Annotated in this window: 184 protein-coding genes, 3 pseudogenes, 1 riboswitch and 1 other annotated feature; of the genes and pseudogenes, 107 read left to right on the plus strand and 80 right to left on the minus strand. The window is 61.6% G+C overall.

Features of this window, described 5'->3' with window-relative positions:
* Window positions 1–127 precede the first annotated feature (127 nt).
* Window positions 128–2,029 carry a potassium transporter Kup gene (locus tag HJB82_RS22170; RefSeq protein ID WP_221116770.1) on the minus strand — a complete coding sequence of 634 codons (1,902 nt, stop codon included), beginning with the start codon at window positions 2,027–2,029 and terminating at the stop codon, window positions 128–130.
* A 638-nt stretch (window positions 2,030–2,667) separates the two neighbouring features.
* Here HJB82_RS22170 and HJB82_RS22175 point away from each other — a divergent pair.
* On the plus strand, window positions 2,668–3,090 hold the full coding sequence (locus tag HJB82_RS22175; RefSeq protein WP_207580916.1) for a TIGR02594 family protein: 423 nt from the start codon (window positions 2,668–2,670) through the stop codon (window positions 3,088–3,090).
* A 174-nt stretch (window positions 3,091–3,264) separates the two neighbouring features.
* On the opposite strand, the gene HJB82_RS22180 is transcribed toward HJB82_RS22175, so the two are convergent.
* Both HJB82_RS22180 and HJB82_RS22185 read right to left on the minus strand, forming a co-directional pair.
* Complete coding sequence (locus tag HJB82_RS22180; RefSeq protein ID WP_221141422.1) at window positions 3,265–4,680, minus strand: aspartate aminotransferase family protein; 1,416 nt, start codon at window positions 4,678–4,680, stop codon at window positions 3,265–3,267.
* 330 nt (window positions 4,681–5,010) lie between these two features.
* The gene (locus HJB82_RS22185; RefSeq protein WP_221141423.1) at window positions 5,011–5,217 is read right to left on the minus strand and encodes a hypothetical protein; all 207 of its coding nucleotides are present in this window, start codon (window positions 5,215–5,217) and stop codon (window positions 5,011–5,013) included.
* Window positions 5,218–5,908: 691 nt separating this feature from the next.
* Between HJB82_RS22185 and HJB82_RS22190 the strand changes: the two genes are divergently transcribed.
* Together HJB82_RS22190 and HJB82_RS22195 are read left to right on the plus strand one after the other, a co-directional pair.
* Window positions 5,909–6,421 (plus strand): GNAT family N-acetyltransferase, encoded by a 513-nt coding sequence (locus HJB82_RS22190; RefSeq protein WP_221141426.1) that lies wholly within the window; start codon window positions 5,909–5,911, stop codon window positions 6,419–6,421.
* Between the two features lie 196 nt (window positions 6,422–6,617).
* On the plus strand, window positions 6,618–7,550 hold the full coding sequence (locus HJB82_RS22195; protein WP_221141428.1) for an ornithine cyclodeaminase family protein: 933 nt from the start codon (window positions 6,618–6,620) through the stop codon (window positions 7,548–7,550).
* 338 nt (window positions 7,551–7,888) lie between these two features.
* On the opposite strand, the gene dapB is transcribed toward HJB82_RS22195, so the two are convergent.
* The 4 genes from dapB to HJB82_RS22215 all read right to left on the minus strand — a co-directional run bounded on the left by dapB (window position 7,889) and on the right by HJB82_RS22215 (window position 10,099).
* Window positions 7,889–8,659, minus strand: a complete 771-nt coding sequence (gene dapB, locus HJB82_RS22200) for a 4-hydroxy-tetrahydrodipicolinate reductase (RefSeq protein ID WP_221141430.1) — start codon at window positions 8,657–8,659, stop codon at window positions 7,889–7,891.
* Between the two features lie 13 nt (window positions 8,660–8,672).
* Window positions 8,673–9,026, minus strand: a complete 354-nt coding sequence (locus HJB82_RS22205) for a hypothetical protein (protein WP_221141432.1) — start codon at window positions 9,024–9,026, stop codon at window positions 8,673–8,675.
* Window positions 9,027–9,086: 60 nt separating this feature from the next.
* Complete coding sequence (locus HJB82_RS22210) at window positions 9,087–9,302, minus strand: hypothetical protein (RefSeq protein ID WP_221141434.1); 216 nt, start codon at window positions 9,300–9,302, stop codon at window positions 9,087–9,089.
* A 194-nt stretch (window positions 9,303–9,496) separates the two neighbouring features.
* Entirely contained in the window at window positions 9,497–10,099 is a 603-nt protein-coding gene (locus HJB82_RS22215; RefSeq protein WP_221141436.1) for a histidine phosphatase family protein, read from the minus strand.
* Between the two features lie 265 nt (window positions 10,100–10,364).
* Here HJB82_RS22215 and HJB82_RS22220 point away from each other — a divergent pair, with 265 nt between their 5' ends.
* On the plus strand, window positions 10,365–10,838 hold the full coding sequence (locus tag HJB82_RS22220; protein ID WP_207580907.1) for a VOC family protein: 474 nt from the start codon (window positions 10,365–10,367) through the stop codon (window positions 10,836–10,838).
* A gap of 85 nt (window positions 10,839–10,923) precedes the next feature.
* Here the strand turns inward: HJB82_RS22220 and HJB82_RS22225 are convergent, their stop codons facing one another.
* Window positions 10,924–11,325: a GFA family protein gene (locus HJB82_RS22225; protein WP_207580906.1), complete on the minus strand. Its 402-nt coding sequence runs from the start codon at window positions 11,323–11,325 to the stop codon at window positions 10,924–10,926.
* A 237-nt stretch (window positions 11,326–11,562) separates the two neighbouring features.
* Between HJB82_RS22225 and HJB82_RS22230 the strand changes: the two genes are divergently transcribed.
* The 3 genes from HJB82_RS22230 (at window position 11,563) to HJB82_RS22240 (ending at window position 14,989) form a co-directional block, all read left to right on the plus strand.
* Window positions 11,563–13,446, plus strand: coding sequence for an ABC transporter ATP-binding protein (locus tag HJB82_RS22230; RefSeq protein WP_207580905.1), 1,884 nt, complete (start codon window positions 11,563–11,565; stop codon window positions 13,444–13,446).
* Window positions 13,447–13,548: 102 nt separating this feature from the next.
* Window positions 13,549–14,145 (plus strand): demethoxyubiquinone hydroxylase family protein, encoded by a 597-nt coding sequence (locus HJB82_RS22235; protein WP_221141439.1) that lies wholly within the window; start codon window positions 13,549–13,551, stop codon window positions 14,143–14,145.
* 28 nt (window positions 14,146–14,173) lie between these two features.
* Window positions 14,174–14,989 carry an alpha/beta hydrolase gene (locus tag HJB82_RS22240; RefSeq protein ID WP_221141441.1) on the plus strand — a complete coding sequence of 272 codons (816 nt, stop codon included), beginning with the start codon at window positions 14,174–14,176 and terminating at the stop codon, window positions 14,987–14,989.
* 38 nt (window positions 14,990–15,027) lie between these two features.
* Here the strand turns inward: HJB82_RS22240 and HJB82_RS22245 are convergent, their stop codons facing one another.
* From HJB82_RS22245 to HJB82_RS22255, 3 genes are all read right to left on the minus strand, one after another.
* Window positions 15,028–15,804: a phosphodiester glycosidase family protein gene (locus tag HJB82_RS22245; protein WP_207580902.1), complete on the minus strand. Its 777-nt coding sequence runs from the start codon at window positions 15,802–15,804 to the stop codon at window positions 15,028–15,030.
* A gap of 22 nt (window positions 15,805–15,826) precedes the next feature.
* Window positions 15,827–16,741 carry a 4-hydroxybenzoate octaprenyltransferase gene (ubiA, locus tag HJB82_RS22250; RefSeq protein ID WP_221141442.1) on the minus strand — a complete coding sequence of 305 codons (915 nt, stop codon included), beginning with the start codon at window positions 16,739–16,741 and terminating at the stop codon, window positions 15,827–15,829.
* A gap of 335 nt (window positions 16,742–17,076) precedes the next feature.
* Window positions 17,077–17,907 carry an SAM-dependent methyltransferase gene (locus HJB82_RS22255; RefSeq protein WP_207580900.1) on the minus strand — a complete coding sequence of 277 codons (831 nt, stop codon included), beginning with the start codon at window positions 17,905–17,907 and terminating at the stop codon, window positions 17,077–17,079.
* A 111-nt stretch (window positions 17,908–18,018) separates the two neighbouring features.
* Between HJB82_RS22255 and HJB82_RS22260 the strand changes: the two genes are divergently transcribed.
* Complete coding sequence (locus HJB82_RS22260) at window positions 18,019–18,609, plus strand: TetR/AcrR family transcriptional regulator (RefSeq protein WP_207580899.1); 591 nt, start codon at window positions 18,019–18,021, stop codon at window positions 18,607–18,609.
* Window positions 18,610–19,038: 429 nt separating this feature from the next.
* Here the strand turns inward: HJB82_RS22260 and HJB82_RS22265 are convergent, their stop codons facing one another.
* The gene (locus HJB82_RS22265; protein WP_221141444.1) at window positions 19,039–20,253 is read right to left on the minus strand and encodes an argininosuccinate synthase; all 1,215 of its coding nucleotides are present in this window, start codon (window positions 20,251–20,253) and stop codon (window positions 19,039–19,041) included.
* 124 nt (window positions 20,254–20,377) lie between these two features.
* Here HJB82_RS22265 and HJB82_RS22270 point away from each other — a divergent pair, with 124 nt between their 5' ends.
* Together HJB82_RS22270 and HJB82_RS22275 are read left to right on the plus strand one after the other, a co-directional pair.
* Entirely contained in the window at window positions 20,378–20,845 is a 468-nt protein-coding gene (locus HJB82_RS22270) for an Lrp/AsnC family transcriptional regulator (protein WP_221116779.1), read from the plus strand.
* A 254-nt stretch (window positions 20,846–21,099) separates the two neighbouring features.
* The gene (locus tag HJB82_RS22275; RefSeq protein ID WP_221141446.1) at window positions 21,100–21,348 is read left to right on the plus strand and encodes a hypothetical protein; all 249 of its coding nucleotides are present in this window, start codon (window positions 21,100–21,102) and stop codon (window positions 21,346–21,348) included.
* A 37-nt stretch (window positions 21,349–21,385) separates the two neighbouring features.
* Here the strand turns inward: HJB82_RS22275 and HJB82_RS22280 are convergent, their stop codons facing one another.
* On the minus strand, window positions 21,386–22,846 hold the full coding sequence (locus HJB82_RS22280) for a YwqG family protein (RefSeq protein ID WP_259673990.1): 1,461 nt from the start codon (window positions 22,844–22,846) through the stop codon (window positions 21,386–21,388).
* A 248-nt stretch (window positions 22,847–23,094) separates the two neighbouring features.
* Here HJB82_RS22280 and HJB82_RS22285 point away from each other — a divergent pair, with 248 nt between their 5' ends.
* Window positions 23,095–23,247: a hypothetical protein gene (locus HJB82_RS22285; RefSeq protein WP_221116781.1), complete on the plus strand. Its 153-nt coding sequence runs from the start codon at window positions 23,095–23,097 to the stop codon at window positions 23,245–23,247.
* A 74-nt stretch (window positions 23,248–23,321) separates the two neighbouring features.
* Here HJB82_RS22285 and HJB82_RS22290 read toward each other — a convergent pair whose 3' ends face one another.
* Together HJB82_RS22290 and HJB82_RS22295 are read right to left on the minus strand one after the other, a co-directional pair.
* Window positions 23,322–23,894 (minus strand): AAA family ATPase, encoded by a 573-nt coding sequence (locus HJB82_RS22290; RefSeq protein WP_221116782.1) that lies wholly within the window; start codon window positions 23,892–23,894, stop codon window positions 23,322–23,324.
* 77 nt (window positions 23,895–23,971) lie between these two features.
* Window positions 23,972–24,784, minus strand: a complete 813-nt coding sequence (locus tag HJB82_RS22295) for a hypothetical protein (RefSeq protein WP_221116783.1) — start codon at window positions 24,782–24,784, stop codon at window positions 23,972–23,974.
* Window positions 24,785–24,925: 141 nt separating this feature from the next.
* Between HJB82_RS22295 and HJB82_RS22300 the strand changes: the two genes are divergently transcribed.
* The gene (locus HJB82_RS22300; RefSeq protein ID WP_221141448.1) at window positions 24,926–25,801 is read left to right on the plus strand and encodes a helix-turn-helix domain-containing GNAT family N-acetyltransferase; all 876 of its coding nucleotides are present in this window, start codon (window positions 24,926–24,928) and stop codon (window positions 25,799–25,801) included.
* Window positions 25,802–25,827: 26 nt separating this feature from the next.
* Here HJB82_RS22300 and HJB82_RS22305 read toward each other — a convergent pair whose 3' ends face one another.
* Both HJB82_RS22305 and HJB82_RS22310 read right to left on the minus strand, forming a co-directional pair.
* Window positions 25,828–26,031, minus strand: a complete 204-nt coding sequence (locus HJB82_RS22305) for a hypothetical protein (RefSeq protein ID WP_207580894.1) — start codon at window positions 26,029–26,031, stop codon at window positions 25,828–25,830.
* A 301-nt stretch (window positions 26,032–26,332) separates the two neighbouring features.
* Entirely contained in the window at window positions 26,333–26,791 is a 459-nt protein-coding gene (locus HJB82_RS22310) for an Lrp/AsnC family transcriptional regulator (RefSeq protein ID WP_221141450.1), read from the minus strand.
* 189 nt (window positions 26,792–26,980) lie between these two features.
* Here HJB82_RS22310 and HJB82_RS22315 point away from each other — a divergent pair, with 189 nt between their 5' ends.
* Together HJB82_RS22315 and HJB82_RS22320 are read left to right on the plus strand one after the other, a co-directional pair.
* Complete coding sequence (locus HJB82_RS22315) at window positions 26,981–27,676, plus strand: AzlC family ABC transporter permease (RefSeq protein WP_207580892.1); 696 nt, start codon at window positions 26,981–26,983, stop codon at window positions 27,674–27,676.
* Window positions 27,669–27,968, plus strand: a complete 300-nt coding sequence (locus HJB82_RS22320; RefSeq protein WP_207580891.1) for an AzlD family protein — start codon at window positions 27,669–27,671, stop codon at window positions 27,966–27,968. Before HJB82_RS22315 ends, HJB82_RS22320 begins: the two co-directional genes overlap by 8 nt.
* Before the next feature lie 29 nt (window positions 27,969–27,997).
* Here the strand turns inward: HJB82_RS22320 and HJB82_RS22325 are convergent, their stop codons facing one another.
* The gene (locus HJB82_RS22325) at window positions 27,998–28,639 is read right to left on the minus strand and encodes a dihydrofolate reductase family protein (protein ID WP_221141452.1); all 642 of its coding nucleotides are present in this window, start codon (window positions 28,637–28,639) and stop codon (window positions 27,998–28,000) included.
* Window positions 28,640–28,729: 90 nt separating this feature from the next.
* On the opposite strand from HJB82_RS22325, the gene HJB82_RS22330 reads away from it, so the two are divergent.
* Window positions 28,730–29,251, plus strand: a complete 522-nt coding sequence (locus HJB82_RS22330; RefSeq protein WP_221141463.1) for a helix-turn-helix domain-containing protein — start codon at window positions 28,730–28,732, stop codon at window positions 29,249–29,251.
* A 12-nt stretch (window positions 29,252–29,263) separates the two neighbouring features.
* Here HJB82_RS22330 and HJB82_RS22335 read toward each other — a convergent pair whose 3' ends face one another.
* From HJB82_RS22335 to HJB82_RS22345, 3 genes are all read right to left on the minus strand, one after another.
* Window positions 29,264–30,067: an ABC transporter permease gene (locus HJB82_RS22335; protein ID WP_221116787.1), complete on the minus strand. Its 804-nt coding sequence runs from the start codon at window positions 30,065–30,067 to the stop codon at window positions 29,264–29,266.
* Between the two features lie 2 nt (window positions 30,068–30,069).
* Entirely contained in the window at window positions 30,070–30,870 is an 801-nt protein-coding gene (locus HJB82_RS22340; protein WP_221116788.1) for an ABC-2 family transporter protein, read from the minus strand.
* Between the two features lie 137 nt (window positions 30,871–31,007).
* A complete protein-coding gene (locus HJB82_RS22345) occupies window positions 31,008–32,009 on the minus strand; it encodes an ATP-binding cassette domain-containing protein (protein ID WP_207580886.1) in 1,002 nt (333 codons plus the stop codon).
* 203 nt (window positions 32,010–32,212) lie between these two features.
* On the opposite strand from HJB82_RS22345, the gene HJB82_RS22350 reads away from it, so the two are divergent.
* Window positions 32,213–32,746, plus strand: a complete 534-nt coding sequence (locus HJB82_RS22350; protein WP_207580885.1) for an NADPH-dependent FMN reductase — start codon at window positions 32,213–32,215, stop codon at window positions 32,744–32,746.
* A gap of 20 nt (window positions 32,747–32,766) precedes the next feature.
* Here HJB82_RS22350 and HJB82_RS22355 read toward each other — a convergent pair whose 3' ends face one another.
* Window positions 32,767–32,913, minus strand: coding sequence for a hypothetical protein (locus HJB82_RS22355; RefSeq protein ID WP_207580884.1), 147 nt, complete (start codon window positions 32,911–32,913; stop codon window positions 32,767–32,769).
* Between the two features lie 139 nt (window positions 32,914–33,052).
* On the opposite strand from HJB82_RS22355, the gene HJB82_RS22360 reads away from it, so the two are divergent.
* From HJB82_RS22360 to HJB82_RS22370, 3 genes are all read left to right on the plus strand, one after another.
* The gene (locus HJB82_RS22360; protein WP_221141465.1) at window positions 33,053–33,724 is read left to right on the plus strand and encodes a response regulator transcription factor; all 672 of its coding nucleotides are present in this window, start codon (window positions 33,053–33,055) and stop codon (window positions 33,722–33,724) included.
* Window positions 33,724–35,076, plus strand: coding sequence for a HAMP domain-containing sensor histidine kinase (locus HJB82_RS22365; RefSeq protein ID WP_207580882.1), 1,353 nt, complete (start codon window positions 33,724–33,726; stop codon window positions 35,074–35,076). Before HJB82_RS22360 ends, HJB82_RS22365 begins: the two co-directional genes overlap by 1 nt.
* A 185-nt stretch (window positions 35,077–35,261) precedes the next feature.
* On the plus strand, window positions 35,262–36,161 hold the full coding sequence (locus HJB82_RS22370; protein WP_207580881.1) for a DUF3313 domain-containing protein: 900 nt from the start codon (window positions 35,262–35,264) through the stop codon (window positions 36,159–36,161).
* Window positions 36,162–36,256: 95 nt separating this feature from the next.
* Here HJB82_RS22370 and HJB82_RS22375 read toward each other — a convergent pair whose 3' ends face one another.
* From HJB82_RS22375 to HJB82_RS22385, 3 genes are all read right to left on the minus strand, one after another.
* Window positions 36,257–36,739 carry a BA14K family protein gene (locus HJB82_RS22375; RefSeq protein WP_207580880.1) on the minus strand — a complete coding sequence of 161 codons (483 nt, stop codon included), beginning with the start codon at window positions 36,737–36,739 and terminating at the stop codon, window positions 36,257–36,259.
* Between the two features lie 210 nt (window positions 36,740–36,949).
* Entirely contained in the window at window positions 36,950–37,165 is a 216-nt protein-coding gene (locus HJB82_RS22380; RefSeq protein ID WP_207584331.1) for a hypothetical protein, read from the minus strand.
* 553 nt (window positions 37,166–37,718) lie between these two features.
* Entirely contained in the window at window positions 37,719–38,555 is an 837-nt protein-coding gene (locus HJB82_RS22385) for an alpha/beta fold hydrolase (protein ID WP_207580879.1), read from the minus strand.
* 141 nt (window positions 38,556–38,696) lie between these two features.
* Here HJB82_RS22385 and HJB82_RS31700 point away from each other — a divergent pair, with 141 nt between their 5' ends.
* Window positions 38,697–38,828, plus strand: coding sequence for a hypothetical protein (locus HJB82_RS31700; protein WP_259673991.1), 132 nt, complete (start codon window positions 38,697–38,699; stop codon window positions 38,826–38,828).
* A 225-nt stretch (window positions 38,829–39,053) separates the two neighbouring features.
* Window positions 39,054–40,013 (plus strand): S1C family serine protease, encoded by a 960-nt coding sequence (locus tag HJB82_RS22390; RefSeq protein ID WP_207580878.1) that lies wholly within the window; start codon window positions 39,054–39,056, stop codon window positions 40,011–40,013.
* Window positions 40,014–40,031: 18 nt separating this feature from the next.
* On the opposite strand, the gene dusA is transcribed toward HJB82_RS22390, so the two are convergent.
* Both dusA and HJB82_RS22400 read right to left on the minus strand, forming a co-directional pair.
* A complete protein-coding gene (gene dusA / locus HJB82_RS22395; protein ID WP_207580877.1) occupies window positions 40,032–41,033 on the minus strand; it encodes a tRNA dihydrouridine(20/20a) synthase DusA in 1,002 nt (333 codons plus the stop codon).
* Window positions 41,034–41,216: 183 nt separating this feature from the next.
* Entirely contained in the window at window positions 41,217–41,429 is a 213-nt protein-coding gene (locus HJB82_RS22400) for a cold-shock protein (protein WP_003540801.1), read from the minus strand.
* A gap of 722 nt (window positions 41,430–42,151) precedes the next feature.
* On the opposite strand from HJB82_RS22400, the gene HJB82_RS22405 reads away from it, so the two are divergent.
* Window positions 42,152–43,240 (plus strand): preprotein translocase subunit SecY, encoded by a 1,089-nt coding sequence (locus HJB82_RS22405; RefSeq protein ID WP_221141467.1) that lies wholly within the window; start codon window positions 42,152–42,154, stop codon window positions 43,238–43,240.
* Window positions 43,241–43,341: 101 nt separating this feature from the next.
* Here HJB82_RS22405 and HJB82_RS22410 read toward each other — a convergent pair whose 3' ends face one another.
* The 3 genes from HJB82_RS22410 to HJB82_RS22420 form a co-directional block, all read right to left on the minus strand.
* On the minus strand, window positions 43,342–43,809 hold the full coding sequence (locus HJB82_RS22410) for a DUF3828 domain-containing protein (RefSeq protein WP_164012128.1): 468 nt from the start codon (window positions 43,807–43,809) through the stop codon (window positions 43,342–43,344).
* A 236-nt stretch (window positions 43,810–44,045) separates the two neighbouring features.
* Window positions 44,046–45,818, minus strand: coding sequence for a cadherin domain-containing protein (locus HJB82_RS22415; RefSeq protein ID WP_221141468.1), 1,773 nt, complete (start codon window positions 45,816–45,818; stop codon window positions 44,046–44,048).
* 382 nt (window positions 45,819–46,200) lie between these two features.
* On the minus strand, window positions 46,201–46,587 hold the full coding sequence (locus HJB82_RS22420; protein ID WP_405049249.1) for a GNAT family N-acetyltransferase: 387 nt from the start codon (window positions 46,585–46,587) through the stop codon (window positions 46,201–46,203).
* A 258-nt stretch (window positions 46,588–46,845) separates the two neighbouring features.
* Here HJB82_RS22420 and HJB82_RS22425 point away from each other — a divergent pair, with 258 nt between their 5' ends.
* Entirely contained in the window at window positions 46,846–47,568 is a 723-nt protein-coding gene (locus tag HJB82_RS22425) for an SOS response-associated peptidase (protein ID WP_221117597.1), read from the plus strand.
* A gap of 70 nt (window positions 47,569–47,638) precedes the next feature.
* A complete protein-coding gene (locus HJB82_RS22430) occupies window positions 47,639–48,337 on the plus strand; it encodes a hypothetical protein (RefSeq protein ID WP_221117598.1) in 699 nt (232 codons plus the stop codon).
* 68 nt (window positions 48,338–48,405) lie between these two features.
* Here HJB82_RS22430 and uvrB read toward each other — a convergent pair whose 3' ends face one another.
* Window positions 48,406–51,438: an excinuclease ABC subunit UvrB gene (gene uvrB, locus HJB82_RS22435; protein ID WP_221141480.1), complete on the minus strand. Its 3,033-nt coding sequence runs from the start codon at window positions 51,436–51,438 to the stop codon at window positions 48,406–48,408.
* Between the two features lie 228 nt (window positions 51,439–51,666).
* Here uvrB and HJB82_RS22440 point away from each other — a divergent pair, with 228 nt between their 5' ends.
* The 4 genes from HJB82_RS22440 (at window position 51,667) to HJB82_RS22455 (ending at window position 53,661) form a co-directional block, all read left to right on the plus strand.
* Window positions 51,667–52,008 carry a hypothetical protein gene (locus HJB82_RS22440; RefSeq protein WP_207580870.1) on the plus strand — a complete coding sequence of 114 codons (342 nt, stop codon included), beginning with the start codon at window positions 51,667–51,669 and terminating at the stop codon, window positions 52,006–52,008.
* Between the two features lie 422 nt (window positions 52,009–52,430).
* Window positions 52,431–52,655 carry a DUF982 domain-containing protein gene (locus tag HJB82_RS22445; RefSeq protein WP_246762760.1) on the plus strand — a complete coding sequence of 75 codons (225 nt, stop codon included), beginning with the start codon at window positions 52,431–52,433 and terminating at the stop codon, window positions 52,653–52,655.
* A gap of 101 nt (window positions 52,656–52,756) precedes the next feature.
* On the plus strand, window positions 52,757–53,146 hold the full coding sequence (locus tag HJB82_RS22450) for a hypothetical protein (RefSeq protein ID WP_207580869.1): 390 nt from the start codon (window positions 52,757–52,759) through the stop codon (window positions 53,144–53,146).
* 137 nt (window positions 53,147–53,283) lie between these two features.
* Window positions 53,284–53,661, plus strand: a complete 378-nt coding sequence (locus HJB82_RS22455) for a hypothetical protein (RefSeq protein WP_207580868.1) — start codon at window positions 53,284–53,286, stop codon at window positions 53,659–53,661.
* A gap of 142 nt (window positions 53,662–53,803) precedes the next feature.
* Here HJB82_RS22455 and HJB82_RS22460 read toward each other — a convergent pair whose 3' ends face one another.
* Window positions 53,804–54,571 carry an adenylate/guanylate cyclase domain-containing protein gene (locus HJB82_RS22460; protein WP_207580867.1) on the minus strand — a complete coding sequence of 256 codons (768 nt, stop codon included), beginning with the start codon at window positions 54,569–54,571 and terminating at the stop codon, window positions 53,804–53,806.
* A gap of 233 nt (window positions 54,572–54,804) precedes the next feature.
* Here HJB82_RS22460 and HJB82_RS22465 point away from each other — a divergent pair.
* The 9 genes and pseudogenes from HJB82_RS22465 to HJB82_RS22505 form a co-directional block, all read left to right on the plus strand.
* Window positions 54,805–55,149 (plus strand): annotated as a pseudogene (locus HJB82_RS22465) (adenylate/guanylate cyclase domain-containing protein); the annotation flags it as partial.
* Window positions 55,150–55,340: 191 nt separating this feature from the next.
* The gene (locus HJB82_RS22470) at window positions 55,341–56,129 is read left to right on the plus strand and encodes a thioredoxin family protein (protein ID WP_221117601.1); all 789 of its coding nucleotides are present in this window, start codon (window positions 55,341–55,343) and stop codon (window positions 56,127–56,129) included.
* A 444-nt stretch (window positions 56,130–56,573) separates the two neighbouring features.
* Window positions 56,574–56,954, plus strand: coding sequence for a response regulator (locus HJB82_RS22475; RefSeq protein ID WP_207580865.1), 381 nt, complete (start codon window positions 56,574–56,576; stop codon window positions 56,952–56,954).
* 55 nt (window positions 56,955–57,009) lie between these two features.
* Complete coding sequence (locus HJB82_RS22480; protein WP_207580864.1) at window positions 57,010–57,261, plus strand: hypothetical protein; 252 nt, start codon at window positions 57,010–57,012, stop codon at window positions 57,259–57,261.
* 178 nt (window positions 57,262–57,439) lie between these two features.
* Window positions 57,440–57,495: a sequence feature (sul1 is cis-regulatory element that is thought to sense ions involved in sulfur or methionine metabolism; They are found in Alphaproteobacteria), on the plus strand.
* 69 nt (window positions 57,496–57,564) lie between these two features.
* Window positions 57,565–59,031: a SulP family inorganic anion transporter gene (locus tag HJB82_RS22485; RefSeq protein ID WP_221141482.1), complete on the plus strand. Its 1,467-nt coding sequence runs from the start codon at window positions 57,565–57,567 to the stop codon at window positions 59,029–59,031.
* 147 nt (window positions 59,032–59,178) lie between these two features.
* Window positions 59,179–59,988 (plus strand): class I SAM-dependent methyltransferase, encoded by an 810-nt coding sequence (locus HJB82_RS22490; protein ID WP_221132844.1) that lies wholly within the window; start codon window positions 59,179–59,181, stop codon window positions 59,986–59,988.
* 392 nt (window positions 59,989–60,380) lie between these two features.
* Window positions 60,381–60,728: a DMT family protein gene (locus tag HJB82_RS22495; protein ID WP_164012071.1), complete on the plus strand. Its 348-nt coding sequence runs from the start codon at window positions 60,381–60,383 to the stop codon at window positions 60,726–60,728.
* Window positions 60,729–60,849: 121 nt separating this feature from the next.
* Window positions 60,850–62,361 (plus strand): DUF1800 family protein, encoded by a 1,512-nt coding sequence (locus tag HJB82_RS22500; protein WP_221132845.1) that lies wholly within the window; start codon window positions 60,850–60,852, stop codon window positions 62,359–62,361.
* A gap of 11 nt (window positions 62,362–62,372) precedes the next feature.
* Window positions 62,373–63,557: a DUF1501 domain-containing protein gene (locus HJB82_RS22505; RefSeq protein ID WP_221141483.1), complete on the plus strand. Its 1,185-nt coding sequence runs from the start codon at window positions 62,373–62,375 to the stop codon at window positions 63,555–63,557.
* Window positions 63,558–63,688: 131 nt separating this feature from the next.
* Here the strand turns inward: HJB82_RS22505 and HJB82_RS22510 are convergent, their stop codons facing one another.
* Together HJB82_RS22510 and HJB82_RS22515 are read right to left on the minus strand one after the other, a co-directional pair.
* Window positions 63,689–64,276 carry a hypothetical protein gene (locus HJB82_RS22510; RefSeq protein ID WP_221141484.1) on the minus strand — a complete coding sequence of 196 codons (588 nt, stop codon included), beginning with the start codon at window positions 64,274–64,276 and terminating at the stop codon, window positions 63,689–63,691.
* A gap of 19 nt (window positions 64,277–64,295) precedes the next feature.
* Window positions 64,296–64,682, minus strand: coding sequence for an acyl-CoA thioesterase (locus tag HJB82_RS22515; RefSeq protein WP_164012065.1), 387 nt, complete (start codon window positions 64,680–64,682; stop codon window positions 64,296–64,298).
* Window positions 64,683–64,971: 289 nt separating this feature from the next.
* Here HJB82_RS22515 and HJB82_RS22520 point away from each other — a divergent pair, with 289 nt between their 5' ends.
* The 4 genes from HJB82_RS22520 (at window position 64,972) to HJB82_RS22535 (ending at window position 70,857) form a co-directional block, all read left to right on the plus strand.
* Window positions 64,972–66,789: a methyl-accepting chemotaxis protein gene (locus HJB82_RS22520; RefSeq protein WP_221141485.1), complete on the plus strand. Its 1,818-nt coding sequence runs from the start codon at window positions 64,972–64,974 to the stop codon at window positions 66,787–66,789.
* 495 nt (window positions 66,790–67,284) lie between these two features.
* On the plus strand, window positions 67,285–68,853 hold the full coding sequence (locus tag HJB82_RS22525; protein ID WP_246762670.1) for a heme peroxidase family protein: 1,569 nt from the start codon (window positions 67,285–67,287) through the stop codon (window positions 68,851–68,853).
* 206 nt (window positions 68,854–69,059) lie between these two features.
* The gene (locus HJB82_RS22530; RefSeq protein ID WP_221141486.1) at window positions 69,060–70,373 is read left to right on the plus strand and encodes an extensin family protein; all 1,314 of its coding nucleotides are present in this window, start codon (window positions 69,060–69,062) and stop codon (window positions 70,371–70,373) included.
* A gap of 136 nt (window positions 70,374–70,509) precedes the next feature.
* On the plus strand, window positions 70,510–70,857 hold the full coding sequence (locus tag HJB82_RS22535; protein WP_221132849.1) for a CAP-Gly domain protein: 348 nt from the start codon (window positions 70,510–70,512) through the stop codon (window positions 70,855–70,857).
* A gap of 104 nt (window positions 70,858–70,961) precedes the next feature.
* Here the strand turns inward: HJB82_RS22535 and HJB82_RS22540 are convergent.
* A pseudogene (locus tag HJB82_RS22540) lies at window positions 70,962–71,706 on the minus strand (M20/M25/M40 family metallo-hydrolase).
* A gap of 166 nt (window positions 71,707–71,872) precedes the next feature.
* Between HJB82_RS22540 and HJB82_RS22545 the strand changes: the two are divergent.
* A complete protein-coding gene (locus tag HJB82_RS22545) occupies window positions 71,873–72,496 on the plus strand; it encodes a hypothetical protein (RefSeq protein WP_221141487.1) in 624 nt (207 codons plus the stop codon).
* A gap of 15 nt (window positions 72,497–72,511) precedes the next feature.
* Here the strand turns inward: HJB82_RS22545 and HJB82_RS22550 are convergent, their stop codons facing one another.
* Window positions 72,512–73,309, minus strand: a complete 798-nt coding sequence (locus tag HJB82_RS22550) for a class I SAM-dependent methyltransferase (RefSeq protein WP_221132851.1) — start codon at window positions 73,307–73,309, stop codon at window positions 72,512–72,514.
* A gap of 256 nt (window positions 73,310–73,565) precedes the next feature.
* Here HJB82_RS22550 and HJB82_RS22555 point away from each other — a divergent pair, with 256 nt between their 5' ends.
* The 3 genes from HJB82_RS22555 (at window position 73,566) to HJB82_RS22565 (ending at window position 76,565) form a co-directional block, all read left to right on the plus strand.
* A complete protein-coding gene (locus tag HJB82_RS22555; RefSeq protein WP_221132852.1) occupies window positions 73,566–73,961 on the plus strand; it encodes an Ohr family peroxiredoxin in 396 nt (131 codons plus the stop codon).
* Window positions 73,962–74,066: 105 nt separating this feature from the next.
* The gene (locus HJB82_RS22560; protein WP_221141488.1) at window positions 74,067–75,140 is read left to right on the plus strand and encodes a DUF3095 family protein; all 1,074 of its coding nucleotides are present in this window, start codon (window positions 74,067–74,069) and stop codon (window positions 75,138–75,140) included.
* 126 nt (window positions 75,141–75,266) lie between these two features.
* Complete coding sequence (locus HJB82_RS22565) at window positions 75,267–76,565, plus strand: epoxide hydrolase family protein (protein ID WP_221141490.1); 1,299 nt, start codon at window positions 75,267–75,269, stop codon at window positions 76,563–76,565.
* Between the two features lie 45 nt (window positions 76,566–76,610).
* Here the strand turns inward: HJB82_RS22565 and HJB82_RS22570 are convergent, their stop codons facing one another.
* From HJB82_RS22570 to HJB82_RS22580, 3 genes are all read right to left on the minus strand, one after another.
* Window positions 76,611–77,024, minus strand: a complete 414-nt coding sequence (locus HJB82_RS22570) for an NUDIX hydrolase (RefSeq protein WP_221132889.1) — start codon at window positions 77,022–77,024, stop codon at window positions 76,611–76,613.
* A gap of 27 nt (window positions 77,025–77,051) precedes the next feature.
* On the minus strand, window positions 77,052–77,543 hold the full coding sequence (locus HJB82_RS22575; RefSeq protein WP_221132855.1) for a MarR family winged helix-turn-helix transcriptional regulator: 492 nt from the start codon (window positions 77,541–77,543) through the stop codon (window positions 77,052–77,054).
* A 133-nt stretch (window positions 77,544–77,676) separates the two neighbouring features.
* Window positions 77,677–78,450 carry a siderophore-interacting protein gene (locus tag HJB82_RS22580; protein ID WP_221141492.1) on the minus strand — a complete coding sequence of 258 codons (774 nt, stop codon included), beginning with the start codon at window positions 78,448–78,450 and terminating at the stop codon, window positions 77,677–77,679.
* 267 nt (window positions 78,451–78,717) lie between these two features.
* Here HJB82_RS22580 and HJB82_RS22585 point away from each other — a divergent pair, with 267 nt between their 5' ends.
* The 4 genes from HJB82_RS22585 (at window position 78,718) to HJB82_RS22600 (ending at window position 82,176) form a co-directional block, all read left to right on the plus strand.
* Window positions 78,718–79,329, plus strand: coding sequence for an O-methyltransferase (locus tag HJB82_RS22585; protein ID WP_207580848.1), 612 nt, complete (start codon window positions 78,718–78,720; stop codon window positions 79,327–79,329).
* Between the two features lie 190 nt (window positions 79,330–79,519).
* Complete coding sequence (locus HJB82_RS22590; protein ID WP_207580847.1) at window positions 79,520–80,293, plus strand: alpha/beta fold hydrolase; 774 nt, start codon at window positions 79,520–79,522, stop codon at window positions 80,291–80,293.
* A gap of 198 nt (window positions 80,294–80,491) precedes the next feature.
* The gene (locus HJB82_RS22595) at window positions 80,492–81,451 is read left to right on the plus strand and encodes an acetylxylan esterase (protein ID WP_221132857.1); all 960 of its coding nucleotides are present in this window, start codon (window positions 80,492–80,494) and stop codon (window positions 81,449–81,451) included.
* Window positions 81,448–82,176, plus strand: coding sequence for an esterase family protein (locus tag HJB82_RS22600; protein WP_207580846.1), 729 nt, complete (start codon window positions 81,448–81,450; stop codon window positions 82,174–82,176). The genes HJB82_RS22595 and HJB82_RS22600 overlap by 4 nt, the downstream gene beginning before the upstream one ends.
* 16 nt (window positions 82,177–82,192) lie before the next feature.
* Here the strand turns inward: HJB82_RS22600 and HJB82_RS22605 are convergent, their stop codons facing one another.
* The 13 genes from HJB82_RS22605 to HJB82_RS22665 all read right to left on the minus strand — a co-directional run bounded on the left by HJB82_RS22605 (window position 82,193) and on the right by HJB82_RS22665 (window position 94,026).
* Entirely contained in the window at window positions 82,193–83,185 is a 993-nt protein-coding gene (locus HJB82_RS22605) for a dihydroxyacetone kinase subunit DhaK (RefSeq protein WP_207580845.1), read from the minus strand.
* A gap of 48 nt (window positions 83,186–83,233) precedes the next feature.
* Window positions 83,234–83,641 (minus strand): hypothetical protein, encoded by a 408-nt coding sequence (locus HJB82_RS22610; RefSeq protein ID WP_207580844.1) that lies wholly within the window; start codon window positions 83,639–83,641, stop codon window positions 83,234–83,236.
* Window position 83,642: 1 nt separating this feature from the next.
* The gene (locus HJB82_RS22615) at window positions 83,643–85,220 is read right to left on the minus strand and encodes a putative PEP-binding protein (protein ID WP_207580843.1); all 1,578 of its coding nucleotides are present in this window, start codon (window positions 85,218–85,220) and stop codon (window positions 83,643–83,645) included.
* Entirely contained in the window at window positions 85,204–85,560 is a 357-nt protein-coding gene (locus HJB82_RS22620) for an HPr family phosphocarrier protein (RefSeq protein WP_207580842.1), read from the minus strand. Before HJB82_RS22620 ends, HJB82_RS22615 begins: the two co-directional genes overlap by 17 nt.
* Window positions 85,560–85,958 carry a dihydroxyacetone kinase phosphoryl donor subunit DhaM gene (gene dhaM / locus HJB82_RS22625; protein ID WP_207580841.1) on the minus strand — a complete coding sequence of 133 codons (399 nt, stop codon included), beginning with the start codon at window positions 85,956–85,958 and terminating at the stop codon, window positions 85,560–85,562. Before dhaM ends, HJB82_RS22620 begins: the two co-directional genes overlap by 1 nt.
* On the minus strand, window positions 85,955–86,575 hold the full coding sequence (dhaL, locus tag HJB82_RS22630; RefSeq protein ID WP_207580840.1) for a dihydroxyacetone kinase subunit DhaL: 621 nt from the start codon (window positions 86,573–86,575) through the stop codon (window positions 85,955–85,957). Before dhaL ends, dhaM begins: the two co-directional genes overlap by 4 nt.
* Window positions 86,576–86,622: 47 nt before the next feature.
* Window positions 86,623–88,263 carry a dihydroxyacetone kinase subunit DhaK gene (locus HJB82_RS22635; protein ID WP_221141494.1) on the minus strand — a complete coding sequence of 547 codons (1,641 nt, stop codon included), beginning with the start codon at window positions 88,261–88,263 and terminating at the stop codon, window positions 86,623–86,625.
* A 53-nt stretch (window positions 88,264–88,316) separates the two neighbouring features.
* Window positions 88,317–89,345, minus strand: coding sequence for an ABC transporter ATP-binding protein (locus tag HJB82_RS22640; RefSeq protein ID WP_207580838.1), 1,029 nt, complete (start codon window positions 89,343–89,345; stop codon window positions 88,317–88,319).
* Window positions 89,338–90,435, minus strand: a complete 1,098-nt coding sequence (locus tag HJB82_RS22645) for an ABC transporter ATP-binding protein (protein ID WP_221117611.1) — start codon at window positions 90,433–90,435, stop codon at window positions 89,338–89,340. Before HJB82_RS22645 ends, HJB82_RS22640 begins: the two co-directional genes overlap by 8 nt.
* 3 nt (window positions 90,436–90,438) lie before the next feature.
* Complete coding sequence (locus HJB82_RS22650; protein ID WP_162117324.1) at window positions 90,439–90,651, minus strand: hypothetical protein; 213 nt, start codon at window positions 90,649–90,651, stop codon at window positions 90,439–90,441.
* A complete protein-coding gene (locus HJB82_RS22655) occupies window positions 90,648–91,601 on the minus strand; it encodes a carbohydrate ABC transporter permease (RefSeq protein ID WP_221117613.1) in 954 nt (317 codons plus the stop codon). The genes HJB82_RS22650 and HJB82_RS22655 overlap by 4 nt, the downstream gene beginning before the upstream one ends.
* Window positions 91,598–92,566, minus strand: coding sequence for a carbohydrate ABC transporter permease (locus tag HJB82_RS22660; protein ID WP_007629705.1), 969 nt, complete (start codon window positions 92,564–92,566; stop codon window positions 91,598–91,600). Before HJB82_RS22660 ends, HJB82_RS22655 begins: the two co-directional genes overlap by 4 nt.
* Before the next feature lie 134 nt (window positions 92,567–92,700).
* A complete protein-coding gene (locus HJB82_RS22665; RefSeq protein ID WP_207580835.1) occupies window positions 92,701–94,026 on the minus strand; it encodes an ABC transporter substrate-binding protein in 1,326 nt (441 codons plus the stop codon).
* 541 nt (window positions 94,027–94,567) lie between these two features.
* Between HJB82_RS22665 and HJB82_RS22670 the strand changes: the two genes are divergently transcribed.
* The 5 genes from HJB82_RS22670 to HJB82_RS22690 all read left to right on the plus strand — a co-directional run bounded on the left by HJB82_RS22670 (window position 94,568) and on the right by HJB82_RS22690 (window position 101,190).
* Window positions 94,568–96,013 carry an MFS transporter gene (locus HJB82_RS22670; protein WP_207580834.1) on the plus strand — a complete coding sequence of 482 codons (1,446 nt, stop codon included), beginning with the start codon at window positions 94,568–94,570 and terminating at the stop codon, window positions 96,011–96,013.
* 166 nt (window positions 96,014–96,179) lie between these two features.
* Window positions 96,180–97,244 carry a histidine kinase dimerization/phosphoacceptor domain -containing protein gene (locus HJB82_RS22675; protein WP_221141496.1) on the plus strand — a complete coding sequence of 355 codons (1,065 nt, stop codon included), beginning with the start codon at window positions 96,180–96,182 and terminating at the stop codon, window positions 97,242–97,244.
* Window positions 97,245–97,546: 302 nt separating this feature from the next.
* Window positions 97,547–98,098, plus strand: coding sequence for a DUF924 family protein (locus HJB82_RS22680; protein ID WP_207580832.1), 552 nt, complete (start codon window positions 97,547–97,549; stop codon window positions 98,096–98,098).
* 178 nt (window positions 98,099–98,276) lie between these two features.
* The gene (locus tag HJB82_RS22685) at window positions 98,277–100,811 is read left to right on the plus strand and encodes a mechanosensitive ion channel family protein (protein WP_221141498.1); all 2,535 of its coding nucleotides are present in this window, start codon (window positions 98,277–98,279) and stop codon (window positions 100,809–100,811) included.
* A 112-nt stretch (window positions 100,812–100,923) separates the two neighbouring features.
* Window positions 100,924–101,190, plus strand: coding sequence for a hypothetical protein (locus HJB82_RS22690; RefSeq protein ID WP_017994411.1), 267 nt, complete (start codon window positions 100,924–100,926; stop codon window positions 101,188–101,190).
* A gap of 9 nt (window positions 101,191–101,199) precedes the next feature.
* Here the strand turns inward: HJB82_RS22690 and arsC are convergent, their stop codons facing one another.
* From arsC to HJB82_RS22705, 3 genes are read right to left on the minus strand one after another with little or no spacing between them, the layout of a single operon-like run.
* Window positions 101,200–101,622 (minus strand): arsenate reductase (glutaredoxin), encoded by a 423-nt coding sequence (gene arsC, locus HJB82_RS22695; RefSeq protein ID WP_207580830.1) that lies wholly within the window; start codon window positions 101,620–101,622, stop codon window positions 101,200–101,202.
* Entirely contained in the window at window positions 101,619–102,317 is a 699-nt protein-coding gene (locus HJB82_RS22700; RefSeq protein WP_207580829.1) for an MIP/aquaporin family protein, read from the minus strand. Before HJB82_RS22700 ends, arsC begins: the two co-directional genes overlap by 4 nt.
* A gap of 37 nt (window positions 102,318–102,354) precedes the next feature.
* Complete coding sequence (locus HJB82_RS22705) at window positions 102,355–102,711, minus strand: helix-turn-helix transcriptional regulator (RefSeq protein WP_221141500.1); 357 nt, start codon at window positions 102,709–102,711, stop codon at window positions 102,355–102,357.
* 42 nt (window positions 102,712–102,753) lie between these two features.
* Here HJB82_RS22705 and HJB82_RS22710 point away from each other — a divergent pair, with 42 nt between their 5' ends.
* Window positions 102,754–103,278: a DUF6428 family protein gene (locus HJB82_RS22710; RefSeq protein ID WP_221132862.1), complete on the plus strand. Its 525-nt coding sequence runs from the start codon at window positions 102,754–102,756 to the stop codon at window positions 103,276–103,278.
* Between the two features lie 49 nt (window positions 103,279–103,327).
* Here HJB82_RS22710 and HJB82_RS22715 read toward each other — a convergent pair whose 3' ends face one another.
* Entirely contained in the window at window positions 103,328–104,308 is a 981-nt protein-coding gene (locus tag HJB82_RS22715) for a squalene cyclase (protein WP_221141502.1), read from the minus strand.
* A gap of 397 nt (window positions 104,309–104,705) precedes the next feature.
* Here HJB82_RS22715 and HJB82_RS22720 point away from each other — a divergent pair, with 397 nt between their 5' ends.
* A complete protein-coding gene (locus HJB82_RS22720) occupies window positions 104,706–105,536 on the plus strand; it encodes a response regulator (RefSeq protein WP_037078243.1) in 831 nt (276 codons plus the stop codon).
* A gap of 183 nt (window positions 105,537–105,719) precedes the next feature.
* Complete coding sequence (locus HJB82_RS22725) at window positions 105,720–107,051, plus strand: diguanylate cyclase (RefSeq protein ID WP_221141504.1); 1,332 nt, start codon at window positions 105,720–105,722, stop codon at window positions 107,049–107,051.
* Window positions 107,052–107,113: 62 nt separating this feature from the next.
* On the opposite strand, the gene HJB82_RS32050 is transcribed toward HJB82_RS22725, so the two are convergent.
* Window positions 107,114–108,136 (minus strand): GlxA family transcriptional regulator, encoded by a 1,023-nt coding sequence (locus tag HJB82_RS32050; protein ID WP_207580824.1) that lies wholly within the window; start codon window positions 108,134–108,136, stop codon window positions 107,114–107,116.
* Window positions 108,137–108,430: 294 nt separating this feature from the next.
* Window positions 108,431–108,631 (minus strand): hypothetical protein, encoded by a 201-nt coding sequence (locus HJB82_RS22735; RefSeq protein WP_207580823.1) that lies wholly within the window; start codon window positions 108,629–108,631, stop codon window positions 108,431–108,433.
* 277 nt (window positions 108,632–108,908) lie between these two features.
* On the opposite strand from HJB82_RS22735, the gene HJB82_RS22740 reads away from it, so the two are divergent.
* Genes HJB82_RS22740 through HJB82_RS22750 form a run of 3 tightly spaced genes read left to right on the plus strand, consistent with a single transcriptional unit; the run spans window position 108,909 to window position 109,631 of the window.
* The gene (locus tag HJB82_RS22740) at window positions 108,909–109,142 is read left to right on the plus strand and encodes a DUF2171 domain-containing protein (RefSeq protein ID WP_221133257.1); all 234 of its coding nucleotides are present in this window, start codon (window positions 108,909–108,911) and stop codon (window positions 109,140–109,142) included.
* Between the two features lie 53 nt (window positions 109,143–109,195).
* Complete coding sequence (locus tag HJB82_RS22745) at window positions 109,196–109,405, plus strand: DUF2945 domain-containing protein (protein ID WP_207580821.1); 210 nt, start codon at window positions 109,196–109,198, stop codon at window positions 109,403–109,405.
* A 40-nt stretch (window positions 109,406–109,445) separates the two neighbouring features.
* A complete protein-coding gene (locus HJB82_RS22750) occupies window positions 109,446–109,631 on the plus strand; it encodes a DUF3008 family protein (RefSeq protein ID WP_207580820.1) in 186 nt (61 codons plus the stop codon).
* Between the two features lie 30 nt (window positions 109,632–109,661).
* Here HJB82_RS22750 and HJB82_RS22755 read toward each other — a convergent pair whose 3' ends face one another.
* Window positions 109,662–110,375 carry an MgtC/SapB family protein gene (locus HJB82_RS22755; RefSeq protein WP_221141507.1) on the minus strand — a complete coding sequence of 238 codons (714 nt, stop codon included), beginning with the start codon at window positions 110,373–110,375 and terminating at the stop codon, window positions 109,662–109,664.
* A gap of 221 nt (window positions 110,376–110,596) precedes the next feature.
* Here HJB82_RS22755 and greA point away from each other — a divergent pair, with 221 nt between their 5' ends.
* Together greA and HJB82_RS22765 are read left to right on the plus strand one after the other, a co-directional pair.
* On the plus strand, window positions 110,597–111,079 hold the full coding sequence (greA, locus tag HJB82_RS22760) for a transcription elongation factor GreA (RefSeq protein ID WP_207580818.1): 483 nt from the start codon (window positions 110,597–110,599) through the stop codon (window positions 111,077–111,079).
* Between the two features lie 122 nt (window positions 111,080–111,201).
* Entirely contained in the window at window positions 111,202–111,561 is a 360-nt protein-coding gene (locus HJB82_RS22765) for a hypothetical protein (RefSeq protein WP_207584327.1), read from the plus strand.
* Window positions 111,562–111,601: 40 nt separating this feature from the next.
* Here the strand turns inward: HJB82_RS22765 and HJB82_RS22770 are convergent, their stop codons facing one another.
* Entirely contained in the window at window positions 111,602–112,495 is an 894-nt protein-coding gene (locus HJB82_RS22770) for a LysR family transcriptional regulator ArgP (RefSeq protein WP_207580817.1), read from the minus strand.
* Between the two features lie 100 nt (window positions 112,496–112,595).
* On the opposite strand from HJB82_RS22770, the gene HJB82_RS22775 reads away from it, so the two are divergent.
* Entirely contained in the window at window positions 112,596–113,204 is a 609-nt protein-coding gene (locus HJB82_RS22775) for a LysE/ArgO family amino acid transporter (protein ID WP_207580816.1), read from the plus strand.
* A 55-nt stretch (window positions 113,205–113,259) separates the two neighbouring features.
* On the opposite strand, the gene HJB82_RS22780 is transcribed toward HJB82_RS22775, so the two are convergent.
* Entirely contained in the window at window positions 113,260–113,541 is a 282-nt protein-coding gene (locus tag HJB82_RS22780) for a hypothetical protein (protein WP_221141570.1), read from the minus strand.
* A gap of 74 nt (window positions 113,542–113,615) precedes the next feature.
* On the opposite strand from HJB82_RS22780, the gene HJB82_RS22785 reads away from it, so the two are divergent.
* Both HJB82_RS22785 and HJB82_RS22790 read left to right on the plus strand, forming a co-directional pair.
* Window positions 113,616–114,557: a LysR family transcriptional regulator gene (locus HJB82_RS22785; RefSeq protein WP_221141509.1), complete on the plus strand. Its 942-nt coding sequence runs from the start codon at window positions 113,616–113,618 to the stop codon at window positions 114,555–114,557.
* Between the two features lie 99 nt (window positions 114,558–114,656).
* Window positions 114,657–114,812: a hypothetical protein gene (locus HJB82_RS22790; protein WP_003540537.1), complete on the plus strand. Its 156-nt coding sequence runs from the start codon at window positions 114,657–114,659 to the stop codon at window positions 114,810–114,812.
* A gap of 72 nt (window positions 114,813–114,884) precedes the next feature.
* Here HJB82_RS22790 and HJB82_RS22795 read toward each other — a convergent pair whose 3' ends face one another.
* Both HJB82_RS22795 and HJB82_RS22800 read right to left on the minus strand, forming a co-directional pair.
* Complete coding sequence (locus tag HJB82_RS22795; RefSeq protein ID WP_221141562.1) at window positions 114,885–115,259, minus strand: hypothetical protein; 375 nt, start codon at window positions 115,257–115,259, stop codon at window positions 114,885–114,887.
* Between the two features lie 13 nt (window positions 115,260–115,272).
* Entirely contained in the window at window positions 115,273–116,274 is a 1,002-nt protein-coding gene (locus HJB82_RS22800) for a glycine betaine ABC transporter substrate-binding protein (RefSeq protein WP_221117618.1), read from the minus strand.
* A gap of 716 nt (window positions 116,275–116,990) precedes the next feature.
* On the opposite strand from HJB82_RS22800, the gene HJB82_RS22805 reads away from it, so the two are divergent.
* A complete protein-coding gene (locus tag HJB82_RS22805) occupies window positions 116,991–118,442 on the plus strand; it encodes a cobyric acid synthase (protein WP_207580812.1) in 1,452 nt (483 codons plus the stop codon).
* A gap of 89 nt (window positions 118,443–118,531) precedes the next feature.
* Window positions 118,532–119,302 (plus strand): SDR family oxidoreductase, encoded by a 771-nt coding sequence (locus HJB82_RS22810; protein WP_207580811.1) that lies wholly within the window; start codon window positions 118,532–118,534, stop codon window positions 119,300–119,302.
* 121 nt (window positions 119,303–119,423) lie between these two features.
* Here HJB82_RS22810 and HJB82_RS22815 read toward each other — a convergent pair whose 3' ends face one another.
* Window positions 119,424–120,557 carry a helix-turn-helix transcriptional regulator gene (locus HJB82_RS22815; protein ID WP_207580810.1) on the minus strand — a complete coding sequence of 378 codons (1,134 nt, stop codon included), beginning with the start codon at window positions 120,555–120,557 and terminating at the stop codon, window positions 119,424–119,426.
* 187 nt (window positions 120,558–120,744) lie between these two features.
* Between HJB82_RS22815 and HJB82_RS22820 the strand changes: the two genes are divergently transcribed.
* From HJB82_RS22820 to HJB82_RS22835, 4 genes are all read left to right on the plus strand, one after another.
* Window positions 120,745–121,233 (plus strand): hypothetical protein, encoded by a 489-nt coding sequence (locus HJB82_RS22820; RefSeq protein WP_221117619.1) that lies wholly within the window; start codon window positions 120,745–120,747, stop codon window positions 121,231–121,233.
* A 42-nt stretch (window positions 121,234–121,275) separates the two neighbouring features.
* Window positions 121,276–121,551 (plus strand): DUF4242 domain-containing protein, encoded by a 276-nt coding sequence (locus HJB82_RS22825; protein WP_207580809.1) that lies wholly within the window; start codon window positions 121,276–121,278, stop codon window positions 121,549–121,551.
* 203 nt (window positions 121,552–121,754) lie between these two features.
* Window positions 121,755–121,943: a DUF1127 domain-containing protein gene (locus tag HJB82_RS22830; RefSeq protein WP_221141534.1), complete on the plus strand. Its 189-nt coding sequence runs from the start codon at window positions 121,755–121,757 to the stop codon at window positions 121,941–121,943.
* A 224-nt stretch (window positions 121,944–122,167) separates the two neighbouring features.
* Window positions 122,168–123,340 (plus strand): adenylate/guanylate cyclase domain-containing protein, encoded by a 1,173-nt coding sequence (locus HJB82_RS22835; protein ID WP_409201852.1) that lies wholly within the window; start codon window positions 122,168–122,170, stop codon window positions 123,338–123,340.
* A gap of 26 nt (window positions 123,341–123,366) precedes the next feature.
* Here HJB82_RS22835 and HJB82_RS22840 read toward each other — a convergent pair whose 3' ends face one another.
* Window positions 123,367–125,157, minus strand: coding sequence for a chloride channel protein (locus HJB82_RS22840; RefSeq protein ID WP_221141536.1), 1,791 nt, complete (start codon window positions 125,155–125,157; stop codon window positions 123,367–123,369).
* Between the two features lie 253 nt (window positions 125,158–125,410).
* A riboswitch (cobalamin riboswitch) is annotated at window positions 125,411–125,807 on the plus strand.
* Between the two features lie 131 nt (window positions 125,808–125,938).
* On the opposite strand from HJB82_RS22840, the gene cobU reads away from it, so the two are divergent.
* The 4 genes from cobU to cobO are packed head-to-tail and all read left to right on the plus strand — an operon-like array spanning window position 125,939 to window position 132,169.
* Window positions 125,939–126,463 (plus strand): bifunctional adenosylcobinamide kinase/adenosylcobinamide-phosphate guanylyltransferase, encoded by a 525-nt coding sequence (gene cobU, locus HJB82_RS22845; protein ID WP_207580807.1) that lies wholly within the window; start codon window positions 125,939–125,941, stop codon window positions 126,461–126,463.
* A 4-nt stretch (window positions 126,464–126,467) separates the two neighbouring features.
* Window positions 126,468–127,517, plus strand: coding sequence for a cobalamin biosynthesis protein CobW (cobW, locus tag HJB82_RS22850; protein ID WP_221117622.1), 1,050 nt, complete (start codon window positions 126,468–126,470; stop codon window positions 127,515–127,517).
* Between the two features lie 4 nt (window positions 127,518–127,521).
* Window positions 127,522–131,514: a cobaltochelatase subunit CobN gene (gene cobN, locus HJB82_RS22855; protein WP_221141538.1), complete on the plus strand. Its 3,993-nt coding sequence runs from the start codon at window positions 127,522–127,524 to the stop codon at window positions 131,512–131,514.
* A gap of 4 nt (window positions 131,515–131,518) precedes the next feature.
* Window positions 131,519–132,169 carry a cob(I)yrinic acid a,c-diamide adenosyltransferase gene (cobO, locus tag HJB82_RS22860; protein ID WP_207580804.1) on the plus strand — a complete coding sequence of 217 codons (651 nt, stop codon included), beginning with the start codon at window positions 131,519–131,521 and terminating at the stop codon, window positions 132,167–132,169.
* Window positions 132,170–132,172: 3 nt separating this feature from the next.
* On the opposite strand, the gene HJB82_RS22865 is transcribed toward cobO, so the two are convergent.
* The 3 genes from HJB82_RS22865 to HJB82_RS22875 form a co-directional block, all read right to left on the minus strand.
* On the minus strand, window positions 132,173–132,967 hold the full coding sequence (locus tag HJB82_RS22865) for a helix-turn-helix domain-containing protein (RefSeq protein ID WP_207580803.1): 795 nt from the start codon (window positions 132,965–132,967) through the stop codon (window positions 132,173–132,175).
* Window positions 132,967–133,332, minus strand: coding sequence for a nuclear transport factor 2 family protein (locus HJB82_RS22870; RefSeq protein WP_207580802.1), 366 nt, complete (start codon window positions 133,330–133,332; stop codon window positions 132,967–132,969). Before HJB82_RS22870 ends, HJB82_RS22865 begins: the two co-directional genes overlap by 1 nt.
* Window positions 133,333–133,441: 109 nt before the next feature.
* Window positions 133,442–134,227 carry a TSUP family transporter gene (locus HJB82_RS22875; protein WP_207580801.1) on the minus strand — a complete coding sequence of 262 codons (786 nt, stop codon included), beginning with the start codon at window positions 134,225–134,227 and terminating at the stop codon, window positions 133,442–133,444.
* Between the two features lie 98 nt (window positions 134,228–134,325).
* Here HJB82_RS22875 and HJB82_RS22880 point away from each other — a divergent pair, with 98 nt between their 5' ends.
* The 8 genes from HJB82_RS22880 (at window position 134,326) to HJB82_RS22915 (ending at window position 141,049) form a co-directional block, all read left to right on the plus strand.
* Entirely contained in the window at window positions 134,326–134,745 is a 420-nt protein-coding gene (locus tag HJB82_RS22880) for a cobalamin biosynthesis protein (RefSeq protein ID WP_207580800.1), read from the plus strand.
* A gap of 69 nt (window positions 134,746–134,814) precedes the next feature.
* Entirely contained in the window at window positions 134,815–135,765 is a 951-nt protein-coding gene (locus HJB82_RS22885; RefSeq protein WP_221117171.1) for a nucleoside hydrolase, read from the plus strand.
* 233 nt (window positions 135,766–135,998) lie between these two features.
* Window positions 135,999–136,838, plus strand: coding sequence for a uroporphyrinogen-III C-methyltransferase (gene cobA, locus HJB82_RS22890; protein WP_221117170.1), 840 nt, complete (start codon window positions 135,999–136,001; stop codon window positions 136,836–136,838).
* Entirely contained in the window at window positions 136,835–138,142 is a 1,308-nt protein-coding gene (locus HJB82_RS22895; RefSeq protein WP_221141540.1) for a cobyrinate a,c-diamide synthase, read from the plus strand. The genes cobA and HJB82_RS22895 overlap by 4 nt, the downstream gene beginning before the upstream one ends.
* Entirely contained in the window at window positions 138,139–139,200 is a 1,062-nt protein-coding gene (cobD, locus tag HJB82_RS22900; protein ID WP_221141542.1) for a threonine-phosphate decarboxylase CobD, read from the plus strand. Before HJB82_RS22895 ends, cobD begins: the two co-directional genes overlap by 4 nt.
* Window positions 139,197–140,177, plus strand: coding sequence for an adenosylcobinamide-phosphate synthase CbiB (cbiB, locus tag HJB82_RS22905; protein WP_207580795.1), 981 nt, complete (start codon window positions 139,197–139,199; stop codon window positions 140,175–140,177). The genes cobD and cbiB overlap by 4 nt, the downstream gene beginning before the upstream one ends.
* Before the next feature lie 94 nt (window positions 140,178–140,271).
* Window positions 140,272–140,472: a hypothetical protein gene (locus tag HJB82_RS22910; protein WP_221141544.1), complete on the plus strand. Its 201-nt coding sequence runs from the start codon at window positions 140,272–140,274 to the stop codon at window positions 140,470–140,472.
* A 148-nt stretch (window positions 140,473–140,620) separates the two neighbouring features.
* Window positions 140,621–141,049, plus strand: coding sequence for a L,D-transpeptidase (locus tag HJB82_RS22915; RefSeq protein WP_207580793.1), 429 nt, complete (start codon window positions 140,621–140,623; stop codon window positions 141,047–141,049).
* Here HJB82_RS22915 and HJB82_RS22920 read toward each other — a convergent pair.
* Window positions 141,039–141,761, minus strand: a complete 723-nt coding sequence (locus HJB82_RS22920) for a Crp/Fnr family transcriptional regulator (protein ID WP_221141547.1) — start codon at window positions 141,759–141,761, stop codon at window positions 141,039–141,041. The genes HJB82_RS22915 and HJB82_RS22920 overlap by 11 nt on opposite strands.
* Before the next feature lie 416 nt (window positions 141,762–142,177).
* Between HJB82_RS22920 and HJB82_RS22925 the strand changes: the two genes are divergently transcribed.
* The 7 genes from HJB82_RS22925 (at window position 142,178) to HJB82_RS22955 (ending at window position 148,611) form a co-directional block, all read left to right on the plus strand.
* Window positions 142,178–142,456, plus strand: a complete 279-nt coding sequence (locus tag HJB82_RS22925) for an acyl carrier protein (protein WP_003540486.1) — start codon at window positions 142,178–142,180, stop codon at window positions 142,454–142,456.
* Between the two features lie 117 nt (window positions 142,457–142,573).
* A complete protein-coding gene (locus HJB82_RS22930) occupies window positions 142,574–143,056 on the plus strand; it encodes a 3-hydroxyacyl-ACP dehydratase FabZ family protein (RefSeq protein WP_049731880.1) in 483 nt (160 codons plus the stop codon).
* Window positions 143,053–144,258 carry a beta-ketoacyl-ACP synthase gene (locus tag HJB82_RS22935; RefSeq protein ID WP_221141549.1) on the plus strand — a complete coding sequence of 402 codons (1,206 nt, stop codon included), beginning with the start codon at window positions 143,053–143,055 and terminating at the stop codon, window positions 144,256–144,258. The genes HJB82_RS22930 and HJB82_RS22935 overlap by 4 nt, the downstream gene beginning before the upstream one ends.
* A 12-nt stretch (window positions 144,259–144,270) precedes the next feature.
* Window positions 144,271–145,557: a beta-ketoacyl-ACP synthase gene (locus HJB82_RS22940; RefSeq protein WP_207580790.1), complete on the plus strand. Its 1,287-nt coding sequence runs from the start codon at window positions 144,271–144,273 to the stop codon at window positions 145,555–145,557.
* Window positions 145,558–145,614: 57 nt separating this feature from the next.
* On the plus strand, window positions 145,615–146,643 hold the full coding sequence (locus HJB82_RS22945) for a zinc-binding dehydrogenase (protein ID WP_207580789.1): 1,029 nt from the start codon (window positions 145,615–145,617) through the stop codon (window positions 146,641–146,643).
* A gap of 7 nt (window positions 146,644–146,650) precedes the next feature.
* A complete protein-coding gene (locus HJB82_RS22950; protein ID WP_221141551.1) occupies window positions 146,651–147,586 on the plus strand; it encodes a lipid A biosynthesis lauroyl acyltransferase in 936 nt (311 codons plus the stop codon).
* A gap of 308 nt (window positions 147,587–147,894) precedes the next feature.
* On the plus strand, window positions 147,895–148,611 hold the full coding sequence (locus HJB82_RS22955) for a PAS domain-containing protein (protein ID WP_221141566.1): 717 nt from the start codon (window positions 147,895–147,897) through the stop codon (window positions 148,609–148,611).
* Window positions 148,612–148,643: 32 nt separating this feature from the next.
* Here HJB82_RS22955 and HJB82_RS22960 read toward each other — a convergent pair whose 3' ends face one another.
* From HJB82_RS22960 to HJB82_RS22970, 3 genes are all read right to left on the minus strand, one after another.
* On the minus strand, window positions 148,644–149,003 hold the full coding sequence (locus HJB82_RS22960) for a VOC family protein (protein WP_207580787.1): 360 nt from the start codon (window positions 149,001–149,003) through the stop codon (window positions 148,644–148,646).
* Window positions 149,004–149,402: an SRPBCC family protein gene (locus HJB82_RS22965; RefSeq protein WP_164012302.1), complete on the minus strand. Its 399-nt coding sequence runs from the start codon at window positions 149,400–149,402 to the stop codon at window positions 149,004–149,006. It abuts the gene before it with no gap.
* A gap of 70 nt (window positions 149,403–149,472) precedes the next feature.
* The gene (locus HJB82_RS22970; RefSeq protein WP_207580786.1) at window positions 149,473–150,264 is read right to left on the minus strand and encodes a helix-turn-helix domain-containing protein; all 792 of its coding nucleotides are present in this window, start codon (window positions 150,262–150,264) and stop codon (window positions 149,473–149,475) included.
* Between the two features lie 205 nt (window positions 150,265–150,469).
* On the opposite strand from HJB82_RS22970, the gene gndA reads away from it, so the two are divergent.
* From gndA to HJB82_RS22990, 4 genes and pseudogenes are all read left to right on the plus strand, one after another.
* Complete coding sequence (gene gndA / locus HJB82_RS22975; protein ID WP_207580785.1) at window positions 150,470–151,921, plus strand: NADP-dependent phosphogluconate dehydrogenase; 1,452 nt, start codon at window positions 150,470–150,472, stop codon at window positions 151,919–151,921.
* A gap of 219 nt (window positions 151,922–152,140) precedes the next feature.
* Window positions 152,141–152,635, plus strand: coding sequence for a GNAT family N-acetyltransferase (locus tag HJB82_RS22980; RefSeq protein WP_221141568.1), 495 nt, complete (start codon window positions 152,141–152,143; stop codon window positions 152,633–152,635).
* A gap of 52 nt (window positions 152,636–152,687) precedes the next feature.
* A pseudogene (locus HJB82_RS22985) lies at window positions 152,688–153,178 on the plus strand (GNAT family N-acetyltransferase).
* Between the two features lie 96 nt (window positions 153,179–153,274).
* Window positions 153,275–153,892 carry a class I SAM-dependent methyltransferase gene (locus tag HJB82_RS22990; protein WP_207580783.1) on the plus strand — a complete coding sequence of 206 codons (618 nt, stop codon included), beginning with the start codon at window positions 153,275–153,277 and terminating at the stop codon, window positions 153,890–153,892.
* Between the two features lie 36 nt (window positions 153,893–153,928).
* Here HJB82_RS22990 and HJB82_RS22995 read toward each other — a convergent pair whose 3' ends face one another.
* The 3 genes from HJB82_RS22995 to HJB82_RS23005 all read right to left on the minus strand — a co-directional run bounded on the left by HJB82_RS22995 (window position 153,929) and on the right by HJB82_RS23005 (window position 156,895).
* Window positions 153,929–155,005: a D-alanine--D-alanine ligase family protein gene (locus tag HJB82_RS22995; protein ID WP_221117163.1), complete on the minus strand. Its 1,077-nt coding sequence runs from the start codon at window positions 155,003–155,005 to the stop codon at window positions 153,929–153,931.
* Window positions 155,006–155,038: 33 nt separating this feature from the next.
* Window positions 155,039–155,653: a C39 family peptidase gene (locus tag HJB82_RS23000; RefSeq protein ID WP_207580781.1), complete on the minus strand. Its 615-nt coding sequence runs from the start codon at window positions 155,651–155,653 to the stop codon at window positions 155,039–155,041.
* A gap of 198 nt (window positions 155,654–155,851) precedes the next feature.
* Window positions 155,852–156,895: a LacI family transcriptional regulator gene (locus tag HJB82_RS23005; protein ID WP_207580780.1), complete on the minus strand. Its 1,044-nt coding sequence runs from the start codon at window positions 156,893–156,895 to the stop codon at window positions 155,852–155,854.
* A gap of 453 nt (window positions 156,896–157,348) precedes the next feature.
* On the opposite strand from HJB82_RS23005, the gene HJB82_RS23010 reads away from it, so the two are divergent.
* The 12 genes from HJB82_RS23010 to HJB82_RS23065 all read left to right on the plus strand — a co-directional run bounded on the left by HJB82_RS23010 (window position 157,349) and on the right by HJB82_RS23065 (window position 172,561).
* Window positions 157,349–158,584 (plus strand): ABC transporter substrate-binding protein, encoded by a 1,236-nt coding sequence (locus HJB82_RS23010; RefSeq protein WP_207580779.1) that lies wholly within the window; start codon window positions 157,349–157,351, stop codon window positions 158,582–158,584.
* Window positions 158,585–158,761: 177 nt separating this feature from the next.
* Entirely contained in the window at window positions 158,762–159,667 is a 906-nt protein-coding gene (locus tag HJB82_RS23015) for a carbohydrate ABC transporter permease (protein ID WP_007629571.1), read from the plus strand.
* Complete coding sequence (locus tag HJB82_RS23020) at window positions 159,660–160,604, plus strand: carbohydrate ABC transporter permease (RefSeq protein ID WP_207580778.1); 945 nt, start codon at window positions 159,660–159,662, stop codon at window positions 160,602–160,604. The genes HJB82_RS23015 and HJB82_RS23020 overlap by 8 nt, the downstream gene beginning before the upstream one ends.
* Window positions 160,605–160,608: 4 nt before the next feature.
* On the plus strand, window positions 160,609–161,715 hold the full coding sequence (locus HJB82_RS23025) for an ABC transporter ATP-binding protein (RefSeq protein ID WP_207580777.1): 1,107 nt from the start codon (window positions 160,609–160,611) through the stop codon (window positions 161,713–161,715).
* A gap of 305 nt (window positions 161,716–162,020) precedes the next feature.
* Entirely contained in the window at window positions 162,021–164,480 is a 2,460-nt protein-coding gene (locus HJB82_RS23030; protein ID WP_221141554.1) for a glycosyl hydrolase 2 galactose-binding domain-containing protein, read from the plus strand.
* Window positions 164,481–164,518: 38 nt separating this feature from the next.
* Window positions 164,519–165,280 (plus strand): sugar phosphate isomerase/epimerase, encoded by a 762-nt coding sequence (locus HJB82_RS23035; RefSeq protein WP_221141556.1) that lies wholly within the window; start codon window positions 164,519–164,521, stop codon window positions 165,278–165,280.
* An 8-nt stretch (window positions 165,281–165,288) separates the two neighbouring features.
* Window positions 165,289–166,422: a Gfo/Idh/MocA family protein gene (locus tag HJB82_RS23040; protein ID WP_207580773.1), complete on the plus strand. Its 1,134-nt coding sequence runs from the start codon at window positions 165,289–165,291 to the stop codon at window positions 166,420–166,422.
* Window positions 166,423–166,624: 202 nt separating this feature from the next.
* Window positions 166,625–167,656 carry an L-glyceraldehyde 3-phosphate reductase gene (gene mgrA / locus HJB82_RS23045; protein ID WP_207580772.1) on the plus strand — a complete coding sequence of 344 codons (1,032 nt, stop codon included), beginning with the start codon at window positions 166,625–166,627 and terminating at the stop codon, window positions 167,654–167,656.
* A 255-nt stretch (window positions 167,657–167,911) separates the two neighbouring features.
* Window positions 167,912–169,525 carry a glycoside hydrolase family 43 protein gene (locus HJB82_RS23050; RefSeq protein WP_207580771.1) on the plus strand — a complete coding sequence of 538 codons (1,614 nt, stop codon included), beginning with the start codon at window positions 167,912–167,914 and terminating at the stop codon, window positions 169,523–169,525.
* A gap of 503 nt (window positions 169,526–170,028) precedes the next feature.
* A complete protein-coding gene (locus tag HJB82_RS23055; RefSeq protein ID WP_207580770.1) occupies window positions 170,029–170,955 on the plus strand; it encodes an ABC transporter ATP-binding protein in 927 nt (308 codons plus the stop codon).
* Window positions 170,952–171,713: an ABC transporter permease gene (locus tag HJB82_RS23060; RefSeq protein WP_207580769.1), complete on the plus strand. Its 762-nt coding sequence runs from the start codon at window positions 170,952–170,954 to the stop codon at window positions 171,711–171,713. Before HJB82_RS23055 ends, HJB82_RS23060 begins: the two co-directional genes overlap by 4 nt.
* Before the next feature lie 110 nt (window positions 171,714–171,823).
* Window positions 171,824–172,561, plus strand: a complete 738-nt coding sequence (locus HJB82_RS23065) for an SDR family oxidoreductase (protein ID WP_207580768.1) — start codon at window positions 171,824–171,826, stop codon at window positions 172,559–172,561.
* On the opposite strand, the gene HJB82_RS23070 is transcribed toward HJB82_RS23065, so the two are convergent.
* The 5 genes from HJB82_RS23070 to HJB82_RS23090 form a co-directional block, all read right to left on the minus strand.
* A complete protein-coding gene (locus HJB82_RS23070; protein ID WP_221117159.1) occupies window positions 172,524–173,447 on the minus strand; it encodes a LysR family transcriptional regulator in 924 nt (307 codons plus the stop codon). The two genes, HJB82_RS23065 and HJB82_RS23070, sit on opposite strands and share 38 nt — an antisense overlap.
* Window position 173,448: 1 nt before the next feature.
* Window positions 173,449–173,628 (minus strand): hypothetical protein, encoded by a 180-nt coding sequence (locus HJB82_RS23075; protein WP_221117158.1) that lies wholly within the window; start codon window positions 173,626–173,628, stop codon window positions 173,449–173,451.
* A 66-nt stretch (window positions 173,629–173,694) separates the two neighbouring features.
* Window positions 173,695–174,396 carry a TIGR02281 family clan AA aspartic protease gene (locus HJB82_RS23080; protein WP_207580764.1) on the minus strand — a complete coding sequence of 234 codons (702 nt, stop codon included), beginning with the start codon at window positions 174,394–174,396 and terminating at the stop codon, window positions 173,695–173,697.
* The gene (locus HJB82_RS23085) at window positions 174,393–174,611 is read right to left on the minus strand and encodes a DUF1289 domain-containing protein (protein WP_207580763.1); all 219 of its coding nucleotides are present in this window, start codon (window positions 174,609–174,611) and stop codon (window positions 174,393–174,395) included. The genes HJB82_RS23080 and HJB82_RS23085 overlap by 4 nt, the downstream gene beginning before the upstream one ends.
* 18 nt (window positions 174,612–174,629) lie before the next feature.
* A complete protein-coding gene (locus HJB82_RS23090) occupies window positions 174,630–175,412 on the minus strand; it encodes an adenosylcobinamide-GDP ribazoletransferase (RefSeq protein WP_207580762.1) in 783 nt (260 codons plus the stop codon).
* Window positions 175,413–175,568: 156 nt separating this feature from the next.
* Here HJB82_RS23090 and cobT point away from each other — a divergent pair, with 156 nt between their 5' ends.
* Window positions 175,569–176,585, plus strand: coding sequence for a nicotinate-nucleotide--dimethylbenzimidazole phosphoribosyltransferase (gene cobT / locus HJB82_RS23095; RefSeq protein WP_164011876.1), 1,017 nt, complete (start codon window positions 175,569–175,571; stop codon window positions 176,583–176,585).
* The last annotated feature ends 191 nt before the right edge of the window (window positions 176,586–176,776 follow it).

Consider the following 176,776-nt stretch of genomic DNA (forward strand, 5'->3'; position numbering starts at 1 on the left):
AATAAGCCGATATGGCCAGAAAACCCGCCTCAATCGGCCAAAATCCCACCGCACGACAGCCAGTCTGTAAAAAAATCAGACCCACAGCAAGCAACTGCGCCAACGCAGAGCGAATTTCAGCAGCCTGCTAGATGGCAACCTGTTCACCGAGCTCGACGACACGGTTCGAGGGCAGGTTGAAATAGTCGGAGGGATCGATCGCCAAGCCTTCCAGCGCCATGAATATGCGCTCCTGCCAGCCGGGCAGTCCGGTGTTCGGCGTCCTGACGAGGTTCCGGCGGCCGAGATAGAAGGAGGTCTTCATGATCTCGAACTTGAACCCTCCCTCCCGGCAGAGGGCGAGCGCTCGGGTGACATCGGGGTCGTCCATGAAGCCGAAGGTGAGATCAAGCCGCACAAAGCGCGGCGAGAGCTGGCTGATCTTAATGCGGCGGCTGTCCGGAACATAAGGTTCGTCTTCGGTCCAGACGCTCAGGATGACGTTCTGTTGGTGGAGCACGTGGTTGTGCTTGAGATTGTGGAGCAGAACATTCGGCGTCCGATCCGGAACGCTGGTCAGGAAAATCGCCGTTCCCGGAACGGTGACCGGCGAATGGTCCGACTTTCGTTCGATCGACCTTATGAAGGAATCGAGCGGGATCTCGTTGTTGGCACGCAGCCGCTTCAGATAGGCCTGCCCTCGGGTCCACGTCCACATCAGGATCATGATCGCCAGCGCAAGGGCGACCGGAACCCAGCCGCCATCGTAGATTTTCAAGAGGTTGGCTGCCAGGAACAGGACTTCGATGAGGAAGAGCGGCAGCAGCACGACGGCGGCGAGTACGAGGGAGTAGCCCCAGACGGCCCGGAGGAACTGGAAGACCAGCATGGTCGAGATGACCATGGTTCCGGTCACCGAGATGCCGTAGGCCGTCGCCAGCGACTCGGAGTCGCGGAAGGAAAAGATCAGCATCAAGACGCCGATCAGCAGGAGAAGATTGACGCTCGGCACGTAGATCTGGCCGGTGTTGGTCTCCGATGTGAACTTGATCCGCAACCGCGGCAGGAAGCCGAGGTGAACCGCCGAGCGGGCCAGTGAAAATGCGCCGGTGATGACAGCCTGGCTGGCGATGATCGTCGCCATCGTCGCAAGCAGAACCACCGGCAGCAAGGCCCAATCGGGATACATTAGAAAGAACGGATTGGCCGCCGTTTCGGGATGGGCGAGAACCAGCGCGCCTTGGCCAAGATAGTTGAGGAGCAATGCCGGAAATACGAGCACGAACCATGCCGTCTGGATCGGGCGGCGGCCGAAATGCCCGAGATCGGCATAGAGCGCTTCGCAGCCGGTGACGGTCAGAAAGACGGCACCGAGCACGATGAGGCCGACGGTGCCGGCATGGGTGAGGAACAGGAATGCATTGATCGGATTGAGCGCCTCCAGGATTGTCCAGTCGTCACCGATATGGATCAGACCGCCCGCCGCCATGGCCAGAAACCACAACACCGTAATCGGCCCGAAAAACATCGAGACGGCAGCCGTTCCCCGCGACTGGACGCCAAACAGAACGATCATGATCGCAGCCGAGGCAAGCGGCACGTATTCGGCAAAGGCCGGTGTGACGAGCTTCAGGCCTTCGAGCGCCGACATGACCGACAGAGCAGGCGTGATCATCGCATCGCCGATGAACAGAGCCGCTCCAATCAGCCCGGCGAAAAAGAGCACAGGCACGTTTCGCCCCATCTTCTTCATCAGCAGGGCGAGAAGCGAAAGCGTGCCGCCTTCGCCATCATTGTCCGCTCTGAGAAGGAAGAGCACATATTTGAAGGTCACAATGATCGTCAGCGTCCAGACCATCAGCGAAATGAGGCCGACGACCTCGGCCTCGTGGACGCCATCGGCGGCAAAGGGCCTCAGCGCCTCACGAAGGGCATAGAGCGGGCTGGTGCCGATATCGCCATATACGACGCCGATCGCGCCGACGACCAACCCGACGAAGCCCTTTCGGCCGGTACCTTCACCCGTTCTGTCTGCATGTGTCGACGTCATGGTTCCCCGCTCATGCCACCTGGCCTTGAACACAAACATATGCCGCATTGCAGAACGGCAAGTAAATTGATGTGGCGTGCGATTTTTTTGTGAGCAGTCAGGACGCCCAAACCGGTGCAACCATACGGTTAACACGCGCGGCGGCTGTCGGTTGTCCTGGGGCATTCATGTCCGTAGCCGGCAGGGGTGATTACCGGCTTTTGCTGGGTGATTGGAGCCATGTGCACTGTATTACTTGGCGCATCTAAAGTATTATTCATAGTTATCTTGAATGTAGCTCGTATAGGTGACAACCAAAATCGCACACTATCGTCAACTCCCTGGCGAATGATCTTGGCGCTCAAGCACTTGCGGGGTGCGGTGCGTCGCCTCTGAATGAACCTCGTTCGGATAGCGGATGTCTAGCCAACTTGCCTGCAAAATATGCGTTCTGCCGGGTTTGCGATGGTCGTGTCCATTCGAGATCGATGGCTTGCACTGGGTGATTTTCGGTCTCGTTTCGGACAAATTCTTGCCGCCAAAATGCCAGTATTAGTTGTTTCTAAATCACGCCATAATTGGCACCTACGTTGCCGCTCCTGATTTATTCTTTGCCACATTTCTGAATTTCAACATTATACAAACAATGGTGGGTAACTATGAAAGTTATTCTCGTCATCGTCCTCACGGTGCTTGCCGTGCCCTGTGAGGCGGACATGCTGGGCACGGCATCCAAGTACAAGAGCATGCACGAACGCTCCATTTCCTTCCTCAGCATCAATCCCCGCAGGGTTTCGTGGTGCGGGGCGTTCCTGGCCTTTGTCGCCAAGCGATCTTTCCGGCAGCCGCCGCCCAATCCTAATATGGCGATATCCTGGAAAAATTTCGGCAGGCCGGTCTTCTTCCGCTCAGCCAGGCGGGGAGACGTGGTGGTGATCCGAAGCGGCCGACGCTTCCATGTCAGCCTGTTCGATCACATCGACCAGCGCCGACAGTACGTCTACCTGTTCGGAGGCAATCAATCCAACCGGGTGCAATTGTCCAGGTATCGCGCCAGTTCGGTCGTCGCAGTGCGACGATGATGCCGGCTTGCAGGCCGAGTGCGCGCGCGTGGCCGGTGGCCGACCTCGTCCTTCGAGGCCCTGCGGGCACCTCAGCAAGGATGAGGTGGGAGAGAGGGTGCGGCTTGTGTCGCCGCGCCGTGCCAGGGGCCAGACTCTGCAAGGCAATGGATTGGCGACGGACGCAATTGCAGGTTAGCGCGGATAGGAATTGCCGCTGACACTCCTGAACGCGGTGATGATGCTCTCCACCGCCAGTTCTGCCTGATCCGATGTCGTTTGGAAATTGGTGACGGAGAGGCGCAACACGTCGCGGCCGCGCCATTTGGCGCCGCCGGCGAAGATCATGCCGTCGGCCTGGATCCTTTCGATCGTCTTTCGGGTCAGGGCGTCGCCTTCTTCGGAGGGCAGGTCGGCTCCGAAGCGGATGACGAGCTGGTTCAGCGTCACCTCGTTTAGAATGGCGATGCCGGGCTCGCGAGCAAGCAGATCGGCTGCCAGCCGCGCCGAGGCGCAGCACTGGTCGATGAGGGCGGCCACACCCTCGCGGCCGAGATGTTTCAGCATCGCCCAGGTGGCGAAGCCGCGCGCGCGCCTCGAAAGCTCCGGCACGTAATGGGAGGGATCGCGTTCGCCTTCGCCGGCGAGCGGCAGATAGCTTGCGGCGATCGTCATGGCGCGGCGATGGGCGAGCTCGTTGCGGACGATCGCATAGCCGCAATCATAGGGCGTCTGCAGCCATTTATGGCCGTCGGTCGCCCAGCTGTCGGCCGCTTCGATGCCGCGGCTGAGATGGCTGGTCTTCACTGACGCCTGCGCCCAGAGGCCGAAAGCACTGTCAACGTGCACCCAGGCGCCTTTCGCTTTCAAGAGGGGGATGATGGCGGCGAAGTCGTCGAAGGCGCCGGTATTGATCTGCCCGGCCTGGAGAATGGCGATGACGGGACCGGAGACCGTATCGAGCGTGCCTGTCAGCGCGGCCAGGTCGATCCGCCCCACTGGATCTGTGCGCACGCGCAGCACGCGATCGTGGCCGAGGCCCAGGAATTGCAGCACCGAGAACACCGTCGTGTGGGCGTCGTCGCCGATCAGCACGGTGATCTCGGGCCCGCCGAACAGGCCATTGGCATCGGCATCCCAGCCGACTTGGCGCAGCACCTCGCCGCGTGCGGCGGCAAGGCAGGTGAAGTTCGCCACGGTCGCGCCCGTCACGAAGCCGACCGAGCTTTCGGCCGGCAGCTTCAGGAGATCGAGAAGCCATCTTGCAGCAACGGTCTCGACGGCGGCCGCGGCCGGAGCGACAGTATGATTTCCGGCATTCTGGCCCCAGGCGCTGGTAAGGAAATCAGCCGCGACACCGACCGGATGCGAGCCGCCGATGACCCAGCCGAAAAAACGCGGGCCGGTCGTCGCGTGCAGGCCGGGCTCGGCGCCATCCGAGAGCTGCCGGATGACATCGAGCATATCGGAACCGGCGGCCGACAGCGGCTCGTCGAAAGCGGCGAGGGAGGCGGCGTAGTCGTGAGTGGGCACATGGCGGGCGGGCGCTGCTTGCCGGAACGCGGCCGCAAGCCGAGCGGCTTCCTGAAACAGAGATGCGATTGCCGACATGCGGATCCCCTTCTGTCGTCGATCCTGAAGGGCCGCCGCTCAAAGCGAACTGCTCTATCAAGGCAGTTTAGCCGATATCGCCGGCGCTGTCGTTGCGCGCCTCGAGGACGCATATTGAGGTTGGCGCACAGTATGCCGAGCGCTCCTGCCCAGGGCACTGCCCGAAATCGTCGTTGCTACGAGTGCGAGAGCTGTAGCCCCGCGAAGTCCTGGCACATACAGGAGGATTTGAGTGGCAGCCGCCTTCGGCGCACGTCTCGCCTTTACCGGGATGCTTAAGATAAATCGAGCATAGCGGGAGATGCTTTCTTATTCTCTCCAATAACCACCCTACCATCTGCTGTTCATTTCTGAAATTATTAACGTATGCTTAAAATCTATTGCATTTTGCCAAGTATCATTCAATAATGTGGAAATATCATTCGCGCCGCTGTCAAGGCCGCTCTGCCAATCAGCGAGGGATATGCATTGAAGTATTTCGTTGTCTACGCGCTGGTGTGCTCTATGGTCGGGATAATTCTTCTCGTCTTCATCCATCAGATTGCACCCTTCAAAATGGACAGACTCAGCGATCAAGCGACCGCCTGGTCAGCCGCTACATCGGCGACCGGGTCAGCCGATACGCCGGCGACTGGGTCAGCCGATCAATCGCCGACCAGGTTAGCCGATCAATTGGCGACTGGGCCGAGCGAACAGCCGGATGAGCTGGTCGTTCGGTCGACGCGCGAACCGGCGACCGACCAACCAGCCGTCCAGCCGCCGGATCAATGGGACCTCCGGCCATCGAACCAACCGGTGGTCATGCCATTCAATCAATCGGGCGTCCGGAAGGGCGGCCGGGTCGGAACTTCGGCGGAGTAATCGCCAGCGGAGCATCGGCCTCGCCCTTGGAGGTTCTCGCGGGGCGCGACTCAGAGTGAGGTCTCCGTGGAGGCGCGTGCATCCTTCTGCGCCGGCTAGCATATGCGCGGCATCCTCCAACTCATCCTGAGGCGCGTAGCCCATAGGGCGGAGCCTCGATGGACATACCGCAGCGGCTTCTTGCATTCTTTCCACGTCAGTGCACCCGCCTCGTCCTTCGAGCCGTGCAGGCGCCTCAGGATGACGCTCTCTCTGGCGCTGGCGCGAGGGGTGGCGCAATAGGAGCAGGAATCGAAGTCATCGCGTCGGCTTGCATCGGCCGGAGCCCTCTGTAATGACGTAGCTGAGATATCCGAGGAGGTCTCCGATGGATGCGAGCGGCGTGACGATCAGGCTTATCCAGGCAGACGAAGTGGAGGCTTTCCGGCGTATTCGCCTGGAAGCGCTACGCGCCGAGCCGTCCTCCTTTGCCAGCCGCTACGAAGATTGGGAGATCTTGCCCGACGAGGAGTGGCGCAATCGCCTGAACGAGCCGGTTTTCATTGCGTTTCAGGATAATGAGCCCGTCGGTATAATGGGCCTGCTGCGGCAGCGCTCGAGCAAGATGGTCCATCGCGCGACGATCGTCATGGTCTATATCCGCGCCCACCTGCGCGGAACGGGTCTCGCTGGAAAGCTGCTGGAGGCGGTTTCCGATCACGCACGCGACTTCGGCATTCGGCAACTGGAACTGTTCGTCAGCGCGGAAAACCCCGCGGCAATCCGCTTTTACCAGCGGCAGGGCTTCTCCGAGATCGGCAGGATCCCCGGCGGGGTTCTGGAGGAGGGCAGGGAGATCGACGACGTTATAATGGCTCGCCGTCTGGTCGATTGGGCCTGACGGGGAAATTCAGCTCAAACCCCTTTACCTCATCTATTGACCTCAAGCGCGGTTGGGGTCGCAGGATGCCGGCATTAAAGCGCGTCGCGATCTTTCAGAATCGCTCCTTGCGCTTTAGCTCGTTGTTTTTGCGCATGTCGTTGCCGCAAAACCGCTGCACACTTTTGCGCGACATGCTTTGGGCTGGAGGTTTGCCGTGACGAAGATTCTGAGAGACGAGGATCTGGCCGGCAGTGCGTTGATGGGCGTGGCGATGGATGCGCTCGAGACCGCTTTTCTCGCGAGAGCCGGCAATCGGCTGGTCTCTCCGCCCCGGCATCATGTGTCCTTTCCCGATCAAGGCGATCTCGTCTTCACCGTCGGCGGTATCCTTGGCGACAAACCGCTCGCGGGCTTTCGGGTCTATGAAACATTCGGCGGGACGGAGCATTCGCAAATCGTCGCGGTGTGGTCGGCCGACGATGCCAGGCTCAAGGGCATCGTCCTCGGAGAACGCCTCGGCAACCTCAGGACCGGCGCCATCGGAGGTCTCGCCATCCGCCATCTCAGCGCGCCTGATGCCAGGATCGTTGGGATCCTCGGCAGCGGCGCGCAAGCGCGAACTCAGCTTGCCGCAGCCGCCGCCGTTCGAAAACTGGACCGTGCCCGCGTCTATAGCCGCGACGAGAAAAATCGCGCCGCCTTCGCGGCCGAAATGCAGCACGCCCTGGGGCTGGAGGTGGACCCTGTCGGCAGCGCTTGCGAAGCCGTTGATGACGCCGACATCGTCATCTCCGCGACGACGAGCCAAACGCCCGTCGTCCATGCGCGGGATCTGAAGCCCGCCGTGCATGTCAACACCGTCGGCCCGAAAACGCTTCGGGGATACGAGCTCGGCCTGGATGTCGCTGATGCCGCAGCGGTAATCGCGACGGATTCTCCCGAACAGGCCCACGCCTACGCTTCGCCCTTTTTCCTCGCCGGTTCCGGCAACGAAGATCGTTTGGCCGACCTTGCCGACATCATTGCCGGGAGGACGGCGGGGCGAGGATCGCTTGGAGAGACGACGCTGTTTTGCTCGGTCGGCCTGGCTGGAACCGAAGTCGTCGTCGCTTCGGCAATCCTCGATAGGTTAGGGTTGTCGGCGTAGGCTTTGATTCAAGGCGGGCATTAAGCGTTTGTTTTGATGCAGGTTATCGTTGAGATTTTAGGAGCAGCGAGATCTACGACGTCAAATGAAAGGGCGCGGCATCCTCCAAGGTCCCTCGTCCTGAGGCGCGGAGCCCATAGGGCGGAGCCACGAAGGACACGTCGGAACCCTGCTTATTGCATGCGTCAATCGCCGGCACACCCGCCTCGTCCTTCGAGGCCCCTGCGCGGTGCCTCAGGATGAGGCTCTCTTGGAGGCCGTGCGGCAACCAGAGATGCGCTTAGAATCTGATTCAAGGACGCGCTTCAAGCCACTGTTCACCCTGTCCATTCGCTCCTTCACTCCAGACCCAGGACATCCCGCATGCCGTATTCGCCGGGCGCGCGTCCTGCGACCCAGCGGGCGGCGGCAAGCGCGCCGCGGGCAAACATGCCGCGATCGAGAGCCGAATGCGAAAGTGTTATGACTTCCTCGGCGGCGGCAAACAGCACGCTGTGTTCTCCTACCAACCCGCCGGCGCGCAAGACGGCGAAGCCAATCTCGCCGGGCGGCCGCTCGCCGGTGATGCCATCGCGCCCGCGCCGCTCGACGGATGCCAGGGAAACGCCGCGGCCCTCGGCGGCCGCTTCGCCGAGCATCAGCGCCGTGCCGGACGGCGCGTCGATCTTCCTGTTGTGGTGGGCCTCGAGGATTTCGATATCCCAGCCATGCGCGGGAAGGGCGCGCCCCGCCTGAGTGACGAGACCGATCAGCATGTTCAAACCGATGGAGAAATTACCAGAGCGCAGGATCGGAATCGTCCGGGCAGCCTCAGCGATCCGGTCGAGGTCATCCGGCTCGAAACCCGTCGCTCCGATCACCAGTGCCGGACCGCCGGCTGATGCGCACAAGCCGGCAAGTTCGGCGGCAGCGCTTGCCGTCGTGAAATCCAGAATCACATCGGCCTCCGCGATCGCATCCGAGCGGTCGATCAGCCCGGCGCCTGCAGAGCCCTCACGACCGATGCCGCCGACGAACGCAAAAGTCTGATCGGCCGCCAGCAGCGGCAGGATGGCACGACCCATGCGGCCGTTCGCACCGGCGACGGCTATTTTGATGGATGAGGTCACGGTCTTTCCTAGCTCAGAAGGGCGAGTGCGAAGCGGAGGAGGTTTGTCGCGTTAGACGCAGATAAAACAGAGCGACGGCGTAAACAACTAGTACGACGGGTATTTCCGCCAAGACCGGAAGCAGGATCATTCCGTCGCCAGGTCCCGTCTCTTCTCCGGGCGCCATCACCGGCGTTGCCAATATGGCGAGCGTGATTGGCGAGAAACACACCCATAGAAACGCGAATAGGTATAGCAGCCATCTACGGCGCGTGAGCATCCGCGCGATGAAGATCGCCGAAGCAGGTATTAGGATGTTCAAAACAAAGACAAGCGAAAGCGCAAAGAATTCCGGCAGGATTGTCGGGTAGTGCGGATTGTACGCCATGAGGTTTTCTCAGAGGCTGCTATCGATCGGATGTCGGCAAGTTCCGGAGGCTGCTTGGCGTTACCAATTGCCGGGGTCGGCGGTGTGATCGATGCTGGCGAATTCATCCGCCTTTTCCCGGTCAAGCTTCACCTCCGTGGTCACCGTGGTCTCGTCGGTGACCGTATAGCGGTCAGGGACCGATCCTCTTGATAGTTCCTGATACAGGAGCAGGGCAGCCTCCTCGGCAGTATCTGCCTCGATCTCCCGGGTGACTGATACGGTGAACTTGTGCATGGCTTCTGCCCTCTCGACCGGCGCGCAGGCGTACCCGTGGCTTGCGCAGTTTGACACGAGTTTTGTGTCTAGGACACCAAAACTGCATTGTTCAGACTTTGATTCATGCGACGGTTTCAGTCTTTGTTTTTATGAGTTTGTGTAGACTCCGCCGGTGGTGCAGCAACACGGCGGTCACCAGGCATGAACCCTTGTTACGCAACGACGTCGGATATCGTTTCGGCCGAAGCGCCTACCAGACTGAACTCGCCGTCGCGAAGGCGATAGAATCCGTATTGGGGAACGGGCAGTTCCAGCATCTCTCGTTTTGAAAGGCCAGAATAGACACCGCGGACCAATCTGCCAAACAGCCCGTGAGAAATCGCGACTGTCGTTCCGCGTATGCCTGAGATCCAGTCCTTCGCCCGGGCACAGGCAGCATCAAAGCTTTCTCCGTCGGGAGATTTGAAATACCAATCAAAAGCGTCGGACCCGTCCAGCATTCCCGGAAACTCGTTGTCGATTTCGAACTTGGTCATGCCGTCCCAACAGCCGATGGTCACCTCCATCAGCCGCGGTTCCTGGTGGGATTCCAAAGGCAATATCCGTTTCACTCGAGCCGCAGTCTCTTTCGTTCGACCTAGCGGGCTAACTTGGAGTTGGAATGAACGCTCGGTGCCTGCGACTTCCTTTTTCAGAAGCTTCGCCGCCTGTTCGGCCTGTTCGATACCGCGCTCCGTAAGGGATGAATCTTTCTGGCCTTGGAAGCGGCCTAAGCTGTTCCAAATGGTCTCGCCATGGCGAAGCAGGAAAATCATCAGCGTTGTTCCAGGCAAATCAATGCAACAATGAGGGGTTTATTGAAGCGAAGAGGACGGTGCAGCAGCTCGCTCATGCTACAGATCAATGATGACTGCAATTGGCGCGATCCGGGAGAGCCAGGCCCTCTTTTATCGGCTCTTTGCGTCCGCTTGGCAGCGCTCGGCAGTCCTTCCCGAGAAATTGCTACCATGGGCTGGAGAAAGACGGTTTGCCTCATATCTAACGAAGGAAATGCGAAACGAAGAGCGAAAGGACCGCGCAATGGCGAAGAATACGATCTGCGTATGGTATGACAAAGACGCCGAGGAGGCTGCCCGCTTTTATGCCGCGACGTTTCCAGACAGTGCCGTAGGCGCCGTCATTCGTGCACCGGGAGATTATCCGGATGGCAAGCAGGGAAACGTCTTGGTCGTTGAATTCACCGTTGCGGGTATTCCTTGCATCGGCCTGAACGGCGGTCCAGCGTTAAAACACAACGAAGCCTTTTCATTTCAGATTGCAACCGACGACCAGGAGGAAACCGACCGCTACTGGAACGCCATCGTCGGCAATGGCGGCCAGGAGAGCGAGTGCGGCTGGTGCAAGGACAAATGGGGTGTGTCCTGGCAGATTACGCCACGTATCCTTTCCGAAGCGCTCGCGGCAGGTGGCGACCAGGCAAAGCGGGTTTTCGATGCGATGATGACCATGAGGAAAATCGACGTCGCGGCGCTCGAGGCGGCTCGGCGCGGCTGAACCTTCACGCAGTAGGTTTTCCGGAGTGTCGGGTCCGGTGAGATTGACCTACATTTCCAGGGTCCTTCGGAAACGGGACAGGCTGTCAAAACCAGAGATCGCGCACGCAGCGCTCTTTGGACGGAAGATCTTCGAACGTATCCAGGCCGTCGAAGTGATCGATTGGCAGATCGGCGACCAGATCCGGCGGCGCAAGCCGGATGTTGACCGCCATGCGCCGGCGGCCATCCTTTTGAAGCCGCAGGCCGCGCCAGCTCAAGACACAGGCGCAGGATGGGCAGAACAAGATTTCGAGGGACGAGGTCTCCCGGCCGGAGCGGGTATAGGAGGCGGTTTCTCCGCTGAGAGCGATACGCTCTCCTTCGTAATCATAGGCCCAGAGCGTGCCGTAGCGGCGGCAGAGAGTGCAGTTGCAGGCGGTGATCGAGCCGGGATCACCTCTAAGTGTCCAACTCGCCTTGCCGCAATGACATGAGCCCGTCAGCATGAGCGTCAGTTCAATCCTGCTTCTTGTTCAAGGACGGCATCCTGCCTCAATGGCGCGACGACCGCAATTGGGGCTTTCGGGCGCTCGCTGTCCCGCGCTCGCCAGGCTCTGTTTTGGCGATATTCCCGTTTGGTCAATTTATAAAAGTTCTAGTTGAGATGGCGGCCAAAAGATGATCCCATACGACTTGGCGTAGTCCGAGTCCACGCTTCCTCCCAATTTTGATCCGAGCGGCCCATGTCGATTTCCGATGCGATTTACCGTCCCTTCGAAACGTTGATCCGGCCGCTCGACATTCCCTACCGGCCGCTGCCTTCCAAAGGTCCGGTGACGGTGCTCCTGCACTTCATCTCGATGTTCCGTGGCGTGCTGATCGCGCTTGCGCTTTGCTCCATGGTGTTCGAGTTGATCAACCTGACGATCGTCTGGGGGCTTTCGGTCATCGTCGATGGCGTGACGCAACAGGGCGCCGCCGCCTTCTTGCACAATGAATGGCTGCTGTTGACCGTTCTCGGCTTCCTGATCTTTCCGGTCATGCCGATCGTGTCGTTCATGCTGAATACGCTGAACTCGCATACTTTAGGCATCGGCATGCCGGCTGCCATTCAATGGCAGGGACATAAGGCGGTGGAGCGGCAAGACCTTGCCTTCTTCCATGATCTCTATGCCGGCCAGGTTGCCTCACGCCTCTCGCAGGTATCCTCCGCCGTCCAGCAGCAGATCCTTGCCGGCTTCCAGTCCATCCCGCGCTTCCTGATGCAGCTGGTGGGCTCTGTGATCCTGCTGAGCGCACTCGCCTGGCAGCTTGCCCTGCCTGTCGTCGTCTGGATCGCGCTCAACATCGCATTCACCGCCAGGATCGTGCCAACCTTCGTCCAGCGCTCGCGCCGCACCGCCAAGCAGCGCAGCCTGGTCGCCGGCGCCATCACCGATCTTTATACCAACATGCAGATGATCAAGCAGTTTGCGGCCGAAGACAGCGAGGCCGGCGCCATCCGCCGCATCATCCAGAGGACCGTGCAGACGCAGCACAGCGAACAGCGTATCTATCGGTCGTCGGAAGTGACTGTCGTCATTCTCAACACGCTGCTGTGGCTGACCATGCTGTCGATCGGATTTTCCGGCCTTGTCAAAGGCTTCCTCACGGTCGGCGAGTTCGTCGGCGCGGTCTACATCCTCAACCGGCTGTCGTCGCAGATCTTCGTCTTCCTCCAGATGGGCCAGCAGATCTTCCAGGCGATCGGCACGATCAAGGACGCCATGCCCGTCATGACCACACCTCCGACGATCACCGACCGGCCGGATGCGACCGAGCTCAGTGTTCAGCGCGGCGAAATACGTTTCGAGAACCTCCACTTCGCCTACAAGTCAGGCAAGCCTGTCATCAACGACCTGTCGCTGACGGTCCGGCCCGGCGAGAAGGTGGGTCTGGTCGGCCTCTCCGGCGCCGGCAAGACCACGCTCGCAAATCTGCTCCTGCGCTTCTACGACATCGGCGACGGCTCGATCCTGATCGACGAGCAAGACATCCGGGCGGTCACTCAGTCAAGCCTTCGCCGCGCGATCGGGGTGATCGCGCAAGACGTCGCACTGCTGCACCGGTCGGTCGGCGACAATATCCGCTACGGCCGTCCAGAGGCGACGCAGAACGAAATCGAACGGGTGACGAAGATGGCGAGCGCCGATGCCTTCATCGCTGATCTGACTGACAGCGAGGGCCGCAGGGGCTATGACGCCTTCGTAGGCGACCGCGGCATCAAGCTCTCCGGCGGCCAGCGCCAGCGTGTCGCTATCGCCCGCGTTCTGCTGAAGGACGCGCCGATCCTGGTGCTCGACGAAGCGACCTCCGCGCTCGATAGCGAATCCGAAGCCGCCATCCAGGGGCGGTTGAACCTCGTCATGGAGGGAAAGACGGTGATCGCCATCGCCCACCGGCTGTCGACCATCGCCAGGATGGACCGGATCGTCGTGCTCGATCGCGGGCGGATCGTGGAGGAGGGCAGTCCGGACGAACTAGCCGAAGGCGACGGCCTGTTTGCCCGCCTGTGGAAACGCCAGACCGGCGGCTTCATTCCCGAAGACATCGTTGAAGCATTTCCGGCCTCACCCAGGGCTGACTGAGTCGTTGAATTTTTTGTCGCGGCAGACTGAGTCGACGCACCCCTTGACGATCACGGCGGCACTCCTGCCTATTGCCTGCAAGGGAACCGGGGCAGGGTGGTCATGATCAATCCGTCGAGCAACTCGGGAATGCGCGACGCCGATGTCACCATCCGTCGCATTCTCAAGGTCAACCATGCGGGCGAGTTCGGTGCTATCAGGATCTATGGCGCCCAGATCCTGATGGCCCGGCGGCTGTTTCCCGACATCGTGCCGGCGCTTGAAGAGATGCGTGAGGACGAGATCGACCATTGCCGGCTGTTTCGCGAGGCAATGCCTGCAAGGCGCGCCAGGCCCTGCCGCGTCATGGCCTTCTGGAGCCTCGGCGGTTCCGTACTCGGCATCCTGACGGCGCTTGGCGGGCGCAACATGATCTGGATCTGCACAGAGGCCGTTGAAAGCACGGTCCACCGCCATCTCGAAGACCAACTGGCCTTCCTCGCCAAGCGCGATCCCGAGCTTCACGCCCTGATCGCCTCGATACAGGAACAGGAGCTGGCGCATCTGAGGAAGGCTGAGGACAGTCAAAGGAGACGGGGCCTGAACCACGCCTTGCTCCTGCCCATCATCGGCTCTCTGACCGATCTGATGATCTGGCTCTCCACCTGGGGTGACTCGAGCTGGATGCGCGCCGAAATGACACGTGCGGGGAAGGGATAGGCTTTGACGGGGAGGTTCGGAGGAAGCAATGGCGGCAGAGGCAACGGTAAACTTTGAGGTCGGTGGGGATCATGTTGTCGGAACATTGCGTCTGACGGCCTCGGCAAACGCACCGACTGTCGTGCTTCTCCATGGGTTCGGAGGAACGCGGCACGAACTCATGATTTCTCAGACCGGCACCGGTATCTTCACGCATACGGCGGAGAAGCTCGCGTCTCTCGGTTTTTCGAGCCTAAGGATTGACTTTCGAGGTGTCGGCGAAAGCGGCGGACGCTTTCAGGACACGACATATAATCGCCAAATCGAGGATTGCATCGCCGCCATGGACTTCGTCAGCGATCTGCCGTCGGGTGGTCCGAATGCGATCTTTCTGCTGGGATGGAGCCAGGGTGGCCTGGTTGCTGCCGTGGCGGCGGGCCGAACAAATCGACCAGCGGCGGTCGCGCTCTGGGCCCCTGTCGGCGAGCCGAAACTATCCTTTCCAGCCTTGATTGGGCGTGATGTGTATGAACGGGCGCTCGAAAACCGATCGCCCACCAAGCTTCAACTTCCGTGGGGCTCGTCCATGACTCTCGGCCATGACTTCTTTGCCGACGTCGAAAGCCTGGATCCGCTGGACGAGATTGCTAAGTATGATGGACCGGTTTTCCTTGCCGAAGGCAGCCTGGATACCGCCATTCCTGTGGGAACAGCGGCAAAGTTCGCTCGGGCGCATAAGGGGGCACACCAAGTTTGGGAGGCTCCCATGGATCACATTTTCAACACTTGTAAGAACGTCGATATGCTGGACCGGCTGATCACGGCCACGGCAAGGTTTTTTGGTGACCGGCCGGATGATAGATGAGGCACAAGGCTCAACGCCCGCCTCAATGAATACCGGTTCTATTCGACAAGCCCGAGGATCGGGCCGTAACCGCCGTGCCAGGAGCGGTCGTTGCGGCCCATTGCCGGATGGTAAAGCCCGACACCGTTTCCGCCATCGAGAAACAAGGCGTCGGGGCATTTCAGATTATCGCGGAAGAGCCGCGCGAAATCGTCGAAATTCACCCCGTCTTCGCTGATCGCCAAGCGAACCGTGCCGGCCGCGCAGACGCCGACACCGCTTCGGCGGGTTCGATCCGTCGAGCCTGGGATGAAGATCGGGTTCAGCGTGCCGGCGATGACAAGCATCGGGCCGGACTGTGTAGCGAACCGCACTTTGGGCGCAAGCTTCAGAAATTCATCTGTAGGGAGGATGCCTGCGCCGGTTTCACTCAGAAAGAACACGCCGTTCGGCTTCTTGTAGAAATTGGGTACCTGGCTGGCGGAGCTTTCGGCCTTTGCGGTATTGGCGGGTTTCAATTCCCTGCTGTTTTCGACATACAGTCCCATCGGCGAAAAATCGGCCCGGTACATGCCGGCGTTGACGGCCAACACCAGCGTCTTCCCCGCCGCGTGAACGGCTTCGGCAAGGCTTGAAAAGGTGCGGTACGGTGCGCCATCGGCGCCCTTCCAGAACAGGCGGAGGTCGGCTTTTTCAAGGTCCAACGTGCAGACGACGTATGCCGCATCTTCAAAGGTTTCCCGCTCGCATTGTCCGGCATGCGCTCGATGTGGGGACATCATCATTGCTGTCAGCATCATGGCCGCGGCGAGCATGCCCTGTTTCAGATAGGTCATTGGTCTCACGGTCTCGACCTCGTCAAAATGTGCCCGACAAAGCCGTGCAGGCGAGTAGCACGCCCGTCAGGATATTGGCGAGGAAGAGGCGGTAATTCAGGTCGGGGCGGGCAAGGTCGATCCGCCGGGTCTGCCAGGCGAGATGAGCGGCGATGACCAGCATTCCGATTGCATAAGGCGGCGACATGTCCAGCAGCCAGCCGCCGAGCGACCAGGCCCCGACGGCCAGAGCATAGAACAAGCCGATCCACATCTTGCCGTGCCTGCCGAACAGGATTGCCGTCGACTTCAGGCCGAGGCGGGTATCATCCTTCAGATCGACATAGGCGTAGACCGTATCATAACCGATCTGCCAGGCGATGGCCCCGCCCCACATCAAGACGGCGCCGGCCGGAATATGGCCTGCAAGCTCGGCCCATGCCATCAGCATCCCCCAATTGAACGCTGCACCCAGGACGGCCTGGGGCCAGTGGGTGAAGCGCTTGCAGAGCGGGTAGATGAAGACCAGCGGCAGAACCGAGATTGCCACCAGGCACGTATAGGGTGTCAGGAAGAGTAGAAGCGATGCCGCAGCCACGAGTTCCACGGCCAGAAAGACGAAGGCGTGCAGGGTGCGGAGCTCCCCGCTTGCAAGGGGCCGGAAGCGAGTCCGTTCCACATGGCCGTCAAACTTCCGATCCGCGATGTCGTTGACCGTGGAACCGGCACTTCTCATCAGCACGGCGCCGAGAGAGAAGATCGCCAACTGCAAGAAGTTCGGCAGACCGTGCGATGCCTGGATGATGGCGGCCCAGCATGGGAAAAGCGTCAACCAGATTCCGACCGGGCGATCGAGCCGCGCCAGTCGCGTGTATGGCCGCCATGCGGCCGGTAACCGGCGATCCACCCAGTCGCCATGGTTGATGTCGCTGAGATCAGGGCGGCTGAGTGTCGTCATGATGTGATCTAAAATTCCTATCGCAATAAACCGGATGCCTCAGCTTTTCATCGCCATCGGTGACGCCGAGAATAGGAATTTTTGCAAGCACTGCAACGGCAGTCTGCCGTGACTAAAGCGCGTCGCGATCTTTCAGATTCCCTCCTTGCGCTTTAGCTCTTTGTTTTTACGCATGTCGTTGCCGCAAAACCGCTGCAAACTTTTCCGCGACATGCTTTAACATCCCCGCCCGCATGACCTGCCGAATGGATACGCCGGTTATGCGTGAGCCGGCTGGATGCTGTCCTCTACAACGCTGAGGTCCAAGTGTCGCAATTCAATCGTTACGACTATTCCTATCTCCCCGCCCATATGACGTGCGGGCCAGCGCCGCGATCCGGTGCATCCCTTGGCAGGCCGAAGAAGCGCTTTGCCATTTCGGTGGGGCCGAGATCCTCCAGAGATACGAACCCCAGGCTCAGCAATCGCTCGGAGATTTCCTTCGGATCGAAGTGTGTCAGCCACGGTTCGCCGGCCGCAGCCGTGCGCGATCCCATTTCCGCCGCGCGGGCACGGCGTTCGGGTGAATAATTTTCGAGGGGTTCGCTGTAGTCGAAGACGACGGATGCGCTCGGCAGGCCGGCGACGAAGCGCAGCAGGGAAAAGACCGACGCCTCCTTGAGATAGGGCACGACGCCGAGCCAGATGAAGAAGGATGGCGTTTCCAGCTTGAAGCCGGACGCGACGAGGCACTCTTTGAGATCTTCCTGCTCGAAATCGACCGGAACGAATGTCGGCGGGGCGTGCGTCAGCTCGGTTTCGTTCAGCCGCGTCTGCTTCCAGCTTTGCGTGGCAGGATGATCGACTTCGAAGACCTTCAGGCCGGCATGGGGATTGCGCAGTGCAAAGGTGTCGAGCCCGGCGCCGAGGATAACTGCCTGCCGGACGTCTCTTGCTACGGACAGGGCAAGGCAGTCTTCGGCATATCGGCTGCGTGCCGCCATGAAGAGGCGAAAGGATCGCGTAGAGGGGTCCCGGGCTTTCAGGTCAGCCTCGGCGCTCGCCTCCTCACCGAGTATCCGGCGAGCGTAGGGGTCGAAGAAGATTGCGCCGCCATCGACGTTCTGGTGCGCCGCCCTGTAGGCTGCAGCGCCCAGCGCGGTGCGGCTTGGTTCCGATGCTCGCATGAAAGCCTCGTTGTCTGTAAACCTTGGTCCCGACGCCCGGACCGTAGCTGACCCTTGTCATCGCGGGCAGGTTAAAACACGATTTTAACGATGTAAAGATTAGATCAAGACATGACTAGGGATAAAACAGCGACCCGCTATCATCACGGCAATCTGCGCCCCACGTTACTGGCGATGGCAAGGGCGCTTATCGAGGAGGGAGGCCCGGCGGCGCTCAGCATGCGGGAAATCGGTCGCCGCGCCGGGGTCTCGGCTCCGGCGGCCTACCATTATTTCAACAGCCTTGACGCCATCGCGGCGTCACTTGCCGAACAAGGCTTTGCCGAACTCAGCGAAACCATTGATGCCGCCCTGGATGGTCCCCGGCGACACCTGCTTGCCGGCGGCATCGCATATGTCGCCTTTGCCCGCGCGAATCCGGGCCTCTATCGGCTGATGTTCGGGGAGAGTTTTCAGGCCTATTCCAAAGGAAATGAAGCGATCCGCGCCTCGCGGGCGCGGGTTTACCGGCAGATGAAGGACGATCTGGAAAAACGGCTGACGCCTGAGGATGTGCCGATTGCCGCGCTCTTTCTTTGGTCGTTGACGCACGGCCTTGCCTTGCTGATGATAGACGGCCAGGTCGAACCCGACGCGGATCTCGACACGAAGATCGAGGATATCCTGAAGTTCGCCGGCATGAGGCTGCCTGCAGCGAGATAGGCGGTCGACGCCTTGAGCAAAAGCGAAAGGCACGAACATTCGGCAAGGAGCCCAAGACATTCGATCATTACCAAGCGGTACGAGCGGTACCGAGTGCCGTGGTATGAGAGGAAGAAACGTGGGCGACGTACGCCTTGAGCGACACGACACAGTTTCCCGGACAGCTGAGTTTGTGCAACGTCAAGTGCTTCAGCAATAACTCTGCGTCGCGCTTCTCGGATAGCGGAAATGTCACAGTCATGCGAGTTTCTCCAACGAACAACCTGAGCGTCTACAGAAATAGTGGTTAAATTTTTTTGCGCTGCAACAAGAAAATTTTAATAATAAAATTAAAATCGATTAGCTTTTCGGGTGGGATTTTTAAAATCGTTTGAAATTTGGTTCTGCGCTGGAAGCTTTCAATTCGCCGTCGGATGCAAGGCCGACCGCTCATGTTCCCTTGCGGGCTGCCCAGCTTCGGAGCCGCAATCCGTTCAGCCTGATGAAGCCTTCGGCGTCGTGGTGGTCGTAAGCGAGGGAGCTCTCTTCGAAGGTGACGAGGTCGGCGGAATAGAGCGAGCGAGGGGAGGTGCGAGAGATGACCGAGGCGCATCCCTTGTAGAGCCTTAGCGTCACTTCGCCGCTGACGAAGGCCTGGCTCCGGTCGATCAGGGCTTGCAGCATGTCCCGCTCGGGGGCGAACCAGAAGCCGTTGTAGATCAGCTCGGCGTAGCGGGGCATGATCTCGTCCTTCAGGTGGGAGGCGGCGCGATCAAGCGTAATCGATTCAATGCCTCGATGGGCCGCAAGCAGGATCGTTCCTCCTGGCGTCTCGTATACCCCTCGCGATTTCATGCCGATGAAACGGTTTTCGACGAGATCGAGCCGGCCGATGCCGTGTCGGCCTCCGATCCTGTTGAGCTCGGTGAGCAAGGTGGCCGGCGTCATCGCTTCGCCGTTTACGGACACCGGATCGCCGCTCTCGAAGCCGATGGTGACGGTCTGGGGGGTATCGGGAGCGTCGATAGGGTCGACCGTGCGCTGGTAGATGTATTCGGGCGCGACCTCGGCCGGATCTTCGAGGATTTTGCCTTCGGTCGAGGTGTGCAACAGGTTGGCGTCGATCGAGAAGGGCGCTTCGCCGCGCTTGTCCTTGGGCACCGGAATCTGATGCTTCGTGGCATATTCCAGTAGCTGGATGCGGGAGCGGAAGTTCCACCGGCGCCAGGGAGCGATGACCCTAATCGATGAATCGAGCGCATTGACGGCGAGTTCGAGGCGGATCTGGTCGTTACCCTTGCCCGTCGCGCCGTGGGCGACGGCATCCGCGCCGACCTCGCGGGCTATGGCGACCAGATGCTTGGCAATCAGTGGCCGGCCGATGGAACTGCCGAGCAGATACTGCCCTTCATAGAGCGCGTTGGCCCGCAGCATCGGAAAGACGAAGTCGCGGACGAATTCCTCCCGTAGATCGACAATGCGGATGTCCTTCACGCCAAGCATCTCCGCCTTTGCCCGCGCCGGCTGAAGCTCCTCGCCCTGGCCGAGATCGGCGGTGAAGGTGACGACCTCGCATCCGTAGCTCTCCTGCAGCCATTTGAGGATGATCGAGGTATCCAACCCGCCGGAATAAGCGAGCACGATTTTATTCATTTTTCCTACCATTGGTCATCTCCACATCGATGTTTGGAACGATAGGTCATGTCTTGCGCAATGAGCTTGCGAAGCGTCCTCAAAATTGCAAATAATTGGCATATTCTGCCATTTGTATGGAAACTGGAGCTATAACATGCCGACAGGGCTCGATGCGATCGATCGCCATATTCTGCGCGTACTTCAGCGCGACGGGCGCATTTCGAATGTCGAGCTGGCAAAGGAGGTGGGCCTGTCACCTTCGCCCTGCCTGCGCCGCGTGCGGCTGCTGGAAGAAGCCGGGATCATCGATCGCTATGTCGCCGTGCTGGATCCGGCAAAGGTCGGGGCGGGGCTGACGGTTTTCGCCCGCGTATGGTTCAAAACTCAGGATGCCGAGGTCACCCTGCGCTTCGCCGAAGCCGTGAGACGGTTTCCCGAGGTGATGGAGTGCTACCTGACGACGGGCGAGTGCGACGCCGTGCTTCGCATCGTCACCACCGATTTACACAGCTATTGGCGTTTTCAGGCCGACCACCTGACCCGCATTCCGAGCGTCCTCAGCGTCAAGACCGACGTGCCGATGGAAACGCTGAAGCGAAGCTACGAGCTGCCGTTGCGATAGGTCACGCGTGGCTCCTTGCCCGTCGGATGGGTGCCGACGGGTGGCCCGCCCCGTCTTCGAGGCCCCTGCGGGGCGCCTCAGGATGAGGCTGGAGAGAGGGCCGTGCTGATACAGGGTCACATCGGTCAGCCCTCATCCTGAGGCGCGGAGGCTGAAAGCCGGAGCCTCGAAGGACGAGGGCGGGTGATTGGGCGAACGGTTGCAACATGTTCATCGCATCCCCACGTGCCCTTGAAACGGGTAACGGAGCAGCCATGCACGACCGGGAGCAGAAGCCGAGCAATGGGGGATTCTTTCATGATTTTCAGTCGGGATTGGAAGCTATTGTCGAAGGGATCTGGGAGTTGGATTCCGAGATCGCTCTTCTGCTGGCGGTCGCACCCCTGCTGATCCTTGTTATCTTCTACGCATTCCGCGCTCTGTTTCGGCTGGGACGGTGGGTCTGGAACGCTTGCCGATCCGGCCGCGCCAAGAAGGCGGTTTCCAGATCGGCTGAGGCGTGATTAAGGAGCGCCGTTCAGGAGACTGTTGCTCCAGGGGTCAGTGGCCCTCGATTTCAGCCTCGGCCAGATGAAACTCGCAGGTCCGCAACGCTTCCCGATTGATCGAAAATCGGATTACTCCAACATCCCACCATTGGAAGCGTGGGCCCTCGGAATCGCTGCAGAGTTGAAGCAGGAGAATTGCATCGTCTTCGAGGTCGGATTGTAACCCGTCGCCGGTTCCCACCATGCGGTGTGACAAGTACCCGTTCAGCTCGGCCTGATTGGCGGGATTTCCGGCAGCAACCAATTCCGGTTCCATTTCAGCAATGCCGGGAAAATCGGTAAGAAGGGTCGTCAGAGATGCGCGGAAGGCCGTTTCGAGATGCGGGTGCAATCCGTAGTCTCCCGCTTGTTTTCGTAGTTGACGGCCCTCTTCCACGACGTTCAGAACCTTTTCGCGAAGTTCGGGGGAAAGCTTGGTTGCTCTGCCCAATGCGGTGAGGCTGCCAGTCAGCGCCATCGCTTGCTTCTTCCAACCGTCGTAGGCCTGCATCAAGGTGTCGGAGGGTTCACCCCAGTGCTCAAGAACATCATCCAGCGGCAGCGCATTTTCGCACCACTCATTTCTGGCTTCATTCAAAAGCATGACCGCGTCTTCCACGCGGTATGGCAGGCTCCATGATTTCAGCTGGATTTTAGAGTGATACCAGTTTTCTCCCTCTTCTCTCCGCAGCATTGAAAGGCAGTCATATGCCAGGTCGCTGATGTCGGACATTTCGACATCCACGCGAGCTTGGGGAGGCTGCTTTTGAGAGGTCTCAAGTGTCTTCGGCGCCTGGAGCTTGAACGGATTTATCCTCGTCCAAAAATTTCGGATGGCATCCGGAATGCCATTTGGCTCGTCGAAATCGGCCGGCTCCATGGCAATGGCGTTCTCAAAAGGCCGGACCCGAGGATCGTCTGATCCTGAAAATCGTGGGATGTCCCATAAATCGATCACGGTGAAGCGAACGGTGCACCTCGGGAAAAGCTCGCCTTTCGGGCTCTCTGGATTTCGATAGTTGCTTCCCGGTGTTTCACCGTAATCTAGATGATCGATTCTCCACCCGGCGTCCTCAGGAACTGAGCGGCTGGGAAAATCCGCGGCGTTGCCAGGGTAATAGAGAACACGCCAGGCATCCGAACCGTAGGTCTGGAGCGGCTCGTTGGATTCCGCCAAGGCAAAGAAATAGAGCACCCCCGTTTTCGGAAGCGCGCCGCGAGCCTCGATTTCAGGCAGTTCCTCCAGATTGATTTGCGCCAGGAAATCCAGCGATGCCTTTGTCCCATCCTCGAATTCGATCGTGGGCCAATCGAGGCTCGGCGGAAGATTCGGTTCTCCTCCGATCTGTGACAAGAGCCCCAGAGCTTCATTCGGTGGCCAAACCCGGTCCAACCTGATGCTTTTCTTGCGGTGAGGGCGCATCAGTGCAGCCGCCTGCTCGATTGTAACTGTGGGCGCCGTTCGATTGATCATTATGATTTTTCCGACTCTTTGCAGATAAGTGCCGGCGGGCGTGGATCCTTCAAGTCAGTGCCGGCTGAGCGTTGCACGCTATCTCAACGGTGCCCAAGAATCGTAAACTTGTTCAGCCGTTGGCGTGCCGCTCTGTGTGGCATTAGGCCGCTGGCCGGCCGGTGCGTTTCAACCACATCCGCCGCGTCCAGCGCGTCTCGCAAAAGGTTCTTTCGCAACGCTGCGGAAGCCAGAGCGCGGGCGCCGATTTGGCCCCGAAGCTTTGGGGTAACCCTGTCAACTATCACAACGCGCGGGACGCTAATTATCCGGAGCTGACATTGGAATTCCTGACGGCGAAAGAGGTCTTTCCCGTCCGCAGCCGCGGCTTCCTCAAGCGTGCATCGGCGGGACGCGCCTGAGGATCTGAAGCAGCGCACGTTCATTCACGACAGATTCCTCATCGACTGGGCGGCTTGGCTGCAAAGCACCGACTTCAGGGGTTGCCTGCGACGTTCAAAACATGATTTCGAATAGCGGCCGCACTTTCCCCAGGTGATGCGAATGTTACGTCCAAGACGAGCGTATTTTGATGCCGCGGATCGAGAACAGAAGCTCGTCGGCTGCGTTCTCTCGAGGCTTCTACATCTATTGATTTTAAGTGGACGCGGCGTGCGGGTGTAGAAATGCGGCGTGCCAACTCATCCTCGTCGCATAGCAATCGGATCGGCGCCAGCAAGGCCTGGCGCTGTTGAGCCGCGGCAGCAATTTGTTGAAAAGTGCGCATGCTACGCTGATCGCCGTCAATACCGGCATGCGTGAAGATGAAGTTTGCCGAGGAAGCGCTATAGGCGACGATCGCATCCAAGACGGCTTGCCGAACTCTTCCGGTGTATTCCCATATTCCGTTTGGGAGGGGAGATGTCCCGTCATCATCGATGAGGCGCAGTATCGGGTTATTGAACCAATGATTGTCGACAATCTTTGCGGAAAAAAGGGGGCTCAATTCTTTGGCGATCGCGAGTTTCCCGACGCCTGGAAAACCGATCAGCAGAATGAAAATATTCATACGGAGCAAACCTCCCCACTCTCGTCTGACATAGTCCGTGTGGCGCAATAGGGCTTTTCAATCCTTGCAGCTTACGCTCATTCAACTTGGATATGGATATGGTCGTCGTGGCGGGCGGCGCGGCAACCTTGGAAGCGGACATGGCTGTCGGTAATGCCAAGCGCGTTCTTCAGATGCGGCTCGATGAAGATCTTCTGCAGGCCGAAGCGCGCCACGCCTTCGCTCGTCAGCCAGGCGACCGCGGCCGATGTGCGCTGCTCCTCGATGCCATAGGCCGGAAACAACGGCTGCAGCGCGTCGAAATCCCAGCGTGTGGTAAGCCAGTCATTGCGCCCTTGGCATGGCAATTCGTCGCCCGGCGCGGGCTGCTCGAAAGCGAAATAACCGATCGGGGAGCGGGTGACGCCATCCAGGAAAGCGTCGTCCGCATCCTTGTAATAATAGGCGAAGTCGAGCTTTTTTCCGTCGGCATGCGAAAGGTGCGGCAGCAGCGGAAAGCCGTTGACGAAGGGGAAATTCGCATCCAGCGCGACGGTGACGGTACCGGGAAATTCCTCGTTCATGTGGGCGGCAAGCGCTTTTGCCAGATCGCGCAGGTGAGGGGTGACGTAGTTGCGGTTCAGCAGGCAATAGATCGGGGAGCGGACCACGAGCCTGTCTGTGGCGCTTGATATGCAGGAGAGGGGTACCCGCCCGACCATCGGGGCTGCGAGGCTCGCGGCAAATGTCGCACCGGCATAGCAAAACAGGAAGATGGCGAGCTTCGTCAGAAAGCGCCGGATGCCCCAGGCGCGCGACGCGGCCAAGGCGATGAGATAGGCGATGCCGCCGATCTGCGTGAGCAGCGTCAGAAGGAGAACGATCAGGACGTGGAGAGCAAAACGGAACACGGGGGAGGCCTTGCGGGACGTTACCATCCCTTAGGCGAGGGGATGGGGATCCGCAAGATGGCTGCAAACCGCCGACCGGCGAGACCTCTGCTTTTGATCTCAGAATTGACAGGATCAATTATCTGACTTAAGTCAGATAATATGGCTTGCGATCCTGTCTCCCGCGTCCGTCGCTTCAACCGTGCCGTCACTTCCGAAGTCGGCGCTCTCGACAGCTCTTTCCTCGGGCGCGGGCGTCCGCTCGGGGCTGCCCGCGTGCTCAATTCGATCGGACGGGGACAATCGGATGTTGCCGTGATCCGCGATTACCTCGGTCTGGACTCGGGCTTGATGAGCCGTCTGCTGCGCAGTCTGGAAGAGGAGGGGCTCATCGAGACGGTGCCGAACCCTCAGGACGCGCGTCGCCGCATCGCCAGATTGACCAAAATCGGTCAGTCCGAGTTCCAGGCTTATGAAGCGCTTTCCAATGCGCAGGCGGAGGGATTTCTGGCACGCCATCGCCGCCCGGAAGAACTCCTACGCGCCATGGACATCGTTGCTTCCTCGCTGAGGCGCGACCAGATCGTGATCGAGGAGACGGACCCTCGGCACGAGGACGCCAGCTATTGCCTGAGCGAATATTACGGCGAACTTTCACGCCGGTTTGAGAAGGGCTTCGATGTATCGCTGTCCCGCGATCCCGACGCCAAGGATATGACCCGTCCGCGCGGTGCGTTCCTGGTGGCTTTGTCCGATGGCCTGCCGATCGGCTGCGTCGGGTTGAAGGGTAGCGGTGGCGAGGTCGCGGAGATCAAAAGGCTCTGGGTCGCCCCCTCCGCGCGTGGCCTCGGGCTCGCAACACGCCTCATGTTTGCCGCCGGGACCATCGCCCGCGAGCTATCCGTCAAGCTCCTCCGTCTGGATACGAACAGTGCGCTTTCCGAGGCGCAACAGCTCTATCGCGGAACCGGCTGGCATGAGATCGACCGGTTCAATGACGACCCATATCCCGACACGTTTTTTGAAAAGCGACTTTAAGCCTCTCGAGCCACCGCCGTCGGGTCCTACTGGTGGTCCAACTGCTTCGACAGCTCGGTAAAAAGCCTGTCGCGGTCAGTGTTCATCTGGATGAGATCGACGGCAATGGTGATGGCGCGGCGCCCTTCGATGCTGTCGATGTCGAGCTTCCTCTCGCAGCACCATAGCCGAACTGCATCGGTGACGATTGTTATTTCATCATCATTGAGTGAGATGAGCGATAGGAGCATCGTCGTGCCATCCGAAAAGCGGCAAGAGCACCTATGGTCTCTCAAGCGGAAGTGCCGATGCCGATGGGCCGATGGCGCTCACTCTACGCTCATTCCCCAGCTACACCACCGCTATTTCTCTGACACGGTTTGGTGCCTGCCCGGCCGGACGCCCGTATCCTCTGGCAATCTGAGCTTGTCGATCGGCATCATGCTCAAGACAGAACGTTTCGAGGAATGCGTCCTCGGAGCGTTCGTAGATCTCGACGGACATGCGCGCGAATTGAAGAATGCCGGCGCCTTGTTCTTTTTCTCACGGCCGTCAGACCGGAACCTGCCATGACTGCTTGATCTTCTGCATCGGGATTTCCGTCTTGATGTTGCGGACGCCTTCGATGCGGCCGAGGTATTCCATCTGGAAGCGCCTGTAGCCGTCCAGATCTGGAGCCACGACCCGGAGGATGAAATCACAGTCGCCGGCCATCAGATGGCATTCGACGATCTGGGGCAGCTTCTCCGCCGCACGGCAGAAGGCCGCCGTCGTCTCTTCGTCCTGAGCCAACAACCAGATGCGGACAAATACGCTGAAGCCCATGTCGAGCTTCACCGGGTCCAGCAATGCGACGTAATGTCTGATGATCCCGGCTTCTTCGAGCATCCTGACGCGCCTCAGACACGGTGACGGAGACAGTCCGACCTTGGCGGCCAGTTCGGTGTTCTGGATTCTGCCGTCCTGCTGCAGGACGCGGAGTATGGCGCGATCTATGGAATCCAGCTTCATTGGCGTCCTCTGCTCGTGATTGGCTAGTCATTGGCACGGGATGCCAATAAAATGGCAATACATATTTGAGAACGCAACCAATCGCTCTCGGGATTGCGATAATAATTCAGGCGACGCACCGCTGTTCGCGGCACGCTTTCGATAACAAGGGTTACCGAGGTGACGGACTGCATCTCTGAAGACATCAGCATGCCCGCAAAAGGGCGATCCGAGGCATGGCGCGGCCTGAAGGCGGCGATCCCGATCATGCTGGGCTTCGTGCCGTTTGCGCTGGTGCTCGGCGCGCAGGCCGCCGGCAAGGGATTTACGGCCGTTGAGGTGCCGCTGATGACGGGGCTGAATTTCGGCGGCGGATCGGAGTTTGCCGCTGTGGAGCTTTGGTCCTCGCCGCCGCACGTGCTTCTCATCGCCGCCATCACCTTTCTCGTCAACAGCCGGCATCTGCTGATGGGAGCAGCACTTGCCCCCTTCATTCGCCATCTGTCGAAAAGACAGGCGCTGATGGCGCTGTTCTTCATGTGCGACGAGAGCTGGGCGATGGGACTGGCGGATGCGAGGAAGGCCCGGGCCAATCTCAGCCTGGGTTATTTCTTCGGCGTGGCGCTCGGCCTCTATTTTTGCTGGGTCATCTTCACGACCATCGGCGTCTTGGTCGGACCGATCCTCGGCGACGTCACCGAATACGGTTTCGACATGGCGTTTCCGGCCGTGTTCCTGGTGATGCTCGCCGGCATGTGGAAGGGCGCGAAAGCAGCACTTCCCTGGCTCGTCAGCCTGTTCTTCGCGGCTGCAACCTACCTGGCGCTACCGGGGGCCTGGTATGTTCCGGCAGGCGCGCTATCCGGCGTTGCCGCGGCATTCCTGATGGCGCGCGCCGATGGCTGATCCGCTTTACCTCACCGCGATCGTGCTGATGGCGACGGTCACCTATCTCACCCGCATCGGCGGCTATCTCTTCCTGCGCAACCGCGCGCTCGGCCCGCGCCTGCGCATCGTCATGGAGAGTGCTCCGGGCTGCGTATTGATCACTGTCATCGCACCCGACTTCGTCACCGGCCGGCCGGCGGATCTGATTGCTCTTGCGGTGACGATGCTGGCGGCAGCCCGGCTGCCCGTGCTGCCGACCGTCATCATCGCCATTGCCGCCGCAGGCATCCTGCGGCACGCGCTGGTGTGAACGAATGCCGATTCCGATCGGCGGCTCGTTTATTTTGTGAGCACGATGTGCGTGGCGTGTTCGGTGGCGACATGCTCGGCGACGCGGAAGCCGAGAGCGGGCAGGTCGATGCCGGTGAACATTGCTTCGCCCTTGCCGAGCACGACGGGCGAGAGGGCGAAATGCAATTCATCGATCAGGCCGGCCTGAAGATATTGGCGCACGGTGCTGACCCCGCCGCCGATCTTCACATCCTTGCCGCCGGCCGCGGCCTTCGCCTTTTCAAGGGCGTCCTCGATGCCGCCGGTGACGAAGTGAAAGGTCGTGCCGCCCTCCATGACGAGGGGTTCGCGGGGATAGTGCGTCAGGATGAAGGTTGGCGCATGGTAGGGCGGGTTTGGCCCCCACCAGCCCTTCCAGGCCTTATCAGGCCAATCGCCGCGGATGGGGCCGAACATGTTGCGGCCGAGGATGAAGGCGCCGAAATTGGCCATGCCACGGGCGGCATAATCCTCGTCAATTCCTTGCGAGCCGTCGTCCTTTCCCTGCATCGCGCGAAACGTGCGGGTATGGAAAAACCATTGAAACATCTCAGTTCCGCGCTTGCCGAGTGGATCTTGCATGCTTTGCTCCGGCCCGGCGCCGAAACCATCCACGGAAAGGGAAAATGCTGCGACACGAACCTTGGACATGGTTTCCTCCATCTGATTGCAAATTAAAACTGGTTGTTTTGTCGCATAAGTGATCCTATAATGCAACCAGTTTTTTGAAGGAGATGCCTGGTGGATATCGAACTGCGCTCGGGCTGCCCGATCAACCTGACGATGGAAGTGCTGGGCGACAGGTGGACCCTCATCATCATCCGGGACATCATGTTTGGCAACCGCCGCCATTTCCGCGATCTGCTGACCCATTCGGAGGAGGGGATCGCCTCCAACATTCTAGCAGCCAGGCTGAAGCGCCTGCTCTCGCTCGGGTTTATCAGCAAGCGGGACGATCCGAGCCACAGCCAGAAAGCAATCTACAGCCTCGAGGAGCCGGCCATCCAGCTTGTTCCCGTCTTCGCCATGATCGGCGCCTGGGGGCGGCGCCATCTGCCTGTCAGCGAGGAACTGAGCATCCGCGCGCAGCTTCTCGAAGAAGGCGGGCCGCCGCTCTGGGACGAATTCATGGAGGATCTCCAGCAGATCCATATCGTCGATCCGATCGGTGGAGCCAACGGCACGTGCACTTCGGCGGTGCTGGCGAAGCTGACGGCGGCGTTCCTCGAGGTCCGCGCAAAATCGTCGGCGCCGGTCTCCTGATTTCGAGAAAGGTCAACCGCCGGCGCCCTGGTATTTGCCGGTGGCGTATCGCCAGTGAGCGATCGATATCAACACCCAAACGGGGCCGGCGGCGAGCGCCACTGGCCCGGCCCAGTCCCCAAGGAGCGGGATAGATTTGCCGAGCAGGGCGCCGACCGGGACCGAACTGGTCAGGGCCAACGGAACCGCGGTGATGAGGGTGATCTGGATGCCGCCGGGAAAGATGTTAAGGGGGTAACGGGTCAGTTCCCAAAAGCCGAAGAAGATCGAAAACAAATGGTTGGACCGCACCCACATCAGCGCCGTCGCGCCGATCATGGTGATCAGCGCACCGGTCAAAAGCGTCGCGCTGATGAGCGTGGCAATGAGGAACGACACGGACCAAACCGACCAGGTGAAGTCGACCGACAGAATGGCCCAGCCCATCAGCGCCGCCGCGAGGATGACATGGCCGGCATAGCCGATATTGAGGCCGGAAAAGACCAGATAGGCCCAGGGGCTGAATGGCTTGACCAGCAGCGTATCGTAAGTGCCGAGTCGCACCAGTTCTTCAAGGTCGCGCAATTGCACGAAGCTCATCGCGGCGCCGAGAGAATAGGCGAGCAGCTGGAAGCTGAACAACAGCGCCAGCTCCGGCAAGGTCCAGCCGCCCAGCGTGTGAAAGCGGGCGAGCAGGATGCCAATGGTGGCGAAGACGCTGCCATAGGACAGGATCTGCGCGAAACGATCGAGCCAGAAAGCGCCGCGATATTCCATCTTTGAGCGGACATGCATCCGCACCAGCAGCGGAATGACGCGGAGGTAATGAATGAGCACGATCAGCCTCCTTGCACGGTGATGCGGCGGGAGGCTGAGCGCCACAGCCAGAGGACGCCCAAGAGGAACATTCCGGCCCAGCCGAGACCAAGGCCGAGATGAAACCAGGTGTCGGCAGCCGAAAGCCTGCCGAGATAGACGGCATTCGGATAATAGACGACCCAGGCGAAGGGCAGGTGGCGGGCAATCGTCGCCAGCGGTTCGGGGAAAAACCAGAAGGGCACCAGCAGGCCCGAGAAGAGATGCAGCAAGGCGCCGAGGATCCAGTCCAGCGAGAAACTCGTCATCAGCCAGAAGGCGACGAGCCCGAAGACCGCCGACATCAAAAATACGAGCACGAAGGACAGCGCCCAGAAGGCAATGAACATCAGGCCATCAAACAGGCTTGCCGGCGGCAGCATGCCGTAAAACAATGCGGTGAAGGCGACGGTCGGGATGACCTGCGTAGCCAGGCGATAGAAAAAGCTGCCGGATTCATTGGCGAACAGATAGAGCGGATAGGACAGCGGCTTGAGCAACCAGACAGCGATATCACCGGTCTTGAGCGACCGGCCGATCTCGCCGATGATCCTCTCAGGCCGGGTGGCGCCCATCACTGCGCCGCCGAGCAGCGCATAGGTCACCATCTGCTGCAGCGAGACGCCGTCGACCACGGTTGCACCGACGCCGGCATAAACGGCCAGCCAGATGGCGACCCGCGCGACGACCTGCACCAGTTTGCCGAAGATGTTGGCCCAGACCTCGTTGCGATAGGCAAGCTGCGCGTGGAAGGCGCTTCGGGTGAAGGCGAAATAAGCGCTCATGGTGCCCGCGCCCGGGCGTTTCGGGTGAAGGCGAGATATGCGCTCATGGTGTCCGCGCCCGGGCGTTGCGGGTGAAGGCGAGATAGGCGCTCATGGTGTCCGTGCCCGGGCACTGCGGGTGAAGGCGAAATAAGCGCTCATGATGCTCGCGCCCGGGCGTCGCGGCCCTGGTAGAAGGTGCGGATGACCTCTTCGATGTCGGGCTCGTGCAGCGCCACATCCTTGAGGTCGCGCTCGCTTCCCACCTCCGAAAGGATTTTGACCAGCGATATGTCTTCGCGCTCGATCAGATAATTCTTGCGCAGGCCCTCGTCGCTGACCAGCGACGCCGTTTTGAGCGGCAAAGGTCCCGGATCGCTGGCAAATTCGAGTGTCAGTCGCCGGGCCGAGCCCAATGCCCCGCGCAGGCTCCTCAATTCGCCGTCGAAGATCAGCCTTGAGTGATCGACCATGATCAGCCGCGGGCAGATGGTTTCGATGTCCTGCAGGTCATGGGTGGTGAGGATGATGGTGACGCCGCGCTCGCGGTTGATCTCCGCAAGAAAGCGCCGCACCGCATCCTTGGCGACCACGTCGAGCCCGATGGTCGGTTCGTCCAGAAAGAGGATCTTCGGATCGTGCAGCAGCGACATGACGATCTCGGCGCGCATGCGCTGGCCGAGGCTGAGCTGGCGCACCGCGCGGTCGAGAAAGGGCGTGAGGTCGAGCAGCTCGCTGAAGCGCCGGAGGTTATCGGCATAGCGGGCGGCTGATATATCGTAGATGCGCTGGTGCAAGGTGAAACTGTCGACCAGCGGCAGGTCCCACCACAGCTGACTGCGCTGGCCGAAGACAACGCCGATCTCGCGCGCATTGTCCATTCGCTTGAGATGCGGTGTGCGGCCAAGCACGGTAAGCGTGCCGGCGCTCGGTACCAGGATGCCGGTCATCATCTTGATCATGGTGGATTTGCCGGCGCCATTGGGGCCGAGATACCCCACAGCTTCGCCGGCCGCGACGTCGAAATCGATGTCGGAAACGGCCAGAACCTCTGTATATTCGCTCGTCACCAGCGTCTTTAGCGCGCCCAGAAAGCCCGGAAATCTCTTGTGCTGCCGGAAGCGTTTGCTGACGCCCCGGGCTTCGATCAAAGCCGTCATATGTATTTCCCGCCGACTCGGCAGCTGTGAGGATTGGAACCCAGGCTAACGCCGGGCTCGGCCAGTGCAAGCAAAAGTCGCTTTTGGCTGTCACTCAATCGCCCAATTCAAAGTGCTGCGGCATCCTTCGCGCATCCGAAAACACGCGCGGCGCCGCAGCCTTTTGCGTTGACAGCGGTGATCAATCGATCGCTGTTGGGGTCATGAAGATTCTCGCAATATCCGGCAGCGCTCGGCGCGATTCCACCAATACGGCCATGCTGCGGGCCATCAGCGTCGTCGCACCAAGTGAGATCGAGATTGCGATCTTCGATGGCGTGGGATACCTGCCGGTATTCTCGCCTGATCTCGAGGGGGAATCCCTGCCGGCGGCGGTGCGGGATTTCATCGACGTGATCGCTCGGAGCGACGGGGTGATCATCGCCAGCCCGGAATATGTGCGATCCATTCCCGGCGGCCTCAAGAATGCGATCGACTGGCTGGTGTCAGGAGAGCAGATCGTCCACAGGCCCGTTGCACTGCTGCACGCATCACATCGGGGCGATGACATGCTGGCAGGTCTGCGCACGATCCTTGCGACCATCACCGACCGCTTCGCGGACGATATCTTTCTGCGGCTTCCTTTGATGAAGCTGGAACCGGCCGAGGTGTTTCGGGCTGTCGCGACGGTGGAGAACCGTTTGAGGGTGCAGGCCTATCTTCAGGCCTTCTCGGCCTATTGCAAGGCAGCCGGCTAAATCGCCTGAGGTCCGCCCGGTCATCGGATCTCCATCAGCAGGCCGCTCTCGAACGCTGTTTTTTCCTGGAGCGTGTGCAGTATCACGAGCGGGGCTGCGAGCAGCGCGGCGAGGATGAAGGCGGAGAGGAAATGCCTCTTGAGGAAACGGAGGATAGGTCGGATCATCTTGATCTCCAGATGCCGCGGATGTCCTTTGTACTGGACCTCAACAATTGCGGCAGCATGACCGGCTGCCTTGCAAGCTCCGCAATGCTGCCGCAACCCTTGTGGCGGACAGAGGGAAGGTCAAGAGAACAGGCGGGCGATGCGGATATTGTTGATAGAAGACGAGCGGGAGCTGGCCGAGGCGCTGTCGGCAGCGCTTGGCAAACATGCGATCGTCACCGACCACACGATGCACCTGGCCGATGCCGTCGAGCTGACGCGGCAGAACCTCTACGACGCGATCCTGCTCGACCGGCGCCTGCCCGATGGAGAGGGGCTGAGCTTCATTCCAGAGCTGAGGCGGACGGGGAAGGATACGCCGATCATTGTGCTGACGGCGCGCAACGAGCCGAAGGAACGGGTTGAAGGGCTGGACCTGGGCGCCGACGACTATCTTGGCAAGCCGTTCCTGGTCGGAGAGCTGATGGCGCGGCTGCGGGCCGTGCTGCGGCGGGCGCCGGGTCTTGCCGAATTGCAGATTACCGCCGGGCGGATGGTGATCGATCCGCTGCATCTCAGCGTCACTGTCGCAACGGTGCCGCTCGACCTGCCGCGACGCGAACTTCTGGTGTTGGCCGCCCTTGTAAGGAGGAAGGAGAAGACCGTGCTCCGCTCGACACTGGAGGCGGCGGTTTATAATTACGAAGAGGAAATCCAGTCGAATGCGCTCGATGCGCATATTTCGCGGCTGCGCAAGCGGCTGATCGATGCCGGCGCCGGTGTCGCGATCCATAATATCCGCGGCGTCGGCTATCTCATGAAGGAAGAATGATGGCCAAGGTGCAATACGCCAATCCGTCGCTTTGGTGGCGGCTCAGCTGGCAGCTCAGCATCGTTTTCGTCGCCGTGGTGGCGGCTGTCATCGTCGGCCTTTGCGTTTACGGGGCGATGATCCTCTCGCCGAACGTCGCCATGGAATACAGGCTGACCGCAGCGCTCGATGAGGCGCTGATCCGCGATACGCAGGGCAAGCTCGTCATCGTCGACAGCCCGCGCCTTAGCGCCTTCAAGGCCGAGAGCGACAGGCTCTGGTTCGTCGTAGCTGCGCCGGACGGGCAGACTGTTTCCTATGGCGCCGTGCCGGAGGCCTATCAGGTGCTTGGCCCCTATGTGCACCTGATCAAGGAGGCCGATATACGCGGTGCCGCCTTTACCGGCGAGAGCGCCTCGATCGACAGTGTCGAGACGGGGATCGGGCCTTTCCGGGTGATGTATGGCGGCAACCCGAGCCGGAGCGCCACCTTCCTGACCATGCTCACAGAGACCTATCCGATCTATGTGCCGCTGCTGGCGGTCGCTCTGCCGGCGGTCTTTTTTGCTGTGCCCCGGATTGTCGGGCGGGCGCTGAGGGGGATCAGCGACGTGGCGCGTGCCGCAGCGGCAATCGAACCGCGCCGGCAGGGCGCACGCCTTCCCGTGAGCGGCATTCCCCGGGAAGTGTCGCCGCTCGTGACCGCCTTCAACAGTACGCTGGAGCGGCTGGAGAATGAATTCCGCAAACGCCAGCGCTTCCTGATCGATGCGGCGCATGAGCTGCGGACGCCGATCGCCATCATGCAGACGCGTATCGACGGCATGCCCGATGGCCGCGAGCGGCAGCGGCTGCTCGACGACGTGGCGCGGCTGGCCGAGGCGGCCGAACAGCTGCTCGATTTCGAGCGAAACGACCAGGCGGCCGATCTTGACGAAACGGTCGATCTCGTCGGCATCGCCCGCACTGTGGTTGCCGACCTCGCGCCACTGGCAATCGCGGGCGGCTACCAGATCTGCTTTCAAAGCGAGGTGGAGAGCCTTGAACGCCGCGGCAGCCCTTCCGCCTTACCGCGGGCGGTCAGCAACCTGGTGCGCAATGCCATCGACCACGGCGGCAATGGGGGCATGATCACGGTCGCGATATCGCGCTCGGCTTCCGGCGGCGGCAGGATCAGCGTCGCCGACGAGGGGCCAGGCATTCCGGCCGAACATCGCGAACTGGTGTTCGAGCCCTTCTATCGCGTCACTCCAAGAAGCAAGGGCGCCGGTCTCGGCCTCAGCCTCGTCAAGCAGGTCGCCGCAAACCATGGCGGCGCGGTCAGCATCGAGAGCAGTGCAGCCGGGACACGAGTGATGATCGAACTCGCATAGGTAGGTCAGGCTGGCTTGAGCCGCAACCGCCCGCCGGAAGCGACCTGTAATGTTGCGGCAATTCTCGACCGCCACTTTCGCCTGAGACTAGAGCGCGGCGCGTCTTACAAGACGCGCCAAGGACGCTCTAGCGCTTTAAACCTGCGCATAATCCTTTCCGGAAATCGATTTCGATTTTCGGGGTTATGCGCTATCGGCGACGGAGGCCAGACAGCGTGCGCAGCAATCCATTTTCATTTTCTTTCCTACAGGCTCCGAGGGGCTTGTCTCTCGCCTTGCCGGTGGCGCTTGCCATGACAGCGGCAGGGTGCAGCTCGGTGCCCCTCAAGGGGGCCGGCACGCTTTCCTTCTACGGCAATCTCGGCCCGCCGAAGGGCAAGTTGTCGAAATCGCGCGTCTATGTCGATGGGACGCGCCTTAGCCCGGCAAAGACGGTGAATATCGTGCCGACAACCTTCGCTTTCAGCGCCGCGACCCGCGTCAAATCGGACGCCGACCGGGTGATGGTGGCGAACGCGCTGGACCGGGCGCTCTGCATTTCGCTCAGCGACAAATATCAGCTGGTCTCTTCAGGCCAACCGGCGGACCTGACGATCCGCTCCGTTGTCACCGACATTGTACCGACCAATAAGGCGATGGCGGGTGTTTCCACCGTTGTGACGGTTGGCACCGGTTTCGTGCTGCCCGTCGGCGTGCCGCGGCTGCCGGCCGGCCTCGGTGGACTGGCGGTCGAGGCTGAGGCCGTCGACCGCGATGGTGTGCAGCGGGCGGCGATCGTCTGGTCGCGCGGGGCAAACTCGCTGCAGAACACTCCCCGCGTTTCCGAAGTCGGCGACGCCTATGGCCTGGCGTCGAAATTCAGCAGCGAATTTTCCCGCATGCTGATCAAAGGCAAGGAACCGAAGGGATTGGATATCTCGCTGCCGTCGGGGCAGCGAATGAAATCCTGGCTCGGCGGAAAACCGAAATACGCCGCCTGCGACGCCTTTGGCCGGTCGCCCGGACTGATGGGAGCTGTGGCCGCCAAATACGGCGCGCCGCCGCAATGGACCGAGAAGAAGCCGAAACCGGCGGCGACCTACTGAGAGATACACGCTCAGTCTTGCCACAGGCGTTGCCCGTGCGGCATCAAAAAGCCCCGCATTTTCATGCGAGGCTCGCTGTTGACGGGTGGATCGGTTTATTGGCACTCGCGGCGCGGGCCGTAGCTCGGCTGGAAGGTATTGTCGTAGGCGCGGTAAGACCGGTAGCGGCTGTAGCAATAGTCGGCATGCGAGCTGTAGGCGCGTGAAGAATAGGCGCGCGGCTGCGAGGCGATGATGCCGCCGATGAGCGCGCCGGCAGCGAGCCCGCCGATGATGGCGCCGCTATTGTCATGGTGGTGATAGTGACGATTATAGCCACGATCCCATCCATAGCGGTCGTCGCGGTAGTAGCTGCCATCGCGATAGTGGTGGCGGTTTCGGTACCACCTGTGATCATTACCGAACTGCCCAGGGCAATTGGTGAAGTTGTTGCAGCCGACGGTCATGATATGGGCGGCACTTTGAGACGCCGGTTGCGCCGATTGCGCCGGACTCGGCACGAAGGCAGGGCCTGCCGAGGCCGGCATTCCGGAGAAAGCCGTCGCTATCGACAGGGCAATGATGGCGAATCTGTTCATTTCTCTCACCTTGGGTAACGGATGTTCGAGGGGGTAACGCAGGGGAAGGGGTTTGGTTTCATTTTGGGATGAAAGGCGCGATGTATGTGCGCATCTGCTAACGCAGCGGGGTAAAATGGGACTCGGCCAACGGCGGTCGATGCGGTGGGTCGCGGCCTGCCGGAGACCGGAAAGAATGCTGCGTTCGAGCGTATAGCGGGTTGCGCGTTATCAGGTTCGCTTCCCGCCGGCCAGCAATCGAAGCTGGTTCTCGTCATGCACGCCTTGCCGGTAGAGCTCGATGATAAGTGCGCCTAGACGGGCGGCTTCCTCGCCTGATCGGTCAATCTGGAGCTCTCTACACAGCGCTTCATGGACACGCCTGCACACATCGAGATCTTCGGATGCGAGCGGTTCGTCACGCGTACTGAACAGCTTGTCTGACATCGCAATCTGCCCTCTTTCGATGCCGTGAATCGCTATCGGTGAAAAAAAGATAATTTCGTGATCCTTGCTCTGCAAGATGGGCGAACGTCCGATATTCAAAAACAATTCGGGGCGCGCACGCCCGGAAGGATACGGACGAGGGCAGTGCGCATGGGTATGAGACCGATGGTCGTGTCGGCCTGACAGGCAGCGCGAGCATGGAAATCTACCTGGTTGCGGGGTCCTTGCCGCTTTGCTGCGACAGACGCAGTTCTTTCAGCCTTTTGGTTTTCTCGCGGCGAGCCCGCTGCTCTGCTTCGATGGTTTCCTTGGCGGCTCGCTCGGTGTTTTCGAAGCGATCCTGCCGGTAAGCCTTTGATGAGGGTTCACGTTCTCTTGTCATGGCCGCTAAACGCAAATCGGCGAAAACGGTTTCATGAGAAAACGAGGGAGCCGCTCTCAAAAAATCGAGGTGGTCGGCGTCGCCCGTCTATTGCAGCCGACGGGTGCTCAAATCTGTCGTGGCGGTCAAGTCATGCCGCGGGCGCCTCACCGGCGCCCGCGGCATGACGGATCATTCCTTAATGAAAGCGAGGATGTCCGGATTGATGATGTCGGCATGGGTCGTGCACATGCCGTGCGGAAATTTCTCGTAGACCTTCAGCGTGGCGTTCTGCAGCAGCTTGGACGAGAGCAACGCAGAGTCGGCGATCGGCACGATCTGGTCGTCGTCGCCGTGCATGACGAAGGTCGGCACGGTGATGATCTTCAGGTCTTCGGTGAAGTCGGTTTCCGAGAAGGCCTTGATGCCGTCGTAGTGCGCCTTGGCGCCGCCGATCATGCCCTGGCGCCACCAATTGTTGATGACCGGTTCCGATACTTTCGCACCCGGTCGGTTGAAGCTGTAGAACGGGCCGGCCGGCAGGTCACGGTAGAACTGCGAGCGATTGGCGGCGAGCTGCCTGCGCAGGTCATCGAAGACCTCGATCGGCAGGCCGCCGGGATTGGCATCGGTTTTTACCATGATGGGCGGCACGGCGCCGATGATGACGAGCTTGGCGACGCGGCCCTGCGGCTGGCCATGGCGGGCGACGTAATGGGTCGCTTCGCCGCCGCCGGTGGAGTGGCCGATATGGACGGTATTCCTGAGATCGAGATGCTCGACGACGGCTGCGGCATCGGCGGCGTAATGATCCATGTCGTGACCGTCGCCCACCTGGGTAGAGCGGCCGTGGCCGCGCCGGTCATGGGCGACGACCCGGTAGCCCTTCTCGAGGAAGAACAGCATCTGGGCGTCCCAGTCGTCGGAGCATAGCGGCCAGCCATGATGGAACATGATCGGCTGGGCAGTCTTCGGCCCCCAATCCTTGTAGAAGATCTCGACGCCGTCCTTAGTCGTGACTGTGCTCATGTCATGGCTCCTTGGTTGATTGGATTGATGCGGTCGGAAGTTTGCGCCGTCGCCGGCGGAATTGGCAAGACTACGAGCGCCGTTGCCCCGAAGGCTTGAGCAAGAAGCTGGGGCGTGAGGTAACACCGGCGGAATGTGCTGATGTTGTTATTGAATACCCTTTTCTATTATGTTGATATGACAGAAGTTTGTATGGCCCGCTGCGATGGTCGCCGCAACAGGCTTGATGGCGTCGCGACGGCAGCTGATTTCACGGGCGAACGTCTGCAATGAGCCAGTTTTTTTCCGTTCGTTCAAGATATCTGTCCGGGTAGTTCGATATATCTGTCCGGCTAGTTATGTTCGCGTGCTCCCGCAATTTCAGGCAGCCGCCCACGCTCACTTGAACGCCGGTCGACGCCCAACCATCTAATCCTCAACAACAGTATGATGGCGAACCGTCGCAACCGAGACCGCTTTGGCCGCGGACGACCGTTACTCCCGCCTGAGGATTAAATCATGGGTTACATGGACAAGGCGATAGCGCCTCAGAATGACGGGGCGCTGATCGATGTCTATTCGCAATCGATCGCGGCAGCAGTCGACACGGTCGGGCCGGCCGTCAGCCGGATCGAGAGGGTCGGTGGCCGGCAGGGGCACGGGTCGGGCTTTGCCATCTCGCCTGATGGATTGATCATCACCAACAGCCATGTCGTCGACGACGCCAAGGTCGTTCGCATTACCACGCCCGATGGCTTCGTCACCGAGGGCCGTGTGCTCGGCCGCGATGTCGATACCGATATCGCCCTCATTCGCGCCAATACAAGCACCGGCGCCTGGGCGAAGCTCGGAGATTCCCAACGCCTGCGCCGAGGCCATATCGCCATCGCGATCGGAAATCCTCTCGGTTTCGAGTGGACTGTCACCGCCGGTATCGTCTCAGCGCTCGGCCGGTCGATGCGGGCAGCCAGCGGCCGGCTGATGGAGGATGTCATCCAGACCGATGCGGCGCTCAATCCCGGCAACTCAGGCGGACCGCTGGTGTCTTCCAGCGGGGAGGTGATCGGCGTCAACACCGCCGTCATCCAGGGCGCGCAGAGCATCGCCTTTGCCGTGGCGTCGAATACGGCCAATTTCGTTGTTTCGGAAATTCTCCGCTACGGCCAGGTGAGGCGCGCCTTCATCGGTATTTCAGGCGATACGATCGTGCTGCCGCGCCGGGTGGCACTGGCGGCGGGCACGGTGCAGACGACCTCCGTCCGCATCCGCCGCGTCGAGCCGGAAGGGCCGGCGGCAAAGGGAGGGCTGCAGGAGGGCGATTATATCCTCGCTATCGACGGCAGTCCGGTCGGCGGCGTCGATGATATCGTCCGATTGATGGATGGCAGCAGAATCGAGAGGGATACCGAGATCCTGGTGTTTTCAGTAGCAGGCCGGATCGTGAAGAAGACCCTGCTGCCGACGGCGCGGACGCCCTGACAAAGACATCACCTCACGTCAGGCGCTGACCGCCTCCTGCTCCGTCCCTGAAAAATCGACAGCCGCAAAGGCCGCCGCCAGCACCTCCGGCCCGGCGCCGCTCTTGGCTGCATCGGTCGACAGGATCTGGCGGTAGCGCCTGGCGCCGGGCAGGCCGGTGAAGAGGCCGACCATATGGCGGGCCACGTGCTGCAGCCGGCCGCCGGCCGCGATGTGGCGTTCGGCATAGGCCATCATCCGATCACGCAGCGCTTCCCAATCCGGTTCGCCCGCCGGCGCGCCGAAGAAGCGCTGGTCGATTTCGGAAAGGATCGCGGCGTTCTGGTAGGCGGCCCGGCCCAGCATGACGCCGTCGACATGTTCGAGATGGGCGGCGGCTTCATCAAGCGTGCGGATGCCGCCGTTGATGCCGATGAAGATGTCGGGCCAGCGCTGCTTCATCCGATAGACAATGTCGTAGTCGAGCGGCGGGATCTCGCGGTTCTCCTTCGGGCTCAGGCCCTTCAGCCAGGCCTTGCGGGCATGGATCCAGATTGCGTCGGCGCCGGCATCTAGAACGCGGGTGATCAGCGCCGGCAGCGCCTGTTCCGGCTCCTGCTCGTCGACGCCGATCCGGCATTTCACTGTCACCGGCACGGTCGCTGCCGCCTTCATCGCCCCGACGCATTCGGCCACCGTCTCCGGCGTCAGCATCAGGCAGGCGCCGAAGGTGCCCGACTGCACGCGGTCGGAGGGGCAGCCGACATTGAGATTGATCTCGTCGTAGCCGTAGGGTTCGGCGATCTTCACCGCCTCGGCAAGCTTGGCCGGGTCCGATCCGCCGAGTTGCAGCGCCAGCGGATGTTCCGCGGCGTCATGGCCGAGCAGCCGGTCGCGCGGACCGTGGATGATCGCATCGGCCACCACCATCTCGGTATAGAGCAGCGCCTGCCGGCTGATCTGGCGATGGAAATAGCGGCAATGCCGATCCGTCCAATCGATCATCGGGGCGACCGCAAAAATCGGGCTCTTCTGCGTCATCGACGTTCCATAATTCGTTGTTCTCTGGGTGCCGCAAGGGCCCCGCACCGCCGCGGGGGCGGGACCATCTCTTCAGCGCGCATATAACATCTGGCGGTGCGATCGACAAATGACGGTGACGCTGCAAACAGAAACGGCGCCCCTTGCGGAGCGCCGTTCATGCCGCCGAAGCGGAAGTCTGACTTACGAAGCCGAGATGTTGACGGCCTTCGGGCCCTTGCCCATGCGGTCCGGCTCGGTGTCGAAGGTAACCTGCTGGCCTTCGCGCAGCGACTGGATGCCAGAAGCCTGCAGCGCAGAGATATGGACGAAAACGTCCTTTGCGCCGCCGTCCGGCGTGATGAAACCAAAACCCTTGTCCTGGTTGAAGAATTTTACGGTGCCCTTGGTGGCCATTGGGATCGTCCTTTTCCCTTAGTCTGTGTAGTATCCGCGCCCCCGAGAGGAAGCGGACGGCTTTAGCTTTCGCCCCGATCGATGGGGACGAAGGGTCAGTCGGAGAAGTCACGTACGGGGAAAGAACGTCTACGTAGGCGGGTAGTCCCGCGCCGCCTTCCAAACGGAAGGGATTACCACATCTGTCCAGTCACCGGCATGCAAATGCCCGAGTAGCAAATTGGTGGCAGCTTTTCGGGCAAAAAGCAAGTGGGATTATTTTGGCATGCCCGCATCGATGGCAGGAAATGTCGAAGATTCAGATACTTGAGGAAGAGTTAGCGGTTCCTTGCATGGCTGTGCCAGAGCGGGATTCCGTTCCGAAACGGGATGAGCGGTGGTGGCGTCGGCAAACAGGATTTGGTCACAGCCCGCAAGCCTCAGATTTTGGAGACTTTCGGAACGTGACCGAGAGGGTACGGGAGAGGACCAAGCTGGACCGAGTGGTCGAAGCTCCACGAAAATTGATTGGAACTCGGCCAAGCTGGAGTGCTGGCTAGCCAAATAGTCAGGCCGGGCACTTTGGAAGAAAATCATGGAGCGCTACCGGTTGGTGGCCAGAATGCAAGGAGTGCTTAAGTCCGATTCGGAAGTCCTTGACTTCGCATGATCGGACTCACTACACGCTATGGATGGCACTCGCGAGACGCGAACCATCAAGATCGGTGACCGAAGGAAGTCGAATGGATTCGCGGCAAACGGTCATCACCTTCGCGTTTGTCGGCATCGTTTACGTGCTGGGTTTGCACGTCCCACTCCCTGGGATCGATTTGGATGCCTTTACCGGCCAGAGTTACACTGTCGATTCCGGCATGCTCTCTCGTGTATCGATCCTAGCCCTCGGACTGATGCCCCTCTACGCCGCGCTGGGACTTGCGGAAATTGCACGGTTGATCGGTTTTCCTTGGCTCAAGCGGAAGGACAAGCAAAGCGGAAACATCGGCCCAGGAGCTGTTGTCGTTGTGATCGCGCTAGTCGTTGCGGCTATGCAGGCTTGCGGCCTATCAGGCGGCTTGGCCGCGACGCCTCTCGTCGATGACGAGGTGACTAATTTCACCATCCTCACGATTGCATCCTACATGGGCGCGACGGCGTTTACGATCTTTCTTTCCGACCGGATAAGGATCGCGGGCCTGCGCGACGGCTTCTGGCCGGTCTATTCGATTCCAATCCTGTTAGGCCTACCAAACAACGTAATCATGTCAGTCGAAATGACGAGAACCGGAGCCGTGCCTTCGACGCAATGGCTGATCGTCGCGGTTTATCTCGTGATGTCGGTCGCGGCCGTGGTTGTAACGTCTGTCTTGTGGAGATCGGCATGTCGTGAAACTGGCGTCGTCGAAGGAGAAGCGGTCGAGCCCAAGGAAATTCTCATCTGGCCGCCGGTCCTTGCTATCACCGCTGCAGTTTATGTGTTGGGCGTCATCGCCTTCATTGCCCCAAGTCTTGCTGCTGCAGCGCAAGGGGCGACCCTGCAAGTTATCGTTCTCGCAATAGCATCGATCCTGATCCCGCTCGTTGTTTTCTCTTATATTAGGAGACTCAAGGTCGCGAATATTCGTCTGATTGTGATCGCAATCATTATCGCCTTGATCCAGATATTGCTGCTCGTCTCCGGCGCTATTGTAAGTGCATTCATTCAGCTTCCAGTCAGCCCAGGCGCCATCGGAGTCATCGTTTTGACGGTCACAGCCCTTGGGCTTCAGGACCGGGATAAAGTCAAAGTGGAAGGCTCATTGAGACCTCATGTCTCAGCCCAGACTGACTCATGATCGCTTCAACTCACGGAAACGCTTAGCTCTCTCGGCCAGTTCCCCTCGTTAGTGCTCGAGTAAAGGGTGCGGCACTTGCTCTTTCGGTGCTATAGCTACCGCTACTGCGCATCACCCAGCAAAGCGCTTAGGCTCCACGGATTATTCCCCTTCTGATTGGCGATATCGTCGACCTTCCAGCCGCCGTGCTGCCGCACCAGCGTGTAGAAGAGCGTCACCTCGTCGCCGTTTTCGAACTGCACTTCCACCTCGGCCTTATTATCCAGCAGGATGGGCTGACCGATCCTGACGTCGCTCGCCGCGCCGTCCTGGCCCGCGATGACGGGATCGAAGTCGATCGCGCCGACATCGCCATCGGGCGTGTTGTCGAGATCGGCCTGGAGGAGCTCGTTCAGATGGTCGGAGAAAAAGATCGAATAAGGCGAGGGCGCCTCGGCGTCGCTATTGTCGGTGTTGTAACTGTAGAGCGCCTTGAGCAACGCCTTCGGTGTCTTGTAGGTCTCGGCCGATGCGGGCAAGGCTGCAAGCGCCGACACGGCAAGGGCCAGGATGAATGTGGGCAGGCGCATGCGGGCTCTCCTCGGATGAGCAGAAATCATAACCGAAACGGACGTCCAGGTGGAGCTGCATTTTTGAAAGGAGATTGCCCGGGCACGGCCGCTGGCCTTGTCGTCTCCGGCTGTTGTCGGCGGGCGATCGCCAGGAAAGTTCGGCCGATGGGACTACGGTCGCCAGACGCGAGTTCCGTCTTTTGGTCGGGATCGCCGGTGACGCTTCTCTGCGTCCACCGGCGATCGTATCGCGGTTATATCAACGCTTCATGCGACAGGCTCGTAAACGACGGCTCGAAGACGTCTTTCACAGCGATGGTGAAATCGTGGCTGGTGGTGTTTCCAGCCGCGTCATAGGCTTCGGCGGTGAAGGTCAGGCTGTGGTTGCTTTCGAAGTCGATCGCCGCCTTCGTCTGGATCTTGTTGCCGACGAGCTTGAAGATGCCGTCCGCATCGTCGGTCAGCCGCCACTTCACCGCGCCGCCTTCCGGATCCACGGCGGAGAGAAGGCCGACCGAGGTGCCGATCGCGACATTCTCGGATATCGAGCCGCGCGAGAAGGCAAGATTGATCGGCGCCTTGTTGACCGGGGCCTCGTTGACGTCGAGGACGTTGATCGTGATGTCCTTTTCGACCGTGACTTTGCCGTCGGAGACAGCGACCTTGATCGTGTACGAATTGGCCGTCTCGTAGTCCAAAGCCTTCGAGGTGACGATGCGGTTGCCATTCAGGCGGAAGTGATCGTCGGCGCCGTCGATGAGCTTGTAGGTGAGGGTGTCACCATCGGCGTCCTTGGCGCTGAGCAGGCCGAGCGTGGTCCAGATCGGGGTGTTCTCTGAGAGGGTGGTTTTCGAAAGCTGGATATTGGTCGGCGCGGCGTCGCTGCCGTCTGGTGTGAACTTTTCGGTGGCGAAATCGTAGACGCCGTCGGCAAAGCGCGCGAATTCGACGTCATGCAGCGTATCCGTCCCTTCGGCGGCGCTGGTCAGGATGTGACTGTCATTGCTCAATGCCAGGGAATAATTGGCAAAATTGCCGGCGAAGAACGCCGTGTCGATGCCGGCGCCGCCATCAATGGTGTCGTTGCCGGCGCCGCCGGTCAATTTGTCATTGCCGGCCTTGCCATTGAGGATGTCGTTGCCGCCGCTGCCGTCGAAAATGTCGTCGCCGTCGGTGCCGGTAAATTCGTCGTCGCCGCCGCCGGTCTTGACGTCGATGCCGGAGACATAACCGGTGACAAAAGCTCCAAGATTTCCCAGTTCGTCGGAAAGATCGAGGTGGGCGCTGTCCGTGACTGCCAGTGCGGCGTTAAAGTGATGGGCCGGATCTGTCGACCAGACGATCTTGTCAAAGCTTTCGAACTGCGCGCTTGAACCGGCAACCCAATATCCCACCGTTTCAAGGACTTCGATGTTCTTGATCGTCAGGCCTCTTAGCTCAAACGCTTGGAGAGTATCGATCCCGGCGCCGCCGTCGATTGTTCCGGAGCCCTGAGCCTTCACGCTTATGGCATCGTCGCCGTCGCCCGCATTGATGTCGAAGACTTCAGGGGTACGGCCGCCGGCGTCACCATCGGAGATCGTATCGTTGCCCGCGCCGCCTCTGATGACGTCATTTCCGACGTCGTCTACAAGCTGGTCATTGCCGTCACCGCCATTCAGAATATCATTGCCATCTCTGCCCGCGAGTAAGTCATTGCCAGCACCGCCATTCAGCGTGTCATTGCCATCACCGCCACGAAGCTGATCGTTTCCGGCGCCCCCATTCAGCGTGTCTGCGCCGTCGCCGCCATTGATGTCATCGTTGCCTGCGCCTGTCGTGATCGCATTGTCGCTGCTTGAGCCCGTCACATTCGCGGAGACCGAACCCAACTCGTCGGCCAGATCGGCCACCCCTGAATCCGAGACGACCAGAGTGACAGCCGAGGAAGGGCTGGCGGCGGAGTGGCGGATAACGTCGTAAGCTTCGAACTCGGCGACCGTCTTGGTAATCGTTGCGCCGTTGGTGTCCAGAATATTCAAGGCCATATTAAACCTACCCCAATAGATGCTTGCATTCTATGAAAATGAGAAATCCTCAGTAGAACTGTTCTTGCAGCTTCAACGGACGACAGCCCCCTGGGGATCTATGCCAATCCCCTATTAAGTTTTCAATGCAAAATTGTATCTTTTCATTGCTTTTTTAATGAAAAACTAAGGATAAAATACTGGGAGACGCATTTTAATTTGAGAACTCAAAGGGATATTTTGGTCTGCTAAATAGTATGATTTTTTATTTTCAGCCGAGGTACTCTCGGAAAAATTGTGTTTTGAAGCGGGTTTTCGGCGGCGCCGCGCTGCGGCTCATCCGAGCCACCATCGCAGGTTGGTGCTGGCTTCGACGTGTTCCTGCATTCCCGCGCGGGAGGTCTTACTTGAGCTTGATGAGTCCTGCCTCGGTGGGGGAAAATCCGCAGCCGCGGTAGAAGCCGGTCAGGTGCGGCTGGAAGTCGACATGCAGCCACTCAGCGCCGCGCTCCCGCGCAACTCTGGTCGCTTCCCTGACCAACCGCGTCGCGATCCCCTGCCGGCGAATGTCGGGGTGAACCGAGGTATCGAGGATAAAGGCATGGATGCCGCCATCCCATGCGACGTTGACGAAGCCGATGAGCTGATCGTCGTGGTAGGCGCCGATATGGGCGAGGCTGCGGGGCAGGATGCGGGAGAAATCCGGTGCTTCAGGCGTGCTCCAGGCTGCTGACAAGAGGGCGTTGAGTTCGGCGGGCGAGGGAAACGGATCGATACGGAGTTCTGGCATGGGTGGATTCCGATTCATTTGTCGCGTCGCTTGCCGGGAGTGTTTTTCTGCCGATTCCGCCTGCTTCGCAATGGGATCGATTGCTGGGGCAGGCCTCCTCGCAGCCTCGACGTGAGGGCGCCCACCTCTCATCCTTCATTTCTGTGTCCTCAGGGCCGCGAAGGAGCATTCCTGAACGGGTGCAACTGACGCTTCGTTGACGACGTCTCTGTCGAGAACATAATCAGAACATCTCATATTCCATCGGCAGAGAGTAAGATGTGCGGACGTATCTTCGTTAAAACTTCGCTTGAAGAATTGATCAGCAATTTCGCCTTTGCCGTGAAGGGTGGGGATATCGACGGGCTGGGAAATCGTTTTCCCCGCTGGAATGGAGCGCCGTCGCAAGATTATCCTATTATCATCAGGGATATCGTGCGCGAACCCGATACGTCGGGCCCCATATTCGCGACCGCGCGCTGGGGTCTGATGCCTTCCTGGGCCAAGCCCGGCGGCAGGCCACCGCCGGTCAATGTTCGAGGCGAGACCATCAGCGGCAACGGCATGTTCCGCTCGGCATACCGGTCGCGTCGCTGCCTCATTCCGATCAATGGCTTCTTCGAATGGAAGGACATTCACGGCACCGGCAAGAACAAGCAGCCCTATGCCATCGCCATGAAAGACGGCTCGCCTTTTGCGCTCGCCGGCATCTGGGAGACGTGGACGGACGAGAAGGGCGTGTCCATCCGCAGCTTCGCCGTCATCACCTGCGAGCCGAACGAGATGATGGCGACGATCCATGACCGCATGCCCGTCATCCTGCATCGCGCGGATTACGAGAGATGGCTGTCCGCCGAGCCGGACCCAAACGATCTCATGAAACCTTTCCCATCCGAACAGATGTCGATGTGGAAGATCGGTCGGGATGTCGGCTCTCCGAAGAACGACAGGCCGGAGATCATCGAAGAGGTCGAGGACGATCCGGAACCGACGCTGATCTGACTTTACCGGCTCGGGCGGAGCCATTCACGAAACCATGCGGCAGAGACATCCTCATGAGGAGAGGAAACGCATGCAAGACGATATCGGAACGCTCCTAAGGTCGTTCCTCAATAATGCCCTTCGCAAACAGCCTCAGCGTCGTATTCGGGATTTTGGCGGCTATGAGGTTGGCAAGCGCCGAAAGCTCGATGTCATCGAGCCGATCGCGCGAGATACGGCAGATTTTCTCTGCACCTATCTCCACATCAGGCTGCACGGCGAACCGGCGAGCAGGGAAGGCGTCGCCTCTGCCGTCGCCGCAGCCTTGAAGAATGTCTCCGATGAGTTCGCCTACAAGCTGACCTGGCACAATGACGAGGCATGGAGCACCGTTTGCAACTCGGTCGCGGAGTTTTTGGAAAGCTGCCTGCAGATCGAGCCGAAACCCTATGATGGCTCGCTGACGGCGCAATCGGACTATAACGGGTGGAAGAGCTGGGAGATGGTCATCAGCGGCGAGACGCCGAGGGGAAGATGGCGGCACTCATGGAAGGAGAAGGCCGGCGACGATTTCATCGGGTTCCATGGCGATGTCTGCATGGGGCGGATCTTCAAGATCGATCTGACGGGGTCAGACGAGCGCTGGTACTGGCTGATCGCGGCCGACGGCAGCCCTCGACGCGGATGGCCGGCGGCGGGGTTTGAGGCGAGCGCCAGGAGTGCTGCCTGTCGGGTGGAGCGGATTTATTTTGCGCTGGTGGCGGGGACGGGGAGGACGGGGTGTGGGTGAAGGGAGGTGGTGTTCGCCGTGTTCGTAAATTTGCGGAGTGGGCACGGTCACTCGGCGCTGCGCTTGCCTCACCGCCCCGGCCGCCCAGTCTTCCCCTTCGTCCGTCCCTTGCGCTTCTGCTCGCCTGGATCCTCATAGCTCCCCACACCCGTCTTCCCGCGTACGACCGGACGCACGTCATCGCGCTCCGGCTGCCCCTCAAGCAACGGTGAAAACCGCTTCGTGGCCTTGGCGGCATCCGGCTTTTCCGGCACATGCCCGATGACTGGCTTTTCCGTTCGGCCGACAGTCATTTCGTCGAGGTCGTTCTTGCGGAACAGGCCCTTCTTGGCGGGTTCGGCGATGTCGCGGCCCATGTCGTCGAGGGCGGGTTTGCGGAAGAGCGGAGTGGCGGTGTCAGTGCCTGGGCCCATGTCGTCGATCGAGGGTTTGGCGAAGTAGGAGGTTCCACGCCCGCCCTCGTGGTTCGAGACGGCCCCCTGGGCCTCCTCACCATGAGGGCTGTTACTCGAGCCCGCTGCTTTGTTCTTACCATTGGGGCGGCCGCTTTTGCCCTCCATCGCCTTCGCTTCCTCGCGGGCCATCGGGTCGTCCATGGCGGCGAGTTCCACTGCCTTGAGGCGTTTAATTTCGTCGCGCAGGCGGGCGGCCTTTTCGAAGTCGAGGTCGGCGGCGGCGTCGCGCATGCTCTTTTCGAGGGCGTTGAGATGGGTCTGCAGGTTGTTGCCGACGAGGTTGCCGCCATCGGCGAAGCCCTTGCCGGAGACGCCTGATATATCGGCGCGGACGTGGTCGCGTTCGTAGACGCTGTCGAGGATGTCGGAGATCCTGGCCTTGACCGATTCCGGGGTGATGCCGTGCTCCTGGTTATAGATCATCTGCTTTTCGCGACGGCGGCTGGTTTCCTCCATCGCCCGCTTCATCGAGCCGGTGACCTGGTCGGCATAGAGAATGACCTTGCCGTCGACGTTACGCGCGGCACGACCAATGGTCTGGATCAGCGAGGTCTCGGAGCGCAGAAAACCTTCCTTGTCGGCGTCGAGGATGGCGACGAAGCCGCATTCGGGAATGTCGAGGCCTTCGCGCAAAAGGTTGATGCCGACCAGCACGTCGAAGGCACCGAGGCGCAGATCGCGGAGGATTTCGATGCGTTCAAGCGTGTCGATGTCGGAGTGCATGTAGCGGACGCGCACGCCCTGCTCATGCAGATATTCGGTCAGGTCCTCGGCCATGCGCTTGGTCAGCACGGTGCAGAGGGTGCGGTAACCCTTGGCGGATGTTTCGCGGATTTCGCCGAGTACGTCGTCGACCTGGCTGCGGGCCGCGCGGACCTCGACCGGCGGGTCGATCAGGCCGGTCGGGCGGATCACCTGTTCGGCGAAGACGCCGCCTGATTGCTCCATCTCCCAGCCGCCCGGTGTCGCCGAGACGGCGATGGTGTCGGGGCGCATGGCGTCCCATTCCTCGAAACGCAGCGGCCGGTTGTCCATGCAGGAGGGCAGGCGGAAGCCGTATTCGGCCAGCGTCGCCTTACGGCGGAAGTCGCCTCGGTACATGCCGCCGATCTGCGGCACGGTGACATGGCTTTCGTCGATGAAGACGAGGGCATTGTCGGGGATGTATTCGAACAGCGTCGGCGGCGGATCGCCGGGGTCGCGGCCGGTGAGATAACGGGAATAATTCTCGATGCCCTGGCAGGAGCCTGTGGCTTCGAGCATTTCGATATCGTAGCGGGTGCGCTGCTCCAGGCGCTGCGCCTCCAGCAGGCGGCCGGCCTTCTCCAGCTCGGTCAGGCGAAGCCTGAGCTCCTCCTTGATCGACTTGATGGCGCCGTTCAGCGTCGGGCGCGGAGTGACATAGTGCGAATTGGCGTAGATCTTCACCGATTTCAGGTCGCCGACCTTCTGGCCGGTCAGCGGGTCGAACTCGGTGATGGCGTCGATCTCGTCGCCGAACATCGAGATGCGCCAGGCGGCATCCTCCAAGTGGGCGGGGAAAAGCTCGATCGTATCGCCGCGCACCCGAAAGCTACCACGGGTGAAATCCATGTCGCGGCGCTTATATTGCTGGGCGACGAGGTCGGCCAGCAGCTGGCGTTGGTCCAGCCGGTCGCCGACCGACATCTGGAAGGTCATCGCCGTATAGGTCTCGACCGAGCCGATACCGTAGATGCAGGAAACAGAGGCGACGATGATGCAGTCGTCGCGCTCGAGCAGCGAGCGCGTCGCAGAGTGGCGCATGCGGTCGATCTGCTCGTTGATCGAGCTTTCCTTCTCGATATAGGTGTCGGAGCGCGGCACATAGGCCTCCGGCTGGTAATAATCGTAGTAGGATACGAAATATTCCACCGCATTGTCGGGGAAGAAATTCTTGAATTCGGAATAGAGCTGGGCGGCCAGCGTCTTGTTCGGCGCCAGGATGACGGCCGGGCGCTGCGTCGCCTCGATCACCTTGGCCATGGTGAAGGTCTTGCCCGAGCCGGTGACGCCGAGCAGCACCTGGCTGCGGTCGCCGTTCTCCAGCCCCTCGACGAGGTCGCGGATGGCGGTCGGCTGGTCGCCGGCCGGCTCGTAATCCGACTGCATGCGGATCGTAATGCCGCCTTCGGATTTGTCGGGCCGGGCAGGGCGGTGCGGCGTCCAGATCTTGCCGTTCTTGTGCAGCGGGTTGCCGCTCTCGATCAGCGCCGACAGCGCCTCGACGGTGGCGGTGACGGCGGTGCCGGCCTGCAGCGACGAGGCTTCCTCCAGCGTCGTATCCATGCCGGAGACGGGGTTGAGGCCGGCGGCGGCGCGCGTCTTCGGGTCGGTGGAACCGCCCATCGAAGTTCCACGGGCGCTTTTTGAAGCGGCAATCTCGACCTTCTTGTTGACGCCGACGGCCTCCGAATGCTTGCGCGCCTCGTTTTCCACCTTCTTGCGGTGCTTGCCCGCCTTGGAGGCGATTTCGCGCTGCGACTCGACGCCGGAGCTTTCGGCATCTGCCTCCAGCTGCTTCACCCAATCGGCGACGGAACCCGACAGCGGAGCGCCCTCGAAGGACGATTGCGGGGCTTCCTCGAAGCCATTCGGGGCGGGGGATTTCTTCGGAGATCTGGCCATGGCGCGAATATGGAGAGAGTCAGCGCGAAAGTGAAGAGGGAAAGAGTACAAAAGGGAAACGAATGAATCGTTCAGATTGGCGAATAATGTTGGGCGCGGAATGTTGGCAAAGAGGCTGCAATGAGGTTTTCCCGAGTACATAAATAAAAAGTCTGTGGTTGAAAAGCGGATCACCTCCCGCGCTGAGGGCGGCAATGTTACAGCTATTGCGGGAATCGGGGACCATTAATGAAAAAGATCATTATCGCATTCGCGGCGACCGCTGCACTGGCCAGTTGCGCCAAACGTCCTGACGCCATCGTGCAGGTCGATATTCCGATGGCGGCTTATACGAACCTTGGCTGCGAAGCTCTCGCTGTCGAACTGAAAAAGGAGAGAGCTAAGCTGGACGACTTGTCGAAGCAGCAGATCAGTGCGGCGAACGGCGATGCCTTCGGCGTCTTTCTCGTCGGCGTCCCAATCGGCAGCGTTGCGGGGGGAGACAAGGAAGGCGAGATTGCCGCGTCGAAAGGCAAGGTTTCCGCCATGCAGTCCGCTGGTATGAGCAAGGGCTGCAAGTTGCCCGCCTGACAACGGGCGGCCGCGGCTTCGTTGCCAGGGCACCTAGGGACGTGGCGCCGCTAAGCCGGCGCACCCGCATCGTCCTTCGGGGCCCCTGCGGGCCACCTCAGGACAAGGCTCTCTTGGGCGCCGGCGGTTATCTCAAGATCTCTCTTGAGCGCTGGCGCGGCATCCTCCAACGCTCCTCTTCCTGAGGTGCGCAGTCCATCGGACGGAGCCTCGAAGGACGCGCCGCAACGCTGCTTCTTGCATCCTTCCAATGTCGGCGTACCCGGCCTTTCAATAGTGATACCATCCGGGCGCACACTGGAACCGAGATCGGTCTTCCGCAGTTATTCCTGGTCAATTCAGCTTCAGGTGTTATTGCCATTAGCGACCATCCGTCCTTCTGGGGAATACCGATTTCCATCGATCTTGAAATCGGCGAACGGCTGGTTCTCCGCTCGCCGCAGGATGCGCTTTATGCCCTCGTCTCGGACTGGCCGATCCATGGCGGCGTCCATCAGCAGAGAACGATTGATTTCTGCCGCGCCTGGCTTGCCGGGCGCATGCCGGCCGAGACGGTGAGGCAGGCCTTTATCCTTGCGGCGCTGGAAGCCGGCGTGCCGATCGATGATCATGAGGACGATGCCGGTCATGCGGTCGACAGCCGGTGACGCCAACGATATTTCTTGCCATGTATTGCAAATATTATTCCCGCTGTGTTTGTGGGAATAGGCAGCGTACATGCGCTCCGATTCTTTGGAGACTTTAAGAAATGAGAATAAAAGTCTTTGTTTGCGCTGCTCTGCTGGCGCTCGCCGGCTGCAACGCCCCGGTGTCGCAATCCGTGGCAGAGTCCCAGCGTCCGCCCTCAAATGAAGTCCGGCAGAACTTCATCAATATTGTGTTCAAGAGAAGCTATAGACACGAAGCAGGAGAAGTCGTCTGGGCGCGCATATCCAGCGTCGTTCTGCTCGATCCCGAAAAACAGATCTATGCTTACTGTGTCCGGGTGGTGCCGAAGCACAGCTGGGGAGACTGGGCCTATCTCGGGGTCTCGTTCACAGAGGGCAAAGTGCTGGGCGCAACGGCGAATGACGATCGATGCCGCGACAAGCGGCTGCGTTACTACCCGTTTCCGGAGATGAACGGCATGAAGACCTGACGAAAGAGACGAGGGCTCGGGCCGGGTCGCCGTTCCAGGCCTTGTTGACCGGCGGCGCGGCATGCCTCCAGCGTCGTGGTAGCGCCGCCATCCGGAAAGCTCGATTTATCGATTTTAATAGAGGAAGATCCAACTGAATGAAAAACAAATTCCTTGTCTGCGCCGCTCTGCTGGCGCTGACCGGCTGCCAAACGCCAGCGCCGCAGTCCGTTACAGATTCCCAGCGGCCGCCTTCCAGCGCAGTTCGACGCGAGTACATCGACGCTCTGCGGGGAACCATTAAACCGGGGAACTTCGTAAAGGCGGAGATTTCCAGCGTGGTTCTGCTGAATCCGGAAAAGCAGATATACGCTTATTGCACGCGCACGACGGAACGCAGCAATCCGAACTGGTCCTATATCGGCCTGGGCTTGCAACACAACATGATATTGTACCTGAAAAAGAACGACTATCGCTGCCATGATAAGCTGCTGCGTTATTATGATTTTCCGGAATTACGCAACATGAAGTACTGAGGAAGCGGCGGGGCGCTTGGCAGCCTCGCCGAGCACCTTTCGGACGTCGTCAGAGCCAGAGATCCCTTCGCTTGTTCCTGAGTTAACCCGCTTACAGTCGGTTCCCCCAGCAATCAAAGCGTGAAAAAAGAGGTGCGGTACTTCAGCCCTTCACCAGCACGCTTGCTTGCACCGGCTGTTCGATGCCCTTCAGCGCAAGCATGCGCGTTTCGGCGCCTGCTGCGAGGTCGGGAGCCTTCGTCGCCGTTTCCGCAGAGATCAGAATCTCGCCCGCCGCGGCTTGGGATTCAAGCCTGGCCGCCTGGTTGACGATGCCGCCGATCGCGGTGAAATCACTGCGGAAGCTCGAGAATTCGCCGATCTGCACCTCGCCGGAATGGATGCCGACGCCGACGCCGAGGGTGCGGCCGGGCAATGTGTCGAGCACCAGGCCGTTCAGCGCCGCGGCGCAGTTTCGCTGGATCTCCTGCGCGGCCCGGATCGCGGCGACGGCGTGATCGTTGCGGACGATCGGGAAATTGAAGATCGCCATCAGGCCGTCGCCCATCTGCTTGTTGACGATGCCGTCATGCGCCCAGATCGCCTGGGCGCAGCGATCCTGGAACAGGCTGACGATCTCGCTCAGTTGCACAGCCTCGATGCGCTCCGACAGATCCGTGAAGCCCCTGATATCGGCAAACAGGATGGTCGCGTCGACGGTGATCTGGCGCTGCTTCTTGACGTACTGAAAGGAACGTTCGCAGATCGTGCAGATATCGGGGTTCATCTTGCTGCGGGTGATGCCCAAGGCGCGGAACGGCAAGGCGAGCGGGCCGCCGATCGGGATCGGCATATGCATCTGGTCCCAGCAGCCGCGGCAGATCCTGGCGCTGCCGTGGCTGGTCTGCCGACTGGAAGAGGCTGTGGTCATATCGAACAATCCGTCGCCTTATAGCCAAAAAACAAGCTTCCGATACTCGCCTGCTTTTGGCAACTCTGCTGATAGTCGAAGGCTGCGATGGCTTGAAGTATTTCGTCTGGCGCCATTCTTATCGGACCGCTCGCCGCCAATTCGACTATTGCGCGGGTGCGACGATAGCATCGCGATGGGACCTACTATAGGATGTTGTTAACAATACCTTCGCTCTCCAGGAAAGACCGGGGATGGAGCGCCGTCTTGCAGCTATCCTAATCGCCGATGTCGTCGGTTACAGTCGATTGAGCCAGATCGACGAAGAGGTCACGCGTGCGCGTTTTCAGGCGGACCAGAATGATGTCTTCGAGCCGGCGATCGAGCGTCACCATGGCCGGCTGGTCAAAACCATGGGCGATGGTTCGCTGGTCGAATTCCAGAGCGTCGTCGATGCCTTGCGTTGCGCGGTGGAGGTCCAGCAGCGGAAAGCCACGCACAACGCCGTGGCCCTTCCGGAGCACGGGCTCGAGTTCCGGATCGGCATCCATCTCGGCGATATCATCGTCGAGGGCGAAGACATCCAGGGCGACGGCGTCATTGACGCGCTCCATCCAGCACCTGTTCACGCATCATCCGGACCGGCGCTGCGGCTGCGATCGGGGCAATGGGAATACGGTCACACTTGTTACTCCCACTGTTCGATTTCCGATGCGAGACTATGTCCGAACAACGCGCGATGAGCCGGGCTTCGAGGCGCGGGAATTCGCCCCAACGAGGAGATTGAGCCATGACTGCTTCAGCCGAAAATGGAAAGAGAGGACAGAGCATGCAGAGACCGGCGGTCGTGGCGCTGGAGGCCTGGGAGGCGGCGCGCGAGCAGATGCTGGTAAAGGAAAAGGCGCAGACCCGTGCGCGCGATGCGCTGGCCGCCGAGCGCCGGCGCATGCCGTGGATGGCGGTCGAAAAGGCCTATGCGTTCGAGGGACCCCAGGGCAAGGTCAGCCTGCCCGAACTGTTTGAGGGCCGTCGCCAGCTGATCGTCTACCGCGCCTTCTACGAGCCAGGCGTCTTCGGCTGGCCCGAGCATGCCTGCCGCGGCTGCTCGATGGTGGCCGATCAAGTGGCTCACGTCGCCCATCTCAACGCCCGCGATACGACGCTGGTATTTGCCTCACGCGCGCCGCAGGCCGACATCGCCCGGCTGAAAGCGCGGATGGGCTGGACGATACCATGGGTGACGATCACCGACAGTTTCGACAAGGATTTCGGCGTCGACGAGTGGCACGGCACCAACGTGTTCTACCGCGACGGCGAGCGCATCTTCCGCACCTATTTCATCAACAACCGCGGCGATGAGCAGATGGGCGGCACCTGGAACTACCTCGATATCACGCCACTCGGCCGCCAGGAAGTCTGGGAGGATTCGCCCGAGGGCTATCCTCAGACCCCGACCTACAAATGGTGGAACTGGAACGACGCTTATGTGGCAGACGCCGAGCCGGACAAGAAGTGGGTCGATGTCTCCGACGCCGGCGAGGCGGCGTTCCGGGCCGAAAGTGCAAATACGAAACCGTGAGCGAGGTCGAGTTGCGGCGGACCGGAGGCCAAGGGCTTCGGTCCGCCGCAAGGCGCTGTCAAATCATTGGATCTCCCGCCATGGGACGTTGCCTTGCCGGTCACGGTGGCGGGCAGGTGGGCCGCCGACTCGGCACAAATCCGCTTTCCGCCAGCATTCAGCAGCGCCACCATAAAAACACCTGACAGAAGAGCGCTCACTGCCGTATCGAGCCCGGTGCGGCTGGAACTTTTGCGCCTTCGTCCTCTGTGATGTGTTCCGGGCTGTCTCCTACGGCGAAGCGCCGTTGGACGGCATTCTGCTGCAGCAGTGGAGGATTAGCCAGCGGCGGCGTCTGATGTCCGAAAGAAATTCAATGCAGAGTGGAAACATTTTGGGTCGACGGCGTTGTACCCGTTACCGGCAGTGTGCCCGAGCACCCGGCTTTGGTGAGGAGGCTTAGCCATGAAGGTCATGATCGTTGAAGATGAGAATACTATTGCGTTGGAGCTCGAACGCATTGCGCAAGAGGCCGGGCACCAGACAATCGGGCCGGTTTCGACGGTTGAGCAAGCTCTCGCCTATGCTCAGAAAAGCGATGTGGCGCTGGTCGATCTCAACCTCTCCGACGGGCTGAGCGGCGCTCAGCTTGCCCGTCGGCTGATCGACCGCTTCGGCGTGGACGTTATTTTCGTGACCGGCAGTCCTGAGAGTGTCGGCAACGGTATCGCTGGAGCGTTCGATGTGATCTCCAAGCCTTTCTCCGAGGAAAGGATTGTCAGCGCGCTCTCGCGGGCAGAGGCGGCCCGACGCAAAGATTTCGACCGCAGCAGGGCAGCGATCTGATAAGAAGGAGATTGACGTCGTGCACGTCGCTGGACCTTCCAGGGAGATGATCCGGATGAAGCACACACTCGTTGCCATTCTCTTCACCCTCACGGCCTGCGCCAGCGCGCAAGACCCGCAGCCTCTTTCGGGTAGCCTCACCTATCGGGGAAAGGTCATTCATTCACCCTATCGTCCGGGAACTGTGGTCAAACATACCTTTCTCGGTCAATTCGGTTACCGTGTTTTCGAAAGCTATGTGGTTCAGCCGGACGGGACACTCAAGCTTACGTCCCAGAGCACAGGCCCGGACTTTCTCTGGCAGTGAGGGTGGCTTCGGCTCCAGTCGCGCCATCGCGCAGGAGGACCTTCGCGGCGAGTTTTCATCGCCCCGTCCGGCACGATCGCAAGCGGCGCATCAATTTCGCTGGCAGCTTTCGCTTTCATCCCTGCGAAATTGAATGTTGCGCTGCAGCAAAAATCTCGTCTATACCACGGACATTCACCACGGACCCGGTGAGACCCCGGGTGGCTCTTCTGGCCGCCGATCCGCCAGATAACGCAAAACCTGCATGTCGCGACACGACCGCTCGATAGAGCGAGCCCGGCCATGCTTTGCGAGACTCTATCCATGCTGCTTTCCTCCATCCGTCGTGATTGGTCCGCCAATCCCACGCGCGAAATGCTTGCCGGTGCGGTTGCGACTTTCGCCCTGATCCCCGAGGTCATCGCCTTTTCATTCGTGGCGGGGGTCGATCCCGAGGTCGGCCTGTTTGCCTCTTTCGTCATCGGCATCGTCATTGCGTTCACCGGCGGACGCCCGGCGATGATTTCGGCGGCGGCCGGGTCGGTCGCACTGGTCGCGGCACCGCTGGTGCATGCCCACGGCTTGCCCTATCTCTTCGCGGCCGGGCTGCTGGCGGGGCTGATGCAGATCGTGTTCGGCCTGCTGCGGCTCGGCGTGCTGATGCGCTTCGTGTCGAAATCCGTGCGCACCGGCTTTGTCAATGCGCTTGCCATCCTGATCTTTGCTGCGCAGATGCCGCACATCATCGGCGCCGGCTGGACGGAATATGCCGTGCTGAGTGCCGGGCTTGCGATCATCTATCTGACGCCGCGGATCACGACGGCGATCCCGTCGCCGTTGATCTGCGTTCTGATCCTGACCGTCGCCTCGATCGGGTTCGGACTTCCCGTTCTGACCGTCGCCGACCTCGGCAAACTGCCGGATTCGCTTCCGGTGTTCGGCTGGCCGGCGGTGCCGCTGACGCTGGAAACCCTCAGGATCATCGCCGGACCCGCACTTGCCATCGCGATGGTCGGGCTGCTGGAATCGATGATGACGGCAAGCGTCGTCGACGATCTCACGGATACGCCGAGTTCGAAGAACCGCGAATGCACGGGTCTTGGCCTTGCCAATGCCGCCGCGAGCCTGTTCGGCGGCATTGCCGGCTGCGGCATGATCGGCCAGACGGTGAGCAACGTGAAATACGGCGGGCGCGGCCGGCTCTCGACGCTGTTTGCCGGCGCCTTCCTGCTGATCCTGATGGTGCTGCTGAAGCCATGGGTCTCCGAGGTTCCCGTCGCCGCGCTGGTGGCGATCATGGTCATGGTATCGATTGACACCTTCGACTGGTCGTCGCTTAAAGCGGTCGTCGTCCATCCCCGAATGTCGAGCGCCGTCATGGTGACGACCGTCGTCGTCACCGTCTTCACCGCCAACCTGGCGCTCGGGGTGACGGTCGGGGTGCTGCTCAGCGGCGTGTTCTTCACCTTCAAGGTCGCCCGCCTGCTGCGCATCGAGGTGGCGCCCGATCAAGCCGCCGGGCAACGCATCTACCGCGTGTCCGGCCAGGTGTTCTTTGCCTCGGCCGACGTCTTCGTCGAGGCGTTCGACGTTCAGGACGCTGTTGGCAAGACCGTGCTGATCGACGTCTCCGAGGCGCATTTCTGGGACATCACCGCCGTTGCCGCACTCGACAAGGTCGTGCAGCGCTTCCGGGCGCATGGCATCGCCGTGGAGGTTGCCGGCCTCAACCAGGCGAGTTCGACGCTGATCGAAAGCCTCGATGGCAAGGTGGTGCTGGAGGGGGTGTGACGGCGGCAAGGGTAGGCGGAGCATAGGCTTTGCCGGATAGAAAAATCAGCGCGCGGATTCCATAACAAGTATGGGAATGACTATCCGCTTGCGCCGGCCCGTCGGGGGTCCATATTGACACGCATCGTCCTTGAAGGGGAGGCTTCGATGCCGTCGAGTTTCAATGTCGAAAGTGCGGATGGTTATGAACGGCTGATGGGGCGCTGGAGCAAGAGGCTGGCGCCGATGCTGATCGATTTCGCCGGGTTGGCGGATGGGGATCGCGTGCTCGATGTCGGCTGCGGCACCGGCAGCCTGACCTTTACGCTGGCGGAAAAGCCGAGCTTGCAGGAGATCGTCGGTGTCGACTATTCGCCGGTTTTCGTCGAGGCCGCAACGCGGCGCAACACCGATCGGCGGATCACGATCCGGCAGGGCGATGCCTGCGCGCTTCCCTTCGAGGATAATCGCTTCGACAGGGCGATATCGCTGCTCGTGCTGCATTTCGTGCCCGAGGCGGGAAAGGCAGTGTCCGAGATGGCCCGTGTCGTGCGCCCGGGCGGCGTGGTCGCGGCCGCCGTCTGGGACCATTATGGCGGCATGTCCGGCATGAGGATGATGTGGGATACGGTGGCGATGCTTGACGAAAACGCGCTGCCCTTACGCCGCAAATATTGTTTCCAGCCGATGATGCGGCCGGGGGAAATGAAGGAGAGCTTCATCGCGCAGGGTCTTGCCGATGTCGAGGAGACTTCGTTGCTGATCCGGATGGAATATCTTTCCTTTGGGGACTATTGGGACCCAATCGCCGCCGGCGAGGGACCACTCGGCAAGTATATTGCGGGGCTGGACCCGGCGAAGCGAAAAGCGGTCGATACAGCCGTCAGGGCCGCTTACGATGCCGGCGAGCCGGATGGCCCGCGGTCGTTCGCATCGGTGGCGTGGGCGTGCCGGGGCAGGGTGCCGGGCGGCGGTTAGGTGTGTCGGTATAACGGCCCCTGAGACAGCGAGCATGCGCCGGCGCCCCGGAGAGCCTCATCCTGAGGTGCCCGGCAGGGCCTCGAAGGACGAGGCGGGCGCGCCGGCACCGAATGAATGCAAGAAGTAATGTTGGCGTGTGCTTCGAGGCTCCGCCCTCTCGGGCTGCGCGGATGCCGCGGCCCCCAGAGCCGTGGTGCGACGCCCCGACCATGCCAATCGCGATGGAGGCCGGCGGCAAGGCACAAGCAAAGGCCGGCCGGCGACATCTCGGTGGCGTGAGACGATTGGCCCGAGCCTTGGGGCTTGCCGTCAGATGGCGGCGTGCTACGTAAGGCCCGCCGGTATCTCTCCGGATCAGCTATTTCCCCTCCACAGCCCCGAGTTATTCCATGTCGTTTTCTCCCGCCGCCCTCTGGCCCGTTGTCATGCTGTTTGCCTCCAACATCTTCATGACCTTTGCCTGGTACGGGCATCTCAAGCACAAGGGCAGTGCCATCTTCCTTGCCATCCTGGTCAGCTGGGGCATTGCCTTTTTCGAATATTGCCTGGCGGTACCGGCCAACCGTATCGGCTCGGCAGTCTATACGACGGCCCAGTTGAAGACGATGCAGGAGGTGATCACGCTGCTGGTCTTTGCCGGCTTCTCGATCTTTTGGCTCGGCGAGAACCTGACGTGGAATCATGCGATCGGCTTCGCGCTCATCGCGATCGGGGCATCCTTTATCTTCCGGGCATAAACTTCAGTTTTTTCAACAGATTACAAATCGTCCATGTCTGGAAATCGCCACATTTCCTACAGATTGGCGTCGCAATCGGCTGGCAGCTTGTCACTACCACGTGATCAGGAGTTGACCGGCCATGAGCCTCTCTTTCCCGACGATGGCGGCGATCCGGTTCGGCTATGGTTTCCGGCCGGGTGAGGCGCCGCCGCAAAGCAAGGACGACCTGATCGGCCAGCTCAGCAAGGGGGCAGCGGCAACGCCGGACTTTCCGCTCGGCGGTCCCGAGACGCGCCACCGCGCGATCCTCAGCCTGCAGGAGCAGCTGAAGCAGATCCGCCAGGACGCCAAGTCGGTGACCGACGATACGACGCAGCGCGAGATGCGGAAGGGCGTGCAGCGGCAAGCGCAGCAGCAGTTTCAGCACGATGTAAATCTGCGGCTGATGCAGGCGGTGCTGTCGCCGTACGGCTTCTACGAGCGGCTGGCGACCTTCTGGACCGATCATTTCTCCACCAGCGCCAATAAGAGCTTGCCGATGCGTCTCATCGTGCCGCTCTACGAGGCCGAGGCGATCCGGCCGTTCATGTCGGGCCGGTTCGGTGATCTGCTGCGCAGTGCCACCGCCCATCCGGCCATGCTGATCTATCTCGACCAGGCGGATTCGCTGGGGCCGGATTCAGCCGGCGGCATCAAGCGCAACAAGGGACTGAACGAAAATCTCGGCCGCGAACTGCTGGAACTGCACACGCTCGGCGCCGGCAGCGGCTACAGCCAGGCGGATGTCACGGCGGCGGCCATGGTGCTGACGGGGCTCACCATCGACCGCAAGGAGATGGACATCGCCTTCCGGCCGAATATCTCAGAGCCCGGTACGCATGAGGTGCTCGGCGTCAGCTATGGCGGGCGGCGGCGCTCGCGCGACGACTATCTCGACATGCTCGACGATCTCGCCGTCCACCCGAAGACGGCGGCCCATATCAGCCGCAAGCTTGCAGTGCACTTTATCTCCGACCAGCCCGACGAGGGGATGGTGTCCGACATGGCCATGGTCTGGAAGACGACGGATGGTGATCTCACAGCCGTCTACACCGCCATGCTCGACCATCCTGCCGCCTGGCGTAACGAAGGGGCCAAGGCGCGCCAGCCTTTCGACTATGTCATTGCAGGTCTGAGGGCGCTGAATGCGGGGCCAGTCAACGGCGTCGTCGGCAGTTTTCTGGCGGCCAACCAGCAAGGCACTGATGAGGGCGACATGGCGGCGAATACGCCTGGAATGGCAGGTTCGCCTATAGCGACGGGTCCTCCCGGCGAGGCGAGGGACACGCGGCTCAAGGCCTTCCGGACGGCGCGAGCGTTGGGGCAGGGGGCGCTGAAGCGCATGGGCCAGCCGACCTGGCAGCCGCCGAGCCCGGCCGGCTTCGAGGAAGGCTTCTCCACCTGGATTACCGGCAGCCAGCTTGCCGAGCGGCTAGCTTGGGCAAGGCGGGCGGCGGCGCAATTTGGGCGCGACGAGGATCCGCGCGAATTTCTGAAATCGACGCTTGCCGATGCGGCGCGCGACGAGACGATCCGCGTCGTGTCGCAGGCGCCGAACAAGATCAGCGGCCTGACGCTGGTGCTGGCATCGCCCGAATTCAACCGCCGATAGGAGGCCCGCCCATGACGCTGTCGATGAACCGGATTTCACTGTCCCGCAGAGGCTTTCTAGCGTCCGCTTGTTGTCTGGCCGCTGCCCCCGTCTTCACGCCGGTCACCTTCGCGGCGATGCCGGGAGACAACCGTTTCGTCACCATCGTGTTGCGCGGCGCGATGGACGGGCTGGACCTGGTGCAGCCCTATGGCGATGCGGGTTTTGCCGCGCTCAGACCGACGCTGGCGCTGACGCCCGACACCGGGCTTCTCGATCTCGATGGGCATTTCGGCCTCAATCCCGCCGCTGCCGACCTGATGCCGCTGTGGAAGAGCCGGGAGCTTGCCTTCGTGCACGCGGTGTCGACGCCCTATCGCGACCAGCGCAGCCATTTCGACGGGCAGGACATGCTGGAATCCGGCGGCGAACATGTCGCCGAGGAAAAGACCGGCTGGCTGAACCGAGCGCTCGCCGTCATTCCGCGCTCGGATGCACGCAAGGCGATCGACGTCAACACCTCGACCGAGCTGATCCTCTCCGGCCCGAACGACGTCGACGTCTGGGCGTCGGATTCCAATCTGGCGCCGGCGCGCGACGAGATGCAATTCCTGACGCGGCTCTATGCCGGTGATCCGCCGTTTGCCGCTGCACTTGCCGAAGCAACGCGGGCCGACTCCGCCTCGATGATGGTCGAGCCGGATGGCCAGCGCGGCGAAAAGACCGCGGACGTGGCAGCGCTTGCGGCCAACATGCTGAAGGACGACTACCGCATCGCCAGCTTCTCGATCACCGGCTGGGACACGCATATCGGCCAGGCCGGCCAGTTCAAGCGGCCGGTGCAGGATCTGGCGCAGGCGATCAACACGCTGAAGACGACGCTTGGGGCCGAAATCTGGGCAAAGACGGTGGTGCTCGCCATGACCGAATTCGGCCGCACCGCCCGCCAGAACGGCTCCGCCGGCACCGACCACGGCACCGGCGGATGCGCCCTGCTTGCCGGCGGCGCCATCAACGGCGGCCGCATCCTTGGCCGCTGGCCGGGCATCGGCGACGGTCAGCTGCTCGACGACCGCGACCTGATGCCGACCGCCGATGTGCGCGAACTCGCCGCGGCGATGTTGTATCGGCAGTTCGATGTCGGTGTGGATGATCTGACAGGGAAGATCTTTCCGGGGTTGGGGTTTGACAAGGGGTCGCAGTTTTTGCGTGGGTGAGTGGCTGCACCTCTTCTCCCGCTGGGGATAGGAGGCAGCAAGCCGTTGCCCGGCCCTTCGCTTGGGCTCAGGGCGTTCGACGCTGCAATCGATTCACTGGATCGATTGCTCCCGCTTTGCGGGATCGCGTCTCACCCCAGCACATCATAAAGCCTAAAGATGAAGCTGACCTGATAGACGAGGTTGGCGGTGATGAAGGCGGCATGGAAGCGACGGTTAGGGGTCCAGGCGGCGATGGCGCAGAGGAGGATATAGACGATGTTTCGGGCGGGATATTCCCAGCCGAGCGCGAGGATGCGCTCATGGCCCTTGATCGCCGTGTCGAGAATATCGACGGCGTAGGTGAGGCCGAGGATGCCGAAGAACCATTTGCGGCGGGAAATGAAATATTCCTCGTAGCCGCCATATTCATCGAGGCTCGCCGGAAAGAGCAGGGCGCAGAGCAGGAAGAACAGGCTGCAGAAGCAGACGAGGAATAGGTAGATCCCGAAGCCGATGGCCGGCACGGCCTGCAGGCGATATTCCCACCACCAGATATGGATGATGAACAGAAACATCGACAGCGCCCAGCCAAGATGGACGGCATAGACTTTGGCCTTGGCGGGATGCTGGACGATGCCGGCAACGCCGGTCAGCATTCTGGCAAGCGAAAGGCTGATGACCATGCCCATCACCACCTTGATGTGAAGGAAGACCTCCGGCGAGCCGACCGTTTCCATGCTCTCGACCCCTGGTCTGTCACGCCTCGGGGACTTGTTTCGGTTTGCCGTCTTCGTCGAGCGCCACCATGATGAAGGTGCCGGCGGTCACCTTTTCCATCTTGGCGTAACGCGCACGGTGCGCCCAGGCTTCGACGATCAGCGTGATCGAGGTGCGGCCGACGCGATCGATATCGGTATAGACCGACAGCGTGTCGCCGATCTTGACCGGTAGCTCGAAGGCCATTTCCTTGACGGCGGCGGTGACGACGCGGCCCCTGGCGCGCTCGGTGGCGCGGATGCCTGAGGCAAGGTCCATCTGCGCCATGACCCAGCCGCCGAAGATATCGCCGGCCGGATTTGCATCGCCCGGCATGGCGAGCGTCCTGAGCGTTAGTTCGCCTCTCGGCTTGGCGGCATCGGTCATCAAGGGTTCTCCATCTGGTGCGGGCCATCGGCCGGCGATTCACTGGACGATAGCCTAGTGCAAAGGCTGTGGGCTGTAAAAGACGGCATGGCCGGGCGCTGCAGCTAAGCGCGGCGAAAAATATTGCAGCCGTTGCCTATCGAAATTCCATTCGATTTCAAACGGTTGACTTTAAGTGCTTCGGCCTTCCCTCACGGTATTTAATCATTCTCTAAATAAGCTTTACGCTCCAGTAATTCCGGCAATTCAAGATGGGTCTACATCATTTACGAGAATCGCCGGGAACCTCATGCGCAACGTCAAGATTTCCACCCGCCTTTACTGCCTCGTAGGCTTCACCCTTGCCGTGCTGGCGGCGACGATGGTGTTCTTTTTGAACTATTCCTATTCCGAACTGGAAGCGGAGCGGAAGGCGGGGCTGGCGCAGATGGATGCGACGGCGCTCGGCATATTCGACAAATATTACAGGATGGAGCAGGCGGGCACGATGACCCGCGAACAGGCGCAGGCGGCCGCCAAGGACGTGATCGGTGCGATGCGCTACGGCGCCGACGGTTATTTCTGGATCAACGACATGCATCCCACCATGGTGATGCACCCGATCAAGCCGGCGCTTAATGGCACTGATATCTCGCAGATGAAGGATCCGAACGGCAAATTCCTGTTCGTCGAATTCGTCAACAAGGTGAAGAAGGATGGCAAGGGTTTCGTCGACTATTACTGGCCGAAGCCGGGCGCCGATCAGCCGGTGCTGAAATATTCCTATGTCGCCGGTTTTGAGCCCTGGGGTTGGATCGTCGGCACCGGGGTCTATGCCGATGATCTTGCCGCGCTCTATCGTCAGAACGCGATCTGGGCGGCGGTGCTCTGCCTGCTCGGGGCCGCCGCCACGATTGCCATCGCTTACGCCATCGTGCGCAGCGTCACGGCGCCGATCGCCCGGCTAAAGGCGGCGATGAATGCGATCGCCGCCGAAGAGGCGTCAGTGGAAATCGCCGGCAGCGACCGGCGCGACGAGATCGGCCAGATGGCCAAGGCATTGCTGGTGCTGCGCGACTCCGTCGACGAACGCAGCGCGCTGCGCGGACGGGAAGATGAAAGGCAGCGGCAGATCGAGGATGAGCGACGCGGCAACGAGGCAAGCCTGCGCTCGGCCTCCGACCGGCAAAACCGGGCAATGCAGGCGCTCGGCGTTGGCCTGGAAAAGCTCGCAGGCGGCGATCTGACAGTTGCGATCGACGATATCGGCGAGGATTACGCCAAGCTTAGAAGCGATTTCAACACCGCCGTCGATGCGTTGAACGGCGTTATCCAGGCGATCGCCGAATCGAGCCGCGTGGTCAACGAGAGCGCTTCCGACATCAGCGAAGCGACCGGCAATCTGTCGAAGCGCACCGAACAGCAGGCGGCAGCCCTCGAAGAGACGGCAGCGGCACTCGACGAGATCACCGCGACGGTCAAGACGGCATCCGAGCGGGCGAACGAGGCGCGCGAGATGGTGGCCGAGACCAAAGTCAGCGCCGGGCGCTCCGGCGACATCGTCCGCAATGCGGTGACGGCGATGGGCCGCATCGAGGAATCCTCGAGCCGCATCAACCAGATCATCTCCGTGATCGACGAGATCGCCTTCCAGACGAACCTTCTGGCGCTGAACGCCGGCGTCGAGGCCGCGCGCGCCGGCGAGGCGGGCCGTGGCTTTGCCGTCGTCGCCCAGGAGGTGCGCGAACTCGCGCAGCGTTCGGCCAATGCGGCCAAGGAGATCAAGACGCTGATCAGCCGGTCGGCGGCGGAAGTCGAGGGCGGAGTGGCGCTGGTGCGCTCGACGGGCGAGGCGCTGGTGGAGATCGAAGGGCTGGTCAACCGCGTCAACGACCACGTGGCATCGATTGCGACGGCAGCCCGCGAGCAGTCCACCGGGCTCAACGAGATCAACGGCTCCGTCAATCATATGGACCAGATGACGCAGCAGAACGCGGCAATGGTCGAGGAGACGACGGCGGCAAGCCGCACGCTTGCCGACGAGAGCACCCAGCTGAAGACGCTGCTTGCGAATTTCCGCCTGCGCGCCGAGCCGCGGGCCGAGACGAGGTATACGCGGGCCGCGTGAAGGCAAGAGCGAAGTAACGGCCTCACAACGGCTTCAGACCGGAACGTCAGGAAAAGAGCCGCAACGACGGCTCTTTTCGTTGTGGCGCCGTCATCGCGTCAGATGCGCGGATCGCGACGCAGCATGATCCTTTCGAGTAGAGAGGATCGTGGGCCGGCGGAATTCCAAGATCTTCAGGCTGATATACCTGGCTGATGTGTTTGATAAAAAGCAGCAGATTCAATCTTCAAGCGAATATCATTGCAATTTACCTTACGCTATGCTTCATTCAGGTTGTAGGTGAGGGCATGGTATTTCGAAGATAGCGATTGCTGTCGTTGCGGAAGCCACCATAATTCTCCAATTTCGCAAACTATCCGGGACCACGGCCACGGCGGCCTTGGCATGGCCGTCGTGTGTCTCCCGAATTCGAGGATTCCAGTCCTCCGCATCCGATAACGCTGCCCCTCATCGCATCGCTGCCGCATTCCAGTTCAGTAACCGAGGGAGGCCGAAATGGCTCGCAGCAAGCATGGTTCGCCAGTAAGAGGCATGGATAGCGTCGCGCATTCGAGTGTTCGCGACCAGAGATTCGGGAGGATGTTTCGCAACCTGCCGGCCGCCGCGTTTACCGAGGATGCACTCACCGATCTTGCGAAAACGATGTTCCAGGGGGAGTTCGCCGAGAAGATCGAAGAGGGAAAACCCGTCGATGTCGCGCTTGACGAGCGGGAGCCCGAAGACGAGAACCCGGCAATTCCTGCCGGATTCACCTATTTCGGTCAGTTTCTCGATCATGACATCACATTCGATCCGGTCTCGTCGCTCGACCGCTTCAACGATCCGGATGCTCTGCAGGATTTCCGTACGCCACGCCTCGACCTGGACTCCGTCTATGGTTCGGGGCCGGCCGATCAGCCTTTCCTCTACGAGGACGATGAACTTCATCTGTTGCTCGGGGACGACAAGGATTTCGACAAGACTCGAAACAGCCGCCCCGATCTGCCGAGGAACGCGGCCGAAATCCGGCGCGCGCTGCTCGGCGACAAGCGCAACGACGAAAACGTGATCGTCTCGCAGCTCCACGCCACCTTCCTCCGGTTCCACAACAAGGTCGTCGATACGTCGCGCAGCCGCGATTTCGGGCTCTGTCAGCAGACGGTGCGCTGGCACTACCAGTGGATCGTCCTGCATGATTTCCTGCCCCGTATCATCGGCAAAGAGACCTACGAGCGCGTCATCGTCGGGAGAGGCGAAAAGCCGAATGTCCGCTTCTACAATCCACAGGGCCGCTACGCCTTCATCCCCGTCGAATTCTCGGTGGCGGCATACCGATACGGTCATACAATGGTGAGACCGAGCTATTCGCTGAACCGAACCGTCACGAGGCCCGACCCGATCGAGCAGCGGTTCAACGGGAAAAAGGCAAAGTTCAATCGCATTCCGATTTTCTCTCTGACTGACGTGATCCAGCACCCGCGGGCAAATTTGAACGGTTTTCGCGAGTTACCCGACTTCTGGGCGATCGACTGGGCCTTCTTCTTCGACGGGGTCGCGCCCGAAGGGGCGCCGCCGGCTGGCGCAGTCCTGCCGCAGCCCTCCTACAAGCTCGATACGACGTTGGTCGATCCGCTGACGAGCCTGCCCGATCACCAAAGGGAGCCGATCCATATCCGCAGGGCGCTCGCCGCCTTGAACCTGCTGCGCGGCTGGCGGCTCGGACTGCCTTCCGGCCAGGCGGTGGCGCGCCATATGGAAATGGAGGCGCTGTCGGATGAGCAGCTGTTCGACAGCGAGGATGCCGAGAGGAAGCGGGCGCGCGGCGCGTTGCTGAGCGATCAGTCCGGGATTTTCAAGGATAACGCGCCGTTGTGGTTCTACATCCTGCGCGAGGCGGAGATCTTTGGAAACAGCCAGCATCTCGGGCCGGTCGGCGGCACGATCATCGCCGAGGTCATCGCCGGCCTGATCCGCGAGGATCGGCATTCCTTCCTGGCGCAATGGCCGAAATGGCGGCCGACATTGCCGAGCGCAGGGGCGGGGCATTTCACCATGGCGGATCTGATCAATTTCACCAACAGGTAGCCGATGTCGAGCAAGGCTGCGGGAGTGGCCGGGGAGGACGCCGAGCAAAAGTTGCATCTATCGCCAATCTCAAGGCCGCGAAAGCGGCCTTTTTCATATTCGTCGCGTTCAGATTGTGCCGGTAAGTTTTCATTCACCGTTCTTAATTAAAATTGGAGTGAGTTTTTTCTGTCACTGCCCAGTCGGCCTGCGGAAGCGATAAGAGTATGGCGTTTGTTTCCTTTCCTCGGCGAGCCCTTTTGCCCCTGCTGCTCTCGGCGTCGCTGACCACCTGTTCGATCAGCGAGGGGCTTGTGCCGCCGGCCAATGTCGACAACGGCACCAGAGTGAGCTCGATCTCGCCGGCGGCGCGCATGGCGCCCTCGGTCCGCATGGCGCGTTCGGAGCGCCTTGCGCCCGCGGAAAGCCAGGCCTCCTATCCAGTTTCCAGTGCGCCTGCCGGCAATAGCCAGGGGTCCGTCGACTACCTCGATACGCCGAACCTTGCCGGCGCCGGCCATGCCGCGCCGGCGGCGCGCAGGGGCCGCCTGCCGATGATCGACAGCGACGAGGCGCTGGCGGCGGGCCAGTCGAGCAGCAATTGGGGCGGCACGCAGAACCTTGCGGTCCCGTCCGGCGGCGTCAATATGGATGACGAGCTTGGGGCAGAGCCGGTCGTCGGGTTGGCGCAGGAACAACAGCAGCAGATCGCCGAGGGAAATGCGACGGAGCCGGTCGTTGACGGAATCGGCACCGATAGCCCGAAGCAGGTGAACCAGCCGCTACGCCAGCCCGTACCGCGGGCGATGCCGCAGCCGGCGGCACAAGCGCAAATGAGCCGGGCGCCGGCCTGGAACGACGGCAGCCCTGTGGTGGCGCCGTCACGCGTTCCGGAAGAGGACGAAAGCGAAGAGGTCTCGATGCTGCGACCGAACAATCCGATGATGAGCGAACCGGCGGCACCCGTCGACCCCAGCGTCATGCCGACCTCCGAGCTTGCCTGCCGGCGCGAGCTGAAGCGTATGGGTGTGCTCTTCGACGAAAAGGCGCCGATTTCCAACGGGCCTGCCTGTCAGGTGCCCTATCCGGTGTCGCTGAAGGGGCTTTCCGGCAATATTGGCGTGCAGCCGGCGGTGACGCTGAACTGCCAGGTGACGCTCGCCTTCGCCAAATGGGTGAAGAACGAGTTGGCACCGTCCGCCCGCTACCGCTACTGGAGCGGCATCAAGACGATCCAGCCGCTCGGCGGCTATTCCTGCCGGCGCATGAACAACAGCCGGCAGAAATACAATCCGATGTCGGAACACGCTCGCGGCAACGCGATCGACGTCGGCAAGTTCGTGCTGAAGAACGGCCACGAGATCGACGTACGCAAAAAGGGTCTCTTTTCGCTGCGCGAAGGCCGGCTGCTGAAGGCGGTGCGCAGCGACAGTTGCCGCTATTTCAATACCGTGCTCGGCCCTGGCAGCAACCCCGAACACTGGAACCATTTCCATTTCGATCTGCGGTCCCGCAAGAGCGGCAAGGCCTATTGCGACTGATGCATTTCGCCTTGAACCGTGGCGCGCGGGTGCGGCTTTGTCGCGGCAAAAAAGCCCGCTGGCAGAAAATGGTTCATCCCTGCGGTCCGGCGCGCTATAGATCGGTCAAGCGGATTGCCGTTCGAGAGTTTGATCCATGAGCTATGATTTCCATGTCGGCCAGAAGGTCGTCTGTATTAACGATACCTTCAAGCATGTCAGCATCGACCAACTCATTCGCAAGGGCGAGATCTATACGATCCGCTGGGTCGGCGAATATACCCATTATATCGACGGCACGTTCATCGGGGTGAAGCTCGCGGAAATCAATCGCGGCAACGACGACGGGCCGGAAGGTTACGGTGCGGCCGACATGCCTTATCGAGCGACGCGCTTCCGGCCGCTTGTGAAGGACAAGATTTCATCGCTGCGCAAGCTTTTGGCCCCGACGCCGGATGCACCGGTGGAACCGAAGGAAAAGGTCAGGAAGAAAGAGAAGGTCTAGCGCCGCTCTGCCAGCCTGATCAGGTAGCCGTGGACACGTCGCCCGCTCCTCGATTTTTTCCTCAGCATGTCTTCGGGCGCGGAGGCGTGAATGGTCGGCGGCGTCTAGGTTGTCTGCCGGCCGACCGGCACGCCGGGTTCGTCGAGGTGCCAATAGAGGCCGGCCATCAATGCGAGGCCTTCACGGGCGGTAAATAGGGGAAGATGCTCGTTCGGGGCGTGCTGGGAGCATCCCGGATAGGAATGGGGAACCCAGATCGTCGGGAGTTCCAGGGTCTCGGAGAAGGTGTCGTTCGGCAACGATGCGCCGAGGTTCGGCAGGATAGCCGGCTTTTTGTGCGTGACGGCGAGTTCGCGCAAGCCAGGTGGTATCCGCTCCTCACCCATCTCGATAAGATACTTGGCGTTGAAACCGAGTTTGCCGCGTGTTTCCAGCACGGCCTGGATGGCACCGATGTTGATGCTATGCTGCCCCTTGTTGTCGGCGACGCCGCGCCCATACCAACTGTCGTCACGTTCGGTCATCCTCCACGGCGACAGGCTTTCGTCCCAGCCGTCATCGAGCCCGCGGATCACGTCACCGTGGCCAACCAAGCACAGTCGGCCGCTCGGAATCTTCGATGCGCTCGGCGAAGAAAAAAAGCCAGCCGCCTTCCGTCAACGTGCGGCAGGTAAAACCGAGCGCTGCGAAGGTCGGTGTGAGCTCTGTCTCGATATAATCGAGCAACACCTGACTGCGGTCAGGGTTTTGGCGCTCTGTCGGCATGGCGACGCGGCGCGCCAGATCGGTCCGGAACGATCCGGAATCGAAATAGGCCTCTGCTCTTGCTATGGCGGCTTCGCGTGTCATGCCGCAGCATAACATCATGCCGGTTTCATCGAAACGGCCTGTCTGTCTTCGTCCGGTGTCATCGCCCTTTTGCCGCGTTTGGGCCGAAGACGCCACGCGGCGGCACGCGATTGTGCAGTCCGGTTGTCTGTGCGACAGTCCGTGCGTAAGATGCGGAGGAGAGACCATGAGGCCGGTTTGGAACGTGCTGGCGTCGCTTTGCGCCGCCATCGGTTTTGCTATTGCAGCGACGGGAGCGGACGCCGCTGATCCGCTCGTTTTCAACTATCACGGATGGCAGGTCGATCTCACCAATGCCAGGGGTGCGGAACCCGATCGGGAGATGGTCACGGCCGTCAAGCGGCAGCTCGACATCGTCGAGCATGTCGATCTGAAGCCCGACATCCTCAAATTCATGCAGACAATCCGAATCTGGGCCAATCCCGCTGCTGCGAGTTTCGGGCCTGGCCATTACAGCAGCAAGACCGGTATCGACCTGCGCGTCAGGGGGCTCGAGCCCGACAAGCCGATCATCCTGCATGAGTTTCTGCATGCTTATAACGACCGGATGCTCCCGGGCGGATTTGGCAATTCCGACGTCAAACAATTCTTCAATAGCGGTCGGGCGCTCTGGCCGAGCGATTCCTATATGATGAGCAACGACCGCGAATTCTTCGCTGTGACGGCAAGCGTCTATCTGTTCGGCGATATCGACCGGCCGCCTTATTCACGCAGCCAGCTCAGAACCAACCAGCCGCGCTACTACCAGTGGCTTGCCACGCTGTTCGACGACGGCCGGTCGCGATCCTGAAAGGCGGTGATCCGATCAGGCCGTCTTCTTGCTGAGGAATAGCCCAGTCTCCTTGCTGACATCGAGCGCGCCGCTGCCTTGCCTGAAGGCATCGGCGATGGCCTGGCGGAAGCGGCTGAGCTGAGGCTCGTCGGCGCCTTCGCCGGGCGGATAGGAGGTCAGCGCCAGGAAGACATCCTCGGGCTCGGTGATCCGCATGCTTGCAGGGTACTGCGACATCGCGACGTTTGTGAATTGCGACCGCATTATTCCTTCGGCGGCGTCATATCCAAAGGCTTCGGCCGCAGGATCGGTCGGCGCGCTGCCGAAGACGGTCGTCAGCTGGTAGACCTCACGCATGTTGCCGATGCCGTTGGTGGTGACCGCGAGAAAGCCGCCCGGCTTCAGCACCCTCGACATCTCCGCGATGCCGGCGGCCGGGTCGGGCAGGTGGTAGAGCATGTGCATGGCGATCACGAGATCGAAGGCGCCGTCTTCGAAGGGGAGTGCAGCTGCATCGGCCTGGCGGCCTTGAACGGAACCGAAGGGCAGTGCGCCGCAGCGCGCCGCCGCCTCGTCGACCATGCCTGGCGAAAGGTCGGCGAGTGTCAGCTGCAGATCCTCCGGCAGAAGACCTGCCGTTGCCGCCCAGAACCATGCCGGCCCGCAGCCGACATCGAGGACGCGATCTCCCGGTTTCAGGGGCAGATGCGCGGCAACCCACGGAAACCAGCCCGTTTCGGCGATGGTATATTCAGTATGGAGCCTGGCCCGGGCGGCGAGCTTGCGGCTGTCGCCATACTGCACGGCATTGCCTTCAGTTATGGAGGACATCTCAACTCTCCGCCTTTCTCGTGAAGCCTCGGGCATCCAGGCAGAGCCTATAGAGGGCGTCGTTCCTGGACAAGACGTGACTATGCGCAACCGGTCGAGCTTGCCTGCGCGGCTGGCTCAAGCCTTATGCTATGAGAAAAATAAATCGTATCCGACTAAATCGGAATGGTGTTGACATCGAATTCAGTTCGGCATATTAGATCGCATCCGAATCAATCGGATGCGATGAAGATCATCAAGCCGAAAGGGCATGACAATGACTGAGAAGCTTCTTTTCGCCGGGAAGACCCACATCGCCGGCGGCCGCAACGGCTACGCACGCAGCAGCGGCGGCACGCTCGATATCAAGCTGCCGCAGCCGCATCCGGCGGCCGAAAACCTGTTCGGCACCGCCTGGTCGGCCTGCTATATCGGCGCCATCGAGCTCGCCGCCGCGCAGCGGAAGATCACGCTGCCGGCCGGTCCCGAAGTCGATGCTGAGATTACGCTCAACGGCGACAACGGCTCCTACTTCCTACGTGCACGGCTCAATGTCAGCTTGGCAGACATCGATCGCGAGATCGCGCAGGAGCTGATCGAGGCAGCCCATGGCATCTGCCCCTATTCCAAGGCGGTGCACGGCAATATCGACGTCGAAACCAAGCTCGTCTGAACGGGAAGGGCCGGCCTCGCGCCGACATCTTCAAGCGGGGGTCTGCCGATCGGCGGCAGACCCGTTTCTGAGCTGGCAGCAACCCTGCCGATCGGAGGAAGTGCCATGATCCACAGCGAGCCAGAGCCGCGCCAGGCCTATGACGAGTTTTCGCTAGTGCTCGATCCCGATGTCTATGAGCCGCTGCCTGACGATTGGCTGATCGGCATCACCGACGTCGTCAGCTCGACCGCGGCGATCCGCTCCGGGCGCTATGAAGACGTCAATTATGCTGGCGCATCGATCATCGCCGCACTCGGCAATGCTTGGGGCTCGTTTGATTTCCCCTTCGTGTTTCGCGGAGACGGAGCCGCCTTCGCCTTGCCGGCGAATGGCATCATGGCCGCGACATCGGCCTTGCGTGATGTTGCGGGCTTTGCCAAAACCGATCTTCATCTCGACCTGCGTGTCGGGCTCGTCACCGCCGGCGAAATCCGCGCGAACGGACGTGATGTCAGGATCGCGCGCTATGCCGCATCCGAGAGTGTGACCTATGCAATGTTTGCGGGAGGCGGGCTCAAATGGGCGGAGCGGCAGATCAAGAATGGCCGCTATCTGGTGAAGCCCGGCCGTTATGCGATGAGGCCTAACCTGACCGGCCTGAGCTGCGACTGGGCGCCGTTCCCTAGCCAGCGGGGCGAGATCCTGTCGCTCTTGGTCGAGCCTCGTGACGATACCGGCCCAGAGGTCTTTGCAGCGCTGGCGAAGCGCGTGCTTGCGGTTTTCGATGCGGCGCCGCGCCGGTCTCATCCGCTTTCCGGAAATATGGCTGTCCACAGGGACCGCGGAAAGTGGGTCGATGCTCCGCGCTGGCCGGAGGTCGCCTCCAATTCGGATTTCCGCAAATTCGACGACGGCCTGCGCCTGACGCTGGACTGCACGCCGGAGCAGATCGACAGCGTCGAAGCCATCCTCGTTGCTGCACGAGCGCGCGGCGAGATCAGCTTCGGTCTGCATCGCCAATCTCATGCGCTGATGACCTGCCTCGTGCCATCCGGCAGCCCGGATTCGCACCTGCATTTCCTCGACGGAGCGGGCGGCGGTTATGCCAAGGCGGCCGAGATGATGGAGGAGGGTGCGCTGGCCGTCGCATCGCGTCAGCCTGAGAGGCCCATTCGCGGCGGTCGAGACATAGACTGACAGGGTAATTGACCCCTCCATAGCCCGGGCGCATAGTCCGGGCAGACGCGAAGGACCTACTGTTGCAACGAGGTCGGCCAGTCGATCCTCGTCCATTCCTGCAGATCGAACGGAGAGGAAAGCGACATGTCACCGACATCCCTATCAATGCCCACCCGGCGCGAACTGCTGGCCGCAACCGCCGTAGCCGGGGCCATCGGAATGCTTGCCGGAACGCGCGGCGCCGAGGCGAATGGCGAGGAGATCAGCCCCTTCAGCGTCAACTTCCCCGAGGAGGCACTCGGCGATCTGCGCCGGCGCGTCGCGGCGACCCGTTGGCCGGACAAAGAGACCGTCATGGATGATAGCCAGGGCGTACGGTACGAGACGATCCAGAAGCTCGCGAACCATTGGGCGAGGGATTACGACTGGCGCAAGACGGAGGCGCGGCTCAATGCGCTGCCGCAGTTCGTCACCGAGATCGATGGGCTGGATATCCACTTCATCCACGTCCGCTCCAAGCATGAAAATGCGCTGCCTATCATTGTCACCCATGGGTGGCCTGGCTCGATCATCGAGCAACTGAAGATCATCGAGCCACTCACCGACCCGACCGCGCATGGCGGTGGCGAAGCGGACGCGTTTCATGTGGTGATCCCATCGCTGCCAGGCTATGGCTTCTCCGGCAAGCCGACGGCGCCGGGTTGGAATCCTCCTCGCATTGCCCGCACCTGGGTGACGCTGATGCAGCGCCTCGGCTACACAAGGTTCGTGGCGCAGGGCGGCGATTGGGGGAACGCGGTCACCGAGCTGATGGCTTTGCAGGAACCGCCGGGATTGCTCGCCATCCACACGAACATGGCGGCTACGGTTCCGGCCGATATCGCCAAGGCGCTCGCAGCCGGCGGGCCGGCGCCCGCGGGCCTTTCTGCTGAGGAAAAACAGGCCTGGGACCAGCTCGACGACTTCTACAAGAACGGGCTGGGCTATGCCATCGAGATGAACAATCGGCCGCAGACCCTCTATGGGATCGTCGATTCGCCGGTCGGCCTAGCCGCCTGGATGCTCGACCACGACATTCGCAGCTACCAGATGATCGCTCGTGTTTTCGATGGAAAGTCCGAGGGGCTGACGAAGGATGATATCCTCGACAACGTCACGCTCTACTGGCTGACGAATACCGCAATTTCTTCGGCGCGGCTCTATTGGGACAATGCGCATTTTCCAAGCGGAGGCTTCTTCGACCCTAGAGGCATCAAGATTCCGGTTGCCGTGAGTGCCTTTCCCGATGAGATATATGCGGCGCCAAAGAGCTGGGCGGAGAAGGCTTATCCGAAGCTCATTCACTACAACAGGCTCGATAAGGGCGGCCACTTTGCCGCCTGGGAACAGCCGATGGCCATGACGGCTGAGCTGAGGACGGCATTCCGATCTCTGCGCCAGTAAGGCAAAAAAGCGCGTTGTGCCGAACCGGCTTCGCGCGACGCGCTTTCACTCCTTGCGGCTCTGCTGCAAAACGAGCTTTGCGAGGATTTGACCGAGCTTAGGCGGCGCCAGCTCGGTTTCGCATTCTATTTCCGCGGCGGTAAACCATCTGAGCGCTGTGTGTTCATCACCGATAAGTCGCGGAGAGCCCTGCCATCGATCGACGTGATAGACGTGGATGGTGGCGGATGCCCCGGGCGGGCTTTCCGAAACGAGCTTTCCTGCCAATTTCCAGTGCTGCGGCGTCACGCCGATTTCTTCCAACAATTCCCGGCGCATCGCCGTCTCGGCGTCTTCGCCGCTCTCGACATGACCGCCCGGCAAACTCCACCGATCCGGGTGCGTCTTGCGTTCGGAACTTCGCCTTGCGAGAAGAACACTCCCATTCTCAATCAATGCGCCGATTGCAATCTCGGGGATGTCACCAGGTGCCGACATGTGACGCGATCATGATTTTTCCGGTTCGGCTTGCGCCCGTAGCAGGTTGTCACGCAGCCGCGTGACCGATTTCTGTACGACGGGGAAATCTTCGCCGAGGCCGACGGCGTCGATCAGGGCCGAGCTGGGATCGGTTTCGAGAAGATCGCGTCCCGCCGGCGTCAGGCTCACCCGCACCTGCCGTTCGTCGGCGGGATCGCGATGACGGGTGATAAAGCCGACTGACTCCAGCTTCTTGAGAATGGGCGTCAGCGTGTTGGATTCGAGAAACAGTTTTTCCCCCAGCATGCTGACCGTCTGTTCGTCCTCCTCGGAAAGGGCGACCATGGCGATATACTGGGTATAAGTGAGGCCGATCGCGTCCAGGACCGGCTTGTAGGCGCGGCCGAAGGCGAGATTGGCCGAATAGACCGCGAAGCACAGGAAGTTCGAAAGCTTACGGCCGTCACCGTCAGTCTTGGGGGAGCTTGATGCTGGCTGTTTTGCTTTAGGCGCGGGCATGGGTCTATCCTGTTTCGGCATTTATCAACGCAATATATATCGTATCCGATTAAATCGCAATGGCGACGGCAGTGGGTTTGTCGGGCCGTCGCCCCAATTTCTGGAGCGGCGGCCAGTGTCGGGGTCTTACGGCTTAAGCGAATTTTTCCGTCGCATCAGCCTTGCCGAACACCCAATAACCGGACGCTTTGATCCAGCCGAGCGGGTAGCTTCTTTCCGTCAGCAGATAGGCGCGGATATCGCGTGTCACCGAGGCTTCCGCCGCGACCCAGATGAAAGTTTCCGGCAGGATATCGACCGTGGCCAGCAGTTTCAGCAGGGCTGCGGCATCGGTTGCCTTGGAGAGAGGCCGGTGCGCCCAGTGGACGTGCAATTCGGCTGACGTGTCGAAGGTCTGCTCTTCCACCTGGCCGGTGACGGCTGCGACTGTGGTGATGATAGTTCCGGCGGGGCTCTCCTCGATCCGGCGGCCAATCGCCGGGAGCGCCGTTTCGTCGCCGATCAGCAGCCATCGTTTGACGTTCGCGGAAACCACGGCGGAGCCTCTTGGCCCGCCGATTTCGAGCCTGTCGCCGGGGCGGGCGCCGATCGCCCACCGCGTCACCGGGCCTGCCTCGTGCAAGGCGAAATCGATGGTCAATTTCCGCCCGGCATTATCATAGCGGCGCGGCGTGTAGTCACGGCGCTCTTCTCCGCCATCGGCGGCCGGTACGAAAATCTTGATGTGGTCGTCGGGCGCAAGGCTGATGAAATCGGCAAGATCGTCGCCGGTCAACGTGATGCGGCGCATGCCGGGGGTGATATCGACGACGCTTTCGGCCGTCAGCGTGCGCCGTCGCGTATCGTGGCGCACCCGCTCGATGGCAGGGGCCGGCGACGTCTGGTCTTTGGGTTGATTGTTGTCCATGTGTCCTCAGGAGCTTTGAAACTCGATCCGCAGGACAAAGTCGCGCAGATCGAAGCCGCAAAGCCGTTCGATCATACGCGTTGAGTGACGTTAACGCTTACGTGGCCGGGTGACCCGGCCATTGACGGGTTTGATGTAGCCGACGGTGGCGGCGCGTGCAACCGCATGGCGGCTGCGAAATCCGATGATTGCCGAAGTTTAACTTTTCGCAGCCAATTCGGTCGGGCAAAGTCGGCCATCAATCGCAAGGACGGAAGGGCGGGCCTGATGGACAGCAGGATCGAGGAAGTGCTCAGCATCTATCACGCGATGATCGAGACGGAGCACAACAGCCCGCGCGAGCTGCCTCCGGGCGGCCGCGATGGCGGACAGGACCAGCGGCTGCGCGCGGTCGGACCAGAGACCGGACAGTTCATCAATATCATCGCCAGGAGCCTCAGGGCGCCGACCATTCTCGAACTCGGCACCTCCTTCGGCTATTCAGGGATATGGCTGGCAGACGCCGCGCGTGCCTCCGGCGGCCGGCTGATCACCATGGAAATGCACGATTACAAGTCGGCTTATGCGCGCGACATGGCCGTCAAGGCGGGTCTTGCCGACCACGTCGAATTCAAGGTCGGGGACGCAGTCCAGATGATCGGCGCGCTTTCTCAGGGCATCGACTTCGTGCTTGTGGATCTCTGGAAGGATCTCTACCTTCCCTGCCTCGAGGCCTTCTATCCCAAACTCAATCCGGGCGCGATCATCGTCGCTGACAATATGCTGCGTCCGGGAGGCGACGATGTCGGACGCTACGGCGAAGCCATCCGCGCCAAGCCGGGCATATCAAGTGTGCTGCTGCCGGTCGGCAACGGGCTCGAGGTCAGCCATTTCGACTGAGGTTGAGGCGAGGTTGGTTTTAGCGATCAGGCCGGCTGCGTCGAATGCCGGGAGGCGGATGACCTCGCGCCTCAGATGAGCGATCCGACACGGTGTTATCGACTAACCGATTTTCACCGGGTCCGGATCCCCGATCTCGAACCCATGCTCTTGCCCCTTCGACAGTCTCAACATGTGAGGAAACCAGATCATGATGATGAACAGACGGACTTTCTCGGCCGCCCTCGTTGCCGGCGCCGCCGCCACTCTTCTCTCCAGCCGCGGCATGGCCGCGACATCGGCTCCGGTGAAGGCGCGCAATGTCGTGCTGGTGCATGGGCTGTTTGCCGACGGCTCGTGTTGGACCGAGGTGATCGCGCGCCTGCAGGCTGCCGGACTGAACGCCACGGCTGCACAGAACCCGCTGACGACGTTGCCCGACGCCGTCGCCGCCGTAAAGCGGGTGCTCGACCGGCAGGATGGCCCGACGGTTCTGGTCGGGCATTCGTTTTCCGGCATGATGGTCACCGAGGCTGGCGTTCATCCCAACGTTTCGGCGCTCGTCTATGTCGCTGCGCGGGCGCCGGATGCGGGTGAGGATTATACCGCGCTTGCGAAGACCTTCCCGACGCCGCCGGCTTCGGCCGGCATCGTCTTCGACGGCGACGAGGGACGCTTGAACGAAGCGGCCTTCCTTCGCGATTTCGCCGGGGACCTGCCGGAGGCGAGGGCGAAAGTACTTTATGCCGTGCAGCAGCCATTCCAGAAGGCGCTGCTGACCGGCAAGACTACGCAGGCCGCCTGGCGTTCGAAGCCGAGTTGGTATGCCGTCTCGACCGAAGACCGGACGATCAATCCCGATCTCGAACGTTTCATGGCCAAGCGCATGGGGGCAAAGACGGTCGAGGTGAAGGCCAGCCACCTCTCGCTGATTTCCCATCCCGACGAGATCACCCAGCTGATCCTGGAGGCGGCCGGGCAGTAATTTCCGACGCCGGGCGGTGGTGTCTATGGGACGGTTACTCTGTGCATAGCGGATGCACCGTCGTAGTGCACGTCACCCGCCCCCGCCCTTCGAGGCTCCGGCCTTTGGCCTGCGCATGAGCGCTGCTGGCGAGAGCGGGTGGGAAAGTAGCCGTCACATCGTCTTGCGCGACCGGTGCTTTCACGCGACAAAGTCCAGATGAGTATCCCCACAACCCACCCATTCTCCTTCGATCCGACCTACGGCATGCAGCTCGAAGAGCTTCTTGCGGTCAAGCCGCCCAAAGCGCCTGATGGTTTCGACGATTTCTGGGAGGGGCGTTATCGCAAGGCGTTGACGGTCGATCCGCAGCCAGTGCTTTCCCGCAGCGAGATCACCCATCCAGATTGGCATGTGCTCGATCTCGTCTATGTCTCCACGGATGCGTTCCGGATCGGCGGTTGGCTCATCTTGCCGCGTCAGGGGCAGGTGCGGCGCGGCCTTGTCGTCGGGCACGGTTACGGCGGGCGGGATCATCCGGATTTCGACCTACCGGTCAAGGAAACGGCATTGATCTTTCCCTGCTGCCGCGGGCTGTCGCTCAGCGCCCATCCGCCGATTTCCGAAAACCCGTCCTGGCATGTGCTGTACAATATCGACAAGCTGGACTCCTATATCATCGGCGGCTGCGTCGAGGATATCTGGCTAGCCGTCTCGACGCTTGACGCGCTCTATCCCTGGCTCTCGGGGAATATCGGCTACAGCGGCATCAGCTTCGGCGGCGGCGTCGGGGCAATAGCGATCGCCTACGACGAGCGCATCGATCGCGGCCATCTGGCGCTGCCGAGTTTTGGGCACCAGCCGCTGCGCCTCGACCTGCCGAGCGTCGGCAGCGCACAATCGGTGCAGGAATATCAGGCAGAGCATGGAAATGTGCTCGAAACGCTCAGCTTCTACGATGCGGCGACCGCAGCACGGCGGATCGAGGTGCCGATGCTGACGGCAGTGGCGCTTTTCGATCCTTCGGTGGCGCCGCCCTGCCAGTTTGCTGTCGCCAATTCGATACCGAAATTTAATGAAATCTTCATCCTGGACGCCGGGCATTTCGACTACCCTGGAAGTGCTGAGCAAGAGGCGGTTCTCCGCGACAAGATCGGACAGTTCTTCAGGGTGCCATGAACCGCGAATACCTGCGCTGGTACAGTCAGCGTCTGCATCGAGACATGGAGATGCTGGTTTTCGGCCATGCCGGCGCCAAGGTGCTGGTGTTTCCGACGCGGGAAGGGACCTTCCTGGAATATGAGCAGCTTGGCCTGGTCGGAAGCCTAGCCGACAAACTGCAGGCCGGCCAACTCCAACTCTATTGCATCGAGGGACTGGCCGCCGAGAGCCTTTATGGCTCTGACCGCCATCCGGCCGAGCGTATCCGCCGACATGTCGCACTGGAGGATTATATCCTCAACGAGGTGCTGCCGCTGATGGCGGCGAAGAACCCGCATGACTGCACCATCGTGCATGGATGCAGCCTCGGCGCCTTCCAGGCGGCGAGCCTCTTCTTTCGCCATCCGCATCTCTTCTGCAAGCTCGTCGCCTTTTCCGGACGCTACGACCTCACGATGAAGGTAGAATCCTTTAGCGACCTGTTCGACGGCTATTACGATGACAGCGTCTATTTCCACACGCCGACGCATTTCCTGCCCGGCCTCGGCTCCGACTGGCGGCTCGACAGGCTACGTGAGCGCGACATCGTTCTCACCATCGGCGATGCCGATCCCTTCCTCGATAACAACCGCTATCTCAGCCGGCTGCTCGGCGAAAAGAATATTCGCCATCAGTTGCATGTCTGGGACGGCCGCGCCCACCGCGCCGGGGCCTGGCGGAAGATGGCGGCGCTTTACATCTGACGTCTGTGGTACACCCTTATGGCCAATGCAGCGCTGCAGTCGCCACCGGCGCGTCCCAGAGCGCGATCTCCTCGTCGGTCAGCAAGGCGAGGGTGATCGATAGTCCCTGCATGTCGAGCGAGGTGACGTAGGTTCCGACCAGTGAGCGCTCGATCGGGATGGCTTTCTCCTCGATGAAACGGCGGGCGCCATTATAGGCGAGGTAGAGTTCGGCAGGCGGCGTGCCGCCGAGGCCATTGACGAACAGCAGTGCTTTGCTGTCCGGCGTCACTGAGATGTCGCCAAAGATGGTCTCGCAGAGATGGCCGATGATGGCGTCGGAGGCAGCGAAGGGCTGCCGGGCATGGCCGGGTTCGCCATGGATGCCGACGCCCATTTCCATCTCGCCGGGTCCGAGCGTAAACGTCGTGCGCTCGGTCTGCGGCACCGTCACGCCGTTCAGCGCCACACCCATCGAGCGGATGCGTGTGTTCATCCCCTCGCCAAGCTGTTTCAACTCGGCGAGCGACATGCCGCGTTCGGCCGCAGCACCAAGGATCTTTTCGACGATGAGCGTGCCGGCAACACCGCGCCGGCCGCGGCCATCACCGGTTCTCGACGTCTCGATGTCGTCGCTGACGACGACCATGTCGAGGTTATGGCGGTCGCCTGCCATCTCGATGGCCATTTCGAAATTCATCAGGTCGCCGTCGTAATTCTTGACCACGAGCAGGCAGCCGGCGCCGGTATCGACCTCTTCGATGGCGGCAATGATCTGGCTCGGCGTCGGCGAGGTGAAGATATGGCCGACACAGGCGGCATCCAGCATGCCGTGGCCGACGAAGCCGATATGCATCGGTTCATGCCCGGCGCCGCCGCCGGAGATCAGCGCCACCTTGCCAGGGGTGAGATGGCGGCGGCGGATGCATCTGCGCTCGGCCCCGAACACCACGAAGGCCTCATGGGCGCGCACGAAGCCTTCGACGCTTTCGGCGACCATGGTTTCCGCAGTGTTCATGAACTTCTTCATCAAGCCCCCAAGGCCAAAAGCATTACGTTACGTCAAGCGGCTCACTCGTCATTCCGCGTCCGATATTGCGACGATCTTCTGCACCAGATCGGAGATCGCCTCTTCAAGAAGGCGGTTTTTCCTGTCGTCACCGAAATCAGGCACCATCAGCGACAGGTGCCGCAATTTCTCTGAGTGGCCGACATCCGGCAGCTTTCCGGGATGGGCGGCCTGATAGGCTTCGAGAAAGCGCTCCTGTTCGGTGGCGCTGAAGTGGCAGACGCGGACGATCGTCGCGAGATGGCGCGCCGGCAGCGGCGTCGCATAGGTCGGGCTGGTGATCTGGGTGACGAAGCTGCGATGCTTTCCAAGCGCCGTCGCCAGGCGCTGGCGCGTGCCCGATGGCCTGTTGTCGATGATCTGCGCCAGAATGGACTTGTAGGCGATAATGGCGTCTTCGGTGTCTTCGCGCGCCATTCTATTCTCCGGCTGCCCTTGTGCCATCGGCATTGAGGCCGATGATCGCCGATCTTATCGCGGGACGCCGGGCCGGCGCCACGGAAAAATGCCGGAGGCCGGCAGCGAGCAGTGCAGGCAGATAGCTGGGATCGCCGGCCATGTCGCCGCAGATGCTGACCGGCTTGCCAGCGGCAAGCTTCACCGCCTCGGCAATCAGCCGGAGCACGGCGGGTGCTGCCTTGCCGGCATCGGCGTCGACGTCCTCTCGGGCGGAGGCGGCAAGATATTGGGTGAGATCGTTGGTTCCGAACGAGAAGAATGCCGCAGATCCGAAGGTGTCGAGCATCAATGCCGCCGCCGGCACCTCCACCATCATGCCGATCGGCGGCATGCGGTGGAGCAGGGAACGGCGGCCGAGCTTTTCGGCCTCCTCGCGGAATATCTCGCGCATCCTGTCGATTTCGTCGGGAAAGGTCACCATCGGCAGCATCACCGAAAGCCTACCGAAGACGGCGGCGCGCAGCAGGGCGCGTGCCTGGACGCGGGCGATTTCCGGCTGGGCAAGCAGCAGTCGGATGCCGCGCAAGCCCGAGGCGAGAGCCGGCAGGTCTTCGAGGCCAGCGAGCGGCTTGTCGCCGCCGATATCGAGCATGCGGATCGTCACCGGCCTTTCGCCCGCCTGCTCCAGCACGCGGCGATAGATTGCCAGCTGCCGCTCCTCGTTGGCTGCATCGGCGACCGAGGCAGTTGAAAATTCCGAGCGCATCAGGCCGACGCCCGCCGTTGCCGGATCGAGCGCATCGATCTCGGCGGGCTCGTTGATGTTGATCGAGAGCAGGATCGGCACGCCGTCCGCCGTGCGCAGCTCACCGCCAGCGGTTTGTGTGTCGCCGGCAGGCGCTTGTGCGGGTGCGAGCGGCGGGATCAGCATGCTGCCCGCCTGCAGGACGACCGCACCGGCGTTTCCGTCGACGCTGACAGGATCTCCGTCCACGGCCGAAAAGCGGCCCGTGCCAACCACCATCGGCACCGATTTCGCCCGGGCGAGCAGGGCGACATGGCCGGCGGTGCTGCCTGCAAACAGCGCGATGCCGCCGCCGTTCGACCAGTCATGGGCGAGAAAGCGGCTGGGCTCCATGTCCTTGCCGACAAAGACGGAGCCGGACGGGAAATCGGCGATCGGGGTGCCGGCGAGCGCGCCGAGCACGCGGTTTTTGATGTCGAGAATATCGACGGCACGCGCCCGCATCTGCTCCTCGTCGGCCGCTTCGAGTTCACCGATATAGGCGTCGAGGGTGGCGACCCAGGCAAAGACGACGTTCGCGTCGGTTTCCATGCGGGCGCCGGTCGCTTCCGCGATCGTCGGATCGCGCAGCACCTCGATCTGGAAATCGATGATATCGCGGCTTTCGGCGTCGGCTCCCTCGGCAAGGCGCTCGAGTTCGCCGATCGAGATGTCGATCGCCTTTTCCAGCGCGGCGTATCCGCCGGCGGTCCGAGGCGCGGCGGGAGCGCCTGGCCGCTCGGCCAGAAAGGCCGGGCCGGATGCGATGCCCGGGGATGCGCTCTTCGCTTTCAGTCTAAGCGGTCCGGCCATGTTTCTTTTCCTCATCGAAATTGCGCTCGATGAGTCCCTTCAGGGCGCGGATCGCCTCTTCTGCAAGAATGCCGTCGGCGCGGATCCTGAGGATCGACCCCTTGCGGATTCTCGCGCCCATGATCTTGATGATGCTCTTGCCGTTCAGCCAGACATCGCTGCCGTTGACCGCGACCTCGATCGAGCAAGGGAAGGACTTGGCAAGCCGCGTGAAGGTGACGGAGGGGCGGGCATGCAGCCCGACACCGTGCTTGACTTCGACCTCCGTCTGGCAATTCACCTTAGATGGCTCGGGCAATCGCTCGGGCTCCTGTTTCTCAATGCGCAATCCGCTCGTCATCAGGGCGATAGTTCCTCGGCTGTGGCGACCACCTTGGCCAGTGACGCGCCCCCCGACGCCTCGGCGGCGGCGATGACGGCGCCCTCGACCAGCGGGGCGTTGCAGATGGAGACGAGGGCCGAGCGGGGAAGGCCCAGCATTTCGATCGCCATCTCGCTGTTGGTTTCGGCACCGCCGAGATCGACGAAGACGGCAACCCCGGCATCGGACCAGGCGGCCTCGATCGCTCTGAGGATGCCGCCGGCATCGGTGCCGAGCTCGCCATGGACGTTGCCGCCCGACCAGGAGAGCGGCACGCAGTCGCCGACCATCTGCCGCACCATGTCGGCGATGCCCCGTGCCACAAGCGGCGAATGGGAGACGATCACGATGCCCACATTTGCGGTCTTTCCATTCATTCCGGACGGTGCTCCCCGAGATAACGGCAGATCGCCGTGGTCAATAGTGCGCAGCTCGAGGCGCCGGGATCGACGTGGCCGATCGAACGGTCGCCGAGATAGGCCGCGCGCCCGCGCATCGCCTTCATATCAGCCGTGCGGCTGGCGGAACGTTCGGCCTTGCGGGCGATCGTGCCGAGCGGTGAGCGGCGGGCGAGTGCCGCATGCACGGGATAGAGCACGTCGAGCAATGTCTTGTCGCCGGCATGCGCCCGTCCGCGCCTTGCCACCGCGTCGATCGCCTGCTTCAGCACCAGCGAAAAATCGGCCTTCGCCTCGCTTTTGCGAAGCTCACGGCCGATCTCCATCAGCAGCGTGCCGTAGAGCGGCCCGGCGGCACCGCCGACATTCATTACCAGCGTCAGGCCGATCTTTTCCACTGCGTCGGGGAAGGGCAGGCTGGACAGGCTTTCGCCTTCGGCGCTCACCGCTTCGCAGCCGCGCCGCATATTGGTTCCGTGGTCGCCATCGCCGATGGCCCGATCAAGCGCGCAGAGGTGATCGCTGTTTTCCGCGATTGCCGCGCGGCACACCTCGATCAATCCCGCAACTAGCACCGGTTCCGCCTGCACTGCCATCCTCCCTGTCGCCGCGCCTGCCACGCGGCTCTCAAACTTTACTCCGGTCAGACGAGGCTTGCCACCACCCCGAACGCGCCGGCAACCGCGACGGCGCCGGGATCGGCGACGCCCGCCAGATCCCTTTCGCCGACATAGGAGGCGCGTCCGGCTCTCGCCTTCATCATCGTCTTCGTCGACTCGGCACCGGCTGCCGCAGCCCTCGCTGCGGCGGCGATATCGCCGGATGCAAAGGCCTTCAAGGCGGGTGCCAAGGCATCGACCATCGTCCGGTCGCCGACTCCGGCGCCGCCATAGAACGTCATCCTATCGAGCCCGGCAAGAAGGGCTGCGGCGATGTCGGCTTTGTCAGCCATCGCTTTTGCCGCCGCGGTGAAGAAGATCGACAGCAGCACGCCGCTCGACCCGCCCATGCTGGTGCCGAGGATATCGCCGAGCGAGGCGAGCGTTGCCGCCGGCCGGTCGAGCGGCAGCGTGTCGAGGCGGGCAAGCACGCTGCGGGCGCCTGTCGCCACTGTCGAGCCGGTATCGCCGTCGCCGACGCGGCCGTCCAGCCTGTTGAGTTCGCTTTCCTGCGAGATCAGATGCTCGCAGAGCGCCGTGATCAGGCGACGGTTGCGCGTGTTTTCCCCGGCTGCGGCCGCGCCATTCATGCCGGCCGCCGCCCTCGGTGCGGCGATGACGTTGATCTCGTGGCGTTCGACGGCAGGCATCCAGGCATGCGGTTCGACCGCCACCGTCAGCGCCGCCTCGCGAGCGGCATCCAGCCGGATCAGCGACAGCGAGAAACCGTTCATATTGAGCGCGGTCATCATCGGCGCCGGCCCGATGATCAGCCGGACGCGGCGGCCAAGCGGCGAGGAGAGCACGGCATTGGCAATGACCGCCATTTCGAGCGGCGGCACGGCGCCGAGATTGTTGATGAGGAGGGCGTGGCCTGCTCCTTCGCGCAATGTCGGTGACAGGCGCGCCACCATGGTCGCGACAATATCGGCAACCGGCTGCAGCGTGATGCGCTCGACGCCCGGCTCGCCATGGATGCCGAGGCCGAGTTCGCCCTCGTCGGCACCGAGACGATCCTCATGCGCCTGGCCGGGCACGCTGCAAGTGGAGAGTGACATGCCAAGCGAGACGATGTCGCCCGCTGCTGAGGCGGCATGGGCCGCGACGGTCTTCAGGTCGTCGCCCCTTTCGGCGTGATAGCTTGCGATCTTGTGGACGAACAGCGTGCCGGCGACGCCGCGCGGCTGGTTGATGTCGGGGATGGCGATATCGTCGGCGACGATGACCATCTCGACGTCGAAGCCTTCGGCGCGCGCTTTTTCGGCGGCGAGGCCGAAATTCAGGCGGTCGCCGGTGTAGTTTTTGACGATCAGCAGCGCGCCCTTCGGGCCGGTCACGGCGCGGATCGCCGTCAGCACGGCATCGACGCTCGGCGAGGCGAAGATTTCGCCGGATACGGCCGCCGTCAGCATGCCCTTGCCGACGAAGCCGGCATGGGAGGGCTCATGGCCTGCGCCGCCGCCCGAGATGATCGCCACCTTCGACTTGTCCCAATCCGCGCGCAGGATCACCTTGATGTCGGGAAAGCTGTCGAGGCGGGCGAGACGACCGCTGCCGCTCGTCAGGAGCAGACCGTCCAGAGCTTCGGTAACGATGCTTTCTCTGCGGTTGAAGAAGTGTTTCATCGATCGAGACCCGTCTGTTTGTTTTTCATGCCATCGTCACGTCTGTTTGCCGGTCAGGACAGGCGCTGTCCAGCCGCATCGAAATAAAGCGGATCGCGCAGCGTCAGGCTGATCCGGTCACCCGGCGCAATCGCCAGATATGGATCAGCAAGTGTCACGAGCTTGTGATCCCGCGCGGGCTGCTTGGGATCGGCAACCCTGATGTGCAGATGGTTCTGGTCGCCGAGATGCTCGATCCAGTCGATGGCGGCATTGGCTTCCTTGCCGACGATGATGTCGAGATGTTCGGTGCGGGCGCCGACCGTCTTCGTGCCGGCCGGCGGCTGGCCGCCCGGAAGCAGGTCCGCCGGCAGAAGGTTGATGTGCGGCTGGCCGAGACGGGCTGCGACATGCAGGTTGGCGGGATTGCCGTAGATCTCGCGCGGCGTTCCGACCTGCATCAGCCGCCCCTCGGCGACGATGCCGATGCGGTCGGCCATGGTCATCGCTTCCACCTGGTCGTGGGTGACATAGAGCAGCGTCGAGCCCAGTTCCTTCTGGATGCGCTTCAGCTCCAGGCGCAGTTCGGCGCGCAGTTTGGCGTCGAGAGAGGAGAGCGGCTCGTCCATCAGATAGATCGCCGGCCGGCGGACCAACGCGCGGCCGATCGCGACACGCTGCATCTCGCCGCCGGAAAGCCTGGTCGAGCGGTTCTCCAGCTTGTGGTCGATGCGGACCATACGCGCGACCTCGCGGACGCGACGGTCGATCTCCACCGCACTCAGCTTACGGACCGGCGCCTTCAGCGGGAAGGCAAGGTTCTCGTAAACCGTCATGTGCGGATAGAGCGAATATTGCTGGAAGACGAAGGCGACGTCGCGCTCGGCGGGTGCTTCGGCGGCGACATCGCGGCCTCCGATCTCGATGCGACCGCCATCCGGCCTTTCAAGGCCGGCGATCAGCCGCAGCGTCGTGGTCTTGCCGGCGCCTGTGGGACCGAGCAGCACGACGAACTCGCCGTCGCGGATCGAAAGATCGAGGTCGGCCAAGGCCTGGGTATCGCCGAAGCGTTTGGCGAGGTTCCTGAGGATGACATCAGCCATGCCGGGTCTCCTGATAGAGCGAGGATGCCACCGCACGGCCCGACGTGCAGTCGAAGAGCGTGAGTTTTCCCGGGTTGAATTCGAGGCCGACGGTTTCGCCGATCCGGAAGCTGCGATTGGCGGGAACACGGGCCTTGATCAGGCCGCCCGGGGTTTCCACAGCCACGACCTGATTGGTGCCGAGATATTCGCTGCCGTAGATGGCGCCGCGGAGCGCCGAGGCGTCGCTGAAGCGGATATGTTCCGGCCGCACGCCGAGCGCCAGCTCGCTTTCGGCCATGTCCTCTCGGATCTCGGGAACGGCGACATCGGCGCCGTCGAGCAGGATGGAGCGGTCGCCGCTTTTCAGGCCCGAGGTGAAGCGCATGAAGTTCATCGGCGGCGAACCGATGAAATCGGCGACATACATGGTTGCGGGCTTGGCATAGATCTCCTGCGGCGTGCCGAACTGCTCGATGACGCCATGGTTCATGACGGCGATCTTGTCGGCCATCGCCATCGCCTCGTGCTGGTCGTGGGTGACGTAGACGGTGGTCGCGTGGATTCGGTTGTGCAGTTCACGCAGCTCGTGGACCATGATCTCGCGGAACTCGGCGTCGAGCGTGCCGAGCGGCTCGTCCATCAGGAAGCATTTCGGGCGCCGGACGATGGCACGGCCGAGCGCCACGCGCTGCCGGTCGCCGCCGGCCAGGCCCGATACCGAGCGGTTGAGAATATGATCGATCTGCAGCAGCCGAGCGGTCTCTTCGACACGCTGACGGATTTCGGCCTTGGCCATGCCCTGCGACAGCAAAGGGAAGCCGATATTCCTGCGCACGTTCATATGCGGGTAGAGTGCGAAGAGTTGGAAGACGAAGGCGATGTCGCGGGCGCTGGCGCGGTTGAACGTAACATCCTCGCCGTCGAGATAGATCTTGCCGCTGCTCGGCAGCTCGAGACCGGCGATCATGCGAAGCGTCGTCGTCTTGCCGCAGCCGGAAGGCCCGAGCAGCGCCAGGAACTCGCCGTCATGAACAGTGAAGCTCGAATCCTGCACGGCGACGAAGCTGCCGAACTCCTTGCGGAGATTTTCGATCCGGATGTCCGCCATGGTTCACTCCGGGAATTTTGAGACGATGATGAACATCACCGTGCCTGCAAGCAGGGTGACCAGCGAATAGGTGTAGAGCACCAGTAGGAAGGGTTGGAACAGCATTAGGAAGCCGAGCCCGATCAGAACGGTTGCGATGGTCTCCATCGGGCCGCGGCGCAGGAAGAACGGCCGTTTTGGGCGGGCAGGGGTGCGTGTTTCGATCAGGTGGGTCATTTGCGGACGGCTCCGAAGGTGATGCCGCGCAGCAGCTGCTTGCGCAGGAGAATCGTGAAGACGAGGATCGGGATCAGGAAGATCGTCGTGCCGGCGGCAACAGCCGGCCAGTCCTGCCCGCCTTCGCCGATGATCGTCGGGATGAAGGGCGGCGCGGTCTGCGCCTCGCCCGAGGTCAGAAGGGCGGCGAAGGCATATTCGTTCCAGGCGAAGATCAGGCAGAAGATCGCGGTGGCGGCGATACCGGTTGTGGCCTGCGGCAGCACCACCTTGCGGAAGGCCTGCAGCCTCGTATAGCCGTCGATCATCGCCGCTTCCTCGTATTCGCGCGGGATTTCGTCGATGAAACCCTTGAGCAGCCAGACGGCGAGCGAGACGTTGACGGCGGTGTAGAGCAGGATCATGCCCACGGCCGTGTCCGACAGACCGAGCTCGCGATACATCAGGTAGATCGGGATGGCGACGGCAATCGGCGGCATCATGCGCGTCGACAGGATGAAGAACAGCAGGTCATCGGCAAGCGGCACCTTGAAGCGCGAGAAGCCATAGGCGGCGAGCGTGCCGAGGAAGACCGCGAGGAAGGTGGAGCCGAAGGCGATTACCAGCGAATTGATGAAACGCGGCAGGAAATTCGACGGGCCGGCGATCACCATGTTGCGCTTGCGCGTCACCTCCTCGCAGGTGCCGACCGGCGCCGGCAGCGAGGCGATATAGTCGGGAGTCTGCCGCGTACGCGTGGTGAACAGGTTGCAATAACCTTCGAGCGACGGCGTGAAGACGATCTTCGGCGGATAACTGATCGAATCCGGCGGCGATTTGATGCTGGTCAGGAAGATCCAGACGAGCGGGATGAGGGTGATCAGCGCATAGAGGATGACGATCGTGCCGGCGATGCGCTTGCTGGAACGGTTCGGTTCGACGACCGAATGGGCTGAGTTGGCGGCGGTCATCGTTGCTTCACCCTGTTCAATGCCTTGACATAGATGTTGGCGAGGCCGAACACCGCGACGAAGAGGACGATGGCGAAAGCCGAGGCCCGGCCGGTCGCCCAGCTTTCGAAGGCGACGCGCTTCAGCGTGATCGAGGCAACCTCGGTGACGGAGCCCGGCCCGCCGCCGGTGAGCAGCGTCACCATGTCGAACATCTTGAAATTCTCGATGCCACGGAAGAGCACGGCGAGCATGATGAAGGGCAGGGCCATCGGCACGGTGATCGACCAGAACTGGCGCCACGGCGAGGCGCGGTCGACCTCGGCCGCTTCGTAGATATAGTCGGGGATCGAGCGCAGGCCGGCGAGGCAGATCAGCATCACATAAGGCGTCCACATCCAGGTATCGACGATGATAATCGCCCAGGGCGCCAGAGTGACATTGCCGAGCATCTGGATATCGGAGGTTGGAATGCCTGATACCAGCGACACCGCATAGGCGAAGAGGCCGATTTGCGGCTCGTAGAGGAAGCGCCAGAAATTGCCGACGACGGCGGGCGACAGCATCATTGGGATCAGGATGATCGTTGTCCAGAAGGCATGGCCGCGAAACTTGCGGTCGATCAGATAGGCAAGGCTGAAGCCGATCACCGTCTGCAGGAGGATGGTCCAGAAGACGAAATGCGCGGTGGTCTGCATCGCCTGCCAGATATCGGGGTCGTTCAGAACGCGCTGGTAATTTCCAAGGCCGACGCCCTGAACCGGCGCATTCGGCCGGTTGGCGCGGTAATTGGTGAAGGAGAGATAGATTGCCCAGATCAGCGGGAAGATGTTGATCGCCAGCAGCAGGATGATCGCCGGAGCGATAAACAGCCAGGCGATCGCCCTGTCGGAGAGGCCGCGGACGCGCCGGGCGACCGAGACCGGCGTTGCCCTTGCTGTCGCATCGACTGCATTCTCGACTATGGAGGAATGGGAAATGGTCAAGTTTTCACCCGATCTTTGGGATGTGGGTCTTTTGGGATATGGGAGATCTGGCGGCCCGGCTCGTCTGCCGATCCGGGCCGCCATCCAGGTAAGGATGGCGCGCAGAGGGGTGCCGCCTGTCCTGTGGTCGGACACTAGATCTTGCCGTCGTCCTTGAAGACTTCTTCCCAGTCCTTCACCAGACCGTCGAGCGCTTCCTTGGCTGTGCCGTTGCCGGCAACGACGTAGTTATGGACGCGTTTCTGCATGTCCTGCAGGAGGGTGGCATAGCTTGGTTCGGCCCAGAAATCCTTGACGATCGCCATGGAGTCCAGGAAGGCCTGGGCGTAGGGCTGGCTCTTGGCAAAGCCTGGCGCATTGACGACGGAATTCAGGCAGGAATAACCGCCGAGTTCCCACCACTTGGCCTGAACGTCAGGCTGGGCGAACCACTTGATGTATTGAAGTGCTGCGTCCTTCTTGTCGGAATAGGAGACGACCGAAATGCCCTGTCCGCCGAGCTGGGCGAAATGCGCCTTTTCAGCCGGATTGGGGAAGAAGCCGATCTTGTCGCCGCCGACCTTCTCGTCCTTGTAAAGACCGGGCCAGGTGAAGGCGAAGTTCATCTGCATGGCAACCTGGCCGGATTTGAAGGCATCGGCGGATTCGACCATGTAGACGTTCGAGCTGCCGGGCGGTGTGCAGCAATCATAAAGGGACTTGTAGAATTCCAGTCCCTTCACCGCATCGGCCGAGTTGACGAAGCCTTCCATGTCGTAGGGCTTCTTCGGGTTCTCGTACTGGAAACCCCAGTCGTAGAGGACGTTGGTAACGCCCATGGTGATGCCTTCAGAGCCGCGCTCTGTATAGATCGAGGCGCCGTAGACGGTCTTGCCGTCGATCTCGCGCTTCTGGAAGAATTCGGCGATCTGCTTCAGCTCATCATAGGTCTTGGGGGCGGCCAGATCCCGGCCATATTTTCCCTTGAACTCCTTCTGCAGTTCCGGTTTCTCGAACCAGTCCTTGCGGTAGGTCCAGCCGACGACATCGCCCATGGCCGGCAGCGCCCAATAGTTCGGCGTGTTCTTCGGCCATTCCGAGTAGCCGACGACCGTCGCCGGCACGAAGTCATCCATCTTGATGCCTTCCTTGTCGAAGAAGTCGTTGAGCTTGACGTAGTGGCCGTTTTCGGCCGAGCCGCCGATCCACTGGCTGTCACCGATGATGAGATCGCAGAGCTTGCCATGGGAATTCAGCTCGTTGAGGAAGCGGTCGGCGTAACTCGTCCAGGGAACGAATTCGAATTTCATCTGCGTGCCAGTCTTGGCGGTGAAATCCTTCGACAGCTCGACGAGCGCGTTGGCGGGATCCCATGCGGCCCAGCAGAGCGTCAGTTCATCGGCTTTGGCGAGATTGGGCAATGCCGACGACATGACGAATGCCGTGGCGAGCCCCAAAAGGGCTTTCGATGTTTTCTGCATAAGTTCCTCCCAGAACCAAGGGCCGGCTCCCCGCCGGCGTCGCATGTTCACCCATTTCAGAGAATGCTCACATGAACTCCTCAATCATCATGTTTAGCAATGTGTTTAGTAATAGCAATTTATATAAACATTGCAAGCGGCAATCGTTGCTGCACTGCACAGGTGGCTCGCCAAGCGGGCGGGGAGTTTGCGGGACCAATCTCAGCGCTTCTTGGAAATTTCGTTCGCGAGCGTACCGATACGGGGAAATCTGACCTCGCGGCGAGATTGGCCGCAGGATATGGACCTCGACGCCGCTCCTGTTTTCCCGGGAGCGGTTCAAACTTGGCCTCGCTCCGGCGGGGCCTTTTTCTTAAGGTCGCGCCGCCCGCCGCGTCGGGAATATTCCCGAGCAGTGCGAGATTTAGCCTTTCCGGCCGTGCGCAACGAGCGTATGCAGCCAGTGCGCGGCGTGTTTCCGCGTTCTCCCGCGCGGCAGATCTCCGATCGGCTTCCTTCCCGTTTTCCTGCCGCGGCATCCAGACTTTTCATTGGCAGATCGATGACCACGGCAGAGACGAGCGAGAATCGGCAAGAGGCGGCAAGCGGCCGCCAGGCGAAGATCGTGGCGCTGGTTGTTGCCGTTTCCTTCTTCATGCAGATCCTCGACGGCACGATCGTCGCCACCTCGCTGCCGCAGATGGCGGCAAGCTTTAATGTACAGCCGGTGTCGATGAGCATCGGCATCACCGTCTACATGCTGACGATGGCAGCCTTCATTCCTTTGTCGGGCTGGCTCGGCGACAGGTTCGGTGCGCGCCGTATCTTCCTGATGTCGATCGCCGTCTTTACCGCCGCCTCGCTGTTCTGCGGGCTGTCCGGCAGCCTGGCGGAATTTGTGCTGTGGCGCGCCGTCCAGGGGGCGGGCAGCGCACTGATGACGCCTGTCGGGCGCATCATCGTGCTGAAAAACGCCCGCAAGTCCGAACTCGTCCAGGCGATCGCGTTGATCACCTGGCCGGCGCTGACGGCGCCGGTGATCGGCCCGGTGCTCGGCGGCTTCATCACCACCTATGCCAGCTGGCACTGGAACTTCCTCATCAACATCCCGATCGGCATTCTCGGCATGGCACTGGTGCTGCGCTTCGTGCCGGAGCAGCGCGAGGCCAATCCCGGCCGGCTGGATTTTGTCGGCTTCATCCTGAGCGCGGCAGGGCTGACTTTTCTTCTCGCCGCCCTGGAGCTTTCGATCAAATGGGAAGGTGGGCTTTTGCCGGTCATATCAATGCTGGCGGCGGGCGTCGTGCTGTCTGTCATGGCGACACGGCATTTCCTCACCGTCGATAATCCGCTGCTCGAGCTTTCGGCCTTCCGCATCCAGACGTTCTCGATGTCGACGCTGTCGGCAGGCACGGCCTGCAGGGTGGCGATCAATGCGACACCGTTCCTGCTGCCTCTGTTGTTCCAGCTCGGTTTCGGGCTGAGTTCGATTGCCGCCGGCGCCTATCTGCTCGTCTATTTCCTCGGCAATCTCGGCATGAAGACGGTGACGACGCCGCTCCTGCGCTTCTTCGGCTTCCGCTTCGTGCTTGTGTTCAACGGGCTGATCGCGGCACTTTCGATCGCCGCCTGCGGTTTCCTCTCGCCGGAAACGCCACAGTTTTTCACCTATGCGCTGCTTTTCCTCGCCGGCCTGTCGCGGTCGATGGAATTCACCGCGCTGAACACGCTCGCCTTCGCCGATATCGGCCCGGCGCAACGAAGTTCGGCCTCGACGCTGTCGAGCATGCTGCAGCAGGTATCGATGCTGCTCGGCGTGGCGGTGGCGGCGGCCGTCCTCAATATCGCCGCGGCTCTGAGAGGCGCCGACAATCCCGTTCTTGCCGATTTCCGCTGGGCTTTCGTCGTGGTTGGCGCGATCGGCATGGTCTCGGTGCTGCGTTTCCTGCAATTGCCGGCGGAGGCGGGAGCTGAAGTATCCGGACACCGGAAATTCCTGAAAAATTAGCCTCCACTGTGAAACAATCGGCCCCAGTCCCGTTCCGCGCCGCCTGCGACAAGAGTGAGGGATAACCGCTGTTTACCTCGGGCGGCCAATGCAATACGACATTGCCATGCGGACGACTCGGACGCTTGCCGGCGGTCGTCGCTGCGAGAAAAAGCCGGGAGACGGAATGAGCAATTCTAGCGGCGATGCGGATGCCCTGATCCACATCCTCTATATCGACGACGACGAGGGGCTCGCCCTCTTGATGCAGAAGAACCTTGGCCAACGCGGCTTTTCGGTCGAATGGGCTGAGAACGGTGCGGCCGGCCTTGCCAGACTCGGCAAAGGCGGCTTCGACGCCGTCGTGCTCGATCATGTCCTGGCTGACGAGACCGGCCTCGACATTCTGCCCTGCATCACGGCGCTGCCGGATCATCCACCGGTCATCTATGCGACGGGCTCGGACGATACCAGCATCGCGGTCGCGGCGCTCAAAGCCGGCGCCGACGATTACATGCTCAAGGGAATCTCGGCCGATTATTTCGACCTGCTCGCCGCTGCCCTCGAACAGGCGCTGGAGCGGGCGCGTTTTCGCCGCGAAACGGCGCAGGCGCAGGAGGTGATCCGTCAGCAGCGCGACCTTGCCGAAATGCTGCTTGCCGAAGTCAATCACCGCATTGCCAACAGCCTCGGCCTCGTCGGTGCGCTGATCCGCATGCAATCCTCGATGACCAAAGACCAGGTGGCGATCGACGCGCTGCACGAAACGCAGATGCGCATCAACGCCATCGCCAGCGTGCACCGCCGGCTCTATACCAACCGGCAGGTCGGATCTGTCCAGGTGGATGAATATCTGAACAGCCTGCTCACCGAACTCGAAGCCTCGATGCGCGACGACAAGCGGCCGCACCGCGTCGTGCTGACCGCTGAGCCGGTCAATCTGGCGACCGACAAGGTGATCACGCTCGGGCTGATCGTCAGCGAACTCGTCACCAATGCCTTCAAATATGCCTATCGGGACGGCGTGCCGGGCGAGATCCGGGTACTTGTCGATCAGACGGACGAGGGGTTGAGGGTTGTCGTCGAGGATGATGGGGCGGGGTTCGATCCGGAGAGCCCGGCGAGGGGAACGGGGCTCGGCGCGCGTATTTTGACGGCCATGGCTGCGAGCTTGAAATCGGATTTCGCCTATGATCCCGGGCATGATGGTACGAAGGCGACGCTGGTGTTTTCGTTGCATGAGGGGAAGTAGGGTTTTGCGCAGCCGCAATTGCGCAATGCGGCCATAGTTCAAGAAGCCTGCCCCTCACCCTAACTGCCGGGGCCGAGCCGCGGGTCTCGACCCGTCCTTCGGACCCCCGTTCTGACGTGGAGAGGGGACGTGCCCTGCGAAATGCTGGTGAGGAACAGAGGGGTTGCCGCTATCCCCCTTCGCCCCGCAGGCGGGGAGAAGGTGCCGGCAGGCGGATGAGGGGCTGCTTGGCACACTGTTCGCCAACTTCTCCAATAACTTACTAAAGCTACATAAGGTGCCTAACGTTAGGGAGAGCGAAGATGACGACGATCCGTACGCCGCGGGAAGTTTACGATTTCTGGTTCGTCCGATGCGGCCGGGAGCTGTGGTTCCGCCCGCCGCCGGAACTCGACGTGGAGATCCGCGAAGGCTTCCGCCATACGCATCTCGCCCTTGCCGCGGGTGTCAGCGACGAATGGCGGGCCGATGCGGAAAGCCGGCTGGCGGCCATTATCGTGCTCGACCAGTTTCCCCGCAACATCTATCGCGGCACGCCGCTGGCCTTCGCGACCGATGGGCTGGCGCTTCGGGAGGCTAAGCTCGCGCTTGCCGCCGGTGGCGATCAGGCGGTCGAGACCGCCTGCCGTACCTTCTTCTATTTGCCGTTCGAACATGCCGAAGACCTTGGCGAGCAGGAACGGTCGGTGGCATTGTTCACCGCTCTCGGCGACGCGGAATATCTGGATTATGCGATCCGCCATCGCGACGTGATCGCCGCCTATGGCCGCTTTCCGCACCGCAATGCCATGTTAGGACGGGAGTCGACGGCCAGGGAACGCGACTATCTTTCGACGCCAGGCGCGGGTTTCTAAGCGCGCCGCGATCTTTCGGATTCACTTGTCGCGCTTTCGTTCTTTGTTCTACGCATGTCGTTATCGCAACCGCTGCGACATGCTTTAACCCTTTCCAGGAGCTTCCGCCTTTCTGTCGCCTTTCTTTGCTATGACAAGCTGGCATTCTATCCCGACGATAATCTTTCCGGAGGCGCTTTTGCGGCCGAGACCGATCCTGCTTCGCACCATTCTTCTGCTGATGCTGGCGGTGGCCGGCGCGCATTTCAAGGGTGCTGCGGCCTTCGCGCAGGAGCCGCAGGCATCGGCAGCCGCGCAGGCGCCGCTTGCCGACACACCGCTCGACCAGGCGACGAAGGAGATCGACAATGCCAAGGTCCAACTGACGGCACTCCAGGACGGCGTCAAGCAGAATGCCGAGGATGACGATGCCCTGGTCGGCCTTGCGACCAAGGCCGACGAACTTAGCCGCGCCGTCATCACCATATCGGTCAATCTCAGGCCGCGTTTCGACCAGATCAAGAACCGGCTTACCGAGATCGGCGATCCGCCGAAGGACGGGCAGCCGCCGGAGGCCGGGATCGTCACCCAGGAGCGTAACGCGCTCGCCGGTGAGCGCGCGCAGATCAACGCGGTGACGGGCGACGCGGAAAACCTGTCGATCACGGTGACGAAGCTCGTCAACGAGATCACCGAGATGCGCCGACGGTTGTTTGCCGATACGCTGCTCAGGCGTACGGAAATTTCGGTCTCGGTGCTCGACGATGCCGTCAGCGCCTTCGTGCATGAGGCCAGCGAGTTCATGCAAGCCCTGTCGAGCTGGGCCACCTTCGTCTGGAAATTCAAGCGTTTTCCACTTTTTGCCGCGATCTTCCTGTCGCTCGCCTCAGCCCTGATCCTGCTCTCCGGCAGCTACCGGCTGTTTGGCTCGTATCTGCGCCGCGACGAAGCTGTCGAAAACCCGTCCTATATCGGTCGGCTGTCGATCGCTTTCTGGTCGACGCTGATCCGGACCCTGGCGCTTTCGGTGCTGCTCGTCACCTCGTTCTTCTTTCTCAACAGTTTCAACGTTCTGCGGCCCGACATCGCACCTGTCATCGGGGCCTTGTTCGGAGCGATCGGGCTCGTTTATTTCGTTGGTCGCTTCGTCAACGCCATCTTCGCGCCGAACGAACCGCGCTGGCGGCTCGTTCATCTTTCCAATCTCGGCGCGCGCTCGATCGGCTATTGCCTGCTGGCGATGGCCGTCGTCAATGCGCTCGATTATCTGTTCGGGACCGTCGGCGAGACGATGGGCTCGCCGCTGGTGCTGACCGTGGTCAGGAGCCTGATTGCCGCGTTGATCATCGGCCTGATCCTGATCTCGGTCTCGTTCGGCAAGCCGATGCTGGCGAAGAATGGCGATCCGGATGCGCCGGGCCGGCATTGGCCGCGCGGCATGGCGATCATCCTGCGCGTCGTCGGCGGGGGCCTCATCCTCACCGCGCTGAGCGGTTATGTGGGGCTGGCGCGCTTCGTCGCCACGCAGCTCATCGTCACCGGCGCGGTCGTCGTCACCATGTATATCGGCCTGCTCTCAGGCAAAGCGATATCCAGGCAGGAAAGCTTTGGCGACACCTTCTTCGCGCGCTTCCTGACGCGCCGCTTCAAGCTGGGGCCGGTGGCAATCGACCAGGCCGGTCTGCTCGTCGGCCTTGCGATCTATGCCGTGGCGCTTCTCGTTGGCATCCCGCTGATCCTGCTGCTCTGGGGTTTCCATGTGCAGGACCTGCAGATCCTTGCCTATAGGCTGTTCACCGAGGTCAGGCTCGGCGGCATCAGCATCTCGCTGCTCGGCATCTGCACCGGCATCCTGCTGTTTGCCGGCGTCTACCTGCTGACGCGCTGGCTGCAGCGCTGGCTCGACGGCAATGTGATGGCGCGAAGCCATGTCGATCTCGGCGTGCGCAATTCGGTCAAAACGGGCATCGGCTATCTGGGCGTCGGCATCGCGGCGATCATCGGCGTTTCCGCCGCCGGCATCGATCTCTCGAGCTTTGCGCTTGTCGCGTCGGCACTTTCGGTCGGCATCGGTTTCGGCCTGCAGAACATCGTTTCCAACTTCGTCTCCGGCCTGATCCTGCTCGTCGAGCGGCCGTTCAAGGTCGGCGATCATGTCGTTTCCGGCACCGCCGAGGGCATCGTCAAACGTATTTCGGTGCGCGCCACCGAGATCGAGACTTTTCGCAAGCAGTCGATCATCGTACCGAATTCGGAGCTGATCAACGGCCTGGTCGGCAACTGGACGCATCGCAACAGGATCGGCCGATCGGAAATTCCGGTTTCCGTCAGCTACAACGCCGATCCGCAGCAGGTGATGGATATCCTGCTCGAGCTGACGGCCAAGATACCGCTCGTCATGCGCAATCCCGAGCCGCATGTCGAATTCCTGCGCTTCGGCCCTTATTCCCTGGATTTCGAGCTGCGCTTCTTCCTCGCCGACATGGGCGACGGCATGACGGTGCGCAACAATCTCAGGATGGAGATCCTCCGGCGCTTCAAGGCCGAGGGCATCGAGATCCCGCTGCCGCAGAGCGATCTCACCATCCATCGCGATGCCGCGCCGGTCCTTGCCAATGCCGTCAAGGAGCAGACGGACGGCCAGGACGATCCAAAGAACAAGCCCATCGAGGACGAGGAGCGGCCGGTGCGGCAGTTGCGCGGGCGGACGGCGGATGGCAGCCTGAAGAGCTGAACGGCTCATTCAGCCATCATTCACAGGTCTATGTGCATGATCTCCACCATCGGGATTGCTGCCGCGGGCAGCACCGATCGTTCGAGGGGAGGGCGCGTCCGCGCCGCCGCACATGATGGCAAGGTTTGCCGCCGTTTTGCTTGTCCCGCTGCTCGCCGCGCCCGCGGCTGAAGCAGCATCCATCACCAACACCGATCCGGCAGCCGTGGTGCTCGTCATCACCGAGAGCGGCCAGCGCGTCGAAGTCGTGGTCGATGCCGGCGCTTCGGAAAACCTCTGCGCTTCCGGCTGCTTCATGACTACGCCCGACGGAGACCGTATCGGGCTCGACGGCGGCGAGACGATCGACATCGTCAAGGGCTCGGCCGTCGTCAAGTAGGTGGGCGGATCAGACGATCCGCTTGCCCCCGGCGTCGAGCACCTTCTCGCCGTCTTCCTTGGCGAGGGCGCCCTTGTGGGTTTCCGGCAGGATTTCCAGAACCAACTCGGAGGGCCGTGACAGGCGCGTGCCGAGCGGTGTCACGACGAACGGCCGGTTGATCAGGATCGGATGCGCGAGCATGGCGTCGAGAAGCTGGTCATCGCTGAGGTCAGGATTATCGAGGCCGAGTTCGGCATAGGGCGTATCCTTCTGGCGAACGGCCTGGCGTACGGTGAGGCCGGAATCGGCGATCATCCGAGACAGTTCCTCCCGCAAGGGCGGAGTCTTGACGTATTCGACGACGGTCGGTTCGATGCCGGCATTGCGGATCATCGCCAGCGTATTGCGCGAGGTGCCGCATGCCGGGTTGTGGTAGATGGTGACGTTCATAGCTTCGCCTCAGAGGATAGGGTTGACGATGTTTCGGCCGGCTGCAGCAGCCAGGTGAAAAGAATGAGCGCAAGGAGCGCGCCGGCGATTTCGGCGAGCCAGAAGCCGGGAAGATCGATCGGGCGGATGCCGGAGAAGGTGTCGGTCAGGGAACGGGCGAGCGCAATGGCCGGATTGGCAAATGAGGTGGAGGCGGTGAACCAGTAGGCGGCGGTGATGTAGAGGCCGACCAGCCATGGCACCGCTTTCTGCTCGAACCGGGTGCCGGCAAGAATGACCGCGACCAGGCCGAAGGTCGCCACACCTTCGGAGAACCATTGCGCGCCGCCGGTGCGGATCTTGCTGGAGAGTTCCACGAGCGGGAGTTCGAACATCAGGTGAGCCGCGATCGTCCCGGCCACGCCGCCGGCAATCTGTGCCAGCACATATCCGGTCAGGTCGCGTTTCGGCAGCGAACGTGACATTGCAAAGACCAGCGAGACGGCGGGATTGAAGTGGGCGCCGGAGATCGGCCCGAGTGTGGTGATCAGCACCACCAGAATGGCGCCGGTCGCGAGCGTATTGCCGAGCAGGGCAAGCCCTGTATCCTGCGTCAGCGACGTCGCCATGATGCCGGAGCCGACGACGGTCGCGACCAGCATGGCGGTGCCGATGGCCTCTGCGACCAGCCGGCGCGGCAGATCGAACGGCGCCATCAATCGGCCGTCACCGGTTTTGCGGTCGTGCCTGTGGTCATTGCAGGTCCTCCTTCATCGCAGGTGCACAACACGCGGCGACGGCAGCAGCCGGCGCACAGATCTCAGGGTTTCCGCCGCAGCAATCTTCCATCAGGAAACGGATCAAGCCGCCAAGCGCCTCGTAATTGGGGGTGTAGATGATTGAGCGGGATTCGCGCTGCTGGGCAATGAGGCCGGCACGTTCCAGCTCCTTCAGATGGAAGGAGACGTTGGACGGCGAGACCTCCGCCTTTTCCGCGATGGCGCCCGCCGCCATGCCGTCCGGACCGGATACAACCAGCATGCGGATGATGTGCAGGCGCGTTTCCTGCGAAAGCGCACTGAAAGCGGCGAGGGCTTGACGTTGATCCATATTTCAATAATCCTTGAATCGTTGAAATGAGGATTAACTGATATGGACACGATCGACAACGGAAAAATCCGAGAGAATGATATCAGTCTCGGCCTCCTGCTGGATATGCTCGCCGACGAAAAGGACGCGCCGCTGGTTTTCTATTATGACGGTCGGGCGGTGAAATCAGGCTATCATGTCACCGAGGTCAAGGCGGGCCAATTCGCGGGCCTCGATTGCGGCGCCAATCCCGAGGCCTGGACCGAAATCTTCATCCAGCTGTGGGACATCGATGAAGGCGACCGAAAGCACATGCCGGCCGGCAAGTTCTGTTCCATCGTCCGCAAGGTGACGGAGCATGTGCAGCTCGACGGTTCTGCCAAGCTCACCTTCGAAGTCAGCGACGGCGTGCGGCCGATGCAGCTCTATCGCGCAGCGAGGCCGGTTCTCAGTGCTGGTGCCGTCCACGTCATGCTTTTACCGCGGCCGGCAAGCTGCAAGCCGCGCGATCGTTGGCTGGAGGAGGAAAGCAAAACGGACGTCGCCTGCTGCGGCCCCAACACGGTACGGAGCCGCTGCTGCGCCTAGAGAGCTTCACACTTCACCATTGTGCTCGGCAAGGCAGCGGCTCGCCGCGTCAAGCGATTGATGCTTGGGTACCCCACCATCTAAGCACCCGCAGCGCCCGGAGCGTCACCCATCGTGAGGGCCTACCTTGTCCGTCGTCGAATTCGAACCACACACGCCCCGGCGGGCTCCGGTCGAGCGGCCAGCGGCCATCTTCAAGGCGTCGGGTACGAAGGTGGTTGATCGCCTCGCTGAGGCGCGGGTCGGGAGCGGTGTCGGTGAGGATAGCGCTGGCGCGGAAATAGTCGAGCGCACGCAGGATGTCGTAGCGCCAGCGGTTCGGGTGCAGGAACTGCAGGAAATTTTTGTCGGCGGGCTCGCCGGTTCCGAGGCGACGGAAGAGGCTGCGCTCGAGCAGGAATTCCTCGCCCGTTCCGCGCGCTTCGCGGGATCGGGGCGTGCCGCCGGTCGATTTCTCGAATTCCAGCAGCCCTTCCAGGACGTTGATGGTGGTAGCGAAAGACGACCGAACCGAGCCACGGGTTCGCTCGCAGTTCCAGCCGCCGTCGGCGAGGCGCTCGCCGGCCAGCCTGTCGACGATCGGTGAGATGTCGATCCCGAAATAGGCGCCGTCGGCCACGGTGCGGCCGTTGATGCATTCTTCGACTTCGCCTTCCCAATAGGGCTGGCCGCCTTCTTCCCAACGGGCATTGGCGCCGATCAATGCGACGGTGTGCCTGGCCTGCGCGCAGGCGGGATCGAGACCGAATTCCCTGAGTTGCGACAGCGAGAAGGTCGTTGCCATCCATGGCTGGCCGTGCTCATGCCACTCGCGAGGGTCGAAACCGGCGGGCAGGAAGGCGCCGCCCGCCCATTGCCCATCCTCGTCTCGGCAGGCAAGCAGTCTGGCACCCCAGCCCTCCGTCTCCACCCTGGCCCGCTCGGCCATCCACTTCCGATCCGGGGCGTCGAGCAGATCGCGCATCACCTGCCATCGGATCGACGGGTCGGAATCGAGAAGCCATTCGATCACCGGGTCGGATTGGGTCATGGGCGAACCTCTCGGCGGGTCGGGTTTGATGGCCCGTTTATAATCGCTTCGGCCGGGCGCTGCCAGCCAATGGGCGCGCGGGAGTGGGCGTCTCACCTCTGCGACCAGTCAGCCGTCCTTCGAGGCCCCCACAGGGCACCTCGGGATGAGGGCTGTTCGGTGTGCCGTATGGCTGGAGAGTTGATCGGCGTGCCGAGCGACTGTGGCGACGGGAGCCCGTTCGATACCGAGAATGCGGCGCTTCGCGACTACTTTCTTAATCATACTTGCAAGAAAACGGAGGCGGCCCCATCGGGCTGCTTCTTCGTTTTATATCCAGCCGTGCTGATTAAGAATTATTCAAATCAATTGATGTACCAATTTGATCCGGGGACAGAATTTACATCAAAGGTTTGCTATGGCGTTTCTAGGTATTTCGGGGATGCAATATTCCGGGGAAATGTTTGCTGGCGCGCGTATTATTGTCGCGGAAGATTCCAACGTATTCACCTCGATGATCAGCAAACGCCTCAAGGAGCTGTTCGACATCGACGTCGAGATCTGCCGCAGCTTCGAGGAGTTGCAGGTTTCCTATGACAAGTCTTCAGATCCGATCACGCTGGCAATCTCGAACATCAACCTGCCCGGCGCCGAAAACGGCGAAGCGCTCGAATATCTGGTCGATCTTTCCATCCCGACCATCGTGTTTACCGGCACCTTCCATGAAAGCATGCGCGACAAGCTGATGGCCAAGGATATCGTCGACTATATCCTCAAGGACAATATCTTCGCCGTCGACCTTCTGGCGGAATCGATCTGCCGGTTCCTGACCAATCATCGTCACCACGTGCTGATCGTCGACGATAGCGCGACGGCCCGCGCGCTGCTGTCGAGCCGGTTGAAGCGGTATAATTTCCGTGTCAGCGTCGCCGAGAACGGCGGCAAGGCGCTGGAGATCCTGAAGGCCAACCGCGATATCGGCCTGATGATCACCGACTACAATATGCCCGACATTGACGGCTTCGAGCTGACGCGGCGTATCCGCTCCAGTATCGGCTCGCACGAGCTGCGCATCATCGGCGTTTCCTCCTCGTCGAACCGGCTGCTTTCGGCGCGTTTCCTGAAGGCCGGCGGCAATGATTTCATGCTGCGTCCCTTCATCGACGAGGAGTTCTACTGCCGCGTCAACCAGAACCTCGATACGCTGCTGCAAATCCAGTCGATGCGCAGGGAGCGGGCGGTTGCCTGAAGGCCCTTCCAGTATCATCGCCATAGGGGCGGAGATGACGGAAACAGGCCGTCGTCGAATTTCTGCAATTACAAGTAACGCCGCGATTTGCCCCCTTCACGCGCCCAGCCCTCTCGGTTATCGTCCGCCCCGCCGGGGAGAGGGCCGAGTCGAGGCCATCGGACGCATGGGGGAGTAGCGGCTGTGGCTTTTCAAGCGGATTTTCAGCGAGATGGCATCGGGCTGCGCTCCGGCGGGCTCAAAATACTTCTGGTTGAAGATTCCCGGATGTTTTCCGCCGTGCTTTGCCATCGGTTCCAGACCGAGCTTGGCCTTGCGGTCAAATCCTGCCCGTCGCTGAAGGCTCTTCGCAAAGAACTTGCCGAGGACGGTCACGGCTACACCATGGCCGTGGTCGACCTCAACCTGCCGGATTCGCCCTATGGCGAAGCGCTCGACTGTACGATCGAGCACGATATCCCGGCGATCGTCTTCACCGCGACATTCGATGTCAATACGCGCAACAGGATCATGGAGCGCAATGTCATCGATTACGTGCTGAAGGACAATGAATTCGCGCTCGACAATCTCGTTGCCACCGTCCGACGGGCGATCTCCAACCGCAAGACGCGGGTGCTCGTCGTCGATGATGTCGTCTCGGTGCGCCAGGTGTTGGTTGACCTCCTGAAGGCGCAGCAATATCTCGTCGTCGAGGCAAATTCGGGGCTCGAGGCGCTGGCCGCACTTGAGGCCTACAGCGATATCGAACTGGTCGTCACCGACCACCACATGCCCGATATGAGCGGCTACGAGTTGACGCGGCGTATCCGCCATCGCTTCGGTTCGGACAGGCTGCGCGTCATCGGCGTTTCCTCCTCCAACGACCGCATGCTTTCGGCGAGTTTCCTCAAAGCCGGCGCCAGCGATTTCGTCTACCGGCCCTTCGTCGCCGAAGAACTGCAATGCCGCATCGCCAACAATGCCGAAACGCTGGCGCAGATGCGGCAACTCAGGGCGGCGGCGGCCTGCGATTACCTGACCGGCCTCTATAACCGCCGCTATTTCTACGACAATGGCCCGAAGCTGGTGAACGAGTGCCTGCGGCTGAAAGTGCCGAGTTCGGTGGCGATTCTCGATATCGACCATTTCAAACGACTGAACGACACCTATGGCCACGAGATCGGCGACAAGGTGCTGAAGGCTGTCGCAAACAGGTTGTTCACGATCTTCGAAGGCAGCGACAATCTTCTCTCGCGGCTTGGCGGGGAAGAATTCGCCATCCTCTTCCCACAGATGGATTCCCTTGCGGCGACCAAGCTCTGCGACGAGATCCGCTCGGATATTTCTCGGTTGAAGGTCACGGCAGACGACGAGGAACTCGGTGTCACGATTTCGATCGGCATCGCCGAGATCGGCGGCTACGAGACCTTCGAGAATTATCTCAACGCCGCCGACCAATTCCTCTACATGGCCAAACACCGGGGCCGCAACCAGGTCTATTCGGACGCCAAGATGACGGAAGAGGCGGCGCACTAGAGCCATCCTGGGCGAGCCGCCGCCGTTTCATTTCAGGCGGCAGTCTCTGTTTTTTCAAACTCTCAGGCCGCGACCGGCTGCTGGCGCGCGGTCGCCATGGTCATCTTGCGCTCGGCACGCTCCTGTTGCGGTGAGCGATGGTAGAGTTCGCGATAACACTTGGAGAAATGCGAAGCCGAGACGAAGCCGCAGGCGACGGCAACCTCGACCACAGGCATCGAGGATTGCACCAGCAGGTGGCGGGCGCGGTCGAGGCGGATTTCCAGATAGTAGCGGGCCGGAGAGCGGCCCATCTCCTGGCGGAACAGCCGCTCGATCTGGCGGCGTGAGAGGCCGGCGCCATCGGCGATCTCGATCAGCGATAGCGGCTCGGCCAGATTGCCTTCCATCAGTTCGATGATCGACAGCACCTTGGCGTTCTGCACGCCGAGACGGGCGCGCAGCGGCAGGCGCTGGCGGTCATGCGGATTGCGCACGCGATCGGTCAGGTGCTGCTCGCAGATGCGGTTGACGAGGCTCTCGCCGAAATCCTCACCGACGAGGTTGAGCATCATGTCGAGCGAGGCGGTGCCGCCGGCGCAGGTATAGAGATTGCCGTCGATCTCGTAGAGATCGGCATAGACCTCGGCCTGCGGGAAGGCTTCCGAAAAGCCCGGCAGATTTTCCCAGTGGATGGCACAGCGCTTGCCGTTCAGCAGGCCGGCCTGGGCCAGCACATGCGCGCCCGTACAGAGGCTGCCGACGGCAACGCCGCGATTATAGCATTCGCGCAGCCATGCATTGACCGACTTGTTGTTGAACTGCTCGACATCGATGCCGGAACAGACGAGCACCATGCCCGGCCGGTTTTCGCCGCCGAGATGGCGGCGCTCCTCGGCCAGCGAGGAATTCGCCTCGACGCCGATGCCGCAGGAGGAATAGACCTTCTCCCCGTCGAGGGAGGCGAGCCGCCAGGTATAGGCCTGATAGCCGAGCATGCGATTGGCGATGCGTAAGGTGTCCACGGCCGCCGAAAAGGGCAGCATGGTGAATTGCGGTACCATAAAGAAGACCAGCGAACGCTTCTTGATCTGCATCCTGTTCATAGCGAAATCCATGCTCGAGGGGCGATGACACATTCGTTGCGCGGATTGCGTCGCGCCGATGTCCTGAAAGCGACACTGGCATGGAAAAATGCGGCCGGGAAGAGCAAATATGCGACATCGCCTGAGATCTAGCCGGTCAAACCCCCGGAAGGGGCGTGGGAAGGGCAACGAACAGGCTGATAGGCATCTGAAATTCAAGATCGAAAACGGCCTGGGAATGGACGGTCAGCCCATGAGAAAGGCGGCGTTGCAGTAGGCAGACGCCGCCTCATCTTGGGAGAAATGTCGCATTCATTACACGGTCCGGTGTTTGTTGTCGTCCGTGCTCGGCCAGCCGATGTCCTTGCGGATGTCGAAGGGCATGGCTTCGATTTCGCGAGCCGTCTGCCAGCGCGTCCAAGCGAGCACAAGCCTGCGGGCATAATGTGCCAGATCGAAGCGGCCTTCGCCGGAGGTGAGGGTCTTGCCAGCACCCCGATAGATGAGCGTGGTCATGTCCAGATCCTTTCTTGGGTCAGGGGCATGGTCTCGATGGGAGGTTTCGTCCATGTCCGTAATCACAATATGGGCTCCCGGAACTCATCATTCAAACGAATAGAGTTTATGGATAACATCAGAGATATTGAACGATCGCCGTGCGCCCGCCGATCGGAAGAGCTGACCGCTGCGGGGTTGCAAAATGCCAAATCGGGGCACGGCGAGATGACTCGGAACCAAGTCCGCTCCACGTCGTTGCCGCTTCGTACCTGACAATGATGCAAAGGAGGAAACCATGATTTCCGCAGATCAGATCCGTGAACATATGGAAGTGCGGGCTGCCGATGGCACCCATATGGGGACAGTCGATCATCTCGACGGACCCACGCGCATCAAGCTGGCGAAGACCGACTCGGAGGACGGCAAGCACCACCTGATCCCGATCGACTGGGTCGATCACGTCGATGCGCATGTTCATCTGTCAAAGAACGCCAGGGATGTTCGCACCCAGTGGGCCACTATTAACTGACGAGCGGTCGGCTGCGGCTTTTGCCGCAGCCTCCTCGCCGTAAGGAGCCTCGCATGTCCAAGCAATTGAGGAAGGGCGACGACGTGAGCTGGGACACCAGCCAGGGAAAGACCGAGGGCAGGGTGGTCAAAAAGCAGATCAGCCAGACGAAGATCAAGGGCCACAAGGTGAAGGCGTCGGCGGCGGAACCCCAGTATATCGTGGAAAGCGACAAATCGGGAAAGCGGGCCGCACACAAGCCCGATGAACTCAGGAAGCTTTGAGGCCAACTCGGCGCCTCATCACAAGCATAAGGAGATCGATATGCCAGCCAAGTCCAAGGCCCAGCAGAAGGCGGCGGGCGCCGCACTGTCGGCCAAACGTGGCGAGACGCCCAAGAAAGAGCTCAAGGGCGCCTCCAAGCAGATGGTCGAGTCCATGAGCGAAAAACAGCTCGAGGAATTTGCATCCACCAAAAGAAAGGGCAAACCGGAGCACGCCCCCAAATAGGCAGGGCGCCGCGATGGCGGGGCGTCCGGCTTATGTCGTGGGCATCGAGAAATTCGCGACCTCGTGCGCCTCGGAGACGGCGAAGAGGATTGCGGGTGCGGATGCGTCCGGATCTTTCGCCAGCCAGCGCAATTCGAACGTCACCCCGGTGCGGCCATCTTCGGCCTGTCCCAACGAGACAAACGATGCGCTGCATTCAAGAGGTCCCAGCACATCCGAAAGGTCGGGAATATCAGAACTCGAGCCATAGACGACGAGCGTCGCCTTGCGTTCGCAGCGCAGCCAGGTGTCCAGGCGTTTCAGCGGCGACAGCACGATGACGGCGATGACGGTTGCGACGGTCCCGGTGACGATCTGGCCGCCGCCGAAGCAGAGGCCGACCACGGTCATGAACCACAGGGTCGCCGCCGTGGTGACGCCAGTCATCATGTCGCCGCGCCTGAGGATCGCTCCGCCGCCGATGAAGCCGACGCCGGTCAGGACGCCGAGGGGAAAGCGCAGCACGTCCATCTGGGTGAAAAAACTCAGTGTTTTCCCGTAGGTCGATAGAAGCAGGTTCGCCTGGACCATCGCAACGCAGGCGGCAAGCGCCACCAGGATCGTCGTCCGGAAGCCCGCGGCATGGCCGCCGCGCTCGCGGTCGAGGCCGATGAGGCCGCCGGCGATCACCGTCAGCGCGATGCGCGCGGCGATGTCCCACCAGCTCGGTGTCAGCGGCATGGCGTCGGTCAGGAACGAAGGCATGTTTCGCTCCGGGTTATATCGCGGGCTTTCCGCTGTTCGCCGGGCATTGATCCTCCTCGGCCATGATGCGTCACGGGTCTAAACGCCATGCGGCGCGGGACGTTCCGCGTTGCCGATGAGCCAAGATTGGCGGTTCGTCTGCGGCGGGTGTATGTATGTTTTGGATGGGGAGAACCTCCCCGTCAGCTATAAGCGCACCGCGCCCAAAACGGAGTATAGAATTGGCCGTCGCATTCACCAAGGAAGAGAGTTTCGAAACCGCTTCGGAAACCCTGCTGCCCGATCGTCCGGTTTCGCCGCATCTGAACCTGGTGACGGAGGCAGGGTTGAAGGCTCTGGAACTACTGTTCCAGCAGGCTCGCCTGGCCTATGATGCCGCGAGTGTCATCGAAGACGTGAACGAACGACGGCGGCAGGCGGCGGGACCGTTGCGCGACCTGCGCTATCTCGCGGCGAGGCTCCGCAACGCCCAGCTCATGCCTGACCCTGCGTCAACCGACACTGTTGCCTTCGGCAGCACGGTGACTTTCAGCCGCGACGACGGGCGCGTGCAGACCTATCGGATCGTCGGCGAGGACGAAGCCGATCCCAAGGCCGGATCGATTTCTTATGTGTCGCCGGTGGCGCGGTTGCTGATGGGCAAGGCTGTCGGCGATGTGGTGGAGACAGGTAGCCATGAGCTGCAGATCATCGCTATCGCGTAGGGCGGGATACTCAAAGCGGCGCCGAGTTTGACGATGCGCAATAATTGTTATGAAAAATGGTACTTCATAGTACTTTATTTATCATTCGCGGCCTAGAAAGATGACATCGAATATCGAAGGTCATCCGCATGGTCAGCGCAATTTCCAGTTCCGCATCCACCCTTTTGAGTTCAACCGCTTCAACCTCGTCGTCCAGTTCGTCGGACCAGCTTGCCTCTCTCGAGGCGCAGCTTGCCGAAAAGCAGGCAGCCCTGTCGCAAACGCAGGACGAGAAAGAGAAGGCCACAATCGAAAAATCCATCGAGACGCTGGAAGCAAAGATTGCCAAGCTCGAAGCGTCCGAGAGCAGCAAGACCGAGGCGTCCGCCGCATCGAAGCCCGCTACCGAGGCTCCGCAGGATCTCTCCGGCGAGAGCGAGCGTATCGGCACGAAGAATTTTGACGACACCAGCGAATTCGGCAGCCGCACGGCGTACGTGTGACAGCGCCTGTTTTGAGCCGCTGCTGTTCTGAGCAACGCGTTCAGAGATTGCGCTTGGCCACCGTGATGACCTCGCGCGTCAGCTTCGCCAGGCGATCGGCGGCGAGGCGGTTTATCTGCCAGTATAGTGGGACATCGAGTGGGGTGTCGGGAACCAATTCGACCAGCCGTCCCGATGCGAGATGTTCGCGGGTGAGCTGGGTCGGGTTCATTCCCCATCCCATGCCCGAAAGGCTCGCCTCGACGAAACTCTGCGTCGACGGCAGCCAATGGGTGGGATAATCGAGATCGCGTCCGAACTTGCTGCTTACCCAGCTGCTCTGCAACCTGTCCTTCTGATTGAAGGTGAGCGCCGGGGCATTGCGGATTGCCTCGGCGGTTACGCCGCCCGGAAAGTGGCGTGCCACGAAGTCGGGGGTTGCCGTAGCGTGGTAGCGCAGAATGCCGAGTGCAAATCGCCGGCATCCGCGGACCGGCTTCTCAAGGCTGGTGACGGCTGCGATCACCCGTCCGCGCTGCAACCATTCGGCGGTGTGGTCCTGGTCGTCGACGGCGATATTCAAGAGGTAGGAAGAACTCTTGGCGAAGTTCGACATGGCCTCCACGAACCATGTCCCAAGGCTGTCGGCATTGGTCGCGATCTGGAGCGTCACCCTTTGGCGTGGTTCGTCGGGATCGACGAGAGCCGGCAGTTGCCCGAAGAGTTCGGCTTCGAGCATGCCGACATTCTCCATATGGCGGCAGAGCCATTCTCCCTTTTCGGTTGCCGTGCACGGCGTGCCTCTGACGATGAGGACGGTACCGAGACGCTCCTCGATCTGCTTTACGCGCTGCGAAACGGCCGAGGGAGTGACGTTCAGCACGGTCGCAGCCCTATCGAAGCTGCCTGTCTGGACAACAGTTGCGACGGCGCGCAGGGCGGGGTAATCGAGCATGATTAAGTTTCGCTTAATTGAGATAAGCCAGATTAATTAGCCTAATTCTCTTCACGGCGATACGGCAACCCTTACCGAAGCAGGGGCGTTCGCCGAAGCGATGAATTTTTCGATCTATGTCACCGGCCTGATGATGGGCCTCAGCCTCATTGTCGCAATCGGCGCGCAGAACGCTTTTATTCTGCGCCAAGGCCTGCGCAACGAACATGTCTTTTCCGTCTGTTTCGCATGCGCGTTTTCGGATGCAGCGTTGATCGTGCTTGGCGTGACCAGCCTGCAGCAAATCGCAAGGTTTATGCCCTGGCTCGATCCGGTCATGCGCTATGGAGGAGCCGCGTTTCTGGCCTGGTATGGAGCGAAGAGCCTCTATTCCGCCTTTCGCTCGTCCGCCAGCCTCGCGGAAGCAGAAGCGAGACCATCGAGCTTTCGCCAGACGCTCATGACCTGCCTTGCACTGACCTGGCTCAACCCGCATGTCTATCTCGATACGGTCGTGCTGCTCGGCACGATATCGACACGCTACCCGGGACAGCAGGCTTCGTTTGCTGCGGGGGCGGTGACGGGTTCCTTTCTGTTTTTCTTTTCGCTCGGATACGGCGCCACGTGGCTGCGACCGATCTTCTCGAAGCCCTCATCCTGGCGCATGCTGGAAACGCTCGTCGCATTCACCATGTGGATCATCGCGTTCAAGCTGTTGGGCGGGATGTGATGGCCGTTCGACCGGCGAGATGGAAATGTGCTGGATCCGGCGGTAAACGGGTCGGTCAGGGGGCGCGGACGATCACAACGGCGCGCAAGCTTTTTGATGGACGGATGTTTCCTGATGGGCGCACATGGTGAGGCACGCCGAGCTTACAATCTTCAGCAGCGGTTCGGCTAGCAGAGGCGGCGACCGTCAACTCTATCTTGGGCTGACAATCGGCCAGCAGATGCGACGGGAAACGTCTTAACTGCCGCAGCGCCTGCTCATGGTTCGCATCCCTGCGCCTCTGGGACTTGAACGCGGAAAGGGCTTGTACGATATTCCAGATGCTCGTTCGCGACATGTCGGGGCCTCCTTTTGCTGTATCGGCTGCGGACCCTCGAAATATGGCGAGCGATTGACATTCAATCAAACGAAATGATATTGGGTTATAAATCAGAAAAATTGAAAGATGCGACGATGAGCATTCCCTTTCGCCGTCCCATTCCGCTGCTTGACAACGACGTGTTGCGTACCTTCGTTGCCATTGCCGAGACTGGCAATTTTTCGACCGCCGCGGAGGCGGTCTTTCGCACGCCGTCAGCGGTGTCGATGCAGATCAAGAAGCTCGAGGAACAACTGGGCGCGACGCTGTTTTTGCGCGATGCCCGCTCGGTGTCGCTGACGCGCCACGGCGAGATGCTGTTGTCCTACGCCCGCAACATCCTGGCGCTGTCGAACGAGGCAGTGTCGCGCTTCATCATGCCGGAGCTCAGCGGCGTCGTCAGGCTCGGCGCACCGGAGGATATCGGCGAGCGGCTGCTGCCGAGCATCCTGAAGAGTTTCGCGGAGAGCTATCCCGGCATCATGGTCGACGTAACGATCGACATGAGCATGGGGTTGAAGAAGCGCATGGAGGAACAGCGGCTCGACCTGGCCTTGATCAACTGTGCGACGCGGCCGTTCCCGACAGGCGGCGAGGTGGTGTTTCGCGAGCGGCTGGTCTGGGCCGGCGCCAAGTGCGGTTCGGCGCATCGGCGCGATCCCCTGCCGATCTCGATCTGGGAGGATGGCTGCATCTGGCGCCAGGAGGCTCTCTCCCAGCTCGAACGCAACAAGCGGCACTATCGCGTCGCCTATCTCAGCGGCCACACCATGGCGCAGCGCGCCGCCGTGCTCTCCGATCTCGCCATTGCGCCGCTGCCGCTGTCCTATGTCAATGAGGACATGGCGATCCTCGGCCCGCAGGAAGGCCTGCCGGAACTCGGCGCCTTCGATATCCGCCTGCTGACCGCCTCGCAGGTGTCCGGGCCGATCGAGACAGTGGCCGACAGCATTCGCGGCGCCTTTGCCGAGAGAGCGAAGGCGGTCGCCGCCTGATGATCTCTTTCAGGCGTTGAACCTTTTGTCCCCTTGTGCGTTATCGGCGCGAACGGCATAAGTCCCGTTCGGGGTTGATTTCAAACAAGGATATTCGAAATGACGACAACGGCCAAAATCGCCGCAGCCTTGATGGTACTTCTTGCGCTTTCCTCCTGCGGCAACACGATCCGCGGCATAGGAAAAGATACGGCCAACACCGTAAATGCAACGCAGGATGCGGGCCGCTCGGTTGACCGTGCTGCAAAGAAGTAAAGACCGTTCACATTCCTCCGGGGATGCCGGATAAAGCTTTCCTGGACAGAATCAATTATCGACTGGGCCGGATCAAGTATTGACCGGGGGATAAGCCTTTTCCAGCCCGCCGGATCGGTCAAGACCGGTCCGGAAGGCCTGGTAGGCAGGATGCTGGCTGGAGCGGGCGGTTTCCATCATCCGGATCTGAAGCCGATCCGGCGCATGTGCTCCGAGCCATATTCCGAGATTTTCGAGTTTTAGCGAGTTCAGGAACCGCGACCCTGCTGCGATGTCGAGATGGCGGCGCAGGCCGTCGAGCAGGTTGTCGTCCTGAGCGACATTTTCCATGAGCAGCGTCAGATATGATTTGTCCGTCTCCGACAGCGCGGCAAGCTTTTCCGCAACGGTATCGCGGTCGGGAAAGGGAACGTTGAGTTGCCTGTCATCGAATCGTCCATGCTTGATCGTATTTTTGGCGTTATAAACTCGCCTTGACCTTCTCGGCTACATCGGCGGGCACCCATTTCATCCAGAGGCCCTCGTAATTGCGAAGGAAATGGATCGCGGCATCCTCGTTGCTTTCGTGGTTTTCGTCTTGCCAGGCAAGCACCTGGTTGATCGTCTGATTGTCCCATTTGCGGGTTTTGAGATAGGTGGTGACAGGTCCCGCGCGACTGGCGAAAGACCTGGTCATCAATGTGAAGGCGCGCGAGACCGGATAGGAATTAAGCTGGGGCCTGAGGCAGCCGGAAACCGCCGTACAGCGGTCCCACTCGGTCTTGTTATGACCGACGCCGAAGCTCAGGCGCGTCATCTCGTATTTGCCGAGGATTGCGGTCGGCGCCCAATAATAACCGAGCCAGCCGATCTTATTGTCGAAGGCGCGGGCGATCGAGGCGTCGAGCCGTTCGGCGCTGCCGGTTTCGACGAGTTCGAAGCCCTTTTTGTCCGCGGCAAGCGCCTTGAACAGGTTGGTGGTTGATATCTGACAACTCCAGTCGGCTGGGCAATTGTAAATAGCGCCCTTCGAGGCATCGTCCTCGGCGGGGAAGAGCTCGGGATGTCTCAGCGCATCTTCGACCGAACGGATGTCGGGATTGGCGTCGGCGATGAATTTCGGGATCCACCAGCCCTCGACGGCTCCGTCGGCCAGGATCTCGGCTCCCTGCACCAGCCGGCCGGAGTTGACGGCCTGATCGAGCAAGGCCCTGACGGAATTGATCCAGTACTCCGAGGCGATGTCGGGAGTGCCTTTCTCATTCATCGAGGCGAAGGTCGGCAGGGTGTCGCCGTCGACGATGGTGACGGCGCAACCGTAGCCCTTTTCCAGGATGATCTTGTCGAAGCTCGCCGCAATACCGGCCGAGGCCCATTTCATCTCAGCGATCGAAACATTGCCGCATTCGGCGGCTTCGGCCGGCGCGACGATAGAAAGAGCCGCGGCAAAGACGGCGGGAATCAGAAACGTCTTCATCGTCATTTCCCCGAATTCTTCTTTACAGCGCCGGCCTTTTCAGACGCGCTAATGACGCTGTGATACCTTGAATCTACGGACGCGCAGCCAGGGTCGGAAATCAGCGACAAATCCTTCTCGCGCCCAAAAGGAAATGACTGACGGGCGATGCCGCGACATACATTTCCGGTTCATGGGTGCCTTCCGTCCTTGCGGCTCCGGCAGCTCATTGCAGGTCATGCTCGAAAATGGCGGTTTTTGGGAAGCCTACGCGTTCGGTCGCAGAAATCAACCATCTTCTGCTGACGGTCGCCGGACTAAATTATTGAATTCGAAGAATTTATCTCAATATCCGGAAAATGGCGCCTTTGAGCGCAGTGCACGCTCTTGGCGATCACCGTCGGGTCTTCTGCAGAAATTTCGACCAGAATGTCAAAAAAGATCAAAATTAACATTTGCGTAAGGCTTCAATAACTCTCCGGTAAGAATGTGCCGTTATCAGTTGGGTCGTGGCGGGAATGACCGCCGCTTCTCCGGTTCAGGTAGTGCGTACCGGAGAAAGCGAGCTTCGCCGTGTAGGGGTGAAGACGCCTGAGTTTTCGGCAAACCGCGCAGAGCCAAGGCCATGCGCGGTTTTCGCGTTTCTGCGGGAAGCTTGACCCGGGCCAAGTCTTACCCTGTGCCAAGTCTTGACCCGGTGTCGCCGGCCATTGTAGGCCTCGCCTCAGCGAAAGGCGGCCACCATGGCAAGAGCGATCATGCTGCAGGGAACCGGCTCGGATGTCGGAAAGACGGTGCTGGTCGCTGGCCTTTGCCGGCTGGCGGCCAATCGCGGGCTTGCCGTCCGGCCGTTCAAGCCGCAGAACATGTCGAACAATGCAGCGGTTGCCGATGACGGCGGCGAGATCGGCCGAGCGCAGTGGCTGCAGGCACTGGCCGCACGCACGCCGTCTTCGGTGCACATGAACCCGGTGCTGCTCAAGCCGCAATCGGAAAACGGCAGCCAGATTATCGTGCAGGGCAGGGTGTTCGGCCAGGCGAAGGCGCGCGACTATCAGCGGCTGAAGCCGCAACTGCTCGGCGCGGTGCTCGAGAGTTTCGAAAAAGTGGCAGCAGATGCCGACCTCGTTATCGTCGAGGGTGCCGGATCGCCGGCCGAGATCAATCTCAGGGTCGCCGATATCGCCAATATGGGCTTTGCGACGCGTGCCGGCGTGCCTGTCGTGCTCGTCGGCGATATCGATCGCGGTGGCGTCATCGCCTCGCTGGTCGGCACGCAGGCGATCCTTGATGAGGGCGACCGAGCGATGGTTGCGGGTTATATCATCAACAAGTTTCGCGGCGACGTTTCGCTGTTTGACGACGGCATCCGCGCCATCGAAGGCTTTACCGGCTGGCCGTGTTTCGGCGTCGTGCCGTGGCTGCCGGGTGCGGCACGCCTGCCGGCCGAAGATTCGGTCGTGCTCGAACGGCTGGCGAAGGGCGGGGCGGGCCGGCTGAAGATCGCCGTGCCGGTGCTGCCCCGTATCGCCAATTTCGACGATCTCGATCCGCTGAGGAGCGAGCCGGATGTCGAGCTGGTCTTCGTGCGACCAGGCGAGCGGCTGCCTGTTGCAAGCCTCATCGTCCTTCCCGGCTCAAAATCGACGATATCTGATCTCGCCGACTTGAGGGCTGAGGGCTGGGACCGCGACCTCCAGGCGCATGTCAGGCGCGGCGGCCGGGTGATCGGCATTTGCGGCGGCTACCAGATGCTTGGTCGGACGGTGCACGATCCACTCGGCATCGAGGGCGGAATGCTCGAGGCGCCGGGGCTTGCGCTTCTCGACGTCGAGACCGAGATGGCGCCTGAAAAAACCGTGCGCAACAGTCATGCCCGTTCGACCGAATACGACGTGCCGCTTGCCGGCTACCAGATCCATCTCGGCATCACCCGCGGCCCGGATGGCACCCGGCCTTCGGCGATCATCGACGGGGCACCCGATGGCGCGCTTTCGGCCGACGGCCGAATCATGGGCACCTACCTGCACGGGCTCTTCGGCAGCGACGCCTACCGCGCCCGGCTGCTGCAGAGCTTCGGGTTATCAGGCGGGCGAAGGAATTACCGCGAGAGCGTCGAGCAGGCGCTCGACGAGATCGCCGGGGAATTGGAACGTCACCTCGATCCGCGCTGGCTGGCCGGACTGCTCGGTTAGGCCGGATGCATCCTTCGTTCTGCTCTTGCCAAATTAGTTGACTGAGTCCATTAATTGCCCCGGCGGAGCTGATCGAGAGCGGTAAGACCATGAGCGTGATGGATAGATTTTCACTGACGGGTCAGGTGGCGCTGGTGACCGGCGGCGGCCGTGGCCTGGGCTTCGAGATGGCACGTGCCCTTGCAGAGGCCGGCGCCCATGTCATCGTTACCGGACGCACGGCGGCGACGCTGGAAGACGCCGTAAGGATCATCCGTGCGGCGAGTGGCACAGCGGAGGCCGCCGCCTTCGATATCACCGATCGCGAGGCCCAGCGTGCGTTGATGGCCGATATCGAAAGGGCTCACGGTCGCCTCGACATCCTGATCAATAATGTCGGCGCCCGTGACAGGCGACCGCTGGCCGAATTCGATGATGATGCCATCATCGAACTGCTGCGCACCGATCTGGCCGCCGCGATGACGCTTTCGCGGGACGCCGCCGTGCTGATGAAGCGGCGCAATCACGGCCGCCTGATCTCGGTGACCTCCATCAGCGGCCATGTCGTCATGCCCGGTGACTGCGTCTATCCGGCAGCCAAGCAGGGCCTGACCGGCCTGATGCGCGGTATGGCGGTCGAATTCGGTCCGCACGGCATCACCAGCAACGCGATTGCGCCGGGCTGGTTTGCCACCGAAACCAATGCGGCGATGGCCGCGAACGAGGAATTGATGCCCTTCGTGCGCCAGCGCATTCCGGTCCAGCGCTGGGGGCGGCCCGACGAGATCGCCGGCGCGGCGCTGTTTCTTGCAAGCGCCGCCGCCTCCTTCGTCAATGGCCACGTCCTGACGGTCGATGGCGGCATGACGGTCAGGATGTGAGCGTTGGAAATATCGGTCTGGCGGTTCTCTATGGATGTGATGGCGCTCGGTTCGGTACCGAGGGACACCGGCCCCGTTTTCACGTCTTCCGCCAATCGCTCCGAAGTTCAAGGTCGAGACGTCACGCGCGCCTGACAGGTGGACTGAGTTCGCGGACGAGCTGCTGCAGGCTGCGCTGGTCCTCCGCTCCCGTTTTGTCGTAGATGGCGGCCAGTTGCGATTTCACGGTGCCGTCGGCAACGCCTTGTGCGTTGGCGATCTCGGATCGCGTCATGCCTTCGGAGACGTAGCCGACCACGCGCCGTTCGGCTGGAGTGAGAGCAAAAAGGGCGGCAACGGCTTCGACGGCCGACTGTGTCACCGTTCCCGCGGCGGCGAGGAAGATCGCCGCAGCCGCGCGGCTTTCGAAACGTCCCCTTTCGGTGCGCCGCTGCAGCGGCAGAACGTGCGCGACGGCGGGGCGCTCGGCCGAGGCAAGCGGGACATCGATCCCAGCCGCTGCGAGACTGATTTCGTCCCGCGCGCCAAGCGCCACGGCGTTGGAAAGGGCAGCGCCTGCATAAGCGTAGCGCGCGGCCAGCCGGCCTGAAAGCGAGTGAACGACGTGCTGCTCGCGCAATCGTGCTTCTGCGGCATGGTTGGCGAAAAGGATTGTCATGTCTTCAGCAACGATGAAGACCGCATGGTCGAGAGCGTCGATGACCTCCCTGAGGACGGCTGCTTCGGCGCGCTCCATCTCGAACATGTCGTGGATCGTCACGGCACGGCGGATATGCGGGCCGAGTAGCCCGACAATGTCGAAGACGCGTCGCTCGCTCGGTTCGTATTGCACCGAAATGTTGATTGTCCCGACCCGGGTCGGGCGCTTCAGCACCGCCATGTCAATCGAGTTCAATACCCCATACTTGGCATGAAAGTTCTGGTAGAGCGCACCGCTCTTCCAGACGGCTTCGCCATCGGGTCCATAGAGGGAGAACATTCGCTCCAGCGTATCCGGCTGATCGATCTCCATTCGGTGGAGAAGGTGGAAGAACGGGACGTCCTTCGCATGCGCGACGAGGGTGCTGATGGCTTCTCCGTCGTCGCAGGCGATCTGAGCCAGCCGTGCGGAACGGGTGGTGGTGTCGAAGACGGCAAGCGTGGTCAAAAACCCATTCACCTGGCCATTGATCAGACGAAGAGCGTTTGGCCAGGCATCCTCCCGGGCCACACAATCATAAATAGCGCCAATGATTTCCGACAGCTGTTGTTCCATGATCGCAATCCTGCATCAGCCCGGCCTGCGCGGTCAATTGCCGCCGGCCAGGACGCCTTCATTTCCGGGATTTGCGGAAGATTTCATCCCCCACGCGGGAGATGTTTCATCGCGTGGATTTCTTACAACGCCACTGCCGGCCGGATTCCACTCGGCTTGGACAACCAGAAATTGGAGGGCAATCTTCATGAAAGCGACCAAAGCGCCGATCGCGGCGCTTCTCTTTATCGCAGTTTTACCGGCTGCAGCGCTCGGCGGCGGCGCCGGCCTGCCGAACCAGGTCCGGGAGGCCAATGCGCGCTTCCAGGACGTCAACCAGGCCGTCAGGGAAGGCTATTCGCCGATCCCGTGCACCAGCGGCATCGATGGGGGTGCTATGGGCATCCACTATGTCAATGCCGACCTCATCAAAGATGAGGCCGTTGATCTCTCCAAGCCGGAAGCCGTGATGTACGAGCCTGACGAACACGGCAAGATGAAACTGGTCGCCGTCGAATACATCACGACGAAAGGTCCCGCCAATCTCGGCGGTCAGCTGTTCAGTTTCACGAATGCACCGAACCGCTACGGCCTTCCGGCTTTCTACGAGTTGCATGTCTGGGCATGGAAGGACAATCCGAAGGGATCGTTCGCCGACATGAACCCCGACGTCAGCTGCCGGCATGCGCACGGTTGATGAAGCGCTGCGTCACTCAAGGCATCATGAAAGGACAAAACAATGCCGCAATTCGTTGTCGAACGAAATATTCCAGGTCTCGGAGATATGAGCAAGGAAACCCTGCGCGAGATCTCGGCGAAATCCAACGCCGTCGTGGCCTCCCTCGGCGAACCCTATAGCTGGATCACCAGCTATGTGACTGGCGACAAGATGTACTGCGTTCATGAGGCCGAGAGTGCGGAAGCGGTCTATCGGCACGCGGAAAAGGGTGGCTTTCCTGCGGACCGCGTGACGGAGATCACGAGCCTCATCGGCCCTCATTCGGCCGCGCGTTAAACACCGCGTTCGATGGCGCGCGCGGCAAGCCCACTTTCCATCCGCGCACAACGCTTTCCGCAAACCGATTTCGAGGTGATGCGCCGGGGCGCGGGAGCTGGCCGGCGGACGAGGCGCCGGCCGGCTCGCAGGCGCAGCGATCTTGGGATCGGCGCACGACTCTAGGGGACGATCATGAACGAGAAGCTCTAGGCGCGTTCGAATTGCGACTGCGCAAAGCGGTGCTGCTGCTGTTTTCTCCGGCTCGTAACTTCATCCTGTGGCAACGACGGCAGTCGGTGGAAAATCGGCTTGGCGCGCTGTCGGACCACATGCTGAAGGACATTGCGGCGTCGAGAAGCGAGATCCCGTTCGTCGCCTCGCGGGATGGAGACTGGAACAGATTCCGCTGACCGAGCAGCCCTTTGCACATCGAAGCGAGGCAAAACGTTCGACGAGAAAAGGCCAGAATTCCGCATCACTCCCATTCGCCCGGGTGTAGTATAACGACGCGAAGCAGGTTAATGAACGGCAGGTGTAAGACCGCTCGTTGAGCGCCCGTTGTGCCGTTCTGCTCATCGGGCTCGAGGGCGAAATGGCCATTGCCGGTTCTCGGTCCTCATGCGGAGATTGAAAAATTAAAAATCATATTCAATGGCTTATAGAGCAGGGGATCACCAGCGAGCATATTGGCGACCTCGTCGCCGGTCTGTGCGACCGGCTGATCGCGGACGGATTTCCGATCTGGCGGGCGAGTATCAGAATGCCGTCCCTCCATCCCATGTATCGCGGCGTTTCGGCTAATTTCATGCGGGGCGGTGCGACTGTCCTTGAAAATGCGGAGCACGGCAGTGAGACGGAACGTGACTTCGAGAAGACGCCGATCTTTCACCTTTTGAGCCGCGGCGAAACAAAGGGGCGATGGAACCTGGCGAGCGGCGAGGGGCTCGATTACAGCGAACTCAACGAATTCGCGCTCGCCGGTGGCACGGATCACGTGATCAGCCTGTTCGAATTCCCGAAGGAAGTCGCGCTGCGCGGGCTCGGATTCTCGCTGACGAGCGACGCGCCGGGCGGATTTTCCGATCAACAGCTGGCGATCATGGAAGAGCTGTTCCCGGCGCTGGGGCTGGCGGCTTACCGCGTGGCGGTTTCGAAGACCGCGACCGATATCCTCGCCGTCTATACCGGCGCCAGGACCAGTGCGCGCATCCTTGCGGGCGAAACCCGCAGGGGAATGGGTGGCTCCATCGATGCCGCCATCCTGCTTGCCGACCTCCGCAATTTCACGGCGCTGACCGAGGCCTACCAGCCAGGCGACATCGTCGGGTTTCTCAACGAGCATTTCGAGCTGATCGACCGGCATGTCGAGGAAAATTCCGGCGAGATCCTCAAGTTCATGGGCGACAGCGTGCTGGCGATCTTTCCGACGGACGCCGAGGATCCGCAAAGGGCGTGTAAGGCTGCGTTGGCTTCGGCACAGAATCTGCTGAAGGCAAACGAAGAGCTCAATCGCGAGCGGACGCGCAATGGAGGCCCCGATATCGGCATCGATGTCGTGCTGCATCTCGGCGAGCTTTTCTACGGAAATGTCGGCGCTCACGGCAGGCTCGACTTCACGGTGATCGGCAGGGCGGTCAACGAGGCTTCGCGGCTGGAGAAACTCTGCGGTACGCTTGAGCAGCACCTTCTGCTGTCGGAGAGTTTCGCGGCCAACTGTACGGTGGCTTGCGAGTATCTCGGGTCGTTCGAATTGCGTGGAGTTTCAAAGCGGGCCGACGTCTTCAAGCTCGCCAACTCTGTGTCATGAAGCGCCGATCAAGGGCGCGACCAAGTTCAGATCTCGCCTGAGACCTCACGACGGCGACGGTCAAGTTCTTCACTGTAGCGGCGCAGCGTATAGCTTTCGCTGAGCTGGCCGATCACCTTGCGTTCGATCAGGTTGTTGACGACGGCGAGTGCTTCGCTTTCGCTCTTGTCGAAGATCGCCGCCGCCTGCCTGGCATTCATCTGTGGCTGTAGGAAATCGTTGCGGTAGTGGATGAAATCGGCAAGCGTCTTGCCCTCGTCCTGCACGTCGGTCGGGTTGGCGTAGATCTCCGGCACCAGCACGAGGCCTGCATATTTGTCGCTCTCCTCGACGAGGATGACGCGCTGGGTCGAGCCGATCGGGAAGGCCTGCTTGAATTCCTCCAGCGAAATACCCGCCCTTGCCGTCTTGACGTCGGCGCGCATCAGCTTGTCCACTGTCAGGTTACGGATCCAGCCGACGTCGTGGGCGCTGCGGATGCTTTCGCCGCGCAGGTGGAAGCGCCAGGTGGCGAAGGAATAGCCGAAGGTTGAGCGGACGACGAGTGAGGAGGTGATGACGGCGGCGAGCACTAGAGCGGTGATCGGAAAATCGCCGGTGATTTCGAGCGCCAGGAACGTCATCGTCAGCGGCCCGCCGATGACGGCGACGGCGAGCGAGCTCATGCCGACGACGGCATAGATGACGGGCGTCAGCGTCGCATCGGCGAAATAGGGGCCGCAATAGGCAAAGAGCTTGCCGAGCAGGGCGCCCATGAACAGTGAGGCGAAGAACAGGCCGCCCCTGAAGCCGGAGCCGATCGAGATCGCCGAGGCCAGGGATTTCAACAGGAAGAGGCCGATCAGCGCCGGGATCGCCACCTCGCGGGAGAGATTGAGATGCAGCGCGCCGTGGCCGGCCGAGAGCACCTGTGGCGAAATCATCGCCAGAAGTCCGACGACGATGCCGCCGAGCGCCGGGCGGAAGGGCGGGGCGATCGAGCTCTTGCGCGCCAGCTCCTCGACGAAGGAGACGCCCTGCATGATCAGGATGCCGACGCCAGCGCAGAAGCCACCGAGCAGCATAGCCGGGATATAATCGGCCGGCACGACTGCGCCGAAGCTGCCGATGTCGATGGTGAAATCGCCGTGGGTGAGCAGCCTTGCGATGAGGGTGGAAACCAGGGCCGAGACGACCACAGGGGTCAGCGAGACGATCGTATAGGTGCCGATGATCAGCTCGAAGGCGTAGAAGGCGCCGGTCAGCGGCGCGTTGAAGGCAGCGGCGATAGCGCCCGCCGCGCCGCAGCCGACGAGGGTGCGCAGATCGGAGCGGCGAAGCTGCAGCTTCAGGCCGAATTTCGAGGCGAGGCCGGCGGCAAGCTGGGTATAGCCGGCCTCGAGGCCGACGGAGGCGCCGAACCCGTTGGAAATCAGGTTCTGCACGGCAACGATGATGCTGTCGGTCAAGGACAGGCGGCCGCCATGCAGCGCATTGGCCTCGATCGGGTCAACCATCGGTTTCTTGCGCCGTTTCGCCAGTACGAACAGCAACAGGCCGAGCAGGACGCCACCGATGACGGGGGCAGTGAGAAGCAGCAGCTTGTCGTCGATCACCGACGAGCTCAGCCGCTCGCTGTCGTCGATGCCGAAGACCATCTGATGCAGTTGATTGGAGACGTAGCTCATGCCGGTGACGGCGAGACCCGAGGTGATGCCGACGACGGCACCCGCCAGCGACAGGCCGACCTCACTGCGGCGGGTCAGCGCCCGCAGCCGCCCCGGGTCGAAGAAAACACGCAGCGCTCGGAACCGGCGCCGATCCAATTGCATAAGCATGGCAAGACAACTAGGCAGGAAGAGGCCCGGTCAAGGGCGATGGCGCAGTCCGCTTGCAGTGCAATTGTGGCGAAAAGCCGGCGCCCTGGATAAATATTTGTGACGTAAGTATCTGATAAATGACGATGTTTTAGGTAGGGTAAGTCGTGTTGCTGGCGTTGCCTCGCCTGTCTAGCCACTGCCGGCCGTCGAGGGCGGTTGACTTCACCCCTGAGCTTGCCTAACCATCCCTCAACGGATGGTCACCTGACCATCCTCGGATATAACGGATGGTTCCGGATCGGTGTTACGCCTTCCGGATGAAAAGGGAATGTGACGGGGCGGACCCAAGCCGGGCGCCTTCATCACAGCCGACCCCGCGACTGTAGAGCGGTCAGGGTCTTCCATCCGGCATCGAGCCCTTCCGGCCGGCGGCTTGCAATAATGCAAGCGGGCGGGACGGGCGACATGCCGGAAAAGCCACTGGACATGCATGATGATCAACCGGGGTCGGACGCCTCTTAAGTCTACGAATCGTCCACCTTTTCATCGATGCAGCCGGGAAGGCGAGGCAGATCCGCTGGCACGATCAGGGCGACCGGTTTCCGGTCTGCCCCGATCGCGGCCGATAACCGCGAGCCAGGAGACCTGCCATCCCGTGCCGGGCGAGAAGCCCAACCCTGGGCAAGAGGCCCGCTGCCAGCACGGAGGTTGTTTTGGCTGAACGATTGAATTCGGCGCGGCCTTGTGCGGCGCGATCGAGTGGGTGGGGTGCGGCATCCCACCAAAGGGGCGTCTGCGCATGACGACCGCTCCCTCCAACACCGTCTTCATCCTCGGCGGCGCCCGTTCGGGGAAATCCCGCTTCGCCGAGTCCCTTGTCATTTCGATCGGCCTCGACCGCCATTATCTCGCGACCGGCCGCGCCTGGGATGAGGAAATGCAGGCGCGCATTGCCCAACATAGAGCCGATCGCGGCCCGTCCTGGACGACGCATGAAGAGCCGCTCGATCTCGTCGGCAAGCTTGACGCTATCGACCGCGAGGGCGGCGTCGTGCTCATCGATTGCCTGACACTCTGGGTCACCAATCTGATGATGGATGAGCGCGATATGGCGGCGGAATTTGCCGCGCTCACCGATTTTCTGCCGCAGGCGAAGGCGCAGCTCGTTTTCGTTTCCAATGAGGTCGGCCTCGGCATCGTGCCGGATAATCGCATGGCGCGGGAATTCCGCGATCATGCCGGCCGGCTGCACCAATCAATTGCGGCCAAGGCCGCCGAAGTCTATTTCATCGCGGCAGGCCTGCCGTTGAAAATGAAGGGTTAAGTTCATGAACCAGCAGAAAATTCCCGCAACCGTCATTACCGGCTTTCTCGGCGCCGGCAAGACGACGATGATCCGCAACCTGCTCACCAATGCCGGCGGCAAAAAGATCGCGCTCATCATCAACGAGTTCGGCGATCTCGGCGTCGATGGCGAGGTGCTGAAGGGCTGCGGCGCTGACAATTGCACCGAGGACGATATCATCGAGCTGACCAATGGCTGCATCTGCTGCACCGTCGCCGACGATTTCATCCCGACGATGACGAAGTTGCTCGAGCGTGAACAGCGGCCCGACCATATCGTCATCGAAACCTCGGGCCTTGCCCTGCCGCAGCCGCTGGTCGCGGCCTTCAATTGGCCTGACATTCGCACCCAGGTGACGGTCGATGGCGTCATTACCGTGGTCGACAGCGCGGCTGTCGCCGCCGGCCGTTTCGCCGACGACCACGATGCCGTCGAGGCGGCGCGCGGCGCAGATGAATCGCTCGATCACGAAAGCCCGATCGAGGAGTTGTTCGAGGATCAGCTGACTTGCGCCGATCTGATCGTACTCAACAAGACCGACCTGATCGACGCTGCCGGCCTTATCAGGGTTCGCGACGAGGTCGCCTCCCGCACGGTGCGCAAGCCGGTGATGATCGAGGCGAAAAATGGCGAGGTGTCGGCCGGAATTCTGCTCGGCCTCGGCATCGGCACGGAGGACGATGTCGCCAACCGCAAATCGCATCACGAGCTGGAGCATGAGGACGGCGCGCCGCACGACCATGACGAATTCGACAGCTTCGTCGTCGAACTCGGCCCGGTCGCCGATCCCGCCGGCTTCATTGCTGGCCTGAAGACGATTATCGCCGACCATGACGTACTGCGTCTCAAGGGTTTCGTCGATGTCGCCGGCAAGCCGATGCGCCTGCAGATCCAGGCCGTCGGCAGCCGCATCGACCATTATTTCGACCGTGCCTGGGCCCCGAGCGAAACGCGCGCCACGCGCCTCGTGGTCATCGGTCTGCACGAGATGGACCAGGACGCTGTTAGGGCGGCGATCGAGGCGCTGGCGTAATCCCATGCATCTGCTTCTGGCCCAACAGGGAACGATCAGCGACTGCGAGGAGGCGATCGACCTCGGGCAGACGCCGGGCGATATCGTGTTCCTGTCGGCCGCCGACAGCGAGCTTGCCGCCATCGCAGCCGCCCATCGCGAGCATGGGGCGGCGCCTTCGCTGAGACTTGCCAGCCTGATGAGCCTCAAGCATCCGATGTCGGTCGATACCTATGTCGAACGCACGGCGCGGCATGCCAGGCTCATCATCGTGCGTGCGCTCGGCGGTGCCAGCTATTTCCACTATACGCTGGAGGCGCTGCACGCGGCAGCGTCCCGCGCCGGTGCGCTGATTGCGGTCTTGCCGGGCGATGCCCGGCCGGATGCGGGGCTCGTTCCTTTTTCCAACGTTGATCTCGACGATATGAATGCGCTCTGGGCCTATCTGATCGAAGGCGGCGACGCCAATGCGCGCGGCTTTCTCGATTATGCCTCGGCGATGTTGTCAGGTGCCGAGAAGCCGGCGCCGGCAGTGCCTTTGATGAAGGCGGGCATCTGGTGGCCGGGGCGGGGGCTGATCGGGGTGCAGGAGTGGCGGCAGGTTGCCGGTTCGCATGTCGCGCCGCCTTCGTCCGTCGAGCAGGGGGGTATCCCACATTCGACGGAGGAGGTGGCGTTTGGGCCAATCGTCGCCATCAGCTTCTACCGCGCCCTCGTCCAGAGCGGCGAGACCGCCCCGATCGAGGCACTGGTCGAAGCGCTGGCGGCGCTCGGCCTGCGGCCACTGCCGGTTTTTGCCTATAGCCTCAAGGACCCCGTCTCGACAGGTATTCTCGAAAGCGTGTTTGCGGCACTGAAACCCGATGTCGTCATCAACACGACCGGCTTTGCCGTCTCGGCACCAGGTGCTGACCGGCAGCCGACGGTGCTGGAAGCGAATGGGGCGGTGGTGCTGCAGGCGATCCTGTCGGCCTCGTCGCGGGAGGCTTGGGCCGCTTCCGCGCAAGGCTTGTCGGCACGAGATCTCGGCATGAACGTGGCGCTTCCTGAAGTCGACGGCCGGGTGCTGGCGCGGGCGATCTCTTTCAAGACGGCAGCGCGTTATGACGCGGCTGTCGAGACCAACATCGTCTGCAGCGAACCCGATACCGGCCGGGTGAGTTATACGGCTGAACTTGCCGCCAACTGGGCGCGCCTGCGGAAGAGATCGGCCGGTGATCGCCGCATCGCGCTTGTCATGGCGAATTATCCGAACCGCGACGGCCGGCTCGGCAACGGCGTCGGCCTCGATACGCCGGCCGGCACCATCGCGGTGCTTCGCGCCATGGGAGCCGCGGGTTACCCGGTCGCCGACATTCCGGCAGATGGGGACGCGCTGATCCGGCATCTGATGGAAGGGCCGACCAATTCCGGCCACGACGGCAGGGTCATTCGCGAAACGCTTTCCCTCGCTCGCTACAACAGCTTCTTTCAATCTCTTCCCAATAAGATTCAAGATGAGGTGAGGGCTCGCTGGGGCAATCCTAAGGACGATGCGTATTTTCGCGAGGGCGGCTTCGCCCTGCCTTTCGCGCGCTTCGGCGGCGTGCTCGTCGGCATCCAGCCGCCGCGCGGCTATAATATCGATCCGAAGGAAAGCTATCATTCGCCGGATCTCGTGCCGCCGCACGGTTATTTTGCCTTCTATGTCTTCCTGTGCCAGGAATTCGGTGCACATGCGGTCATCCACATGGGCAAACACGGCAATCTCGAATGGCTGCCGGGCAAGGCGCTGGCGCTGTCGGAAGGCTGTTATCCCGAGGTGATCCTCGGGCCGCTGCCGCATCTTTATCCCTTCATCGTCAACGATCCGGGCGAGGGCACGCAGGCCAAGCGCCGGACTGCCGCTGTCATCATCGATCACCTGACGCCGCCTTTGACGCGGGCTGAGAGTTATGGACCACTCAAGGATCTGGAAGCGCTGGTCGACGAATATTACGAGGCCTCCGGCGGCGATCCCCGCCGCATCCGCTTGCTCAGCCGGCAGATCCTCGATCTGGTCACCGATATCGGCCTCGACCGGGATGCCGGCATAATCAGCGGCGAAAGCGAGGGCGAGGCGCTGAAGAAGCTCGACGCCTATCTCTGCGACCTCAAGGAAATGCAGATCCGCGACGGGCTGCATATCTTCGGCGTTTCGCCCGAAGGGCGGCTGCTGACCGACCTGACGGTGGCGCTGGCGCGGGTGCCGCGGGGGCTGGGTGAGGGCGGGGATGCGAGTTTGCAGCGGGCGATTGCGGGTGATGTGGGGGTGGGCGGTGTGCCTGTGGCACCCCCCTCTGTCCTGCCGGACATCTCCCCCACAAGGGGGGAGATCGGCAAGAGGCTTGGGCTTCCCACAAAAGAAACGTTTGAAGTTGCCGCACCTTCGGCCGAGCAGTTGGAGCGGGACCTCTCATCCCCGATCTCCCCCCTTGTGGGGGAGATGTCCGGCAGGACAGAGGGGGGTAACTCCACGTTCGATCCTCTCGACTGCGACATGGCCGCCCCCTGGACAGCCCCACGTCATGCCATCCTAGCAGATCTCCTCGACGCCCCCTGGCGCACCAACGGCGACACCGTCGAGCGCATCGAGCTCCTGGCGGCGAAGTTCGTTTCCGGCCAGATCGTCTGCCCTGAGAACTGGCCGGCGACGCGGGCGGTGCTTTCCGAGATCGAGACCCGCCTCAAGCCTTCGATCCTGGCCTGCGGGCCAGCCGAAATCGCAGGCCTGCTTAACGGCCTCGACGGCCGCTTCGTTGCGCCCGGCCCCTCCGGGGCGCCGACGCGCGGGCGGCCCGATGTGCTGCCGACGGGCCGCAATTTCTATTCGGTCGATAGCCGCGCCGTGCCGACGCCGGCCGCCTACGAACTCGGCAAGAAATCCGCGGAACTGCTGGTTCGCCGCTATGCGCAGGATCACGGCGAATGGCCGGCTTCCCTAGGGCTGACGGCCTGGGGCACGTCGAACATGCGCACCGGCGGCGATGACATCGCCCAGGCGCTGGCGCTGATTGGCGTCAAGCCGCTCTGGGACATGAGCTCGCGCCGCGTCACCGGCTACGAGATCATACCGCCGGCAATGCTCGGGCGGCCGCGCGTCGACGTGACGCTCAGGATATCCGGCTTCTTCCGCGACGCTTTTCCCGAGCAGATCGCCCTGTTCGACAAGGCGGTCCGCGCCGTCGGCGCGCTTGAAGAGGACGAGGCCGACAATCCGATCGCAGCGCGCATGCGCGGCGAGGCGGCAAGGCTTGCCGCAGCCGGCCTCGACGAGGTCTCGGCCAGAAGGCGAGCGGGCTACCGGGTGTTCGGCTCGAAGCCCGGCGCTTATGGCGCGGGGCTGCAGGCGCTGATTGACGAAAAAGGCTGGGAGCGGCGCGCCGATCTCGCCGAGGCCTATCTCGTCTGGGGCAGCTATGCCTATGGCGCCGGCGAGGAGGGCAAGGCCGAACGCGGCCTGTTCGAGGAGCGGCTGCGCTCGGTGCAGGCCGTCGTTCAGAATCAGGATAATCGCGAACACGATCTGCTCGACAGCGACGATTATTACCAGTTCGAAGGCGGCATGGCGGCGGCGGCGGAACAGCTCGCCGGCGCCCGCCCCTCGATCTATCACAACGATCATTCCCGGCCGGAACGGCCGGTGATCCGTTCGCTGGAAGAGGAGATCGGCCGCGTCGTGCGCGGGCGCGTCGTCAATCCGAAATGGATATCGGGCGTCATGCGCCACGGTTACAAGGGTGCGGCCGAGATTGCCGCCACCGTCGACTATCTCTTCGCCTTTTCGGCGACGACGGGTGCAGTCGGCGCCCATCATTTCGAGGCGGTATACCAGGCCTTCGTCGCCGATCCCATTGTGAGTACCTTCATGATGGAGAAGAACCCGGCAGCATTCGACGAGATGAAGGAGCGGCTGTGCGAGGCGATCGACCGCAGCCTCTGGACGCCGCGCAGCAATTCGGCCCGGTTCGACCTGGCCGCCAACAATAGAACAAGGTGAACCGATGAGCGACGAGACACCGGAGAGCGCGATCCCAGAAGGCGAAGCTGGAAAGGACGATGCGCGCCATGCCGAGAAGATGGCGAAGAAGAAGGCCGCCCGCGACAAGATCATGGCGACCAAGACCGATGGCAAGGGGCTGATCATCGTCCACACCGGCAAGGGCAAGGGCAAGTCATCGGCCGCCTTCGGCATGATCTTCCGCCACATCGCCCATGGCAAGCCCTCTGCCGTCGTGCAGTTCATCAAGGGTGCGATGTGGACCGGCGAGCGCGATCTGATCGAGAAGCATTTCTCCGATCTCTGCCAGTTCCACACCATGGGCGAGGGGTTCACCTGGGAAACGCAGGACCGCGCCCGCGACGTTGCCGCCGCCTCGGCTGCCTGGGAAAAGGCCAAGGAGCTGATCCGCGACGATCGCTATTCCATGGTGCTGCTCGACGAGATCAACATCGCGCTACGCTACGACTATCTCGATATCAACGAGGTCGTGGAATTCCTGAAGAACGAGAAGCCGCCCATGACGCATGTCGTGCTGACGGGGCGCAACGCCAGGGAGGAACTGATCGAGATCGCCGACCTGGTGACCGAGATGGAACTGATCAAGCATCCGTTCCGCTCCGGCATCAAGGGCCAGCCGGGCGTGGAATTCTAGGCATCAGTTGAGAGAGAGGCCGCGCAGGATCGCGGCCGTTTCCTCATCCGCCGGGAAGAAGGATTCCACGGCCAGTTCCGACAGAGTGATGTCGACGGGCGTGCCGAAGACCGTGGTCGTCGAGATCAGGGATAGCAGACCGGCCTTGGTCGAAAGCTTCAGCGGAATGGCGATGCCGGCGTGGTCGGTATGCGCATCGTTCGCCGCTTCGGGCGCCGGATAGGACAGCAGTTCGTTCAGCAGCCTCTCCAATACCGGATCGCCCGAAGCCGATATTTGCTGACGCAGCCGGTCGATAAGGTGGGCGCGCCATTCCGGGAGGTTTGCAATGCGGGGCGCCAGTCCTTGCGGGTGCAGGCTGAGGCGCAGCACATTGACTGGCGGTTCCAGCAGGGAGGGATCGGCAATGCCTGAGATGAGCGGCGCCAGCGCCGCGTTGGAGGCAATGAGCGTCCAGTGGCGGTCGATCGCGAGCGCCGGGAAAGGCTGATGAGTTTTCAACACCATGTCGATGGCGCGGCGCGCCGGTTCCAAGGCGGGATCGTCGAGTGCACGCTCGGTAAAGACGGGAGCGAAACCCGCCGCCAGCAGCAGCGGGTTCCGGTCGCGGAGCGGCACGCCGAGGCGTTCGGCAAGATGCAGCAGCATGTCGCGGCTCGGCGTCGAGCGCCCGCTCTCGATGAAGCTCAGATGCCGCTGCGAGATATCTGCCTCCAGCGCCAGGTCGAGCTGGCTCATCCGGCGGCGCTGGCGCCATCCGCGCAGATGATCTCCAAGAGGGCGGGCGGTCGGCTTCATCAGGCAGCTTCCGGCAATTGGTCGATGAAGCCGCGGACGGATTTCAGTTTGCCGTCTTCGAGTTCGGCAAAATCCGTGCCCTTGATCAGTGCTTCGCCATTGGCAGGTCCGAGGCCCCAGGAGAAACGCAGATTGTCGCCATAGCCGTCAGCCGTGCCGATCAGTTCGAAACGGAAACCGGGGAAACGGTTCTGCACGGCCTCCACCAGCGAATTGATCTGCTCGTGGCCTTCGCCGCGCATCAGCGGATCGATGTAGGTTGCGGCTTCCGCCCAGCTCTCGGCGATGAGAGCGCGGCGGCGAGCCGCATCCGTCTCGTTCCAGATGGCGAGGTAGCGCTCGGCATTGCTGTTTGCATCGTTCATCGGGTCATCTCCTTTTGATCGCCCGTCATTCAGGCAGGGCGATCATGCGGGAAGGTGGTGCACCCTATCAATTACGCCAGAGGTAATGGAAGACGGCCAAGCGTCTCCGTCAGATGCCGAGCCACAAGCGCAGCGGATTTGCCGGGTCGGCGAGGAGCTTGACCGCCAGGGCGACGCACACGATCACCAGCAGCGGCTTGATCAGCTTCGAACCGATGCGCATGGCAAGGCGCGAACCGAGCTGCGCGCCGAGGAACTGGCAGATGCCCATCAACAGGCCGATCTTCCAGAGTATCGCGCCAAAGCTTGCGAAGACAATCAGCGCGCCGAAATTCGAGCCGAGATTGAGAAGCTTGGTGTGGGCGGTTGCCTTCAGCACGCCGAAGCCGGCGAGTGTGACGAAGGCGAGCATGAAGAAGGAGCCGGTGCCCGGGCCGAAGACCCCGTCATAAACGCCGATGGCCGGGACCAGCGTCAGGCCGAAGGCGAAGGGCGTGATGCGGCGATGGGTATCGACGTCGTTGAGGTTCGGCTTGACGGCAAAGAAGATCGCGATCGACAGCAGCAACACCGGCATGATCGCCTGCAGCACCTGTCCGGGTACGATCGTGGCAAGGGCAGCGCCGAGCGCCCCGCCCATGACCGCCATCAGCGCCATCGGCAATTGTTCGCGAAGCTGCACGTGGCCCTTGCGGGCATAAGCGAGCGTTGCCGAGGCGGCACCAAAGATCGACTGCACCTTATTGGTGCCGAGCGTCTGCAGCGGCGGAATGCCGGCAATCAGCATGGCGGGAACGGTGATGAGGCCGCCGCCACCGGCAATCGAATCGACGAAACCAGCAAAAAAGGCCGCCGCGCAGAGCAGTAGAAGCAGATGGAAGGTGATATCGGGCAAGACGGAGTTCCGGAGGGGCTTTCAGGCCGCCTTCTTGCATTTCCCGCCTCGGGCTGCAATGGCTGCAAAGGACATGGCAAGGCGCATTCGGCAGCAACATGAGCGACATTACCTTCGACAGGAGCAGACATCACGTGCTCGGGCTCGGCTGCGAGCGCAAAACGCCGCCCGCTGAAGTGCTGGCACTGGCCATCGAAGCGGTTGAAGCGGCCGGTATCATCGGGGCGGAGCTTGCTGCCATTGCCTCGATCGACAGCCGTTCCGAAGAAGCGGCGATCCTTGCCGTTGCCAGGCATTTTGCCGTGCCCGCCGTCTTCTTCGATGCGCCGCGGCTGGAAGAGGAAACGCCGCGGCTTAAAAATCCCTCTGCCATCGTCTTTGCCCGTGTCGGCTGCCATGGCGTGGCGGAATCCGCGGCACTTGCGGCCATTGGAGCGGATGCGGAGCTGCTGCTCGGCAAGATCAAATCCGCGCATGCGACAGCGGCGATTGCCGGCATCGGGTTGCGGAAAGCCTGACGGGCGTTATGGTGGCCACACGTTGCGACGCCGTCCGGCAGCTTCGCGATCTACATTTAGAGGATATCAATGCACAAGGTCATTTATGACACGGATCCGGGCGTCGATGACGCCATGGCGCTTCTTTTCCTGCACCGCCACCCCGAAATCGATCTGATCGGCATCACCACCGTTTTCGGTAACGCCTCGGTCGAGACGACGACACGCAATGCGCTCTTCCTCAAGCGCGATTGGAATATTCCGGCACCCGTTGCCAAGGGCGCCAGCGTCACCATCGACCCCTCGCGCGCCGAGCGGCCCTGGCCGGCCATGGTGCATGGTGACAATGGCCTCGGCGATATCGACGTGCCGGAGACGATCGACCTGCCGCTCGATCTGCGCCCGGCGCATCGCTTCATCATCGATACCGTGCGCACCCATCCGGGCGAAGTGCGCCTCGTCGCTGTCGGGCGGATGACCAATCTGGCGCTGGCGCTGAAGGAAGCCCCCGAGATCGCAACGCTGGTCAAGGACGTCGTCATCATGGGCGGCAATTTCTATGTGCCGGGCAATGTCTCGCCGGTCGCCGAGGCCAACATCCATGGTGATCCCGAAGCTGCGGATATCGTCATGACCGCGCCCTGGAAGGTGACCGTCATCGGCCTCGACGTCACCGCGGTCACCACGATGAGCCGCAGCTATCTTGGCGAGATGGCGGCCAAGGGCGACAAGGCGGTCAAACAGCTCAATGAACTCTCGCAGTCCTACATCGATTTTTACAAGCATGCGGTTGAGGACGGCATGATGGTGCATGACAGCTGCGCCTCAGTCTATGTCGTGGCGCCCGAACTGTTCTCGTCGATATCGGGTGCGGTGCGTGTCGTCTGTGGCGGCATCGCCGACGGCCAGACCATCGTAAAGCCGGACGGTCGCCGTTTTCCGCCGGGTGACTGGGATGGCCTGCCGAGACAGATCGTCTGCACCGGCATCGAATCGAAAAAGGTTATCGATCTCATCCGCGACACGCTGCTCAGGGCCTGACCGATTGGAAGACCGGCCGCTTCGCGGCCGGTCGTCGCGACTATATGATAATATATTCATATTGTTATTCGGGTTTTCCGAGAGTTTGATTCCGCTTCCTAGCAAAGTGAGTCATGGTCATCTCGGCAACTTCCGGTGAGACAGGGCGCCCGGCGGATCTAAAACAAACAGGTGCGCATAATGTCGTCCGAAAACCGCTTACACTTTTCGGCATCATGCTCTAGATCAGCAAGATGATCGATGCCGCATTCTCCCATCTTCCGGCGCTGGAGCCGGGCACCGTCTGGCTGGTCGGTGCCGGTCCCGGCGATCCCGGGCTTTTGACGCTGCTCGCCGCAAGAGGGCTTTCCGAGGCCGACGTCATCGTGCACGACGCGCTGGTCAACGAGGAATGCCTGGCGTTGGCGCGGCCGGAAGCGGTGGTGGAATATGCCGGAAAACGCGGCGGCAAGCCTTCGGCCAAACAACGTGACATCTCGCTGCGGCTGGTGGAACTGGCATGCGCCGGCAAGCGGGTGCTGCGGTTGAAAGGCGGCGATCCCTTCGTCTTCGGCCGCGGCGGCGAAGAAGCGCTGACGCTGGTCGAGCACAATATCCCCTTCCGCATCGTGCCCGGCATCACCGCCGGCATCGGCGGGCTTGCCTATGCCGGCATCCCGGTGACGCATCGCGACATCAACCACGCCGTGACCTTCCTCACCGGCCATGATTCCTCCGGCATCGTGCCCGACAGGATCAACTGGGAGGCGATCGGCCGGGGCTCTCCCGTGATCGTCATGTATATGGCGATGAAACACATCGCCGAGATCAGCGCCCGGTTGATCGCCGCCGGCCGGGAGCCTACCGAACCTGTCGCCTTCGTCTGCAACGCTGCCACCGGCCGGCAGCAGGTGCTGGAAACGACGCTGGCCGAGGCGCCCGCGGCCATCGCCACTGCCGGGCTCGAACCGCCAGCCGTGGTCGTCGTCGGCGAGGTGGTGCGGCTCAGAGCCTCGCTCGATTGGCTCGGCGCGCTCGCCGGACGGCGGCTGCAACCCGATCCGTTCCGCCGGTCCGGCAAGGTGCTGACATGAGCGGCCTCCTGATCGCAGCGCCGTCCTCCGGCGCCGGCAAGACGACGGTGACGCTCGGATTGCTCAGGGCGTTGCGCCGGCGCGGCATCGCGGTCGCGCCCGGCAAGGCCGGTCCCGATTATATCGATCCCGCCTTTCATGCGGCCGCAAGTGGCACGCCCTGCCTGAATTTCGATCCCTGGGCGATGCGCCCGGAGCTGATCTCGGCCAATTCAGCCCTTCACCGTTCCGGCGACCGCATCCTCGTCATCGAGGCGATGATGGGACTTTTCGACGGAGCGGCCGACGGAAGGGGAACTGCGGCCGATCTTGCCGCTCAGCTCGGCCTGTCCGTGGTGCTGGTCGTCGATGCCTCGCGCATGTCGCAGTCAGTGGCGCCGCTGGTATCAGGCTTTGCCGGCTTCCGCGCCGATGTCCGCGTTGCCGGCGTCATCCTTAACAAGGTTGGCAGCGACCGGCACGAGGCGATGCTGCGCCAGGCGCTCGAAGCGATCCGCATGCCTGTTATCGCCGTAATCGGCAGCGACAAGGCGCTCGCCTTGCCGGAGCGCCATCTCGGTCTCGTCCAGGCCAGTGAACACACCAGGCTCGATAATTTCATCGACCATTCGGCGGATGCCGTTTCCGAGGAATGCAATTTCGAATTCCTGCTGCGCATTGCAAGGCAGGGGCTCAACCGGCCGTCTGCCGCCAATATCGACCGGCTGATGCCGATCGGCGCCCGCATCGCCGTGGCGCGCGATGTCGCCTTTGCCTTTTCCTACGAGCATATGCTGCTCGGCTGGCGTCGCCGCGGGGCTGATATTTCGTTCTTCTCGCCGCTCGCCGACGAGGCGCCGACCGGTGACGCCGATGCGATCTATCTGCCCGGCGGCTATCCCGAGCTGCATGCCGGGCGGCTTTCGGCGGCGCAGAATTTTCGCGCCGGCATGCTCGACGCGGCGGCACGCGGCATCAGGATTTACGGGGAGTGCGGCGGCTACATGGTGCTCGGCGATGGGTTGATCGATGCGGGCGGAAAGCGCCACGAAATGCTCGGCCTGCTGCCCGTCGTCACCAGCTATGCCGAACGCCGACGCCATCTCGGCTACCGCCGTGTGACACCGCTCGACGGCGCCTTCTTCGCGCGGACGATGACCGCGCATGAATTCCACTATTCCACTGTTGTGTCCGAGGGCGAGGGAAAGCGGCTGTTTGCAGCGCAAGATGCGCTCGGAACCGATCTCGGTGCTGTCGGGTTGCGGCGCGGCCAGGTGGCGGGGTCCTATATGCACCTGATCGATCTTGCGAGAGCTGCCGCATGAGCGCGCCCATCGCCCACGGCGGCGGCATCACCGCTGCTGCCGCCGCCTTCGGCGGCAGGCCGGAAGACTGGCTCGACCTTTCCACAGGCATCAATCCGTGCCCCGTCGCCCTGCCTGACGTTCCGGCAAGGGCATGGCACCGCCTGCCGGACGGCCATCTCGCCGATGAGGCAAGGCATGCCGCGTGCGAGCATTACGGCAGCGGGGCGATCCTGCCGCTGCCGGTGCCCGGAACGCAATCGGTGATCCAGCTTCTGCCGCGTCTGCTCCGGCAGGACAGGCAAGTCTCTTTGATAGACAGAGTTGCCGTGACGGACGACAAAGTCGCCGTGACGGACGACAAAGTCGCAGTGGTGTCGCCGACCTATGGCGAATACGTGCGCGCCTTTGCTTCGGCCGGTTGTGCCGTCGATGCGGTCCGCGATGTCGCGGCGATCGGGGCCGAGCATCGGCTGGCCGTCGTGGTCAATCCGAACAATCCGGACGGCAGGGTCTGGCCGGCCGAAACGCTGATTGCCCTGCACGACAGGATGAAGGCGGCAGACGGGCTTCTCGTCGTCGATGAGGCCTTCGGTGATACCGATCCGGCGCTGAGCCTAGCAGCCCAAGCGCAATCACTTTCCAACCTGATCATCTTCCGCTCCTTCGGTAAGTTCTTCGGGCTTGCCGGTCTCCGGCTCGGTTTTGCGATTGCGCGCCAAGATATTCTCGAGCGTTTCGAGAACTGGCTCGGCCCTTGGGCAGTCTCGGGCCCGGCTCTTTCGATTGCAGGTTCGCTGTTGCGTTCGGACGTGTCTGCAATCCGCGCCCGCATCGATGAACGCTGCGCCGGCCTGCATGCGGTGCTGACTGCGGCCGGATTGCGGATATCGGGAGGAACGGCGCTGTTCACTCTTGTCGCCGACGGCAGGGCGAGCGACATTTACACCCATCTCTGCCGCCATCATATTCTCGTCCGCAAGTTCGACTATGCGCCGGATCAGCTGCGTTTCGGGTTGACGCCGGATCCGGCGGCGGACCGACGACTTTGCGAAGCCCTTCAGAGATTTGAGCGATGACGATCGACGAAAACCTTCTCGTGCTGCTTCTGGCGCTGCTGCTCGACCGGATCGCCGGCGATCCGCAATGGCTGTGGTCGCGGGTACCGCACCCCGTCGTCATCTTCGGCGCGGCGATTTCCTATGCCGACCGGCAACTCAACTCCGCAAGTCTCACCGGCTCCCGACGCCGAATGAACGGCGTCGCCGCCATCCTGGCGCTGCTGCTGCTGGCGGTGGCCGCGGGCTTCGTGTTCAACCGGTTCTTCGCGCTGTTCGGTCTCGCCGGCATCCTGCTCGAGACCGGATTGGTGGCGATCTTCCTGGCGCAAAAGAGCCTTGCCGATCACGTCGCGGCGGTCGCCGTCGCCCTGCGCGACGTGGGGCTTGCCGGTGGACAGGCCGCCGTTTCTCAGATCGTCGGGCGCGATCCTGAAACGCTGGACGAGCCGGCGGTGTGCCGCGCGGCGATCGAAAGCCTGGCCGAAAACTTTTCCGACGGCGTCGTCGCGCCGGCGCTCTGGTATGCCGTCTTCGGCCTGCCGGGCTTGCTCGCCTACAAAATGCTGAACACGGCGGATTCGATGATTGGCCACAAGTCGGAAAAATATATCGATTTCGGCTGGGCATCGGCCCGGCTCGACGATATCGCCAACTGGCCGGCCGCGCGTTTCTCCATCCTGCTGATCGCCGCCGGCGCCTGGGTCCGGCGCGGTACCAGCGCCTGCCGCCAGGCGGTTCGCGTGGCGATGCGCGACGGCGGCCTGCACCGTTCGCCGAATTCCGGCCGGCCGGAGGCGGCAATGGCCGGCGCTCTCAACGTCCAGCTCGCCGGCCCGCGCATCTACGGCGGTGTCATCGTGACGGAGCCGATGATCAACAACGCTGGCCGGGACATAGCTACCGCCGGCGACGTCGAAGACGGCGTATCGGTGTTTTATGCCAGCTGCATGGTGCTCGCCGGTCTGACATTCGGGTTGTTTCTGTGTTTTCTGTAGGGTGCTACGCACCGCGGACACACCGCGGTGGACAGCTCCGGCTCAAACGTTTATGCGAAACGCCTCATACCTCCATCAGACCGGAAGCAGAGCAATGACAGTTCAGGTTGAATTACCGTGCCCGAAGTGCAAGAGCACCAAGATGAAGTTCGAGCGTCCGGAGATCCGGGAGACGGATATCATCACCTGTGCCGCTTGCGGTCATAACCTCGGCACCATGGCCTCTATCCGCGAGAAGATGAACAAGGCCTACCAGCGGCTGAACCCGCCCCCGGGTCCACGCAAGCTCCAGTGAAGCGGGCCGCTGTCCTGCGGCGGCGTTTCCGGCTTAAACATGTTAAAATTGTGATTACCATTCGGGTTAAAGCTATATAATAAGTATTGCCGTAGTCTCTCTTTCGCGTGGGCGCAATTAAACTGCGCGGGTTCGAAGAGGGGTTATCATGAAGACGATTTTGGCGGCCGCCGCCGCAAGTTTATTGCTGCAATTTTCTCCCATTGCCGCTCAGGCAGCAACGCTGGTCGCCAATGTCAGCATTGGCAAGCAGACGATGACCGTCACCGAGAACGGCTTCGTCAAGTATCGTTGGAAGGTTTCGACCGCGCGCAACGGCTATGTCACGCCGACCGGTTCGTGGAGCGCCAAGTGGCTGTCGCGCGATCACCGTTCCCGGAAATACGACAATGCACCGATGCCCTACGCGGTGTTCTTCAACGGCGGTTACGCCGTTCATGCCACCTTCGACCTGAAACGCCTGGGCCGACCGGCCTCGCATGGCTGCGTCCGCCTGCATCCCGACAATGCGGCCGAGTTCTTCTCGCTGGCGCGCCAAGCCGGCCTTGCCAATACCCGCGTGGTGATTACCCGCTGATTTTCTTTTCCAGCTCATCCATATCGGGGACGACGATATGTCGGAAGTTCTCGATATGGATGACGCCGCTCTTGCGCAGCCTAGTCATCTGGCGGCTGACGGTCTCGATCGTCAATCCGAGGAAATCGGCGATCTCGGCGCGTGATAGCGGCAGGTCGAAGGCGGTGCTCGTCGCCGTTTGCGGTTCGACGTGCGTGGCGATGAGGTGAAGCAGGCTTGCGACCTTTTCCTCGGCGGTGCGCCGGCCGAGCGTCAGCATCCATTCGCGCGCGACATCCAGCTCTTTCAGCGCCTGATCGTGCAGGCTGCGCTGCAGCTCCGGCGCCTCCGATATCATACGGTCGAGCAGGTTACGGGGGAAGACACAGATCTCCGTGTCGGTCGCGGCCTCGGCCGACAGCGTGCTTTCACGCACGAAGGGTCTGCCGACGAAATCGGAGGCGAATTGCAGGCCAACGATTTGCCGGCGTCCGTCCGGCATCACCTTGCAGAGCTTTACCACTCCGCGCATGATGTTCGAGTAGAACGAGCTTTCCGACCCTTGAGCGATGATCTCTGTGCCGGCATCGACCTTGCGGCGCAGCGAGTGGCGGCCGAGCTCCCGGAGCTGGCGGCTGGACAGGGCGCCGCAGACGACGCCGTGCCGCGCCTGGCAGGAGCGGCAAGCGACGGGCGTGCCGGCCTCGGGAATCTCACTGCGTGCGACGTCCATCTCCTGATCCCTTCGAAATCCGCGTTTGCCCGCGCGGTATAACCGAGACGATTACGCCGCGATTACTGGTTCGGCTATCCCGATTTCTTCCAGCGCGACTTGATGATTATCGATTTCGCCGGGATCGCGATTTGATCCAGATCAAAGTTTCGGTAGCCTGGCTCTCGTTGGAAGTACCCGCGCCGAGGCGCGCCGGTCCGCAGGCCTGATTCGGACGGCTTCTTTACTCTGCTCGAGCCGACGGGGTTTTCTGCAGCGGCATCGCCTCCCGCCTCGGGTGACGGCAAAGGCCGCTTCCATTGCTGTTTAGGCAACACCCAGCGGGCAAATTGCCGCCACGCCCGGATGAAAGCATTGGCTTTTGAAATGGATTTGCCTATGAGGGGTTTAAATCGTCATTTCATGAGGTACAGCGCGTGACCGCTACATTCGATAAAGTTGCCGACATTATTGCAGAAACCAGCGAGATCGATCGTGCGACGATCACGCCGGAGAGCCATACGATCGACGACCTCGGTATCGACAGCCTCGATTTCCTCGACATCGTCTTTGCGATCGACAAGGAATTCGGCATCAAGATCCCGCTCGAAAAGTGGACGCAGGAAGTCAATGAGGGCAAGGTTTCCACCGAAGAATATTTCGTGCTGAAGAACCTCTGCGCCAAGATCGACGAGCTCAAAGCCGCCAAGGCCTGAGCGACATATCAATCTTTTTTGACCGCCCTGCCGCCTTGAATATGGCGGCCGGGCGGTTTCGTTCCTAAGTAGGCGTCACCGGCGGGCGGATCTGGCCTGTCGGGCCGGAGGATCCGAATGCTGCTGGAATATTTCCAGATGATTGACCGCGTCGAAGCGGTGGACCTGAAGAAGGGCACGCTGAAGGCGCGATCCGTCGTCCCGGCCAAGAGCCCCGTCTTTGAGGGCCACTTTCCTGGTATGCCGCTGGTTCCTGGCGTGCTCCTGATCGAAACCATGGCGCAGGCCTCCGGCATGCTGGTGCTTGCCGTGACCAATTTCGCCGCCATGCCCTTCCTGATGACGGTCGACGGGGCCAAGATGCGCACTTTCGTCGAACCGGAAGCCGTGCTCGACATCGAGGCGGTGCTCGAGCACGACGGTTCGGGTTTCGCCGTTACCAAGGCTAAAATCACCAGCGCCGGCAAGAAGGTCTGCGATGCGCAGCTGAAGCTTCGCACCATGCCGTTTTCCGAGGTGCCGCTCGGCGATATCGTGAAGAAACGTGCCGGTGAGATTGGGCTTCTCGAAGCGATCGCGGCGCAGGGAGTGATTGGATGAGCAAGGCTGCAAACGACGTCGTCATCTCTGGTATAGGCATCGTCACCTGTCAGGGCGTCGGCAAGGATGCGCATATCTCGCTGCTTTCGGCGGCAAGCGCGCCCAAGACGATCGTCGAGACCGAGAAGTTCAAGCCCTATCCGGTGCATCCGCTGCCCGAGATCGACTGGTCGCAGCAGATCGCTAAGCGCGGCGATCAGCGCCAGATGGAAAACTGGCAGCGCATCGGTGTCTTCGCCGCGGGCTTGGCACTAGACGATGCCGGTTTCAAGGACGATCTCGAGGCCTGCGGCGCGATGGATATGATCGTGGCGGCCGGCGGCGGCGAGCGCGATATCAATGTCGATACACTGATCGTCGACGAGGCCCTGAAGCGCAACGACCGCGAATTGCTGCTGAACGAGAAGCTGACGACGGAGTTGAGGCCGACGCTGTTCCTCGCCCAGCTTTCCAACCTGCTCGCCGGCAACATCTCGATTGTGCACAAGGTCACAGGCTCGTCGCGCACCTTCATGGGCGAGGAAGCGGCCGGAATCTCAGCCGTCGAGACTGCCTTCTATCGCATCAAATCAGGCGAATCCTCGCATGCGTTGGTCGGCGGCGCCTTCGCGGCGGAGCGGCCGGACATGATCCTGCTCACCGAAGCGATCGGCGCCCATGCGCGCGGCGACTGGGTGCCGCTCTGGTCGCGCAGACCCAGCGACGGCGGCGGCATGATCACCGGCTCGGCAGGCGCCTTCCTGGTGCTCGAATCGCGCCAGCATGCGGAAGCTCGCGGCGCGCATATCTATGCCGTGATCGACGCGGTCGAGGGCGACCGCGGCAACCGCAATGCCCGCAATCTCGAAGCCCGGCTGGAGCGGCTCCTGGCACCGGCCACGGGGCTTGCGACCGAAAGCACGGCGATCTTTTCCGGCTCGACCGGCATGCACGATCTTGCCGCCCGCGAGCGGGCGGTGCTCGAACATCAATTGCCCGACGTTGCGATCCGCGGCTTTAGTGGCGTCACCGGCCATACGATCGAGACGCAGTTCACGCTGGGTCTGGCGCTTGCGGCGCTTGCCGTCGACGGCAAGGCCAAGGTTCCGCCCTTCGACGCCGCCCATGAGGCGCCGATGCGGGCAGGCGCCACCGCCGCCGTCGTGACCGCGGTCGGGCACCAGCGCGGCGAGGGCGTCGCCGTTCTTTCCGCAAATGCGTGAGGAGTGAAAGATATGACAGCTTCCGCTTACAAGGATCACCTTGGCCGTCCGATCGTGGCCGTGACCGGCATGGGTATCATCACCTCGCTCGGTCAGGGCCTCAGCGACAACTGGGCAGCGCTTTCGTCAGGCACGTCGGGCATTCACGAGATCAACCGTTTTCCGACCGAGGGATTGTCGACGCGGATCGCCGGCACCGTCGATTTTATCGGCATCCCGGTACCAAATGCCGTCGAGCGCTCCTACGCTTTCGCCCGCGAAACGACGATCGAGGCGCTGGCCAATGCCGGCCTTTCCGGCGATTTCAACGGCCCGCTGTTCCTTGCCGCCCCGCCGATCGAACCGGAATGGAGCGCGCGTTTCGAGCTTGCCGACCGTTCGCCGGCCTCCGAGCATCCCGGTGATGCCTATGAGCGTTTCCTGACGGCGCTGCGTCAGCGCCCGGACCCGGCCTTCCATGAGGCAGCCCTGTTCGGCGCGATTTCCGAGCGCCTTGCCGACCGGTTCGGCACGCGCGGTCTTCCCGTCACGCTGTCGACCGCCTGCGCCTCCGGCGTCACGGCGATCCAACTCGGCATCGAGGCAATCCGCCAGGGCCGGACGACCCGAGCGCTGACGGTTGCAACCGACGGATCGCTGAGCGCCGAAGCGCTGATCCGCTTCTCGCTACTGTCGGCTCTTTCGACCCAGAACGACCCGCCGACCAAGGCCTCCAAGCCGTTCAGCAAGGATCGCGACGGTTTCGTCATCGCCGAAGGTGCAGCGACGCTGGTGCTGGAATCGCTGGAAGCGGCGGTCGCCCGTGGCGCCAAGGTGCTCGGCATCATGAAGGGCGCCGGCGACAAGGCCGACAGCTTTCACCGCACCCGGTCGTCGCCGGATGGCGGCCCGGCAATCGCGACGATCCGCGCGGCGCTTGCCGATGCCGGCATCGACGAGAGCGGCATCGGCTATATCAATGCCCATGGCACTTCGACGCCCGAGAATGACAAGATGGAATATGGGGCGATGTCGGCCGTCTTCGGCGAACGGATCGTCGGCATCCCGGTTTCGTCGAACAAGTCGATGATCGGTCATACGCTGACGGCGGCGGGTGCTGTCGAGGCGGTGTTCTCGCTGCAGACGATGCTGACCGGCACGTTGCCGCCGACGATCAACTATACCAATCCCGATCCGTCGATCGTTCTCGATGTCGTGCCGAACAAGAAGCGGCAAGCACAAGTTTCAGCCGTGCTTTCCAACTCCTTCGGCTTCGGCGGGCAGAATGCCAGCCTTGTCATGGCGCTCGAACCGGCTTAAGCGGTTCCCGACACATTTTTGAGACGAGATGACGCCGTCTAGGCGAGGGATTTTGCCATGCGCGCTTTGCAACTGATCGATGACCGCAAGCTTGAGATCACCGACCTGCCGGAACCGGACGCGCCTGCAGCCGGGGAGGTGACGCTGCGCGTCAAGGCGGTGGCACTCAACCATATCGATCTCTGGGGCTGGCGCGGCATGGCCTTCGCCAAGCGCAAGATGCCGCTGGTCATCGGTGCGGAGGCTTCCGGTGTCGTGGAATCGATCGGCCCGGGTGTCGCCAACGTGCTGCCCGGCCAGCTCGTCTCGATCTACGGCGCGCGCACCTGCGGCCTCTGCAGCCCATGCCGCGAAGGCCGCGACAATCTCTGCGAACATGTCTCCGGCGTGCACGGCTTCCATCTCGACGGCTTTGCGCAGGAGAAGGTCAACCTTCCCGCGCGCCTGCTGGTGCCGGCTCCTCCCGGCGTCGATGCGATCGGTGCAGCGCTTGCTCCCGTCACCTTCGGGACGGTCGAGCACATGCTGTTCGACAATGCCAAGCTCGAACCCGGCGAAACCATTCTCGTCCATGCCGGCGGCTCCGGCATCGGCACGGCGGCGATCCAGCTTGCCAAGAAGATCGGCTGCACCGTCATCACCACGGTCGGCTCGGACGACAAGATCGAAAAGGCCAGGGCGCTCGGCGCCGATCACGTCATCAACTATCGCACCGACCGTTTCGAAGGCGTGGTGCGCAAGCTCACCAAGAAGAAGGGCGTCGACGTCGTCTTCGAACATGTCGGCAAGGACACCTGGGCAGGCTCGATGCTCTGCATGAAGCGCGGTGGGCGCCTCGTCACTTGCGGCTCGACCTCGGGTGTTTCCACAGAGATGAACCTGATGATGCTGTTCCAGCAGCAATTGAAGCTCTTCGGCTCGTTCGGCTGCCGCATGGAGAACATGGCGAATGCGATGCAGAAGATGGGCCGCGGGCTCGTGCATCCCGTCATCGACACCGAGGTCAGCTTCAGCGATATCGACCGGGCGCTCGAGCGGATGGAATCGCGCCAGATCTTCGGCAAGATCATCCTGAAGATGGATTGAGCCCCAAGTGAAGCTGTTCATCACCCGGATCGTCCTGGCGCTCAGGCACTTCCAGCAGTGGCTGGTGGCGCAGGTGATGTTCGGCTTCCTGAATTTCCTGAAGCTGTTTCCGGCCGATGGCGCGATCCGCTTCGCCGACAGGACGATGCGCCGCCTCGGCCGACTGACCAGCCGCCACAGACTGATGCTGACCAATCTGCGCAACGCCTTTCCTGAGAAGAGCGAGGCCGAGATCGAAGAGATCGCGCTGGCAAGCTGGGGCAATATGGGCCGGCTTGCGGCCGAATACGTCTTTCTCGACCAGCTGTTCGACTATGACCCCGAAAAACCGGAGCCGGGCAGAGTGGAGGTGTCGGGCATCCCGATCTTCCTCGATCTGCGTGACAATCCGCGCCCCTTCATCGTCTTTACCGGCCATACCGCCAATTTTGAGCTGCTGCCGGTGGCGGGCGCCGCCTTCGGACTTCATGTGACCGTGCTCTTCCGGCCGCCGAACAATCCCTATATCGCCAAGAAGGTCTTCGATTTCAGGAGCGCGCGCATGGGCAAGCTGGTGCCTTCGCATGCCGGCTCCTCCTTCGCGCTCGCCCGTCAGCTGGAAGCAGGCCAAGGCGTGGGCGTGCTCGTCGATCAGAAATTCCGCAAGGGGCTGAAGGGAATCTTCTTCGGGCGCGAGGTGAAGACCAATCCGCTGCTGCCGAAGCTGGTGCGCCAGTTCGACTGCGAGGTCTATCCGGCGCGTTGCATCCGTCTGCCCGGTAATCGCTATCGGCTGGAAATCGAGCCGCGGCTGGACATGCCGCGCGACGCCAGAGGCACTCTCGACCTGCCGGCGGCCGCCCAGCTGCTCAACGACAAGGTGGAAGGCTGGGTGCGGGAATACCCGGAGCAGTGGCTTTGGTATCACGACCGCTGGCAGATCAAGCAGACGCTCAGCTCCTAGACTTTCGGCATCATGCTGCAGAAACGTCCACCCCCATTTATGAGCGGTGAAAAGCGGCAGGTGCTCTCGGATTGAAACTGAGGGCACTTCATGTTACCCGTCACCACCAAGACGCGAATAATATTTACCGTAGGGCGCATTCTACAGTGCCGCGCGACTTTTGGACGCGCAAAGGACGCTGTAGTACTTTGAATTGCTGTATACTTTATTTTTAAATCGATTCCGATTTAAGGATAGAATTATGCAGTGGAGATGATGCGCCGTGAGGTTTCGGACTCGTCTCTTGGGACAGTGGGATGGGAGGCGTTTTGCTGGAGCTTTTTCGAGCTTTTTCCTTGCGTTGCACGCAGATCGAGGATGCCATACGGGTGGGCGACGATCAGCGCGTCACGGCGCTCGACCGGCATGTCGAACCGCTGGTCGAGGCCATCCTCGCCCATCGGGCGGTCAATCTGCTCGAAGTCTACATGCAACTACAGTTCGTGAGCCACTTGATTAGCCAGGACGCCGACGACAGCGCCAGCGTCACCGAGCACACGACGGTGCTTTCCTATCTGCTCGACCGCTATTTCGGCACACATGGCCCAGACTGGCGCGTGCCTTCGCCGCAGGACGTGCGTATCCAGCCGCCGGCAGCCTATGTGCCGGATACCGACAACGGTCAGTTTCTCAATGCCGCGATCCTCGAAACCCTGCCGGACCGCGTCGCGGTGCTGACACGGGATTACCGCTACCTTTATTCCAATCCAGCCAACTGCGCCGATCTCGACAAGAAGCCGATGGAACTCATCGGACGGCACCTTTCCGAATTCATCGGAGAGGAGCTGTTTGCCGCGTGCGCCAAATACAAGCTCGACGCCTGCTTTGCCGGTGAGCAGGTCGACTATGCCTATGAGTGCCCGGGCGGCGGTGCCGGATCGGGGCAGGTGCGCTGTCGCATGTCGCCGTTGCGCGATGCGGGTGGTACGGTGATCGGCGCGCTGCTCGTCATGGAGGATATCGATCGGCAGCGGCCAGCTGGCTGATCCATCGGCTGCCCACGACCAGCCAGCCGCCTTCAGGCCGTCGCCCAGACGGCGAGTTCATACCCGTCGCGGTCGAGGAAGTGGAAGCGGCGGCCGCCGGGAAAATCGGTGATCGGCCGGACGATCGTGCCGCCGGCCCTCTCGACCGACGTCAGCACGTCTTCGAGATCCCTGGCATAGACGACAACAAGCGGGCCGCCCGGCCGCACGGGTCCGTAATCGGTGAAGCCGCCTTTCAGCCGGCCATCGTCGAATTCGCAGTAGTTCGGGCCGTAGTCGGTGAAACGCCAGCCGAAGGCCGAGCCGTAGAAGGCTTTGGCGGCGGCGATGTCGGCGACGTTGAATTCGACATAATCGATGCGGCGATCGTGGTTTTCTGACTTCTCGGCCATCTATCTCTCCATCAGGGCTTTAAGCATGGCGAGATCCTTCTCGACATGGGCGGCATCGGCTGAAAACTGCGCATCGGTCATGCCGGGCAGGCGCAACAGCGTAAACATGACCTCGCAGCCATCGCCGTTCGGCACGATGCGCAGCGCATTATAGACCCTGAGGCCAGATTCGATCGTCACCGTGTGGTCGATCACGCCGAATTCATTGGTGGGCACGAAGCTCACCTTGACGGTGCCCAGCGCGCCATGGGCAATCCAGTCGGCGCCGTTTGGCACGAGGCCGCTCGCAAGTCCGGAGGCCCAGAGCGGCATGTTCTCCGGCTTGCCGGCGAAATCATAGACGTCGCGCCAGTCGCGCTCGATCGATTGGTGGATGATTTTCGCAGGCATCGTCGACATGGCTTGCAGGTCCTTGGCATTTGGTCTGGCTGTAATAACAGGCCGATCCGCGGCGTCTTGAACAAAACGGTCAGCTTGGCCTTTTCGAGATGCTGAGCTGGCCGAGAACGACGGCGGGTGTCAGGCTAGAGAACTCGCCGACCTCGCGCGTCATGTGGGCCTGATCGGCAAAGCCCGCTTCGAGTGCGAGGCTGGCAAGCGGCATCGTGTCCGAGCTGCGGCAGAAGTCGAGGAAACGCTGGAATCGGCGGATCCGTTCCAGCGTCTTCGCGCCATAGCCGAAATGATGGTGGCAGCGGCGGCGTAACTGCCTTTCGCTCATGCCAAGCCGGCCAAACAGACCGGATGCCGGGCGACCGCTGTCGGCGGCGGTGAAGATAATGGCGGCATCCCGGGCAGGTTCGTCCTCATCGCGGATGGCCTCTTCCAGCAAGCGGCCAAACAGCGCCATGGCGACCGAAGGATCGCGACATTCGCCAAGCCGCGCCTCGAATTCGGCCGCGTCCTTCCGGCCGATGTCAGCAAGAGGCACCGAGCAGCCGACAAGCGCCGAAAGCGGCGTCTTCAACCACGGTGCCGCGGCGCCCGGCGCAAAACGTGCGCCGATGACCGTCGCGCCAGGCCGGAGGACGGGAAAGGCCGCTGTCCTGTCGGGACCGGCGACAACCAGCCGGCCATCGATCCAAAGGAGATCGCAATAACCGTCCGGCACGATCGCCACCATTGCCGGTGGTCCGTCATGGAACGCATGCGACCAGAGCCGGCTGAAATGGCGCCGCAGCGGCGGCGGTGGCGCACATTCGCGGTAGCGGCCGGCGCGGGCCGCGAGCAGAGCCGTATCTTTTCGTTTTTCCGAGACCAACGCGATATCTCCCGAAATGTGGATGATACCATCAGATAGGGCATCAAGGGCAGGGCGCGAGAAAACTTGGTTGCCGATGAGCCGGCGCAAGCGGTTGTCGGACAAGCCGGGATATTGCAAGCTTCATTTCATTGGCTTTTGCGAACCGATTAGACCCTTGCGAGACTTGCCGTTTGACCGAGACAGTGCCACAACACCGGTCCAAATGACACATCGGAGGTTTGTCGTGGAAAAGGCAGAAATTGGACTGATCGGTCTTGCGGTCATGGGCTCCAACCTGGCGCTCAACATCGCCGAGAAAGGCAATAAAATTGCGGTCTTCAACCGTACGCCTGAGAAAACCGACGAATTCTACGAAAGCGCCGGCGATCTGAAAAAACAGATCATTCCGTGCAAGACCATCGAAGAGTTCGTCGATGCGATCAGGCCGCCGCGCCCGATCATCATCATGATCAAGGCGGGCGATCCCGTCGACCAACAGATGGAGTTGCTGCGCCCGCATCTGTCCAAGGGCGACATCATGATCGATGCCGGCAACGCCAATTTCCGCGACACCGTCGCCCGCTTCGACCGCTTGAAGAATACCGATCTGACCTTCATCGGCATGGGTGTTTCCGGCGGCGAGGAAGGTGCGCGCCACGGCCCGTCGATCATGGTCGGCGGCACGGAGGAATCCTGGACGCGCGTCGAGAAGGTGCTGACCTCGATCGCCGCCCGCTACAATGACGAGCCCTGTGTCGCCTGGCTCGGCAATGACGGCGCCGGCCATTTCGTCAAGACCATCCATAACGGTATCGAATACGCCGATATGCAGATGATCGCCGAAATCTACGGCATCCTGCGCGACGGCCTCGGCAAGACTGCCTCCGACATCTCCGGCATCTTCGGCGAGTGGAACAAGGGCCGCCTGAACTCCTACCTGATCGAGATTTCCGAGAAGGTGCTTGCCGCCACCGATCCGGTTTCCGGCGGGCCGATGGTCGACATGATCCTCGACAAGGCTGGTCAGAAGGGCACCGGCAAGTGGTCGGCGATCGAGGCGCAGAACATGGGCATTCCGGCGACGGCGATCGAAGCCGCAGTCGCTGCCCGCAGCCTCTCCTCGATGAAGTCGCAGCGCGAAGCCGCCGAAAAGATCTTCGGCAAGCAGGCGGTATCCTTCCCGATCGCTTACGGCCCCGAGCTCAACAAGGATCTGGAGCTGGCGCTGTTTGCCGCCAAGATCGGCGCCTATGCGCAGGGCTTCGCGGTAATGGCGGAAGCGTCGCGCGAGTTCAACTGGTCGCTGCCGATGCCGACGATTGCCAGGATCTGGCGCGCCGGCTGCATCATCCGCTCGCAGTTCCTCGATGAGATCACCTCGGCCTTCACCAAGGCGCCCGACGCAGCAAACCTGATCGTCACGCCGGCCTTCTCCGACATGGTCAAGGAATCGATCCCGGCGCTGCGCCGTGTCGTCACAGCTGCCATTTCGGCAGGCCTGCCGGTGCCGGCGCTGTCCTCGGCACTCACCTATTTCGACGCCTATCGCCAGGGCAGGGGAACCGCCAACCTCATCCAGGCCCAGCGCGATTTCTTCGGCGCCCACGGCTTCGACCGCCTGGATGGCAAGGATTTCCACCACGGCCCCTGGGGCAGCGGTGCCTCGACTTTCTAAGGTTTGCTGAGACGACATCAACGAAGAGCCCGGCCGTCGCGCCGGGCTTTTTCGTGGTTTGAGCCGCTCCGGCGGCGAGCCGTCCGAAAGAGGCCGACGGCGGTGCTGAACCCGGAAGGGCAGGTCTTGGCGCAACTGCCGCTGGACGAACCCGGCTTGCTGGCCTTCGACTTTCCTTGCATAGAATCTGCGAGCGATCAGGATGAGGAATTGACCGAGATGCTTATCCGATATGAAACGCTGGCGGATATCGGTGCGATCCACGATCTGACATCGATTGCCTTTAAGTCGACGCCTTACAGCGACGGCACGGAGGCGGAGATTGTTCGGAGGCTTCGCGCGGCAGGCGATCTGACGATATCGCTGGTTGCTGAAGAAGAAGGCGAGATTCTGGGGCATGTCGCGTTTTCGCCGGTGACAATCGACGGTGGGCATGCGGGATGGTTCGGACTGGGCCTGATATCGGTCAAGCCGGAGAGACAGCGGCAGGGCATCGGCAAGGCGCTGATCGCCAGAGGACTGGAATTGCTGGAGGAGATGGCCGCCAGCGGGTGCGCGCTGATCGGCAATCCCGACATCTATAGCCGCGCCGGATTCAGCAGCGACGGGCAACTACGCTATCTCGATGTCGATAGGCGGCTGGTGCAGTGGATTGTCCTTCGCGGGCCGGCGCCGTGCGGGACGCTTCAATTTTCTGCGGCGTTTGAAGGCTAGCGGCTCCGCTCCAACTTCCAGCAGACGGCGACAACATGTCTAAACGGGCGTGATGATCATCCAGACCGAGCGTCTTAGGCTCCGCATGCCCGACAGGGACGATTTCGCCGCCTGTGCGCGGCTGATGGCCTCGCCGCGATCGGTTGGAATGGGCGGGCCGTTTGATCTGCGCGCGGCCTGGGGAATGTTCTGTCACGACGTGGCGCTCTGGCAGCTTTTCGGGCACGGGGCGCTGATGATCGACGTTGCCGAGCCCGGCGAATGCGTCGGGCAGGTCGGGATCAATCATGGGCCGCTCTTTCCGGAAAGGGAACTGGGATGGTTCGTCTATGAGGGCTATGAGGGCAGAGGCTATGCGACCGAAGCGGCCTGGCGTTACGGGACTGGGCCTTTGCAAGCCTGGGTCTGCCGTCGCTCGTCAGCTATATCGCTCCCGGCAATGCCGCTTCGATTGCCGTTACGGAGCGGCTGGGCGGGCGTCTCGATCTGACGGCACCCCGGACTGATCCCGCGGACCTCGTTTATCGTCATCTCGCGTCCTGAGAAAATGGTCATAGGAACGGCGCTTGCCGGCAGACGTCTCCGTTCTTACATGTTGATCGGTTAGCAAGCGGTGCCGCAAGACAATGGGGATGCCTGATGACGGAGACGAAGCGGGAGCACTGGGACGAGGTCTACCGCACCAAAGCTGCCGACAGCGTCAGCTGGTATCAGCCGACGCCCGAGCCTTCCTTGCGGGCGCTTGACGAGTTGCGGTTGCCGGTTTCGGCCTCGCTGATCGATGTGGGCGGCGGTGCATCGAGCCTTGTCGACCGGCTTGTCGAGCGCGGATGGTCCGATCTCACCGTTCTCGATATCGCCGCGCCGGCGCTCGACCTCGCCAAGGCACGGCTGGGGGACGAGACCGCCCGCGTCGCCTGGGTGATTGATGATGTCACCGCATGGAGACCGGAGCGCCAGTACGACGTGTGGCACGACCGCGCCGTCTTTCACTTCCTCACCGAGCCCGAGCAGCGGCTGGCTTATCGCCACGCGCTCGAAATCGGCACGGCGTCGGGCAGCGCCGTGATCATCGCCACCTTCGCACCGGACGGGCCGGAACGGTGCAGTGGTTTGCCGGTCCAACGTTACGACGCGGCCGCGCTTGCGGGTGAATTCTCGTCTGCCTTCGCGCCTCAGCGCGACTGGCGCGAGGAGCACACGACACCCGGCGGCCGCTGGCAGTCGTTCCAGTGGTGCGTCTTTCGCAGGCGCTGAGCTCTGACTGGCCTATAGCTGGCGTCCGGCGCTGTGTCAGGCAGCCCGACCGGCGCGCGCCAGGCCGTGATCGATGAGCCTCTCGATGATCTCGGCGTAGCCGACGCCGCTTGCCGCCATCGCCTTGGAATACATGCTGATATTGGTAAAGCCGGGGATGGTGTTGATCTCATTGACGAGGAACTGCATGTCGTCCGTCAGGAAAAAGTCGACGCGGGCCATGCCGTCGCAGCCGACCGCCCGGAAGGCCCTTGCGGCCATGTCGCGCATGGCAGCCTCGACATCCTCAGGCAGTTCGGCCGGGACTTTCAGCGCCGCGCCCTTCTCGTCGATATATTTGGCTTCGTAGCTGTAGAAGCCGTGGCTTTCGGCCGGCACGATCTCGCCCGGCCGGGAGACGAAGAGTTCGCCTGCCGCATCCTCCAGCACGCTGAATTCGATCTCGCGGCCGGCAACGAACTCCTCGGCGAGCAGTATCCGATCGTGGCGGAAGGCCTCGGCAAGAGCGCCCGCGAATTCTTGGCTGGCATGAACCTTGGCGACGCCGACCGACGATCCCTGCCGCGCCGGCTTGATGAACAGCGGCAGGCCCAATTCGCCTTCGAGCGCGGCAAGCGATGGAGCCGCGTCCTCCCGGATCGCCACCGCGCGCGCCACCGGCAGACCCGCCGCCTTCAGCAGACGCTTGGCGATGTCCTTGTCTAGCGCTGCGGCCGAGCCGAGGATGCCGCAGCCGGCGAGTGGAACGCGCGCCACCTCCGCCAGACCCTGCACCGATCCGTCTTCGCCATGCAGGCCGTGCAGCACGGGAAACAGGATGTCGATCCCCGGCAATTCATGCGGCGCCCCATGGGCCGGGATTGCCAGCATCCGGCCCTTTCCGCCCGGAACGAGGCAGATTTCGACGCCTGATGACGGTGTCGCTAGTATGCCGCCCTCGAAATTGCTCATCAGCCATTGTCCCTCCCGGGTGATGAAAACGGGGATGGCGTCATATTTTTCGGGCTTGAGCGCGCCCATGACGTTGGTTGCCGAAAGGATGGAAACCTCATGCTCGGCCGAGCGGCCGCCGAAGAGCACGGCGATGCGCAGCCTGTTTGGGGAAGGGGTCATGCAAGCCTCCGAAGCGATCTGGTGTTGAAAAGGTCAGGCGTCGACAGATATGCCGCGATTGGCGAAGAAGCAGTCGAAGAGGGCGAGCGGCAGCGTCACATCGGCCTGGCTCGCCTCGTCATGGCCGGACGGGTTGTGGAAGCGGATCGTCTCGTCGCTTGCTGACGTCACCAGCACCAGATGGCCGCCCTTCGATGGTGGCTGACGCTCCGGCCAGCGGATGCCCGAATGCACCGAGGCGATGAAGAAGCGCCGTTTCGATAGAAGCTCCGGAATGGCCGGTGTCTCGACGCCTGTCATCGTCTCCGCACTCAGCGCGAATCGGTCAGCGGCGAAGCGGACGAAGGGTGCGTAGATCAGCCCCTTGATCGAGGCATCGATCTCGTTGACGACATAACCGCCATAGGCCGTGCAGGCGCGGGCAAGCTCGAGGGTCGGATGGATCTCGCCGCGGGCGGCAAGCATCATCTTCAGGCAGGCCATGCCGCAGACATTGACCGCCCAGCGCGCATATTCCTCGATCGTGCCGGCGCCCGAACGGCGCCAGAGCGGATCACGCAACAGGGCCTGCGATCCCTCAGCAAGCACCGGCAGCGTCATGCCAGGTGTTTCCCATTGGCTGAAATAGGGCACGCCGCTCGGCTGCATTCTGTCGATCTCCCTGACACGCTGGTGAGATGGCGGGCAATCTTGGCTTTTTTCGAGGCGATGCCGCGCTTGCGATCAGCGCGGTGAAGTCCGTGGGAGAGCTGAGATCATTGCGCGGCTGGAACCGATTTGGACCGCCGAAGATGAGTTTTCCGGCGTCAGCCGGGAAGTCCGACGGGTCGCGCTTCTCAATCCGTGCTATTTCCCGCTTTCCGGCCAGATCGGCTGGCTGATGCTCTGCAGCAGTTCCGGTTCGACGCCGTCGATGCGGGCGATGACGGCTTTGGCCATTTCGCGGCCAGCCTGGCGCACGTCTTCCTGTACAGTGATGATCTCGGGGCGGATCCAGTTCAGGATCGGCACCGATTGCTTCGACACCATGTCGAGATCGCGGCCGAGCGCCTTGCCGGCAGCCTCGATGCCGGCATTGACGGCAATCGCCGCGCTGCCGGCCGAACAGACGATGCCGTCAGGGGCGTTTTCCGAGCGCATCATCACTTCGACGACGTCGCGGATATCGGCAAGCGGCGCATCGCTGTTGATACGCAGCGGCACTTCCTCGGCGCCGTAATCGTGCAGGCCGGTCTGGAAGCCGATGCGGATGTGGGCGTAATAGGTGAGCTTGCTTGGCGGCTGCAACAGGGCGATGCGGCGTCGGCCGCGCTTGACGAGCCGTTCCACCGCCTGGTGGGCGAAGGCTTCGTTGTTGAAATCGTGGAAGGGGTGGGTGAGACCCGCATCGGTGCGCCCATGCGTGGCGAAGGGCATGCCGCGCTCGGTCAGCAGACGCACGCGCGGATCGTCCGGCTCGATGCGCGAGATGATGACGCCGTCGGCCGAACCGGTATCGAGGATGTAGCGCACCGGCAGCATCGGATCCTTGCTGTGGGAATGCGGCGTGACAACGATATGATAGGGTGTGCCGGACAGGACCTCGGAAATGCCGAAGACCATCTGGCTCGAAAAGCCCATGATCTCTTCATCAATGCTGAGGACGAGGGCGATGACGTTGGTCTTGCCAGTGCGCAGGCGCACACCGGCCCTGTTCGGCTGGTAGCCGAGTTGGCGGGCGACCATGCGCACCCGCTCCTTGGTCTCCGCTCCGATGTCAGGCGCATCCTTCAGGGCGCGCGATACCGTCGTCACGCCGAGACCGGTCATGAAGGCGATCGTCTTCAACGTCGGGCGCTCGCGCGCCGTCGGCGTCGATACCGCTTGCCCGAAATTTCCCTTGTTTTCCATCCCTGTAGGCCTGCCTCGCGCGAATTGGTGTCGCTTATAGAGGCTTTTTCAAGCGCCGTAAGCCCGCCGCCTGCCAAAATCGCGCCTCGCTAAGGAATGCAATCTGTAACGATACAGTAGAAATGTCGAGGGCTTTTTCTTGTGTGCTTTGCAGCATTGTACGCATAGGTTGAATCCGTCGCTCAAGCTTTGTTTTTTTGCGCTTGCGAAAGGAATAAGGCGAAAGAAAAACCGATTGGCAAAATTTTCTCTGTGTTTTCATTGTGATAATCTGACTGCTCGATTCCGAGAGCGCATGACAAGATGCCGGCTTTAAGCGAATGACCGTCCGACCAGAAACAGGCACAAGTAGCAATTCCGCCTGTCGTGGAAAAATTTGCAGGCGGACGGTTGCGTGCTGAAATCGATTGATCTAAGTTTTTCCGGCAACGTTTCAGTGAGGGAGGAAAACTCATGAAAATCCGTATTATGGCAGCAATGCTTGCCGCTTCGGTCGCGCTTCCGTTCGGAGCCGCCAACGCCACCGATCTCGAAGTCACGCATTGGTGGACATCAGGTGGCGAATCGGCCGCCGTCGCCGAGCTGGCTAAGGCATTCGACGCCACCGGCAACCACTGGGTCGACGGCGCAATCGCCGGTTCCGGCGGCACTGCCCGTCCGATCATGATCAGCCGCATCACCGGCGGCGACCCGATGGGCGCCACGCAGTTCAACCATGGCCGCCAGGCTGAGGAACTCGTCCAGGCCGGCCTGATGCGCGACCTGACCGACGTGGCGACCGCAGAGCACTGGAAGGACATCATCCGTCCGGCGAGCCTGCTCGATTCCTGCACCATCGACGGCAAGATCTATTGCGCGCCCGTCAACATCCACTCCTGGCAGTGGCTGTGGCTTTCGAATGCCGCCTTCAAGAAGGCCGGCGTCGAGGTTCCGAAGAACTGGGACGAGTTCGTCGCTTCCGCTCCGGCTCTCGAAAAGGCCGGCATCATTCCGCTCGCCGTCGGCGGTCAGCCGTGGCAGGCGACAGGCGCGTTCGACGTGCTGATGGTTGCGGTTGCCGGCAAGGATACCTTCAACAAGGTCTTCAAGGACAAGGACGCGAAGGTTGCTGCCGGTCCTGAAATCGCCAAGGTCTTCAAGGCGGCCGACGATGCGCGGCGCATGGCCAAAGGCAGCAACGTCCAGGACTGGAACCAGGCCACCAACCTCGTCATCACAGGCAAGGCCGGCGGTCAGATCATGGGCGACTGGGCGCAGGGTGAATTCGCGCTCGCCGGTCAGAAGGCCGGTACCGATTATACCTGCCTGCCGGGCCTCGGCGTCAACGAGATCATCTCGACCGGCGGCGACGCCTTCTATTTCCCGCTGCTGAAGGACGCCGAAAAGTCCAAGGCGCAGGCCGTGCTTGCCAAGACCTTGCTCGATCCCAAGACCCAGGTTGCCTTCAACCTGAAGAAGGGTTCGCTGCCGGTTCGCGGCGACGTCGATCTCGCCGCCGCCAACGATTGCATGAAGAAGGGTCTCGAAATCCTGGCCAAGGGCAACGTGATCGAGGGCACCGACCAGTTGCTTTCGGCAGACAGCCAGAAGCAGAAGGAAGACCTCTTCTCCGAATTCTTCGCCAATCCGTCGATGACGCCTGAGGACGCTCAGAAGCGTTTTGCTGGGATCATCGCTTCGGCTGATTGATCGCTAGATTCGCCGCCTTTGCGATCCGGCTTCTCAAGAGCCGGATCGTGTCCCCGGACTGATGTTCGGCTGGCGGCGTCTTTCCGGCATCCCCGGCAAATCCCGGGGGCAGGGATGGGCAGACGGGCCAGGCTTGTTCTGTCACCGGTCGCAGTTGCGATTTGAGGAGAAGTGTTCATGACAGGTCAAGCGCAAGCAGGCCGGCCAATCAAGTTACTGCGCAATCTGAATGCCAAGATTGCGTCCATTCCGATGATCCTGACAGCGCTGGTGATTTTTGTCGGCGGCACGCTCTGGACTGTCTTTTATTCCTTCACGAATTCGAAGCTCCTTCCGCGATTGAGCTTCGTCGGCATTGATCAGTATGAGCGGCTTTGGGCCGCACCGCGCTGGGTAACGGCGATCGAGAATCTGGCTCTCTACGGCGTTCTTTCGCTGATCTTCAGCCTGGTCATCGGTTTCCTGCTTGCTGCGCTGATGGATCAGAAGATCCGTTTCGAAAATACGTTCCGCACCATCTTCCTCTACCCCTTCGCGCTGTCCTTCATCGTGACGGGCCTCGTCTGGCAGTGGATTCTGAACCCCGATTTCGGCATTCAGTCGGTTGTGCGTTCGCTCGGCTGGACGAGCTTCACCTTCAATCCGCTCTATACGCCCGAAATTGTCATCTACGGCATCCTGATCGCGGCGCTATGGCAGGGAACGGGTCTGGTCATGTGCCTGATGCTTGCCGGCTTGCGCGGCATCGACGAGGACATCTGGAAAGCGGCGCGCGTCGACGGCATTCCGATGTGGAAGACCTATCTCTTCATCGTCATTCCGATGATGCGGCCGGTCTTCATCACGACGATCGTCATCATCGCTTCCGGTATCGTCAAGGTCTACGATCTTGTCGTCGCCCAGACATCTGGCGGTCCCGGCATCTCCTCGGAAGTGCCAGCGAAATATGTCTACGACTACATGTTCCAGGCACAGAACCTGGGGCAGGGCTTCGCCGCCTCGACGATGATGCTGGTGACGGTCGCGATCATTATCGTCCCGTGGGCCTATTTGGAATTCGGAGGAGGGCGCAAGCGTGGCTGATACAGGAACTCTCAATACCGTTGCCGCTGGCATCGACGCCGTTGCACCGAGACTCGGCGAAGGTCCGAGCGGCGCTAAGCCGCGCCGGGCGCTGTCGTCGCGCAACATCATGCTCTACGGCACGCTGACTGTTGCGGCACTCTATTATCTGCTGCCGCTCTACGTGATGGTCGTGACTTCGCTGAAGGGCATGCCGGAAATCCGCCTCGGCAACATTTTCTCGCCGCCGATGGAGATCACCTTCGAACCTTGGGTGAAGGCCTGGGCGGAGGCCTGCACCGGGCTCAATTGCGATGGACTGTCGCGCGGGTTCTGGAATTCGGTGCGCATCACGGTGCCGTCGGTCATCATCTCGATCGCCATCGCCTCGGTGAACGGCTATGCATTGGCAAACTGGCGCTTCAAGGGGTCCGAGCTGTTCTTCTCGATCCTCATCGTCGGGGCGTTCATTCCCTATCAGGTGATGATCTATCCGATCGTCATCATCCTTCGCGAAATCGGCCTTTACGGCACGCTGAGCGGCCTCGTCATCGTGCATTCGATCTTCGGCATGCCGATCCTGACGCTGCTGTTTCGCAATTATTTCGTGTCCTTGCCGGAAGAGCTGTTCAAGGCGGCACGCGTCGACGGCGCGGGTTTCTGGCAGATCTTCCTGAAGATCATGGTGCCGATGTCGCTGCCGATCTTCGTCGTCGCTATGATCTTGCAGGTGACCGGTATCTGGAACGACTTCCTGTTCGGTGTGGTCTTCACCCGGCCGGATACCTATCCGATGACCGTGCAGCTCAACAACATCGTCAATTCCGTCCAGGGCGTGAAGGAATACAACGTCAACATGGCCGCGACGATCCTGACGGGTCTCGTGCCGTTGATCGTCTATTTCGTGTCGGGACGGCTTTTCGTCCGTGGCATCGCCGCCGGCGCAGTGAAGGGTTGATCCCATGAACATGAATTCAAGTGTCTCCAACTCAAGTGTCTCCATCAGGGATCTGTCGCTGAATTTCGGCTCGGTCAGCGTCCTCAAGGACCTGAACCTCGACATCAACGACGGCGAATTCCTGGTGCTGCTCGGTTCGTCCGGCTGCGGCAAGTCGACCTTGCTGAACTGCATTGCCGGCCTGCTCGACGCCTCGGAAGGGCAGATCTTCATCAAAGGCAAAAACGTCACCTGGGAAGAGCCGAAGGACCGCGGCATCGGCATGGTCTTCCAGTCCTATGCGCTTTATCCGCAGATGACGGTTGAAAAGAACCTCTCCTTCGGCCTTCGCGTCGCCAAGGTGCCGCAGGCCGAGATCGACAAGCGCGTGGCGCGTGCCTCCGAGATCCTGCAGATTCAGCCGCTCTTGAAGCGCAAGCCGGCCGAGCTTTCCGGCGGCCAGCGCCAGCGCGTGGCGATCGGCCGGGCGCTGGTTCGCGATGTCGACGTCTTCCTGTTCGACGAGCCGCTGTCCAACCTCGACGCCAAGCTGCGCTCGGAATTGCGCGTCGAAATCAAGCGCCTGCACCAGTCGCTGAAGAACACGATGATCTACGTGACGCACGACCAGATCGAGGCGCTGACGCTCGCCGATCGTATCGCCATCATGAAGAGCGGTATCATCCAGCAACTCGACGATCCGACGACGATCTACAACAAACCACGCAATCTCTTCGTCGCCGGCTTCATCGGCTCGCCGTCGATGAACTTCCTGCACGGCGAGTTGGTCAGCACAGGCGACGGCATTGCCTTTTCTGCCAACGGCGTCATTTTCTCGCTCGCTGCCTACGACGCCAGCGAGACGCTGCAACCCGGCCGCAAGGTGGTGCTCGGCGTTCGCCCCGAGCACATCAAGGTCAACGAGAATGCCGGCGGCGAAGAACATGACGCCACTGTCGATATCGAGGAGCCGATGGGCGCGGACAACCTTCTGTGGCTGAAACATGCCGGTCACACGATGTCGGTACGGGTCAACGGCGCGCGCCGCTTCAACGTCGGAGCCAAGGTGAAACTGAACTTCGACATGACGGTCGCCTCGGTCTTCGATGCCGAGAACGAGTTGCGACTTTAGAGATTTTTGCGGGCGGGGCCGGATGGTGTCGCCTGCTTGCTGCAAGGCTGTTTGTATGAATTCGACCGATGCTCAACCCTTCCTCAGGCGGGGGCAAGCCTGGCAAGATGCTTGCTCCGCTCTTCGTCATTCTCGGGCTTGACCCGAGGATCCATGCCGCAACTGCCGATGGATGCCGTGTGGATGCTCGGGTCAAGCCCGAGAATGACGGAGCGCGGGGCGGATGGAAGGGTCATGACGAACGACAATTACCGGACGGCGACCATGCGCGGTCCATTTCAAAAACGTAATTCGGAAACGATATCGTGACGCAACAATCGACCACCTCCAACATCGATCTTTCCGGTTCGTGGCAGCTCGCCTCCGTCGACGGCGAAATTCGCACCGCAATCATGCTGCCGGGCGACGTGCACACAGCGCTCCACCGCGCAAGCCTGATCCCCGACCCCTATTTCGGCCGCAACGAGGAAAAGGTGCAGTGGGTTGCCGAGCGCGAATGGGCGGTCGTGCGCAGCTTCACGCTTCCGGAGGTCGACGGCGACTGGTATCTCGATATCGATTATCTCGACACGGTCGCCAGCGTCTACGTCAATGGCTTTCTGGCGCTGGAAGCCGACAACAGCTTCCGCCGCTACCGGCCCGATGTCTCCAGCATGCTGAAATCAGGCGACAACTCGATCCGCATCGTCTTTGCCTCCAACATCGCCATCGGGGCCGAGCGGCAGAAGAAGCAGCCCTTCTACATTCCCTACAGTACCGGCAATTCACCGATTCCAGACGGCAATATGCTGCGCAAGCCGCAATGCCATTTCGGCTGGGACTGGAATATCGCCATCGCGCCGTTCGGCCTCTACGGCATGATCGCGCTGAAAAAACTCGAGACCGCGCGCATCGAGCATGTGGTCACCCGCCAAACCCATAATTTCGATGGTTCAGTCGATTTGACGGTGACGGCGACGCTGTTTTCCAAGGGGCCAAGCGTTGCCCAGGTCTATTTCGATCTCGACGGCGAGCGGGTGCGGCTCGATGTCGGGGTCCATGGCGAGACCCATGTCAACCATCTCTTTCATATCGACAATCCGCGCCTATGGTGGCCATCGGGCAGCGGCGACCAGGCGCTCTACAGGCTGTCCGTCGAATTGCCGACCGATGAGGTGACGAAGCAGATCGGTCTTCGCACCATCGAGCTGATCACCACGCCGGATGCATCAGGCAGCCGCTTCGCCTTCAAGGTCAACGGCCGCGAAATCTTCTGCCGCGGCGCCAACTGGATTCCGGCAGACGCGCTGTTTTCGCTCTCTTCGCCTGGAAAGACCGAGGACCTGCTGCAATCGGCCAAGGCCGCCAACATGAACATGATCCGCGTCTGGGGTGGTGGCCTCTACGAGCAGGATCATTTCTACGATCTCTGCGACCGGCTGGGCCTGATGGTCTGGCAGGACTTCATGTTCGCCTGCAACCTTTACCCTTCGACCGAAGACTTCCTCGACAATGTGACGATCGAGGTCGGTTACCAGGTGCGGCGGCTCTCCTCGCATCCTTCGATCGTGCTTTGGTGCGGCGACAACGAGCTGGTCGGGGCACTCACCTGGTTCGAAGAGTCCCGCAAGGACCGCGACCGCTATCTCGTCTCCTACGACCGGCTCAACCGCACGATCGAGCAGGCGGTGAAAAAGGCGCTGCCCGGGGCGCTCTGGTGGCCGTCGAGCCCGGCTTCGGGTTATCTCGATTTCGGCGATGCTTGGCATGCGGACGGCTCCGGCGACATGCATTACTGGTCGGTCTGGCACGAGAACAAGTCGTTCGACAATTATCGTTCGGTGCGCCCGCGCTTCTGCTCGGAATTCGGCTTCCAGTCCTATACCTCACTGCCCGTCATCAAGACCTATGCCGAGGAGAAGGACATGAACGTCGCTTCCCCGGTCATGGAGCTGCACCAGAAGAATGCTGGCGGCAACGAGCGCATCGCCGGCACGATGTTCCGCTATTTCCGCTTCCCCAAGGATTTTCCGAACTTCGTCTATCTCTCGCAGATCCAGCAGGGGCTGGCGATCAAGACGGCGGTGGAATACTGGCGGTCGCTCAAACCCCATTGCATGGGTACGATCTACTGGCAGCTGAACGACACCTGGCCGGTCGCCTCGTGGTCGAGCCTCGACTATGGCGGCCGCTGGAAGGCGATGCATTATCTCGTCAAGCGCTTCTTCCAGCCGGTCGCGGTCGCCGCCATTCCTTCCGACGACGGAAAGACGATCCGCTTCTCGCTGGTCAACGACACGCTTGCCGATGTCAACGTCGATCTTTCGATCTCGATCCTGACGATGAAGGGCGAGCGTCGGCATCTCAAGGACGTGCAGGCCATGTGCTCGCCGGATGCGGCAGTGACGGCGGCGAGCGTCGACATCGCCGATATTCCCGAGGGCACGCTGTTGGCCTGGAATTTCACCGCGTCGAACGGCATGGGCGGCGAGGGGCACTATATCCACGGCACCTATAAGGCATTGGAATTGGAGCCTTCGGGCCTGACCGTTACCCACGAATATGTCGAGGAGAGCGGCGCGATCGATATCAATGTCACCGCGAGGGGGCTTGCGCTGTTCGTGATGATCGAGACCGAGACGGACGGCAAATATTCCGACAACGCCTTCGATCTTGCGGCCGGCGAAAGCCGCTGCATCACCTTTACTCCGGCACGGCCGCTCGATCGCGGCGCGCTTCCGGAGTTCCGGTTCTATGACCTGCATTCCTGCCAGTCGGCGGATTGATCTTTGCAAGAATGGGCACGAGGCCCAAGGAGAACATGATGACGAAACTCAGCTACCAGCTTTATAGCGCCCGCAACTTCCAGCCCTATTCGGCGATTTTCGAAAAGCTTGGCAAGGCAGGTTATGCCGAGGTCGAGGGCTTCGGCGGCATCTATGCCGATCTCGACGATGCCGGCCTGAACAGCCTTCGCGCCGATCTCGACAAGAACGGCCTGCTCATGGCGACCGGTCATTTCAGCCCTGATTTCCTGGAGAAGGACGTGCAGAAGTCGCTGAACATTGCCAAGATTCTCGGCATGGATTCGATCTATGCGCCGCATCTGGCCGCCGACCAGCGCCCCTCCGACGCCGCCGGCTGGGTCGCCTTCGGCAAGCGCCTGCAGGAGATGAGCAAGCCCTATAAGGATGCCGGCTACGAATTCGGCTGGCACAATCATGAATTCGAATTCTTCAAGCTGCAGGACGGCTCGCGGCCGATCGAGCGCATCTTCGAAGGCGCGCCTGACATTTCCTGGGAAGCCGACATCGCTTGGGTCATCCGCGGCGGCGGCGATCCCTTCGCCTGGGTCGAAAAGCTCGGACCGCGCATCACCGCCGTGCACGTCAAGGACATCGCGCCGGCCGGCGAAGCGACGGATGAGGACGGCTGGGCCGATGTCGGCCACGGCAAGGTCGAGTGGGCGAAGCTGATGGCGGCGCTACGCGCCACCAAGGCCAAACACTTCGTCGTCGAACATGACAACCCTAAAGATATCGACCGCAATATCAGCCGCTCGATTGCATCCTTCCAGACTTATTGAGGCACATCATGACCAGGGAACTTGGCGTCGGCATCATCGGATGCGGCAACATCTCCACCACCTACTTTTCGCTGGCACCGCTCTTCAGAGGGCTGAAGGTGCTGGCCTGCGCCGATATCAACGTCCAGGCGGCCGAGGCGCGCGCCAAGGAATATGGCGTCAAAGCGCAGACGATCGACGCGCTTCTCGCCAATGACGAGATCGACGTCGTCGTCAACCTGACGATCCCGGATGCGCATTTCCGCGTGTCGAAGGCGATCCTCGAGGCCGGAAAACACGTCTATTCCGAAAAGCCGCTGGTGCTTTCGCTCGAAGAGGGCGAGGAGCTTCGCCGCATCGCCAAGGCAAAGAACCTTGCCGTCGGCTGCGCGCCGGACACTTTCCTCGGCGGCGCCCATCAGCTCGCCCGCAAGTTCATCGACGACGGCGGCATCGGCCGGGTGACGTCGGGCGCCTGCTACGTGATGAGCCCCGGCATGGAAATGTGGCATCCGAACCCGGATTTCTTCTTCCTGCCGGGGGGCGGCCCGATCCTCGATCTCGGCCCTTATTACATCGCCAACCTGATCAACCTGATCGGCCCGGTCAAACGTGTCGGCGGCATGACCTCGATGGCGTCGCCGACCCGGACGATCACCAGCCAGCCGCGCAACGGCGAGCTTATCCCGGTCAAGACGCCGACGACGATCCAGGCGCTGCTCGAATTCGTCAACGGCGCCACCGTGACGCTGACGGCGAGCTGGGACGTCTGGTCGCATCGTCATGCCAACATGGAGCTCTACGGCACCGACGGCTCGCTCTACGTGCCGGATCCGAACTTCTTCGGTGGTGTTGTCGAGGCAAGCGGCCGCGACAAGGAGATCAAGCCGCTCGACGCCTGGGAGCATCCGTTCGGCAAGATCAACCAGGAAAGCCCGAACGGATCGCGCGCCAATTACCGCACCGCCGGTCTTGCCGACATGGCGATGGCGCTGATCGAGGGCCGCGACGCGCGCTGCTCACTCGACCGCACCCTGCACGGCGTCGACGTCATGACCTCGATCCTGAAATCGGGCGAGGAAGGCCGTTTCATCGACCTGAGCACGACCTGCACCCAGCCGGCCGCGCTTGGCATCGAAGAGGCGCAGGCGCTGTTGAAGTGATAGGGTGATGCCCGGGGGTCTGCCCGGCACCCGTCCAACTCGTCATCCTCGGCCTTGTGCCGAGGATCTGCAAACAGCGCGGCAGATGTTCGGCACGAGGCCGAGCGTGACGAAAGTACAGGGTGTTCGCCAAAATCGCTTGTGGTGTATGAAGCAGGCACTCGCGGACCATCAAGACCGATATTTTAGCAAGGAGAGTCTCATGAGCTGGCAACCAGCCGCAGACCGTTATTCGAAAATGAAATACAACCGCACGGGCCGCTCCGGCCTGAAGCTGCCGGCCGTCTCGCTCGGCCTCTGGCACAATTTCGGCGGCGACACGTCGCATGACCGCAAGATCGACATGTGCCGCACCGCCTTCGATCTCGGCATTACCCATTTCGACCTCGCCAACAATTACGGTCCGCCTCCCGGCAGCGCCGAGACCGCCTTCGGCGAGATCCTGCGCACCGAATTTTCCGGGCTTCGCGACGAGCTGATCATCTCGTCCAAGGCCGGTTACGACATGTGGCCGGGACCCTATGGCGAGTGGGGCAGCCGAAAATACCTGATCGCCTCCTGCGACCAGAGCCTGAAGCGCATGGGCCTCGACTATGTCGATATTTTCTATTCACACCGTTTCGACCCGGACACGCCGCTCGAAGAAACCTGCGGCGCGCTCGACTATATCGTCCGTTCCGGCCGGGCGCTCTATGTCGGCATCTCCTCCTATAATTCGCAGCGGACGCGCGAAGCCGCCGCGATCCTCAAGGATCTCGGCACGCCGTGTCTGATCCATCAGCCGAGCTATTCGATGCTCAACCGCTGGGTCGAGAACGACCGGCTGCTCGATACGCTCGATGAGGTCGGCATGGGCTCGATCGTGTTCTCGCCGCTTGCCCAGGGCATGCTGACGACGAAATATCTCGGCGGCATTCCCGAAGATAGCCGTGCGGCGCAGAACCATTTTCTCAAGAGGGACTACATCCGTCCTTCGATCATCGACAATATCCGCAAGCTCAACGAGATCGCCGAAAGACGCGGCCAGACCCTGGCGCAGATGGCGATCGCCTGGGTGCTGCGCGGCGGACGCGTGACCTCAGCGCTGATCGGCGCCAGCCGCTCGTCGCAGATCGTCGATTGCGTCAAGGCGCTGGATAATCTTGAATTCGCGGCCGAGGAGCTTGCCGAGATCGACGTCTATGCCCGTGAGGCGGATATCAATCTTTGGGCGAAGTCGGCGGAACGGGAATAGGAAGGTCGAGCCGGAGTTTGCAGGACACTTCCGCCAACTCCCTCATTCCTGTGACCTCAGGGCTTTGCCCGAGGGATGTCACAGAAATCCAGCCGCCGCGCGTCGGCGCGGCGAAGAGAGTTCTTTCAGCCCAAGGACTTGGGCTGGCTGGATCTCTGTAACGAGCACAGAGATGAGGGTGGAGGACGAATTGGTGACATATCCCGGCCCACTTCTGACGTACGTACCACAACAATAACCTCGGAGGAGCCGCCCATGATCCGCAATCCCATCCTGCCGGGGTTCAACCCCGATCCGTCGATCTGCCGCGTCGGCGCGGATTACTACATCGCCACCTCGACATTCGAATGGTATCCCGGCGTGCAGATCCACCATTCGCGCGACCTGGTGAACTGGACGCTGGTGCGCCGGCCGCTGGAGCGCCGATCACAGCTCGACATGCGCGGCAATCCCGACAGCTGCGGCATCTGGGCGCCGTGTCTTTCCTATGCCGACGGGCAGTTCTGGCTGGTCTATACCGATGTCAAGCGTTTCGACGGCAGTTTCAAGGATGCGCCGAACTACATCGTGACGGCGCCCTCGATCGAGGCCGAATGGTCGGATCCCGTCTATGTCAACTCCTCCGGCTTCGATCCCTCGCTGTTCCACGACGATGACGGCCGCAAGTGGTTCCTCAACATGCAATGGAACCACCGCACCGAGAGCTATGGCGGCTCGCCAAAATCGCCGGCCTTCGATGGCATCCTGCTGCAGGAATGGGACCCGGCGACGAAGGCGCTGACGGGGCCGATCAAGAATATCTTCGCCGGCAGCCCGCTCGGCCTCGTCGAGGGCCCTCATCTCTTCAAGAAGAACGGCTGGTATTATCTGACCACCGCCGAGGGTGGCACCGGTTACGACCACGCCGTCACCATGGCGCGCTCGCGCAACATCGACGGACCCTATGAGATGCATCCGAACATGCATCTTATCACCTCCAAGGACCATCCGGGCGCGGTGCTGCAGCGGGCAGGGCACGGCCAATATGTCGAAACATCAGACGGTGAGGCCTATCACACCCATCTTTGCGGCCGGCCGCTGCCGCCGAAGCGGCGCTGCACGCTGGGGCGAGAGACATCCTTACAGAAATGCGTCTGGCGCGACGACGACTGGCTCTATCTCGAAAATGGCACCTCAGTGCCCGATGTCGATGTGCCGGGCCTTTTTAATGCCGTGCCTGCGGAAAGGCCGATGCGCAGCGAATACAGCTTCGACGGCGGCGCGCTGCCTGCCGATTTCCAATGGCTGCGCACGCCCGAGCCCGCGCGCATCTTCAACCTGACGGACCGCCCGGGCCATCTCAGGCTGATTGCGCGCGAAAGCATCGGCTCCTGGTTCGAGCAGTCGCTGGTCGCCCGTCGACAGGAACATCACAGCTTCCGCGCCGAAACCGTGGTCGAGTTCTCGCCCGACACCTATCAGCAAGTGGCAGGGCTGACGCACTACTATAACCGCCATAAATTTCACGCCGTCGCGGTAACGCTGCACGAAACACTCGGCCGTTGCGTGACAATCCTCTCCTGCAACGGCGACTATCCGAACGGCCGCTTGAGCTTTCCGGCCGAAAGCGGTGTGGCGATCGCTGCCGAGGGCCGCGTGCAGCTCGCCATGGAAATCCGCGAGAACGACCTGCAATTCTTCTGGCAGACCGAAGGCAAGGGCGCCTGGCAGCCGATCGGTCCGGTCCTCGACGCCGGCATGATTTCCGACGAAGGCGGACGCGGCGAACACGGCTCCTTCACCGGCGCCTTTGCCGGTGTGTTTGCCTTCGATACGTCGGGGCGAGGGAAGGTCGCGGATTTCGACTGGTTCAATTATGACGAGTTGTGAGGGGCACTTCCTGCCACCCGCCCTCGTCCTTCGAGGCTCCGGCCTTTGGCCTACGCCCCGCACGCAAAAAGAAAGCCGGCGCAAGGCCGGCTAAGACGAACGCGGCTGAACAGGGGATGCTGGCGGGTTCCAAGCACTTCGTGACTGAACAATAACTTTCACTACATGCCGAGGCAGCGAAAAAGGGTGCAACGAGAACACCGGAGATGGCTCCGCAAAAGGGTGGGCGGCGGGGCGGATGCCGTGCTGGCCTCGGCTTTCTTATCGGACATCAAGATCACCGGATGATGACATCCGAAACCGGCTGCTGTCTTTCTTTTCGCCGAAGGGATCAGCTCGTTTCAAAGATCCGATGCCGGCTATGTCGGCGGGCCGGCTGCGTTAACGGCCATGGTGTTAGCAGGGCGCGAATGCTGTGTTCACGTCTCCAAGGATGTCAAAGCGTCATGAAGGGCCTATATAGCGGGCCAAAAGTAACATCTGAGAATCCGCAAGAGTATCGCATGGCCCCCATCATTTCCGTTCAGAATCTCACCAAGACCTACGCCAATGGGTTCGAGGCCCTGAAAGGCATCAACCTCGACGTCGAGAAGGGCGAGATCCTGGCGCTGCTCGGGCCGAACGGTGCGGGCAAGACGACGTTGATTTCGATCATCTGCGGCATCGCCAATCCGAGCGGCGGCCAGGTGCTGGTCGCCGGCCACGATGTCGTGAAGGATTTCCGCGCCACCCGCGGAATGATCGGGCTGGTGCCGCAGGAGCTGACCACCGATCAGTTCGAGACGGTGTTCAATACAGTCAGTTTCTCGCGCGGGCTGCACGGCAAGAAAGCCAATCCCGCCCATATCGAGAAGGTGCTGCGCGCACTTTCGCTCTGGGACAAGAAGGACAATATGCTGCGCCAGCTGTCGGGCGGCATGAAGCGGCGAGTGTTGATCGCCAAGGCGCTCTCGCATGAGCCGGATATCCTTTTCCTCGACGAGCCGACCGCCGGCGTCGACGTGACGCTGCGCAAGGACATGTGGAATGTCGTTCAGGAGCTTCGGGCCTCGGGCGTCACCATCATCCTGACCACCCATTATATCGAGGAGGCCGAGGAGATCGCCGACCGCGTCGGTGTGATCAATGGCGGCCAATTGCTGCTCGTCGAAGACAAGGTGGCGCTGATGGCCAAGCTCGGCCGCAAGCAGCTGATTCTCGATCTCACCGAGCCGCTCGAGCGGCTTCCGGATTGTTTTGCCGGCAACGGACTGACACTGGAAGTCGGCGGCAGCCGGCTGACTTACGATTTCGACGCCGACAACGAGCAGGAGAGCATCGCGACGCTGCTGACCCGGCTGGGTGAAAACAATATCCATTTCAAGGATCTCTCGACGCGGCAGAGCACGCTGGAAGACATCTTCGTGGCGCTGGTAGGAGCAGACAAATGAACGTCGAGGCGATCAAATCGATCTATTTCTTCGAGATGGCGCGCACGCGCCGCACGCTGCTGCAAAGCGTCATCTCGCCCGTCATTTCGACCTCGCTCTATTTCATCGTCTTTGGCGCCGCGGTCGGCTCGCGCATCCAGGAGGTGGAGGGCGTATCCTACGGCGCCTTCATCACGCCGGGCCTCATCATGCTGACGCTGCTCGGCCAATGCATCAGCAACGGCTCCTTCGGGATCTATTTCCCGAAATTCACCGGCACGATCTATGAGGTGCTGTCGGCGCCGGTGGCGATGACGGAGATTCTGCTCGGTTATGTCGGGGCGGCGGCAACCAAGGGGATGCTCATCGGCTTCATCATCCTCCTGACAGCCAATCTCTTCGTCGATGTCAGGATCGAACATCCCTTCATGATGATCCTGTTCTTCCTGCTGACGGCAATCACCTTCAGCCTGTTCGGCTTCATGATCGGCATCTGGGCCGGCAATTTTGAACAGCTGAACCTCATTCCCATGCTGGTCGTGCCGCCGCTGACCTTCCTTGGCGGCAGCTTCTATTCGGTCAATATGCTGCCGCCGTTCTGGCAGGCGGTCAGCCACCTCAATCCGGTGCTCTATCTCGTCAGCGGCTTCCGCTGGAGTTTTTACGGGATCGCCGATGTCAACCCGGCGATCAGCCTGGCGATGATCACGGTATTCCTGATGATCTGCCTGGGAACACTCGGCTGGATCTTCAAGACCGGCTACCGGCTGCGCAATTGATCGCTTCCTGAATAGCATCATCGGGAAAGCCGATGATGCTATCGGTTTCTTCCGTTTTTCTTCCGCTTCGACCCGAGGCATCTGCTCTCTCATTCAAATGGAGATGCGAGATGACTAAAATCAGGATCGAAGGTGCGAAGGTGTTGATCGTCGGCGGCAGCTCGGGCATGGGATTGGCGCTTGCTAGGCGCCTGCTCGATGAGGGGGCGTCGGTGACGATCGCCGGGCGCAATAAAGAGAGGCTTGCGGCGGCTTGCCGCCAGCTCGGCGACCATCCGAAACTCGGGGCGTGCGCTGTCGATATATCGCGGGAGGAGGAGGTCGCGGCGCTGTTTCGGGATAGCGGACCGGTCGACCATATCGTCAGCACGGCCGCCGATATTGAAGGCGCCTATCAGTTGCTGCCGTCGATCGAGCTTGCCGCAGCGCAACGGGTGGTCGAGAGCAAGTTCTACGGGCCGCTGCTGCTGGCGAAATATGGCGCCGCCCATCTGCCGCCGTCAGGATCGATCACCTTTACGTCAGGTATCGCGGCCTATCGACCGGCGGCGCGCGGATCTGTGGTCGCCGCCGTCAATGCGGCACTCGAAGGTCTGGTCAGGGCGCTCGCCGTCGAACTGGCACCGCTCCGTATCAATGCCGTGTCGCCGGGATGGGTGGATACGCCGATCTGGAGCGTCGTTGCGGGTGACGCCAAGCAGGCAACGCTAGAGGCGATGGCGCAGCGCCTGCCGGCCGGGCGTGTCGGCCAGCCGGAAGATATCGCCGATGCGATCCGCTTCCTGATCGGCAACGGTTTCACCACAGGCACTATTCTGCATGTCGAAGGCGGGCATCGGCTGGTCTGACCGGTGAAAGCTCTTCGCTGGCCGATTGCAGCAGGAGGGTGAGCGCCGGCGGCTGAACCCGCCTGCGCCGCCACATCATCACCAGCGAGGCGGCCAGCGGTTGGCCCGGCCAAGGCAGTTCGACGACATCGTCGCGCGAAGCGGACGCCCCGACCGCGAGACACGGGACTAGGCCGTAGCCGGCGCCTGATGCAACGAGGCGGATGATCGTTGCGACGCTGTCGGCTTCCGCGACAATGGCCGGCGCATTCAAGCCTGCTTCTGCAAAGGCGGTATCGAACAGGTGGCGATAGATGCAGCCGGCTGCGGTCGCGATGAACGGGGCGGTGCGCAGCGCTAAGAGGCTTGCCGGCGGCTGGGCTTGCGAGTTGCGGCCGGCGATCAACACCAGCGGCTCGCTGGAGATGCGGCGCGTCGCGAAGCGCTCGTTCTGCTGGCCGCGATCGAAGGTGAAGGCGACGTCGATCGAGCCGTGCTGCAATTGCGCATGCAATTCGCTACTGCCGCCAACCTTGAGTTTGAGAGCAAGGCCGGGGTTCTGCCTACCGAAGAGGGAGAGCCAGTGCGCCAGCCTTTCAGTGGCGATGGTTTCGAGCGTGCCCAGTATGACAGATTGTTCGGCATTGCCGGCGGCAGAGCGGACGGCGTCCTTCGCCTCGCTATTCAGCGCCAAGATCTCTTCCGCATAGGCCTTCAAGGCTGCTGCTGCCGGCGTGGGGATGACGCCTTGCCGGGATCGGAGAAAGAGCTCGGCGCCCAATTCCTCTTCCAGCGCCTGTATCTGATCGCTGAGGCTCGATTGGGCGAGATTGACCTCGGCGGCGGCGCGGGTGAGGTTTCCGTGGTGGATGACCGCAAGGAACGTCTTCAGTTGTCGTGGAGTCATGTCAGGTTCCGGCATTGCGCAGGCGCAGAATATCAGCAAAGAGGACCGGCCGGCAATGGAGCAGCGTTTGGCTAAGAAGCGCCGCAATTTTAACACGAAAAATATCCAGCGTTGCTGTCACCGGTCGCGGGGGCAAGGGGATGATCACCAGCAGCGTGTTTGAATTCTTCGCGATTGCCACGCTTCTCTGCTTAAACCCACAAGAAAATCGGTCGCACGAGGCCGCAGCGCCCGTCAAAGCCAGACCTCAGTCGCGCATGCGCAGTTCGTCGGTCTGCATCTGCAGGGAACCCAGCGTTTCCAGAAAGCTCATGCCGAGCAGGCTCTGGTCGAGCCGGCCGTCCTCGGCGACGCTGGCTGCGACATTGTCGCGGACGATCGGGCCGATTGCCACCTGATCGAGCGTGAGGGGTGCTGCGCGGCCACGACCGTTGGCGGTCATGATGGTCATGGAATAGGTGAGGCGGGAGAGATCGATCCCGATCCGCTCGGCATCTTCGCGCGACAGCGCCACCATGCTGGCGCCGGTATCGACGAGCATCTGGATCGTTTGGCCGTTGACAGCGACATCGGCTTCGAAATGGCCGTTCAGCAGCTTGTGCAGAATGATCTCCTGGCCGCCCTCGCTGGTGGTGACGACGACGGCGCGGCCGGGAACGAGGCCGGCGAGCAGCCTGTTGCCGACGCCGAGTGCTTCCTGGCGATAGAGATAGACGGTCGCGAGCGTCAGGATGATGACCAGCCAGATCATCATCTGGCGCACTGTTTCGCCAATGCTGCGCCGGCTCGCCCAAATGCCGGCCGACAACATCAGTGCGATCGGCAGCAGATAGACGACACGGCCGAAATCATCGCTCTGCAGGCCGAGGATCCGGCTGCTGTCATTGCTGACGATCAGCACGGCAAGGCCGAGGCCGATGACGACGAGAAAGACGGTCAAACGGATCATAAAGGCCGCTCCGGCCGGCTGGAAAGGCCCGTTTTCCTGTGGTTCGATACCGCGGCGGCGCCTGCAAGCCTTGCCGGCAGCAGCGCCATGATCCCTCTTCGCTCGGTGTCGGAGTAGCTCACCCAGCTGCCGATTTCCTGAAGAGTCCGGCCGCATCCGGCGCAAAATCCGGTGGCGGGCTCCAGGGAGCAGAGGTGAATGCAGGGTGTTTGCATGAGCGATATATCGGAGTTTCAAAGAGCCGTGGCAAGGGCGCAAAGGCTGGCGATCTCGCAAATTTGCTGCGTCGCGCCCAGCGTGTCGCCGGTGTGGCCTGCAAGCTTGCGGCGGATGAATGCGGTGAAGGCAAGCCCTGCGATGCCCGTGGCAAGCAGGCTTGCGACCAGCGGCCGCAAGCCGAAGGCAGGCCAGATCAGAAGTGCTGCAACGAGGCCGGCCGAAGCGAGCGCAAACTGCATCGCCGCCTCGTCCGGCTGGCCGGTCGAGGCGGCGACGCCATCGGCCTTTGCCGGCGGCAGCCGCTGCCAGTGCCAGGCGATGGCCCCGCGGCTGAGCGCCGCGACGGCGGGAATGGCAAGGGCCGATGTGAGCGGCGAGGCGTGGCGGGCGATGGCGGCAAGTGCTGCGGCGCGGATCGCGAAGGAGAGGATCAGCGCTATCGCTCCATAGGTGCCGATCCGGCTGTCCTTCATGATGACGAGGCTGTGCTCGCGGCTCTTGCCGCCGCCAATGCCATCGGCCGTATCGGCCAGCCCGTCCTCGTGCAGCGCGCCGGTGGCGAGAACCTGGATCGAAAGCGCGATCAGGGCCGCCATCAGCGGATCGGCATGCAGCCCCAAAGCCAAGAGGAGGGCAAGCGCGGGGACGAAGCCGATGACGATGCCGGCGAAGGGAAAAGCGCGCACCAGTCTGCCGAGCCTGCCGTCATAGCCTTTGAACAGCGATTGCGGCATGGGAATGCGGCTGAGGAAGGCGACGGCGCGGGCGGTATCGACCGCAAGGTCCTTGATCTTCATTCTGCTTCGTTCTGCCGTAGGTTTCGGCGTATGGTCGCGGGCGCGCTTTTGGAGTTGTTCGCCTCGTCGGCCCGCTTTAAGAGAGTTGCGACCCGCAAAGAAGCTGATTTGCGTGAAAAAAACAAGAATACCCGGATTCATAGGAAAACCGCACAGATGAGCGTTTCAGGCCTGCCGTTCGACGATTTCCGTACCCTGCTTCGTGACCTGCCGGGGCCGGATGCCCGTGCGCTGGTGGCGGCGCGCGAACGTGACGCGCAACTGACCAAGCCGCCGGGCGCGCTCGGACGGCTCGAGGAAATCGCCTTCTGGCTTGCCGCCTGGACGGGCCGAACCCCTGCCGTCAACCGGCCGCTGGTGGCGATCTTTGCCGGTAATCACGGCGTCACCAGGCAGGGAATCACGCCGTTTCCGCCGGCAGTGACGCAGCAGATGGTCGAGAACTTTGCGGCCGGGGGTGCTGCGATCAATCAGATCTGTGTCGCCTATGATCTCGGGTTGAAAGTCTTCGACCTGGCGCTGGATTATCCCACCGGCGACATCACCGAAGAGGCAGCGCTTTCCGAGCGCGATTGCGCCGCGACGATGGCCTTCGGCATGGAGGCGATCGCCGGCGGCACCGACCTGCTGTGCATCGGCGAAATGGGCATCGGCAATACGACGATCGCGGCGGCCATCAACTATGCGCTCTACGGTGGTTCGGCGCGAGACTGGGTTGGGCCCGGCACCGGTTCCGCAGGCGAGATGCTGGAGCGCAAGATCGCGGCGGTGGAAAAGGCAGTGGCGTTGCATGGCGATCACCTCGATGATCCGCTCGAGATCATGCGGCGGCTTGGCGGCCGCGAGATCGCGGCGATGGCCGGGGCCATTCTCGCCGCCCGCATGGAACGCATTCCTGTGCTGATCGACGGTTATGTTGCGACCGCGGCGGCGGCAATCCTGAAAGCTGCCAATCCGTCCGCGCTCGATCATTGCCTGATCGGCCATGTCTCCGGCGAACCCGGACACCTGCGCTCGATCGAGATGCTCGGCAAGACGCCGCTTCTGGCGCTCGGCATGCGGCTCGGCGAAGGCACCGGGGCAGCGCTTGCCGCAGGGATCGTCAAGGCCGCTGCCGCCTGCCATTCCGGCATGGCGACCTTCGCCCAGGCGGGTGTCACGAATAAGCATTAAAGAATGTCGCGCAAAAGTGTGCCGCGGTTTTGCGATAGCGACATGCGTAAAAACAAAGACCTAACAGGCTGCTGAAAAACCCACTGGCTTTTGGGCTGGACACATGATTCCATCTTGCAAGTGATTTCGAGGGAATTTGGATGCGCGGCGGGGATGATCGGACGGGGTCGCTGTTTTCGTATGTCGACCTT

Origin of the sequence: Rhizobium sp. NZLR10, assembly GCF_019685125.1 — a bacterium.
Taxonomy (GTDB): Bacteria; Pseudomonadota; Alphaproteobacteria; order Rhizobiales; family Rhizobiaceae; genus Rhizobium.

Excerpts from the sequence above, each read along its gene's own strand:
- HJB82_RS22990 (WP_207580783.1), top strand. The coding sequence starts at position 153,275 with ATGACGGAGACGAAGCGGGAGCACTGGGACGAGGTCTACCGCACCAAA.
- HJB82_RS22230 (WP_207580905.1), top strand. The coding sequence starts at position 11,563 with ATGTCGATTTCCGATGCGATTTACCGTCCCTTCGAAACGTTGATCCGG.
- HJB82_RS22805 (WP_207580812.1), top strand. The coding sequence starts at position 116,991 with ATGGCAAGAGCGATCATGCTGCAGGGAACCGGCTCGGATGTCGGAAAG.
- HJB82_RS23010 (WP_207580779.1), top strand. The coding sequence starts at position 157,349 with ATGAAAATCCGTATTATGGCAGCAATGCTTGCCGCTTCGGTCGCGCTT.
- HJB82_RS22370 (WP_207580881.1), top strand. The coding sequence starts at position 35,262 with ATGCGCTATCGGCGACGGAGGCCAGACAGCGTGCGCAGCAATCCATTT.
- HJB82_RS22185 (WP_221141423.1), bottom strand. The coding sequence starts at position 5,217 with ATGGATGAAGACGAGAAGAATTATCCCGACCATAGAGCACACCAGCGC.
- HJB82_RS22705 (WP_221141500.1), bottom strand. The coding sequence starts at position 102,711 with ATGGATCAACGTCAAGCCCTCGCCGCTTTCAGTGCGCTTTCGCAGGAA.
- HJB82_RS22710 (WP_221132862.1), top strand. The coding sequence starts at position 102,754 with ATGGACACGATCGACAACGGAAAAATCCGAGAGAATGATATCAGTCTC.
- HJB82_RS22960 (WP_207580787.1), bottom strand. The coding sequence starts at position 149,003 with ATGGCCGAGAAGTCAGAAAACCACGATCGCCGCATCGATTATGTCGAA.
- HJB82_RS22750 (WP_207580820.1), top strand. The coding sequence starts at position 109,446 with ATGCCAGCCAAGTCCAAGGCCCAGCAGAAGGCGGCGGGCGCCGCACTG.
- HJB82_RS22720 (WP_037078243.1), top strand. The coding sequence starts at position 104,706 with ATGGCGTTTCTAGGTATTTCGGGGATGCAATATTCCGGGGAAATGTTT.
- HJB82_RS22940 (WP_207580790.1), top strand. The coding sequence starts at position 144,271 with ATGACAGCTTCCGCTTACAAGGATCACCTTGGCCGTCCGATCGTGGCC.
- HJB82_RS22315 (WP_207580892.1), top strand. The coding sequence starts at position 26,981 with ATGCCCGCAAAAGGGCGATCCGAGGCATGGCGCGGCCTGAAGGCGGCG.
- HJB82_RS22300 (WP_221141448.1), top strand. The coding sequence starts at position 24,926 with ATGGCTTGCGATCCTGTCTCCCGCGTCCGTCGCTTCAACCGTGCCGTC.
- HJB82_RS23085 (WP_207580763.1), bottom strand. The coding sequence starts at position 174,611 with ATGCAAACACCCTGCATTCACCTCTGCTCCCTGGAGCCCGCCACCGGA.
- HJB82_RS23090 (WP_207580762.1), bottom strand. The coding sequence starts at position 175,412 with ATGAAGATCAAGGACCTTGCGGTCGATACCGCCCGCGCCGTCGCCTTC.
- HJB82_RS22920 (WP_221141547.1), bottom strand. The coding sequence starts at position 141,761 with ATGGACGTCGCACGCAGTGAGATTCCCGAGGCCGGCACGCCCGTCGCT.
- HJB82_RS22215 (WP_221141436.1), bottom strand. The coding sequence starts at position 10,099 with ATGATTTTCCTGCTTCGCCATGGCGAGACCATTTGGAACAGCTTAGGC.
- HJB82_RS22480 (WP_207580864.1), top strand. The coding sequence starts at position 57,010 with ATGAAGCACACACTCGTTGCCATTCTCTTCACCCTCACGGCCTGCGCC.
- HJB82_RS23080 (WP_207580764.1), bottom strand. The coding sequence starts at position 174,396 with ATGATCCGTTTGACCGTCTTTCTCGTCGTCATCGGCCTCGGCCTTGCC.
- HJB82_RS22930 (WP_049731880.1), top strand. The coding sequence starts at position 142,574 with ATGCTGCTGGAATATTTCCAGATGATTGACCGCGTCGAAGCGGTGGAC.
- HJB82_RS22530 (WP_221141486.1), top strand. The coding sequence starts at position 69,060 with ATGGCGTTTGTTTCCTTTCCTCGGCGAGCCCTTTTGCCCCTGCTGCTC.
- HJB82_RS22700 (WP_207580829.1), bottom strand. The coding sequence starts at position 102,317 with ATGGCGCCGTTCGATCTGCCGCGCCGGCTGGTCGCAGAGGCCATCGGC.
- HJB82_RS22390 (WP_207580878.1), top strand. The coding sequence starts at position 39,054 with ATGGGTTACATGGACAAGGCGATAGCGCCTCAGAATGACGGGGCGCTG.
- HJB82_RS22400 (WP_003540801.1), bottom strand. The coding sequence starts at position 41,429 with ATGGCCACCAAGGGCACCGTAAAATTCTTCAACCAGGACAAGGGTTTT.
- HJB82_RS22220 (WP_207580907.1), top strand. The coding sequence starts at position 10,365 with ATGGCGAAGAATACGATCTGCGTATGGTATGACAAAGACGCCGAGGAG.
- HJB82_RS22825 (WP_207580809.1), top strand. The coding sequence starts at position 121,276 with ATGCCGCAATTCGTTGTCGAACGAAATATTCCAGGTCTCGGAGATATG.
- HJB82_RS22610 (WP_207580844.1), bottom strand. The coding sequence starts at position 83,641 with ATGGCGCGCGAAGACACCGAAGACGCCATTATCGCCTACAAGTCCATT.
- HJB82_RS22430 (WP_221117598.1), top strand. The coding sequence starts at position 47,639 with ATGCAAGACGATATCGGAACGCTCCTAAGGTCGTTCCTCAATAATGCC.
- uvrB (WP_221141480.1), bottom strand. The coding sequence starts at position 51,438 with ATGGCCAGATCTCCGAAGAAATCCCCCGCCCCGAATGGCTTCGAGGAA.
- HJB82_RS22560 (WP_221141488.1), top strand. The coding sequence starts at position 74,067 with ATGATCCACAGCGAGCCAGAGCCGCGCCAGGCCTATGACGAGTTTTCG.
- HJB82_RS22645 (WP_221117611.1), bottom strand. The coding sequence starts at position 90,435 with ATGGCGGACATCCGGATCGAAAATCTCCGCAAGGAGTTCGGCAGCTTC.
- HJB82_RS22180 (WP_221141422.1), bottom strand. The coding sequence starts at position 4,680 with ATGTCGGCAATCGCATCTCTGTTTCAGGAAGCCGCTCGGCTTGCGGCC.
- HJB82_RS22460 (WP_207580867.1), bottom strand. The coding sequence starts at position 54,571 with ATGACCACAGCCTCTTCCAGTCGGCAGACCAGCCACGGCAGCGCCAGG.
- HJB82_RS22510 (WP_221141484.1), bottom strand. The coding sequence starts at position 64,276 with ATGGAAACGGTCGGCTCGCCGGAGGTCTTCCTTCACATCAAGGTGGTG.
- HJB82_RS22280 (WP_259673990.1), bottom strand. The coding sequence starts at position 22,846 with ATGATCAATCGAACGGCGCCCACAGTTACAATCGAGCAGGCGGCTGCA.
- HJB82_RS22605 (WP_207580845.1), bottom strand. The coding sequence starts at position 83,185 with ATGAAGAAGTTCATGAACACTGCGGAAACCATGGTCGCCGAAAGCGTC.
- HJB82_RS22840 (WP_221141536.1), bottom strand. The coding sequence starts at position 125,157 with ATGCTTATGCAATTGGATCGGCGCCGGTTCCGAGCGCTGCGTGTTTTC.
- HJB82_RS22450 (WP_207580869.1), top strand. The coding sequence starts at position 52,757 with ATGAGAATAAAAGTCTTTGTTTGCGCTGCTCTGCTGGCGCTCGCCGGC.
- HJB82_RS22585 (WP_207580848.1), top strand. The coding sequence starts at position 78,718 with ATGGACAGCAGGATCGAGGAAGTGCTCAGCATCTATCACGCGATGATC.
- HJB82_RS22425 (WP_221117597.1), top strand. The coding sequence starts at position 46,846 with ATGTGCGGACGTATCTTCGTTAAAACTTCGCTTGAAGAATTGATCAGC.
- HJB82_RS22910 (WP_221141544.1), top strand. The coding sequence starts at position 140,272 with ATGACAGTTCAGGTTGAATTACCGTGCCCGAAGTGCAAGAGCACCAAG.
- HJB82_RS22575 (WP_221132855.1), bottom strand. The coding sequence starts at position 77,543 with ATGCCCGCGCCTAAAGCAAAACAGCCAGCATCAAGCTCCCCCAAGACT.
- HJB82_RS22690 (WP_017994411.1), top strand. The coding sequence starts at position 100,924 with ATGATGGCAAGGTTTGCCGCCGTTTTGCTTGTCCCGCTGCTCGCCGCG.
- HJB82_RS22520 (WP_221141485.1), top strand. The coding sequence starts at position 64,972 with ATGCGCAACGTCAAGATTTCCACCCGCCTTTACTGCCTCGTAGGCTTC.
- HJB82_RS22600 (WP_207580846.1), top strand. The coding sequence starts at position 81,448 with ATGAACCGCGAATACCTGCGCTGGTACAGTCAGCGTCTGCATCGAGAC.
- HJB82_RS22240 (WP_221141441.1), top strand. The coding sequence starts at position 14,174 with ATGGCGGCAGAGGCAACGGTAAACTTTGAGGTCGGTGGGGATCATGTT.
- HJB82_RS22310 (WP_221141450.1), bottom strand. The coding sequence starts at position 26,791 with ATGAAGCTGGATTCCATAGATCGCGCCATACTCCGCGTCCTGCAGCAG.
- HJB82_RS23065 (WP_207580768.1), top strand. The coding sequence starts at position 171,824 with ATGACTAAAATCAGGATCGAAGGTGCGAAGGTGTTGATCGTCGGCGGC.
- cobD (WP_221141542.1), top strand. The coding sequence starts at position 138,139 with ATGAGCGCGCCCATCGCCCACGGCGGCGGCATCACCGCTGCTGCCGCC.
- dusA (WP_207580877.1), bottom strand. The coding sequence starts at position 41,033 with ATGACGCAGAAGAGCCCGATTTTTGCGGTCGCCCCGATGATCGATTGG.
- cobA (WP_221117170.1), top strand. The coding sequence starts at position 135,999 with ATGATCGATGCCGCATTCTCCCATCTTCCGGCGCTGGAGCCGGGCACC.
- HJB82_RS23060 (WP_207580769.1), top strand. The coding sequence starts at position 170,952 with ATGAACGTCGAGGCGATCAAATCGATCTATTTCTTCGAGATGGCGCGC.
- HJB82_RS22345 (WP_207580886.1), bottom strand. The coding sequence starts at position 32,009 with ATGACGGCTTTGATCGAAGCCCGGGGCGTCAGCAAACGCTTCCGGCAG.
- HJB82_RS22410 (WP_164012128.1), bottom strand. The coding sequence starts at position 43,809 with ATGCGCCTGCCCACATTCATCCTGGCCCTTGCCGTGTCGGCGCTTGCA.
- HJB82_RS22360 (WP_221141465.1), top strand. The coding sequence starts at position 33,053 with ATGCGGATATTGTTGATAGAAGACGAGCGGGAGCTGGCCGAGGCGCTG.
- HJB82_RS22485 (WP_221141482.1), top strand. The coding sequence starts at position 57,565 with ATGCTGCTTTCCTCCATCCGTCGTGATTGGTCCGCCAATCCCACGCGC.
- HJB82_RS22375 (WP_207580880.1), bottom strand. The coding sequence starts at position 36,739 with ATGAACAGATTCGCCATCATTGCCCTGTCGATAGCGACGGCTTTCTCC.
- HJB82_RS22655 (WP_221117613.1), bottom strand. The coding sequence starts at position 91,601 with ATGACCGCCGCCAACTCAGCCCATTCGGTCGTCGAACCGAACCGTTCC.
- HJB82_RS22325 (WP_221141452.1), bottom strand. The coding sequence starts at position 28,639 with ATGTCCAAGGTTCGTGTCGCAGCATTTTCCCTTTCCGTGGATGGTTTC.
- HJB82_RS22995 (WP_221117163.1), bottom strand. The coding sequence starts at position 155,005 with ATGACCCCTTCCCCAAACAGGCTGCGCATCGCCGTGCTCTTCGGCGGC.
- HJB82_RS22190 (WP_221141426.1), top strand. The coding sequence starts at position 5,909 with ATGGATGCGAGCGGCGTGACGATCAGGCTTATCCAGGCAGACGAAGTG.
- HJB82_RS23015 (WP_007629571.1), top strand. The coding sequence starts at position 158,762 with ATGACAGGTCAAGCGCAAGCAGGCCGGCCAATCAAGTTACTGCGCAAT.
- HJB82_RS22535 (WP_221132849.1), top strand. The coding sequence starts at position 70,510 with ATGAGCTATGATTTCCATGTCGGCCAGAAGGTCGTCTGTATTAACGAT.
- HJB82_RS22515 (WP_164012065.1), bottom strand. The coding sequence starts at position 64,682 with ATGACCGATGCCGCCAAGCCGAGAGGCGAACTAACGCTCAGGACGCTC.
- HJB82_RS23035 (WP_221141556.1), top strand. The coding sequence starts at position 164,519 with ATGACGAAACTCAGCTACCAGCTTTATAGCGCCCGCAACTTCCAGCCC.
- HJB82_RS22505 (WP_221141483.1), top strand. The coding sequence starts at position 62,373 with ATGACGCTGTCGATGAACCGGATTTCACTGTCCCGCAGAGGCTTTCTA.
- HJB82_RS22475 (WP_207580865.1), top strand. The coding sequence starts at position 56,574 with ATGAAGGTCATGATCGTTGAAGATGAGAATACTATTGCGTTGGAGCTC.
- HJB82_RS23055 (WP_207580770.1), top strand. The coding sequence starts at position 170,029 with ATGGCCCCCATCATTTCCGTTCAGAATCTCACCAAGACCTACGCCAAT.
- HJB82_RS22555 (WP_221132852.1), top strand. The coding sequence starts at position 73,566 with ATGACTGAGAAGCTTCTTTTCGCCGGGAAGACCCACATCGCCGGCGGC.
- HJB82_RS22670 (WP_207580834.1), top strand. The coding sequence starts at position 94,568 with ATGACCACGGCAGAGACGAGCGAGAATCGGCAAGAGGCGGCAAGCGGC.
- HJB82_RS22865 (WP_207580803.1), bottom strand. The coding sequence starts at position 132,967 with ATGAAGCCGACCGCCCGCCCTCTTGGAGATCATCTGCGCGGATGGCGC.
- HJB82_RS22270 (WP_221116779.1), top strand. The coding sequence starts at position 20,378 with ATGCCGACAGGGCTCGATGCGATCGATCGCCATATTCTGCGCGTACTT.
- HJB82_RS22815 (WP_207580810.1), bottom strand. The coding sequence starts at position 120,557 with ATGGAACAACAGCTGTCGGAAATCATTGGCGCTATTTATGATTGTGTG.
- HJB82_RS22945 (WP_207580789.1), top strand. The coding sequence starts at position 145,615 with ATGCGCGCTTTGCAACTGATCGATGACCGCAAGCTTGAGATCACCGAC.
- HJB82_RS23050 (WP_207580771.1), top strand. The coding sequence starts at position 167,912 with ATGATCCGCAATCCCATCCTGCCGGGGTTCAACCCCGATCCGTCGATC.
- HJB82_RS22525 (WP_246762670.1), top strand. The coding sequence starts at position 67,285 with ATGGCTCGCAGCAAGCATGGTTCGCCAGTAAGAGGCATGGATAGCGTC.
- cobT (WP_164011876.1), top strand. The coding sequence starts at position 175,569 with ATGAGCGTTTCAGGCCTGCCGTTCGACGATTTCCGTACCCTGCTTCGT.
- HJB82_RS22885 (WP_221117171.1), top strand. The coding sequence starts at position 134,815 with ATGCACAAGGTCATTTATGACACGGATCCGGGCGTCGATGACGCCATG.
- HJB82_RS22800 (WP_221117618.1), bottom strand. The coding sequence starts at position 116,274 with ATGACGATGAAGACGTTTCTGATTCCCGCCGTCTTTGCCGCGGCTCTT.
- HJB82_RS22225 (WP_207580906.1), bottom strand. The coding sequence starts at position 11,325 with ATGCTGACGGGCTCATGTCATTGCGGCAAGGCGAGTTGGACACTTAGA.
- HJB82_RS22820 (WP_221117619.1), top strand. The coding sequence starts at position 120,745 with ATGAAAGCGACCAAAGCGCCGATCGCGGCGCTTCTCTTTATCGCAGTT.
- ubiA (WP_221141442.1), bottom strand. The coding sequence starts at position 16,741 with ATGACGACACTCAGCCGCCCTGATCTCAGCGACATCAACCATGGCGAC.
- HJB82_RS22170 (WP_221116770.1), bottom strand. The coding sequence starts at position 2,029 with ATGACGTCGACACATGCAGACAGAACGGGTGAAGGTACCGGCCGAAAG.
- cobW (WP_221117622.1), top strand. The coding sequence starts at position 126,468 with ATGAACCAGCAGAAAATTCCCGCAACCGTCATTACCGGCTTTCTCGGC.
- HJB82_RS22500 (WP_221132845.1), top strand. The coding sequence starts at position 60,850 with ATGAGCCTCTCTTTCCCGACGATGGCGGCGATCCGGTTCGGCTATGGT.
- HJB82_RS23040 (WP_207580773.1), top strand. The coding sequence starts at position 165,289 with ATGACCAGGGAACTTGGCGTCGGCATCATCGGATGCGGCAACATCTCC.
- cobN (WP_221141538.1), top strand. The coding sequence starts at position 127,522 with ATGCATCTGCTTCTGGCCCAACAGGGAACGATCAGCGACTGCGAGGAG.
- HJB82_RS22455 (WP_207580868.1), top strand. The coding sequence starts at position 53,284 with ATGAAAAACAAATTCCTTGTCTGCGCCGCTCTGCTGGCGCTGACCGGC.
- cobU (WP_207580807.1), top strand. The coding sequence starts at position 125,939 with ATGACGACCGCTCCCTCCAACACCGTCTTCATCCTCGGCGGCGCCCGT.
- HJB82_RS22490 (WP_221132844.1), top strand. The coding sequence starts at position 59,179 with ATGCCGTCGAGTTTCAATGTCGAAAGTGCGGATGGTTATGAACGGCTG.
- mgrA (WP_207580772.1), top strand. The coding sequence starts at position 166,625 with ATGAGCTGGCAACCAGCCGCAGACCGTTATTCGAAAATGAAATACAAC.
- HJB82_RS22770 (WP_207580817.1), bottom strand. The coding sequence starts at position 112,495 with ATGCTCGATTACCCCGCCCTGCGCGCCGTCGCAACTGTTGTCCAGACA.
- gndA (WP_207580785.1), top strand. The coding sequence starts at position 150,470 with ATGACACATCGGAGGTTTGTCGTGGAAAAGGCAGAAATTGGACTGATC.
- HJB82_RS22755 (WP_221141507.1), bottom strand. The coding sequence starts at position 110,375 with ATGCCTTCGTTCCTGACCGACGCCATGCCGCTGACACCGAGCTGGTGG.
- cbiB (WP_207580795.1), top strand. The coding sequence starts at position 139,197 with ATGACGATCGACGAAAACCTTCTCGTGCTGCTTCTGGCGCTGCTGCTC.
- HJB82_RS22320 (WP_207580891.1), top strand. The coding sequence starts at position 27,669 with ATGGCTGATCCGCTTTACCTCACCGCGATCGTGCTGATGGCGACGGTC.
- HJB82_RS22415 (WP_221141468.1), bottom strand. The coding sequence starts at position 45,818 with ATGGCCTTGAATATTCTGGACACCAACGGCGCAACGATTACCAAGACG.
- HJB82_RS22235 (WP_221141439.1), top strand. The coding sequence starts at position 13,549 with ATGATCAATCCGTCGAGCAACTCGGGAATGCGCGACGCCGATGTCACC.
- HJB82_RS22590 (WP_207580847.1), top strand. The coding sequence starts at position 79,520 with ATGATGATGAACAGACGGACTTTCTCGGCCGCCCTCGTTGCCGGCGCC.
- HJB82_RS31700 (WP_259673991.1), top strand. The coding sequence starts at position 38,697 with ATGTTGTTATTGAATACCCTTTTCTATTATGTTGATATGACAGAAGTT.
- HJB82_RS22380 (WP_207584331.1), bottom strand. The coding sequence starts at position 37,165 with ATGTCAGACAAGCTGTTCAGTACGCGTGACGAACCGCTCGCATCCGAA.
- HJB82_RS22675 (WP_221141496.1), top strand. The coding sequence starts at position 96,180 with ATGAGCAATTCTAGCGGCGATGCGGATGCCCTGATCCACATCCTCTAT.
- HJB82_RS22880 (WP_207580800.1), top strand. The coding sequence starts at position 134,326 with ATGAGCGACATTACCTTCGACAGGAGCAGACATCACGTGCTCGGGCTC.
- HJB82_RS22350 (WP_207580885.1), top strand. The coding sequence starts at position 32,213 with ATGAAGATTCTCGCAATATCCGGCAGCGCTCGGCGCGATTCCACCAAT.
- HJB82_RS22305 (WP_207580894.1), bottom strand. The coding sequence starts at position 26,031 with ATGCTCCTATCGCTCATCTCACTCAATGATGATGAAATAACAATCGTC.
- arsC (WP_207580830.1), bottom strand. The coding sequence starts at position 101,622 with ATGAACGTCACCATCTACCACAACCCGGCATGCGGCACCTCGCGCAAT.
- HJB82_RS22740 (WP_221133257.1), top strand. The coding sequence starts at position 108,909 with ATGATTTCCGCAGATCAGATCCGTGAACATATGGAAGTGCGGGCTGCC.
- HJB82_RS23000 (WP_207580781.1), bottom strand. The coding sequence starts at position 155,653 with ATGCAGCCGAGCGGCGTGCCCTATTTCAGCCAATGGGAAACACCTGGC.
- HJB82_RS22175 (WP_207580916.1), top strand. The coding sequence starts at position 2,668 with ATGAAAGTTATTCTCGTCATCGTCCTCACGGTGCTTGCCGTGCCCTGT.
- HJB82_RS22595 (WP_221132857.1), top strand. The coding sequence starts at position 80,492 with ATGAGTATCCCCACAACCCACCCATTCTCCTTCGATCCGACCTACGGC.
- HJB82_RS22210 (WP_221141434.1), bottom strand. The coding sequence starts at position 9,302 with ATGCACAAGTTCACCGTATCAGTCACCCGGGAGATCGAGGCAGATACT.
- HJB82_RS22615 (WP_207580843.1), bottom strand. The coding sequence starts at position 85,220 with ATGGCCGGACCGCTTAGACTGAAAGCGAAGAGCGCATCCCCGGGCATC.
- HJB82_RS22385 (WP_207580879.1), bottom strand. The coding sequence starts at position 38,555 with ATGAGCACAGTCACGACTAAGGACGGCGTCGAGATCTTCTACAAGGAT.
- HJB82_RS22355 (WP_207580884.1), bottom strand. The coding sequence starts at position 32,913 with ATGATCCGACCTATCCTCCGTTTCCTCAAGAGGCATTTCCTCTCCGCC.
- HJB82_RS22545 (WP_221141487.1), top strand. The coding sequence starts at position 71,873 with ATGAGGCCGGTTTGGAACGTGCTGGCGTCGCTTTGCGCCGCCATCGGT.
- HJB82_RS22790 (WP_003540537.1), top strand. The coding sequence starts at position 114,657 with ATGACGACAACGGCCAAAATCGCCGCAGCCTTGATGGTACTTCTTGCG.
- HJB82_RS22650 (WP_162117324.1), bottom strand. The coding sequence starts at position 90,651 with ATGACCCACCTGATCGAAACACGCACCCCTGCCCGCCCAAAACGGCCG.
- HJB82_RS22290 (WP_221116782.1), bottom strand. The coding sequence starts at position 23,894 with ATGAATATTTTCATTCTGCTGATCGGTTTTCCAGGCGTCGGGAAACTC.
- HJB82_RS22745 (WP_207580821.1), top strand. The coding sequence starts at position 109,196 with ATGTCCAAGCAATTGAGGAAGGGCGACGACGTGAGCTGGGACACCAGC.
- HJB82_RS22550 (WP_221132851.1), bottom strand. The coding sequence starts at position 73,309 with ATGTCCTCCATAACTGAAGGCAATGCCGTGCAGTATGGCGACAGCCGC.
- HJB82_RS22205 (WP_221141432.1), bottom strand. The coding sequence starts at position 9,026 with ATGGCGTACAATCCGCACTACCCGACAATCCTGCCGGAATTCTTTGCG.
- HJB82_RS22495 (WP_164012071.1), top strand. The coding sequence starts at position 60,381 with ATGTCGTTTTCTCCCGCCGCCCTCTGGCCCGTTGTCATGCTGTTTGCC.
- HJB82_RS22640 (WP_207580838.1), bottom strand. The coding sequence starts at position 89,345 with ATGGCTGATGTCATCCTCAGGAACCTCGCCAAACGCTTCGGCGATACC.
- HJB82_RS22680 (WP_207580832.1), top strand. The coding sequence starts at position 97,547 with ATGACGACGATCCGTACGCCGCGGGAAGTTTACGATTTCTGGTTCGTC.
- dhaM (WP_207580841.1), bottom strand. The coding sequence starts at position 85,958 with ATGAATGGAAAGACCGCAAATGTGGGCATCGTGATCGTCTCCCATTCG.
- HJB82_RS22265 (WP_221141444.1), bottom strand. The coding sequence starts at position 20,253 with ATGGTAGGAAAAATGAATAAAATCGTGCTCGCTTATTCCGGCGGGTTG.
- HJB82_RS22665 (WP_207580835.1), bottom strand. The coding sequence starts at position 94,026 with ATGCAGAAAACATCGAAAGCCCTTTTGGGGCTCGCCACGGCATTCGTC.
- HJB82_RS23070 (WP_221117159.1), bottom strand. The coding sequence starts at position 173,447 with ATGACTCCACGACAACTGAAGACGTTCCTTGCGGTCATCCACCACGGA.
- HJB82_RS22580 (WP_221141492.1), bottom strand. The coding sequence starts at position 78,450 with ATGGACAACAATCAACCCAAAGACCAGACGTCGCCGGCCCCTGCCATC.
- dhaL (WP_207580840.1), bottom strand. The coding sequence starts at position 86,575 with ATGGCAGTGCAGGCGGAACCGGTGCTAGTTGCGGGATTGATCGAGGTG.
- HJB82_RS22935 (WP_221141549.1), top strand. The coding sequence starts at position 143,053 with ATGAGCAAGGCTGCAAACGACGTCGTCATCTCTGGTATAGGCATCGTC.
- HJB82_RS22715 (WP_221141502.1), bottom strand. The coding sequence starts at position 104,308 with ATGACCCAATCCGACCCGGTGATCGAATGGCTTCTCGATTCCGACCCG.
- HJB82_RS22895 (WP_221141540.1), top strand. The coding sequence starts at position 136,835 with ATGAGCGGCCTCCTGATCGCAGCGCCGTCCTCCGGCGCCGGCAAGACG.
- HJB82_RS22440 (WP_207580870.1), top strand. The coding sequence starts at position 51,667 with ATGAAAAAGATCATTATCGCATTCGCGGCGACCGCTGCACTGGCCAGT.
- HJB82_RS22340 (WP_221116788.1), bottom strand. The coding sequence starts at position 30,870 with ATGAGCGCTTATTTCGCCTTCACCCGAAGCGCCTTCCACGCGCAGCTT.
- HJB82_RS22260 (WP_207580899.1), top strand. The coding sequence starts at position 18,019 with ATGACTAGGGATAAAACAGCGACCCGCTATCATCACGGCAATCTGCGC.
- HJB82_RS22275 (WP_221141446.1), top strand. The coding sequence starts at position 21,100 with ATGCACGACCGGGAGCAGAAGCCGAGCAATGGGGGATTCTTTCATGAT.
- HJB82_RS22405 (WP_221141467.1), top strand. The coding sequence starts at position 42,152 with ATGGATTCGCGGCAAACGGTCATCACCTTCGCGTTTGTCGGCATCGTT.
- HJB82_RS22365 (WP_207580882.1), top strand. The coding sequence starts at position 33,724 with ATGGCCAAGGTGCAATACGCCAATCCGTCGCTTTGGTGGCGGCTCAGC.
- HJB82_RS22780 (WP_221141570.1), bottom strand. The coding sequence starts at position 113,541 with ATGTCGCGAACGAGCATCTGGAATATCGTACAAGCCCTTTCCGCGTTC.
- HJB82_RS22420 (WP_405049249.1), bottom strand. The coding sequence starts at position 46,587 with ATGCCAGAACTCCGTATCGATCCGTTTCCCTCGCCCGCCGAACTCAAC.
- HJB82_RS23025 (WP_207580777.1), top strand. The coding sequence starts at position 160,609 with ATGAACATGAATTCAAGTGTCTCCAACTCAAGTGTCTCCATCAGGGAT.
- HJB82_RS22635 (WP_221141494.1), bottom strand. The coding sequence starts at position 88,263 with ATGAAACACTTCTTCAACCGCAGAGAAAGCATCGTTACCGAAGCTCTG.
- HJB82_RS23005 (WP_207580780.1), bottom strand. The coding sequence starts at position 156,895 with ATGGAAAACAAGGGAAATTTCGGGCAAGCGGTATCGACGCCGACGGCG.
- HJB82_RS22810 (WP_207580811.1), top strand. The coding sequence starts at position 118,532 with ATGAGCGTGATGGATAGATTTTCACTGACGGGTCAGGTGGCGCTGGTG.
- HJB82_RS22245 (WP_207580902.1), bottom strand. The coding sequence starts at position 15,804 with ATGACCTATCTGAAACAGGGCATGCTCGCCGCGGCCATGATGCTGACA.
- cobO (WP_207580804.1), top strand. The coding sequence starts at position 131,519 with ATGAGCGACGAGACACCGGAGAGCGCGATCCCAGAAGGCGAAGCTGGA.
- HJB82_RS22255 (WP_207580900.1), bottom strand. The coding sequence starts at position 17,907 with ATGCGAGCATCGGAACCAAGCCGCACCGCGCTGGGCGCTGCAGCCTAC.
- HJB82_RS22565 (WP_221141490.1), top strand. The coding sequence starts at position 75,267 with ATGTCACCGACATCCCTATCAATGCCCACCCGGCGCGAACTGCTGGCC.
- HJB82_RS22870 (WP_207580802.1), bottom strand. The coding sequence starts at position 133,332 with ATGAACGATGCAAACAGCAATGCCGAGCGCTACCTCGCCATCTGGAAC.
- HJB82_RS22785 (WP_221141509.1), top strand. The coding sequence starts at position 113,616 with ATGATATTGGGTTATAAATCAGAAAAATTGAAAGATGCGACGATGAGC.
- HJB82_RS22915 (WP_207580793.1), top strand. The coding sequence starts at position 140,621 with ATGAAGACGATTTTGGCGGCCGCCGCCGCAAGTTTATTGCTGCAATTT.
- HJB82_RS22980 (WP_221141568.1), top strand. The coding sequence starts at position 152,141 with ATGCTTATCCGATATGAAACGCTGGCGGATATCGGTGCGATCCACGAT.
- HJB82_RS22965 (WP_164012302.1), bottom strand. The coding sequence starts at position 149,402 with ATGTCGACGATGCCTGCGAAAATCATCCACCAATCGATCGAGCGCGAC.
- HJB82_RS22775 (WP_207580816.1), top strand. The coding sequence starts at position 112,596 with ATGAATTTTTCGATCTATGTCACCGGCCTGATGATGGGCCTCAGCCTC.
- HJB82_RS22470 (WP_221117601.1), top strand. The coding sequence starts at position 55,341 with ATGACTGCTTCAGCCGAAAATGGAAAGAGAGGACAGAGCATGCAGAGA.
- HJB82_RS32050 (WP_207580824.1), bottom strand. The coding sequence starts at position 108,136 with ATGAACAGGATGCAGATCAAGAAGCGTTCGCTGGTCTTCTTTATGGTA.
- HJB82_RS22735 (WP_207580823.1), bottom strand. The coding sequence starts at position 108,631 with ATGACCACGCTCATCTATCGGGGTGCTGGCAAGACCCTCACCTCCGGC.
- HJB82_RS22620 (WP_207580842.1), bottom strand. The coding sequence starts at position 85,560 with ATGACGAGCGGATTGCGCATTGAGAAACAGGAGCCCGAGCGATTGCCC.